Source organism: Amycolatopsis sp. NPDC114484, from assembly GCF_055633755.1.
On sequence record NZ_JBVKDQ010000004.1, the window covers coordinates 340,550 to 541,962 of the forward strand.

At 69.3% G+C, this 201,413-nt stretch carries 202 protein-coding genes; 132 read left to right on the forward strand and 70 right to left on the reverse strand.

The genetic code is table 11. The features are described from left to right. The first annotated feature begins 208 nt into the window (after positions 1 to 208). Positions 209 to 514, forward strand: a complete 306-nt coding sequence (locus ACZ7SW_RS13970; protein WP_470230765.1) for an iron-sulfur cluster biosynthesis protein — start codon at positions 209 to 211, stop codon at positions 512 to 514. Between the two features lie 200 nt (positions 515 to 714). On the opposite strand, the gene ACZ7SW_RS13975 is transcribed toward ACZ7SW_RS13970, so the two are convergent. Together ACZ7SW_RS13975 and ACZ7SW_RS13980 are read right to left on the reverse strand one after the other, a co-directional pair. Beyond that, entirely contained in the window at positions 715 to 1,842 is a 1,128-nt protein-coding gene (locus tag ACZ7SW_RS13975; RefSeq protein ID WP_470230766.1) for a glycerate kinase, read from the reverse strand. Beyond that, positions 1,839 to 2,786 (reverse strand): 2-hydroxyacid dehydrogenase, encoded by a 948-nt coding sequence (locus ACZ7SW_RS13980; RefSeq protein ID WP_470230767.1) that lies wholly within the window; start codon positions 2,784 to 2,786, stop codon positions 1,839 to 1,841. Before ACZ7SW_RS13980 ends, ACZ7SW_RS13975 begins: the two co-directional genes overlap by 4 nt. Positions 2,787 to 3,219: 433 nt before the next feature. Here ACZ7SW_RS13980 and ACZ7SW_RS13985 point away from each other — a divergent pair, with 433 nt between their 5' ends. The 23 genes from ACZ7SW_RS13985 (at position 3,220) to ACZ7SW_RS14095 (ending at position 27,356) form a co-directional block, all read left to right on the forward strand. After that, a complete protein-coding gene (locus ACZ7SW_RS13985) occupies positions 3,220 to 4,029 on the forward strand; it encodes a CoA transferase subunit A (protein WP_470230768.1) in 810 nt (269 codons plus the stop codon). Continuing rightward, entirely contained in the window at positions 4,026 to 4,781 is a 756-nt protein-coding gene (locus ACZ7SW_RS13990) for a CoA-transferase subunit beta (RefSeq protein WP_470230769.1), read from the forward strand. Before ACZ7SW_RS13985 ends, ACZ7SW_RS13990 begins: the two co-directional genes overlap by 4 nt. Beyond that, positions 4,778 to 5,959, forward strand: a complete 1,182-nt coding sequence (locus tag ACZ7SW_RS13995) for a thiolase family protein (RefSeq protein ID WP_470230770.1) — start codon at positions 4,778 to 4,780, stop codon at positions 5,957 to 5,959. The genes ACZ7SW_RS13990 and ACZ7SW_RS13995 overlap by 4 nt, the downstream gene beginning before the upstream one ends. A gap of 16 nt (positions 5,960 to 5,975) precedes the next feature. Next, the gene (gene pcaH / locus ACZ7SW_RS14000) at positions 5,976 to 6,710 is read left to right on the forward strand and encodes a protocatechuate 3,4-dioxygenase subunit beta (protein ID WP_470230771.1); all 735 of its coding nucleotides are present in this window, start codon (positions 5,976 to 5,978) and stop codon (positions 6,708 to 6,710) included. Continuing rightward, positions 6,707 to 7,258 carry a protocatechuate 3,4-dioxygenase subunit alpha gene (gene pcaG, locus ACZ7SW_RS14005; protein ID WP_470230772.1) on the forward strand — a complete coding sequence of 184 codons (552 nt, stop codon included), beginning with the start codon at positions 6,707 to 6,709 and terminating at the stop codon, positions 7,256 to 7,258. Before pcaH ends, pcaG begins: the two co-directional genes overlap by 4 nt. Positions 7,259 to 7,287: 29 nt before the next feature. After that, complete coding sequence (gene pcaD, locus ACZ7SW_RS14010; RefSeq protein ID WP_470230773.1) at positions 7,288 to 8,067, forward strand: 3-oxoadipate enol-lactonase; 780 nt, start codon at positions 7,288 to 7,290, stop codon at positions 8,065 to 8,067. Beyond that, the gene (gene pcaC, locus ACZ7SW_RS14015) at positions 8,064 to 8,465 is read left to right on the forward strand and encodes a 4-carboxymuconolactone decarboxylase (protein WP_470230774.1); all 402 of its coding nucleotides are present in this window, start codon (positions 8,064 to 8,066) and stop codon (positions 8,463 to 8,465) included. The genes pcaD and pcaC overlap by 4 nt, the downstream gene beginning before the upstream one ends. A 10-nt stretch (positions 8,466 to 8,475) precedes the next feature. Beyond that, positions 8,476 to 9,282: an IclR family transcriptional regulator domain-containing protein gene (locus ACZ7SW_RS14020; protein WP_470230775.1), complete on the forward strand. Its 807-nt coding sequence runs from the start codon at positions 8,476 to 8,478 to the stop codon at positions 9,280 to 9,282. An 8-nt stretch (positions 9,283 to 9,290) separates the two neighbouring features. Beyond that, positions 9,291 to 9,890, forward strand: a complete 600-nt coding sequence (locus ACZ7SW_RS14025) for a nucleotidyltransferase family protein (protein ID WP_470230776.1) — start codon at positions 9,291 to 9,293, stop codon at positions 9,888 to 9,890. A gap of 249 nt (positions 9,891 to 10,139) precedes the next feature. Further along, positions 10,140 to 11,018: an AAA family ATPase gene (locus ACZ7SW_RS14030; RefSeq protein ID WP_470230777.1), complete on the forward strand. Its 879-nt coding sequence runs from the start codon at positions 10,140 to 10,142 to the stop codon at positions 11,016 to 11,018. Between the two features lie 493 nt (positions 11,019 to 11,511). Continuing rightward, the gene (locus ACZ7SW_RS14035) at positions 11,512 to 11,883 is read left to right on the forward strand and encodes a hypothetical protein (RefSeq protein WP_470230778.1); all 372 of its coding nucleotides are present in this window, start codon (positions 11,512 to 11,514) and stop codon (positions 11,881 to 11,883) included. Between the two features lie 121 nt (positions 11,884 to 12,004). Beyond that, the gene (locus ACZ7SW_RS14040; RefSeq protein WP_470230779.1) at positions 12,005 to 13,120 is read left to right on the forward strand and encodes a vWA domain-containing protein; all 1,116 of its coding nucleotides are present in this window, start codon (positions 12,005 to 12,007) and stop codon (positions 13,118 to 13,120) included. Then, the gene (locus ACZ7SW_RS14045) at positions 13,113 to 14,225 is read left to right on the forward strand and encodes an XdhC family protein (protein WP_470230780.1); all 1,113 of its coding nucleotides are present in this window, start codon (positions 13,113 to 13,115) and stop codon (positions 14,223 to 14,225) included. Before ACZ7SW_RS14040 ends, ACZ7SW_RS14045 begins: the two co-directional genes overlap by 8 nt. A gap of 915 nt (positions 14,226 to 15,140) precedes the next feature. Then, positions 15,141 to 15,665 (forward strand): (2Fe-2S)-binding protein, encoded by a 525-nt coding sequence (locus tag ACZ7SW_RS14050; RefSeq protein ID WP_101435204.1) that lies wholly within the window; start codon positions 15,141 to 15,143, stop codon positions 15,663 to 15,665. Then, the gene (locus ACZ7SW_RS14055; protein WP_470230781.1) at positions 15,665 to 18,103 is read left to right on the forward strand and encodes a xanthine dehydrogenase family protein molybdopterin-binding subunit; all 2,439 of its coding nucleotides are present in this window, start codon (positions 15,665 to 15,667) and stop codon (positions 18,101 to 18,103) included. Before ACZ7SW_RS14050 ends, ACZ7SW_RS14055 begins: the two co-directional genes overlap by 1 nt. Further along, entirely contained in the window at positions 18,100 to 18,954 is an 855-nt protein-coding gene (locus ACZ7SW_RS14060) for an FAD binding domain-containing protein (RefSeq protein ID WP_470230782.1), read from the forward strand. Before ACZ7SW_RS14055 ends, ACZ7SW_RS14060 begins: the two co-directional genes overlap by 4 nt. Before the next feature lie 132 nt (positions 18,955 to 19,086). After that, on the forward strand, positions 19,087 to 19,800 hold the full coding sequence (locus ACZ7SW_RS14065) for an SRPBCC family protein (RefSeq protein WP_470230783.1): 714 nt from the start codon (positions 19,087 to 19,089) through the stop codon (positions 19,798 to 19,800). Positions 19,801 to 20,021: 221 nt separating this feature from the next. Beyond that, on the forward strand, positions 20,022 to 21,236 hold the full coding sequence (locus tag ACZ7SW_RS14070; RefSeq protein WP_470230956.1) for a GGDEF domain-containing protein: 1,215 nt from the start codon (positions 20,022 to 20,024) through the stop codon (positions 21,234 to 21,236). A gap of 38 nt (positions 21,237 to 21,274) precedes the next feature. Further along, positions 21,275 to 22,330, forward strand: a complete 1,056-nt coding sequence (locus ACZ7SW_RS14075) for an NAD(P)-binding domain-containing protein (RefSeq protein WP_470230784.1) — start codon at positions 21,275 to 21,277, stop codon at positions 22,328 to 22,330. Positions 22,331 to 22,640: 310 nt separating this feature from the next. Next, positions 22,641 to 24,284 (forward strand): discoidin domain-containing protein, encoded by a 1,644-nt coding sequence (locus ACZ7SW_RS14080; protein WP_470230785.1) that lies wholly within the window; start codon positions 22,641 to 22,643, stop codon positions 24,282 to 24,284. 9 nt (positions 24,285 to 24,293) lie between these two features. Next, a complete protein-coding gene (locus ACZ7SW_RS14085; protein WP_470230786.1) occupies positions 24,294 to 25,529 on the forward strand; it encodes an MFS transporter in 1,236 nt (411 codons plus the stop codon). Beyond that, entirely contained in the window at positions 25,526 to 26,470 is a 945-nt protein-coding gene (locus tag ACZ7SW_RS14090) for a TolB-like translocation protein (RefSeq protein ID WP_470230787.1), read from the forward strand. Before ACZ7SW_RS14085 ends, ACZ7SW_RS14090 begins: the two co-directional genes overlap by 4 nt. Before the next feature lie 67 nt (positions 26,471 to 26,537). Continuing rightward, a complete protein-coding gene (locus ACZ7SW_RS14095; protein WP_470230788.1) occupies positions 26,538 to 27,356 on the forward strand; it encodes an alpha/beta fold hydrolase in 819 nt (272 codons plus the stop codon). Position 27,357: 1 nt separating this feature from the next. On the opposite strand, the gene ACZ7SW_RS14100 is transcribed toward ACZ7SW_RS14095, so the two are convergent. From ACZ7SW_RS14100 to ACZ7SW_RS14115, 4 genes are read right to left on the reverse strand one after another with little or no spacing between them, the layout of a single operon-like run. Continuing rightward, positions 27,358 to 28,134, reverse strand: coding sequence for an ATP-binding cassette domain-containing protein (locus tag ACZ7SW_RS14100; RefSeq protein WP_470230789.1), 777 nt, complete (start codon positions 28,132 to 28,134; stop codon positions 27,358 to 27,360). After that, positions 28,131 to 29,159: an ABC transporter permease gene (locus tag ACZ7SW_RS14105; protein WP_470230790.1), complete on the reverse strand. Its 1,029-nt coding sequence runs from the start codon at positions 29,157 to 29,159 to the stop codon at positions 28,131 to 28,133. The genes ACZ7SW_RS14100 and ACZ7SW_RS14105 overlap by 4 nt, the downstream gene beginning before the upstream one ends. Then, on the reverse strand, positions 29,156 to 30,157 hold the full coding sequence (locus ACZ7SW_RS14110; protein WP_470230791.1) for a sugar ABC transporter substrate-binding protein: 1,002 nt from the start codon (positions 30,155 to 30,157) through the stop codon (positions 29,156 to 29,158). Before ACZ7SW_RS14110 ends, ACZ7SW_RS14105 begins: the two co-directional genes overlap by 4 nt. A gap of 29 nt (positions 30,158 to 30,186) precedes the next feature. Beyond that, a complete protein-coding gene (locus ACZ7SW_RS14115; RefSeq protein WP_470230792.1) occupies positions 30,187 to 31,059 on the reverse strand; it encodes a sugar phosphate isomerase/epimerase family protein in 873 nt (290 codons plus the stop codon). 107 nt (positions 31,060 to 31,166) lie between these two features. Between ACZ7SW_RS14115 and ACZ7SW_RS14120 the strand changes: the two genes are divergently transcribed. Together ACZ7SW_RS14120 and ACZ7SW_RS14125 are read left to right on the forward strand one after the other, a co-directional pair. Then, positions 31,167 to 32,177: a LacI family DNA-binding transcriptional regulator gene (locus tag ACZ7SW_RS14120; RefSeq protein ID WP_470230793.1), complete on the forward strand. Its 1,011-nt coding sequence runs from the start codon at positions 31,167 to 31,169 to the stop codon at positions 32,175 to 32,177. Then, entirely contained in the window at positions 32,174 to 33,175 is a 1,002-nt protein-coding gene (locus tag ACZ7SW_RS14125) for a Gfo/Idh/MocA family protein (RefSeq protein ID WP_470230794.1), read from the forward strand. The genes ACZ7SW_RS14120 and ACZ7SW_RS14125 overlap by 4 nt, the downstream gene beginning before the upstream one ends. Before the next feature lies 1 nt (position 33,176). Here ACZ7SW_RS14125 and ACZ7SW_RS14130 read toward each other — a convergent pair whose 3' ends face one another. Together ACZ7SW_RS14130 and ACZ7SW_RS14135 are read right to left on the reverse strand one after the other, a co-directional pair. Continuing rightward, positions 33,177 to 33,908, reverse strand: a complete 732-nt coding sequence (locus tag ACZ7SW_RS14130) for a hypothetical protein (RefSeq protein ID WP_470230795.1) — start codon at positions 33,906 to 33,908, stop codon at positions 33,177 to 33,179. Positions 33,909 to 34,029: 121 nt separating this feature from the next. Beyond that, positions 34,030 to 34,626 (reverse strand): TetR/AcrR family transcriptional regulator, encoded by a 597-nt coding sequence (locus ACZ7SW_RS14135; RefSeq protein ID WP_470230796.1) that lies wholly within the window; start codon positions 34,624 to 34,626, stop codon positions 34,030 to 34,032. A gap of 61 nt (positions 34,627 to 34,687) precedes the next feature. On the opposite strand from ACZ7SW_RS14135, the gene ACZ7SW_RS14140 reads away from it, so the two are divergent. Then, positions 34,688 to 35,347, forward strand: a complete 660-nt coding sequence (locus ACZ7SW_RS14140; RefSeq protein ID WP_470230797.1) for an SDR family NAD(P)-dependent oxidoreductase — start codon at positions 34,688 to 34,690, stop codon at positions 35,345 to 35,347. Between the two features lie 53 nt (positions 35,348 to 35,400). Beyond that, positions 35,401 to 35,904 (forward strand): GNAT family N-acetyltransferase, encoded by a 504-nt coding sequence (locus ACZ7SW_RS14145; protein ID WP_470230798.1) that lies wholly within the window; start codon positions 35,401 to 35,403, stop codon positions 35,902 to 35,904. 164 nt (positions 35,905 to 36,068) lie between these two features. Here the strand turns inward: ACZ7SW_RS14145 and asnB are convergent, their stop codons facing one another. Then, positions 36,069 to 37,910, reverse strand: coding sequence for an asparagine synthase (glutamine-hydrolyzing) (asnB, locus tag ACZ7SW_RS14150; RefSeq protein ID WP_470230799.1), 1,842 nt, complete (start codon positions 37,908 to 37,910; stop codon positions 36,069 to 36,071). A 432-nt stretch (positions 37,911 to 38,342) separates the two neighbouring features. On the opposite strand from asnB, the gene kdpF reads away from it, so the two are divergent. The 12 genes from kdpF (at position 38,343) to ACZ7SW_RS14210 (ending at position 53,259) form a co-directional block, all read left to right on the forward strand. Beyond that, positions 38,343 to 38,444 (forward strand): K(+)-transporting ATPase subunit F, encoded by a 102-nt coding sequence (kdpF, locus tag ACZ7SW_RS14155; RefSeq protein ID WP_037358287.1) that lies wholly within the window; start codon positions 38,343 to 38,345, stop codon positions 38,442 to 38,444. Position 38,445: 1 nt separating this feature from the next. Further along, positions 38,446 to 40,107 (forward strand): potassium-transporting ATPase subunit KdpA, encoded by a 1,662-nt coding sequence (gene kdpA / locus ACZ7SW_RS14160; protein ID WP_470230800.1) that lies wholly within the window; start codon positions 38,446 to 38,448, stop codon positions 40,105 to 40,107. Next, positions 40,104 to 42,197 (forward strand): potassium-transporting ATPase subunit KdpB, encoded by a 2,094-nt coding sequence (gene kdpB / locus ACZ7SW_RS14165; protein ID WP_470230801.1) that lies wholly within the window; start codon positions 40,104 to 40,106, stop codon positions 42,195 to 42,197. Before kdpA ends, kdpB begins: the two co-directional genes overlap by 4 nt. Position 42,198: 1 nt before the next feature. Further along, positions 42,199 to 42,810, forward strand: a complete 612-nt coding sequence (locus tag ACZ7SW_RS14170; RefSeq protein WP_470230802.1) for a potassium-transporting ATPase subunit C — start codon at positions 42,199 to 42,201, stop codon at positions 42,808 to 42,810. A 5-nt stretch (positions 42,811 to 42,815) separates the two neighbouring features. Then, positions 42,816 to 45,374, forward strand: a complete 2,559-nt coding sequence (locus ACZ7SW_RS14175; RefSeq protein WP_470230803.1) for a DUF4118 domain-containing protein — start codon at positions 42,816 to 42,818, stop codon at positions 45,372 to 45,374. After that, positions 45,371 to 46,069, forward strand: coding sequence for a response regulator (locus ACZ7SW_RS14180; protein WP_470230804.1), 699 nt, complete (start codon positions 45,371 to 45,373; stop codon positions 46,067 to 46,069). The genes ACZ7SW_RS14175 and ACZ7SW_RS14180 overlap by 4 nt, the downstream gene beginning before the upstream one ends. A 447-nt stretch (positions 46,070 to 46,516) precedes the next feature. Further along, positions 46,517 to 47,080 carry a hypothetical protein gene (locus ACZ7SW_RS14185; RefSeq protein WP_470230805.1) on the forward strand — a complete coding sequence of 188 codons (564 nt, stop codon included), beginning with the start codon at positions 46,517 to 46,519 and terminating at the stop codon, positions 47,078 to 47,080. Between the two features lie 269 nt (positions 47,081 to 47,349). Next, on the forward strand, positions 47,350 to 47,646 hold the full coding sequence (locus tag ACZ7SW_RS14190; protein WP_470230806.1) for an acylphosphatase: 297 nt from the start codon (positions 47,350 to 47,352) through the stop codon (positions 47,644 to 47,646). A 181-nt stretch (positions 47,647 to 47,827) separates the two neighbouring features. Beyond that, positions 47,828 to 51,430: a chromosome segregation protein SMC gene (smc, locus tag ACZ7SW_RS14195; RefSeq protein WP_470230957.1), complete on the forward strand. Its 3,603-nt coding sequence runs from the start codon at positions 47,828 to 47,830 to the stop codon at positions 51,428 to 51,430. 136 nt (positions 51,431 to 51,566) lie between these two features. Next, positions 51,567 to 52,115, forward strand: a complete 549-nt coding sequence (locus ACZ7SW_RS14200; protein WP_470230807.1) for a hypothetical protein — start codon at positions 51,567 to 51,569, stop codon at positions 52,113 to 52,115. Between the two features lie 171 nt (positions 52,116 to 52,286). Continuing rightward, a complete protein-coding gene (locus ACZ7SW_RS14205; protein WP_470230808.1) occupies positions 52,287 to 52,628 on the forward strand; it encodes a beta/gamma crystallin domain-containing protein in 342 nt (113 codons plus the stop codon). 133 nt (positions 52,629 to 52,761) lie between these two features. Next, a complete protein-coding gene (locus tag ACZ7SW_RS14210; RefSeq protein ID WP_470230809.1) occupies positions 52,762 to 53,259 on the forward strand; it encodes a hypothetical protein in 498 nt (165 codons plus the stop codon). A gap of 51 nt (positions 53,260 to 53,310) precedes the next feature. Here ACZ7SW_RS14210 and ACZ7SW_RS14215 read toward each other — a convergent pair whose 3' ends face one another. Both ACZ7SW_RS14215 and ACZ7SW_RS14220 read right to left on the reverse strand, forming a co-directional pair. After that, the gene (locus ACZ7SW_RS14215; RefSeq protein ID WP_470230810.1) at positions 53,311 to 54,876 is read right to left on the reverse strand and encodes a sodium:solute symporter; all 1,566 of its coding nucleotides are present in this window, start codon (positions 54,874 to 54,876) and stop codon (positions 53,311 to 53,313) included. Positions 54,877 to 54,885: 9 nt separating this feature from the next. Further along, a complete protein-coding gene (locus tag ACZ7SW_RS14220) occupies positions 54,886 to 56,100 on the reverse strand; it encodes an anhydro-N-acetylmuramic acid kinase (RefSeq protein WP_470230811.1) in 1,215 nt (404 codons plus the stop codon). A 140-nt stretch (positions 56,101 to 56,240) separates the two neighbouring features. Here ACZ7SW_RS14220 and ftsY point away from each other — a divergent pair, with 140 nt between their 5' ends. From ftsY to ACZ7SW_RS14240, 4 genes are all read left to right on the forward strand, one after another. Beyond that, a complete protein-coding gene (gene ftsY / locus ACZ7SW_RS14225; RefSeq protein ID WP_470230812.1) occupies positions 56,241 to 57,584 on the forward strand; it encodes a signal recognition particle-docking protein FtsY in 1,344 nt (447 codons plus the stop codon). A 166-nt stretch (positions 57,585 to 57,750) separates the two neighbouring features. Then, positions 57,751 to 57,903 carry a hypothetical protein gene (locus tag ACZ7SW_RS14230; RefSeq protein ID WP_470230813.1) on the forward strand — a complete coding sequence of 51 codons (153 nt, stop codon included), beginning with the start codon at positions 57,751 to 57,753 and terminating at the stop codon, positions 57,901 to 57,903. Positions 57,904 to 57,914: 11 nt separating this feature from the next. Next, a complete protein-coding gene (locus ACZ7SW_RS14235) occupies positions 57,915 to 58,223 on the forward strand; it encodes a DUF4333 domain-containing protein (protein WP_470230814.1) in 309 nt (102 codons plus the stop codon). Then, positions 58,220 to 58,717, forward strand: a complete 498-nt coding sequence (locus ACZ7SW_RS14240; protein WP_470230815.1) for a GNAT family N-acetyltransferase — start codon at positions 58,220 to 58,222, stop codon at positions 58,715 to 58,717. The genes ACZ7SW_RS14235 and ACZ7SW_RS14240 overlap by 4 nt, the downstream gene beginning before the upstream one ends. Here the strand turns inward: ACZ7SW_RS14240 and ACZ7SW_RS14245 are convergent. Continuing rightward, positions 58,710 to 59,474 carry an IclR family transcriptional regulator gene (locus ACZ7SW_RS14245; protein ID WP_377870299.1) on the reverse strand — a complete coding sequence of 255 codons (765 nt, stop codon included), beginning with the start codon at positions 59,472 to 59,474 and terminating at the stop codon, positions 58,710 to 58,712. The two genes, ACZ7SW_RS14240 and ACZ7SW_RS14245, sit on opposite strands and share 8 nt — an antisense overlap. Before the next feature lie 108 nt (positions 59,475 to 59,582). Here ACZ7SW_RS14245 and aceB point away from each other — a divergent pair, with 108 nt between their 5' ends. Both aceB and ACZ7SW_RS14255 read left to right on the forward strand, forming a co-directional pair. Further along, the gene (gene aceB, locus ACZ7SW_RS14250; protein WP_470230816.1) at positions 59,583 to 61,157 is read left to right on the forward strand and encodes a malate synthase A; all 1,575 of its coding nucleotides are present in this window, start codon (positions 59,583 to 59,585) and stop codon (positions 61,155 to 61,157) included. After that, the gene (locus ACZ7SW_RS14255) at positions 61,157 to 62,353 is read left to right on the forward strand and encodes a DUF6986 family protein (RefSeq protein ID WP_470230817.1); all 1,197 of its coding nucleotides are present in this window, start codon (positions 61,157 to 61,159) and stop codon (positions 62,351 to 62,353) included. The genes aceB and ACZ7SW_RS14255 overlap by 1 nt, the downstream gene beginning before the upstream one ends. 19 nt (positions 62,354 to 62,372) lie before the next feature. On the opposite strand, the gene ACZ7SW_RS14260 is transcribed toward ACZ7SW_RS14255, so the two are convergent. After that, a complete protein-coding gene (locus ACZ7SW_RS14260; RefSeq protein WP_470230818.1) occupies positions 62,373 to 62,792 on the reverse strand; it encodes a nuclear transport factor 2 family protein in 420 nt (139 codons plus the stop codon). A gap of 134 nt (positions 62,793 to 62,926) precedes the next feature. Here ACZ7SW_RS14260 and htpG point away from each other — a divergent pair, with 134 nt between their 5' ends. Further along, positions 62,927 to 64,825 (forward strand): molecular chaperone HtpG, encoded by a 1,899-nt coding sequence (htpG, locus tag ACZ7SW_RS14265; RefSeq protein WP_470230819.1) that lies wholly within the window; start codon positions 62,927 to 62,929, stop codon positions 64,823 to 64,825. A gap of 69 nt (positions 64,826 to 64,894) precedes the next feature. Then, positions 64,895 to 66,232, forward strand: a complete 1,338-nt coding sequence (locus ACZ7SW_RS14270; protein ID WP_470230820.1) for an 8-oxoguanine deaminase — start codon at positions 64,895 to 64,897, stop codon at positions 66,230 to 66,232. A 416-nt stretch (positions 66,233 to 66,648) separates the two neighbouring features. On the opposite strand, the gene ACZ7SW_RS14275 is transcribed toward ACZ7SW_RS14270, so the two are convergent. Then, complete coding sequence (locus ACZ7SW_RS14275) at positions 66,649 to 68,043, reverse strand: FtsW/RodA/SpoVE family cell cycle protein (RefSeq protein ID WP_470230821.1); 1,395 nt, start codon at positions 68,041 to 68,043, stop codon at positions 66,649 to 66,651. 160 nt (positions 68,044 to 68,203) lie between these two features. Between ACZ7SW_RS14275 and ACZ7SW_RS14280 the strand changes: the two genes are divergently transcribed. Continuing rightward, the gene (locus ACZ7SW_RS14280; protein WP_470230822.1) at positions 68,204 to 68,890 is read left to right on the forward strand and encodes a DUF998 domain-containing protein; all 687 of its coding nucleotides are present in this window, start codon (positions 68,204 to 68,206) and stop codon (positions 68,888 to 68,890) included. Between the two features lies 1 nt (position 68,891). Here ACZ7SW_RS14280 and ACZ7SW_RS14285 read toward each other — a convergent pair whose 3' ends face one another. From ACZ7SW_RS14285 to ACZ7SW_RS14315, 7 genes are all read right to left on the reverse strand, one after another. Further along, on the reverse strand, positions 68,892 to 69,251 hold the full coding sequence (locus tag ACZ7SW_RS14285) for a twin-arginine translocase TatA/TatE family subunit (RefSeq protein ID WP_470230823.1): 360 nt from the start codon (positions 69,249 to 69,251) through the stop codon (positions 68,892 to 68,894). A gap of 36 nt (positions 69,252 to 69,287) precedes the next feature. After that, positions 69,288 to 69,896: a TetR/AcrR family transcriptional regulator gene (locus tag ACZ7SW_RS14290; protein ID WP_470230824.1), complete on the reverse strand. Its 609-nt coding sequence runs from the start codon at positions 69,894 to 69,896 to the stop codon at positions 69,288 to 69,290. Beyond that, positions 69,893 to 71,239: a nucleobase:cation symporter-2 family protein gene (locus ACZ7SW_RS14295; protein ID WP_470230825.1), complete on the reverse strand. Its 1,347-nt coding sequence runs from the start codon at positions 71,237 to 71,239 to the stop codon at positions 69,893 to 69,895. The genes ACZ7SW_RS14290 and ACZ7SW_RS14295 overlap by 4 nt, the downstream gene beginning before the upstream one ends. 25 nt (positions 71,240 to 71,264) lie before the next feature. After that, positions 71,265 to 72,155, reverse strand: coding sequence for a factor-independent urate hydroxylase (gene pucL / locus ACZ7SW_RS14300; RefSeq protein WP_470230826.1), 891 nt, complete (start codon positions 72,153 to 72,155; stop codon positions 71,265 to 71,267). A gap of 1 nt (position 72,156) precedes the next feature. Next, on the reverse strand, positions 72,157 to 72,474 hold the full coding sequence (gene uraH, locus ACZ7SW_RS14305) for a hydroxyisourate hydrolase (protein WP_470230827.1): 318 nt from the start codon (positions 72,472 to 72,474) through the stop codon (positions 72,157 to 72,159). An 82-nt stretch (positions 72,475 to 72,556) separates the two neighbouring features. Next, the gene (gene uraD / locus ACZ7SW_RS14310; RefSeq protein WP_470230828.1) at positions 72,557 to 73,042 is read right to left on the reverse strand and encodes a 2-oxo-4-hydroxy-4-carboxy-5-ureidoimidazoline decarboxylase; all 486 of its coding nucleotides are present in this window, start codon (positions 73,040 to 73,042) and stop codon (positions 72,557 to 72,559) included. An 81-nt stretch (positions 73,043 to 73,123) separates the two neighbouring features. Then, the gene (locus tag ACZ7SW_RS14315; protein ID WP_449673143.1) at positions 73,124 to 73,600 is read right to left on the reverse strand and encodes a helix-turn-helix domain-containing protein; all 477 of its coding nucleotides are present in this window, start codon (positions 73,598 to 73,600) and stop codon (positions 73,124 to 73,126) included. Between the two features lie 108 nt (positions 73,601 to 73,708). Between ACZ7SW_RS14315 and allB the strand changes: the two genes are divergently transcribed. Beyond that, on the forward strand, positions 73,709 to 75,037 hold the full coding sequence (gene allB / locus ACZ7SW_RS14320; protein ID WP_470230829.1) for an allantoinase AllB: 1,329 nt from the start codon (positions 73,709 to 73,711) through the stop codon (positions 75,035 to 75,037). A 4-nt stretch (positions 75,038 to 75,041) separates the two neighbouring features. After that, positions 75,042 to 76,061: an allantoicase gene (gene alc / locus ACZ7SW_RS14325; RefSeq protein WP_470230830.1), complete on the forward strand. Its 1,020-nt coding sequence runs from the start codon at positions 75,042 to 75,044 to the stop codon at positions 76,059 to 76,061. Between the two features lie 76 nt (positions 76,062 to 76,137). Here alc and ACZ7SW_RS14330 read toward each other — a convergent pair whose 3' ends face one another. The 3 genes from ACZ7SW_RS14330 to ACZ7SW_RS14340 form a co-directional block, all read right to left on the reverse strand. After that, complete coding sequence (locus ACZ7SW_RS14330; RefSeq protein WP_470230831.1) at positions 76,138 to 78,156, reverse strand: hypothetical protein; 2,019 nt, start codon at positions 78,154 to 78,156, stop codon at positions 76,138 to 76,140. After that, positions 78,153 to 78,485 carry a type VII secretion target gene (locus ACZ7SW_RS14335; protein ID WP_470230832.1) on the reverse strand — a complete coding sequence of 111 codons (333 nt, stop codon included), beginning with the start codon at positions 78,483 to 78,485 and terminating at the stop codon, positions 78,153 to 78,155. The genes ACZ7SW_RS14330 and ACZ7SW_RS14335 overlap by 4 nt, the downstream gene beginning before the upstream one ends. 138 nt (positions 78,486 to 78,623) lie before the next feature. Then, positions 78,624 to 78,800 (reverse strand): hypothetical protein, encoded by a 177-nt coding sequence (locus ACZ7SW_RS14340; protein WP_167441866.1) that lies wholly within the window; start codon positions 78,798 to 78,800, stop codon positions 78,624 to 78,626. 69 nt (positions 78,801 to 78,869) lie between these two features. Here ACZ7SW_RS14340 and ACZ7SW_RS14345 point away from each other — a divergent pair, with 69 nt between their 5' ends. Genes ACZ7SW_RS14345 through ACZ7SW_RS14355 form a run of 3 tightly spaced genes read left to right on the forward strand, consistent with a single transcriptional unit; the run spans position 78,870 to position 80,180 of the window. Continuing rightward, complete coding sequence (locus ACZ7SW_RS14345; RefSeq protein ID WP_470230833.1) at positions 78,870 to 79,034, forward strand: ribbon-helix-helix protein, CopG family; 165 nt, start codon at positions 78,870 to 78,872, stop codon at positions 79,032 to 79,034. 1 nt (position 79,035) lies between these two features. After that, positions 79,036 to 79,362 (forward strand): VOC family protein, encoded by a 327-nt coding sequence (locus tag ACZ7SW_RS14350; protein ID WP_470230834.1) that lies wholly within the window; start codon positions 79,036 to 79,038, stop codon positions 79,360 to 79,362. Beyond that, complete coding sequence (locus tag ACZ7SW_RS14355) at positions 79,359 to 80,180, forward strand: class I SAM-dependent methyltransferase (protein WP_470230835.1); 822 nt, start codon at positions 79,359 to 79,361, stop codon at positions 80,178 to 80,180. Before ACZ7SW_RS14350 ends, ACZ7SW_RS14355 begins: the two co-directional genes overlap by 4 nt. On the opposite strand, the gene ACZ7SW_RS14360 is transcribed toward ACZ7SW_RS14355, so the two are convergent. The 4 genes from ACZ7SW_RS14360 to ACZ7SW_RS14375 all read right to left on the reverse strand — a co-directional run bounded on the left by ACZ7SW_RS14360 (position 80,173) and on the right by ACZ7SW_RS14375 (position 83,419). After that, complete coding sequence (locus ACZ7SW_RS14360; RefSeq protein ID WP_470230836.1) at positions 80,173 to 80,676, reverse strand: DUF6228 family protein; 504 nt, start codon at positions 80,674 to 80,676, stop codon at positions 80,173 to 80,175. The two genes, ACZ7SW_RS14355 and ACZ7SW_RS14360, sit on opposite strands and share 8 nt — an antisense overlap. A gap of 30 nt (positions 80,677 to 80,706) precedes the next feature. After that, positions 80,707 to 81,183, reverse strand: a complete 477-nt coding sequence (locus ACZ7SW_RS14365; protein WP_470230837.1) for a CoA-binding protein — start codon at positions 81,181 to 81,183, stop codon at positions 80,707 to 80,709. Beyond that, entirely contained in the window at positions 81,180 to 82,466 is a 1,287-nt protein-coding gene (locus ACZ7SW_RS14370) for an O-acetylhomoserine aminocarboxypropyltransferase/cysteine synthase family protein (RefSeq protein WP_470230838.1), read from the reverse strand. Before ACZ7SW_RS14370 ends, ACZ7SW_RS14365 begins: the two co-directional genes overlap by 4 nt. A gap of 101 nt (positions 82,467 to 82,567) precedes the next feature. Continuing rightward, a complete protein-coding gene (locus ACZ7SW_RS14375; RefSeq protein WP_470230839.1) occupies positions 82,568 to 83,419 on the reverse strand; it encodes a putative RNA methyltransferase in 852 nt (283 codons plus the stop codon). 175 nt (positions 83,420 to 83,594) lie between these two features. Here ACZ7SW_RS14375 and ACZ7SW_RS14380 point away from each other — a divergent pair, with 175 nt between their 5' ends. From ACZ7SW_RS14380 to ACZ7SW_RS14395, 4 genes are all read left to right on the forward strand, one after another. Further along, complete coding sequence (locus ACZ7SW_RS14380; protein WP_470230840.1) at positions 83,595 to 84,962, forward strand: ammonium transporter; 1,368 nt, start codon at positions 83,595 to 83,597, stop codon at positions 84,960 to 84,962. Continuing rightward, positions 84,959 to 85,297, forward strand: a complete 339-nt coding sequence (locus tag ACZ7SW_RS14385; protein WP_043827775.1) for a P-II family nitrogen regulator — start codon at positions 84,959 to 84,961, stop codon at positions 85,295 to 85,297. Before ACZ7SW_RS14380 ends, ACZ7SW_RS14385 begins: the two co-directional genes overlap by 4 nt. Before the next feature lie 3 nt (positions 85,298 to 85,300). Continuing rightward, the gene (locus ACZ7SW_RS14390; RefSeq protein ID WP_470230841.1) at positions 85,301 to 87,604 is read left to right on the forward strand and encodes a [protein-PII] uridylyltransferase; all 2,304 of its coding nucleotides are present in this window, start codon (positions 85,301 to 85,303) and stop codon (positions 87,602 to 87,604) included. Positions 87,605 to 87,780: 176 nt separating this feature from the next. Further along, complete coding sequence (locus tag ACZ7SW_RS14395; protein ID WP_470230842.1) at positions 87,781 to 88,167, forward strand: hypothetical protein; 387 nt, start codon at positions 87,781 to 87,783, stop codon at positions 88,165 to 88,167. Between the two features lie 199 nt (positions 88,168 to 88,366). On the opposite strand, the gene ACZ7SW_RS14400 is transcribed toward ACZ7SW_RS14395, so the two are convergent. Both ACZ7SW_RS14400 and ACZ7SW_RS14405 read right to left on the reverse strand, forming a co-directional pair. After that, the gene (locus ACZ7SW_RS14400; protein WP_470230843.1) at positions 88,367 to 88,819 is read right to left on the reverse strand and encodes a MarR family winged helix-turn-helix transcriptional regulator; all 453 of its coding nucleotides are present in this window, start codon (positions 88,817 to 88,819) and stop codon (positions 88,367 to 88,369) included. Between the two features lie 9 nt (positions 88,820 to 88,828). Beyond that, complete coding sequence (locus tag ACZ7SW_RS14405; RefSeq protein WP_470230844.1) at positions 88,829 to 90,622, reverse strand: ABC transporter ATP-binding protein; 1,794 nt, start codon at positions 90,620 to 90,622, stop codon at positions 88,829 to 88,831. Between the two features lie 209 nt (positions 90,623 to 90,831). Between ACZ7SW_RS14405 and ffh the strand changes: the two genes are divergently transcribed. The 19 genes from ffh to ACZ7SW_RS14500 all read left to right on the forward strand — a co-directional run bounded on the left by ffh (position 90,832) and on the right by ACZ7SW_RS14500 (position 106,595). Further along, a complete protein-coding gene (gene ffh, locus ACZ7SW_RS14410; RefSeq protein WP_470230845.1) occupies positions 90,832 to 92,373 on the forward strand; it encodes a signal recognition particle protein in 1,542 nt (513 codons plus the stop codon). Further along, a complete protein-coding gene (locus ACZ7SW_RS14415; RefSeq protein ID WP_470230846.1) occupies positions 92,370 to 93,443 on the forward strand; it encodes an amidohydrolase family protein in 1,074 nt (357 codons plus the stop codon). The genes ffh and ACZ7SW_RS14415 overlap by 4 nt, the downstream gene beginning before the upstream one ends. Before the next feature lie 138 nt (positions 93,444 to 93,581). Further along, positions 93,582 to 94,304 (forward strand): lysostaphin resistance A-like protein, encoded by a 723-nt coding sequence (locus ACZ7SW_RS14420; protein WP_470230847.1) that lies wholly within the window; start codon positions 93,582 to 93,584, stop codon positions 94,302 to 94,304. Between the two features lie 88 nt (positions 94,305 to 94,392). Continuing rightward, positions 94,393 to 95,184 carry a lysostaphin resistance A-like protein gene (locus ACZ7SW_RS14425; RefSeq protein ID WP_470230848.1) on the forward strand — a complete coding sequence of 264 codons (792 nt, stop codon included), beginning with the start codon at positions 94,393 to 94,395 and terminating at the stop codon, positions 95,182 to 95,184. A gap of 190 nt (positions 95,185 to 95,374) precedes the next feature. Then, complete coding sequence (rpsP, locus tag ACZ7SW_RS14430; protein ID WP_470230849.1) at positions 95,375 to 95,821, forward strand: 30S ribosomal protein S16; 447 nt, start codon at positions 95,375 to 95,377, stop codon at positions 95,819 to 95,821. Then, complete coding sequence (locus ACZ7SW_RS14435; protein ID WP_003103110.1) at positions 95,818 to 96,057, forward strand: RNA-binding protein; 240 nt, start codon at positions 95,818 to 95,820, stop codon at positions 96,055 to 96,057. Before rpsP ends, ACZ7SW_RS14435 begins: the two co-directional genes overlap by 4 nt. A gap of 25 nt (positions 96,058 to 96,082) precedes the next feature. Continuing rightward, entirely contained in the window at positions 96,083 to 96,598 is a 516-nt protein-coding gene (rimM, locus tag ACZ7SW_RS14440) for a ribosome maturation factor RimM (RefSeq protein ID WP_470230850.1), read from the forward strand. A 10-nt stretch (positions 96,599 to 96,608) separates the two neighbouring features. Beyond that, positions 96,609 to 97,316: a hypothetical protein gene (locus tag ACZ7SW_RS14445; RefSeq protein ID WP_470230851.1), complete on the forward strand. Its 708-nt coding sequence runs from the start codon at positions 96,609 to 96,611 to the stop codon at positions 97,314 to 97,316. A gap of 4 nt (positions 97,317 to 97,320) precedes the next feature. Continuing rightward, entirely contained in the window at positions 97,321 to 98,067 is a 747-nt protein-coding gene (trmD, locus tag ACZ7SW_RS14450) for a tRNA (guanosine(37)-N1)-methyltransferase TrmD (protein ID WP_470230852.1), read from the forward strand. 195 nt (positions 98,068 to 98,262) lie between these two features. Further along, positions 98,263 to 98,631: a 50S ribosomal protein L19 gene (rplS, locus tag ACZ7SW_RS14455; RefSeq protein WP_116205650.1), complete on the forward strand. Its 369-nt coding sequence runs from the start codon at positions 98,263 to 98,265 to the stop codon at positions 98,629 to 98,631. Positions 98,632 to 98,662: 31 nt separating this feature from the next. Further along, positions 98,663 to 99,589: a signal peptidase I gene (lepB, locus tag ACZ7SW_RS14460; protein WP_470230853.1), complete on the forward strand. Its 927-nt coding sequence runs from the start codon at positions 98,663 to 98,665 to the stop codon at positions 99,587 to 99,589. A gap of 92 nt (positions 99,590 to 99,681) precedes the next feature. Next, a complete protein-coding gene (locus ACZ7SW_RS14465) occupies positions 99,682 to 100,470 on the forward strand; it encodes a ribonuclease HII (protein WP_470230958.1) in 789 nt (262 codons plus the stop codon). After that, positions 100,467 to 100,790, forward strand: a complete 324-nt coding sequence (locus ACZ7SW_RS14470; protein ID WP_003096226.1) for a DUF2469 domain-containing protein — start codon at positions 100,467 to 100,469, stop codon at positions 100,788 to 100,790. The genes ACZ7SW_RS14465 and ACZ7SW_RS14470 overlap by 4 nt, the downstream gene beginning before the upstream one ends. Before the next feature lie 242 nt (positions 100,791 to 101,032). Next, entirely contained in the window at positions 101,033 to 101,413 is a 381-nt protein-coding gene (locus tag ACZ7SW_RS14475) for a YraN family protein (protein ID WP_470230959.1), read from the forward strand. Further along, complete coding sequence (locus tag ACZ7SW_RS14480; RefSeq protein ID WP_470230854.1) at positions 101,413 to 102,924, forward strand: YifB family Mg chelatase-like AAA ATPase; 1,512 nt, start codon at positions 101,413 to 101,415, stop codon at positions 102,922 to 102,924. Before ACZ7SW_RS14475 ends, ACZ7SW_RS14480 begins: the two co-directional genes overlap by 1 nt. A 260-nt stretch (positions 102,925 to 103,184) precedes the next feature. Continuing rightward, a complete protein-coding gene (locus ACZ7SW_RS14485) occupies positions 103,185 to 103,400 on the forward strand; it encodes a hypothetical protein (protein ID WP_470230855.1) in 216 nt (71 codons plus the stop codon). Further along, positions 103,397 to 104,566, forward strand: coding sequence for a DNA-processing protein DprA (gene dprA / locus ACZ7SW_RS14490; protein ID WP_470230856.1), 1,170 nt, complete (start codon positions 103,397 to 103,399; stop codon positions 104,564 to 104,566). The genes ACZ7SW_RS14485 and dprA overlap by 4 nt, the downstream gene beginning before the upstream one ends. Positions 104,567 to 104,617: 51 nt before the next feature. Then, complete coding sequence (locus ACZ7SW_RS14495; RefSeq protein ID WP_470230857.1) at positions 104,618 to 105,637, forward strand: tyrosine recombinase XerC; 1,020 nt, start codon at positions 104,618 to 104,620, stop codon at positions 105,635 to 105,637. 109 nt (positions 105,638 to 105,746) lie between these two features. Further along, positions 105,747 to 106,595 (forward strand): FliA/WhiG family RNA polymerase sigma factor, encoded by an 849-nt coding sequence (locus tag ACZ7SW_RS14500; RefSeq protein WP_470230960.1) that lies wholly within the window; start codon positions 105,747 to 105,749, stop codon positions 106,593 to 106,595. Between the two features lie 170 nt (positions 106,596 to 106,765). Here the strand turns inward: ACZ7SW_RS14500 and ACZ7SW_RS14505 are convergent, their stop codons facing one another. Further along, positions 106,766 to 107,242, reverse strand: coding sequence for a murein hydrolase activator EnvC family protein (locus tag ACZ7SW_RS14505; RefSeq protein ID WP_470230961.1), 477 nt, complete (start codon positions 107,240 to 107,242; stop codon positions 106,766 to 106,768). Positions 107,243 to 108,425: 1,183 nt separating this feature from the next. Here ACZ7SW_RS14505 and rpsB point away from each other — a divergent pair. From rpsB to ACZ7SW_RS14530, 5 genes are all read left to right on the forward strand, one after another. Further along, positions 108,426 to 109,361: a 30S ribosomal protein S2 gene (rpsB, locus tag ACZ7SW_RS14510; RefSeq protein WP_470230858.1), complete on the forward strand. Its 936-nt coding sequence runs from the start codon at positions 108,426 to 108,428 to the stop codon at positions 109,359 to 109,361. Positions 109,362 to 109,443: 82 nt separating this feature from the next. Continuing rightward, complete coding sequence (gene tsf / locus ACZ7SW_RS14515) at positions 109,444 to 110,259, forward strand: translation elongation factor Ts (protein ID WP_470230859.1); 816 nt, start codon at positions 109,444 to 109,446, stop codon at positions 110,257 to 110,259. Positions 110,260 to 110,355: 96 nt separating this feature from the next. Then, positions 110,356 to 111,102, forward strand: coding sequence for a UMP kinase (gene pyrH, locus ACZ7SW_RS14520; protein WP_009074499.1), 747 nt, complete (start codon positions 110,356 to 110,358; stop codon positions 111,100 to 111,102). 49 nt (positions 111,103 to 111,151) lie between these two features. Then, the gene (gene frr, locus ACZ7SW_RS14525; RefSeq protein ID WP_470230860.1) at positions 111,152 to 111,709 is read left to right on the forward strand and encodes a ribosome recycling factor; all 558 of its coding nucleotides are present in this window, start codon (positions 111,152 to 111,154) and stop codon (positions 111,707 to 111,709) included. A gap of 314 nt (positions 111,710 to 112,023) precedes the next feature. Next, positions 112,024 to 112,971 carry a phosphatidate cytidylyltransferase gene (locus ACZ7SW_RS14530; RefSeq protein ID WP_470230962.1) on the forward strand — a complete coding sequence of 316 codons (948 nt, stop codon included), beginning with the start codon at positions 112,024 to 112,026 and terminating at the stop codon, positions 112,969 to 112,971. Between the two features lie 5 nt (positions 112,972 to 112,976). Here ACZ7SW_RS14530 and ACZ7SW_RS14535 read toward each other — a convergent pair whose 3' ends face one another. Then, positions 112,977 to 113,819 (reverse strand): VOC family protein, encoded by an 843-nt coding sequence (locus tag ACZ7SW_RS14535; protein WP_470230861.1) that lies wholly within the window; start codon positions 113,817 to 113,819, stop codon positions 112,977 to 112,979. A gap of 111 nt (positions 113,820 to 113,930) precedes the next feature. Here ACZ7SW_RS14535 and ACZ7SW_RS14540 point away from each other — a divergent pair, with 111 nt between their 5' ends. Further along, the gene (locus tag ACZ7SW_RS14540; protein ID WP_470230862.1) at positions 113,931 to 114,755 is read left to right on the forward strand and encodes a class I SAM-dependent methyltransferase; all 825 of its coding nucleotides are present in this window, start codon (positions 113,931 to 113,933) and stop codon (positions 114,753 to 114,755) included. Here ACZ7SW_RS14540 and ACZ7SW_RS14545 read toward each other — a convergent pair. Beyond that, positions 114,689 to 115,360 (reverse strand): PadR family transcriptional regulator, encoded by a 672-nt coding sequence (locus ACZ7SW_RS14545; RefSeq protein WP_470230863.1) that lies wholly within the window; start codon positions 115,358 to 115,360, stop codon positions 114,689 to 114,691. The genes ACZ7SW_RS14540 and ACZ7SW_RS14545 overlap by 67 nt on opposite strands. Before the next feature lie 172 nt (positions 115,361 to 115,532). Between ACZ7SW_RS14545 and ACZ7SW_RS14550 the strand changes: the two genes are divergently transcribed. Continuing rightward, complete coding sequence (locus ACZ7SW_RS14550; RefSeq protein ID WP_470230864.1) at positions 115,533 to 117,185, forward strand: glutamate--tRNA ligase; 1,653 nt, start codon at positions 115,533 to 115,535, stop codon at positions 117,183 to 117,185. Positions 117,186 to 117,228: 43 nt separating this feature from the next. Here ACZ7SW_RS14550 and ACZ7SW_RS14555 read toward each other — a convergent pair whose 3' ends face one another. Next, entirely contained in the window at positions 117,229 to 117,873 is a 645-nt protein-coding gene (locus ACZ7SW_RS14555) for a response regulator transcription factor (RefSeq protein WP_470230865.1), read from the reverse strand. Then, complete coding sequence (locus ACZ7SW_RS14560) at positions 117,858 to 119,066, reverse strand: sensor histidine kinase (protein ID WP_470230866.1); 1,209 nt, start codon at positions 119,064 to 119,066, stop codon at positions 117,858 to 117,860. Before ACZ7SW_RS14560 ends, ACZ7SW_RS14555 begins: the two co-directional genes overlap by 16 nt. A 218-nt stretch (positions 119,067 to 119,284) precedes the next feature. Here ACZ7SW_RS14560 and ACZ7SW_RS14565 point away from each other — a divergent pair, with 218 nt between their 5' ends. Beyond that, positions 119,285 to 119,695 carry a hypothetical protein gene (locus tag ACZ7SW_RS14565; RefSeq protein ID WP_470230867.1) on the forward strand — a complete coding sequence of 137 codons (411 nt, stop codon included), beginning with the start codon at positions 119,285 to 119,287 and terminating at the stop codon, positions 119,693 to 119,695. On the opposite strand, the gene ACZ7SW_RS14570 is transcribed toward ACZ7SW_RS14565, so the two are convergent. Further along, positions 119,679 to 122,030 (reverse strand): penicillin acylase family protein, encoded by a 2,352-nt coding sequence (locus ACZ7SW_RS14570; RefSeq protein WP_470230868.1) that lies wholly within the window; start codon positions 122,028 to 122,030, stop codon positions 119,679 to 119,681. The two genes, ACZ7SW_RS14565 and ACZ7SW_RS14570, sit on opposite strands and share 17 nt — an antisense overlap. Before the next feature lie 176 nt (positions 122,031 to 122,206). Here ACZ7SW_RS14570 and ACZ7SW_RS14575 point away from each other — a divergent pair, with 176 nt between their 5' ends. Continuing rightward, positions 122,207 to 122,740, forward strand: coding sequence for a DUF3558 family protein (locus tag ACZ7SW_RS14575; protein ID WP_470230869.1), 534 nt, complete (start codon positions 122,207 to 122,209; stop codon positions 122,738 to 122,740). 1 nt (position 122,741) lies between these two features. Here ACZ7SW_RS14575 and ACZ7SW_RS14580 read toward each other — a convergent pair whose 3' ends face one another. Next, on the reverse strand, positions 122,742 to 123,998 hold the full coding sequence (locus ACZ7SW_RS14580) for an aspartate aminotransferase family protein (RefSeq protein WP_470230870.1): 1,257 nt from the start codon (positions 123,996 to 123,998) through the stop codon (positions 122,742 to 122,744). 87 nt (positions 123,999 to 124,085) lie between these two features. On the opposite strand from ACZ7SW_RS14580, the gene ACZ7SW_RS14585 reads away from it, so the two are divergent. Beyond that, positions 124,086 to 124,988: a LysR family transcriptional regulator gene (locus ACZ7SW_RS14585; RefSeq protein WP_470230871.1), complete on the forward strand. Its 903-nt coding sequence runs from the start codon at positions 124,086 to 124,088 to the stop codon at positions 124,986 to 124,988. 16 nt (positions 124,989 to 125,004) lie between these two features. Here the strand turns inward: ACZ7SW_RS14585 and ACZ7SW_RS14590 are convergent, their stop codons facing one another. Continuing rightward, entirely contained in the window at positions 125,005 to 125,961 is a 957-nt protein-coding gene (locus tag ACZ7SW_RS14590; RefSeq protein WP_470230872.1) for an NAD(P)H-dependent flavin oxidoreductase, read from the reverse strand. A 47-nt stretch (positions 125,962 to 126,008) separates the two neighbouring features. On the opposite strand from ACZ7SW_RS14590, the gene ACZ7SW_RS14595 reads away from it, so the two are divergent. Then, positions 126,009 to 126,347 carry a winged helix-turn-helix transcriptional regulator gene (locus tag ACZ7SW_RS14595; RefSeq protein ID WP_470230873.1) on the forward strand — a complete coding sequence of 113 codons (339 nt, stop codon included), beginning with the start codon at positions 126,009 to 126,011 and terminating at the stop codon, positions 126,345 to 126,347. 34 nt (positions 126,348 to 126,381) lie between these two features. Here ACZ7SW_RS14595 and ACZ7SW_RS14600 read toward each other — a convergent pair whose 3' ends face one another. After that, positions 126,382 to 127,149 carry an LPXTG cell wall anchor domain-containing protein gene (locus tag ACZ7SW_RS14600; protein WP_470230874.1) on the reverse strand — a complete coding sequence of 256 codons (768 nt, stop codon included), beginning with the start codon at positions 127,147 to 127,149 and terminating at the stop codon, positions 126,382 to 126,384. 3 nt (positions 127,150 to 127,152) lie between these two features. After that, complete coding sequence (locus ACZ7SW_RS14605; RefSeq protein WP_470230875.1) at positions 127,153 to 127,722, reverse strand: papain-like cysteine protease family protein; 570 nt, start codon at positions 127,720 to 127,722, stop codon at positions 127,153 to 127,155. A gap of 395 nt (positions 127,723 to 128,117) precedes the next feature. On the opposite strand from ACZ7SW_RS14605, the gene rlmN reads away from it, so the two are divergent. Both rlmN and ACZ7SW_RS14615 read left to right on the forward strand, forming a co-directional pair. After that, entirely contained in the window at positions 128,118 to 129,224 is a 1,107-nt protein-coding gene (gene rlmN / locus ACZ7SW_RS14610) for a dual-specificity RNA methyltransferase RlmN (protein WP_370939420.1), read from the forward strand. A gap of 28 nt (positions 129,225 to 129,252) precedes the next feature. Further along, positions 129,253 to 129,531 carry a hypothetical protein gene (locus tag ACZ7SW_RS14615; RefSeq protein ID WP_470230876.1) on the forward strand — a complete coding sequence of 93 codons (279 nt, stop codon included), beginning with the start codon at positions 129,253 to 129,255 and terminating at the stop codon, positions 129,529 to 129,531. A gap of 340 nt (positions 129,532 to 129,871) precedes the next feature. Here the strand turns inward: ACZ7SW_RS14615 and ACZ7SW_RS14620 are convergent, their stop codons facing one another. Together ACZ7SW_RS14620 and ACZ7SW_RS14625 are read right to left on the reverse strand one after the other, a co-directional pair. Next, positions 129,872 to 130,006: a hypothetical protein gene (locus tag ACZ7SW_RS14620; protein WP_470230877.1), complete on the reverse strand. Its 135-nt coding sequence runs from the start codon at positions 130,004 to 130,006 to the stop codon at positions 129,872 to 129,874. Positions 130,007 to 130,014: 8 nt separating this feature from the next. Beyond that, the gene (locus ACZ7SW_RS14625; protein WP_470230878.1) at positions 130,015 to 130,152 is read right to left on the reverse strand and encodes a hypothetical protein; all 138 of its coding nucleotides are present in this window, start codon (positions 130,150 to 130,152) and stop codon (positions 130,015 to 130,017) included. Between the two features lie 223 nt (positions 130,153 to 130,375). On the opposite strand from ACZ7SW_RS14625, the gene ACZ7SW_RS14630 reads away from it, so the two are divergent. Then, positions 130,376 to 131,521, forward strand: coding sequence for an MFS transporter (locus ACZ7SW_RS14630; protein WP_470230879.1), 1,146 nt, complete (start codon positions 130,376 to 130,378; stop codon positions 131,519 to 131,521). 2 nt (positions 131,522 to 131,523) lie between these two features. Here ACZ7SW_RS14630 and ACZ7SW_RS14635 read toward each other — a convergent pair whose 3' ends face one another. Then, positions 131,524 to 132,759 carry a PucR family transcriptional regulator gene (locus tag ACZ7SW_RS14635; protein WP_470230880.1) on the reverse strand — a complete coding sequence of 412 codons (1,236 nt, stop codon included), beginning with the start codon at positions 132,757 to 132,759 and terminating at the stop codon, positions 131,524 to 131,526. Between the two features lie 159 nt (positions 132,760 to 132,918). Between ACZ7SW_RS14635 and ACZ7SW_RS14640 the strand changes: the two genes are divergently transcribed. The 8 genes from ACZ7SW_RS14640 to ACZ7SW_RS14675 are packed head-to-tail and all read left to right on the forward strand — an operon-like array spanning position 132,919 to position 142,743. Further along, positions 132,919 to 134,442 carry a flavin-containing monooxygenase gene (locus ACZ7SW_RS14640; RefSeq protein WP_470230881.1) on the forward strand — a complete coding sequence of 508 codons (1,524 nt, stop codon included), beginning with the start codon at positions 132,919 to 132,921 and terminating at the stop codon, positions 134,440 to 134,442. Beyond that, on the forward strand, positions 134,435 to 135,358 hold the full coding sequence (locus ACZ7SW_RS14645; protein WP_470230882.1) for an alpha/beta fold hydrolase: 924 nt from the start codon (positions 134,435 to 134,437) through the stop codon (positions 135,356 to 135,358). The genes ACZ7SW_RS14640 and ACZ7SW_RS14645 overlap by 8 nt, the downstream gene beginning before the upstream one ends. Before the next feature lie 15 nt (positions 135,359 to 135,373). Next, on the forward strand, positions 135,374 to 136,720 hold the full coding sequence (locus ACZ7SW_RS14650; protein WP_470230883.1) for an NAD(P)/FAD-dependent oxidoreductase: 1,347 nt from the start codon (positions 135,374 to 135,376) through the stop codon (positions 136,718 to 136,720). Between the two features lie 52 nt (positions 136,721 to 136,772). Next, a complete protein-coding gene (locus ACZ7SW_RS14655; protein ID WP_470230884.1) occupies positions 136,773 to 138,167 on the forward strand; it encodes a flavin monoamine oxidase family protein in 1,395 nt (464 codons plus the stop codon). Further along, entirely contained in the window at positions 138,164 to 138,868 is a 705-nt protein-coding gene (locus tag ACZ7SW_RS14660; protein WP_470230885.1) for a transporter, read from the forward strand. Before ACZ7SW_RS14655 ends, ACZ7SW_RS14660 begins: the two co-directional genes overlap by 4 nt. Further along, entirely contained in the window at positions 138,865 to 140,220 is a 1,356-nt protein-coding gene (locus tag ACZ7SW_RS14665; RefSeq protein ID WP_470230886.1) for an NAD-dependent succinate-semialdehyde dehydrogenase, read from the forward strand. Before ACZ7SW_RS14660 ends, ACZ7SW_RS14665 begins: the two co-directional genes overlap by 4 nt. 19 nt (positions 140,221 to 140,239) lie before the next feature. Then, entirely contained in the window at positions 140,240 to 141,355 is a 1,116-nt protein-coding gene (locus ACZ7SW_RS14670; protein ID WP_470230887.1) for a Zn-dependent alcohol dehydrogenase, read from the forward strand. Positions 141,356 to 141,387: 32 nt separating this feature from the next. Then, positions 141,388 to 142,743 (forward strand): aspartate aminotransferase family protein, encoded by a 1,356-nt coding sequence (locus ACZ7SW_RS14675; RefSeq protein ID WP_470230888.1) that lies wholly within the window; start codon positions 141,388 to 141,390, stop codon positions 142,741 to 142,743. Positions 142,744 to 142,790: 47 nt separating this feature from the next. Here ACZ7SW_RS14675 and ACZ7SW_RS14680 read toward each other — a convergent pair whose 3' ends face one another. Together ACZ7SW_RS14680 and ACZ7SW_RS14685 are read right to left on the reverse strand one after the other, a co-directional pair. Then, entirely contained in the window at positions 142,791 to 143,396 is a 606-nt protein-coding gene (locus ACZ7SW_RS14680) for a TIGR03086 family metal-binding protein (protein ID WP_470230889.1), read from the reverse strand. A gap of 57 nt (positions 143,397 to 143,453) precedes the next feature. Next, positions 143,454 to 144,362, reverse strand: a complete 909-nt coding sequence (locus ACZ7SW_RS14685) for an alpha/beta fold hydrolase (protein WP_470230890.1) — start codon at positions 144,360 to 144,362, stop codon at positions 143,454 to 143,456. Between the two features lie 57 nt (positions 144,363 to 144,419). On the opposite strand from ACZ7SW_RS14685, the gene ACZ7SW_RS14690 reads away from it, so the two are divergent. Then, on the forward strand, positions 144,420 to 145,004 hold the full coding sequence (locus ACZ7SW_RS14690; RefSeq protein ID WP_470230891.1) for a TetR/AcrR family transcriptional regulator: 585 nt from the start codon (positions 144,420 to 144,422) through the stop codon (positions 145,002 to 145,004). On the opposite strand, the gene ACZ7SW_RS14695 is transcribed toward ACZ7SW_RS14690, so the two are convergent. Continuing rightward, entirely contained in the window at positions 145,001 to 147,172 is a 2,172-nt protein-coding gene (locus ACZ7SW_RS14695) for a molybdopterin-containing oxidoreductase family protein (RefSeq protein ID WP_470230892.1), read from the reverse strand. The genes ACZ7SW_RS14690 and ACZ7SW_RS14695 overlap by 4 nt on opposite strands. Before the next feature lie 81 nt (positions 147,173 to 147,253). Between ACZ7SW_RS14695 and ACZ7SW_RS14700 the strand changes: the two genes are divergently transcribed. The 4 genes from ACZ7SW_RS14700 to ACZ7SW_RS14715 all read left to right on the forward strand — a co-directional run bounded on the left by ACZ7SW_RS14700 (position 147,254) and on the right by ACZ7SW_RS14715 (position 149,635). Next, entirely contained in the window at positions 147,254 to 147,979 is a 726-nt protein-coding gene (locus tag ACZ7SW_RS14700) for a hypothetical protein (protein ID WP_470230893.1), read from the forward strand. Beyond that, entirely contained in the window at positions 147,980 to 148,789 is an 810-nt protein-coding gene (locus ACZ7SW_RS14705) for an HD domain-containing phosphohydrolase (protein WP_470230894.1), read from the forward strand. It abuts the gene before it with no gap. A gap of 54 nt (positions 148,790 to 148,843) precedes the next feature. Continuing rightward, positions 148,844 to 149,248, forward strand: coding sequence for a nuclear transport factor 2 family protein (locus tag ACZ7SW_RS14710; RefSeq protein ID WP_470230895.1), 405 nt, complete (start codon positions 148,844 to 148,846; stop codon positions 149,246 to 149,248). Between the two features lie 84 nt (positions 149,249 to 149,332). Further along, on the forward strand, positions 149,333 to 149,635 hold the full coding sequence (locus ACZ7SW_RS14715; protein WP_470230896.1) for an immunity 53 family protein: 303 nt from the start codon (positions 149,333 to 149,335) through the stop codon (positions 149,633 to 149,635). Between the two features lie 45 nt (positions 149,636 to 149,680). Here ACZ7SW_RS14715 and ACZ7SW_RS14720 read toward each other — a convergent pair whose 3' ends face one another. Beyond that, positions 149,681 to 150,295 carry a glyoxalase gene (locus ACZ7SW_RS14720; RefSeq protein WP_470230897.1) on the reverse strand — a complete coding sequence of 205 codons (615 nt, stop codon included), beginning with the start codon at positions 150,293 to 150,295 and terminating at the stop codon, positions 149,681 to 149,683. A gap of 53 nt (positions 150,296 to 150,348) precedes the next feature. Next, positions 150,349 to 150,756 (reverse strand): MmcQ/YjbR family DNA-binding protein, encoded by a 408-nt coding sequence (locus ACZ7SW_RS14725; RefSeq protein WP_470230898.1) that lies wholly within the window; start codon positions 150,754 to 150,756, stop codon positions 150,349 to 150,351. 33 nt (positions 150,757 to 150,789) lie between these two features. Between ACZ7SW_RS14725 and ACZ7SW_RS14730 the strand changes: the two genes are divergently transcribed. The 7 genes from ACZ7SW_RS14730 (at position 150,790) to ACZ7SW_RS14760 (ending at position 156,766) form a co-directional block, all read left to right on the forward strand. Beyond that, positions 150,790 to 152,313 (forward strand): PucR family transcriptional regulator, encoded by a 1,524-nt coding sequence (locus ACZ7SW_RS14730; protein ID WP_470230899.1) that lies wholly within the window; start codon positions 150,790 to 150,792, stop codon positions 152,311 to 152,313. A gap of 118 nt (positions 152,314 to 152,431) precedes the next feature. After that, positions 152,432 to 153,694, forward strand: a complete 1,263-nt coding sequence (locus ACZ7SW_RS14735; protein ID WP_470230900.1) for an NAD(P)/FAD-dependent oxidoreductase — start codon at positions 152,432 to 152,434, stop codon at positions 153,692 to 153,694. Positions 153,695 to 153,701: 7 nt separating this feature from the next. Continuing rightward, the gene (locus ACZ7SW_RS14740; RefSeq protein WP_470230901.1) at positions 153,702 to 153,881 is read left to right on the forward strand and encodes a transposase; all 180 of its coding nucleotides are present in this window, start codon (positions 153,702 to 153,704) and stop codon (positions 153,879 to 153,881) included. Between the two features lie 87 nt (positions 153,882 to 153,968). After that, entirely contained in the window at positions 153,969 to 154,427 is a 459-nt protein-coding gene (locus ACZ7SW_RS14745; RefSeq protein WP_470230902.1) for a GreA/GreB family elongation factor, read from the forward strand. Between the two features lie 28 nt (positions 154,428 to 154,455). Further along, positions 154,456 to 154,686 carry a hypothetical protein gene (locus ACZ7SW_RS14750; protein ID WP_116200055.1) on the forward strand — a complete coding sequence of 77 codons (231 nt, stop codon included), beginning with the start codon at positions 154,456 to 154,458 and terminating at the stop codon, positions 154,684 to 154,686. Between the two features lie 686 nt (positions 154,687 to 155,372). Then, complete coding sequence (locus ACZ7SW_RS14755; RefSeq protein WP_470230903.1) at positions 155,373 to 156,188, forward strand: choice-of-anchor P family protein; 816 nt, start codon at positions 155,373 to 155,375, stop codon at positions 156,186 to 156,188. Continuing rightward, positions 156,185 to 156,766 (forward strand): class F sortase, encoded by a 582-nt coding sequence (locus ACZ7SW_RS14760; RefSeq protein WP_470230904.1) that lies wholly within the window; start codon positions 156,185 to 156,187, stop codon positions 156,764 to 156,766. The genes ACZ7SW_RS14755 and ACZ7SW_RS14760 overlap by 4 nt, the downstream gene beginning before the upstream one ends. 66 nt (positions 156,767 to 156,832) lie before the next feature. Here ACZ7SW_RS14760 and ACZ7SW_RS14765 read toward each other — a convergent pair whose 3' ends face one another. Then, the gene (locus tag ACZ7SW_RS14765; RefSeq protein ID WP_470230905.1) at positions 156,833 to 157,327 is read right to left on the reverse strand and encodes a MarR family transcriptional regulator; all 495 of its coding nucleotides are present in this window, start codon (positions 157,325 to 157,327) and stop codon (positions 156,833 to 156,835) included. Positions 157,328 to 157,370: 43 nt separating this feature from the next. Continuing rightward, positions 157,371 to 157,613, reverse strand: coding sequence for a hypothetical protein (locus tag ACZ7SW_RS14770; RefSeq protein ID WP_470230906.1), 243 nt, complete (start codon positions 157,611 to 157,613; stop codon positions 157,371 to 157,373). Between the two features lie 98 nt (positions 157,614 to 157,711). On the opposite strand from ACZ7SW_RS14770, the gene ACZ7SW_RS14775 reads away from it, so the two are divergent. Next, complete coding sequence (locus ACZ7SW_RS14775; RefSeq protein ID WP_470230907.1) at positions 157,712 to 159,085, forward strand: FAD-binding oxidoreductase; 1,374 nt, start codon at positions 157,712 to 157,714, stop codon at positions 159,083 to 159,085. Positions 159,086 to 159,231: 146 nt separating this feature from the next. Continuing rightward, entirely contained in the window at positions 159,232 to 160,998 is a 1,767-nt protein-coding gene (locus ACZ7SW_RS14780; RefSeq protein WP_470230908.1) for an MFS transporter, read from the forward strand. On the opposite strand, the gene ACZ7SW_RS14785 is transcribed toward ACZ7SW_RS14780, so the two are convergent. The 3 genes from ACZ7SW_RS14785 to ACZ7SW_RS14795 form a co-directional block, all read right to left on the reverse strand. Beyond that, positions 160,964 to 161,179, reverse strand: a complete 216-nt coding sequence (locus ACZ7SW_RS14785; RefSeq protein ID WP_470230909.1) for a DUF1737 domain-containing protein — start codon at positions 161,177 to 161,179, stop codon at positions 160,964 to 160,966. The genes ACZ7SW_RS14780 and ACZ7SW_RS14785 overlap by 35 nt on opposite strands. Before the next feature lie 252 nt (positions 161,180 to 161,431). After that, positions 161,432 to 162,799 (reverse strand): DHA2 family efflux MFS transporter permease subunit, encoded by a 1,368-nt coding sequence (locus tag ACZ7SW_RS14790; protein ID WP_470230910.1) that lies wholly within the window; start codon positions 162,797 to 162,799, stop codon positions 161,432 to 161,434. Beyond that, positions 162,796 to 163,389 (reverse strand): NADPH-dependent FMN reductase, encoded by a 594-nt coding sequence (locus ACZ7SW_RS14795; RefSeq protein WP_470230911.1) that lies wholly within the window; start codon positions 163,387 to 163,389, stop codon positions 162,796 to 162,798. Before ACZ7SW_RS14795 ends, ACZ7SW_RS14790 begins: the two co-directional genes overlap by 4 nt. Positions 163,390 to 163,454: 65 nt before the next feature. On the opposite strand from ACZ7SW_RS14795, the gene ACZ7SW_RS14800 reads away from it, so the two are divergent. Together ACZ7SW_RS14800 and ACZ7SW_RS14805 are read left to right on the forward strand one after the other, a co-directional pair. After that, positions 163,455 to 164,060, forward strand: a complete 606-nt coding sequence (locus ACZ7SW_RS14800) for a TetR/AcrR family transcriptional regulator (protein ID WP_470230912.1) — start codon at positions 163,455 to 163,457, stop codon at positions 164,058 to 164,060. An 81-nt stretch (positions 164,061 to 164,141) separates the two neighbouring features. Then, a complete protein-coding gene (locus ACZ7SW_RS14805; protein WP_470230913.1) occupies positions 164,142 to 164,543 on the forward strand; it encodes a hypothetical protein in 402 nt (133 codons plus the stop codon). Positions 164,544 to 164,641: 98 nt separating this feature from the next. Here the strand turns inward: ACZ7SW_RS14805 and ACZ7SW_RS14810 are convergent, their stop codons facing one another. Both ACZ7SW_RS14810 and ACZ7SW_RS14815 read right to left on the reverse strand, forming a co-directional pair. Beyond that, positions 164,642 to 165,313: a peptidylprolyl isomerase gene (locus ACZ7SW_RS14810; RefSeq protein WP_470230914.1), complete on the reverse strand. Its 672-nt coding sequence runs from the start codon at positions 165,311 to 165,313 to the stop codon at positions 164,642 to 164,644. 42 nt (positions 165,314 to 165,355) lie between these two features. Next, the gene (locus ACZ7SW_RS14815; RefSeq protein ID WP_452076898.1) at positions 165,356 to 165,610 is read right to left on the reverse strand and encodes a DUF2631 domain-containing protein; all 255 of its coding nucleotides are present in this window, start codon (positions 165,608 to 165,610) and stop codon (positions 165,356 to 165,358) included. Between the two features lie 93 nt (positions 165,611 to 165,703). On the opposite strand from ACZ7SW_RS14815, the gene dxr reads away from it, so the two are divergent. The 4 genes from dxr (at position 165,704) to ispG (ending at position 170,949) form a co-directional block, all read left to right on the forward strand. Further along, positions 165,704 to 166,900 carry a 1-deoxy-D-xylulose-5-phosphate reductoisomerase gene (gene dxr, locus ACZ7SW_RS14820; protein ID WP_470230915.1) on the forward strand — a complete coding sequence of 399 codons (1,197 nt, stop codon included), beginning with the start codon at positions 165,704 to 165,706 and terminating at the stop codon, positions 166,898 to 166,900. A 63-nt stretch (positions 166,901 to 166,963) separates the two neighbouring features. Continuing rightward, positions 166,964 to 168,301, forward strand: a complete 1,338-nt coding sequence (locus ACZ7SW_RS14825; RefSeq protein ID WP_470230916.1) for a flavin monoamine oxidase family protein — start codon at positions 166,964 to 166,966, stop codon at positions 168,299 to 168,301. Positions 168,302 to 168,476: 175 nt separating this feature from the next. After that, on the forward strand, positions 168,477 to 169,679 hold the full coding sequence (locus ACZ7SW_RS14830; RefSeq protein WP_470230917.1) for a M50 family metallopeptidase: 1,203 nt from the start codon (positions 168,477 to 168,479) through the stop codon (positions 169,677 to 169,679). A gap of 118 nt (positions 169,680 to 169,797) precedes the next feature. Next, complete coding sequence (gene ispG / locus ACZ7SW_RS14835) at positions 169,798 to 170,949, forward strand: flavodoxin-dependent (E)-4-hydroxy-3-methylbut-2-enyl-diphosphate synthase (RefSeq protein WP_337822568.1); 1,152 nt, start codon at positions 169,798 to 169,800, stop codon at positions 170,947 to 170,949. A gap of 66 nt (positions 170,950 to 171,015) precedes the next feature. On the opposite strand, the gene ACZ7SW_RS14840 is transcribed toward ispG, so the two are convergent. Then, entirely contained in the window at positions 171,016 to 171,486 is a 471-nt protein-coding gene (locus tag ACZ7SW_RS14840; protein WP_470230918.1) for a nitroreductase/quinone reductase family protein, read from the reverse strand. An 89-nt stretch (positions 171,487 to 171,575) separates the two neighbouring features. Between ACZ7SW_RS14840 and ACZ7SW_RS14845 the strand changes: the two genes are divergently transcribed. Then, positions 171,576 to 172,181: a TetR/AcrR family transcriptional regulator gene (locus ACZ7SW_RS14845; RefSeq protein ID WP_470230919.1), complete on the forward strand. Its 606-nt coding sequence runs from the start codon at positions 171,576 to 171,578 to the stop codon at positions 172,179 to 172,181. Here ACZ7SW_RS14845 and ACZ7SW_RS14850 read toward each other — a convergent pair. From ACZ7SW_RS14850 to ACZ7SW_RS14860, 3 genes are read right to left on the reverse strand one after another with little or no spacing between them, the layout of a single operon-like run. Beyond that, complete coding sequence (locus ACZ7SW_RS14850; RefSeq protein ID WP_470230920.1) at positions 172,178 to 172,456, reverse strand: hypothetical protein; 279 nt, start codon at positions 172,454 to 172,456, stop codon at positions 172,178 to 172,180. The two genes, ACZ7SW_RS14845 and ACZ7SW_RS14850, sit on opposite strands and share 4 nt — an antisense overlap. 7 nt (positions 172,457 to 172,463) lie before the next feature. Continuing rightward, a complete protein-coding gene (locus ACZ7SW_RS14855) occupies positions 172,464 to 173,504 on the reverse strand; it encodes a DUF2891 domain-containing protein (protein ID WP_470230921.1) in 1,041 nt (346 codons plus the stop codon). Between the two features lies 1 nt (position 173,505). Then, entirely contained in the window at positions 173,506 to 173,760 is a 255-nt protein-coding gene (locus ACZ7SW_RS14860) for a hypothetical protein (protein WP_470230922.1), read from the reverse strand. A gap of 75 nt (positions 173,761 to 173,835) precedes the next feature. On the opposite strand from ACZ7SW_RS14860, the gene ACZ7SW_RS14865 reads away from it, so the two are divergent. Both ACZ7SW_RS14865 and ACZ7SW_RS14870 read left to right on the forward strand, forming a co-directional pair. Next, positions 173,836 to 174,651: a helix-turn-helix domain-containing protein gene (locus ACZ7SW_RS14865; protein WP_470230923.1), complete on the forward strand. Its 816-nt coding sequence runs from the start codon at positions 173,836 to 173,838 to the stop codon at positions 174,649 to 174,651. Between the two features lie 165 nt (positions 174,652 to 174,816). Then, entirely contained in the window at positions 174,817 to 175,209 is a 393-nt protein-coding gene (locus ACZ7SW_RS14870; protein ID WP_470230924.1) for a VOC family protein, read from the forward strand. On the opposite strand, the gene ACZ7SW_RS14875 is transcribed toward ACZ7SW_RS14870, so the two are convergent. Then, complete coding sequence (locus tag ACZ7SW_RS14875) at positions 175,206 to 175,541, reverse strand: cupin domain-containing protein (RefSeq protein ID WP_470230925.1); 336 nt, start codon at positions 175,539 to 175,541, stop codon at positions 175,206 to 175,208. The two genes, ACZ7SW_RS14870 and ACZ7SW_RS14875, sit on opposite strands and share 4 nt — an antisense overlap. Before the next feature lie 71 nt (positions 175,542 to 175,612). On the opposite strand from ACZ7SW_RS14875, the gene ACZ7SW_RS14880 reads away from it, so the two are divergent. Further along, on the forward strand, positions 175,613 to 176,548 hold the full coding sequence (locus ACZ7SW_RS14880; RefSeq protein ID WP_470230926.1) for a GlxA family transcriptional regulator: 936 nt from the start codon (positions 175,613 to 175,615) through the stop codon (positions 176,546 to 176,548). A 45-nt stretch (positions 176,549 to 176,593) separates the two neighbouring features. Here ACZ7SW_RS14880 and ACZ7SW_RS14885 read toward each other — a convergent pair whose 3' ends face one another. Continuing rightward, entirely contained in the window at positions 176,594 to 179,218 is a 2,625-nt protein-coding gene (locus ACZ7SW_RS14885; protein WP_470230927.1) for a fibronectin type III domain-containing protein, read from the reverse strand. A gap of 235 nt (positions 179,219 to 179,453) precedes the next feature. Here ACZ7SW_RS14885 and ACZ7SW_RS14890 point away from each other — a divergent pair, with 235 nt between their 5' ends. From ACZ7SW_RS14890 to map, 3 genes are all read left to right on the forward strand, one after another. Continuing rightward, the gene (locus ACZ7SW_RS14890; RefSeq protein ID WP_470230928.1) at positions 179,454 to 180,779 is read left to right on the forward strand and encodes a glycoside hydrolase family 27 protein; all 1,326 of its coding nucleotides are present in this window, start codon (positions 179,454 to 179,456) and stop codon (positions 180,777 to 180,779) included. 275 nt (positions 180,780 to 181,054) lie between these two features. Further along, positions 181,055 to 181,909 carry a GNAT family N-acetyltransferase gene (locus ACZ7SW_RS14895; protein ID WP_470230929.1) on the forward strand — a complete coding sequence of 285 codons (855 nt, stop codon included), beginning with the start codon at positions 181,055 to 181,057 and terminating at the stop codon, positions 181,907 to 181,909. Between the two features lie 41 nt (positions 181,910 to 181,950). Beyond that, entirely contained in the window at positions 181,951 to 182,808 is an 858-nt protein-coding gene (gene map / locus ACZ7SW_RS14900; RefSeq protein ID WP_344286078.1) for a type I methionyl aminopeptidase, read from the forward strand. A 184-nt stretch (positions 182,809 to 182,992) separates the two neighbouring features. Here the strand turns inward: map and ACZ7SW_RS14905 are convergent, their stop codons facing one another. Further along, a complete protein-coding gene (locus ACZ7SW_RS14905; protein ID WP_470230930.1) occupies positions 182,993 to 183,667 on the reverse strand; it encodes a FadR/GntR family transcriptional regulator in 675 nt (224 codons plus the stop codon). Positions 183,668 to 183,715: 48 nt separating this feature from the next. Here ACZ7SW_RS14905 and ACZ7SW_RS14910 point away from each other — a divergent pair, with 48 nt between their 5' ends. Next, complete coding sequence (locus tag ACZ7SW_RS14910; protein WP_470230931.1) at positions 183,716 to 184,990, forward strand: CynX/NimT family MFS transporter; 1,275 nt, start codon at positions 183,716 to 183,718, stop codon at positions 184,988 to 184,990. Between the two features lie 711 nt (positions 184,991 to 185,701). On the opposite strand, the gene ACZ7SW_RS14915 is transcribed toward ACZ7SW_RS14910, so the two are convergent. The 3 genes from ACZ7SW_RS14915 to ACZ7SW_RS14925 all read right to left on the reverse strand — a co-directional run bounded on the left by ACZ7SW_RS14915 (position 185,702) and on the right by ACZ7SW_RS14925 (position 188,155). Continuing rightward, positions 185,702 to 185,974, reverse strand: coding sequence for a hypothetical protein (locus tag ACZ7SW_RS14915; RefSeq protein ID WP_470230932.1), 273 nt, complete (start codon positions 185,972 to 185,974; stop codon positions 185,702 to 185,704). Positions 185,975 to 186,075: 101 nt separating this feature from the next. Beyond that, entirely contained in the window at positions 186,076 to 187,470 is a 1,395-nt protein-coding gene (locus ACZ7SW_RS14920; protein WP_470230933.1) for a mycothione reductase, read from the reverse strand. Positions 187,471 to 187,540: 70 nt separating this feature from the next. Further along, a complete protein-coding gene (locus ACZ7SW_RS14925) occupies positions 187,541 to 188,155 on the reverse strand; it encodes a M15 family metallopeptidase (protein ID WP_470230934.1) in 615 nt (204 codons plus the stop codon). A 419-nt stretch (positions 188,156 to 188,574) separates the two neighbouring features. Between ACZ7SW_RS14925 and ACZ7SW_RS14930 the strand changes: the two genes are divergently transcribed. Together ACZ7SW_RS14930 and ACZ7SW_RS14935 are read left to right on the forward strand one after the other, a co-directional pair. Next, the gene (locus ACZ7SW_RS14930) at positions 188,575 to 189,393 is read left to right on the forward strand and encodes a S1 family peptidase (protein WP_470230935.1); all 819 of its coding nucleotides are present in this window, start codon (positions 188,575 to 188,577) and stop codon (positions 189,391 to 189,393) included. Between the two features lie 20 nt (positions 189,394 to 189,413). Further along, positions 189,414 to 189,845 (forward strand): GNAT family N-acetyltransferase, encoded by a 432-nt coding sequence (locus ACZ7SW_RS14935; RefSeq protein WP_470230936.1) that lies wholly within the window; start codon positions 189,414 to 189,416, stop codon positions 189,843 to 189,845. A 156-nt stretch (positions 189,846 to 190,001) separates the two neighbouring features. Here the strand turns inward: ACZ7SW_RS14935 and ACZ7SW_RS14940 are convergent, their stop codons facing one another. The 4 genes from ACZ7SW_RS14940 to ACZ7SW_RS14955 all read right to left on the reverse strand — a co-directional run bounded on the left by ACZ7SW_RS14940 (position 190,002) and on the right by ACZ7SW_RS14955 (position 196,815). Next, on the reverse strand, positions 190,002 to 191,168 hold the full coding sequence (locus ACZ7SW_RS14940) for an 8-amino-7-oxononanoate synthase (protein ID WP_470230937.1): 1,167 nt from the start codon (positions 191,166 to 191,168) through the stop codon (positions 190,002 to 190,004). A 944-nt stretch (positions 191,169 to 192,112) separates the two neighbouring features. Next, entirely contained in the window at positions 192,113 to 193,837 is a 1,725-nt protein-coding gene (locus tag ACZ7SW_RS14945; protein WP_470230938.1) for a DEAD/DEAH box helicase, read from the reverse strand. Positions 193,838 to 194,157: 320 nt separating this feature from the next. Further along, a complete protein-coding gene (locus tag ACZ7SW_RS14950) occupies positions 194,158 to 195,114 on the reverse strand; it encodes a serine protein kinase RIO (protein ID WP_470230939.1) in 957 nt (318 codons plus the stop codon). Between the two features lie 186 nt (positions 195,115 to 195,300). Further along, positions 195,301 to 196,815 carry an FAD-dependent monooxygenase gene (locus tag ACZ7SW_RS14955; protein WP_470230940.1) on the reverse strand — a complete coding sequence of 505 codons (1,515 nt, stop codon included), beginning with the start codon at positions 196,813 to 196,815 and terminating at the stop codon, positions 195,301 to 195,303. Positions 196,816 to 196,907: 92 nt separating this feature from the next. On the opposite strand from ACZ7SW_RS14955, the gene ACZ7SW_RS14960 reads away from it, so the two are divergent. Beyond that, positions 196,908 to 197,510: a TetR/AcrR family transcriptional regulator gene (locus ACZ7SW_RS14960; RefSeq protein ID WP_470230941.1), complete on the forward strand. Its 603-nt coding sequence runs from the start codon at positions 196,908 to 196,910 to the stop codon at positions 197,508 to 197,510. A 43-nt stretch (positions 197,511 to 197,553) separates the two neighbouring features. Here ACZ7SW_RS14960 and ACZ7SW_RS14965 read toward each other — a convergent pair whose 3' ends face one another. Then, positions 197,554 to 198,540, reverse strand: a complete 987-nt coding sequence (locus tag ACZ7SW_RS14965) for an aldo/keto reductase (RefSeq protein WP_470230942.1) — start codon at positions 198,538 to 198,540, stop codon at positions 197,554 to 197,556. Between the two features lie 83 nt (positions 198,541 to 198,623). On the opposite strand from ACZ7SW_RS14965, the gene ACZ7SW_RS14970 reads away from it, so the two are divergent. Continuing rightward, complete coding sequence (locus ACZ7SW_RS14970) at positions 198,624 to 200,171, forward strand: phytoene desaturase family protein (protein WP_470230943.1); 1,548 nt, start codon at positions 198,624 to 198,626, stop codon at positions 200,169 to 200,171. Positions 200,172 to 200,175: 4 nt separating this feature from the next. Continuing rightward, positions 200,176 to 201,264, forward strand: a complete 1,089-nt coding sequence (locus tag ACZ7SW_RS14975) for an NAD(P)/FAD-dependent oxidoreductase (protein ID WP_470230944.1) — start codon at positions 200,176 to 200,178, stop codon at positions 201,262 to 201,264. The last annotated feature ends 149 nt before the right edge of the window (positions 201,265 to 201,413 follow it).

Consider the following 201,413-nt stretch of genomic DNA (forward strand, 5'->3'; position numbering starts at 1 on the left):
GGGTCGACCACGGGGGCTGCACGGTCGCCGACGCGATCCGGTCGGCTATGGCCCGAAGATCCTGATCTCAAACGTATTTGTGACAGGTTCCACCGCCGCGGCAACGGTCTCGCGCTCACACTGCGCGACCGTCATGCCGCCTTTAGCGTGAAAAACCACCCTGCAACCGACCGCGCGCATCCGACTGCGACGAAGGGAAGGCCGAAAGATGCTGACCGTTACCGAAGCCGCCGCCGAGGCGATCACCGCGTTGACCGCTGAACAAGGCACTGGCTCCGAAGAAAGCGGCCTGCGCTTCGCGCTGCAGAGCATGGAAGGCGACGGTGCCCAATTGGCGCTGTCGGTAGCCCCGGCCCCGGAGGACGGCGACCGCGTCGTCGGTGCCGACGGCGGGGCGAAGGTCTTCCTTGAGCCGCAAGCAGCCGCGTTGCTCGACGACAAGGTCTTGGACGTTCAGCAGGACGACACGGGCGACGTCGCCTTCGCCGTTCTGCCCCAGCAGCAGTCCGCCTGACGGCTGCGCCAGCGCCCGGCCACGGGGTTCGCGGGGCGGTGTCCGTCCGCTGATCCCGTGTGCCGTTCGCCGGTACCGCCGGATGTCTCGGGGCGTCCGGTGAATTGATTCTTGGGTGGCACTCCCGTCCAAGACATGGGTTGTCCAGACGGCTGCGTAGGTAATGGAGCGCTCCTGCGGTTGATCGCGGGAGCGCTCTGTTACTTGGTGCGCAGCCAGTCTTGAACCAGCGCTGCGGCCCGTTCGCGCAGCAGTTCCGCGGCGTGGGCGCGGGCGTAGTCCAGCGACGGTGCGTGGTCGATCAGCGCGCTGCTGCCCACGACTCCCAAGCCGGCCAGTGCGTCCGCGTCCAGCTGGATCCGTCCGGCGAGCACCAGCAGCGGGATGCCCGTCCGCCCGGCGCGGGCCGCGATGCCCGCCGGGGCCTTGCCGGACAGTGATTGTTCGTCCAGCGAACCCTCGCCGGTGATCACCAGGTCAGCACCAGTCAGTGCGTCGTCGACTCCGGTCAACGCGGCGATCAGGTCGAAGCCGGACTCGACCGTCGCGCCGAAACCGGCGATCGCGCCCGCCGCGACACCTCCGCCAGCCCCGGCTCCCGGCAGGTTGGAGACGTCCGGCGCGCCAGCCTGCACGAGTGCCTTCGCCCAGTGCGACAGTGCTTCGTCTAGAGCTTGGACGTCGTCCGGGGCGGCACCCTTCTGCGGGCCGAATACGGCCGCCGCACCGTTCGTGCCGAGCAGCGGATTCGTCACGTCTGTCGCGACCGCGACCGGCACCGTGCCCAGCCGTTCTCGCACTGGACCCAGATCGACGCGCGCGACCTGTGCCAGCGACCCGCCGCCGTGACCGACCGGCGCACCCGACGCGTCGAGGACGCTCGCGCCCAGCGCGGCCAGCATCCCGGCACCGCCGTCGGTGCTCGCGGTGCCGCCGACGGTCAGCACGAGCCGCCGCGCTCCGCGGGTCAGGGCGTCGTTCAGCAACTCGCCGACGCCCCACGTGTGCGCGGCCAGCGCGACCTCCCGGCTCGGCGTCACGAACTCGATGCCGCACGCACGCGCCGATTCGATGTAGGCCGTGCCGTCGAGCAGCACGTACCGCGCCTCGACCGGTTCGTCGAGCGGACCGCGCACCGACAACCGCACCATCGAGCCGCCCGCGTTCTCGAGTACCTCCAGCGTCCCTTCGCCGCCGTCGGCGACCGGGCACGCCGAGATCTCGGCGTCCGGCAACGCATCGCGCACGCCGTGCGCGATCGCTTCCGTCACCTCGACCGCGGTCAGGCTTCCTTTGAACTTGTCCGGTGCGATCACGACCCGGGTCATCGGCCGACCTCCGTCAGCGGCTCGGCGCCGGCGAGCACCGAGACGACGTTGCGCGCGGCCAGCACCGCCATCGCCGTACGCGTTTCCACCGTCGCCGATCCGAGGTGCGGCGTCAGCACCACGTCGTCGCGCTCCAGCAGCCGTGGCTCGACGTCCGGCTCCTTCTCGAACACGTCCAGCGCCGCGCCCGCGATCTCGCCGGCTTCGAGCGCGTCGGCCAGCGCCGACTCGTCGACCACCGGACCGCGTGTGGTGTTCACCAGGTACGCGCTCGGTTTCATCGCCCGCAACGCGTCCGCGTCGACAAGGTGCCGGGTCTCGGGCGTCAGCGGACAGTGCAGCGACACGAAGTCGGAACGCCGCAGCAGCTCGGCGAACGACACGAACTCGCCGTCGAAGTCCGGCTTCGCCGACCGTCCGGAGTACACGACCCGCATCCCGAACGCCGCCGCCCGCGTCGCCACCGCGCGGCCGATCTGCCCGAGCCCGACGATGCCGAGCGTCTTGGCCTGCAGTCCGGACCCGAGCAGGAAGCCGAGGTGGAACGACCACGGCTGCCGTGCGCGCAGCAAACGTTCGCCTTCGCCGAGCCGCCGCGAAACGGCCAGCAGCAATCCGAACGCGAGATCCGCGGTGGCGTCGGTGAGCACGCCTGGCGTGTTGGCGACCACGACCCCGCGTTCCGCCAGTGCACTGACGTCCACGTTGTCGTAGCCCACCGCGACGTTCGCGACGACCTTCAGCTCGGGACCCGCCGCGTCCGCGACCGAGCCGTCGATCCGGTCGTGCAGCATCGACACCACCGCGGCCGATCCGGCGACGAACTTCCGCAGTTCACCGGGCGTGAGCGGCCGGTCCTCCGGCGAGATCTCGACTTCGCCTGCCTCGCCGAGCACCTGCACGGCCTCGTCCGGGATCCAACGGGTGACAGCGATCTTCGGCATGCGGAGCAGCCTAATGCCGACCGTGCCGCCCGAGCGAGGTTCGCGGCGCGCTCACCGCCGGACACCCGCCTGAGCTGCGACGGAGCGTCCAACCGCGACAGAACGCCGCCGACGCGGACAGTGCCCGAATTCCGCATTGCGGTACCACGCAACGAAATTCCGGTCTGCCGCCGACCACGCCGCTCTGTGCCGGCCGCGAAACCCGTTCGCCGAATCCCAGCGCACCGTGTTGTCTTATCGCCTCACCTCATTCCTCTCGAAGTCCGCGAACCTCGCGCTGTCTTCTGTCGTCTGTCCGGACGTCCGCTTCACCCTTTGGCACTCCCACGGGCGGCCGGATCGTGTTATGTTCTTATGTAGAACTTCTGTGCGCTATGCGAACACGCTAGCACGGAACGGCGGAAGCAGGAAGATCCAGACGGAAGGGCTCGTGATGGCAAGGGTGCTGTCGCTCGGCGAGGCGATCGCCGAGCTGGTGCACGACGGGGACACCGTCGCTCTCGAGGGCTTCACGCACCTCATCCCCGTGGCGGCGGGGCACGAGATCATCCGTCAGGGCAGGCGGAACCTCACGCTCGTGCGGATGACGCCGGACATCGTCTACGACCAGCTCATCGGCGCGGGCTGTGCGAGCAAGCTGATCTTCTCGTGGGGCGGCAACCCCGGGGTCGGCTCGCTGCACCGGTTCCGCGACGCCGTGCAGCACTCGTGGCCGGCGCCGCTGGAGATCGAGGAGCACAGCCACGCGGGCATGGCGAACCGTTATGTCGCAGGCGCTTCCGGGCTTCCGTTCGCCGTGCTGCGCGGCTACACCGGCACCGATCTGCCCGCGCAGACGGACACGATCAAGCCGATCACCTGCCCGTTCACCGGCGAGCAGCTCACCGCGGTGCCCGCGCTGAATCCGGACGTCACGATCGTGCACGCGCAGCGCGCCGACCGGTCGGGCAACGTTCAGCTGTGGGGCATCGCTGGCGTGCAGAAAGAAGCGGTGCTCGCGGCGAAGCGGTCGCTGGTCACGGTGGAAGAGGTCGTCGACGAGCTGGAACCCCGGCCGGGCGTGCTGGTCCTTCCGTCGTGGGCGGTCACCGCGGTGGCCGAGGTGCCGCGCGGCGCGGCTCCCTCGTACGCCGCTGGGTACTACGAGCGGGACAACGCGGCGTACCAGGAGTGGGACGAGATCGGACGGGACCGCGAGGAATTCGCCAAGTGGCTGAACGACTTGACCGGGGTGAAGGCATGAGCGAGTACACCGCCGACGAGATGATGAGCATCGCCGCGGCGCGCGCGCTCGGCGAGGGCATGTCGTGTTTCGTCGGGATCGGATTGCCCAGCACGGCGGCCAACCTGGCCCGCCGCACGCACGCCCCGAACCTCACGCTGATCTACGAATCGGGTTGTCTCGGCGCGAAACCCAGCCGGCTGCCGCTGTCGATCGGCGACGGCGAGCTGGCCGACACCGCCGACGCGGTGGTCAGCGTGCCCGAGGTGTTCAACTACTGGCTGCAGCCCGGCCGGATCGACGTCGGGTTCCTCGGCGCGGCGCAGCTGGACAAATTCGGCAACATCAACACCACGGTCATCGGTTCCGACTACCACGATCCGAAGGTGCGCCTGCCCGGCGCGGGCGGGGCGCCGGAGATCGCCGCGTCCTGCAAGGAAGTGTTCGTCGTGCTGCGCCAGAGCAAGCGCACCTTTGTGGACAAGGTCGACTTCGTGACGTCGTTCGGCCACGGCGCCGGGCGCGGCGACCGGGAACGGCTCGGCCTGCGCGGAGCCGGGCCGACGCTCGTGGTCACCGACCTCGGCCTGATGCGGCCCGATCCGGAAACCGCGGAGCTCACGCTCACCGAACTGCACCCCGGGATCGAGCTGGAACAGGTCGTGGAAGCGACGGGGTGGACACTGAAGGCGGCCGCGGACCTCAAGACCACCCCCGCGCCCACTCAACGCGAACTGACCCTGCTCCGCGAACTGAAGAAGGCCGGCGAATGAGCGACGCTTACGTACTCGACGCGATCCGCACTCCCTTCGGGCGCTACGGCGGCGCTCTCTCCGGCGTGCGCCCTGACGACCTGGCCGCGGGCGTCCTGCGCGCGCTGGCCGAGCGCAACGGGCTCGATCCGTCCACTGTGGACGAAGTGGTGCTCGGCGACGCCAACGGTGCGGGCGAGGACAACCGGAACGTGGCGCGGATGGCCGCGCTCCTCGCGGGCTGGCCGACGTCGGTGCCCGGCGCGACGGTGAACCGGCTGTGCGGGTCCGGCGTCGAGGCGGCCATGCAGGCGAGCCGGGCGATCCAGGTCGGCGACGCTTCGCTGGTGGTCGCGGGCGGCGTCGAGTCGATGAGCCGCTCGCCGCTGGTGATGCCGAAGCCGGACAAGGCTTTCCCGGCAGGCAACCAGACGCTGTACAACACGGCGCTCGGCTGGCGGATGGTCAACCCGGCGATGCCGTCGCAGTGGACCGTTTCCCTCGGCGAGTCCACCGAGCTGCTCGCCGAGCGCTACGGCATCAGCCGGGACGAACAGGACGCCTTCGCCGCGCGCAGCCACGTGAACGCCGCGCGGGCGTGGGACGAGGGCTTCTACGACGACCACGTGGTTCCGGTGGAAGGCGTCGAGCTCACCCGGGACGAGGGCATCCGGCCGGACTCCTCGCCGGAGAAGCTCGCGAAGCTGAAAACGGTGTTCCGCAAGGAAAACGGCACCGTCACGGCGGGCAACGCGTCGCCGCTGAACGACGGCGCGTCGGCGTTGCTGCTCGGTGACGAGGCGGCGGCCGAACGGCTCGGCAAGACGCCGCTTGCCCGGATCGCCGGCCGCGGCGCCGCGGGAGTCGACCCGGACGTGTTCGGCATCGGCCCGGTGCGCGCGGCGGAGATCGCGCTCGAACGGGCAGGCATCGGCTGGAACGACCTCGCCGCGGTGGAACTCAACGAAGCGTTCGCGGCACAGTCGTTGGCCTGCCTGAAAGAATGGTCGAAGCTCGACCCGGAGATCGTCAACGTCAACGGCGGAGCCATCGCGATCGGGCACCCGCTCGGCGCGTCCGGCGGCCGGATCATCGGCTCGCTGGCGCATCAGCTCCGCCGTACCGGCGGTCGCTGGGGCCTCGCGGCGATCTGCATCGGCGTCGGCCAAGGTCTCGCTGTCGTGCTCGAGAATCGCTGAGGAAAGGGGAGGCATCGTGGCTATACCGACCGACCGGCGCCTGCCGCAGTACCGGCCTGATCCGGACGGCACCCACCCGCCGCTCGACTACGCGCCGTACCGCTCCACCGCGTTGCGGCATCCGACGCAGCCGCTGGTCCTGCTGCCGCAGATGCTCACCGAGGTCACCGGTCCGCTGCTCGGCCCGGGGCGGCTCGGCGAGCTCGACAACGACCTCACCCGCCAGCACTCGGGCGAGCCGCAGGGCCAGCGGATCATCGTCACCGGCAGGCTTCTCGACGGCGACGGGCGGCCGATCCGCAACTCGCTCGTCGAGATCTGGCAGGCCAACGCGGGCGGCCGCTACCGGCACACCGGCGACCGCTGGCCGTCGCCGCTCGACCCGAATTTCGACGGGCTCGGCCGCACGCTGACCGACGACGACGGACGCTACGAGTTCACCACCATCAAGCCCGGCGCGTACCCGTGGAAGAACCACGACAACGCGTGGCGTCCCGCGCACATCCACTTCTCGGTGTTCGGCTCGGCGTTCACCCAGCGGCTCGTCACGCAGATGTACTTCCCGGACGACCCGCTGTTCTCGCAGGACCCGATCTTCAACTCCATTCCGGACGAGAAGGCGCGGCAGAGGATGATCTCCCGGTTCGACCTCGACCGCACCGAGGAGGAATGGGCGCTGGCGTTCCAGTTCGACATCGTGGTGCGCGGGCGCGAACAGTCGGTGTTCGAGGACGAGGAGGAGGACGAGTGAGGCTGGAAGGCACGCCTTCGCAGACCGTCGGGCCGTACCTGTCCATCGGGCTGCCGTGGGACGACGGGCCGTTCGTGGTCCCGGAAGGCACCGAAGGCGCGGTGTGGATCCGCGGCGGAGTGTACGACGGTGCGGGAAACCCGGTCCCCGACGCGATGATCGAGACGTGGCAGGCGGATCCGGACGGCGGGTTCGACCATCCCGACGATCCGCGCGGCAAGTCCGGCGATCCGTTCCGCGGATTCGGCCGGTGTCCCACCGATGCCGAAGGCCAGTACCGGATTCTCACGGTGCTGCCTGGAGCGGTGCCGGACGCGGACGGGGCTCCGCAGGCGCGGCACCTCGACGTGTCGGTGTTCGCTCGCGGGCTGCTGAACCGGGTCGTCACGCGTATTTACTTCGAGGACCAGGACAACTCCGGCGACGCCGTGCTGGCGAGTGTTCCCGAGGAACGCCGGGACACGTTGCTGGCCAAGAAAGACGGCACCGATTATCGGTTCGACGTGCGTTTGCAAGGCGAAGGCGAGACGGTGTTCTTCGCGGTCTGACCGGCCGTGTCCATTGTGGAGGTTCAAGCGTGAGCAGTGTCCGGGTGCACCGGGTCGTCGAAGGCCCGGCGTCGGGTCCGGTAGTGGTGTTCTCCAACTCGATCGGGAGCGACCACCGGATGTGGGAGCCGCAGGTCGCGCCGTCGACCGAGCGCGGATTCCGCGTGGTCCGGTACGACACGCGCGGCCACGGGTCGTCGCCGGTGCCGCCGGGGCCGTACGACCTGGCTGACCTGGGCGGCGACGTGCTGGGGCTGCTCGACGACCTCGGCGTCGAGCGCGCGCACTTCGTCGGCCTGTCGCTGGGCGGGATGACCGGGATGTGGCTCGGCGCGCACGCCGCGGAGCGGTTGGCGAGCCTCACGCTGTGCTGCACGTCAGCGCTGCTCGGGCCGCCCGAGATGTGGGCTGACCGCGCGCGCCTCGTGCGGGCGGAGGGCACTGCGGTGGTCGCGGAAGCGAGCGTCGGGCGCTGGGTCACGCCGGGTTACGCGCAGGCGCATCCGGACCAGATCGCGTACCTGCGCGAGATGGTCGAGGCCCAGCCCGACGAGGGGTACGCCGGCTGCTGCGAGGTGATCGAGCGGATGGACCTCACCGGCGACCTGCCGAAGATCTCCGTCCCGACGCTGGTGATCGCGGGCGCCGACGACCCGTCGACGCCCGCCGAACCGCACGGGCGGGTCATCGCGGACGGAATCCCCGGTGCCCGGCTCGAGGTCGTCGCCTCCGCCGCGCACCTGGGCAGCTACGAACAGCCGGACGAATTCACCCGGCTGATCCTCGAGCGGATCACGGAGGAACAGTGACCGGAGACCGCTACGAGGCGGGCATGCGGGTGCGCCGCGAGGTGCTCGGCGACGAGCATGTCGACCGGGCGGTCGCGCGGACCACCGAGTTCAGCGAGCCGTTCCAGGAGTACATCACCGAAGCGGCGTGGGGTTCGGTCTGGACGCGCGACGGCCTCGACCGGCGGACCCGCAGCTGCATCACGCTGGCCGCGCTCACCGCGCTGCACTGCCACGACGAGCTGGCCATGCACGTCCGCGCGGCGGTGCGGAACGGGCTCACCGCGGACGAGATCCGCGAAGTCCTGCTGCACACCGGCGTGTACGCGGGGGTCCCGGCGGCGAACACGGCGATCGGGATCGCCCAGCGCGTCCTCGCCGAGCTGGGAGAACCGACCGCCCAGCCACCAGCCGGATAGGCTTCCCCGCATGGAAGCCGACGACCAAGCCGAACGCGGCGCGCACCACGTGCAGTCGCTGGAACGCGGGCTGGCGGTGATCAAGGCGTTCAGCGCCGAGGCTCCGCACCCGACGCTCAGCGACGTCGCGCGCGTCACCGGACTGACCCGCGCGGCCGCCCGCCGGTTCCTGCTGACGCTCGTGGACCTCGGCTACGTCCGCACCGACGGCAAGTACTTCTCGCTCACCCCGCGCGTGCTGGAACTCGGCTACGCCTATCTGTCCAGCCTCACCCTGGCCGAGATCGCGCAACCGCACCTGGAACGGCTGTCGGCGGAAGTGCACGAGTCGAGTTCGGTGTCGGTGCTGGAGGTCACCGACATCGTGTACGTCGCGCGCGTCGCGGTGTCGCGGATCATGACGGTGAGCATCAATGTGGGCACGCGGTTCCCCGCACACGCCACCTCGATGGGGCACGTGCTGCTCGCCGACATGGACCGGACCGAACTGAACGCCTACTTCATCGTCGCCGACCTCAACCAGCTGACCGCGCACACGCTCACCCAGCGCGCCGCGCTCGAGGCCGAGCTGGCCCAGGTCCGGGAACAGGGCTGGGCGATGGTCGACCAGGAACTCGAAGAAGGCCTGCGTTCGGTCGCCGCGCCGATCCGCAACCGGAGGGGGCGCGCGATCGCCGCGGTGAACATCTCGACGCACGCGAGCCGGACGCCGGTGGACGTCGTCCGGACTCAGTTCGTTCCGCCGTTGATCGAGACCGCGTCCGCTATTTCGGCGGAGCTCGCCTCGGTGGCTCCCGGACGAGCGGTCAAGGGCTGAGAGCGCCGATGCCGGAACCGGTTGCCGGACTGCTGCTCGCCGCCGGGGCGGGGCGGCGGTTCGGCGGGCCCAAAGCGCTGGTCGAGTACGACGGGGAACCGCTGGTCCAGCGGGCGGTCCGGAACCTCGCCGAGGCCGGGTGCGCCTCGGTGCGGGTGGTGGTCGGCGCGTCGGCTGACCAGGTTCGGGAACTGCTGCCGCCGGACGTCACTCCGGTGCTTGCCGCGCGGTGGCAGGACGGGATGGGGGAGTCGCTGAAGGCCGGGCTCGAATCGCTGACGGAGGTGTCGGAGGTGGCGGCGGTGGCGGCGCTCGTGCACCTGGTGGACCTGCCGTGGGTGCCGGCCGCGGCGCTCGCGCGGATCGTCGGGGAGGCTTCCGAGGAGGCGGTCGTTCGGGCTGCTTACCAGGGGATTCCCGGGCATCCGGTGTTGTTCGGACGGCGTTGGTGGGGCGAGATCGCGGGTTCGGCGAATGGGGACCATGGGGCGCGGGACTGGTTGCGCGGGCGGGGTGACGTACGGCTTGTCGAGTGCGGCGATCTCGGCAGCGGCAGCGATGTCGATCGGCCGGGGGATCTGGCCGGGCCTGGCGCGGAACGGCGATGACGGCGCGGGTGGTGCTCGGCTGGGCTGGCGGGTGGAATCCGCCTGGGCGTGTTGGGGTGCGGGCCTAGGCGCGTTGGGGCGGCTGGGCTGTGGGAGCTTGCGGTTTGTCTTGTCGGGACGGTGTCGGCGCGGGCTGGGTGCGGTGAACAGCGGGGTCTGTAGCCAGACGATGGCTCGGTTTACCGGATTGTGCCCGGCCGGACGGCGGCGAACGGCGAACCTGGCGGTCGCGGATTTACGATCGGGGATGTGACAGAGTCCCTCGCCTCGCCCGACGCGCTCGCGGCCGCCCTCGACACCACCGGTTACCTCGCCGACGAGGGGCTGGCCACCGCGGGATTCCTCGCGACGCAGATGCAGCGTCCGCTCTTCTGCGAAGGCGAGCCGGGTACCGGGAAGACGTCGCTGGCGCTCGCGCTGTCCGAGGCGCTGCAGTGGCCGTTGATCCGGCTTCAGTGTCACGAGGGCATCGACGCCGCGCAGGCGCTCTACGAATGGGACTTCCCCCGTCAGTTGCTGCACCTGCGTGCGCTCGAAGCGGCCGACGGCGGACGGCTCGACGCGGAAACTGCCGAGCGTTCGCTGTACACGGAGCGGTTCTTGCTCGCGCGTCCGCTGCTGCAGGCGCTCACTACGACGCCGTGTGTGCTGCTCGTGGACGAGATCGACCGTGCTGACGATGAGTTCGAAGCGTTTCTCCTGCAGTTGCTGGACGAATACACCGTCACGATCCCGGAGTACGGCGAGGTGCGTGCGGAACAGCCGCCGCTGGTCGTGCTGACGTCCAACCGGACTCGCGAGGTGCACGACGCGCTCAAGCGCCGGTGCCTTTACCACTGGCTCGAGCATCCGGACCTGGCTCGGGAGATCAGCATCCTGCGCCGTCGGCTGCCCGGGATCGGCGAGACTCTCGCCCGGCAGATCGCCGACGCGGTGCACCGGCTGCGGGCGATGGATCTTCTCAAACCGCCCGGTGTCGCCGAATCCCTTGACTGGGCGCGGGCTTTGCTCGCGCTCCAGCGCGACGAACTGGACGCCGCGACGGCCGCGCGCACCCTCGGCGCGGTGCTGAAGTACAGCGAGGACCTCGACCGGGTGCGGGCGAAGCTGGACACCCTGTTCTCCTGAGCTTGCGTCCACTATGGACGGTCAAGTAATTCCGTTGCGGCGGGGTGCGGGATCGGGCATGCTTGAAGCATCACTGGATGACTTCGCCGACTTCGCTGATTTTTGTGCCTGTGACTGTTGACTGTGCCGGAAGGAGGGCTCGTGACCGCCTCCGTCCGGACTGCCCTCCTGGTGCTCCGCTGAGTTCCGTTCTTTCCTGAAGGTTCCGCGCGCCCGCCTTGTGCTACCGGGGTCGGCCGCTGCGCGCAACCACGGTCCGCGCACGCTGTCCCGGAGGCGGGACGGCGTGCGCGGCCGCCCTTCGCCGGTGCCGTGGTTTGGTGCGGGGGTGGGTTGCCGTCGGGATTGTTTGGTGGCGCGTGGCATTTGCCGATCTTGAGCGGCTCGGTTCGGTGCGGGAACGAGATGGGGTTCGTTGCTGTCTCTGGTGCGCGGGGATCGTGTGGCGTAGCCCTCTGGGTTGGTCGTCGAACGGCGGAGTGCGTTGTTTGGAGTGCGCGGGCGCGAGCTGGAGGGGAACGGTCCGCAGGTCTCGTGGCGCGGTGAGTTCGAGCAGGACGGAACATCTGCGGGGCCGACGCGGTTGACGCTGGAATGGCGGTGCGGAGGAACGCTGGCGAGCTGGAGCAGCTCAAGCCGGAACCGTCGCGCGCCCAAGAGCTTCGGCGAGACCAAGCACGTCGGCTCGCCCAAGAACCTCCGCGTGCCCATGAACCTCCGCGTGCCCATGAACCTCCGCGTGCCCATGAACCTCGGCCCGGCCATGAACCTCGGCCCGGCCATGAACGTCCGCGTGCCCAAACATCTCTGCATGGCCACAAACCCCTGCGCACCAAGATCACTGCCGACAACCGGCACCCTGTGACCGGCCAACCGCACCTCACGGTGGCCGAACCGGTCGCTGCCAGCGCGGGCGAAGGACGTCTCGGCCAGGCAGGATCGGCTGTCGCGGCGCGGGTTCCGGCATTGGGGTCACAATGGTGGACATGAACACCGAAGTCGCTGACCCTCTCGCCGGTTACGCGGGGTTCGCGGCGGCATTGCGCGAGGCGGGCGTCGCCTGTGACGCGCGGCGGGTGCAGGCGTATCTGTCCGCCGTGGCGAAGGTTGATGTTGCTCGGCCGACGCAGCTCTACTGGGTCGGGCGGTTGACCCTCTGCTCCGACCCCGATGACTTGCCTCGCTACGAGGAAGCTTTCGCGCGGTGGTTCGAGGGAGACGACAGTCCGAAGGCGACCGCGGGGACTCCGGTGCGGAAGCAGGCCCGGATCGCTCCTCTCCTCGCGGCTGCCGGCGACGGGGACAGCACCCAGGAATCTCACGACACGCTCCGCGTCGCGGCCAGTGATCATGAGGTTCTCCGGCATCGGGATCTCGCCGAGCTCACCAAAGCCGAGCGGGCGCATTTGCGGGAGTTGCTCGCGACGCTGCGGCCAGTGCTGCCCCGGCGGCGGGCGGCGCGGCGGACGCCGGCGCGTCGGGGTGCGCTTGATCCGGCGAGGACTCTGCGGGCCATGCTCGCGTCCGGTGGCGAGCCTGTTCGGCTGGCGCATCATCGCCGGGGGACGCGGGCTCGGAAAGTCGTGCTGCTGATCGACGTTTCCGGCTCGATGAGCCCGTATGCCGACGCGTTGCTGCGGTTCGCGCACGTCGTCGCGCGGGCGGCGCCGCTGTCGGTCGAGGTGTTCACGCTGGGTACTCGGATGACCCGGGTGTCCCGTCAGCTCCGGCAGCGCGATCCGGAACAGGCCATGCTCGCCGCTGGCACCGCGGTGCCTGATTTCGCTGGTGGGACGCGGCTTGGCGAGACGCTCAGGGTGTTTCTCGACCGGTGGGGGCAGCGCGGGTTCGCACGACGCGCGGTAGTCACCGTGTTCTCCGACGGGTGGGAGCGCGGCGACGTCAGCCTGCTGGCCGAACAGCTTGGCCGGCTGCGCCGCCTCGCGCACGCCGTATTCTGGGTGAATCCGCACGCAGGGCACGAGGGTTATGCTCCGGTCCAATCCGGCATCGTGGCCGCCCTGCCGCACATCGACCGGTTGCTGGCCGGGCACAGCCTGGCGACCTTGGAACGACTCCTCGGGGAGATTGCCGATGCGTGACGTACTGGACGACGTGTACCGCCGCTGGCAGGCGGGCGAAACAGTCGGGCTCGGCACGGTGGTGGCGACGTTTTCGTCGGCGCCGCGAGCGCCGGGAGCGTCGATGATGGTCGCGCCGGACGGGACGGTCGTCGGGAGCGTGTCCGGCGGTTGCGTCGAGGGCGCGGTCTACGAGCTGGCCAACGAGGTCGTCGCCGAGCGGAAGCCGGTTTTGCAGCGCTACGGCGTGAGCGACGACGACGCCTTCGCGGTCGGGCTGACCTGCGGCGGGATCATCGACATCTACGTCGAGCCGGTGGACCGCGCGTCGATGCCGGAGCTGGAGCGCGTCGTCGAGTCGGTGCGCAGCGGCGAACCGGTCGCGGTCGTCACGATCGTGGAGCACGAGACGCCGGGACTGGTCGGCGAGCACATGATTGTGTGGCCGGATCGGGTCGAGGGGTCCCTTGGCTCGTCCCGGATGGACGATGCCGTCGCCGACGACGCGCGCGGGCTTCTCGCCGCTGGACGCACCGGGACGCTCCACTACGGACCGGACGGGCAGCGTCGCGGCGAAGGCATGGCGGTTTTCGTGAACTCGTTCGAACCGCCGCCGCGACTGCTGGTGTTCGGTGCCATCGACTTCGCTGCCGCGATGGCACGGATGGGTGCTTATCTCGGGTATCAGGTGACGGTCTGCGACGCGCGTCCAGTGTTCGCGACCAGCAGCCGGTTCCCAGAGGCGCACGACGTGGTCGTCGACTGGCCGCACCGCTACCTGAAGGCCGAGGCCGACGCGGGCCGGATCGACGCGCGGACGGCGATCGCGGTCCTCACGCACGATCCGAAGTTCGACGTGCCGCTGCTGGAGGTCGCGTTGCGGCTCGACGTCGGGTACGTCGGCGCTATGGGCTCGCGCAAGACGCACGACGACCGGTTCGCCCGGCTCCGCGAGGCGGGGATCACCGAGGGCGAGCTGGAACGCCTGTCGTCGCCGATCGGCCTCGACCTCGGCGCGCGTACGCCGGAGGAGACGGCGGTGTCGATCGCCGCGGAGATCATCGCGCTGCGCTGGAGCGGGACCGGACGGCGGCTGGCGGCGCTGACCGGGCGGATTCACAGCTGAGCGGGCTCCGGCAGGTGAAAAGCCCGGAGATTCGCGGGTACTGAGCGGCTGGGACGCGGCGGCTGGCGGCGCTGGGCGGGCACGGAACTGAGCCGGGAGTCCGGACGGATCGGCGAGTGCTGCGCAGCCGGTGACGGCATGTGGCGGGGCCGGGTCGCGGATCCGGGTGATGCGGCGGCTCGGTAGGTGCTGCCTGGCCGGTGGCCCGCACGTGGCGGGGCTGGTTCGCGGATCCGGGCAATGCTGCAGGAACGGTGACTCGGTGGGTGTTGCCTAGCCGGTGACCCGCAGGTGGCGGGGCCGCGGATCGGGGTAATGCGGCGGGAACGCGGCTCGGTGGATGTTGCCCAGCCGATGCTCCCGGTGCGGTGGTGCTGCGCATCCGGGCGGTACGGCAGACGCTGGGGTAGCGGCGCAGCGAGTGCTGCCCAGCCGGTGATCCGGCGTGGCGGCACCCCCGGTCAACGCGGCAGATGCAGCGGAGCCAAGCCTCGGCGGAGCCCTAGCCACCAACAAGCGGCGGCATAGAGCCGAGCCGTCCAGCACGACGTCCGGCCCCCTGGCCCGGGCCGCACGGGACGACCCACAGCAGCAGCGCGATCCACCGGGAAAACCCCGTCCAGCAACGAAACCCGGTGAACCCCCGACCCGAAACCGCGCCCCCTCGGGAAGATCCGCCCACCACCCTGGACCGCCGAAAAATCACCCGTCCGGCTTCCCGCATCTGCGCGGCAAAATCACCGAAAACCACGCATCTGCGGAACCATCCAGGCGACGTGCGACATCAGGACTTGTCCGCGCGCGTAAGGCGTAGCACGCTCCCTGTGAGGCCGATCACGATCGCGCCTTGGCCGTTCCCGAACCGGCCCGCCGCCTCCGCCGGGGCTGGCGGGCATTTGCACTTGGAGGCCTTTGATGCGCATCACCGTCACTGTCGACGGCACGAAATACACCGATGACGTCGAGCCGCGCACCCTGCTCGTCCACTACTTACGGGAACGCGTCGGGAAGGTGGGCACCGTCGTGGGGTGCGACACCAGCAACTGCGGCGCGTGCACCGTCCATCTCGACGGGCACAGCGTGAAATCCTGTTCCGTCCTCGCCGTGCAGGCCGACGGATGCGAGGTCACCACCATCGAGGGGCTGGCCCGCGACGGCCAGCTGCACCCGGTCCAGCAGGCGTTCCACGACAATCACGCGCTGCAGTGCGGGTTCTGCACGCCGGGCATGATCATGCAGTCCATCGACCTGCTGGCCGACAATCCGGATCCGGACGAGCAGGCCGTCCGCGAAGGGCTCGAGGGCAATCTTTGCCGCTGCACCGGTTACCAGAACATCGTGAAGGCGGTTCGCGACGCCGCCAAGCACATGAGTCCCGGTGCGGGGCCGGACGCCGAGAAGATCGATCAGCCCAACCACGTCGGCGTGGGTGGTGAATGATGACCGCTACGATCGAGCCCGAGGTAGGAAAGTCCCGGCGCCGCAAGGAAGACGAGCGGCTGATCACCGGGCGCACCCGGTGGACGGACAACATCGTGTTGCCCGGGATGCTGCATCTCGCGGTGCTGCGCAGTCCGCTGGCGCACGCGAAGATCGTTTCGATCGACACGTCCGCGGCCAAGGAAGCCGCTGGCGTCGTCGCCGTTTACACCGCCGCTGACCTCGACCCCGAGGGTGCGATCGGCATGCCGTGCGCGTGGCCGATCACGCCGGACATGGCTGCGCCGCGGCGTCCGATCCTGGCCGCGGATCGGGTGAATTTCGCTGGCGAGGGCGTGGCTGTGGTGGTCGCGCGGTCGTCCGCGGAGGCGCATGACGCGCTGGAGGCGATCGAGGTCGAGTACGAAGACCTGCCGCCGGTGCTCGACCTGGAAGCCGCGCTCGCCGAAGGCGCGCCGCTCGTGCACGAGGAATTGGGCAGCAACAAGAACGCGCTCTGGGTCTTCGATTCGGCTGAGGCGGGCACCGGCGGCAATGTTGAGGAAGCACTGTCCTCTTCGGAGATCGTGTTGAAACGACGGTTCCGCCAGCAGCGCCTGGTGCCCGCGTTCATGGAGCCGCGCGCGTGCGTGGTCGACCCGACCGGCGCGCAATTGACCATGTGGTCGGCCACCCAGGTGCCGCACATCCTGCGCGTGATGTCCGCGCTGACGCTGGGCATCCCGGAGCACAAGCTGCGCGTGATCGCCCCGGACGTCGGCGGCGGGTTCGGCGGCAAGATCGGCGTGCTGCCCGAGGAAATGATGTCCGTGCTGGTCGCGAACAAGCTCGGCAAACCGGTGAAGTGGAACGAATCCCGGTCCGAGACGATGCTCGCCGCGCATCACGGCCGCGATCAGATCCAGGACATCACGATCTCGGCGAAGGCCGACGGCACGGTCACCGGGCTCAAGGTCGAACTGCTCGCCAACCTCGGCGCGTACAACGGCCTGGTCGGGCCGGGCGTGCCGATCCTCGGCGCGTTCATGTTCAACGCGATCTACAAGATCCCGGCGTACCACTTCGCCTGCACCAACGTGTTCACCACGACCACGCTCACCGACGCCTACCGCGGCGCGGGCCGTCCGGAAGCGACGTTCGCGATCGAGCGGATCATGGACGAGCTGGCCGACGAGCTGGGCATGGACCCGGTCCAGCTGCGCGAAAAGAACTGGATCAAGCACGAGGAATTCCCGTTCACCACGGTCTGCGGGCTCACCTACGACTCCGGCAACTACGAGGCCGCGACCGAGAAGGCGAAGGAACTCTTCGGCTACGACGAGCTGCGCCGCGAGCAGAAGGAACGCCGCGAGGCGAACGATCCGGTGCAGCTCGGCATCGGGATCTCGACGTTCACCGAGATGTGCGGGCTCGCACCGTCGCGGGTGCTGGGGTCGCTCGATTACGGCGCCGGCGGCTGGGAATACGCGTCGCTGCGGATGTTGCCGACCGGCAAGGTCGAGGTGACGACGGGTGCGTCGGCGCACGGCCAGGGGCACGAGACGGCGTGGAGCCAGATCGTCGCCGACCAGCTGGGTGTGTCCTTCGAGGACGTCGAGGTGCTGCACGGCGATACGCAGTCCTCGCACAAGGGCCTCGACACGTACGGTTCGCGTTCGCTGGTCGTCGGCGGTATCGCGATCGTCAAGGCCGCTGAAAAGGTGGTCGCGAAGGCGAAGCCGATCGCCGCGCATCTCCTGGAATGTTCGGAGGACGATCTCGAATTCTCCGGCGGCAAGTTCACTGTGAAGGGCACGGATTCCTCGACGACGATCCAGGACATCGCGCTCGCGGTGTTCGCCGCGCACAACCTTCCGGACGGCGTCGAACCGTCGCTCGATTCCGACGCCACCTTCGACCCGGAGAACTTCTCCTTCCCGCACGGCACCCACCTGTGCGCGGCCGAAGTGGACACTGAAACGGGCCAGGTGAAACTGCGTTCGTACGTCTGCGTGGACGACGTCGGCAAGGTGGTCAACCCGCTGATCGTGGAGGGCCAGGTGCACGGCGGGCTCGCCCAAGGCATCGCGCAGGCGTTGTTCGAGGAGGCTGTGCACGACGAGAGCGGCACCCTCACCACCGGCACGTTCGCCGACTATCTGCTGCCCTCGGCGGCCGACTTGCCGTCGTTCACCACCGACCGCACGGAAACGCCGTCGACCACGAATCCGTTGGGAGCCAAGGGAGTCGGCGAGGCCGGCACGATCGCCTCGACGCCCGCCGTGGTCAACGCGGTGGTCGACGCGGTGCGCCAGTTCGGGGTGAACGACATCGAAATGCCGCTCACGCCGATGCGCGTGTGGAACGCGGTGCGGGGCGGCGGCGCCAAGGCCGGCGGACCCGGCGGCGAGGCCGGCGGCGGTCTCGGTTCGATCGACGCTTCCGGAGGTGCCCAGTGATCCCGGCCCCGTTCGACTACGTCGCTCCGTCCACGGTGGACGAAGCCGTGCAGGCGCTCGCCGCGGCGGGCGAGGACGCCAAGGTGCTGGCAGGAGGGCAAAGCCTGCTGCCGGTGCTGCGGATGCGGCTCGCCGCGCCGACCATGCTGGTCGACCTCGGAAAAGTCGCCGAAATGCGCGGAGTGCGCGAGGACGGCGACGCGCTCGTGGTCGGTGCGATGACGACGCATTACGAGGTCCAGCGGGACCCATTGATCGCCGAGCACGCCGCGTTGGTGAAGGAAGCGACCGACACTGTCGCGGATCCGCAGGTGCGCCACCGCGGCACGTTCGGCGGCGCGATCGCGCACGCGGACCCGGCAGGCGACCTGCTGGCTCCGGTGCTCGCGCTGGACGGCGAGCTGGTACTCGCCGGTCCGAACGGGCGGCGGACGGTCTCGGCGGCGGACTTCTTCCAGGACTACTTCACTACCGCGCTGGCTCCGGACGAACTGCTCGTCGAGGTGCGGCTGCCCAAGCACACCGGCTGGCGGGCGCACTACGAGAAATTCAACCGGGTCGCGCAAGCCTGGTCGATGTGCGCGGTCGCGGCCACCGTGCGCACCGAGGGCGGAGTGATCGAAGAAGCCCGGGTGGCTTTGACGAACATGGGCGCGACGCCGGTCCGGGCGACCGGCGTGGAGCAGGCGTTGCTCGGCGCGCAGGCCAACGCGGAGACGATCCGGGCGGCCGCCGCGCACGCGGCCGAGGGCACCAACCCGGTCGCGGACGGCAATTCCGACGTCGAGTACCGGCAGCACCTCGCTCGGGTGCTGACTGGGCGTGCCGTCGCGGCGGCGGTGGGCGCCTAGCTGACCGGCCGTGAGGGACTCCTTGGGGGAATCTGATTCCCCCAAGGAGTCCTTCACGGGCCGCTCCCCGGGCGACGGCCGTAAGGTGGACGGCAACGGCTCGAAGCAGTGTGCAGGAGAGGAGGTCGGCCCGTGCGGCTCGACCACGAATTCACCGTCCCCGCCCCGATCGGGGAGGTCTGGCAAGCCGTCATCGACCCGGAGCGGGTCGCCCCGTGCATGCCGGGCGCCTCGCTCACCAAGGTGGAGGGCGACACCTTCGCGGGCACGGTGAAGGTCAAGCTGGGGCCGATTTCGCTGCTGTACAAGGGAACCGGCGAGTTCCTGGAGAAGGACGAGGCGGCCCGCAAGGTCGTCATCAAGGCGTCCGGCAAGGACTCGCGCGGCGGCGGCACCGCGGCCGCGACGGTCACCCTCACGCTCACCGAACGCGACGGCGGCACGCACGGCGCGGTCGCCACCGACTTGGCGATCACCGGACGTCCGGCGCAGTTCGGGCGCGGGCTGATCTCCGAGGTGGGCGGCAAGATCCTGGACACCTTCGCGGGGAACCTCGCGGCCTCGCTGGAGACCCCGGCCGACGAGACCCCGGCTCCGGCTCCGGCTCCGGCGGAGAAGGCGGAAGAGAAGCCCGCCGAAGAGCCCAAGGCCGAGGAGAAGCCCGCCGCCGAGGAGAAGCCGCATCTGCGGAGCGTTCCGGCGGGCGGTTCGACCGGCGAGACCGAGGCGATCGACCTGCTCGACTACGCCGGGCAGTCCGTCGCGAAGCGGCTCGCCCCGGTGGCCGCGGGCGCGGTCGTGCTGCTGATCGTGCTGGCCATAGTGCGGAAGCTGCGCCGCCGCTGACCGGTCGGCCAGTTGCCCGCTCGCTCTACTCAGAGCGTGCCCAGTGGGCAGTTCGCGGGACGGTTTTTCCCTCGGTTCGGCTAGATCCGGAGTGGACCCGCTACCCTGGGCAACTTCCGTAGGCCGAATTTCGCGTGGGGGCGCCCGTGAGGCAGGCACCTGTCCCCATCGGGGTGCGCGGCGCGGTGACGGCCTGGCGCGGCTGGCCGCCGCGCTGGACGATGTGGGCGGTCGCGCGGCGGCGCTGGATCGGCTACGCCATGGGCTGCGAGGCCGTCGCCGTGGCGGTCACGGTGACGGGTCTCGCGACCGGCTTCGGCGGCCCGGTGCAGTTCGGTTCGTTCGGGGTGCTCGTCGGGCTGGGCATCGCGCAGGCCGAGATGTCGCGGCGGATCGAACGCCTGCGGCGGTGGATGAGCGGCCAGACGCACATCAACGTCACGTCCGTCTGGTATCTCGCTGGCGCGTTCCTGCTTCCTCCGGCGTGGGTCGCGTTGCTGGCGTTGGTGCTGTACCTGCATCTGTGGCTGCGAGTGTGGCGACACGTGCGTACGCGGCCCGCGCATCGCTTCGCGGCGAGTACGGCCTGGGCGATGCTGTCGTGCTTCGCGGCGTCTGCGGTGTTGACCATCGGCGATCTGGACCAAGGCCGGCTCGACACCGCGTACGGCGTCCTCGCGCTCGTCCTGGCGGCAGCTGCCTTCGAGTTGGTGAACGTCGTGCTCGTAGCGACGGGCATCTACCTGTACACGAACAGCCGCTCGCCCGCGGATCTCATCGGCACCTGGGAGGACAACGCCTTCGAGATCGCGACGCTCTGTCTCGGCGGGCTCGCTGCGCTGGCGTTTGTCCATCAGCCGGTGCTGGTGGTGTTCGTACTGCCGCCGTTGCTGTTGCTGCACCGCTATCTCCTGCTGAAACAGCAGTTGCAGGTGGCGGTCGTGACCGACGAGAAAACCGGGCTGCTCAACACCGCGGGCTGGCACGAACTGGCGACCCGGGAATTCACCCGGGCCCGGCGGCGGGGGACCGGCAGCGGGTTCGCCGTGCTGATGATCGATCTCGACCATTTCAAGCGCATCAACGACACGTACGGCCACCTCACCGGCGACGAGGTGCTGGCCGCGGTTGCCGTGGCGATCGAGGCTTCGGTGCGGCAAAGCGACACCGTCGGCCGGTTCGGCGGCGAGGAATTCGTGGTGCTGCTGCCCGCGACCGGCGACACCGACGTGCTCGGGATCGCCGAACGGGTGCGGATCGCGGTGCGGGAGCTGACGGTCTCGGTGGGAGGTCCGCTGCGGATCAGCGGACTCTCCGTGTCCGTCGGCGTCGCGTGCTATCCGCAAGCGGGGGCCACGCTCGACGAGGTGTTGCGGTCGGCCGACGCCGCGCTGTACCGGGCGAAAGACGGCGGCCGCAACCGCGTGGCGGTCTGAGCCGGAAATACCGGGCGCGGGCAATTGTTGAACGTTGTATGAGCACTGCGGATCACGAGACCGACGTCGTGGTGATCGGGGCCGGGCAGGCCGGGCTGTCGGCGGCGTATCACCTGCGCCGGGCCGGGTTCGCCAACGAACGCGGGTTCGTCGTGCTCGACCACGGCAAGCGCGCGGGCGGTGCGTGGCAGTACCGGTGGCCGTCGCTGGTGGTCGGGAAGGTGCACGGGATCCACGACCTGCCGGGGATGGCGTTCGGGACCCCGGATCCGGCGCGTCCGGCGAGCGAGGCTGTGTCGGAGTACTTCGGGCGCTTCGAGAAGACGTACGACTTGCCGGTGCACCGTCCGGTCGACGTGACCGCGGTGCGGCGCGCGGGGGAGCGGCTGGTGGTCGAATCGCCTGCGGAGACATGGGCGGCGCGTGCGGTGATCAGCGCGACTGGGACGTGGGACCGCCCGTTCTGGCCGCGTTATCCGGGGACTTTCGCCGGACGGCAGCTGCATACGGCGGATTACCGCGGCGCGGAGGAGTTTCGCGGCCAGCGCGTGGTCGTCGTCGGCGGCGGGACGTCGGCGGTGCAGCTGCTGATGGAGATCGGCCCGGTCGCGCGTTCGACGGTGTGGGTGACGCGGCGTCCGCCGGTCTGGCGCGAGGAAGAGTTCAGCGAGGATTGGGGACGCATGGCGGTGGCGAAGGTCGACGAGCGGGTGCGGGCCGGGTTGCCGCCGGAGAGCGTCGTGAGCGTGACGGATCTGCCGGTGACGCCGCAGGTGCTCGCCGGGCGCGCGGCGGGGTATCTGGACCGGCGGCCGATGTTCTCGCGGCTGGTCGCCGACGGTGTCGTGTGGGAGGACGGGAGTTTCGAGCCCGCGGACCTGATCCTGTGGGCGACCGGGTTCCGGGCCTCGATCGATCACTTGGCGCCGCTGCGTCTGCGGACGTCCGGCGGCGGGATCCGGATGGACGGGACTCGCGTGGTGGCCGAGTCGCGGCTGCACCTGGTCGGGTACGGGCCGTCGGCGAGCACGGTGGGGGCGAACCGGGCCGGGCGCGCGGCGGTGCAGGAAGTCCGGCGGCTGCTGCAGCGCTGAGGTCTGCGGGGGAACCTTCCTGCGGGTCGTGAGGGCCACCTTCACGGACTTGCGGGTCGTGAGGGCCACCTTCAGGGAATCAGAGTCCCTCGGGGTTCCCCTCACGGACCTTCCGCGGACGGGAGCGGGGCGTTCCGGTGAGCGGGCAGCGGAACGCGGGTCTTGATCGTTTCACGTCCGTTCCGGGCTTGTCGGGAGAAACCGGGCCCGCTACTCTGCGGTTTTAGTTAGGAAACTTTCTTAACGCAACGAGACGCCGCAGAACCGTAACGCCGCCGCCCTGTTCCCGTCCGGCCCGAAGGAGTGCGACGTGTCCTCGTCCCGTGTCCGAAGTCTCGCCCGGTTCGCGTTACCGGCCGCCGCGGTGGTGCTGTTGCCCGCCGCGATCTCGCCCGCGCGCGACGCCAGTGCCGCTGCCGCCGATGTGCTGCTGTCCCAAGGCAAACCGGTCAGCACCTCGACGCTCGAGACGTCCACGCTCGGCGGCGACAACGCCGTCGACGGGAACCTCAAGACGCGCTGGGCCAGCGCGGTCAGCGCCGACGCCCAGTGGCTGCGCGTCGACCTCGGCCAGGCCGCCACGATCCACCGGGTCAAGCTGAACTGGGAAGCGGCCTACGCCAAGAAGTACCGCATCGAGATCTCCGACGACGGCGAGAACTTCAAGGCGATCTCGACGGTCACCAACGGCGACGGCGGCACCGACGACCTCACCGGGTTGTCCGGGCACGGCCGGTTCCTGCGCTTCGTCGGCACCGAGCGCGCCACGAAGTACGGCTACTCCCTCTGGGAACTCCAGGCGTACGGCACCCCGGACTCGTCCGGCGACACCCAGGCGCCCACCGCTCCGTCGAACCTCGCCGCGGGTGACATCGGCTCGAACAGCGTCGCGCTGACCTGGGCCGCCGCGACGGACAACGTCGGCGTCAGCGGATACGACGTGCTCCGGGACGGCAAGTCCGTCGCCACCAGCACGTCCACGTCCTACACCGACAACGGCCTCTCGCCGGACACCGACTACACCTACACCGTCCGCGCGAAGGACGCCGCCGGCAACACCTCGTCGGCCAGCAGCTCGGTCAAGGTGCACACGAAGCCGGGGACCGCGGGCAACACCTTCGTCCTCGCCGCCGCGGGCGACATCGCCGAACAGTGCACCGCGAGCAGCTCCAGCTGCGTGCACCCGAAGACCGCGAAGCTCGTCCAGGGCATGAATCCCGCCGCGGTGATCACCATGGGCGACAACCAGTACGACGCCGAAAACACCGGCCTGTCGCTGCAGAACTTCAAGGACTACTACGACAAGACCTGGGGCAAGTTCAAGAGCATCACGCACCCGGTCCCCGGCAACCACGAGACCTACGACGACAACAAGCCGTTCGAGGCCTACGAGCAGTACTTCGGCAAGATCGCCACGCCGAACGGAAAGCGCTACTACAGCTGGGAAATGGGCAACTGGCACTTCATCGCCCTCGACTCCAACGGCTTCGTCGACGACAACGACGGCGGCGAGCTGAAGGACACCGACCAGATGAACTGGATCAAACAGGACCTGGCGAAGAACACCAAGGGCTGCGTCGCGGCGTACTACCACCACCCGCGGTGGAGCTCCGGCGACCACGGCGACCAGCGCGGTTCCAAGCAGCTGTGGGACCTGTTCGCGCAGAACAAGGTCGACCTGATCCTCAACGGCCACGACCACCACTACGAGCGGTTCGTCCCGCAGGACGCGAGCGGCAAGGCGAACCCGGCCGGTCCGGTCGAGATCGTCGGCGGCATGGGCGGCGCGAACCCGTACCCGGTCCACTCCGCGCACCCGACCACGGCGAAGCTGCTCAAGGACACCTTCGGCGTGCTGAAGCTGACGATGACCGACAACACGTTCTCCGAGCAGCTGATCGGTCTCGACGGCAAGGTCCAGGACAGCAGCCCGACCTACACCTGCCACAACTAGGGGCCGGTCATGTACATCGCGACAAGCCGTAGTTCGGACGTCGCGGCGGGCACCGAGCGCAAGACCGGCCTGCGCCGGGTGTCGGCGAATGTCGTCGCACTCGGCGCGGTCAGCCTGGTCACCGACATCTCCTCGGAGATGGTGACCGCGGTGCTCCCGCTGTATCTGGTGCTCGGCCTCGGGCTGAACCCGCTGCAGTTCGGCCTGCTCGACGGGCTTTACGCGGGAGCCACCGCCGTGGTCCGCGTGCTCGGCGGGCATCTGGCCGATCGGTGGCGAAGGCTCAAGGCGGTCGCCGGGTTCGGCTACGGCTTGTCCGCGGTGTGCAAACTCGGCCTGGTCGCGGCCGGTTCCTCGGTCGCGGCGATCGGCGTGGTGCTGGCCGCCGACCGCACCGGCAAGGGGCTGCGCACGGCCCCGCGCGACGCGTTGATCTCGCTCAGCAGCGAACCCGACACGCTCGGCCGGTCGTTCGGCGTGCACCGCGCGATGGACACAGTCGGCGCGTTCCTCGGCCCGCTCGTGGCGATGGCTGTGCTCGCGCTGAGTCTCGGCAGCTATACCTCGGTGTTCTTCACCAGTTTCTGCATCGCGGCGATCGCGGTAATGCTGCTGGTGTTGTTCGTCCGGGACCACAAGCAGGAAATCGCCGACCGGGCCGCGGTGTCCGTGCGGGCGGCGTTCGGGTTGTTGCGCGAGCGGGGTTTCCGCCGCGTGGCGGTGTGGGCGGCGCTGCTCGGGTTCGTGACTCTCGGCGATTCCTTTGTGTACCTGGTGCTTCAGCGGCGCTGGGACGTCGCGGCGACGTTCTTCCCGTTGCTGCCGCTCGGCACCGCCGGGGTCTATCTCGTGCTGGCGGTTCCGCTGGGCAAGCTGGCCGACCGGATCGGGCGCTGGCCGGTGTTCCTCGGCGGGCACGTCGCGCTCGTCGGCGCGTTGATCGCGTTGTGCGGGCCGGTGTCCGGATTCTGGCTCGCGGCCCTCGCTTTGGGGCTGCACGGCGTGTTCTACGCGGCTACTGACGGGGTGCTGATGGCCGCTGCCGGACCGTTGGTGCCCGCCGACCTCCGGGCGACCGGGCTCGCGGTGGTCCAAACCGGACAGGCTGCCGCGCGGATGCTTTCGTCTGTCCTCTTCGGACTCGCCTGGACCCTGTGGGATCTCCAGCCCGCGGTCCTCGCGGCGGCCGGAGCGCTCGCTGTCGTGGCGCTCGGCGCGGCTTTCGCAAGGCCGGTGCGCAAATGAAAAAGGTCCTTCTCGCTGTTGTCGGAACCGTGGTGCTCGCGGCTGCTGCAGTGGTTTACACCGTTGCCGCGCGGCCTAGCCCGGCCGAACCCGCGAAGGTCGAGCGCCTTTCGCTCGCGCCTGGGCAGTTGTTCTTCCGCAGCACCAAGACGGGCAACGTCGGCGTCGTTCCGCTCGCGAATCCTGGTGCTGCGCCGAAGTTCAGCGAGCTGAAATGCGACCGGTTCGCCGTGTCCGGCTCGACGGGGATGTGCCTCGCGGTGCGTCCCGGCACGTTGCCCGCGGTCAGCGACTTCAGCGTCCTCGACCGGAATCTCACCACAACGCACAAAGACTATCTGCCGGGGACGCCGAGCCGGGCACGCGTTTCGCCGGACGGCAAGCGGGTGTACTGGACGCTGTTCGTCACCGGTGATTCCTATGCTGCCACTGGCTTTTCGACGCGCGCCGGGGTTTATCAGCTGGACAACGGCGAGCTGGAAAAGACGATCGAGGAGCTGCCGGTCCTGGTCGACGGGAAGCGGTACTTCTCCTCCGACGTCAACTACTGGGGCATCACGTTCGCCAAGGACGGCAAGCGGTTCTACTCGACGCTGGGTTCCAAGGGCAAGACGTACCTGATCGAAGGCGACTACGACACCTACCGCGGGAAAGCGCTGCGGGAGAACGTGGAATGCCCGTCGCTGTCGCCGGACGAAACGCGGATCGCGTTCAAGAAGAAGGTCGGCGAGGGCGTCTGGCGGCTGTCCGTGCTCGACCTCAAGACGATGCGCGAGACCGCGCTCGCCGAGACCCGAAGCGTGGACGACCAGGCGTTGTGGCAGGACGACCACACGATCCTGTACGGCCTGGAGAACGCCGTGTGGTCGGTGCCCGCGGACGGGTCCGGCACCCCGCGCAAGCTGGTCGACGAAGCCTCCTCGCCCGCCGTCACCAGCTGATTCGACATCTCTTTACGTCGTATAGTATCCTCGTGCCCGGAGATACTTTACGGCGTAAAGAGATGAGATGGCTGAAGCGACTCTGCACGACGGAACGCGGATCGAAACGCAGGTGCGCGGGGACGGGCCGGTGCTGCTGCTCCCGGTCGACCCCCGGCCCGCCGAGGGGCCGGAGGCCGAGGCGGCCCGGCAGTGGGGCGCCGATCCGGAGCTGGGCCGTTCGCTGATCGAGGGATTCGCCGGGTTCCGGGTGGTGGCCTTCGATTACCAGGGGCACCGGATGGCGCGTCCGGCCGACCTGACGCCGGACGTGCTCGCGGCCGATTTCCTGGCGGTGGCGGACGCGGCCGGGGCGGATCGGTTTTCTTATTGCGGATACTCGTGGCTGGCGCTGTCCGGGCTGCAGCTGGCGTTGCGCACGGATCGGCTGGACGCGTTGGTGATGGGCGGGTATCCGCCGGTGGACGGGCCGTACGCGGCAATGCTCGCGGTGACCCGGGCGACGCACGAGATGGCGCTTGCCGGGCCCACGGCCGAAGCCAAAGGCGAACCGGGGGATTGGGATTCGGTGGACGTCACGTTGTCCACGGGGCAGACGAAGCAGTTCGTGACGTTGTATGAGGCGTTGCGGGACTTTGACGACCGGGCGGTCGAGTTGTCCTGTCCTCGGTTGTGTTTCGCGGGCTCGGAAGATCGGATTGTGTACAGCGAACGGTGGGGCGGGGTGACCGTCGACATCGCGGGTCCGCTGCTGCGGGAGCGCGCCGAACTGGAGACGCGTGGGTGGACCGTCGAGGTGCTTGACGGGCTGGACCACATGAGCGCTATGCAGGCGGCCGCGGTGCTGCCGGTGGTGCGGCCGTGGCTGGAGAAAGCGGTTTCGTGAGCTATTCCGCTTGCCGCAGCTCGTGTTCCAGCGCCTCCAGTTCCGCGCCGCCGGCCATCTGCCGGGTCAGCTCCGGCAGTTCGATCTCCGCCTTCTCGTAGGACCCGAGCGCCGTGCCGCGTTTGAGGAGCAGGAAGCGGTCGGCCACCGGATACGCGTGGTGCGGATTGTGCGTGATCAGGACGACGCCCAGGCCCCGGTCACGGGCCTGGGCGACGTACTTCAGCACGACCCCGGCCTGCTTCACGCCCAGCGCGGCCGTCGGCTCGTCCAGGATCAGCACCTTCGCGCCGAAGTGGATGGCCCGGGCGATCGCCACGCACTGCCGTTCGCCGCCGGACAGGGTGCCGACCGGCTGTTCGACGTCTCGCAGGTCGATGCCGAGATCGGCGAGGGCTTTCTTCGTCAGTTCCCGGCCTTTGCGTCGGTCCAGCGCGCGGAACGGGCCGAAGCCGACGGTCGGTTCGGAGCCGAGGAAGAAGTTCCGCCACACGCTCATCAGCGGCACCACCGCGAGATCCTGGTACACCGTGGCGATTCCGCGGTCCAGCGCTTCCCTTGGCGAGGCGAACCGCACCGGCGCGCCTTCGACCAGTAACTCGCCTTCGTCGTGCTGGTGCACCCCGGCGAGGATCTTGATCAAAGTGGACTTTCCCGCGCCGTTGTCGCCGAGCACGCAGGTGACCTCGCCCGCATTGACCACTGTGGACACTTCACGCAGCGCGACCACGGTGCCGTAACGCTTGCCGACGTTCTTGACTTCGAGGAGAGCGTTCATCGCCGGACCCTTTCCGCGCGCCGCCGCAATGCGTTGTTGACCAGGACCGCCGCCAGCAGCATGATGCCGAGGAACAGCATGAACCAGTCGTTGTCCCAGCCGGCGAACACGATGCCCTGGCGGGCCATGCCGAAGATCAGCGCGCCGATCGCCGCGCCGACGGCCGAGCCGAACCCGCCGGTCAGCAGGCAGCCGCCGATCACCGCGGCGATGATGTACTGGAATTCCAGCCCGATGCCCTGATTCGCCTGGACGCTCGCGAACCGCAGGATGTTGATCGAGCCGACGAGCCAGCCGGCCAGCGCGGTGCCCATGAACAGCAGGATTTTGGTGCGTACCACGGGAACGCCGACCGCGCGTGCGCTTCCGGCCGATCCGCCGACCGCGAAGATCCAGTTGCCGAAGCGCGTCCGCATGAGCAGCCACGCGGCCACCGCGATCGCGCCGAGCCACCAGACGATGGAGATCTGGAACGGGGTCCCGTCGATGTCCACTGTGGAGGCGAAGACGAACCCGGCGGACGCGTAGCCGTCGGTCGAGCGCATGCCCGAGACTTGCACGGTACCTGTCACCAGCCGCGTTACGCCGAGGTTCAAGCCTTGCAGGGCAAGGAAAGTACCGAGGGTGACGATGAAGCTCGGCAGTCCGGTCTTCATCACGAGCCAGCCGTTGAACGCGCCGACCGCCAAGGCGAACACCAGCGAGACGAGCAGCGCGAGCCACACGTTCCAGCCGGCTTGGGTCGCCAGGATCGCGGTGACCAGCGACGTCGACGCGGTCATCACGCCCGCGGACAGGTCGAACTCGCCGCCGACCATCAGCAGCGACACCGCCACCGCCATGATGCCCAGGGTCGCCGCGTCGTCCAGCCAGGTCGCCGCTCCGCTGGCGCTGAAGAACTTGTCGGTGGCGAAGGCGAAGAAGAGGAATACCACGACCGCGCCGAGCAGCGCGCCGATCTCCGGGCGCACCACCAGCCGGTCGGTCAGCCGCGGCTTCGCCAGCCGTTCGTCGAGGGTCGTCATCGGGTGCCCCTTCGCACGTACTGGCCGACCTTGTCCACTGTGGATTTGTCGACCAGGTCGGGGCCGGTGAGCACCGGTTTGCCGCCGCCGACGACGTTCGCGTTGTCCCGGTACAGCTTCAGGAACTGCACCGGGAGATAGCCCTGTTCGTACTGCTGCTGGTCGACCGCGAACAACACATCGCCCGCCTTGATCGCGGCCACGACGTCGGAGTTGAGGTCGAACGTGGCGACCTGCGCCTTCGAGTTCACCGATTTGATCGCGCTCACCGCGCGGGCGGCGACCTGCGAGTTCAGCGTGAGGACCGCGTCGATCGACGGGTCGGTCTGCACCGCGCCGCGGATGCGCGATTCGGCGTCGGTCGGATTGGAGATGTCCACCTGCAGGGTTTGCACGGTGCCGGCGAACCCGGCCTTCGCGCCGTCGCAACGCTGCGCCTGCCCGACGTTCCCGGCCTCGTGAATCACGCACAACAGCTTGTGCTTGCCGAGGTCCTTGAACTTCTTCCCGGCTTCCTGGCCGGCGATCGACTCGTTCTGCCCGACGTGCGTGAGCGCGCCGTACTCCGCGCTCTTGTCCTCGCCGGAGTTGATGGTGATCACCGGAATCCCGGCACGCACCGCGGCCTCGATGGACGGGCGCAGAGCTTCCGGGTTCGCCATCGACACCACGAGTCCGCCGGTCTGCTGGGCGACCGCGTTGTCGATCAGTTTGGCCTGTGCGCCCGGATCGCCGTCTGACGTGTATTCGACTTGCACACCAAGGTCTTTGCCCGCTTGTTCGGCACCGTTCTTCACCACGTTCCAGAACGCGTCGCCCGCGGTGCCGTGCGTGATGACCGAAACCTTCAGCGGTCCGGACGGCGTCGGCGCGGCGGCGGGCGCGGTCGTCTTCGGCTCGGCGGCCGGCCCGGTGCACGCCGCCAGCAGCAAGCCCGCCGCCAGCAGGCTCGCCACCGCGCGGCCGGAGCGTCGTGCGCGCTCCCAGCGATGGGACATCGTTGTCTCTCCTCGCTTGGTTTCCAAGATCAGCCGGTGATTTTCCGCAGGTACGAGAGGCTGGTCGCGACGTCTTTGCCGGGGCGGTCCACCGGGCTGTCGCCGCTCAGCGCGGTGTCCTGTTCCAGCACGTACCACCCGTCGTAGCCCGCCTCGGCGACGGAGCGGACCATGGCTTCGATGTCCACGTCGCCCTCGCCGAGCGGCACGTAGAGACCCTTGCCGACGGCTTCGGCGTAGGGCAGCTTGCCTTCTCGGACGGCTTCGGCCAGTTCGCTGCGGACGTCCTTGAGATGCAGGTGCCCGATCCGTTCCGGGTGCCGCCGGGCGAGTGCGACCGGGTCGGTGCCGCCGATCAGGAGATGGCCGGTGTCCAGGCAGAGCTGGAGATCCGAGTCGGCGAGGAAGCGCTCGACCTCCGCCTCGGTCTCCACGTGCGTGCCGACGTGCGGGTGCAGGACTGTCCGGAGGCCGTGTTTCGCCGCTGTGTCCCGGATCTTGGCCGCGGTGCGGACCAAAGCGGACCATTCGGCGTCGGTGAGGATGGGCCGTTCGTCGTAACCTTCGAGGCCGGTCGCGGCGGCGAGCACGAGCATTCCGCCGCCGCAGGCCGCGAAGAGTGCCGCTGAGTCTTCCGCTTCGGCGATGGCCGCGTCCGGATTTTCGTGCAGCGGCACGGCGAGGAAGCCGCCGACGAGTTCGAGCTGATGCCGTCCCAGGAGCGTCTTCAGCTTGGCCGGTTCACGCGGCAGGTAACCGGGCGGGCCCAATTCCGTCGCGGTGACGCCCAGTTCGGTCATTTCACTGAGCACGACTGGGGCGTCGAGCACGCGTCCCCAGCCGGGCACCTCGCAGACTCCCCACGAGATCGGGGCGGCGGCGACGCGGATCTTCGCGGTCATGGATCCCTCTCCGGTCGGGGGACAGTGGTTCCGTGCCCTTGATTAGAGCGCTCTAAGCTTGTAGCGTCCGACCCGTCGCGTCAAGCGCTTCTCCGGGGAGGTTTCGCATGGGGAAGCCCACCATGGAGGACGTCGCCGCACGCGCCGGGGTCTCCCGTGCGCTGGTTTCGCTCGTGATGCGCAACGCGCCGAACGTCTCGGCGCAGCGGCGCGCGGCGGTGCTGAAAGCGGCCGAGGAACTGGGTTATTCGCCGCATGTGATGGCACGGTCGCTGGCGAGCCGGACATCGACGGTGCTCGGCGTGATGGTGAACGACCTGCGCAACGCGTTCTTCGCCGATGTCGTGGAGGGGCTGGACGCAGCGGCCCAAGCGGCCGGTTTCGACTTGATCCTCAATACCGGCGGCCGGATGCCTTCGCGGGAAGGCGCGGCGCTGCGCAGTCTTTTGTCATTCCGTCCCGCTGGCGTGGTGCTGTTGTCGCCAGTGGTTCCCGCCGCGGCGATCGAAGCAGCGGCACGGCAGTGTCCGGTAGTGTTGGTATCGAGGACTTCTCGACTGTCCACTGTGGATACGGTGAACGACGACGGCGAGGCTGGCGCGGCCTTGGCCGTCGAGCATCTGGTACAGCTGGGGCATCGCCGGATCGCACACCTAGATGGCGGGGGAGCGGCTGGTGCCGCGGCGCGGCGTCGAGGTTTCCGGCAGGCGATGCAGGCACACGGTCTGGAGCCGATCGTGGTGCACAGTGAGCACACCGACACGGCGGGCGAAAAAGCCGTGCAGGAGCTGTTGTCTTCGTATTCTCCGCCGCCGACCGCGCTGCTGGCAGGCAATGACTTCAACGCGGTCGGGGCGATCTCGGCGCTCGAAGAACACGGGTTACAGGTGCCGGAGGACGTTTCGGTGGTCGGCTACGACAACACGTCGCTGGCTTCCCTCCGGCACATCTCACTGACCACTGTGGACCAGCCGCGCGCGGAAATGGCCCGGTTGGCCTTCGACGCGTTGTTGGAACGTGTACGGGGTGAACGCGCCGAACCGGTGCGGCACCTGCTCCATCCGTCCCTGGTCGTGCGGGAGACCACGGGGCCGAACTCAGGGGAGACACAGCGATGAGGTTGGGACTGGCAGGGGCCGGGCGGATCGGCGCCGCGCACGCGGAAACACTCGCGGGCTTCGACGAGGTCACCTCGGTGGTCGTCGCGGACGCGGATCCAGCTCGGGCGCGGGCAGTCGCGGCTCGGCTTGGCACCGAGTCGGTCGAGGGAATCGACGCGCTGTTCCAAGCAGGGCTTGATGGCTTGGTGATCGCGGCGGCCACGGACGCGCATCCGGAACTGATCATCCAGGCGGTCGACGCGCGGGTGCCGGTGTTCTGCGAAAAGCCGGTCGCCGCGGACATCCCCGGCACCCTCGCGGTGATCGACCGGATCGCGGACTCGGACGTGCCGGTGCAGATCGGCTTCCAGCGCCGGTTCGACGCGGGCTACCAGGCCGCGCGGGTCGCGGTGGAGAGCGGGGAACTGGGCTGGCTGCACAGCGTCCGGGCGACCACTTTGGACCCGGCGCCTCCGCCCGCCGCCTACATCGCGCATTCCGGCGGTCTGTTCCGGGACTGCGGGGTGCACGACTTCGACATCCTCCGCTGGGTGACCGGTCGGGAGGTCGACGAGGTATATGCCTTGGGGCGCAACAAAGGCGAGCAGTTCTTCGCCGACGCTGGAGACGTCGACACGGCGGCGGTAGCGATGACTCTCGACGACGGAACCCTCGCGACGGTCTCGCTGACGCGCTACAACGGCGCGGGCTACGACGTGCGCTTCGAAGCCCTCGGCTCGGTGGGGAATGTCGTGGTGGGCCTGGACGACCAGGCCCCGCTGCGATCGGTGGAACCTGGCGTCGGGCCGTTGCCGGGACCGGCGTATCCGGGGTTCATGGAACGTTTCCGGACGGCTTATGCCGCTGAACTGCGGGCGTTCCTGGACGTGGCCGCCGGGCAGATCCCGTCGCCGGCGGGGGCGGGGGATGCGTTGGAGGCGTTCTACATCGCGGAGGCGTGCGAGGTCTCGAGGCGGGAGAACCGTCCGGTGCGGGTTGCCGAGGTGCGGCGGTAGGTCAGGGTTTTGGAAAGTAGGTGACCACTTCGGCGAGAGTATCGAGTTTTTCGGCGTCGAATCGGCCGGTGGCGGTGTCTGCTTCGCCAATGACCATTGTCCGTCCACGGGGGTTCGGGTGGTAGTGGTGACCGGTGAAGCGGAAGTTGGCCAATTCGAGCAGCGCGCCGCCGAGCGGAGTCACGTCGCCGTTGCCCTGTACCCGCTCGACCTGCTCGAAGGCAGCGGCATCTTTCTTGGTCCGAAAACCGACCCAAGCCACCGAGAGCACCGCCGCATTGCCGTGTCCGTCGCCGACCGCGTACAACGCCATGTCGAGCGAGGCGCACGGAGTGTGCGTGAAGAATTCCTGAACCTCGCCCGTCGAATTGAGCAGGCACTTCATATCGCGTTTCACCGTCCGTTTCAGCTCTTTGAGCTTGAACCGGCTGAACGTTTCGGCGGATTTTCCTCGCTGGGCGGATTTCCGGCCTTCGGCTTTCCGGACCGAGGGAGAACGGCCGGGCAATGAATCGGCGACGTCGCCCGCGAGGTTGCCGGGCAGCGCGTCCGCGGCGATGCCCGTGCCGCCTTCGATTGCGGCACCGCCGCCGAGCGCGGTGATTCCGCCTCCTGCGATGACCGCGGCGACTCCCACGGCGATGACAGTTCCGCCTCCGCGACTCCGCCGTCCGTCGCCGTTCGAAATGCGGCGTCGGCGTCCTAATTCATCGGTATACCAGTCATCTGCCATGCTAGCGATCCCCTCCATGCCCCTCGACCGGCTGTGCGTGGAGAAAAGCCAACTTTGATGAAGGCATGGAGCGGAGCGGAAACCGGCAAGTTCACCTAAATGTCGGCATCCGCTCAGCAGCTCAACCCCGCGGACGAAGAAGCTTCTCCACCAACGTATCCACCAAATCCCCCGGCACCGCTGCCCTCGTCAGTGCACAGTAGACAATCGGTCCCAGCAGAGCGTCCATTGTGGACTCCGGATCCAGTGCCGGAGAAATCTCGCCCGCCTCGGTGGCCGTCGTCAGCATCTCGCGTTCGGCGATCTGCCGCGGTTCCAAGTAACGCTCATGGAACCGAGCCGCGGTCCCCACGTCGTGCTGGGCCTCGGCCAGGAGGGTCAGCAGGCACTTGCCCGCCGGGTCTTCGGTGAGGAACTGCGTGAAGTCGCGCAGGTATGCGCGGATGCTGTCGGCCGTCGGGAGTTCCGTCGGCACCGTCAGGCGTTTCGCGCTGTCCTCGATCAGCGTGTCCAGCAGGATTTCGACCTTGGACGGCCACCAGCGGTAGATCGTCTGCTTCGCGACCCCGGCGCGGCGCGCGATCGCTTCGACGGTCAGCGCGCTGAAGCCGTGTTCGACCAGCAGGTCGTCGGCGGCGTGGAGCACTGCCAGGCGAGCGGCCTCGTCCCGCCGGTTGCCGGAGCGTGCCCTGCGGGGCTGGGAATTCACTGCGGGCATACCGGACACCTTACCGTGCTACTGTCTAGACGTGACGTCGCGTCTAGACAAAGGAGGGGCCATGGCCGCATGCCGGGCATTGGTGGTCGGAGCTTCGCGGGGACTGGGATTGGTGCTGGTCGCCGAGCTGGACCGGCGCGGATGGGAGGTCATCGCGACGACTCGCGACGGCACGGCGCCGCGCGAGGGAATGCGGACCGAGCGGCTCGAGATGACCGACGACGCACAGATCGCCGCGTTGCGTGACAGAGTGGACGGTCCGCTCGACCTGCTTTTCGTGAACGCGGCGATCAATCAAGGGAACTTGCCGATCAGCGAGGTGCCGACGGCGATGTTCACCGAAGTGATGATCACCAACGCGTTGAGCCCGTTGAGAGTCCTAGAAGGACTGCACGATCTGGTCGCGCCGGGCGGCACCGTCGCGGTGATGTCGTCCGAGCAGGGCAGCATCTCGATGAACGTCGAACCCGGATACGAGCTGTACAAGGCGAGCAAGGCGGCGCTGAACCAGCTCATGCGCAGCTACGCCACCCGCCACGAGGGCGACGGGCGGACCAAGCTGCTCATCGACCCCGGCCACAACCGGACCCGGCTCGGCGGGCCGGACGCGCCGTTGCTGCCCGAGGAAAGCGTTCCCGCGGTCGTCGACGTGCTGGAAGCGCAGGCAGGCGAGCCGGGGCTGCAGTTCCTCGACCGCTTCGGCAAGTCGGTTCCCTGGTAACGACTGGGCCGATCGGGTAGCGCGCGGCGGCTTCGCGTGCCAAGCTGCGGGGCGTGCCTGGATCCGGAGAATCCGAGATCGTGCTGATCCCGCTCGACGAGGCGGGGCTCGAGCGGCTTCTCGAAGCCGCGGTGGCCGACGCCGAACCGACCGAGGTCATGCCGCCGGTGGAAGGTCCCGCCGGCTGGACCGAAGCCCACCGCGAAGCGTTTCTCGCGTTTCACCGCCGACGATCGCTCAACCCGGACACCGCGATCGAGACGACGTGGGTCGTGGAGGTCGACGGCCGCGTCTGCGGGGCGGCCCGGCTGCGGCCGGTGTCCGGGCGGTCCGCGCTGGAGGTCGAAGCCGGGGTGTGGCTCGGCCGTTCGGCGCGCGGACGCGGGATCGGCCGCAAGGTGACCGCGGTGCTGCTGGACGCCGCGCGCGACGGCGGCGCGGCTAAGTTCGTCGCGACGACCACTGTGGACAATGCGGCGGCCCGGCGGCTGCTGAGCGGAACCGGCGCGGAACTCGACGTCCGCGGCACGGAGATCGACGCGCACCTCGACTTCTGACCCGGCTCGCCCGGCACCGCCCGCGCGTAGCCCTCCGCTCCCGCTGACGTCCGTGAGGGGAACCCTGAGGGACTCTGAGTCCCTCAGGGTTCCCCTCACGGACCTCCGCAGCGCCGGGATCAGGTCCATTGATCAGGAAGACCGCCGGCACCGCCGACCCGGGGTCAGTCGAGTTCCAGCTCCGGCGAGTACAGGTCGAACCAGTGGTGCAGGTCCAGCGCCCGGTCCATGCCGACCCGCTGCGCCTGGCTGATCGCCGCCGGGTCGGTTTCCGCCGACTGCTGCAGCCACTCCCGGCCGACCATCTGGAACACCGGGTTGTCCTTCTGCGCCAAGGCTTCCTTGAGCTGCTGCTGCAGCGCGATCGCGTAGCCCGGGTCCTGAGTGGACGGATACGGGCTCTTCACCCGGTCCCGCACCGACGCCGGCAGCACGTGCTTCGTGGCGTGCCGCAGCAGGCTCTTCTCCCGGCCGTCGTAGGTCTTCAGCGACCACGGAGTGTTGTAGACGTACTCGACGAGCCGGTGGTCGCAGAACGGGACGCGCACCTCCAGGCCGACCGCCATCGACATCCGGTCCTTGCGGTCGAGCAACTGCCGCACGAAGCGGGTCAGGTGCAGGTTGCAGATGACCCGCATCCGCGACTCGCGCTCGGATTCGCCGTCCAGCAAGTCCACTTCGGACACCGCGGTCCGGTACTGGTCGGCGACGTAGGAATCCAGGTCGAGCTTCGCGGCGAGGCCCGGTTCGAGCAGCGAACCCCGGTTCTCCATCAGGCTGTTGCGGAACGCCAGCCACGGGAAGGTGTCGGCGTTCACCGCGGCCTCGTCGTGGAACCAGCGGTACCCGCCGAACACCTCGTCGGCCGATTCGCCCGACAGCGCGACCGTCGATTCGCCGCGGATCGCCTTGAACAGCAAGTACAACGACGTGTCCATGTCGCCGAGCCCGGACGGGATGTCGCGGGCGCGCAGCACCTTGCGGCGGACCTCGGGGTCGCTCAGGTCGGCCGGGTTCAGCATCACGTCCTGGTGCGCGGAACCGACGAGCTTGGCGACGTCGCGGATGTAGGGCGAGTCGGGGGTGTCGCGCATCTCGTCGGGCTGGAAGTTCTCCTCCTGCCCGAAAAAGTCGACCGAGAAGGTGCGCAGCTGCTCGCCTTGCTCGGCCAGCCGGGCGGCGGCGAGGCCGGTGACCGCGCTCGAGTCGAGGCCGCCGGAGAGCAGCACGCAGCGCGGGACGTCGGCGACCAGCTGCCGGTGGACGATGTCGGTCATCAGCTCGCGCACGCGCTCGACCGTCGTCTCCTGGTCGTCGGTGTGCTGCTTGGCGTCGAGCTTCCAGTAGGTGCGGGTGTTGATGCCCTCGCGGGTCACGGTCACGACGGTGGCCGGGTCGACCTCGTACATGCCCTTCCACAGCGACCACCCCGGCCGCTTCGTGAAGCCCATCAGCTCGCGCAGGCCGTCGCTGTCGACCACCTTGCGCGCCAACGGGTTCGCCAGGATCGCCTTCGGTTCGGAGCCGAACAGGACGCCGTCGCGGGTGGGGTAGTAGTAGAACGGCTTGATGCCCATCCGGTCGCGGATCATCACGAGCTTCTGGTCGCGCTCGTCCCAGATCGCGAACGCGTACATGCCGTTGAGGTGGTCCACGACCTCGGTGCCCCACTGCAGGTAGCCGTGCAGCACGACCTCGGTGTCGCTGTCGGTCTCCCAGCGGTGGCCCAGTTTCGTGAGTTCTTCACGAAGTTCGGAGAAGTTGTACGCCTCGCCGCTGTAGACCATCGCGACCTCGCCGTTCGGCGTCTTGACGCTCATCGGCTGCCGCCCGCCCGGCAGGTCGATGATGGCGAGCCGGCGATGCCCCAGCGCGACCGAACGGCGGACCCACGTCCCCCGGTCGTCGGGTCCGCGGCAGGCCATGGTCTCGGTCATCGCGTCCGCGATCTCCTGCTGCTGCGTGAGATCGGTGTCGTAGGAAACCCAGCCCGCGATTCCGCACATACGAGACCTCCTGGAAGGTAGGAGTTTAGTTAGTTAGTTGATACAACTATTGGTTACTCAGGTGTAACACGGACCCCTGAGCTTTGTCTGCCCGAATTGCACTCTCTGTCCTTGATCCACTACTCGTTGTGCCGCAAGTCACCCACCAACTACGGACAGTTATCCCGCCTCGCTCGCCCGGATGGCGCTTGACGTAGTGGCGCGGGTCACCGGCCGTCAAGATCGCGTAAACGCCCCCAGGTCACCGCGTCAAGGAGGCGTCAGGCGCGGGTGCTCACCCTCCGCGACGACCGCACAGTGGCACTCGACCGACGGTCGCCCGTGCCGGGTGACCCTTTCTGAGAGGTGCCTCGTGGCGGATTTGCTGTACGCCCTATTGCTCATCGGCGTTTTCGTGGTGCTCGCCGGTGTCCTGCGCGGGCTGGAGAAGCTGTGAGCGGCGCGGGCACCGTGGCCAACATCGTCGGCGGACTGCTGGCGCTCGGCCTTCTCGGCTACCTGTTCGTCGCACTCGTGAGGCCGGAGAAATTCTGAGATGAGTGACGTCGCGGCCGGCTTCCTGCAAGCCGGCGTGCTCCTGGTCGCCCTCGCGGTGGTCTACAAACCCCTCGGCGACTACCTCGCCCGCGTGTTCTCCACCGAGAAGCACCTGCGGGTCGAGAAGGCCCTGTACAAGATCGTCCGGGTCGATCCGAACACCGAACAGCATTGGAAGACCTACGCCTCGGGCGTGCTCGGTTTCTCGTTCGTCTCGGTGATCCTGCTGTACCTGTTGCAGCGCCTGCAGTCGATCCTGCCGTGGAACTTCGGCCGCGGCCCGGTGTCGCCCGCCGTCGCGTTCAACACCGCGGTTTCCTTCGTGACCAACACGAACTGGCAGTCCTACACACCCGAGTCGACGATGGGCCACTTCGTCCAGATGACCGGGCTCACCGTGCAGAACTTCCTGTCCGCGAGCGTCGGGCTGGCCGTGGCGATCGCGGTGACGCGCGGGTTCATCCGCTCGCGCACCGACCGGCTCGGCAACTTCTGGGTCGACCTCACGCGCGGCACGATCCGCGTGCTGCTGCCGATGGCGTTCGTTTTCGCGATCGTCCTCGTGGCGCTCGGCGTGGTGCAGAGCCTGCGGTCCGGCGTCGCGGTGACGAACCCGGACGGCAGCAACAGCACGATCGCGCTGGCCCCGGCGGCGAGCCAGGAAGTGATCAAGGAACTCGGCACGAACGGCGGCGGCGTCTTCAACGCCAACTCCGCGCATCCGTTCGAGAACCCGAACGTCTGGACCAACGTCATCGAGATGTTCCTGATCCTCGTGATCCCGGTCAGCCTCACCCGCGCCTTCGGGCAACTGGTGGGCAACCGCAAGCAGGGCTACGTCCTGCTGTCGGTGATGACGGCCCTCTGGGGCGCGATGCTCGCGGTGATCTGGACGTCCGAGGCGCGCACGAACAGCCCGTCGGCACTGGCCGCGGGGGCGAACCTCGAAGGCAAGGAACAGCGGTTCGGGATCGGCGGCACGTCGTTGTTCGCCGACACCACCACTGGCACCTCGACCGGCGCGGTCAACGGCGCGCACGACAGCCTGTCCGGGCTCGGCGGCGGGGGTTCCCTGCTGAACATGCTCTTCGGCGAGGTTTCGCCGGGCGGTGTCGGCACCGGGCTGTACGGCATCCTCGTGATGGCGGTCATCGCGATGTTCCTGGCAGGCCTGATGGTCGGGCGCACTCCGGAGTACCTGGGCAAGAAACTCGGCAAGCGCGAGGTCACCTGTGCGGCGATCGCGATGCTGGCGATGCCCACCGTGGTGCTGCTCGGCTCCGGCATCGCCTTGATGCTGCCCGGAACCCGGGACGCGCTCGGCAACTCGGGCCCGCACGGACTGTCGGAAGTCCTTTACGGCTACGCGTCCACCGGCAACAACAACGGCAGCGCGTTCGGCGGCCTCACCGCGACCAGCGACTGGTTCCAGACGTCGTTCTCGGTGGCCATGCTGATCGGCCGGTTCGTGCCGATCGTCGCGGTGCTCTGCCTGGCGGGTTCGCTCGCCTCGCAGAAGAAGGTCCCCGAAACCGCGGGCACGCTGCCCACTACTGGGCCGCTGTTCGGGACGCTGCTGACCGGCACCGTCGTCCTCGTCGCGGCTCTCACGTTCATCCCGGCGCTCGCGCTGGGGCCGATTGCAGAGGCATTGGCATGACCATCACCCAAGAGCGGACTCCGGAAGAGGAGACGCAGCACCACGTAGAAAACGCTGGACGCGTCGGAGCGGGCGTCTTCAGCCCGAAGCAGCTGTGGTCGTCCATGCCGGACGCGCTGCGCAAGCTGAACCCGAAGCACCAGCTCAAAAACCCGGTGATGTTCGTGGTGTGGGCCGGTTCGGTCCTCACCACCGTCTTCGCGGTCACCGACCCGAGCGTGTTCTCCATCCTCATCGCGGTGTGGCTGTGGTTCACCGTCGTGTTCGCGAACCTGGCCGAGGCCGTCGCCGAAGGGCGTGGCAAAGCGCAGGCGGAATCGTTGCGGCGCACCAAAAAGGAGACCGTCGCGCGGCGGCTCACCGAGGACGGCTCCGAGGAGCAGGTGCCTGGCGTGGACCTGCGCGTCGGCGACCGGGTGGTGGTCGAGGCGGGCCAGGTGATCCCGGGAGACGGCGACGTCGTCGAAGGCATCGCCACGGTGGACGAATCGGCCATCACCGGTGAATCCGCCCCGGTGATCCGCGAGTCCGGCGGCGACCGGTCGGCGGTCACCGGCGGCACCACGGTGCTGAGCGACCGGATCGTGGTGCGGATCAGCACCAAACCCGGCGAGTCCTTTGTGGACCGGATGATCGCGTTGGTGGAAGGCGCTTCCCGGCAGAAGACGCCGAACGAGATCGCGCTGACCATCCTGCTGTCCACGCTGACCATCATCTTCCTGCTCGCAGTCGTGGCGCTGCAGCCGATGGCCGCTTACTCCGGCAGCGAGCAGTCGGTGATCGTGCTGACCGCGTTGCTGGTCTGCCTGATCCCGACCACGATCGGCGCGCTGCTGAGCGCGATCGGCATCGCCGGGATGGACCGGCTGGTGCAGCGCAACGTCCTCGCCACCTCCGGTCGCGCGGTCGAGGCCGCCGGAGACGTGTCGACGCTGCTGCTGGACAAGACGGGAACGATCACCTTCGGCAACCGGCGCGCGACCGAACTGATCCCGGTCGGCAAGTCCACTATGGACGATCTGGTGCGCGCGGCCCGGCTGTCCAGCCTCGCCGACGGCACGCCGGAAGGCCGCAGCATCGTCGAGCTGATCGCCGAACAGCACGGCCTGCCCGGCGCGGCCGACGACAGCGAGAAGCTCGCCGAGTTCGTGCCCTTCACCGCGCAGACCCGGATGAGCGGCGTCGACCTCGACGGCCGCGAAGTCCGCAAGGGCGCGACTTCGGCGGTGCGCCAGTGGGTCCGCGAGCGCGGCGGCGACGTGCCGGACGAGACCGAACGCGTCGTGGACGAGATCAGCCAGCAGGGCGGGACCCCGCTGGTGGTCGCGGAAGCGGCGGGCGGCACGGCGTTCGTGCGCGGCGTGATCCGGCTGTCCGACGTGGTCAAGCCGGGCATGAAGGAGCGCTTCGAGGAACTGCGCTCGATGGGCATCAAGACGGTGATGATCACCGGCGACAACCCGCTCACCGCGAAGGCCATCGCGCAGGACGCGGGCGTCGACGACTATCTCGCCGAGGCCAAGCCCGAGGACAAGATGGCGCTCATCAAGAAGGAGCAGGAGGGCGGGCGGCTCGTCGCGATGACCGGCGACGGCACGAACGACGCGCCCGCGCTCGCGCAGTCCGACGTCGGCGTGGCGATGAACACCGGGACCATGGCGGCCAAAGAGGCAGGCAACATGGTCGACCTCGACTCGAACCCGACGAAGCTGATCGAGATCGTCGGCATCGGCAAGCAGCTGCTGATCACCCGCGGCGCGCTCACCACGTTCAGCGTGGCGAACGACCTGGCGAAGTACTTCGCCATCCTGCCCGCGATGTTCACCAGCATCTTCGCCCAGCTCGGCGCGCTCAACATCATGCACCTGGCGACGCCGAAGTCGGCGATCCTGTCCGCGGTGATCTTCAACGCGCTGATCATCGTCGCGCTGATCCCGCTCGCCCTGCGCGGCGTGCGGTACCGGCCGTCGTCGGCGTCCGCGCTGCTGCGCCGCAACCTGCTCGTCTACGGACTCGGCGGGATCGTGAGCCCGTTCCTCGGGATCTGGGTGATCGACCTGATCGTGCGTCACATTCCAGGGATTGGCTGACATGAACGTCTTGCTCAAGCAGACCTGGGCGGGCCTGCGCCTGCTCATCGCGATGACCGTGCTGCTCGGCATCGTCTACCCGCTCGGGGTGTGGGCGGTGTCCCGCGTCCCCGGCCTCCAGGGGAACGCCGAGGGCTCGGTGGTGACGCAGAACGGCCAGGCGGTCGGTTCGTCGCTGATCGGCATCGACCCGGTGCCCGCCGACGCCGCGCACGACCCGTGGTTCCACAACCGGCCCTCCGCCGGTTCGAAGGACGTGCTCGGGCCGGGCGACCCGTCGACGTCCGGGCCGTCCAACAAGGGGCCGTACAACGAGGATCTGACCAAGGCCATCGCGCAGCGGCGGGCGCTGATCGCCAAGCGCGAGGGCGTCACCCCGGCGGAGGTGCCCGCGGACGCGGTGACCGCCTCGGGTTCGGGCCTCGACCCGGCGATCAGCGTCGCCTACGCCGATCTGCAGGTGCTCCGCGTGGCCCGCAACACCGGGCTGAGCGAGGAGAAGGTGCGGCAGCTGGTCGCGGACAACACCACCGGCAACGGGATCGGCGTCCCGGGCGTGAATGTGCTCCGGCTCAACCTTGCCGTGCATTCGGCCGCTCCTGGCGCACACTGAACACTGTGAGCACCTCTGACACACCCCCGAAGCCGCGCCGAGGCGAACTGCGGATCTACCTCGGTGCGGCTCCGGGCGTCGGCAAGACGTTCGCCATGCTCGGCGAAGCGCGCCGCCGCCTCGATCGCGGCACTGACGTGGTCGTCGGCCTGGTCGAGACGCACGGCCGCAAGAGAACCGCCGACCTGCTCGACGGGCTCGAGGTCGTGCCGCGGCGCACGGTCAGCCATCGAGGGCACGAGTTCGCCGAAATGGACCTCGACGCGGTGCTCGCCCGCGCGCCCGAGGTCGTCGTCGTGGACGAGCTGGCGCATACGAACGTGCCCGGCGGACGGCACGAGAAACGCTGGCAGGACATCGACGAGCTGCTCGAAGCGGGCATCGACGTGCTGTCCACGGTCAACGTGCAGCACCTGCAGAGCCTCAACGACGTCGTCGAACGCATCACCGGCGTCACCCAGCAGGAAACCGTGCCGGACGAGGTCGTGCGCCGCGCGGAACAGCTGGAGCTCGTGGACATCACGCCGGAGGCGCTGCGGCGGCGGCTCGCGCACGGCAACGTCTACCCGGCCGAGCGCATCGACGCCGCGCTGGGCAACTACTTCCGGCCCGGCAACCTCACCGCGCTGCGCGAGCTGGCGCTGTTGTGGGTGGCCGACCAGGTCGACGTCGCGCTGCAGCGGTATCGCGCCGAGCAGAAGATCACCGATACGTGGGAAACCCGCGAACGGGTGGTCGTGTCGATCACCGGCGGGCCGGAAAGCGAGACGCTGATCCGGCGCGCCAGCCGGATCGCCACCCGGGCGGGCGCGGAACTGCAGGTCGTGCACATCCTGCGCGGCGACGGTCTCGCCGGGCTCGGGCCGACCGCGATGGCCCGCTGCCGCACGCTGGCCGAGGAGGTCGGCGCGACTTTCCACGCCGTGGTCGGCGACGACGTGCCGACCGCGTTGCTCGACTTCGCGCGCGGGGTCAACGCGACCCAGCTGGTGATCGGCACGTCGCGGCGGTCCCGGGTCGCGCGGCTTTTCGACGAGGGCATCGGCGCGACGGTGATCCAGCAGTCCGGGCCGATCGACGTGCACATGGTCACGCACTCCTACGCCGGCGGACGGCTGCGGGCGCGGCTGGGCGCGAGCCCGCTGGCGCCGTCGCGGCTCGTGATGGGCTGGGTGCTGAGCATCCTGCTGCCGGTGGTCGCGACCGGTCTCGGCGTGCTGCTGCGTGACGCGGTCGAGTTCTCCACCGACGTGATCCTGTTCGTGCTGTCGACGGTCATCGTGGCGTTGGTCGGCGGGCTCGGTCCGGCTTTGCTGGCGTCGATTTTCGGTGCTGGGCTGTTGAATTTCTTCTTCACGCCGCCGCTGTACACGCTGGATGTGCACAGCCCGCAGAACGTCGTGACGCTGATCGCGATGATCGTCGTGGCGGTGATGGTGGCGTTGGTCGTCGCTTCCGCTGCCCGGCGGGGAGTGGCGGCGGCTCGGGCGCGGACGGAGGCCTCGCTGCTGGCTTCGTATGCGCGGACCGTGCTGACCAATCCGAACCCGATCGAGCGGTTGCTGGAGAAGGTGCGGGAGAACTTCGGCCTCACTTCCGTGACGCTGCTGGAGAAGCGAAACGGCAAGTGGGACAAGGTCGCTTTGTCCGGGGGCGAGCCGTGTGCTGATCCGGACGAGGCCGATGTGGACATCGCGGTGACCGCCGACGTGCACCTGACGCTGCGCGGTCGCGCGTTGCCCGCAGCAGACCGTCGCGTGCTGGAAGCCGTTGCGGGACAAGCTTTGCTCGCCTTGCGGCAACAGCGGATGGCCGCGGCTGCGGCGGCCGCCGAGCGCAAGGCCGAGGCGACCGAACTGCGCACGACGCTGCTGTCCGCGGTCGGGCATGACCTGCGGACGCCGCTCACGTCCATCAAAGCGGCGATCGGCAGCCTGCGCGCGCCGGATCTTTCTCTGTCCGATGAGGACACTGAGGAACTGATGGAAGCCGTGGAGCTTTCGGCGGACCGGCTCGCCGGGCTGATCGACAACCTCCTCGACTCCTCGCGGCTCGCGACCGGCGCGGTCACCCCGCACCTGCGGCCGGTCGGCTACGACGAGGTGGTCGCCCACGCCTTGTCCAATGTAGACAACTCGAACGGCGTTCAGGTGTCCGTGGACGCGCGATTGCCTTCTGTGCAGGCAGATCCCGGCTTGCTGGAACGAGTGATCGCGAACGTGCTCGACAACGCGCTGCGGCACGGCGGCGGTGACGTTTCGGCACGGGCGAGCGCCCATTCGGAGTTCGTGGAACTGCGGATCGTCGACCACGGCAAAGGCCTGCGGAAGGGTGCCGCGGAGTCCGCTTTCGCGCCGTTCCAGCGGCTGGGCGGGGACCGGGACTCGACGCCGGGCGTCGGCCTGGGGCTGTCGGTCGCGAAGGGGTTCACCGAGGCGATGGGCGGTACGGTTCGCGCCGAGGACACTCCGGGCGGAGGGTTGACGGTGGTGATCTCGCTGCCGGCCTGTACCGGCCGGGAACTCGTGGAAGCTGAACCGGCTGAGGAGGGCGTGGCGCGATGACTGCCGACCAAACGGCGACGGTGCTGGTCGTCGACGATGAACCGCAGATCGTGCGGGCGCTGCGGATCAACCTCAACGCGCGCGGGTACAAGGTGATCACCGCGCACGACGGCACCGCCGCGCTGAAAGCGGTCGCCGAGACGAAGCCGGACGTGGTGGTGCTCGACCTCGGCCTGCCCGACCTGGACGGCACCGAGGTGATCGCGGGCCTGCGCGGCTGGACCACAGTGCCGATCATCGTGCTGTCCGCGCGCGGAGATTCGGCGGACAAGGTACAAGCGCTCGACGCGGGTGCCGACGACTACGTGACGAAACCGTTCGGAATGGACGAACTGCTCGCCCGCCTGCGAGCAGCGGTGCGGCGGTCGTCGACCGGTGGGACGGACGGCGCGGAAGCCGTGGTGGACACCGGATCGTTCACGATCGACCTGGCGGCGAAGAAGGTGCTGCGCGAGGGCCGCGAGGTGCATCTGACGAAGACGGAATGGGGAGTACTGGAGCTCCTGGTGCGCAACCGGGGCCGGTTGGTGGCGCAGAAGCAGCTGCTGCACGAGGTGTGGGGACCGTCGTACGAGACGGAATCCCATTACCTGCGGGTGTATCTGGCGCAGTTGCGGAGGAAACTGGAGCCGGAACCTTCTCGGCCGCGGCATCTGCTCACTGAACCTGGGATGGGGTACCGCTTCGAGATCTAGCCCCGAACCTGGCCGGTCAGCGGGCGGTTTCGCGCCAGTAGCCGTGATGGAGACCGCTGAATCGCACCGGGTCGACTGCCGCCGGGTCGGTCGGCAGGGACGGCAGCCGCCGGTAGCGGTCGGCGGCGAAATAGGTCCACTAGCCGGACCATCTCGTCCCGGTCCACCAGCGCGAGAATCTGCTCGACGCCGGTGGTCAACGATCCTTAGGGCAGCGCCAACGTCCAGAGCCAGTGTGAACCCACGCCGGACAGCTTGGCAGTCCCCGCGCTTGACGGAAGAAGCTTTTCGGCCCGGGACAAGGCGTCGCGGGGGTGGCGTCGAAGCGGACTTGTTCGGCGCCACTCTTCGTGACTGGACAGGCAAAGCACAAAGCCCCCGCTGGTGAGAGCGGGGGCTTTGTGGCGCAGATACCGCGGAACGAGCCTTCGCGAACCTCAGTGACCGGTGGAACTCGCCGGGTTGGTGTCCGAAGTGGACTCGCTCGGCGAGGACGACGACGAAGGCTGGCCGCCGGTCGAGCTGCTGCCGGAGCTGGGCGGCGGGCTGTCCGGAGGCGACGAGTGGGTGCTCGGCGGCGTGGACGGCGTCGTCGACGGCGTAGTGCTGTGCGGCGGGTTCGGCGTCGTGGGGTGGCTGGTCGGCGGGTCGCTGCGGTCCGACGTGGTGCCCGGCACCGGCTGTCCGCCGCCGGGCTGTCCGCCCGGCTGGCCGGGGTTCGGCGGGGGCGTGATGACGCTCGTCGTCGGCTTCCCGTCCGGGCCCACGGCCACGACGGTGGTCGGCGTCGGCGGGGCGGTCTGGCCGGGTGTCGGCGAGCCGGGGACGGTCATCGGGCCGCCCGGGACGGCGTTGCCCGGCACGATGACCTGCGAGCTGCCCTGCAGCCCGCCCTGGCCGCCGCCGGTGCTGTTCGTCGCGGTGTCGGTGACCGAGCCGGGGCCGGCCAGTTCGGCGACCGCGGCGAAGGCCGTGGCGACCACGAGGCCGCTGACGCCCAGGATCGCGTAGCCGGAGCGGCTGAGCCTCCCGCTCGCGCCCTTCGGCGGAGCGGTGGGGGCAGCGCTCACCGCGATCTCGGGCGACGCTGAGCTTGGTTCAGGCCCGTCGGGACGGGACATGCAGGCTCCTTAGAAGAGTCAACGCTCAAGTCGAGGGGCGGCACGGGGGAGCGGGGCTCCGGCCCCGGATGCCAGGCGGGAGGTTATCACTGCTCAGGACCCGTTCGCGCGACCGAGGGACAGGGCCGTCACGGTCCGCAGCCGGGGGCGTGCGGCAGGATGGGGCCGGTGAACGAGCAGGAATCGCCCGTCCGGCTGGCAGCCTGGGTGCACGGGCAGGTGCAGGGAGTCGGTTTCCGCTGGTGGACCCGGAGCCGGGCGCTCGAACTCGGGCTGACCGGATTCGCCAGGAATCTCCCGGACGGTCGTGTTGAGGTGGTCGCGGAGGGTAGTCGTGACCACTGTGGGCAATTGCTGGCCGCGCTGCGCTCCGGAACCTCACCCGGACGAGTGGATCAGGTAGTTGAACGCTGGACCGCCGCGAAAGGCGGGCTCGAAGGATTCGCCGAACGCTGAGCCAGCTGTGGCGGTTGCGGCTGATGGGGTGCTTGGGGTTGCCGAGGCGGCCGATCCTGTGCTAGGCGCGCCCGGGCGGCCTGGCCTCCCACTGCGCCGGAGAACCCCCGGGTAGCCTGTCGGCGAACCGGGGGGAACCGGTAGCCATCCAGTACCCGTGGCCAAGAGGGGTCGGCAGCACGTGCACCTGAAAAGCCTGACGCTCAAGGGCTTCAAGTCCTTCGCCTCGGCGACCACGCTGCGCTTCGAACCCGGCATCACCTGTGTGGTCGGCCCGAACGGCTCCGGGAAGTCGAACGTCCTCGACGCGCTGCGCTGGGTGATGGGCACCCAGGGCGCGAAGGACCTGCGCGGCGGCAAGATGGAAGACGTCATCTTCGCCGGCACCGCGGGCCGCGCGCCGCTCGGCCGCGCCGAGGTCACGCTCACCATCGACAACGCCGACGGCGCGCTGCCGATCGAGTACGCCGAGGTCTCCATCACCCGCCGGATGTTCCGCGACGGCGCGAGCGAGTACGAGATCAACGGCGACCGCTGCCGGCTGATGGACGTCCAGGAACTGCTGTCGGACTCCGGCATCGGCCGCGAGATGCACGTCATCGTCGGACAGGGGCAGCTCTCGGCGATCCTGGAATCGAAGCCCGAGGAGCGGCGCGCGTTCATCGAGGAGGCCGCCGGCGTCCTCAAGCACCGCAAGCGCAAAGAGCAGACCCTGCGCAAGCTCAACAACATGCAGGGCAACCTCGACCGGCTCACCGACCTCACCACCGAGCTGCGCCGCCAGCTCAAACCGCTGGGCAAACAGGCCGAGATCGCGCGCAAGGCCCAGTCGGTGCAGTCGGACCTGCGCGACGCCCGGCTCCGGCTGTTCGCCGACGACCTGGTCACCCAGCGCCAGTCCATCGCGCGGGACGAGGCCGACGAGCGCACGGCCCGCCAGCGCCGCGCCGAAGTCGAGCAGGCGCTGGAACTCGTGGCCGCCGAAGAGGCCGAGCTGGAGGCCTCGCTCGCCGAGGACGCGCCGCGGCTGCAGATCGCGCAGGAGACCTGGTACAAGCTTTCGGCGCTCACGGAACGGCTGCGCGGCACCGTGCGGCTGGCGGTGGAGCGTCAGCGGCACCTTTCTTCCGACGTCTCCGCGCCGACTGGCGGCCGTGATCCGGAGGAGCTGCTGGCCGAGGCCGAGCAGGCCGCGGAACGCGAGCAGGAGCTGACCGAGGCGGTCATGGAGGCCCGCGAACTTCTCGCGGAAACCGTGCTGCGCCGGGAAGATCTCGAACAGCGGGTGCAGGCCGCGGAGCGCGCGCACTGGGCCGCGGTCCGCGCGATCGCCGACCGTCGCGAGGGCATGGCGAAGCTGACCGGTCAGGTCGAAGCGTTGCGCAGCAAGAACGGCGCGACCGCGGAGGAGGTCGACCGGCTGACGGTCGGTCTCCAGGAAGCCGCCGAGCGCGCCGAGATCGCGGTCGAGGAGCTGGAAGAAGCCAAAGCCGTTGGCGGCACGGAAGAATCCGACGACGCCGACCTGCAGCAGCGGCACGACCGCGCGGTGGAGGCGAACAACGCCGCCAAGGCCCGCGTCGAAGAGCTGGTGAAGGCCGAACGCGGTTCGGAGCGCGAGATCGCGTCGGAGAAGGCGCGCGTCGAGGCGCTGTCGATGGGGCTCAAGCGCAAGGACGGCGCGGGCGCGCTGCTCGGCGCTTCCGCGGAATTGCCGGGCCTGCTCGGTTCGGTCGCCGCGTTGCTCACCGTGCAGCCGGGCCACGAGGTCGCGCTGGCCGCCGCGCTCGGACCGGTGGCCGACGCGGTCGCGGTGTCCGGCGGCGAGAACGCGCTGTCCGCGCTGAAGTACTTGAAGGACACCGATTCCGGCCGCGCCGGGATCGTGCCGGTCAGCGCCGGGTCCACTGTGGACACCAGTTCCTGGCCGATGCTGCCCGAGGGCGCGCGCTGGGCCCGCGAGGTCGTCCACGCGCCGGAGCAGCTGCGGCCCGCCGTCGAGAAGGCGCTGGACCGGCTCGCGCTGGTGCCGGATCTGGACGCCGCGCGGCAGCTCGTGGCGCAGTACCCGGCGGTGCGTGCGGTCACCGCTGAAGGCGATGTCTTCGGGGCCGACTGGATCGCCGGTGGTTCCGCCGCCCGCGAGAGCGTGATCGAGGTCCAGGCGGCGGTCGACGAGGCGCAGGAACGCTTGCGTACGGCCGAACGCGCGCTGGAGCAGTACTCCGCCGAGCTGGAAGGCGCGCGTGCCGAGCAGCAGTCCCGCCGCGAAGAGGTCGGTCAGGCGAAGGACGCGCTCGGCGAAGCCAAGGTGCGCAAGGCGCGTTCGTCCGAGCGGCTCAACCGGTTGCAGCAGGCGGCGCGGTCCGCGCAGGCCGAGGTCGAACGGCTGACCCAGCAGCGCGCGAAGGTCGAGCAGAGCCGCGAGCACGCGCTGGAACAGTTGGCAGAGCTGGAAGAACGGCTCGCCGCGGTCGCCGAGCAGCCGGTGGAAGACGACCCGGACACCGCCGAGCGCGACGAGGCCGCCGAGCAGCTTGCCGTGGTACGGCAGGAAGAAGTCGAAGCGCGGCTCGCGCAGCGCACCGCTGAGGAACGCGCGCGCAGCATCGCCGGCCGAGCGGAATCGTTGCGCCGCGCGGCATATGCCGAGCAGCAAGCCCGCGAACGCGCCGCCAAGGCCCGGGAAGCGCGAGAGCGTGGCGCGGAAATCGCCAACGCGGTCGTCAACGCCGGTGAGTTCGCGCTGGAACGGATCGAGCTGAGCGTGCAGCGCGCGGCCGCCGAGCGCGACGAAGCACAGGCGCAGCGCCAAACCCGCGAAACCGCGCTCACCGCGGTGCGCGCGAAGGTGCGCGAGCTGTCCGGCGAACTGGAGAAGCTGACCGACGCCGTGCACCGCGACGAGGTGCTGCGCGCCGAGCAGAAGCTGCGGCTGGAAACGCTGGAAGCCAAGATCGCCGAGGACTTCGGCATCGGGCTGGCGGACCTGGTCGAGGAGTACGGCCCGGACGTGCCGGTGCCGCCGAGCGCGGGCGAGATGGCCGAGTACGAGGCGGCCAAGGAACGCGGCGAGGACGTCACGCAGCCGCCGCCGATGCCGTTCGACCGCGACACCCAGGCCCGCCGCGCCAAGCGCGCGGAGAAGGACCTGACCCTGCTGGGCAAGGTGAACCCGCTGGCGCTGGAGGAGTTCGCGGCGCTGGAGGAGCGCTACAAGTTCCTGTCCACCCAGCTGGAAGACCTCAAGGACACCCGCAAGGACCTCGAGGCCGTCATCAAGCAGGTCGACGAGAAGATCCTGGAGGTCTTCGCCTCGGCCTACACCGACGTGGCGCGCGAGTTCGAGACGGTGTTCGGCGTGCTGTTCCCCGGCGGCGAGGGCCGGATGGTGCTCACCGAGCCGAACGACCTGCTCGCCACCGGCGTGGACGTCGAGGCCCGCCCGCCGGGCAAGAAGGTCAAGCGGCTGTCGCTGCTGTCCGGCGGCGAGAAGTCGCTGGTGGCGGTCGGCATGCTGGTCGCGATCTTCCGCGCCCGCCCCTCGCCGTTCTACGTGATGGACGAGGTCGAGGCGGCGCTGGACGACACCAACATGCGCCGGCTGATCGGCCTGCTGGAGCAGCTGCGCGATTCGTCGCAGCTGATCATCATCACGCACCAGAAGCCGACCATGGAGATCGCCGACGCGCTGTACGGCGTGAGCATGCAGGGCGACGGCATCACCAAGGTGATCTCGCAGCGGCTGCGCACGGCGGAAGAGGAACCGGTCCGGGCTTCCTGAGCGGGGTTGCGCCGTCCGGCCGAACCTGCCCGAACGGGCAAGCCTTGCCGGACAGCCGTCCGATCGGCCAACTGCCGCCGGGTCCGCACGTCTTCAGGAGTGTTCGCAAGCAACACATCCTGGAGGGGATTCGACAATGCGCACCATGGTGGCCCGTACCCTGATTTCCGGTTCGATGCTCGGCGTTGCGCTGGCAGTCGCCGCGTGCGGCGGCGGTTCGCAAGCCGGACAGGCCGCAGCGGTGCAGAGTGCTTTCCCGGCCGCGCCGACCGCTTCCTCGGCGCCCGCGCCGAGTTCGTCCGCCACGCCCGCCCCGTCCACCCAGGCGCAGGCCCCGACGCACGCGAGCAAGCCCAAGCCGCGCCCGGCTCCTGCCAAGGAGACGCCCGGCGACCGCCTGCCGGGCAAGGGAGAACTCGGCAACGGAGCCGACTGCGGCCCGATCGACGGCCCCGGCGGCAAGGTCGACGTGGTGACCGAGGCGATGCCCGCCGGGACAGTCGGCTGCACCGAGGCGATCAACGTCATGTCGGACTATCTCGCCCAGGCGCCGGCCAAGGCGCAGGGATCCGGGCGTTTCCTCGACGTCGACGGCTGGAACTGCGGTTACGACGGCGGAAACGGCGGCAGCAAGCAGATTTTCTGCGGCAGCAAGGGTCTTTCGTTCCACGGCAAGGCCGTCTGAGCGTTGCTCCTTTTCTCTCGGGCCCCGGGTACGAACGGGTAAGACCGCCCAAAACGGCTGTCCGCGCGAGGTCCGCTGCTGGCACGGTCGATCTCGTCCGGCGGCGCGGTTTTCCCGCAGCGGCCGGGCGCACCTTCAAGGCAGCACTGGGAGAAAGGTTCCACAGCGATCATGCCTTCACTCGTCAAGAGACTCGCGATCGGCGGCGCGGCGGCGCTCGCGCTGGCCGTCACCGTTCCGGCCGGCCAGGCGTTCGCCATCGACCGGGTCGCCTGCAACGGCCGCACCGACTTCGTCCAGCTGCGCCTCGCGGGCGGAAACCCTTGGGACGGCAGCGATGTCGCCTGCTTCGCCAACGGCGGCGCGACGTACGTGGACCTGGGCGGCGTCACCCGGGTCGACTCCGGCAACAACTCGGTGACCCTGTTCTGGGACGGCGGCCGGACCGACCTCGGCCACTGGCAGGGCGGCGACCTGAACTTCGTGCACGTTCGCCAGGTCTGGATCCACTAAGCGTTTCCGGCGGCGGCCCGGTTTCCCCGAACGCGGGGGAGCCGGGCCGTTCGTTGTCACACTGCCGACCCGGCGCTGGCCGCTTAGGGTGATCTTGGCCGATCGGCGGCCGCGTCCCGGGGAGGAATTCTTCATGCGCACGAAGCTGTCCAAAGCCGTTGTCACGGCGTCGATTCTCGCGTTCGGCGGGCTGGCCGCGGCTTGTGGCGGCAGCAGCGACACGGCGGCTCCGTCGTCGGTCTCGGCAGCGTCGACGGCCACTTCGGTGCCGGAGAGCGCGGCGTCCAGCACCAAGGCCGCGCCCGCGAGCAAAACGCACCGTCCCAGCAAGTCCCAGGACAGCAACTCGGACACCGGTGAGACGGTTGGCCCGTCGGTCAACTGCGGTCCGATCGACGCGCCCAACGGCAAGGTCGGCCTGATCGCCACCGAGACCAAGGCCGGTCGTCCTGGTTGCACCGAGGCGATCGACGTGATCACCGAGTATTTCCAGGAAGCGCCCAAGAAAGCCGAGGGCACCGCGCACGCGCTGACCGTGAGCGGCTGGCGGTGCCTGGCCGACACCGGCGCGCAGGGCAGCGGCCAGATCGGTTGCGACAAGGACGGGATGGCCTTCTACACACAGCCGTAGAACGCGCTCTCGCCGGGTTCCCGCGGGAACCCGGCGAGAGATGACCCGTTGTCACGCAGGGGTTTCCGCGGGTTCTTCGATCTTCTCGATGTTCGGGTCCGCTCCGCGCCGCCGCAGCGACAGCAGGCCGCCCACGATCAGCGTGATCAGCACCCCGGCGAAGGTGTACCAATACGTCGCCAGCGGCACGAGCGTCTTCGTCGCCGCGCCGAACTTGAGGTGCACCTCGGTGGTCGCCTTGTCGAATTTCACGAACAGGATCAGGAACGCCATCCCGACGACCGAGCAGGCGAACGCGATCACCGCGTCGGACTGGCGGGCCTTGCGCACCAGCAGCCCGAGGAAGAACGAGCCGAGCAGCGCCCCGTAGGTGTAGCCGACGATCCCGAGGCCCTGCTGGATCACCGGGTCCTTCGAGTTCGTGAACATCGAGGCGAACACCGCGAACACCGCCGCCCAGATGAGTGTCCACATGCGACCGTGCCGGAGCAGCTTGGCGTCCTCGATCGACTTGTGCGTGAACCGCTGGTAGAGGTCGGCGATCGTCGAGGTGGACAGCGCGTTGAGCGCGGACGCGAGCGCGCCCATGGTCGAGGCGAGGATGCCGGCGATCAGCAGCCCGGCCAGGCCGACCGGCAGGTCGTTGACGATGAAGTTGGAGAACACGTCGTCGCCGGACATCTTCCCGGCCGCGACCGCGGTGGCCGTCGCACCGGTCTTGCCGCCGGTGTAGACCCACAGCATCGCGCCGACGAGCAGGAACAGCGCGAACTGGATGAACACCACGATGGACGAGCCGATCAGCGCGCGCTGACCGTCGCGCAGGTTCCGGCACGACAGGAGGCGGCCGACGATCAGCTGGTCCGCGCCGTGCGAAGCCATCGACAGGAACGCGCCGCCGACTACCGCGCAGAGGAACGCGTAGGGGTTGGTGAGCAGGTTGGCCGTGAAGTCGGTGAGCTGGAACCGGCCTTGGCTCGAAGCGATCTGCGTCCAGCCGGTCGGCAGCTTCGTGGACAGGAAGATCACCGCGCCGATCGCGCCGAGGATGTAGAGCGACCACTGGATGACGTCGACCCAGATCACCGACTTGATGCCGCCGACGAACGCGTAGATCACGGTGAGCGCGGTCAGCAGCACGACGATGTGCCAGTACTCGGTGTGGATGCCGTAGTGGCTGAGGATCGCCTTGATCGGGATCGCCCCGGCGAACAGCCGCAGTCCCTCGGCGAGCAGCCGGGTCACGACGAAGGTGACCGACGCGGTGCCCTGCAGCCCCCGCCCGAAGCGGCGGCCGAGGAATTCGTACGCGCTCACGTAGTTTCCGCGGAAGTAGCGCGGCAGCAGCACGAACGCGGCGATCACGCGGCCGATGATGTAGCCGAAAGCCACTTCCAGGAACAGGAAGGCGCTGCCGAACACGAGCCCGGGCGTGGAGATCACGGTGAGCGTGGACGTCTCGGTGGCCACCACCGAGAGCGTGACCGCCCACCACGGCATGCTGCGCTCGCCGACGAAGTAGTCGTTCGCGGACTTCTGTCTGCGTCCGACCAGCACACCGATGACCGGCATCGCCGCGAGGTACACGATGACGATCACCAGATCGACTGGATTCATGGGGTTCTCCTACCGTGATTGCCCGGATTCCGCGACCCGGAGCCGGGTCGCGGCGCCCCCCAGCGGGGCGGGGAGATTCAGGGGAGCCGCACCCGGCGTCAGCGCGCCGAGCAGGCGGGGACCGCTCGCGCCGGTGGCCGACGGCAGCGTCGCCGGGACGCCGCACCAGCTCAGCCAGCCGAGCAGCGCGGTCAGATAGGCCTCTTTGCCGGAACCGGGGAGGCCGAGGTCGTCGCTGGTGCGGAGCGCGCCGTCGGGCAGAAGCCGGGCGAGCGCGGCCATCGTCGCGGGATTCGCGACGCCGCCGCCGGACGCGACAACGGTCGCCACGTCGTGCCGCCGGCATTCCGCGGCGACCGTCGCGGCGGTCAGTTCGGTGAGCGTGGCCAGCAGATCCTCCGGGGACAACGGCGGCAGTCCGGACAGGGCTGCGTCAAGGTATCCGCCGTGGAAGTGCTCTTTGCCAGTGGATTTCGGGGGAGCGGCGGCGAAATAGGGGTCGGCGAGCAACCGGTCGAGCAGGTCTTCCCGGACTGAACCGGCGAGCGCGAGCCGCCCGTCGACGTCGGCGGACAGCTTGCCGTCGCTGACGTGGGCGGCGGCGAGATCGAGCAACGCGTTGGCCGGGCCGGTGTCGTAGGCGAGCACCTCGCCGGACTGCGTGACCACGGTGATGTTCGCGATGCCGCCGAGATTGAGCGCGGCCACCGGACGTCCGGTCTCCTCGGCGAGACCGCGCAACCACATCGCGTCGAGCGTGCTCGCCAGCGGCGCGCCTTGGCCGCCCGCGGTGATGTCGCGGATGCGGAGGTCGGCGATCACCGGCACTCCGGTGCGCTCGGCGATCCACGCCGGCTGCCCGAGCTGGAGCGTGCCGAGCGCGACACCGTTTTCTACCCAGTGGTAGACGGTCTGGCCGAGCGAGGCGATCACGTCCACCGGTCCGTACGCGGCGATCCCGCGCGCGGCCGCGTCGGCGAACGCCTGGCCGACCCGGGTGTCGAGGACGGTCAGCTGCCGCGCGCTGCTCGGCCGCGGCGGGAGGGCGTCGAGGAGATCCGCGCGGAGGCCGTCGGGATAGGGCACGTCGAGCTCGCCGAGCGGGGTGAGGACGACTGTCCCGTCGTCCTCGCGGATTTCGGCGACCGCGACGTCGATGCCGTCCACGGAAGTGCCCGACAGCAGCCCGAGGACGCGGAAACAGTGGCCGGCGGGGGTGGTCATCCGATGTGGTCTAGTCAACGCGGAAGGGGTGGCGCAAGACGCTTCGTGGAGTCTTGGCCGAATCGGAACCGTTCGCGTTACTCGTTGGCCTCGCGGTGGGGTGTCCGGTGGCTTGTGCACGCGGATGACAGGATGGTGGCGTGTCGAGCACCTGGTTCTGGATCGTTGTCGTCGCCGTCGTCGTCCTGGTCGCCGTTCTGGTGTCCGGGCTGCTCATCGCGCGCAAGCGGCGGATCAGCATGGCCGAGCGGCGCGCGGTCGAGGAGAAGCCGAAGGGCGGCGGGTACGCCGCGAGCGGCGGGATCTCGCTGGCTCCCGGCGGGAAGACCGCGGAGGCCGCGCCCGAGCCCGCTCCTTCCCCGGATCCGGTGGTCGAGCATCCCGTCGAGGACCGCCCGGAGGTCGACGGCCAGCCCGCGGTCGGCGACGACGCCGCCGTCCCGCGCGACTCCGACCAGCGCACGGTGCGCGACGTCAAGCTCCCCGAGCCGGTCGAGGAAGAGGCCCCCGAGGCGGCCGTGCCGGGAACGGTCGAGCCGATCGAGGAGATCGAGTCCCCGGCTGGCCGTCTCGAGCGCCTGCGCGGCCGGCTGTCGAAGTCCCGCTCGGTGTTCGGGCAGAGCCTGCTGGGCCTTCTCGGCGGCGGTGACCTGGACGAGGACTCCTGGCAGGACGTGGAGGACACGCTGCTGCTGGCGGACCTCGGCGCCGCCACGACGACCCAGATCGTGGACCGCCTGCGCGACGAACTGAACCGGCGCGCAGTGCGCACGTCGGACGAAGCGCGCGAACTGCTGCACGAGGTGCTGACCGCGGCGCTGTCGACGGACGCCGAGCGCGCGGTCCGCGCGCTGCCGCACGAGGTGGACGGCAAGAAGCAGCCCGCGGTCGTGCTCGTGGCGGGCGTGAACGGCACCGGCAAGACCACGACGACCGGAAAACTGGCGCGAGTCCTGGTGGCACAGGGCGGAACCGTCGTCCTCGGCGCGGCCGACACCTTCCGCGCCGCGGCCGCGGACCAGCTGCAGACGTGGGGCGAGCGAGTAGGCGCGTCGGTCGTGCGAGGCAAGGAAGGCGCGGACCCGGCGGCGGTCGCGTTCGACGCGGTCAAACAGGGCATCAGCGAGGGCGTGGACACGGTCCTGATCGACACCGCGGGCCGGCTGCACACGAAGACCGGCCTGATGGACGAACTCGGCAAGGTGAAGCGAGTCGTGGAAAAGCAGGCGCGGGTGGACGAGGTGCTGCTCGTGCTGGACGCCACGACCGGGCAGAACGGACTCGCGCAGGCGCGGGTGTTCGGCGAGGTCATCGACGTGACGGGGATCGTCCTGACCAAGCTCGACGGCACCGCGAAGGGCGGGATCGTGTTCCAGGTCCAGAGGGAGCTGGGGGTGCCGGTGAAGCTGGTCGGATTGGGCGAGGGGCCGGATGACCTGGCGCCGTTCGAGCCGGGTGCGTTCGTGGACGCTTTGCTGGGCTGATTCCCCTGGCCGGGTGAATAAGGGGTAAAGCGGACATCTCTCGCGGAGCGGCCTGCCACGGTAGAGGCAGGCACGGCTGTGAGGGGTGGAATGAGCGTCGCGCTGGTCTTGGTGATCGTCATCGGCGGGACGTTGCCGGGGCAACGCGCACCTCGGGCAGCGCGACGTGCGGACCGGCGACCCTGATTTCGACCTCCGCTACGAGGTCGGCAGCGGGAACGCCGATTTCGCCCGTGCCGCGGCGATCACCGGGATCCTGCCCGCCCTCGATCTCCGGTGCGATCTTCTCGACCGCGTCCCCGCATCCGTCTGGCACTAGGAGAAAAACCCATGTACCGCCCGATCTTCCTCGCCGCCTGTGCGCTCGTCCTCGCCGGTTGCTCGGCGAGCGTGAGCGTCGACAAGCAGGTCTCCAAGGAGAACTTCGAAAAGGGCATCTCCGACGCGCTTCAGCAGTCCATCGGCAAGCGTCCGGACACCGTCACCTGCCCGGGGCCGATCAAGGCCGTCGAAGGGGAGTCGATGCGCTGCGTTCTCACCGCCGGTGGACAGAAAGTCGGTCTCACGGCCAAAATCGGCGCGGTGAACGGCACCGATGTGAAGTACAACGTCCAGGTCGATCAGAAACCGATGAATTGAGCCGCGTCACGCTCCGTCTGCTGACCGAGGCCGATCGAAGCAGGGTTCGCGAGATCCTCTCCGCGCCGGAAGTGGCGCAGTGGTGGGGCGAAGCCGACGAGGAAACCGACGGCCTGCTCTCGAAAGAGGGCGACCAGCACGCGTACGCCATCGAGTACGAGGGCCAGACCGTCGGCATCATCCAGAGCTGGGAAGAGCTCGATCACCGTTACCGGCACGCGGGAATCGACCTTGCCGTGCACCCGGACCACTACGGGCTCGGGCTCGGCGCGGAGGCGATCCGGATCCTCGCCCAGCGGCTGTTCGACCAAGGCCACCACCGGCTCACCATCGACCCGGCGGCGGCCAACGTCCGCGCGATCCACGTGTACGAGAAGCTCGGCTTCCGCCGCGTCGGGATCCTCCGCGACTACGAGCAGGGGTCCGACGGGACCTGGCACGACGGGCTGCTGATGGACCTCCTCAAGGGCGAACTCAAGGGCGAACTCAAGTAACCGGCAGCTGCTGCGAAAGCCGGTCGGCGATCTTCTGCACCACCGGCGCGATGTGGCTCACCGCGTCCGCCGTCAGCCGTCCCGACGGGCCCGACACCGAGACCGCCGCGGGCACCGGCGCGCCGGGGATCGCGACGGCGATGCAGCGCACTCCGAGCTCCTGTTCGGCCTCGTCCAGCGCGTAACCCTGCCCGGCGATCTTCTTCAGCTCGACCGCCAGCGCGTCCGCGTCGGTGAAGGTGTGCTCGGTGTAGGCGGGCATGCCGGTGCGCTCCAGCAGCGACGCGACCTCGTCGGCGGGCAGTTCCGCCAGCATCGCCTTGCCCACGCCGGTGCCGTGCGGCAGCAAGCGCCGGCCGACCTCGGTGAACATGCGCATCGAATGCTTCGAGGGCACCTGTGCGACATACACCACCTCGTCGCGTTCCAGGACCGCCAGGTTCGCCGTCTCGCCGACCTCCTCGACCAGCTCCACCAGCAGCGGCCGTGCCCACGCGCCGAACTGCATGCTCGCGTTCTCGCCGAGCCGGATCAGCCGGGCGCCGAGCGCGTAGTGCCGGTTGGTGTTCTGCCGGACGTAGCCCAGCGACACCAGCGTGCGGATCAGCCGGTGGATCGTCGGCATCGGCAGCCCGGACAGGGTCGCCAGCTCCGACAGGCTGGCCTCGCCGCCAGTGTCCGCCAGGTGCTCCAGCAGCTCGAACGCGCGCTGCAGGGACTGGACGCCGCCGTCTCGTCCGCTCTTCTCAGCCGCCACCAGTGGTCCTCCTCACAGACCCGATTGATGTTCCGCTATGCAGAAACTATAGTCCGTCAGGTAAAAACCGTAGGGACGTTATCCAAAGCACTACTCGGGGTGTTGCGCATGTCTGAGGTCCAGGTACTCGGCGGGTCCGTCGAGCGTGGGGACGAGATTCTGACGCCGGAAGCCCTCGCTTTCGTAGCGGGCTTGCACGACGAGTACGCCGCGCGGCGCGACGAACTGCTCGTCGCGCGGGGCAAGCGGCGCGAGGAGGCCCGTACCACCGGCCGCCTCGATTTCCTGGCCGAGACCAAGGAGATCCGCGAGGGCGACTGGCAGGTGGCCGGCGCTCCGGCCGCGCTGCGCGACCGCCGCGTGGAGATCACCGGTCCGACCGATCGCAAGATGACCATCAACGCCCTCAACTCCGGCGCCAAGGTGTGGCTCGCCGACTTCGAGGACGCCAACACGCCGCACTGGGCGAACGTCGTGGGCGGCCAGGTCAACCTGTCCGACGCGATCCGCGGCACGATCACGCTCGACCAGAACGGCAAGCACTACGAGCTGAAGCCGGACGTCGAGCACGCGACGATCGTGGTCCGCCCGCGCGGCTGGCACCTCGACGAGCGGAACCTGACCTTCGGCGGACGCAAGGGCGTCGGCGCGCTGGTCGACTTCGGCCTGTACTTCTTCCACAACGCGCAAGAGCTGCTCAACCGCGGCAAGGGCCCGTACTTCTACCTGCCGAAGATGGAAAGCCACCTCGAAGCGCGGCTGTGGAACGACGTGTTCACGCACGCGGAGAAGGCGCTCGGCATCCCGCACGGCACCGTCCGCGCGACCGTGCTGATCGAGACCATCCCGGCCGCGTTCGAGATGGAAGAGATCCTCTACGAACTGCGCGAGCACGCCTCGGGCCTCAACGCCGGTCGCTGGGACTACCTGTTCAGCGTCATCAAGTACTTCCGCGACGCGGGCGAGAAGTTCGTGCTGCCGGACCGCAACTCGGTCACCATGACCGCGCCGTTCATGCGCGCCTACACCGAACTGCTCGTGCGCACCTGCCACAAGCGCGGCGCGTTCGCGATCGGCGGCATGGCCGCGTTCATCCCCAGCAAGGACCCGGAAGTCAACCAGGGCGCCTTCGACAAGGTGCACGCCGACAAGTCGCGGGAGGCCGGGGACGGCTTCGACGGTTCGTGGGTCGCGCACCCGGGCATGGTCGCACTCTGCAAGGAAGAGTTCGACAAGGTCCTCGGCGACCAGCCCAACCAGCTGGGCCGCACTCGTGACGAGGTGAGCGTGACCGCCGACCAGCTGCTGGACGTCGCTTCGACGCCGGGCAGCGCCACCGCGGCCGGCCTGCGCGCGGCGGTCGACGTCGGCATCCGCTACCTGGCCTCGTGGCTGGGCGGCAACGGCGCGGCGGCGATCCACAACTTGATGGAAGACGCCGCCACGGCCGAGATTTCGCGGTCGCAGGTGTGGCAGTGGGTCAAGAACGGCACGAAGCTGGACAACGGCGAGACGGTCACCGCGGAGCTGGTGCGCGGCGTCGTGGCCGACGTCCGCGGCGAGCTGGCGGCTGAGGTCTCCGACGACCTGCTGAAGCCCGCGGTCGAGCTGTTCGAGCAGGTCGCGCTGGCTGACGAGTTCCCGGACTTCCTGACCCTGCCGGCGTACGAGCACATCCAGTAATGGGCGACGGACGGCTCGCCGAGGACGTCTACCGCAACGCCGACGCGCGGTTGGCCGAGGCCGACGCGCGCGTGGCGGCGCGGTATCCCGGCGAGTCTCCGGGCCGTCGTCCGGTGCACACGGTGTACGTGCCGGCGTCGCAGTACCGCACGCGCCTGGTGGCCGATTGGGGCAAGCAGGCGATGCGGGTCTTCGTCGAGCACGGCGACCTGCTGAACCTCGACCCGGCGGTGGCCGAGCGGGTCCGCGAGAAGCTCCTCACCGAGCCGATCGAGGACCTCCGCATCGACTTCGAGGACGGCTACGGTCATCCCGGCGACGAAGCGGAGGACGCGGCCGCGGAGGCCGCCGGGCGAACGCTCGCCACCACCGGCGGTACTCCGTTCGTCGGAATCCGGTTCAAGAGCTTCGAAGCCGTGACGCGGCGACGGGGCATCCGGACGCTCGATTTGTTCCTCTCGGGCTTGCTGTCCGAAGGATCGCTGCCGGACGGATTCGTGGTGACGCTGCCTAAGGTCACCGCGGTCGAGCAGGTCGAAGTCGCCGCGGAAGTGTTGGGGCGACTGGAAACCGCGTACGGACTGGCGGACCGCGCGCTGCGGTTCGAGGTACAGATCGAGACCGCGCAGTCGATCCTCTCGACCGACGGCACGGTCTCGGTCGCGCAGATCATCCAGGCCGCGGACGGCCGGTGCTCCGGGCTGCATTACGGGACCTACGACTACAGCGCAGGTCTCGGCATCAGCGCGGCGTACCAAAGCATGGCGCACCCCGCGGCCGACTTCGCGAAGCAGTTGATGCAGGTCGCGGCTGCGGGGACAGGCGTGCGGCTGTCCGACGGTTCGACCAACCGGCTCCCGGTGGGCGACGACCTGCCGGGTGCCTGGGCTGAGCACCTGCGGCTGGTGCGGCGGTCGCTGGAGAACGGCTTCTACCAGGGTTGGGACCTGCACCCGCACCAGCTGCCGACTCGGTATGCGGCGACGTACGCCTTCTACCGCGAGGGCGCCCCGGCGGCGGCCAAGCGGTTGCAGGACTACGCGTCGAAGACGGCCGGGGGAGTGCTGGACGAACCCGCTACGGCGGAGGCGCTGGCCCGGTATCTGCTCGGCGGGTACAACTGCGGAGCGCTGGCGGAGTCGGAATTGCCGTTCGAACCGGCACGGCTGGACGCGTACGCGCGGCGGCAAGCCTGAACGATCGCGAGTGCCTGTGCTACTCAGCGCAGGCGCTCGCGATCGCCGCGGTGTCCCAGTAGAACGGCCGCACCTCGGCGATCCGCCCGTCCTCGATCCGGATCGCCTGCAGGATCGGGAACTCCAGCTCCCGTCCGGTCGCCCGGGCCCGCGCGCGGACCTGGGTGAGCACCACCGACGTCGCGCCGACGGCGAGAAACTCCTGCTCGCCGATCTCGAACAACTCCCAGATCCGGCTCATCTCGAGGAAGAACTTCTCCAGTCCGGCGTGGCCCCGCCAGGCACCGCCGAACGGCAGGCCGTCGGCCTGGTGAAGTACGACATCCTCGGCGAAATACGGGGCCAGCGGGGCGAACGAGGCCGAGCCGGGGCCACCGGCGGCGAAATACTCGGCTTCGGCTCGATACATGCCGTTGAGCACGGCAGCGGGATCAGTCACGGCCGCCAGCCTGGCCGGGCGCCGACCGCGTCGCTGGCGGCAATCGGACTTCGCGGTCTCCGCACGTTCTGTCGGTCCTCGTGGGTAGACTTCACGGCGGTCTTTTCGAGGGCGGGAAAGGAAACACGAAAGCCATGGCTGAGGAAACCGGAACGGTCGAAACGCTGGAGTTCCAGTCCGAGGCGCGCCAGCTGCTGCAGCTGATGATCCACTCGATCTATTCGAACAAGGACATCTTCCTGCGCGAGCTGGTCTCCAACGCCTCCGACGCGCTGGACAAGCTGCGGCTGGAGACGTACCGCGACAAGGATCTGCAGGCCGAGACCGACAATCTGCACATCGAGATCCTCCTCGACGCCGAAGCGCGCACCCTCACCGTGCGCGACAACGGCATCGGGATGAGCCGGGACGACGTCGTCAACCTGATCGGCACCATCGCGAAATCCGGCACCGCCGACTTCCTGCGCAAGCTGAAGGAGTCGAAGGAGTCCGCCGGCCAGGACCTGATCGGGCAGTTCGGCGTCGGCTTCTACTCCAGCTTCATGGTCGCCGACAAGGTCACGCTGGTGACCCGGCGCGCGGGCTCCGACGAGGGCGTCCGCTGGGAGTCCACCGGCGAGGGCACCTACACGATCGAGTCCCTCGCCGACGCCCCGCAGGGCACCTCGGTGACGCTGCACCTCAAGCCCGCCGACGACGAGGACCACCTCTACGACTACACGTCGCCGTGGAAGGTGCGCGAGATCGTCAAGCGCTACTCCGACTTCATCACCTGGCCGGTGCAGATGGCCAAGGAAAGCACCGCGGGTGACGAAGAAGACGGCGCCGCGGGTCTGGAGACCGTCAACTCCATGAAGGCGCTCTGGGCGCGTTCGAAGGACGAGGTCTCCGACGAGGAGTACCACGAGTTCTACAAGCACATCAGCCACGACTGGACCGATCCGCTCGAGACGGTCCGGATGCAGGCCGAGGGCACCTTCGAGTACCAGGCGCTGCTGTTCCTGCCCTCGCGCGCGCCGGTGGACCTGTTCATGCGGGACGCGAAGCGCGGCGTGCAGCTGTACGTCAAGCGCGTGTTCATCATGGACGACTGCGAAGCGCTGATGCCGAACTACCTGCGCTTCGTGAAGGGGGTCGTCGACGCGGCGGATCTGTCGCTGAACGTCTCGCGCGAGATCCTGCAGCAGGACCGGCAGATCCGCGCGATCCGGCGGCGGCTGGAGAAGAAGATCCTCTCCACGGTCAAGACGATGATGACCGAGGAGGCCGAGAAGTACGCGACGTTCTGGTCCGAGTTCGGCCGCGCGGTCAAGGAGGGCCTGATCGACGACCCGGAGAACCGGGAGCAGATCCTGGAGATCTCGTCGTTCGCCTCGACGCACCACGCGGAGAAGCCGACCTCGCTGCGCGACTACGTGTCGCGGATGAAGGACGGCCAGGAGCACATCTACTACCTGACCGGCGATTCGCGCGCCACGATCGAGAACTCGCCGCACCTGGAGGCGTTCCGCGCCAAGGGGTACGAGGTGCTGATCCTCACCGACCCGGTCGACGAGATGTGGGTCGATTCGGCGAGCGGGTTCGACGGCAAGTCGTTCCAGTCGGTCGCGAAGGGCGAGGTCGACCTCGGCGACGAGACGAGCGACGAGAAGAAGGCCGAGTACGAGGACCTGCTGAAGTGGATGTCGGCGACGCTGACCGACACCGTCAAGGAGGTCCGGCTGTCGTCGCGGCTGACGACGTCGCCGTCCTGCATCGTCGGCGACGCGGGCGATCTGACGCCGACGCTGGAGAAGATGTACCGCGCGATGGGGCAGGAACTGCCGCCGGTGAAGCGGGTTCTGGAGCTGAACCCGGAGCACGCGCTGGTGACCGGTCTGCGCGAGGCGTTCGCCGAGCATCCGGAGGACACCTCGCTGGCCGAGACGGCGGAGCTGCTGCACGGCATGGCTTTGCTCGCCGAGGGCGGGGAACTGAAGGACCCGAGCCGGTTCCTGAACCTCGTGGCGGATCGCGCGGCCAAGGCGTTGTGAGGAGTTTCGTGAGTGGCTGCACCGGTTTCGGGGTAGCCACTCACGAACCCTTCCGGAGGTGAGTGTCGCATGAGGACAGTCGTCGAGAACGCCGCGATCGCGACGGTCAGCGGTCCCGAGTACCGCGACGGACACGTCGTCATCGAGGACGATCGCATCGCTGCCGTCGGCGCCGGAGCCTTCACCGGCGAGGCGGACGAACGGGTCGACGCCGCTGGCTGCCTCGTCACGCCGGGCCTCGTGAACACTCACCACCATCTCTGCCAATGGGCCACCCGGGGCCTCGCCGCCGACCACACGCTCTTCGAGTGGCTGGTCGCGCTGTACCCGGTATGGGCCAAGCTGGACGAGGACATCACGCACGCCGCGGGCACCGCCGGAATGGCGCGGCTCGCCCTGACCGGCTGCACCACGGTCGCCGACCATCACTACGTCTTCCCGGCCGACGGCGGCGATCAGGTGGCCGCGCTCGTGGCCGCGCGGGAGCGGATCGGCTTGCGGCTGCACCTGGTCCGCGGCTCGATGGACCGCGGCGAATCGGACGGCGGGCTGCCGCCGGACAGCCTGGTCGAGACCGCCGAGAACGCCTTGCTCGGCACCGAATCCGCGATCGACCGCTACCACGACGCCTCGCCGGGCGCGCACCTGCGGATCGCGGCGGGCCCGTGCTCGCCGTTCACCGTCACCGAGCGGCTGATGACGGATTCGGCCGAACTGGCCCGCCGCAAGGGCGTCCGGCTGCACACGCACCTGGCCGAAACCCAGGACGAGGAAAAGCAATGCCTCGCCGAAACCGGCCTCACGCCTGCTGAATACGCCGACAAACTGGGCTGGCTGGCGTCGGACGTCTGGCTCGCGCACACCGTCCACCTCGCCCCGGACGCAGTCCGCCGGTTCGGCGCGACGTCGACTGGTTCCGCGCACTGCCCGACGTCGAACGGCCGGCTGGGCAGCGGAATCGCCCCGGTGCGGGACTTGCTCGACGCGGGCGCGCCGGTCGGGTTGGGCGTCGACGGCGCGGCTTCGAGCGAATCCGGCGGCCTGGCGGAGGAGCTGCATCAGGCGCTGCTGCAGGCCCGGCAACGCGGTGGGCCGACGGGGCTGACCACGCGGGAAGCGTTGTGGCTAGGCACAATGGGCGGCGCGCGCTGCCTCGGCCGGGAGCGTGAGATGGGCTCGATCGAGGTCGGGAAGCTCGCGGATCTGGCGGTATGGGATCTGAACGGGCTGAACTACGCCGGTATCGACGACCCGGTCGCGGCGTTGGTGCTGGCCGCGCCGCCGCCGCTGCGGAGGCTGTTCGTGGGCGGACGATCGGTGGTGGACCGCGGGCAGTTGAAGTCCGCGGACGAAACGGCGATCGCGGGCGAGCTGGCGAAGGCTAGCGCCCGGCTGCGGGAAGACTGAGTGCGGTGGGCCGTCCTCGCGAACGGCCCACCGGCTCCAGGGTCAGACTCGTTCCACGCTCCACAGCGCGGTCGGCGCGCGGCAGATCCGCACTCCGACCGCTTCGGGGCTGCCGCCGCTGTTGTTCAGGCAGAGCCCGGTCTGCACGTTCTTGAAGTACTTGTTCGTGGTGGACGAGGTCGTCCAGTCAGTGGTGTTGGACGAGCAGGACGTGGTGAAGACAGCCGTTCTGCTCGCGGCGAGGCAGGCGCTGGTCGCCTAGACGTCGCCTCCCGTGTTGCTGTCCAAGCAGGCGCTCGTTCCCGCGCGATGGATCTTGAAGTTCGCGGCGGCGGTGCCGGATTCGCAGTCGATGACCGGACGAGAGACACACTGTCGGGAGTCGTCCCCAAGCCGTCCTCGTCGCGTCATCTAGCTCACTGCGGCCGTCTGACCAGCACCGTTCCCGCCTCCGCCAACGGCGCCCGCACCGCCTGCACCGGATCGGTCGCGCTCGGCTTGCGAGCCGCGTCGGAGATCCGCAGCAGCAACGCGACCAGGATGTAGTTCGCGAGCAGCGACGAGCCGCCCTTCGACAGGAACGGTGCGGTGACGCCGGTTTCCGGGATCAGCTTCGTCACCCCGCCGACGACCACGAAGATCTGCATCACCACGGTGAACGCGAGCCCGCCGCCGAGGAGTTTGCCGAAGCTGTCGCGGACGGCGAGCGCGTGCCGCATCCCGCGCAGCGCGATCAGCAGGTACAGCATCAGCACCGCGGCCAGTCCGAGAAAGCCCAGTTCCTCGCCGATGCTGGCGGTGATGAAGTCGGTGTTCGCCTCCGGCACGATGTCCGGCCTGCCCGCGCCGAGGCCGGTTCCGCCCATGCCGCCGGTGCCGAGGCCGAACAACCCTTGCGCGACTTGGTATCCGCCGCCCGGCTGGTCGTAGGTCGCGAGCGGGTCCATCCAGTTCGCGACCCGCTGCCGCACGTGGTTGAACAGGAAGTACGCCAGCACGCACCCGCCGGCGAAGACCGTCAGCCCGGCGTACACCCAGATCACCCGCTCGGTCGCCAGGTAGATCATCACCAGCACGATCCCGAAGAACAGCAGCGAGGCGCCCAGTTCCTTCTCGAACGCCAGCACCGCGACACAGCCGAGCGCGGCGAGGATGATCGGCCCGAGGTCGCGCGCCCGCGGCAGTTCGACGCCGAGCCCTTTCCGCCCGGCCACCCGGAACAGTTCCCGTTTCGCCACCAGCGTGGTCGCGGCGAAGACGATCAGCAACAGCTTCGCGAACTCGCCCGGCTGGATCGACAACGGGCCGATCTTGATCCACACCTTCGCGCCGCCCGCTTCCGACAGCGCCGCCGGCAGCAGCGCGGGCAGCAGGACCGCGACGATCCCGGCCAGTCCGGCGAGATAGCCGTACCGGGTCAGCACGCGGTGATCGCGCACGAACCCGAGCACGAGCAGGAACAACGCCAGCGCCACGACCGTCCACAGCACCTGCTGTCCGGCGACGGCGGAGTACGTCTTGCCCCGCTGCACCGCCTGGTCGGCGAGCCCGAGGTCGATCCGGTGGATCACCACCAGTCCCAGGCCGTTCAGCAGCACCGTGCACGGCAGGATCAGCGGGTCCGCGTGCGGGGCCCAGCGCCGGACCGCGAGGTGCGCCACCGCCACGACCGCGGTGAACGACACGCCGTAGCCGACAACCGGGAAGGTGACCTGCCCGAGGGCGTTCGCGTCCACGAGCAGGAACGCGAACCAGACGATCGCCACCGCGAGCAGGAGCAGCCGCAATTCCGTACCGCGCGCGGCAGGCATGAATTTCCCGTCTTTAGCAAGCAGTGAACCGCCGCGAGGGTAGTCGCAATTTCTGGCAGGACGCTGAGAATGCACGGCAATTCGGCCAGACTGTCCGAAAGCGACGAGTCCGCGGCCAGGATATGCTTCGGAAAACGGACGGGCGAGCGGAGAACCTGCGGTGGCGACAGAACTGACCCCGGTGCCGATCCAGGCACCGGCGCCAGCCCCGTCGGCGAAAGGAACGAAACGCGCGCTCGGCGCCGCGGTGGCCGCGGTGCTGATCGCGACGGCGTTCCTGGCGGTGCTGCACGTCAGCCGCTACTGGGGTCCGATCGACCCGGTCAGCGCGATGCTCAGCGACTACGCCTGGACTCCCGGCTGGTGGATGTGGGCGGCGGCGATGCTGCTGACGTCGGCCGGTTCGGTGGTGGTGGCCGTGGTCCTGCGCCGCCGGGGAATTCTGTACGGGCCGCTGACGCTCGTCGCGATGACCGCCTGGTGCGCCGGGCTCGCGGCGGTGGCGTTGTTCACGAAGGACCCGCAGGGAAATGCGGTGACGTGGGTAGGAAAAGTGCATCTCGGTGCGACCGGGATCAGTTGTGTGAGTTTGCCGTTAGCTGGCTGGCTGCTCGGCTGGACTCATCGGAATTCGCCGCAATGGCGGGGTTGCGCGCGCTGGTCGCGCATTTTGGGGCTGACCGCCGTGCCGTTCTTTCTGCCGTTTCTCATTCCGTTCGCTGCTAATGTCGCATTCGGCCAGCATCTGCCGACCGTCGCGACCGGGCTCGTGGAACGGCTGATGGCGGTGCTGGAACTGGTCGAACTGCTCGTGCTGGCCGGATGGGCGTGGCGCGCGGCGGAGTAGCTCAGGTGGCGTCGGGATCGACCGGCGGCCGCTCGTTCGCCCGCAACGGAACCGGCACCGGAGCGGGCGGCGGCGAGACCGGGCTGGCGGCCGGGGGAGTGTCGTCGAGCAGATACCTCGTCACGGCGGCGCGGGGATTGCCGATCCGCAGGGACTGCAGTTCCTGCAACGGTTTCCGCAGCTCCTGGTACTCCGGGCCGAGTTCCGCTTCGATCTGGGCTTTGGTGCCCGCGGCGAACCCTCGCGCCCGCTTCAGGGTCTGCGCGGCCCAGCGCGCGGCCTCGGGCAGCCGCTCCGGGCCGAGGATGAACAACCCGGCGAGCAACAGAATCACGATGTGGTCGATGCTGAGACCGAACACCGGCCACCTCCCGCGGACCCGGACGCTGACCCCAGCTTAGCCGTCCTCGGTGCGGCGTTTCCCGTCGTCACCCAGTTCGGTCAGCAGCCGTCGCGCTACGTCGACCACTGCCGCGCCCGCGACCGCCATCGGTTCAGTCGTCCGCATCGAGCGGCACAACACGAACGCGCCCTCCAGGCTGGTCACCAAGGCGAGCGTGAGCGTGCGGGCGTGCTCCTCGGGAAGGCCGAAGGCGGAGAAACCCTTGGTGCCCGCTTTCGTCCACGCTTCGAATACGTCCGCGGTCGCCTTGCGCAGGGGTTCGTTCGTGGTCGCCACTTCGAGCGCGACGGTCGCGATCGGGCAGCCCTCGACGTAGTCCGTTTCGAGCAACGTGGTGACCGCGGCCCCGAAGAACGTTTCGAGGCCGGTAATCAGATCCGGCGCTGGCGTGATGAAGACTTCGAACAGCTGCCCGTACTGCATCCCCGAGGTGCGTACCACTTCTTCGCCCAGCTGTTCCTTGCCGCCGGGGAAGAAGTGGTACACCGACCCGAAGGGCGCGCCGGCCTTCTCGACAATCTGCTTCATGCCGGTGCCCGCGTAGCCGCCTTGCCGGAACAACTCCGCCCCGGCGGCGAGGATGCGGTCCTTGGTGCCTGTCACGCCACCGAGGATAACTCCTGGACAGTAGAGCGTTCTATCAAGCGCGGCCGGAGCACCAGGTTGAGCACCACCGCGGTCACGCAGCCCGCGCTGATCCCGGAGTTGAGCACGACCTGCAGCGCCGCCGGGAACCCGGAGTAGAAGTCCGGCATGACGATCGGGACCAGCCCGACGCCGAGCGACGCGGCGACGATCGCGACGTTGATCGGATGCTCGAACGACGCCTTCGCGAGCGTCCGGATGCCGCTCACCGCGACGCTGCCGAACAGCACCAGCCCGGCCCCGCCGAGCACCGGCTGCGGCACCAGCGCGACGATCCCGCCGGTCACCGGGAAGACGCCGAGCAGCACGAGCACCACGCCGCTGGCCGCGACCACGTACCGGCTCACCATGCGGGTGAGCGACACGAGCCCGATGTTCTGCGCGAACGCCGTGCAGGCGAACCCGCCGAAGATTGTGCCGACCGCAGTGGAAAGCCCGTCCGCGCGCAGGCCGTCGGCCAGTACGCGGCTGGTGGTCGGCCGGTCCACGATCTCGCCGAGTGCCAGCAGGTCGGCGGTGCTCTCCGCCATCACCACGAGCATCACGATGAGCATCGAGACGATCGCCGCGACGTCGAAGGCAGGCGCGCCGAAATGGAACGGCGTCACGATGCCGAACACCGGGGCCTGCTTCAGCGTCGATGTGTCGACTTGGCCGAGCGGCCACGCGACGGCGGTGCCGACGACCAGACCGAGCAGCAGCGCGATCCGGCTCCAGAACCCGGTCAGGAACCGGGTGAAGACGAGCACCGCGACCAGCGTGATCCCGGCCAGCACGAGCCCGCTGGGCTTGGCCGATTTGTGCTGCGCGGCGATCCACTGCACGGCGACCGGCAGCAGCGAGATCCCGATGAGCGTGATGACCGTCCCCGTCACCACCGGCGGGAAAAACCGCGTCAGCTTGGAGAAAAACGGTGCGGCGAGCACTACGAACACGCCGCCGGCGAGCGTGGCGCCGTACACGACACCCAACGCGTTGCCGTCGCGATGCTGGGCTGCGATGGACAGAATCGGCGCGACGGCGGCGAAAGTGACGCCATTGACCAGCGGCAGTCTCGCGCCGAAGCGCCAGAAACCGAGGGTCTGCAACAGGGTGGCCAGTCCCGCGGTGAACAGCGCCGCGCTGATCAACAGCGTGAGCTGGCCGGGGGAGAGGCCGACGGCCGCGCCGATGACGAGCGGTGGCGCTACCACTCCGGCGTACATGGCCGCGACGTGCTGGATTCCTCCGAGGATCAGTTGTGGCAGCGGAGGCCGCACGTCCACGGGGTGCCGAGAAGGTCGTTCCTGTGTAACTGACATGCGCTCTCCCGGAGGGGACTCGGGGCTAGAGCACGGCGTCGGTCCAGGCCGGGCCGGGCTCTTCGGCTTCGTCGCGGACCACCGTGCCTTCGATGAGGCCGTACGGCCGGTCGGCGGCGTAGAACACCTCGCCTGAGTTCTCGAGGCCGAAGGGGCTTAGATCGACGAGGAAATGGTGCTTGTTGGGCAAGGAGAACCGGATCTCGGCTACTTCCGGCCGGGCCTGCAGCACGGCTTCGCCCATCGCGTACAGGGTCTGCTGCAGCGAAAGACTGTGCTTGGTGGCGAACGTCTCCAGGAGCGTTCGCCGGATCTCCCGATGGCTCTTGGCCCAGTCGATCCCGGTGAATCCCTCGTAGCGCCAGCGCGCGGTCACGGCGGTGGCGAGAATGCGGTCGTCGGTTTCGGCGAGAGTGGTGTATTCGTCCTTCGGGTAGCCGTGGAATTCGGACCCGGTGGACTTGAGCACGACGAGACCGTCCACTCCGGACACCACCCAGGCGCGGTCGGCGTGCACGGTGACAGTGGTGGTGCGGCGTTCGCCGCCGGAGCTGCTGAACGAGTGGTCGTGCGGCGCGCCGTCCACCGTGATGCGGTCCCACCCCTGCTCTTCGACGGAGATGCGCGCGCCGGTGATCTTTTCCTGTGTGTCGACGAAGCGCCTGCCGAGCCGGAGGGCGAAGTCCTCGATCTCGCCGACGTCCTGCTGTTTGGCGAAGGCGTACATCGTGTTCTTCTGCGTGTCGGTGGCCAGCACGGCGGAGTTGTCGCCGGTGAGGTGCGTGTCCGACAGGTCGCCGCGCAGTGCCGAGGACACCGTGAGGTCGCGCAGATGGTGCACGCCGCCGGTGCGCCGGACGGTGACGAGGCGGACCTCGGCCTTGCCGTACTGGTTGGGGCCCAACGAGATTCCCATGTCAGCTCCCGCGATAGGTGGAATAGGCGAACGGGCTCAGCAGCACCGGCACGTGGTGGTGCGCCGTGCCGTCGGCGATCCGGAAGGCGATGGTGACGTCGGGGAAGAACGCCTCCGGGCCGAGGTAGCTCCCGGTGTCGAAGACCAGCCGGTACACCCCGGGGGCGAGCGTGTCCGGGCCGAGGTCGCGGACGCGGCCGTCGTCGTCGGTCTTGCCCTCGGCGAGCAGCGAGCCGTCCTGGCGCTCGAACCGCACGGCGATCCCGGCGGCGGGTTTCCCGGCCGCGGTGTCGAGGACGTGGGTGGTCACGAGGCTCATGCCGTCGCCTCCTTGATGAGTTTCACACTGGCTGCCCGGGAGGCGACGGCATGAATATCCATGATTCGCTTGCAAGCGGCGCTCATGCCGTTACCGCTTTCGCCAGGCGCAGTTGCGCGATCTTGGCCAGCTCCGCGCCGGCGACGTCGAGTTCGGTCTCCGGGTCGTTGCCGAGCCGGGAGCGCAGGTTCGCGAGCAGTTCCTCGCCGCTGCGCCCGCTGGCGCACACCAGGAAAACGTGGCCGAAGCGCTGCTCGTATTCGGCGTTGGCGGCGGCGAATACGTCCGCGTTGTCCACCCCGGACTGTTCCGAACGGGACCAATCGGCGTCGCTGCCCTTGCTCGTCGGGCGTTCCCCGATTCTCGGATGCGCGGCGATCGCGTCGCGGATCTCGTTGCGCCGCAACGGAGTCGCGCTGTCCGCGCTCTTGCTCAGTGCGGTGAAATCGGCGTACGGGCGGCCGTCGAGCACGGTGTCGACCCAGCGCGGCACGGCCAGGCAGGCGGTGAGCGTCGGCCGGAGTTCGGCGGCGGACGCGGAGTTGAACTCGGCGAGTGCGAGCGGCAACGGAATCTCCTCCGGGGAGGTGGTGTTCCGCTGACCGTACGGCCGGGTCGAGCATGCGTCAACACTTTGTTGAATCGCGGCTCAGTCGGCTTCCCGGTTGAGGTAGTTGTAGACCGTGAACCGCGTGACGCCCAGTTCCTCGGCGACGGCCGAAACCGATTTCCGCAGGTTGAAGGCCCCTCGCTCGCGCAGCAGGCGTACCGCGCGCTGCTTCTCCGGGCGGTCGAGATCGCGGAGTTTCGAACCGAGTTCGCGTTCCACGTCGGCGATCAATCGCGACAGCGCGCTGTTGAGTTCGACCGCCGGAACGGTGTCGGAATCGTCGGTTCGGCGCAGTTGCAGCGTCACCCGGGTGGCCCCGCCTTCGAGGGCGGCACGGGCGATCGACGGCAACGCGGCGAACAGTTCGTCGGCGCTTCCCCGGGCCAGGGTGCCGAGCGGGCCGAAGTCGGTGTCGAGCCCGGCCGCGTCGGCGGCGTCGCGGGCGCGGACGGCGTGCTCCGGCGGTGCGCCCTCGCCGCGGAACGGCTCGCTGGTGAACTCGGCTTCCAACTCCACCTGGTGACCGTAACGTGGTAGGGACGGCGTTGACGAGCCGGGAAGTTCGTGTCTAATCTCGGTGAGCGAAAGACTCTTTCCGTAACGTGGAACTGGAGGATGCCGTCGATGGACCTCGTGGTGCGGGCCGCGCGTGCGGTGACCCCCGCCGGTCTCGGGCCGGCGACGATCGGCGTGCGGGACGGCCGGATCGTCGCGGTCGAACCCGGTGTCGTCGAGATGGCGGGCAGCCGGGTCGTCGACCTGGGCGAGGACGAGGTGCTGCTGCCCGGTCTCGTGGACACCCACGTGCACGTCAACGATCCCGGCCGGGCCGAATGGGAGGGCTTCGAGACCGCGACGCGCGCGGCCGCGGCCGGCGGCGTCACGACGATCGTGGACATGCCGCTCAACAGCCTGCCGCCGACGGTCGACGTGGCCGCGCTGGAGGTCAAGCGCAAGGCGGCGAGCGGCCGGGTGCACGTCGACGTCGGGTTCTGGGGCGGCGCGATTCCCGGCAACGAAGGCGATCTGCGCGGGCTGCACGACGAGGGCGTCTTCGGCTTCAAATGCTTCCTGCTGCACTCCGGCGTCGACGAATTCCCTCCGCTGGACGCGGCCGGCCTGGAATCCGCGCTGCGCGAGCTGAAGTCGTTCGACGCGCAGATGATCGTGCACGCGGAGGATTCCGAGGCGATCGACGCCGCCCCTGATCCGCACGGCGAGAAGTACCACGACTTCCTCGGTTCCCGCCCGCGCGGCGCGGAAAACCTGGCCATCACGCACGTGATCGAAGCGGCCCGGCGCACCGGTGCCCGCGCGCACGTCCTGCATCTGTCCTCTTCGGACGCTTTGCCGCTGATCGCCAGTGCCCGCCGCGAGGGTGTCGCGCTGTCGGTGGAGACCTGTCCGCACTATCTGTCGTTCGTCGCCGAGGAGATCCGGGACGGGGCAACGCAATTCAAGTGCTGCCCGCCGATTCGCGAGGCAGCGAACCGGGAATTGCTGTGGCAGGGTTTGGCGGACGGCGTGATCGACACGATCGTCAGCGACCATTCGCCGTGCACGCCGGAGCTGAAACGCTTCGACACCGGCGATTTCGGTCTCGCCTGGGGCGGTATTTCGAGCCTGCAGCTCGGCCTGCCCGCGATCTGGACGCAGGCCCGCCAGCGCGGCTTCACTCTCGTCGATGTGGTGCGGTGGATGGCCGAGCGGCCGGCCGCGCAGGTGGGCATGACGCGCAAGGGCAAACTGGAAGCGGGCGGTGACGCCGATTTCTGCGTCTTCGCGCCGGACGAGGCCTTCGTCGTGGACGTCGCGAAGCTCGCGCACCGCAACCCGGTGAGCGCCTACGACCAGCGTCCGCTGGCCGGCGTCGTGCGCGGCACCTGGCTGCGCGGCGAGCCGGTGACCGGCGACGAACCGAGGGGGACTTTGCTGACCCGGGGCAATTGCTGAAGAGATGGAGGAGCACGTGTCCGACCGTCCGGAGTGGACTACCCAGCCCGATCTGGCCTCGCGCCTGTTCGGGGGCACCGTGATGTGGGCGAGCGACGAACTGTTCGCCGAAAAGGAAAACCTGGTCAACCCGTGGCGGCCGGCGCACCGCGCCGAAACGTTCGGGCCGAAGGGCCAGGTGTACGACGGCTGGGAGACCCGGCGGCACCGCGAACCCGGCGACGACCACGCCCTCGTCCGCCTCGGTCTCGGCGGCGTGGTGTCCGGTGTCGTGGTGGACACGGCGTTCTTCAAGGGCAACTACCCGCCGTTCGTGTCCGTGGCGGCGACTTCCGTTCCTGGCTACCCGAGCGCGGCTGAGCTGCAGGACGCCGACTGGGACGTCCTGGTCGACCACGAACCGGCGGTCGGCGACTCGGAGAACTGCTACAAGGTGACGTCCCCGCGTCGCTACACCCACGTGCGCCTCACCCAGCACCCCGACGGCGGCGTCGCGCGACTGCGGGTGCACGGTTCGCCCGTGCCCGATCCTTCGCTGCTCGACCCGCGCTCGCTGGACTTGGCAGCTTTGGAAAACGGCGCGGTCGTCACCGGGTGCAGCGACATGTTCTATTCGTCGCCGAACAACATGCTGTCGCCGGGCCTGGCCGCGCACCAGGCGGAGGGCTGGGAAACCGCCCGCCGCCGCGACGACGGCAACGACTGGGCGACGGTGCGGCTGGCGGGCGCGGGCTTGGTCCGGTTCGTGGAGCTGGACACCAGCAACCTCAAGGGAAACGCGCCCGGCTGGGCGTCGGTGAGCGGACGCCTCGACGAGGGCGAGTGGGTGGAACTGTTGCCGCGCACCAGGTTGCAGCCCGACACCCGGCACCGCTTCGCCCTGGCGGGCGACGGCCCCGAGGTAACCGAAATCCGCCTGGACATCTACCCCGACGGCGGCCTCGCCCGGCTGCGCCTCTTCGGCGAACTGAGCAAACGAGGCCGCGAAGCCGTGACGGCGCGGTTCGCCGAAACCTCCGACTGAGCTTCTTTCTGGTCCGTGAAGGGCCCCCTGAGGGAATCAGATTCCCTCAGGGGGCCCTTCACGGCTTTTGGCCCGGTTACTCAGCGCCTGCCGGGTCCGGGTGCTCCTTGCGCCACTCCTCGTCGGAGATGTTCCAGGCTTCCTGTGCCTGCATCTGGATGTCGGTGATCGACTTGTCGAAGTTGACCGTGTCCTTGCCGACCCAGCCGGCGAAGTTCTTGCTGCTCTTGCCGTCGGCCAGGGTTTTCATGAAGGCGAAGAGCCTCGGGTTCTTCTTCCACTGGTCTTCCGGCCACTTCATGACGTCTTTCCAGGCGTTCTTCCCGCCGGTGAGCTTCTTGATCTCCGGGAGGTCGAAGGCCGTCTGCATCCAGCTTTCGTGCTTCTTCATCCAGCTGAACTCGTAAGGCTTGAACGCGGACTGCGGACCGGGGGGCCGCTCGTTGCCGCCGCCGTTCCCTCCGCTGCCGCCGCCATTGCCCTCGGCGTTGTCGTGGTGGTCGCCTCCCTGGTTGCCTTCTTGGTGGTTGCCGCCCTGGTTGCCACCGGGAGTGTCTTCGTGGTGGTTGCCGCCACCTGCGTTGTCGTCGTGGTGGTTGTTGCCGCCGGGGGTGTCATCGTGCGGGGCGTTGTTGCCACCGGCGTTGTCTTCGTGGTGGTTGCCGCCGCCCGCGTTGTCGTCGTGGTGGTTGTTGCCGCCGGGGGTGTCATCGTGCGGGGCGTTGTTGCCACCGGCGTTGTCCTCGTGGTGGTTCCCGCCCGCGTTGTCGTCGTGGTTCGTGTTGCCGCCCGGCTGGTCGTCGTGGTGGTTGTTGCCACCAGGCGTGTCGTCGTGCGGGGTGTTGTTCCCGCCGGGGCTGTCCTCGTGGTGGTTGCCGCCGCTGGGGGTGTTGTCGTGGCCGGTGTTGTTGCCCGGCGTGTTCTCGTGGTTGCCGCCCCCGCCCGGGGTGTCCTCGTGGTGCGTGTTGCCGCCAGGGGTGTCGTGCGGGCGGTTGGGCGGCGGGTTGAAGTGCTGGTCCGCGGCCAGCCAGGTGTCGAACGGATCGTCCTCGTGCGGCTGGTTGTTCGGCCGCTCTTCGTGCGGGTTGTTGTTCCCGCCCGGCGCGTCTTCGTGGTGGTTGTTCCCGCCCGGCTGGTCCTCGTGGTGGTTGTTGCCACCGGGCGCGTCTTCGTGGTGGTTGCCGCCGCCAGGTGCGTCGTCGTGCGGCGTGTTGTTCCCGCCGTGACCGCCCTGGCCGCCACCCCCGCCCCCGCCGTGACCTCCGCCGCCCCCGGGGTTGAGGTCGGTCATCTCGTGGCCTCCGCCCCCGCCGTGCGTGCCGCCGCCCCCGCCGCGTGAAGGCTTGACCTTCTCCGCCAGCTGGGCCAGCCTGCTCGCGGTCCGCCCGCCGAGGCCGACCACCCGGGCGATCTTGGACGCCATCGTCAGCGCCAGCGAGATCCCCGACCGGATCACGTTGCCCACCCCGACCACGATCGACGCGCCGAACGTGAACGCCGCCATCGCGAGCGCGATCAGCATGGTCGCGATGACGTCGCCGAGGAACGTCGTGATCAGGTCGCGGATCAGCGACCGCACCACGGAGACCAGGGCCATCGTCGTTTTGACCACATAGCCCGCGGCGTCGACCGCGTGCCCGGCGCTGTCGATCTGGCCGCGCCGGTCGGCGATGTTCTTCTTGAACGCCTCGGCGCCCTCGCCCTGCCAGTTGGCGACCGTCTTCTGCAGCGTGGTGTCCAGGTCCTTCGCCGCGTTGCGCAGGTTCTCGGCGGTCTTGTGCAGTTCCTCGGCCATCTTGTTGATCGCCGCGGGGTCGCCCGCCAGCTTGTCGAGGCCCTCTTTGAGGAACGAGATGTGCTCGATCAGCCAGCCGAGCCCGGCCGCGATCAGTTTGCCGAACGGGTCCATGACGAACGCCGCGGTGTCCGCGATCGCGCCGATGATCGACACGCCGATCTCGACCCCGACCGCGGCCGCGTCGCCGCCGTGCAGGTGCTGGATCTCCTGGATCGACGAGACGACGCTGTGCCAGCTGTCCGCGACACCCGCGCCGGTCGTGTTGTTCGAGTCCGTGATGGGGACGACGGCGCTCATTTGACCTGCTCCGGCTTGAACTTGTCGAACGCCTTCGCGAGGTCCTGGTCGCCCTTGCTGTACTGCTCGCTGGCCTGGCGCGTCTTGTCCGCGCTGTCGGTCACGTCTTTCGCGACGCCGTGCAGATTGTCGGAGACGACCTTCAACGCTATCCGCGCGGGAATGGCGAGCACCTGCGCCAGCACGACGCCGAACGCGTCGGTGTCGCCGCCGTTGGCGTCGTCGACCGCCTTCGCGGAGTCGTTCACCGCGGGCACGGTGGTCTTGTCCAGGTACTCGCTGAATTTGTGCAACTCGTCCGGATGGACGGTGAAGCCGTTCCCTGCCACCAACACTCCTTCGCCTGCCGCGATCGCGCCGCGCCGAGTAGAGCAGCGGCGGCTGAACCGCAGGCGACGTCCGTGCGGACGAAGGTTGAACGAGACGCCCTTCCTGCCCGAGCGTCCGGGCCGGGCTGCCCTCGCGGGTCAGCCCCGGGCGCTCGGCCGGTTCAGGTAGGCGGAGAAGGAGGACAGCAGAGCCGCGACGCCGACGATCGCGGTGACCCACCACGGGCCGCCGGTCACCAGGTTGAACACGAACGCGGCAGCCATCAGGACGGCGGCGATGATGTTCCTGATCTGCAGCCCGGAGGGTTTCGCCATGCCCCCACCTTCTCACGGCGGCCGCGGCGGGACCTTGTCCACCGCTGGCTAGATTGCTAGCATACTAGAATGGCCGGTGAAGAGGTCAAGCAATTCAACGTCTACCTGCCGGTCGAGCTGATCAAGCAGGTGAAGTACCGGGCGATCGAGAACGAGCAGTCGCTGTCCGCGCTGGTCACCGCGGCTTTGCGGGCTTATCTCGGCACCCCGCCCGAACAACGAGAGGACGAGTGACATGAGCGAAGGCATCACGATGCTCTTCATGGAGACGCACAACTGGGGCAAGACCGCGAAGTTCCTGCAGCGCGTGGGTTTCAGTCTCGATTTCGAGACCGACCACAACTCGGGCCAGCTGTCGAACGGCGATGGCGCGCCGGTGTTCGTCGCCGAGGTTCCCGAAAGCCAGGAGCCGCGCACGAGCGTGGTGGTCGCGGTGCCGGACGAGTCGGTGGACGCGGGACTCGACGTCGTCACCCCGTTCGAGGACACCCACTACGGCACGCGCGAGACGACCGTGCGGGACCCGGACGGCCGGACCTGGATTCTGCGGGCCCCCAAGTGAGCGAGCCGGACCACACCGCGGTGCGCGTCGCGTTGTGGCGCGCGCTGCACGTGCTCGCCGATCCGCCGCCGCACGCGCTGGTCGACGAGATCGGTCTCCAGCTGGCGGATCCCGGCCCGGACTGGCGGTCCCGGCCGGACATGGACCTCGGCTTCACCCAGCGGTTCCGCGCGGGAATCGCGGTGCGCAGCCGGTTCGTCGAGGATTTGGTGCGCGAACGCGGGGTCGCGCAGTACGTCCTGCTCGGCGCCGGGCTGGACACGTTCGCGCAGCGGGAGCCGGAGCTGGGCGTGCGGGTGTTCGAGATCGACCAGCCGGGCACGCAGGAGTGGAAGCGCGCGCGGCTGGCCGAACTCGGGCTGCCCGCCCCGTACCGGTTCGTGCCGGTCGACTTCGAATCCGGCGAGCGATGGCCGGAAAGCTTGGCCGCCAACGGTTTCGAGGTCGCGAAACCGGCCGTGGTGGCATCGACGGGAGTCAGCATGTACCTGACTCGCGAGGCCAACGCCGCGACCTTGCGCGCGCTCGCCGGGTTCGCACCGGGGACCGTGGTGGCGATGACGTTCCAGATGCCGGAGGAGTACCTGGACGCACCGGACCGCGCGGCGCGAGCAGCGGCGATGAAGGGCGCGAAGGCGGCCGGGACGCCGTTCGTGAGCTTCTTCGCGCCGGACGAGATGCTGGATTTCGCGCGGGAGTGCGGTTTTCAGGATGTCCAGCACGTCAGCGCGGCCGAGTTGAACAAGCGGTATCTGTCGGGTCGTTCGGACGGGCTGGAGACGTCGGGGGAGGAGTTCCTGGTCGCGACGGTCAGCTGACCTCGGTCTCGTGGTATTCGACGGGAAACCCTTCGGCGGTAAGGAAAGCGTGCAGCTGCGCGGCCAGATCGTCCTTCTCCGCGCCAGCCTCCATCGAGGTGGTGACCGTGGCTTCCCATTCGCCGTACACGGAGTGCCGCCACGGCCGGATCGTCCAAGCCAGCCGGATGTGCCCGCCGGAGCGGAACGTCGCCGAGACGCTCAGGTCCCGATCGGCGTTGACCCAGCGTCGCTCGCCTTCCCAGCCGCGGAAGTCGAGTCCGTCGAGGAAGCGGGCGAGGCCGCGGCCGGTGACGTAGTTGGTGACGCTGTCCAGCCTGGCGTCGATCCCGGGTGCCTGGACGCGGACGGCGAAGAACAACCGCCGGTCCAGGTGATGGTCGGCGGCGTGCCGTTCGCCGAACCGCACGGAGACCGACTCGGGCGGTTCGCCGAGGAACACGACTTCGAGATCGTCCAGCCAGGTCGTCTCGGCCTCGGGGCGGTTCAGGTTCACTCGCCAACCGTACTCAGGCCGGCACCTTGATCACAGTGCCGTTTGCCGTCGGGAACTGATCACCCCGGTGTTGAACCCGGCCAGATGCAACCCGCCCGCGAACCGCGCGTGCTCGATCTTCACACACCGGTTCATCACCACGTCCAGCCCGGCTTCGCGGGCGCGGTCCGCCACCGGTTCGTGCCACAAGCCGAGCTGAAGCCACAACGTCCGCGCACCGGCCTCGACGACCTCCTCGGCCACCCCGGGGAGGTCGTCGTGCTTGCGGAACACGCTCACCAGATCCAGTTCGCCCGGCACGTCCGCCAGCGACGGATACACCGGCCGCCCCAGCAACGTGTCGAGCCGCGGGTTCACGAAGTTGACCGCATACCGCGTCGAAGACAGCAGATACGTCGCCACGAAGTAGCTCGGCCGCGCCGGATTCGCCGACGCGCCCACGACGGTCACCGATTTCGTGCGCCCCAGGAGCCGCCGCCGTTCGACCGCTCCGACGTCGTGGCTCACGCGTTCACCGCCTTGTCGAGGGCCTGGTCGAGGTCCCAGAGCAGGTCTTCGACGTCCTCCAGCCCGACCGACAGCCGGATCAGGTCCGCGCCGACGCCAGCCGCGGCGAGCTGTTCCTCGGACAGTTGCGCATGCGTCGTCGAGGCCGGATGGATCACCAACGTCCGCGCGTCGCCGACGTTCGCCAAGTGCGACAACAGCTCCACCGACTCCACGAACTTCTCGCCCGCCGCGCGTCCGCCCTTCACTCCGAACGAAAACACCGCGCCCGGCCCCTGCGGCAAGTACCGCGCAGCCCGTTCGTGATCCGGATGCTGCGGCAACCCCGCGTAGGACACCCACGCGACCCGCGGGTCCGCGTTCAGGTACTCCGCGATCGCCCGCGCGTTGACGACGTGCGCGTCCATCCGCTGCGGCAGCGTTTCCACGCCCTGCAGCAACAAGAACGCCGAATGCGGCGACAGCACCGCGCCGATGTCGCGCAACTGCTCCGCGCGCAGCCGGGTGCAAAACGCGTACTCGCCGAAGTTCTCCCAGTACTTGAGCCCGCCGTAACTGTCGACGGTCTCGGTCATCCGGGGGAAGTTTCCGTTGCCCCAGTTGAAAGTCCCGGCTTCAACGACGACCCCGCCGAGCGTCGTGCCGTGTCCGCCGAGGAACTTCGTGGCCGAGTGCAGGACGATGTCCGCGCCGTGCTCGATCGGGCGGCAGAGGTAGGGCGTGGCGAGCGTCGCGTCGACCACCAGCGGGATGCCGTGCGAATGCGCGAGATCGGCCAGCCCGGCGAGGTCCGCGATCGCGCCGCTCGGGTTGCCGATCACCTCGGTGTAGATCAGCTTCGTGCGGTCGGTGACCGCTTTGGCGTACTCCTCGGTATCGCCGTGCACGAAGGTCGTCTCGACGCCGAACCGCGCGAGCGTGCCGGTGAGCTGCGTGACCGTCCCGCCGTACAGCCCGGCTGCCGACACGATGTGGTCACCAGCCTCGGCGAGCGCCGAGAAGGTGAGGAACTCCGCCGCCTGCCCGCTGGCCGTCGCGACCCCGCCGATGGCTCCTTCGAGACTCGCGATGCGCTCCTCGAACGCCGCGACGGTCGGGTTGCCGATCCGGCTGTAGACGTTCCCGTACTTCTGCAGCGCGAACAGGTTGGCCGCGTCGGCCGCGTCCTCGAACACGAAGCTGGTCGTCTGGTAGATCGGCACCGCACGGGCCCCGGTGGTGGGGTCGGGAGTGCCGCCGGCGTGCAGGGCGCGGGTGCGGAAGCCCCAGGTACGTTCGCTCATCGACCGCCACGCTAACCCAGCGCCGCCACCGCTGACCATTCCTCCCGAAGAGTGATCCGCTCACCGTCCGACCAAGGTCCGTGAGGGCCACCCTGGGGGAATCAGATTCCCTCAGGGTGGCCCTCACGGACCTCGGCACGCCGCCACACGCTGACGGAGACTGCCAGCGTCACGTCCCGCCCAGCTGCGGCCTCGAGCCGCTCCCGCCGCCCGTCCCGGTCCAGATGGAAGCCCGCGGGCCCCATCGCGACCACATCCCGCACCTGCGCGGCGGTGAACGGCTGAGTCCGGACCACCTCGACCCCGGACTCCCGCACGAACAACCCGCCCAGCGCGGCTTCGAGCCGTTCTTCCTTCCGAGAATCCACCGCGAGCACCAGATCGCCCAGCTCAGCGAGATGTCCCGGCAACGGCGACGCCACCACGAGCTTCCCGCCCGGCGCGAGCACCCGGTGGAACTCCGAGGCATTCCGCGGCGAGAACACGTCCAGCACCACCGACGCCACCCCGTCACCGACCGGCCATGGCTCCCACAGGTTCCACACCGCCGCACCCAGCCGCGCATGCGCCCGCGCGGCCCGCCGCAACGCGATCGCCGACACGTCCAGTGCCAGCCCGACCGCGTCCGGCGCGTCGTCGAGCACTCGCGAGAGGTAATAGCCAGGCCCAGCGCCGGCGTCGATGATCAATCCAGGAGCCGAACCCGCGGCAGCGACCGCCTCGGCCAGCGGCGCGTACGCCCCGGAAGACAAGAACGCCGCCCGCGCGTCCACCATCGGCGCGGTGTCGGCCGTCCCCGCCGGGATGCGCGCGTGCAGGAGGTTGACGTAACCCTGCCGGGCCAGATCGAACGAGTGCCGCCGTTCGCAGCGCAGTGTCCGGCCGGTCAGCGCGACCGGCTCCGCGCACACCGAACAGCGCAGCGCTTCGATCACCCGATCAGGCAAAGACATGGGCGTTATTCGACCATGAGGTTGCCTGACCGGACATTTCGCCCCACGCTCGGGGAAACGTCCCCGTAACAACCATCGCACCGGAGTTCACGCGGGGGAAACGTGAACCGAAGCCTGGTGAAACACCAGCGGCCAACACTTCCTCAGCAGTTGCCCACGGCACGGGAGGACGATTGTGCTGAACGCCGGAGACACCGCCTGGGTGCTGATCAGCGCCGCGCTGGTCATGCTCATGACCCCGGGCCTCGCGTTCTTTTACGGCGGCATGGTCCGCGCGAAGAGCGTTTTGAACATGTTGATGATGAACTTCATCGCACTCGCCATAGTCGGGGTGCTGTGGGTGCTCTTCGGGTTCTCGCTGTCCTTCGGCGACGACGCTTTCGGCGGCCTGGTCGGGAACTTCGACTACGCCGGCCTGTCGGACGCGTTCGGCAAGCTCGTCGGGCTGGCGAGCGCGGGTCCGCCCGCGGTTCCGTGGCCGGGACCGGACGCGTTGCCGCTGCTCGCGTTCTGCATGTTCCAGCTGATGTTCGCGATCATCACCCCGGCGCTGATTTCCGGCGCTATCGCGGATCGCGCGAAGTTCTGGGGCTGGACGCTTTTCGTGACAATCTGGGTGATTGTCGTGTACTTCCCGGTCGCGCACTGGGTGTTCTCGTTCGACGGATTCACCGGCAAGGACGCGGTGGGCGGCTGGATCGCCAACCAGCTCAAGGCGCTCGACTTCGCGGGCGGCACGGCGGTGCACATCAACGCGGGCGCCGCGGGTCTCGCCCTCGCGCTGGTGCTCGGCAAGCGCAAGGGCTGGCCGAAGGACACCGGCAGGCCGCACAACGTCCCGTTCGTCCTGCTCGGCGCGTCGCTGCTGTGGTTCGGCTGGTACGGCTTCAACGCCGGGTCCGCGCTCGGCGCGAACGACCTCGCGGGCGTCGCGTTCACCAACACCACCGTCGCGACCGCGGCCGCGGTGCTCGGCTGGCTGCTCGTGGAACAGCTCAAGTTCGGCAAGCCGACCACGCTCGGCGCGGCTTCCGGTGCGGTGGCCGGTCTGGTCGCGATCACGCCCGCCTGCGGTTTCGTGAGCCCGCTCGGCTCGATCGCGATCGGCGTGATCGCCGGGGTGCTGTGCGCGCTGGCTATCTCGCTCAAGTTCCGCTTCGGCTTCGACGACTCCCTCGACGTCGTCGGCGTGCACCTCGTCGGCGGTCTCGTCGGCACCGTGCTGATCGGGTTCTTCGCCACCAAGAGCGTCAACCCGGCGGGCGCGGACGGCCTGTTCTACGGCGGCGGCTTCAAGCAGCTGGGCATCCAGGTGGTCGCCGCGCTCGCCGTCCTGGGCTACTCGTTCGTCATGACCTTGATCATCGGCTTCGCGATCAAGAAGGCGGGCGGGTTCCGCGTCAGCACCGAGCACGAGGTCAGCGGCATCGACGAGGGCCAGCACGCGGAGAGCGCCTACGACTTCACCGGCATGGGCGGCCTCGGCCACTCGACGACGTTCCCGGTCAAGCCCGTCACGAAACTCGAGGAGACCAAGGCATGAAGCTCATCACCGCGATCGTCAAGCCGTTCACGCTCGACGACGTCCGCTCCTCGCTGGAGCAGCTGGGCGTGCTCGGGATGACGGTGAGCGAGGTACAGGGCTACGGCAGGCAGAAGGGCCACACCGAGGTCTACCGCGGTGCGGAGTACTCGGTGGATTTCGTGGCCAAGCTGAAGATCGAGGTCGTGGTGGACGACGTCGTCGTCGAAAAGGTCCTCGACGCGGTCACCACCGCCGCGCACACCGGCAAGATCGGCGACGGGAAGGTCTGGGTGACGCCGGTGGAGACAGTGATCCGGGTCCGCACCGGCGAACGCGGCACGGACGCGCTGTAGCCGATGACCGACGGGGGAGAACTCGCCCGAGCCACTGCGCTGCTGCTCGAAGGACGGCACGGAGCGCCCGCACTGCGGGCCTCCCTGGTCGATCTCTACGAGTTCTGGCTCGGGAAAGGAGCGACGGCGGCCGGCGTCGACACCGCGGACCCCGGTGTCGCGCTGGTCGCCGTGGGGGGTCTGGGACGGCGCGAGCTGGTGCCGTACTCCGATCTCGATCTATTGTTGCTGCACAACGGAAACAGCGACATCGGGGAGATCGCCGACGCGCTGTGGTACCCGCTGTGGGACGCACGGGTCGGACTCGACCATTCAGTCCGAACCCCTGGCGAGGCACTGAAAGTCGCCGCTGAGGACCTGCGCACCGCACTGGGTCTCCTCGACGCCCGGCACCTGGCCGGCGACCCGGCGCTCACCGAACGCCTAGCGTCCGCCGCTCGCGACCAGTGGCGGCGCACCGCCCGGAAACGCCTGTCTGAGCTGGCCGAATCCGTCCACGCCCGGTGGCACCGCAGCGGCGAGATCGCCCAATCCGCCGAACCAGACCTGAAACACGGCCGCGGCGGACTCCGCGACTTCGGCGTACTGGAAGCTCTCGCCGCCGGACAGCTCACTGCCCGTCCTGGCGAAGAACTGTTGGCAGCAAAGCAACTCCTGCTGGACGTCCGCACCGAGCTGCGTCGCGAGTCGCGTCGCGAACGAGACATCCTCAGTGCCCCAGACGCCGACGTCGTCGCACACGAACTAGAGCTTGGTGACCGATTTACCCTGGCACGCAAGCTTTCTGGCGCAGGTCGGACCATCGCCTACGCCGTCGACGTCGCCCTTCGGTCCACTGCGGAGCAACCACGTCCGCTCTTCGGCCGACGTCCCGTCCGACGCCCGCTTGCCGAAGGCGTCGTGCTGCATGGCGATGAGGTCGCGCTAGCCCGAGACGCCCTCCCCGCACGAGACCCAGCACTCCTGCTTCGCGCCGCAGCCGCCTCCGCGCGCACCCGAAAACCCATCTCGCCAGGCACTTTGCGCGCGCTCGCCGAATCCGCGCCCGAACTGCGCGAACCATGGCCGGACGACGCCCGCAACGCCCTCGTCGACCTGCTGGGCGCGGGGGAGGGACTGGTCGACGCAGTCGAAGCACTAGACCGCACCGGCCTGTGGGCAAGGTTGTTCCCCGAATGGGGTTCCGTGCGCGACCTGCCGCCGCGGTCGCCAGTACACCAGTGGACGGTCGACCGACACCTTGTCCAGGCCTGCGTCGAAGCAGCGAAACTGACCACCACGGTGTCCCGTCCGGACTTGCTGCTGATCGGCGCACTGCTGCACGACATCGGCAAAGGCCGCGAAGCCGACCACTCCGAACTGGGCGCGAAAATCTCCGCTTCGGTAGCGCAACGTCTGGGCCTGCCGCCCGCGGACGTCGCGACGGTTTCCGCCATGGTCCGCCACCACCTGCTGCTGCCGCACACCGCGACGAGACGCGACATCGGCGACCCCGCGACCATCTCGCGCGTGGTGAAAACCCTGGACCGCGACGTCGTCCTGCTGGAACTCCTGCACGCCCTGACCCGCGCCGATTCGCTGGCCACCGGCCCCGGCGTCTGGACCGACTGGAAGGACCGCCTGCTGGCCGAACTGGTCAGCGGCTGCGAGGAAGCGGTGCACGGCAAGGGTTTCACGCCGCCCGAGCCGCTGGACGACGACCAACGCGAACTGGTCGCCGAGGCCGCCCGGACCGGCGTCGGCCAAATCCGGATCTCCGCACACGGCAAGGTCGTCACAGTGCTGCTGGCCGTGCCCGCGGACCGTGAACTGCTAGCTCCCGCAGCCGGCGTGCTGGCACTGAACTCGTTGGAGGTCCACTCCGCGGTCCTGCGCGAACACGGCGGCCGCGCAGGCGTTTTCACCGCGTCGCCCAAGTTCGGCTCCCTGCCGGATCCCGCGCTGCTGCGGGAACAGTTCGCCCGCGCGGTCGCCGGAACGATGCCGCTCACCCAACGCCTGGCGGCGAAGGAACGCGACTACGCCACCTCGTCGCCAGTCGTGGTCAAGCCAGTCGTGCGCTGGTTCGACGACGAAACGAGCGGCCCCGACGCCGTCGTGCTGGAACTGCGCGCCGCCGACCGGATCGGCCTGCTCTTCCGCGTGGCAAGCGCCCTGCGCCGCGCCGAGGCGGACGTCCACTGGGCAAAAGCCGCGACCCTGGGCGGTGCCGTAGTCGACTCCTTCGCCCTCTCGCCCCGCTCCGGCCACGTCACCCCGCAGTGGCGAACCGCCATCACCGACGCCGTCCTGGCTGCCGTCGCCTGAAGGTCCGTGAAGGGCTCCTCGATGGAATCAGATTCCCTCAAGGAGCCCTTCACGGACCGCTGGCCAGGGCAAGCAGACCCGGCCGGATTGCGCCATCCGGGCTCACCCATCCGGGGTGTCGGGAGCGAAAAGGCCGATTCCGGTGGCAGGATGGCAGGTCCGAGCGAGGGGGCGAGGTGAACGCGGTGCGGGGTCAGGAGAACCTGCCGGAGCTTTCGCTGCCGCCGACAGTCGTGGCCGGACACCTCCGCACCTGCGCCGAAGAACTCTCCGCCCTGCTGCGCGGCGACGGATCGGCCGCCACCCTCGGCGAACTGTCCGAGGTGGTCACCCAGCTGGTCGCGGGCCAGCACGCGCTCTCCCACGCCCTGGCGGGACTCGCCGGCCGCATGGACGTCCGCAACCCCGCGCTCGCGACCGTCTCGCCGTCCGAAGTCGAGGTCCTCACCGAAGTCCTCCAGGCCGCCGCCTGCGCGGTCAGCTGCTCCGCCGAGGAACTCGCCGACGCCGAACCGCTCTTCGAGTTCACGAGCGACTCCGCGGGACCCGACACCCGCGTTTGAGTAGTCCTACTCAGTCCGGATTGAGGGACTTCACGCTGCCGCGCGCCCGCCCCCGGACGGCAGACTTCTCCCCAACGCCGGGTGGTCGAGGGGGAACCGCTCCGCGTGCCCGCGGCGGAAGGCCTCCTGGGGAGGTGAGCTCTTCCGCCACAGTTCCGGGGACGGCCGTGGGGAGCGGCCGCCCCGGAACTCCCGGGCCTCAGGAATCCGCGATCCGCGCCAGCAGCCCGGCCGCGAGCCGGAGCAGGTCCTGTTCGGTGGGGCTCAGCGTCCGTTCGAGAGCCGCGGCCAGCCAGGTCTCCCGCGCGATCGAGTACTCGCGCAGCTCCCGCAGCCCGGCCGGGGTGATGTCGATCAGCGACCGCCGCCCGTCCGCCGGATCCGGGGTGCGCGTGATCAGCTCGCGTTCGGCCAGCGAGGCCAGGATCCGCGTCAGCGACTGCGGATGGATCCGCTCGGCCTCGGCCAGCTCGCCCGGCGTGTGCGTGCCGCCCCGGTACAGCCGCGAAAGCACCGCCAGCACGGCCGGTCCCGGGGAAGGCGAGCCCGCCTCGGAGCGCATCCGCCAGTTCAGCCGCCCGACGCCCTCGCGCACCGTGCGGGCCAGCGTCGCCAGCTCGTCGGCCCGGTGGACGTCGGATTCGGTCTGCATATCGCCAGACTAGGCGGTTTCTCCCCGCACCAACGCGGCATACCGCCCGCCCGACGCGAGCAGCTCCGCGTGCGTCCCCCGTTCGACGACCCTCCCCGCGTCCAGCACCGCGATCTGCTCCGCGTGCTCCACAGTGGACAGCCGATGCGCGATCGCGATCGTCGTGCGCCCGGCGGCGAGCCGGTCCAGTTCCGCCTGCACCGCCCGCTCGGTGCGGTTGTCCAGCGAACTCGTCGCCTCGTCCAGGATCAGCACCGGCGGATTGCGCAACAGGATCCGCGCGATCGCCATCCGCTGCTTCTCCCCGCCGGAAAATCGATACCCGCGTTCGCCGACAACGGTGTCGTACCCCTCGGGCAGCGCGGCCAGCGTGTCGTGGATGTGCGCGGCCTTCGCCGCGTTCTCCAGCTCCTCGTCGGTGGCGTCCGGCTTCGCGAACCGCAGGTTCTCCCGCACCGACGCGTGGAACAGATACGTCTCCTGCGACACCAGCCCAACTCCAGCGGCCAGCGACGCAAGGGTCACGTCCCGGACATCCGTCCCGTCCACGCACACCTTCCCCTCAGTCACCTCGTACAACCGAGCGACCAGATAGGCGAGGGTCGTCTTCCCCGATCCCGTCGATCCGACCAACGCCGTCGTGGTCCCCGCAGGCACATCGAGGTCGATTTCGCGCAACGTCCACGGACCGTCCTCGTCATAGCGGAACGACACCCCGCGCATCGAAACCGCCCCACCACTGAGGACCAGTTCACGCGCGCCCGGCCGGTCGTCGATCTCTACCGGCAGATCGAGCACCTCGAAGATCCGCCCGAACAACGCCTTCGCCGAAGCGACGTTCTGCCCCACCGTCTGCATCGCGGTCGCCGGAGCGAGCAGCCGGTTCAACATGCTGGTGAACGCGACGACGGTGCCCAGCGAGATCGGTGCCGCGCCGCCAGCGAGCTCCAGGCCGGCAGCCCAGTAGACCAGCGCCGGGATGATCGTCAGGCTCATCGACCGCGCCGCCCGCTGCCACCGCCCGGCCAGCGCGGCACTGCGCTCCAGCGCCGCGACCTCGCGCGATTCCTCGGCGAACCGGTCGCGCATCAGCTTCGCGTTGCCCATCGTCTTGGCCAGCAGCACGCCGGTGACCGACAGCGATTCCTCGACGATCGTGGTCAGCCGCGCCATCCGCCGGGTCCGGCCGCGGGCGAGCTTCCGCTGCTTGCCGCCGAGCCGCAGCGTGAACAGCAGGAACAGCGGCACGACGACCAGCGACAACACCGCCAGCTGCCAGTCCATGACCAGGATCGCCACCGCGATCGCGAGCGCGGTGGTGCCGTTCTGCACGATCGACGCGGCGGTCCCGGTCACGACGTTGTCCACGCCGCCGATGTCGTTGAACACCCGCGACAGCACCTCGCCGGTCTTGGTCCGGGTGTAGAAGCCCAGCGACATCCGCTGCAGATGGCTGTACACCGCCACCCGCAGCTCGTTCATCACCCGCTGGCCGATGGTGTTGGACAGCCCGGTGGTCCGCACGCTCAGCGCCCCGGACCCGAGCGCGGCGGCGATCATCCCGGCGGCCAGCAGGCTCACCAGCAGGGCGTCGCGGTGCGGCAGCGCGGCGTCCAGCATCTCCCGCAGCAGGAACGGCGAGGTGACGCCCAGCCCGGCCTGCACGACCAGCAGCGCGCACAGTCCGGCCAGGGCTCGCCGGTGCGGCCGGAAGAGGCCCGCGATGCGGCGGAACGGCACCTGTTCGTCCTCGTCCCCTGCCGGTTCGGCGAGCGTCGGACGCCGGGCAGTAGCTGATGTCATACGCCTATGTTTACTTAATTCCCGGCTCCGGTCGACCAGTTTTCGCGTGGCTGAGCTGTTATCGCTCCGCCAATTAGTACGCGAGGGCGTAGTACCCTTCCCGTACCCGTGAAGGCCGGGTGGCCGGGGCGGCTACCCTCGGAAGATGCCGGGGGTGCCGAGCACCGCCCGGCACGCGAACTTTCGACCCAGCTGGAGCGTGCACCCCCGTGTTCGACACCCTCTCCGATCGGCTCACCTCGGCCCTGCAGTCGCTCTCGCGCAAGGGCCGGCTGTCCGACGCCGACATCGACGCCACCGCGCGCGAGATCCGCATCGCGCTGCTGGAAGCGGACGTCGCGCTCCCGGTGGTCAAGGCGTTCATCGCGAAGATCAAGGACCGGGCGAAGGGAGCCGAGGTCTCCCAGGCGCTGAACCCGGCGCAGCAGGTCGTCAAGATCGTCAACGAGGAGCTCGTCGGCATCCTCGGCGGCGAGACGCGGCGGCTCAACCTGGCCAAGAACCCGCCGTCGGTGATCATGCTCGCCGGCCTCCAGGGCGCCGGTAAGACGACGCTGGCCGGCAAGCTGGCGATGTGGCTGAAGAAGCAGGGCCACGCGCCGATGCTGGTCGCCTGTGACCTCCAGCGGCCGAACGCGGTCACCCAGCTGCAGGTCGTCGGCGAGCGCGCGGGCGTCACCACGTTCGCGCCGGAGCCGGGCAACGGCGTCGGCGACCCGGTCGACGTCGCCCGCCGCGCGATCGAAGAGGCCAAGCACGCGCAGCACGACATCGTCGTGGTCGACACCGCTGGTCGTCTGGGTGTCGACGAAGAGCTGATGAAGCAGGCCGCGGACATCCGCGAGGCCGTGCAGCCGGACGAAGTCCTGTTCGTGGTCGACGCGATGATCGGTCAGGACGCGGTCACCACGGCCGAGGCGTTCCGCGACGGCGTCGGCTTCACCGGCGTGGTGCTCACGAAGCTCGACGGCGACGCCCGCGGTGGCGCCGCGCTGTCCGTCCGCGAGGTCACCGGCCAGCCGATCCTCTTCGCGTCCAACGGCGAGAAGCTCGAGGACTTCGACACGTTCCACCCGGACCGGATGGCCTCGCGCATCCTGGGCATGGGCGACGTGCTGACCCTGATCGAGCAGGCCGAACAGCACTTCGACCAGGAGCAGGCCGAACAGGCCGCGCAGAAGCTCACCAGCGGCCAGCTCACGCTGGAGGACTTCCTCGAGCAGATGCTCGCCGTGCGCAAGATGGGCCCGATCGGCAACCTGCTCGGCATGCTGCCCGGCGCGGGCCAGATGAAAGACCAGCTCGCCGCGGTCGACGACAAGCAGCTCGACCGGCTGCAGGCGATCATCCGCGGCATGACGCCCGCCGAGCGCGCCGACCCGAAGATCATCAACGGCTCGCGCCGCCTGCGCATCGCGAACGGCTCCGGCGTGACCGTCCGCGAGGTCAATGACCTGGTCAACCGCTTCTTCGAGGCGCGCAAGATGATGGCGCAGATGGCCGGCCGGTTCGGCTTCGGCGGCGGAGGCGGCGGAAGCAAGAACCGCAAGGGCAAGAAGGGCAAGAAGGGGAAAAAGGGCCCCACGCAGCCGAGGATGCGCGGCGGGATGCCCGGCGGCATGCCGATGCTTCCCCCCGGCGGCGGCATGCCCGGCGGGATGCCGGACCTGTCCCAGCTCGGCGGCATGAACGACGTGCCAGGCTTCGACCCGTCCAAGTTCAAGCTGCCGAAGGACCCGAAGAACAATTGAGCCCGCTGCACCTGTCCGGCACCGTCCTGCCCGACGGCGAACCGCGTGACCTCTGGATCCAGGACGGAAAGCTGTCGTTCGAGCCGGTTCCCGGCGCGGAAACGCTGTCCACCGGCGGATTCGTGGTCCCGGGGCTCGTCGACGCGCACTGCCATCCGGGCCTCGGCCCGCGCGGCGGACTGTCGGTGGAGGAGGCGGCGGACCAGGCCGCGACCGACCGCGACGCGGGCACCCTGCTGATCCGCGACTGCGGCCTGCCGCTCGACGTCCGGCCGCTGCAATCGCGCGCGGACCTGCCCACGATCATCCGCTGCGGACGGCATCTGGCGCTGCCCAAGCGGTACATCCCCGGGTTCGCGATCGAGCTGGACGACCCGGCGCTGCTGCCCGAGGCCGTCGCCGAACAGGCCCGCGACGGCGACGGCTGGGTCAAGCTCGTCGGCGACTGGATCGACCGCGGCCAAGGCGACCTCGCGCCGCTGTGGCCGGACGACGTGCTCGCCGAAGCCATCCGCGTCGCGCATGACCTCGGCGCGCGCGTCACCGCGCACGTGTTCGGCGAAGCGGCGTTGCCGGGCCTGATCGGTGCGGGCATCGACTGTCTCGAACACGGCACGGCGCTGTCGCCAGACCAGCTAGCCGAACTCGCGCGCCGCGACGTCGCGTTGGTGCCCACGCTCATCAACATCGAGAACTTCCCGGGCATCGCGGACAAGGCGGGCAAGTACCCGACGTACGCGGCACACATGCGCGCGCTGCACGCCGGCGTTGGCGAGATGGTGTCCTCGGCGGTTGAAGCGGGCGTACGCGTCTTCGCGGGCACGGATGCGGGCGGCATGGTCGCGCACGGCCGTATCGCCGACGAGGTCGAAGCGCTGCACCGCGCGGGGATGTCGCGTACGCAAGCGCTCGCGAGCGCGTCCTGGGAAGCACGCGAATGGCTCGGCCACCCCGGCATCGAGCACGGCGCCCCGGCCGACCTGATCGTTTACGCCGACGACCCGCGCGCCGACCTCGCCGCCCTGCACCACCCGACCCACATCGTCTTGGGCGGCACGGTCTTCCACTGACCCCCGCCTCGATCCACCCCAAAGGTCCGTGAGGGGAACCCTGAGGGAATCAGATTCCGTCAGGGCTCCCCTCACGGACAACGGATCGAGGCGACCCCCGCCTCGATCCGCCACAGCACAGCCACATAGCGTGAACCCGTGGCCGAAGACGGTGGGGGAAAGCGAATTCTGGGCGCCCATTGGGCCTTCGCCGCGTTCTTCTTCGGAGTCGCCGGCTACTACCTCGTCACCCTCCTCACCGCGGCCGCGTTCAACCGCCACGTCGGCGACGACGACCCGGTCGAGGCGTACGCGGGACCGTTGCTGCTGCTGGCCTTCCTGCCGAACCTGGTCCTCGGCCTCGGCCCGGCGATCGCCTCCCTGCGCTACGGATCCGGCCTCGAACGCGACTTCGGGCTCCGCACCCGGGGCCGCGACCTCCGCATCGGCCTCGCCTTCGGACTGCTCGCCCTCGTCGTCGGCTTCGTGCTGAACGCCGCCGAAATCGCCGTCTTCGGCGGCGACGAGGTGTCCGACAGCCCGCTCACCGACCTGCCCGACGTGTCCGGCGGGAGCCCGGTCTGGCTCGTCACGACCGCGCTCGTGCTGGTGATCGCCGTTCCGCTCACCGAGGAACTGCTTCTGCGCGGGGCGCTGTGGAACGCCTTGGCGCACTACAAGATCCCGCCGTGGGTGGTGCTCGTGCTCACCTCGATGGTGTTCGCGCTGCTGCACGGCGAGACCACGCGCACGATCGCGCTGTTCGGCCAGGGCCTCGTCCTCGGGCTGGCGCGGCACTATTCCGGCCGGACCTCGGCGAGCGTGCTCGCGCACGCGGCGAACAACCTGCCGCCCGCCTTCCTGCTCTTCACCGGACATTGAGGAAAACCAGTGACCGGTCGAGTACTGTGCGAAACCATTTCGGCCGCTAGGCTCGACCGGTGAGCAGAGCGAGCACGGGGAGGCGGGCGTGACCACATCACAGCCCCGTGAACCCCTCTCCAGTGCGCTCTCCCCGGAGGACTTCGTGGCCGAACCGACCGCGTTCCCGGCGCACCGCTGGGGATTCGGGGCGTTCCTGCTGGTCGAGGCTGTTTTGCTGGCGTCGGCCGCGTTCATCGGCGCGCTCGCCGGGCCCACGGCCCCGGGCAGGCCGCTGCCGATCAGCACAGTGCTGCTCGGCACGATGCTGCCCACCATGATCGCCGCCGGCGCCGCGGTGCTGATCACCGTCGTCCGCGGCAACGGCCCGAAGCTCGACCTGCGGCTGCAGTGGCGCTGGGCGGACGTCTGGACCGGGCTCAAATTCGGCATGCTCGGCCTCGTGCTCACCTCGCTGAGCGCCTACGTGTGGACCGAGCTGGTCGGCACGGCGGACGCGACGTCGGCGATCAGCGCGCTGGTCGACGACCGCAAGATGTCCGTGCCCGCCGCCGCGGTGATGTTCGGCTACCTGTGGCTGCTCGGGCCGATCTGCGAGGAGATCATCTACCGCGGCCTGCTCTGGGGCGCGGTCGAACGGCTGCAGTGGCGCAGCGAGCGGTGGGGGCGTTTCGCCGCGTTCCTGCTGTCCACCGCGGTGTTCGCGGCCAGCCACCTGGAACCGCTGCGCACCACGCTGCTGCTGGTGATCTCCATCCCGATCGGGCTGGCCCGGCTGTCCACCGGACGGCTGGCGGGCAGCATCGTCGCGCACGCGGTCAACAACTTCCTGCCCGCGGTCGCGATCCTGCTCGGCGCGCTGGGGCTCGCGTCGTTCTGACGCTGGTCGCGCACGCGTAACCGGGGCCTTGTGCGGGCGCGGGGACGGGCGTCTGGCAGAATGTTTGCTTGCCCGCTTCCGCCGGACCCTCTCGCCGTGTGGAAGCTCCTGACCTCCGGGCGCCGCAGGCCTGTCCCCACGGGTTCCGCGCGCGCCCCGCACCACACAGCACTGAGGAGTACCCACACCCGTGGCCGTCAAGATCAAGCTGCAGCGCCTCGGCAAGATCCGTGCGCCGTACTACCGCATCATCATCGCCGACGCGCGCACCCGCCGGGACGGCAAGGCCATCGAGACGATCGGCAAGTACCACCCGAAGGAAGAGCCGAGCTTCATCGAGGTCGACACCGAGCGGGCGCAGTACTGGCTGGGCGTCGGCGCGCAGCCGACCGAGCCGGTCCAGCGCATCCTCGAGATCACCGGCGACTGGCAGAAGTTCAAGGGCCTGCCGGGCGCCGAGGGCACCCTGAAGGTGGCCGAGCCGAAGCCGTCCAAGCAGGACCTGTTCAACGCGGCGCTGGCCGCGGCGGGCGAGGAGCCCTCCACCGAGGCCACCACGCCGAAGAAGAAGTCGGCCCCGAAGAAGGCCGACAAGGCAGAAGCTGGCGAGTCGGCCGAGGGCGAGAAGTCCGAGTGAGCTTCCTCGCCGACTCCCTCGAGCACCTGGTGCGCGGGATCGTCGACAACCCGGACGAGGTCCGGGTCGAGCTGCTGACCACGCGTCGTGGCCGCACGCTCGAGGTGCACGTCCACCCCGACGATCTCGGCAAGGTGATCGGCCGGGGCGGGCGCACCGCGACCGCTCTGCGCACCGTGATGGGCGGCATCGGCGGCCGCGGCGTCCGCGTGGACGTCGTCGACACCGATCGCTGACCCGGATTCTCGGAAACGGTCAGGTATGGACGTCGTAGTCGGCCGCATCGCGAAAGCGCACGGCATCCGCGGCGAGCTCGCGGTCGACGTGCGCACGGATTCGCCGCAGCAGCGGTTCGCGATCGGTGCGGTCGTCACGACGAAGCTGCGCGACGGCAGCACGAGAGAACTCACCATCGCAGCCGCCCGCGAACACAGCGGGCGGCTGCTGGTGCGTTTCGAGCAGGTGCTCACCCGCGATATCGCGGAAACCCTGCGCGGAGCCCTGCTGCTGGCGGACACGGACACGCTGCCGCCCACCGGCGACCCGGACGAGTTCTACGACCACGAGCTGGCCGGCCTGCGCGCCGAACTGCTCGACGGGACCGTCGCGGGCAAGGTCGTCGAAGTGGTCCACTCGCCGGCCGGGGAACTGCTCGAACTCGATCACGACGGACGCTCGGTGTTGGTACCTTTCGTCCGCGCCATCGTTCCGGTGGTGGATGTCGCGGGGGGCCGGGTCGTGCTCGATCCGCCCGAAGGCCTCCTCGACGCTGACTGAGGGGGAGTTCGTGAAGTTCTGGACGAAGGCCGTCTTCGCGGCCGTTTTGGCCACCGCTTTCGCCGCGCCGCCCGCGCAGGCCGCTTCGCCGGTGTACGGCGACTTTTCGCTGATGTTCCAGCGCAGCGCCGGCCAGTACGCCCCGCCGGGGGAGAAGGCTTTCCAGTGGGCGTGGTCGCCGCAGTCGGCCACCGAATCGCAGATCACCTGGGGCGACCCGGTCACGTGGCCGCCGGCGACCGCTGAGCACTTCGTCCGCTCGGGCGACTGGGTGCTGCTCGACGGCTGGGACGGCAACGGCACGTACTACTCGGAGCGGGTCACCGAAGAGTCCGCGTGCAACGGTGCCACTTGCACGCCGATCCCGTCCGACGGCGGCCGCCAGCACTACGTGCGCTGGACCGTGCCGTCCACCGACTACCGGCTCATCGCGCGCGGCACGATCACCGAGAAGAGCTCGGGCAAGGTCGTCCACTTCGAGCATCTGCAGACCTGGGGCGCGCCCGCTCCGTGCTCGAACGCCCGCTTCGGGGCGCGCACCTGCGTCACGCAGACCGAGACGTGGTCGGACGACAACGGCCTGCCCGCCGGGTCGCCGATCCGCAAGACCCTGCACCGCAGCATCAAGATCGCGAAGGGGCTCGGCATGGCCTTCGCGATCGACCAGGACGTCCCGAGCCCGTGGCACGCCCAGGCCACCGAGTACTGGAACTGGTAACCGCTTGCGCATCGACGTCGTCACCATTTTCCCCGAGTATCTCGACCCGCTGCGCGCCGCGCTGCTGGGCCGGGCGATCGACCGCGGTCTCATCGAGGTCGGCGTGCACGACCTGCGCGACTGGACCCACGACGTGCACCGCGCGGTCGACGACGCGCCGTACGGCGGCGGTCCCGGCATGGTCATGAAGCCGCAGATCTGGGGCCCGGCACTGGACGACGTGTGCGGCGAGGGGACCCGGCTCGTGGTCCCCACTCCCGCGGGCAAGCCGTTCACCCAGGAGCTGGCGCATTCCTACGCCGAGGAAAAGCACCTGGTGTTCGCCTGCGGCCGGTACGAGGGCATCGACCAGCGGGTCGTGGACGACGCGGCCCGCCGGATGCCGGTCGACGAGGTCTCGATCGGCGATTACGTGCTGGTCGGCGGCGAGGCCGCGGTGCTGGTGATCGTGGAGGCTGTGGTCCGGCTGCTGCCGGGCGTGCTCGGCAACGCGCGGTCGGCGGCCGAGGACTCGTTCTCCGACGGCCTGCTCGAAGGCCCCAGCTACACCCGCCCGGAGGTGTGGCGCGACCTGGCGGTGCCGGACGTGCTGCGCTCGGGCAACCACGCGCTCATCGACCGGTGGCGGCGCGACCAGGCGCTCGAACGCACCGCGCGGCGGCGGCCGGATTTGCTGGCCCAGCTGCCGGAGGGCAGCCTGGACGAGCGGGACCGCGAGGTGCTCGACGGGCTGGACGACCAGCCCGGATAGGCCCCGTGCGAGGTCCCCGGGGGCCTCTGCCATAATGGATTGGTTGGCGTGACGCGTGGTGCTTTACAAACGCTCACAGCGGCTGCCAAGCCGCGACGCCGACCGTGAATGCCATCAGCCCCGGGCTAGTCGCAGTGAACTCCACTGCGCGCTCAAGCTGTACGTAAGCCACACGAATACGAGGACGGACCACCGATGAACACCCTGGACGCGCTGGACGCGCAGTCACTGCGTTCCGACATCCCGGCCTTCCGCCCCGGCGACACGCTCAAGGTGCACGTCCGCGTCATCGAGGGCAACCGCGAGCGCAACCAGGTCTTCCAGGGCGTCGTGATCCGCCGGCACGGCGGCGGCGTCCGGGAGACCTTCACCGTCCGCAAGGTCTCGTTCGGCGTCGGCGTCGAGCGCACCTTCCCGGTGCACTCGCCGAACGTGGCCGAGATCGAGGTCTTCAAGCGCGGCGACGTGCGCCGGGCGAAGCTGTACTACCTGCGCGAGCTGCGCGGCAAGAAGGCGAAGATCAAGGAGCGCCGCGAGAACCGCGAGACCGCCTCTGCCCGCTGAGCGGCGAGTCGGTTACCGGTAGCCTGGCGACGTGGTCGAACCTGTGTCGCGGAACGCCGATGAGGACGGCCCCGAACGCCCGGAAGAGGACCAGGAACGGTCCGGCGGGCGTCGGGGGTCGCACCGGCGAGGCAAGTCCTCGAAAAAGCGGTCGTTCTGGAAGGAACTGCCGATCCTGATCGTGATCGCCCTGGTGCTCACGATCGTGATCCAGGCGTTCCTGGCCAAGGTCTACATGATCCCCTCGGGGTCGATGGAGTCCACGCTGCACGGCTGTCCCAGCTGCACCGGCGACCGGATCCTGGTCGACCGCGTCACCTATGACTTCACCGACCCCTCCCCAGGGGACGTGATCGTGTTCAAGGGCCCGCCCGCGTGGACCGAGAACGAGATCGCGCCGCAGGAGTCGAGCAACTTCGTCGTGCGCGCGCTGCGCGGCCTCGGATCGCTGGTCGGCTTCGCGCCGCCGGACGAGCGGGACTTCGTCAAGCGCGTCATCGCCACCGGCGGCCAGACCGTCCAGTGCTGCGACGACCGCAACCGGGTGATAGTCGACGGCAAGGCCCTCGACGAGCCCTACATCCACTGGGAAGACGAGCATCACCGCGTGCAGGAGTCGTTCGCCCCGGTGAAGGTCCCGCAGGGCGCGCTCTGGGTGATGGGCGACAACCGCAACAACTCCGCCGACTCGCGCTACCAGGGCGGCGGCGGACCCAACGGTGCTGTTCCGGTCGACGACGTCATCGGCAAGGCCCGCGTCATCGTGCTGCCGCCGGGTCGCTGGGGCGGCATCTCGGACCACAATCCGCAGGAGAACGCGCAGCCGGTCGCGCTCGGCGCGCCCGCGTGGCAGCAAGGGCTGCCGCTCGGCATCGGCTTCGCCACCGCGGTGCCGACGCTCTTCGTCGGACGCCGGTTGAAGGCAGGCCTCCGCAAGGCGGCCGGCCGGAGACGGTAAGCGGTGCGCTCCGTCCGCGACTTCCGGGTGGTGCTTCGGTGACTCTCCCTTCTCCCCGCACTCCGGCCGAACCGCTGCGCCCGCCGCGCGCGGTGGTGCGCGGCGAGCTGTTCTGGGGTCTGCAAGGCGCTCTCGAACGGCGTGGCCTCGGCCCGGTCGCCGGCGTGGACGAAGCTGGCGCCGGAGCCTGCGCGGGCCCGCTCGTGGTGGCTTCCTGCGTGCTCCGTCCGGGCGACGGTGCGCGATTGCCCGAGCTGACCGATTCGAAGATGCTCACCGCGAAGGCCCGGGACCGGGTTTACGACCGGGTCCTGCAACGCGCCCTCGACTACTCGGTGATCGTCATCCCGTCCGAGCAGGTGGACCTGCTCGGCATCCGGGTGATGAACCTGGAAGGCATGCGCCGCGCCGTCGCCGGCCTGCGCACCCATCCCGGGTACGTCCTCACCGACGGTTTCCCGGTTCCCGGCATCCCCGCGCCGAATGTCGCGGTGATCAAGGGAGACCGCAGCGTCGCGAGCATCGCGGCGGCGTCGGTACTGGCGAAGGTGACGAGGGACCGGATCATGGCCGGCCTGCACGAAGAGTTGCCGGCGTACGGCTTCGACGTGCACAAGGGCTACAGCACCTCGGACCATCTGGCTGCGCTGAGTGAGCACGGCCCGAGCCCGGTGCACCGCTGGTCCTACACGAATGTCGCCACCGTCGCCCTCGCACATGGAGTCACTGCCCCGCATCCGGTCGTGCTCACCTACGCTGCACTGGAGAACGCCCTGGAAAAAGCGGGCGGGCCGGTCCGTGCCCCGGGCCGCTCGGTGGGTAAGAATGAACGCTCCGCCGCCGGAGCAGGACGAACGCGAGGAGGGGCGCGGATTTCATGAGCGCAGAGGATCTCGAGAAGTACGAGACCGAGATGGAGCTCTCGCTGTACCGCGAGTATCGCGACATAGTGGGCCAGTTCTCGTACGTGGTGGAGACCGAGCGGCGGTTCTATCTGGCCAACGCGGTGGACGTGCAGGTGCGCGACGGCGGCGGCGAGGTGTACTTCGAGGTGCGCATGTCGGACGCCTGGGTGTGGGACATGTACCGCCCCGCCCGGTTCGTGAAGCACGTCCGGGTCATCACCTTCAAGGACGTCAACGTCGAGGAACTCGACAAACCCGACCTGCGGCTCCCCGAGGACGGCCCGTTCTCGGGCTGACCCCGGTTTCTCGCCACGAGGCCACCCGGCACCGCCCGGGTGGCCTTCGTCGTCTCTGCCCTCCTCTGCACACCTCCCCGACAATTCGGCCGGTCTCCTCGCCCTCCGGCCGGCTTTGATCCACAACCCCCGGGTTATCCACAGCTGCCTCGAATCCCCCTGGCGCTGGGATCGATCACGTTGCGATGGTGAAAGCACACGCACCGTGATCGGCGGTGCTCACGCTGTCCGAGGGGGACACCATGAACGACGGCCCGCACCCCGGCGCGCACTGGCGCCGGACGTTCGGCCGCTGGGGCGAGGACCTCGCCGCCCGGCATCTGCAGGCCGCCGGGATGGTCCTGCTCAGCCGGAACTGGCATTGCCGGGAAGGCGAACTGGACCTGGTCCTGTCCGAAGGCGACCGGGTGATCTTCTGCGAGGTCAAAACCCGCTCCAGCACCGAATACGGCACTCCGGCCGAGTCGGTGACTCCGGAGAAGATCGACCGCGTCCACCGAGCCGCCATGCGCTGGCTCAAGGAGCATCGAGTCGGCTGGTGCCGCGTTCGGTACGACGTAGTGACCGTCTACGCCCCGGCTGGCGCGGAGCCGGTCGTGCGGCATTTGGTGGGAGCTTTCTGATGCCCCACGCCAAAACCTGGTCCGTCGCGTTGCTCGGCATAGAAGGCCGAGTAGTGGAAATCGAAGCCGACCTAGGCGGCGGCCTGAGCCGGGTCACCCTGGTAGGCCTGCCCGACGCCGGCCTGCGCGAGGCGAAAGACCGAGTCCGCTCCGCCGTTCGCAACTCCGGCCAGTCCTGGCCCGACGGCAAAATCACGCTGGCCCTGTCTCCCGCCAACCTGCCCAAAATGGGCTCCGGCTACGACCTGGGCATCGCCGCAGCGGTCTTGGCCGCCATCGGCGCCGTCCCCGCCAGAAAACTCCTGCACACCATCCTCCTGGGAGAACTGGCCCTGGACGGCAGAATCCGCCCAGTACGAGGCGTCCTCCCCGGTCTGTTAGCTGCCAAAGCCGCCGGCCACGAACGCGCGGTAGTACCCACGGAATCCCTGGTAGAAGCCGCCCTGGTAGACGGCCTGGAAGTCTCCGGCGTAACCCGCCTGGCCGAACTGATCGCCTGGCTGAAAGACGAAGGCGACCTGGAATCACCCGCCGCGCCGGTTGCCGCCGCCCCCGCGGCAGCCCCCGACCTAGCCGACGTAGTAGGCCAACCAGAAGCCCGCTGGGCCCTGGAAGTCGCCGCGGCGGGCGGACACCACCTCCTGCTCACCGGCCCGCCTGGGGTCGGCAAAAGCATGCTGGCCAGACGCCTCCCCGGTCTGCTGCCAGATCTGTCCCCGGACGAGTCCCTGGAAGTAACCGCCATCCACTCGGTAGACGGCTCCCTGTCGAAGTCGTCGCCCCTGGTCACCATCCCGCCCTTCGTCGCACCACACCACTCGATCAGCCCACCCGCCCTCATCGGCGGCGGCACCGGCCTGGCCGCCCCCGGCGCCATCAGCCGAGCCCACCGAGGCGTGCTTTTCCTGGACGAGGCCTGCGAATTCGGCAACCAACGCCTCGACTCGCTCCGCACCGTCCTGGAAGAAGGCGAAGTCCGCATCGCCCGCGCAAAAGGCGTCGTCCGCTATCCCGCCCAATTCCAGCTAGTCCTGGCCACCAACCCCTGCCCCTGCGCCCCGCCCCGCGAAACCGACTGCACCTGCTCATCCACCACCCGCCGCCGCTACCTGTCGCGCCTATCCGGCCCCCTCCTGGACCGAGTGGACCTCCGCGTCCGCCTACGTCCCCTCACCGCGATCTCCGCCCACCAATCGACCACCCCAGAACCGTCTTCGGCAGTCCGAGCCCGAGTGCTAGCCGCCCGAGACCGAGCGAAACACCGCTGGCACGAACACGGCTGGCAATCCAATACGGAGGTGCCAGGCCCTGCCCTGCGCCGAGATTTCGCCCTGCCCCCACCCGCCACCGCGGTCCTGGACAGAGCCCTGGACCGAGGCCTCCTGACCGCGAGAGGAGCCGACCGATGCCTGCGTATCGCCTGGACTTTGGCCGACCTGGCCGCCCTGCCCCAACCCGACACCGACCACGTCACCGCGGCGCTGGACTTCCGAGAACGCAAAACCGGCTAGCCCCGGTGCCAGCTCGCTCGTCCGAACCGGCAGGGATTCCGGACCGCGGCAGTCATCAGTTCGCCAGGACCGCAGTAAATGGCACTGGTGCCGACCGACTCCTGACTTCGTAAACGGCCCCGTTTCGGCTGCCTCCCGTGCATCCGGACCATGACGCACAGTCCTTCGCCGGACTGGTGTTCCTCGCCTGATCCCGGCCAGTTGTCCCACCCCGGACAGGCAAACCCGCCCGTCCGAACCTGCAACGAAAGGAACCACCCATGTCCCACCGAGCCATCCCGTCCTCCTCCCCGCGCACCCGCCACCGCAGGCCGAAGACGCCGCAGCACAAGATCGTCCGGCATTTGCATCCGGTCCGGCGCCGGGAAGTCCGCCCCGAACACGACCCCGTCCGCGTCCGGGAACGGTTGGCGCTGCACCGGCATCTCGCCGTCGTCCGCTCCGAAAACCCCGGTTGCCGAAGAGGTGCGGCGTGAGCGTCGCCGTCGAGGATCAGACCGCGGCGACCGACTCCGAACGGCTCGCCCGCGCGTATCTGCTGGGCGTTGCCGAACCACCGGCACCCCACCTGCTGGAGTTCGTCGGCGAGCACGGCCCGGTCGTGGCTGCCGAGCGGGTCCAGGCCGGTGACTGTCCCGACCGGGTTCTCCGCGAAACGGCCGCGCGGCGGGAATCCACCATCGCGGAACAAGATCTTGAGGAGGCGGCCAAAGTCGGTGCCCGGCTCGTGGTTCCCGAAGACCACGAATGGCCGGCATGGCCACTGCTCTCGCTAGCAGTAGCGACCGGCAATGGCGTGAAGAACGTAGCCGCGCCGCTCGGCCTGTGGGTCCGCGGCAGCGCGAGCCTGGCCGAAGCCGCTGATCGCGCGGTGGCGGTCGTCGGCGCTCGGCTGGCCACGGACTACGGCGTGCACAACGCACTCGAGATCGGCCACGCATTGGCAACCCGACAAGTACCGGTCTTCTCCGGTGCGGCGCTGGGCATCGACGCCGCCGCCCACCGCGGCGCGCTCAGCGGCGGCGGGGTCACGGTCGCGTTGCTCGGCTGCGCAGTCGACTATTCCTATCCTGCGGGGAACGTCGACTTGTTGAACCGCATCGCCGACGGCGGCGCGCTTGTCAGCGAGTACGCGCCGAAGACTCCGCCCGCGCGCCATCGATTTCTGGTGCGCAACCGTCTTATCGCAGGTCTAACTGACGGCACAGTCGTTGTGGAGGCCGGAATCCGCAGCGGTGCACGCAATACCGCCACCATCGCGGGCGCGCTCGGCAAGGTCGTGATGGCGTTGCCGGGATCAGTGCATTCGGGCAGTTCAGCCGGTTGCCACGCACTGATCCGGGACTGCAAGGCCACGTTGGTCACCTCGGTCGACGAGGTGCTCGAAACCGTGGGCCGGTTTGGCACGGCGGCTCCTGCGACCGAGTCGAGCCGACGGCCCACCGACAATCTCGGTCCGGAAGCGTCGCGGGTTTACGACGCGCTGCTTCCGCGAGCCGGCCGGGCTCCGGAGGAGGTCGCGGAAAGCGCTGGAGTGCCTGTTTCCCGAGTTCGCGCCTTGTTGCCGGCACTGGAAATCGACGGCTTCGCGATGCGCGGCGACACCGGTTGGCGGCAGATCGTCCGAACGGCCAACCGATGATGGGCGTGGCGATGCTTGACCAATGGCGATGGTTCGCGCAGCGTAATCGTCATGCCGTCAGCGAGTGCACGCAAGGACGCGGTCCCGCGTCCGGGTGGACACCGGAAACGCCCGCCACGACCCGATCTTCGTGCTCTTCGCGCCGAATTACCGGAGTCGGCCGAGTCGGTGGTGGCCGGTTACGAACGGCATCTGTCGCTGGAGCGTGGGCTCTCGCCGCACACCGTGCGCGCGTACGTCGGAGACGTCGTTTCGCTGTTGGCGTTCGTGACCGTGGGGGAGGGCGACCGTCCCGCGCGGCGCTTTGAGGACTTGGACGTCACGCAGCTGCGCGCGTGGCTCGCGGGGCAGCGCTCGGACGGTGCCGGACGCACTACCCTCGCGCGCCGCGCCGCGGCAGCTCGTACGTTTACCGCTTGGGCGCACCGCACCGGTTTGCTGAAATCGGACCCAGGCGGTCGGCTGGCCGCGCCGCGCGCGCACCGGACCCTGCCCGGCGTGCTCCGCGCCGAACAGGCCGACGCGCTCATGGATGCCTCCGCGAAAGGGGCAGCCGAACGGGATCCGGTCGCTCTGCGTGACCGCGCATTGGTCGAGTTGTTGTACGCAACCGGCATTCGGGTGTCGGAGTTGTGCGGACTGGACGTCGGCAGCGTGGACTTTCCCCGCCGCGTGGTTTCGGTGGTGGGCAAGGGAGACAAGGAGCGGACAGTTCCGTTCGGCGTCCCGGCGGCCGAGGCGCTGACCGCGTGGCTGGAGGACGGACGGCCTGCGCTGGCTGGGGAAACGCCGGGGCCGGCGCTTTTCCTGGGCGTTCGCGGCAAGCGCCTGGACCCGCGCGCGGCGCGCCGGGTGGTGCACGAGGCGGTGGCCGCGGTGCCGGGCGCAACGGACATGGGGCCGCACGGGCTAAGGCATTCCGCCGCTACGCATCTGCTCGAAGGAGGTGCCGATCTCAGGAGCGTTCAGGAACTGCTTGGTCACGCTACGCTGGCCACGACCCAGCTCTACACTCATGTGACCGTCGATCGGCTGAAGGCGATCCATGACCGAGCACACCCGCGGGCCTGAAGAGGCCGGCGGTGGCTCGGCCGGGGACGGCAGGGCCGAACCGTCGGCGCACGCGCATCCGCACGAGCACGGAGACCACACTGAGCAGCACGCCGAGAACGACCGTGCGATGACTTCCACGTCGCAGGTCACGGAAGCCGGGACGGAACGCCCCGGTGTGCAGGACGCCGTCACTGGGGACGGTCGTCCTGGTCAGGACGTCGACGCGGGGATTCAGGCGCTGTGGCAGCAGTTCGCCGACAAACCGGACCAGACGTCGCGCGACCGGCTCGTGCTGCACTACGCGCCGCTGGTGAAGTACGTCGCGGGCCGGGTCGGCACCGGTCTGCCGACGCATGTAGACGTCGGCGACCTCGTGCAGTCGGGCATATTCGGGTTGGTCGACGCGATCGAGAAGTTCGACCCGGAACGCGGCCTGCGCTTCGAGACGTACGCGATGCAACGCATCCGCGGCGCCATCCTGGACGACCTGCGTTCCCAGGACTGGGTCCCGCGCGCGGTGCGCAGCAAGGCAAAGGAAACCGCCCGCGCCCTGGAACGCCTCGGCGCCCGCCTGCACCGAACCCCGACCGACGCCGAACTCGCCGGCGAGATGGGCATCAGCCTCGACGACCTGCGCGATTTCTACGGTCAGCTCCGCCTGACCAGCGTGGTGGCCCTAGAAGATCTCGTCGCCGCGGGCAAAGACGCCGGCTCGCTGGTCGACACCCTCCCCGACGACGGCGCGGTGGACCCGGTGGCCGTCCTGGTGGACCAGGACAACCGCCGCCAGCTGGCGGAAGCCATCGCGCAGCTCACCGACCGGGACAAGATCGTGGTCAGCCTCTACTACTTCGAAAGCCTGACGCTGGCGGAAATCGGCAAGGTCCTCGGCGTCACGGAGTCCCGGGTGAGCCAGCTCCACACCCGCGCGGTGATGCGGCTGCGCGCCAAGCTGATGGAGCAGCCCAGCGGCTGACCCCTGGCCCGCGGATGATCAGCCGGGCGATGACGGCCTGGCTGGCCGCGGATCGGCCAGGCGCGGGATCTGCTCGGCTGCGAGTGGCCACGGTCGGTGCGGTGAACCACCTCGTTTCTGTGGCCGGATTGCGATCGCTCAATCCCGGACGGTGCGGGATCGACGTGGTGTCACGGGCCTTCTGCCCAGGGTTTGAGGCGGACTCGGCTCGGGTCGCCGACCAAGGCGAGCGGGTCGATGTACTCCGTGCCGCGGCGGGCGCCCCAGTGCAGGCAGGCTGCGGTCGGGCAGCCGGGGTGGCCTGGCGTCGCGGTTCCCAAGGGCTGGCCGCGGTAGATCTGGTCTCCGGAGGCGACTGTCGGGGTGATGGGGAGGTACGTCGTGTGCAGGCCGCCGTCGTGGTCTACCGCGACTACTCCCTGGCCTGCTACTTGACCGGCGAAGACCACGACACCCATGTCCGCGGCCAATACCTGTTGTCCGGCGGCGGCTTCCAGGTCTACGCCTCGGTGGCCGGGGCCGAACGGGGTCGCGGGCGGTTCGAAGTTGCGGGTGACGTGGGGGCGGGGCGTCAGGGGCCAGGCCAAGCGGCCGGGTTGTTCTGGGGTGGGCTGGAGGGACTGGGCGTCGGCTCGGGAGTTGAGCAGGGCTGCTGAGCCTGCGGACAAGGTCAAGACTGTCGCCAAGATCAGCCACGTACGGGTGGTGTTTCTGCGGCTGCGCAGGCCGAAAAGCGGGACTTCGCCGCCCGCTCCGGCCAGGCGCAGCGGTGGGTGGCCCCAGCTGAAATCGCAGGGCAGGGAGATTCGGATACTCGGTAAGAGGGTCGCTGTCGTTCGGGGGCGGGGTGGGCGGAGGAGCCTTCGGGAGGCGAAGAGGGCGTAGCGGGTGACTGCGCTTGCGGCGGACGTCGCGCGGGTCCAGGTGCGGCGGAGTGCGGTGCGGATTCTGGGCGGTCTGGTGGGTGTTCGGCGGTGGCGGCCGCTGCGGGGGAGTGCCGCAGGGCGCGTTTCGGCAGGGGCCGGGGCCGGGACGTCTGGGCTCAGCAGGGCGGTGGCTGCGGGTGGGTGCTGGGCGAGCAGGGCGGTGGTTGCCAGAACTACCGGGTGAGGCATCTCCGCCGATCCCGATCTCGACCGAGCTCCTGCTGAACCCGGCTCCGCCGAACTCGGCCCTGCTGAACCCGGCCCTGCCGACCCCGGTCCCGCCGATGGCGGGGGCGCCGATAGCGGGGACGGCGTCGTCGGCGACGGATTGAGCGGAGAACCGGACTGGCTGCTCGCTTCCCGGTCCGGACGAGGGACAGGCGAGGGCATTGAACAGGCCTTACCCGGCGTCGAGGGTGAACTCGACGGGGAAGCTGAGCGAGAATCGGCAGGTCGGGCAGAAGCGGCGACAGCGGAAAAAGATCGCGTAGTGGTCATGTCCCCATCGTCATCCACCGGCCGGCGGGAACAGGCTCCTCAGCGCCAGTTGTCCACAGGCGGACACAGTTGTGGACAACCCCGGGCCGGGCGAAGGCTGCCCGCAGGGGCGGGCCTGGTGGCAGGGGGTAGAATCAATCCCGCAGTCCACTGGCTGGGCTGACTTCGCGTGCACGTGCGCGCGTCCCCGGACGGGCCGCTTCGGCGGGAACCCGGACGGAGGGGCGCACGGTGTCCGGCGGTCCCTGGGGTTTCGCACTGCCGAACCCGCGGGTCCGGGCATCGGCTACGGCACCAGGGCTCACGACCTCCCGGTCGCGGGCGACTAACCGGAACAGCGCCTCCGCGGGCGGATCGAAGACCGACAGCGGGAGCGCGCGACTACAGAGAAGGTGTGATTCCGGCAATGGCCGTCGTCACCATGAAGCAGCTGCTCGACAGCGGCGTGCACTTCGGACACCAGACTCGTCGGTGGAACCCGAAGATGAAGCGCTACATCTTCACCGAGCGCAATGGCATCTACATCATCGACCTGCAGCAGACGCTGACCTACATCGACCGTGCGTTCGAGTTCATCAAGGAAACCGTCGCGCACGGCGGCACCATCATGTTCGTCGGCACGAAGAAGCAGGCTCAGGAAGCGATCGCCAACGAGGCCGCGCGCGTGGGCATGCCCTACGTGAACCAGCGCTGGCTCGGCGGCATGCTGACCAACTTCCAGACCGTCCACAAGCGCCTTCTCCGCCTGAAGGAGCTCGAGGCCCAGGAGCAGACCGGCGGTTTCACCGGCCTGACCAAGCGCGAGATCCTTACGCTGACCCGCGAGAAGGACAAGCTCGAGAAGACCCTGGGCGGCATCCGGGACATGGCCAAGGTGCCGTCCGCGGTGTGGATCGTCGACACCAAGAAGGAGCACATCGCCGTCGGCGAGGCTCGCAAGCTCAACATCCCGGTCGTCGCGATCCTCGACACCAACTGCGACCCGGACGAGGTCGACTACCCGATCCCGGGCAACGACGACGCGATCCGTTCCGCCGCGCTGCTCACGAAGGTCGTCGCCGAGGCGGCCGCCGCCGGGCTGATGGCCCGCTCGGGCCGCAACGGCGCTTCGGCCGACGCGAAGCCGGAGACCGGGGCCGCGGACGAGCCGCTGGCCGAGTGGGAGAAGGAGCTCCTCGCGGGCTCGGAGACCGCGGCCGCCGACGCGACCGAGGCCGCCGTCGCCACCGAGGCCGCCGCGACCGAGACGGCCGCCGCGACCGAGACCGCGGAAGCGACCGAGGCCGCCGCCCCGGCCGAGACCGCGGAAGCGACCGGCGAGCAGGCTCCGGCCAACTCCTGATCCACCCCGTCCGGGCGGTCCGCGCAGGGCCGCCCGGACGGCGCTCACCGCACACGTACCTGAAACGGACGGATTCAACACGATGGCGAACTACACCGCCGCTGACGTGAAGCGCCTGCGCGAGATGACCGGCGCGGGCATGATGGACTGCAAGAAGGCCCTCGAGGAGAACGACGGCGACTTCGAGAAGGCTGTCGAGTTCCTGCGCATCAAGGGCGCCAAGGACGTCGGCAAGCGCGCCGAGCGCGCCACCGCCGAGGGCCTGGTCGCCGGCGACGGCGGCGTCATGATCGAGCTCGACTCGGAGACCGACTTCGTCGCCAAGAACGACGAGTTCCAGCAGCTCGCGGCGAAGATCGTCGGAGCCGCGAAGGCGCTGAAGACCAGCGACGTCGAGGCGCTGAAGGCCGCCGACCTGGACGGCAAGCCGGTCAACGAGGTCGTGCAGGAGCTTTCGGCCCGCATCGGCGAGAAGCTCGAGCTGCGCCGCGTGGTGTCGTTCGAGGGCAAGACCGCGACCTACCTGCACCGCCGCGGCTCCGACCTCCCGCCGGCCGTCGGCGTGCTGGTCGAGTTCACCGGCGACGACGTCGACGCCGCCCGCGGCGCCGCGATGCAGGTCGCCGCGCTGCGCGCGAAGTACCTGACCCGCGAGGAGGTGCCGGCCGAGATCATCGAGAACGAGCGCCGCATCGCCGAGCAGACCGCCCGCGAGGAAGGCAAGCCCGAGCAGGCGCTGCCGAAGATCATCGAGGGCAAGGTCAACGCGTACTACAAGGACAACGTGCTGCTCGAGCAGCCGTCGGTCAAGGACAACAAGAAGACCGTCAAGGCCCTGCTCGACGCGGCCGGCGTGACCCTGACCCGGTTCGCCCGGTTCGAGGTCGGCCAGGCCTGAGCGAGGCACTGGGACTAGGTTCTGGCACTGTGCCCCGTCTCCGCGCATCGGGGACGGGGCACAGTCGGGTCTACCGAGGGGCAGGAGGCGACAGACATGGGTGAGGACCGGGTCGAGGGCGGATACCGCCGGGTGCTGCTGAAACTGGGCGGCGAGATGTTCGGCGGCGGCGCGGTGGGCGTCGACCCCGACGTCGTGCACTCCGTCGCCCAGCAGATCGCCGACGTCGCGCGCACCGGGGTGCAGATCGCGGTGGTGATCGGCGGCGGCAACTATTTCCGCGGCGCGGAGCTCTCCCAGCGCGGCATGGACCGCGACCGCGCCGACTACATGGCGATGCTCGGCACCGTGATGAACTGCCTTGCGCTGCAGGACTTCCTCGAGAAGGAAGGCCTGCCCACCCGCGTGCAGACCGCGATCACGATGGGCCAGGTCGCCGAGCCCTACATCCCGCGCCGCGCGGAACGGCACCTCGAGAAGGGCCGCGTCGTGATCTTCGGCGCCGGCGTCGGCATGCCGTACTTCTCCACCGACACCGCCGCCGCGCAGCGCGCGCTCGAACTCGGCTGCGAAGCCGTGCTGATGGCGAAGGCCGTGGACGGCGTCTACACCGCGGATCCGAAGACCGACCCGGACGCGAAGATGTTCACCGACATCACCCACCGCGAGGTGCTCGAGCGCGGTCTCAAGGTCGCCGACGCCACCGCGTTCAGCCTCTGCATGGACAACAAGATGCCGATCATCGTGTTCAACCTGCTCACCGAGGGCAACATCGCCCGCGCGGTGGGCGGTGAGAAGATCGGCACGCTGGTCTCCACCCCCGCCGACGAGGCGTCCGCCTAGACCTGCTGGGATCAAGCTCAGGTCCGACAACACAACACCGGGAGTAGCCGTGATCGACGAGACCCTCCTCGACGCCGAGGAGAAGATGGAAAAAGCGGTGTCCGTCGCGAAGGAAGACCTCACGTCGGTGCGCACCGGGCGGGCCAACCCGTCGATGTTCTCCCGCATCGTCGTCGAGTACTACGGTGCGCCGACCCCGCTGAACCAGCTGGCCAGCGTCAACGTGCCGGAAGCCCGGATGGCGCTGATCAAGCCCTACGACCAGACGCAGCTGGGCGCCATCGAGAAGGCGATCCGCGAGTCCGACCTTGGCGTCAACCCGAGCAACGACGGCAACGTCATCCGCATCGTCATCCCGCAGCTCACCGAGGAGCGGCGCAAGGAGATGGTGAAGGTCGCGAAGGGCAAGGGCGAGGACGCCCGCGTCTCGATCCGCAGCGTCCGCCGCAAGGCCAAGGAAGAACTCGACCGCATCGCCAAGGACGGCGAAGCGGGCGAGGACGAGGTCGCGCGCGCCGAGAAGGAGCTGCAGAACCTCACCGACACCTACGTGCACCAGGTCGACGAGCTGGTGAAACACAAGGAAGCCGAGCTGCTCGAGGTCTGATGAGCCAGGTGAGCGAGGAACGCGACGAGCGGGTGAGCGACATCCCGCCACCGGACCCGGCCGCCGAGCCGGACCCGGTGTCGCGGCCGGAACCGGCTACGGAAAACCCTGCCGTGCAACGGAAAACGGACTCTGTGGCGGATGTGCGCGCGGAATCCGTTGCTGCGGCGGGGAAAGAGGCGGAAGCCGGGGGCGGTGCCGGAACTGCTTCGGAGAGCGGGCTGGCGAAGGGTGCGAAAGCTGCGCCCGAGAACAAGTCGGCGAAGGGTGCGAAAGGCGTGCCTGCGGGCGGGCTCGCGGAAGGCGCGAAAGGCATTTCTGCGAACGGCGAGCCGGTCGTGGCCGGGGGCAAACCAGCGAACGGCGGGAAAGCCGAGCCAGCGAACGGTGAACCGGTCACCTCCGGGGGCAAGCCCCAGAACGGCGGAAAAGCCGAGCCGGAGAAGAAGGCGTCCCGGGCCGGGCGCAACCTTCCCGCGGCGATTGGCGTCGGGCTGTTGCTCGGGGCCGCGATCATCGTTTCCCTCGTCACCGTCCGGTTCCTCTTCATCGGGATCATCGCCGCCGCGATCGCGGTCGGCACGTTCGAGTTCTCCGGCGTGCTGCGCCGCGTCGCGGACACCAAGATCGCGTTGATCCCCGTGCTCGTCGGCGGGCAGGCGATGATCTGGCTGGCCTGGCCGTTCGGCCGGGAAGGTGCGCTCACCGCGTTCGTGCTCACCGTCCTCGCCAGCCTGCTGTGGCGCTTGCCCGGCGGCGCGAAGGGCTACGTGCGCGACGTCAGCGCCTCTGTTTTCGCCGCCGCCTACTTGCCGTTGTTCGGTGCGTTCGCGGCCATGCTCGTGCCGCCGCACGACGGGGTCGGGCGCGTGCTCACGTTCCTGATCGCCGTGGTCGCCTCCGACACCGGCGGCTACATCGCCGGCGTCCTCGGCGGCAAGCATCCGATGGCGCCCACGATCAGCCCGAAGAAGTCCTGGGAGGGCTTCGCCGGTTCGATGATCGCGGGCATCGTCGCGGGCGTGCTCACGATCAGCCTCATGCTGGACGGTCACGCTTGGCAGGGCGTGCTTTTCGGCGCGGCCATCGTGCTCACCGCGACGCTCGGCGACCTCGTCGAATCGCTCATCAAACGGGATCTCGGCATCAAGGACATGGGCACGCTGCTGCCCGGTCACGGCGGCATCATGGACCGCCTCGACTCGCTGTTGCCCTCGGCCGTCGTGTCGTGGCTGCTGTTGTCGGCCTTCGTGCCCGCCTGACTTTCTCAGTCGTCGTACGGGTCGTCGACCTCGGCGCGGCCCACGTCTTCCAGCACTCGCGAGTGGTCGATCACCGCGAACACCGCGCCGTCCGGATCGGCGAGGATCGCGGTGCGGCCGAACGGGGTGTCGTAGGGATCGATCACGACCGAACCGCCCAGCATCAGCGCCTCGCCCGCCGCCGCGTCCGTTCCGCGCGCGGGGTCGAGTTCGAAGTACACGAGCCAGTGCGGGGGAGTGTCCCGGCGGTATTCGGGACCCATGACATAGCGGTACAGCACTGCCGTGTGCTCAATGGAATATTCGGCATAGTCGACGCTTTCCCCGTCGCCGACCTGACGGCTCGAGTAGTTGAACAGCTTGGTGTAGAAGTGGTCCGCGGCCACGCCGTCGTGCGTGTTGAGGTCCGCGCCGCTGAACGTGTTGGGCACACCGGCCGCGAACTGCCAGTCCGATGGCGCCTCCCAGAACACCACCGGCGCGCCGCACGCGTCGATCGCGTGCAGGATGCTGCCGCGTTCGGGGATCGCGATCGGTCCGAGCGTCACCTGTCCGCCGAGGTGCTCCACCCACTCGGCCGCGCTCGCCGTGTGCGGCACCGCGAGCTGTATCGTCCAGCCGGGCGCGCTGTGGGCCCCGGCTTGGTACAGACCACCGGCGGCCACTCCGTCGCACGAGGCGATCGAGTACCGGCCGGTCGGCGACGCGGGATCGCGCCGGGTTTCGTACTCCCAGCCGAAAAGGCGGGAGTAGAAGTCTTGTGTTCGAGCTTCGTCGTGGCACGCCACCTCGACCCAGCAGGGCAAACCTGACGGGATCGCGCGGGCGCCTGGCCAGCCGATCGACATTGCGTGTCTCCTCCCCGATGAGGGAGAAGTGTATTCGGACGCACGGGGTTCTACGCTCTGAGCGGGAAAGCAGCCGCACCCGCTGGCGTCCCCCGACCGGAGAGGAGTCCTGTGCGCTGGTTCTTCCGCGGTCCGGCGGCGTCCGGAGAAGTCGTTCCCAGCCCGAACATTTGGTACTACCAGGACGTCTACGACGTCGAAAACCGGGCGCAGGACGCGGACGGCGAGATCTGGCGCGTACTGCGCGAAGAGTGCGATTGGACCGGCCGCGACGTTCTCGATCTCGGCTGCGGTGACGGATACCACTTGCCGCTCTTCGCCGCCGACGCGCGTTCGGTGCTCGGAATCGAACCGCACCCGCCGCTCGCGCGGGACGCGGAGCGACGGGTGCGGGATCTGGAGAACGTGCGGGTCCGCGTGGGCCGGGCGCAGCGGTTGCCGGTGGACGACGCCAGCGTGGACGTCGTGCACGCGCGCACTGCGTATTTCTTCGGCCCTGGATGCGAACCGGGATTGCGCGAAGCGGAACGGGTGCTGCGGCCCGGAGGATCGATCGTGATCGTCGACCTCGACGTGACCAGTGAGCCGTACGGCGGGTGGATGCGAGCAGATCTGCCGCACTACGACCCGCCTGCGGTGGAACGGTTCTTCGCCGCGCACGGCTTCAACTGTCGGCGCGTACGCACGCGTTGGCGCTTCGCGGACTTCGCCGCGGCGGAATCAGTACTGAAGATCGAGTTCAGCGCGAAGGTCGCGCAGCGGGCGATCGCCGACACGCGTCAGCTGAACCCGGGGCCGGGCGAGGTGACGCTGCCGGTGGGCTATCGCGTGCATTGCCGCGTCAAGCCCACCGGCCTCGTCCTGCCCGGTCACTCGGCTTCCTCGCCGGATTCGGCCGCGTCATCCGAATCCTCGACCTCGCCGAGGATCGAGTAGATCGACCGGCGTGCCTCGTTGAGCACGTCCACTGCCCGGGCCTGCTGGTTCTCGCTGCCCGCGCGCATCACCTGCACGACGGCCGCGGCGAGCGTGGCACCTGCCTTGCGCAGGTCGTGCTCGACCGGTTCGACGTCGTCGGTGAAGTGTTCCCACGGCGGCGTTCCGGTCTGCTGCTCGGCGGTGGTGCGGCCCTCGTCGGTGAGTTCGAAGAGCTTCTTCCCGCTCTCGTCGCGGCTCACGACCAGGCCCTCGTCGGCCAGCATCTGCAGGGTCGGGTAGATCGAGCCGGGGCTGGGCTTCCAGAGCCCGCCGCTGCGCTCGCCGATCTCGCGGATGATCTCGTATCCGTGCCGCGGCTGTTCCGCGAGCAGGGTGAGGATCGCTGCCCGCACGTCGCCGCGCCGGCCGCGCCGGGAGCCCCGGCGTCCGCCGCCCGGACCGTGGCCGCGCCGCCCGCGACCGCCGGGTCCGAAGGCGAACTCGCCGAATTCCCGGCCCCAGGGGCCGAACGAGGACCGTCCGTGCTCTTCGTGTTCTCCGTGTTCGTGATGCCCGCCGGGGAAGGAGCGTCCGCCGGGGAAGGGGTGTCGTCGTCGGTTCATGGTGTCGGTTTTCCTTTCTCGAACTGTTGCGACACGTTCACGATATATCGGAACCGGTCGGTTGGCAACCATAACGACAACCCGGGGACCTGAGCGACCGGCGGCGACGGCGGTCGGCGATACTCGAAGCACTAGCGAAAACACCCGAACGACCTGGGAGACCCGACCTCCGATGCTGGACCGTGCGGTCATCGACGCCCTGTTCCCCGCGGATCTGCCCGAGCCTGAGCACTGGGAACAGCGCTATCCGGCCCGGCAGCTGCCCGACGGCGCGAAGGTGACCCGGTTCGGCCCGTCGCCGACCGGCTTCGTGCACATCGGCGGCATCTACGTCGCGACGATCGACCAGGACGTCGCGCGCCGCTCCGAAGGCCGCTACCTGGTGCGCGTCGAGGACACCGACCAGTCGCGCGAGGTCGAAGGCGCGCTGGAGCAGTTCGAACGCGGCTTCGCGTACTTCGGGCTGCAGGCCGACGAGGACGCGGTGCGCGGCGGCGAGTACAGCCCGTACCGGCAGTCCGAGCGCGAGCAGATCTACCTCACCTACGTACGGCACCTTCTGCGCGAAGGCCGTGCGTACATCGACTTCGCGACGAAGGACGAACTGGCGTCCATCACCGCGCGGCAGCAGGCCACGAAGCTCCCGACGGGCTACTACGGCTCGTGGGCGATCTGGCGCGACGCCGACCCGGCCGACGTACAGGCGAAGCTCGACGCGGGCGAGCCGTGGGTGGTTCGCTTCCGCGCGCCCGACGACACCGGGCAGCGCGTGCGCTTCACCGACGCGATCCGCGGCACCATCGAGGCCGAGGCCAACCGCAACGACGTGGTCATCCTCAAGAGCTCCGACCAGAGCCCGCGGCTGCCGACCTACCACTTCGCGCACGCGGTCGACGACCACCTGATGCGGGTGAACCTGGTGATCCGCGGCGACGAGTGGATCTCGTCGGTGCCGACGCACCAGCAGCTCTTCGACGCCCTCGGATTCGAGCCGATCCAGTACGCGCACATCGCGCCGCTGATGAAGCAGGAGGGCGGCAGCAAGCGGAAGCTGTCCAAGCGCAAGGACCCGGAAGCCTCCGTCGACTTCTACCTCGAAGCCGGCTATCCGGTTCCGGCGGTGCTGTACTACCTGCGCGGCCTGGCGAACGGACGGCTCGCCGAGATGCCGCTCGCCGAAGCGCTCGACGCGCCGATCAACCTCGACGAGTGCGGCGTCGCCGGTCCGCTCGTGGACCTGGTGAAGCTGGACGACCTCGCCGCCGATTACGTCGCGACGCTGTCCGGCGAGGAGATCCTCGCGTCGGTGCTTGAGTGGGCCGAGCGGTTCGACCCGGAGCTGAAGGCGGTCCTGGAGTCCTCGCGGGAGCTGGCGCTGCGCGCGCTGGCGGTGGAGCGCGAAGGCGTCGAGAACCCGCGCAAGGACCTGAAGAAGTGGAGCGAGTTCCGCGCCGTTTACGGGTTCTTCTTCCCGCAGCTGCACCAGGCCGCGACCGGCCCCGACGACGAGCGGATCGCCGCGCTCGGCGTTCCGGCGGACGTCGTGCGCGCGGTGGCGTCGGACTTCGTGTCGGCCTACCAGCAGCTCGACGACGGCCAGGAGTGGTTCCAGCAGATCCGCGAGGTCGCGGCGAAGCACGGGTTCGCCAAGAACGCCAAGGAGTTCAAGAAGGACCCGGACGCCTACCCCGGCTCGATCCGCGAGGCGTCGCAGATCATCCGGATCGCGATCACCGGGTCGACCCGCAGTCCGGACCTGCACTCGATCACGCAGGCGCTGGGCGCGGAGGAAACGTTGCGGCGCTTCGGAAATCTGACGAACTGAAGCACCCGTAAGTGCCTCGGCCGGTTCTCCCCGGCCGAGGCACTCACGAGTTGAGGTAGGTCAGCACCGCCAGGACGCGCCGGTTGCCGGTCTCGTCGTCGGTGATGCCGAGCTTGCCGAACAGCGACGTCGTGTACTTGCTGATCGCGCTTTCGCTCAGGAACAGCCGCCCGGCGATCGCGGTGTTCGACAATCCCTCCGCCATCAGTTCCAGCACCGAACGCTCGCGGTCGGTCAGCGTGCCGAGCCGCTGATCCGGCGATCCGCTCGTGAGCAGTTTCGAGATCACCGCCGGGTCCATCGCGGTGCCGCCGGCCGCGACGCGTTCGAGTGCGTCGATGAACTGTTCGGCCTCGAAAACGCTGTCCTTCAACAGATATCCGACGCCGCTGGCCCCGTCGGCCAGGAGTTCGCGGGCGTAGAGCTGTTCGACGTGCTGGGACAGGATCAGCACCGGCAGCCCGGGCGTCTCGTGTCGCGCGGCGAGCACCGCGCGCAGGCCCTCGTCGGTTTGCGTCGGCGGCATCCGGACGTCGACCACGGCCACGTCCGGCCGGTGTTCCCGCAGCACGGCGACGGTTTCCGGACCGGTCGTCGCGGTCGCGACCACCTCGTGGCCGTAGGCCCGCAGGAGCCGGACCAATCCGTCCCGCAGCAGGTAGAGGTCCTCGGCTACGACGATGCGCATGGCACCATCATCCACGCTCGGGTCGGCCCGCCTTCCGGGCTGGTGATCTCCAGCGTGCCGTCGAAGACCGCGAGGCGGCGGCGCAGTCCGCCGAGGCCGCCGTCCGGGTGGATCTCGGCCCCGCCGCGGCCGTCGTCCTCGACCTCGGCGCACAGCTGATTCCCTTCCTGCAAGAGGGAAATCCGGACTTGGGACGCGTGCGCGTGCTTCACCGCGTTGGCGAGCAGTTCCGCGATCCCGAAGTACAGCGCGGATTCGATCGGCGGATCGAGCGGCTGCGGCAGATCGGTTTCGACGACCACGTCCACCGGCATGTCCATCGCCATCGCGCGGACAGCGTCGGCGAGGCCGCGTTCGTTCAGCACCGGCGGGCTGATGCCGCGGACGAGTTCGCGCAATTCCGTGAGCGACGTGGCCGCGCCGGCCCGGGCGTCGCGCAGCAATTCCTTGGCCTGCTCGGGATTGGTCTCCATCAGTTTCTCCGCGGTCGCCAGCGCGAGGCCGAGCGCGACCAGCCGGGCTTGCGCGCCGTCGTGCAGATCCCGTTCGATCCGGCGGATTTCCGCGGCCTGCGCGATGGTCGTGTCCGCGCGCAAGGCGGTCAGCGTGTCGACCCGGTCGGCCAGCTCCATCGTGACGGACGCGCCCAGGAACCGCGTGGCTACCGGGACGACGCTTCGCCACGCGTACGGCGCGGTCGCGATCGTGACCAGCAGACCGGCCAGGTATCCGCTCGGGAGACTCGTCAGGCCCAGGACGGCCGCGACGACACCGAGCAGCGGCACGAGCGAGACCAGGCCGAACGAGAACGGCGCGAGGAGGGCGAACCGCAGGTCCCGCCAGGTCGCCGGGTCGTGGCGCCAGTTCTTGAGCCGCTGCTCGCGCCGGGCTTCTTCCTTGGTGCGGGCGTAGGAGTGGCCGTTCCACCAGTATCCGGTCGACAGCTGGGTGATCGGCGGCAGTTCGCGGTACCCGGGCGGGAGCACGATGCCGGTCCAGTTCGCGACCAGCGCGCGGGTCATCCGGCACACCGGCCGGGCCAGCAGCAGCGTCCCGATCCCCGCCCAGATGAACGGCGCGATCCACGACCACGCGCTGCCGCCCCACAACTGCCACAGGCCTGCCGCGGCCGCCCACACGGCCGGGATCAGCAGGGCCACGCCCGCCGCCTGGGCGGCTCGGACGAAACCCACCCGGCAGCCTCGCAGCCAAGACCGTAGTAGTCGCATCGTTTCTTCCCCTTGTTTCTCCGGCTTCGCGGTCCACTGTGCACCACGAAACGCCGGATTCCCGCCGCTGCGGGACAGGAGTGGGTCCAGACCCACCCCCTTGTGCGGCCAGACCCATACCGGGCCGGGCCGCGGCTTCCTAGCGTTGCTGGCACAACGGGAAACCACAAGGGAGAACAGAGATGCACACCATGGAACGCCCCGCCGCCAGCACCGCCGTCCAGCGTCCGTTCGGCCTCGTGAAGGGGTTCGTCGTGGCCTACGGGGCGATGGGCGTCGCCGTCTTCGGCACGATCGTCGCGCTGGCCGTCGCCGACGGGACGGCGACCAGCTTCATGTGGACGCGATCCGCGCTGGTCCCGGTCAGCGCCGCGATCGTGTACTGGCTGGTGTCGCTCGCGGCGCGGGGTTCGACCAGGGCTTATCAGCGGGCGCGGCTCATCTCGATCGTCGCGCCGGTGGCGCTCGTCGGCGTCGACCTGATTCCGGGCGCGTGCCCGACCTGGTTCCTGCTGCTGCAGACGGCCTGCGCCGTGCTGCTAGCCGGCGCGGCCGTCCCGCTCGTCCGGCTGCGGGCTACGTTCCCGAAGTGAACCTCGGGACCAGCCGGATCCGGGTGTCGAGGTTCCGTTCGACCGCCGAGCGGCTCGACAGCAGGGGGAACGAGCCGCCGGACGCCCACAGGTCGTTCAGGTCGCGGTAGTGCGGGCTGCGCGGATCGCCGGACTGGCCGGGCGCGTTGATCGCCCGCGACGCGTCCCAGTCGCCGACGTCGAGCGCCATTTTGAAGGTCGCGCCGATGATCTGCTGGTAGGTGAGCGGATGGAAGAACGACGGGTGGACGGTCTGGTAGTCGCCGCCGACCGGGGTCGGGCCGACGTTCGGGCCGCCCGCCGGGTGCACGAATTCCTGGTACTGCAGCGAGCCCCAGCGCCATTTCGCCGGGTCGCCGCCGAGCTTCCCGGCGACGTCGCGGAAGGCGAGCGGGAGAGTGTCGAGGATCAGCTTGTCCCGCTTGGCCGCGCCGCCCGGGCCGAACCACGCGTCGGGGTCGGCGAAGGACGCGAGCACGAGGCTGAAGTCCGGATTGATGGTGCGGGACAGCACATCCGCGGCGGCTTGCGGGAGCATCGTGTGCGCCCAGCCGCCGTGGAGGTACTTCAGCAGCCAGGTTTCGTACAGCGCGGCCGGGGCGGAATCCACCGAGGCGACGCCGTCGAAGCCGCGCAGGAGTTCGAGTGCCTTCGCGGTGTCCGGATCGGTGGACGACAGGTTTCGCAGGAACGGGACGAGACGGGTGGCCAGCAAGGACTTTTCGTCGCGCTGGATGGCGAGCGAATCGGCGACGCGGGCGCGCGGCGTGGACTTGATCAGCTCGTCGATCCGCTCCTTGCGGTAGGGCAGCTGCCATTCGTAGTTGGACACCACCGGGAAGCCCGGCGGAAGGTTGTAGTCGTTGGCGGAGGCGAAGAATCCGGCCGGCGGGTTGTGCTGCCACGGGAGTTCGGAGTTGGCGTGGAAGCCGTTCCACTCGTAGCGGCCGTCGCCGGGAACGGGCAGCAGACCGTCGTATCCGGCCCCGGTGCGGCGCGGGGTCAGCGCGCCGGGGACGTAGCCGATGTCGCCGTGGACGTCGGCGTAGACGAGGTTCGATCCGGGCGCGCCCCAGGTGCGCATGCCGGCGGTGAACTCGGTGAAGTTGCGGGCCCGCTGGTAGTTCAGGCTGCCGAGGTAGGCCGCGCTGCCCGGTTCGGTCCAGGCGGTGCGCACGGCGAACGCCCGGTTCGCTGCTTCGTCTGTCTTCACGATCGGGCCGTGCCGGGTGAAGGCCAGCTCGCGGGCGACCGGAGGTTCGCCCAGCACCGGGATGGTTTCGGTGACCTTGGTGATCGGCTCCCAGCCGCCGCGGTAGCGGTACCGGCTGTGGTCGGCGGGGTCGAGTTCGTAGACGTAGAGGTCGGTCTGGTCGACCGGCAGGTTCGTCAGCCCGAACGCGACGGAATCGTTGTGGCCGATGGCGATGCCCGGGTTCCACGGCTCGCCCGCCCCGGTGAGGTTGAGGCCGGGCGCGGAAAGCTGGGCGACATAACGGCCGGACGGCAGCGCGTCGGCGCCGCGATGCGGATCGTTGGCGAGGATCGGCCGTCCGGTGTCGGTGCGGTTCGGGCCGATCGCCCAGGAGTTGCTGCCGCTGGTGGCGTCGGCGATGTCCTTCGGTCCGGCGACGCCCTTCGGGAACGTGACTGCCGCGGTTGCCTTGTTGTATACGGAAAGCACATCGCCGGGGACTGAACAGGGATCCAGGCCGTCGGGTACCGCGGCCTCGTGGTCGGGGTGCAGGCTGCGGAGGTACTTGCTCGCGTTCGGCCCGGCCTGGCACACCATCTGCGCGCGGGCGACCTCCCACATGAGGTTCTCGCCGATCGCGTGCGTGCGGATGCGGACGACGTCCTCGGGCCGCCAATGCGACGGCTGGTAGCCGAGCGTGCCGAACTCCGGCGGGACGGCCTTGGGATGTTTGGCGAGCCAGTCGATGTAGGAGTTGATCCCTTCGGCGAAGCGGGTGGCGGCGAGTTTGGCTTCGGGGCCGTAGGAAGCCCATTCCTTTTGCAGGTCCCCGCGGTAGAGGAACAGCCGGGCGGCGCGATCCTGGTCCACATAGGACTCGCCGAGGACTTCGCTGAGCTGCCCGAGCCCCCGGCGGCGCCAGGTGTCGAGCTGGAAGAGCCGGTCGCGGGCGACGGTGAATCCCTGTGCGTAGAACAGGTCTGAGGTGTTCGCGGCGTAGATGTGCGGGACACCCCATTTGTCGACGAGCAGGTCGACCGGGCGGGAAAGGCCGTCCAGGGCGATGGCTGGGCTCGCGGAGGCAGGCGTCGTGCCGAGGAGCGTCAGAACGAGTATCAGGACGGTAGCTTTGGACCGCATTTCCCCCACCCCCGGCAGCAGCGTTGACCCCGCGGACGCTAATCGCGGCGAGCGCGGGGACCCACCCCTGAACCGGGACGAGTAGGGGGAACCGGACGGCGTGCGGCGTCGTCCAAGGTGCCGCGCGGGAGCTGTTCCATTACTGTCCCGAGCCAACTGGACCCCTGGGGGATGCGATGCGACGTGTGGTGGCGACGGCCGCGGCGGCCTTGGTTTGCGTGCTGGGGCTCGCGGCCTGCGGCAGCAGCACCGAGGGCGGCGACAAGAACGTCGTGAGCGCTGGCAGCAGCGCCGCGCCGGAGCAGAAGGACGGCGGCAAGACCGGGACGCCGCTCGCGAGCACCGATCCGTGCAGCCTGCTCAAGCCGTCTGACGTGCCCGAACTCGCGCAGGAAAGCGGCACCACGCCCAAGGCCGACGGCCGCCGGTGCGAGGGCACCGGCTACTCCGTGACGATCTCGGAGGTCGACGCGGACGGCTACGCCGTCCAGTTCGAGGGCTCGATGGTCAAGCCGATCTCCGACATCGCCGGGTACAAGGCGGGCATGACGGAGGGTTCCATCTCCGGGCCCGAAGACTGCGCCGTCATCCTCGCGGTGACGACCAACGAGCTGGTGTTCGTCGCTGTCGGCGACAAGCAGGACCAGACGAAGAACTGCGACCTCGCCAAGAAGGCGGCGACCGCGATCGCTGGTCGCATTCCGCGCTGAGCTACGAGACGTCCCCGATCGCCTCGTCCAGAATGGACAGTCCGAGGTCGATCTCGCTGTCGGAGGCGGTCAGCGGCGGCGCGATCCGGAACACCCCGCCCATCCCGGGCAGCTGCACGATGTTCATGTGCAGCCCGAGTTCGAGGCATCGCTGCGTCACGCGGGCGCCGAGCTTGTCCGCGTCCGGGCCGCCGCCGCTCAGTTCCAGCCCGGCGAGCAGTCCCCGGCCGCGGATCTCGCCGACCGCCTCGTGCCGCGCCGCGATTTCGTCCAGACCGGTGCGCAGTCGGGCGCCGAGCTGACGGGCGCGTTCGTCGAGGCGGTCGCGGATCAGCACGTCCAGCACCGTGTTCCCGACTGCCGCCGGGAGCGGGTCCGAGACGTGCGTGGTGAAGAACAAATACCCGCGTTCATGGGCTTCCTGCTCGATTTCCGCGCTCGTCAGCACAGCGGCGAGCGGCAGTCCGGCACCGAGCGTCTTGGACACCGTGAGGATGTCCGGGACCACGCCGTCGTGCTCGAAGGCGTACCAGGTTCCGGTGCGGCACAACCCGGTCTGTGCCTCGTCGAGGATCAGCAGCATGCCGCGTTCCCGGCATTTCCGTTGCAGCGCCTGGAAATAGCCCGGCGGCGGCACGAGGATGCCGCCGGAGCTGAGGATCGGCTCCACCAGGCACGCGGCGAGGCTGCCGACCGACTGCGCGTCGATCAGGTCGAACGCGAGGTCCAGTTGGTGCTCCCAATCCGCGCCGGGCACCGGGATGGCGAAATTGCCCGGCGCGCCCGGGCCGTAGCCCTTGCGGCCAGCGCTGTAGGTGGCGCTCGCCGCGGCCTGTGTCATCCCGTGCCAGGACCGGGCGAACGAGACGATCTCGTGCTTGCCGGTCACCAGCTTGGCCATCCGCAGCGCGGCCTCGTTGGACTCGGCGCCGGTGGTGAGCAGCAGCGCCTTCTCCAGCGGGTCCGGCAGCGTTTCGGCGAGCCGCCGGGCGAGGTCGACCACCGGACGGCTCAGCATCCCGCTGAACAGGTGGTCGAGCTTCGCGGCCTGCTTCCGGACAGTCTCGACGATCTCCGGATGCGCGTGCCCGAGGATCGCGCTCATCTGCCCGGACGTGAAGTCGAGGATCCGCCGTCCGCCCTCGGTGAAGACGAAACTGCCTTCGGCGCGGTCGATGATCTCGCCGGTGAACGAGCCGGGGCCGGCGTAGCGGACGAGGTGCCGGTCGACGTCGGACCAGAAGGTGTCGGTGGTCATGGCTTCGACGGTAGGGCCGTGCCGAGCGCCGCGTCCATCTCACAGTTTCCGCTTGCCTGTGCGATGGAATCGAACAACGATGAGGCCATGTTGAACCCGTGGCGGCTGCGGCTGTTGAGCCGGCTCGCGGTGCTGGGCACGGTTCGCGCGGTGGCGCAGGACGTGAATCTCAGCGCCTCCACGGTGTCGCATCAGCTCGCGGTGCTGGAGACCGAAACGCGCACCCGCTTGCTGGAACGCACCGGCCGTCGCGTCCGGCTGACTCCCGCCGGGGAGAAACTGGCCCGGCAGGCGCGTGCGATCCTCGACCATCTCGACGCGATCGAGGCCGAACTGCGCGGCGACGAACCGGCCGGGCTGGTGCGGATCGGCGCGTTCCAAAGCGCGATCCACACCTTCGCCGTGCCCGCCGCGACCCGCCTCGCACAGACCTATCCGCGGCTGGAAACCGAACTGGCGGAACGGGAACCGCACGAAAGCGTGCCCGCGCTCCGGGCAGGCGACAGCGACGTCATCATCACCACCACCGACATCGCCGACCTCCCGCTCGGTCCCGACCTCGAGATCATCCGGCTGGCGACCGACCCGATCGTGCTGGTCACCGCGCTCGACCGGCCGGAACCGCCCGGGCCCGCGGTGCTCGCGGACTACGCCGGCGAACCGTGGGCGCTCGACATCCCCCCGTCCTACATGGCGAATCTGACGCTGCGGCTGTGTCGCGAATCGGGATTCGAGCCGCGCGTGGTGTGCCGGTTCAGCAATTACCTGATGACGCTGCAGCACGTCGAAGCCGGGCTGTCGATCGCGTTGCTGCCGGGGCTGGCGGTGGATCCGCGATACCGGGTGGCGACGAAGGCGTTGGCGACGCCGGTGACGCGCACGATCGTCGCGGTCACCCGGCGAGGATCACCGCGGCGGGCGGCGGTGAACGCGGTGCTGGACGCGTTGCGGCAGCCGGTCGAGCTTCCGGCGTCGGTGGAGCAGGCTTAGATCCCGCGCACCACCGTCAGCAGCCGATCAGGTCGGCCATGATCTGCGCGGCTGGGGCGACGTTTCGGACCAATCCCGCGGTTTGACCGGCGTAGTGCGCCAGCGCTTCGAGATCTCCGGTCATGCCCGGCACGGGAATCATGTCGTCGTAGCGCTGCCAAGGGTTTCCGTCCGCGTCCGTTGCTACGACGTCGCCTTCGCCGGGGCGTTCCGTGCGCGGTTCGCCCGCTGCTTCCCATTGCGTCAGCGTCGAATTGCGCAAGGCGCGATGCGGCGCGTCCGGCCAGCCGCCGTCGAAACAACGGGTGTGGACGGCGTCCTCGAGTTCCGCGGCCAGCACGGCTTCGCGGTAGGAATCGTGGGTCGCCGCTTCGGTCGCGGTCAGGAACCGGGTGCCCAGCCACCCGCCTTGCGCGCCGAGCGCGAGCACTGCGGCGAGCCCGCGGCGGTCGGCGATTCCGCCTGCGGCGAGCACGGGAATCGGCGCGACCGCGTCCACGACGGCGGGCACCAGCACGAGTGTCGAGGCTTGGCCGCGCACGTGTCCGCCTGCTTCCCAGCCTTGCGCGACCACGACATCGACGCCTGCTTCCGCCGCTTGTCGTGCTTCGGCGACCGAGCCCGCGGTGTGGATCAGCCGCGCGTCCTTGACCCGCGCGGCGATCTTGGCCGGGTCGCCCCAGAACGTCGAGATGATCGGGACCTCCTCGGCGAGGCAGGCGTCGAGCACGTCGTGGATCGGGAAGTCGAGCACGAGGTTGACCGCGAACGGCCGGTCCGTGCGGCGGCGCACCTCGCGGATCCGGCGGACCGCCTCGTCCGGGCCGGTCCAGGTGAGGGCGAGCGTCCCCAGTCCGCCCGCGTTCGAGACGGCCGCGGCGAGCGCCGGGGTCGCCGCGGAGCCGATCGGGGCCTGCGCGATCGGCACCTCGATGCCGAGCGTGTCGCAGACCTGCTTCGGAAATCGAATCATGGCGGCCGATGCTAGTGTTTCGGAAATCGAAGCACAAGGAGATTCGGATGGCGACGCCGAAGCCGGGACAGCCGGTCCGGGGCTCCACGACCGGCCGTCCGCTGATGGCCGCGCTCGACCTCTTCGGACGGCGATGGTGCCTGCGGATCGTGTGGGAGCTGCAGGTCGACACGCTGGGTTTTCGTGCGCTGCAGCAACGCTGCGACGGGATGTCTTCGAGCGTGCTGCGGCAACGGCTGGTCGAACTCGCCGACGCCGGTTTGGTGCGGCAGACCGACGAATCGCACTACGCGCTGACGACGCTGGGCCGCGAGGCGTTCGACGCGCTCCGGCCGCTCGTGTCGTGGGCGGATCGGTGGGCCGCGGCTCTCGACGGCGGCGAGTGAACGGCGGCAGGGGCGCACCCCTGCCGCCGATTGATCACTTGCTGTGCTGGGAACGGCGGCGCAGGAGGAACGCGCCGCCCGCGGCTGCCGCGGCCGCCCCGCCGATGGCGAGTGCGATGGCTGGGCTTCCGTCCCCGCCGGTGTTCGGAGCGGGCACGGCGTAGCCGCCGCCCGCACCGGTCTTGTCATAAGTGGAGCCGGGCAGCTTGTCGCCGTAGCGTTTCTGCAGTTCGGCTCGGTAGGTCGCCAAGGTGACCCTGGTGCCCGCGGGAACGCCGGAGACTGCGCCGTCAAGGACGGTCACGGTGTCGCCGGACACCGAGTACCAGGCGTTGACCTGCGGTTCGTGCAGCAGATAGCCGCCGTGCGCGGCAGCCGCGTGGGCCTGTTCGTCGTTGCCGGAGGCGACGTTGATGACCTGCCAGCCGGCCTTGCTCGGCTGCGCCCAGACGGTCGCTTCCCGGCCGTCGGCAAGGTGAGCCGGAGACGCGACGTAGGCGAGTGCGGCGGGGACGTCGGACTCGCCGTTGATGAAGGCCGCCGTCGGTTCGTAGACCGGGATCTGGGTCTGGGCGTCGGCGGCGGCGCGGTTGGCGTGCGCTGCCGCCGGTGCCGCGCCGGGGAACTTGGTGTGCGCGAGGCGGGCGGCGGTGCCGGGGCTGGTGAGCAGCCCGGAGATCGCCGCGGTGTCCGAAGAAGACGGACCGGTCGGCGACTCCGCGGCGGACGCGGGGTTCGCGGCGAAGACGGCCGCGGCGATCGCTCCGGAAAGGACTGTGGTGCGGAGGACGGTTCGCAGCATCGGTCAGCCCACCATTCCGTAGACGGTGTGGGTCCAGTCGAATTGGTTGTTGGAGACGTAGGAGCTGTAGTTCATCGAGTTGTAGCGGTTGTTCGACGGCCACGGATCGCCGTATTCGACGATCCTGCTGCCGTTCGAGTCGTCGTAGCCGTAGAGGACGTGCATGTGGCCGCCGCCGGAGGTCCAGCCGATCCGGGTGCCGATCGGCTGCCCGGCGTCGATCTGGTTCTTGATGCCGGAGAAGGTGAGCCGGTAGCCGTTGGAATTGTAGGAGCCGACGCTGCGGAACCCGAGGTAGCGGAAAACTCTCTGCTGGTCGCTGAGGTAGCCCTGGTTGTTGGCGCAGCCGCTGCCGGACTCGTTGTGCGCGATCTGGCAGAACCGGGTCTGGGTCAGCGAATAGCCCCAGAACGCGGCGATGGTGTTGCCGCTGGCGTCCCAGCACCACTGGTCTTTCTGCTGGGCCTGCATGGAGATGTTCGTTTCGCCCGCGTCCGCGGCGGCGGGAACGGCGAGCGCGGCCGACGCGGCGGTCGCGGCCACCGCTATCGCGCGCAGAATCGAAGAAGGCACTTTCACGGGATCCTCCAACGGGAAGCCCGGCCGGGCCGGGGAATTCCCGGACCGGTGGGGAAGGGGAGATGCGTCCGGAACGGTACGCGCGCGAAGTTTGCGGCGACTACCGACTAACGGCGGTATTCCGTTGCCGAAGTGCCGCGCCGGATATTTCTGCGCCGGTCGGTTATTTGTGCGCCCGGCGCCGACTATAAGGGAATTCATCCCGGAAAGCATTCGGCAATCCGACCTTCGTCGGGTGTTTTTCCGTTGAACCGCGCCCGTCGTTCGTCGGCCGCCGTTCCGGCGACCCGGCGGCCGGATCGCGCCGGCGCCGGCCGCTGCCCCGGTTCGCCCGCCGCGCCCGAGGGGGAGGGACGCGGGTTTCGCGCGTATGAGACACTTGATCGGTCATGACTGCCCTCCCTCTTGTTTTCGACGCGCCCAAGCGCGGCCTGCCGCCGCGCCATCTCGCCGACCTCACGGTGGCCGAGCGAGCCGAGGCCGTCGTCGAACTGGGGGAGAAGGCGTTCCGCGCCAAGCAGCTGTCGAACCACTACTTCTCGCGGCTCACCGTCGACCCGGCGGAGATGACCGACATCCCGGCCGCCTCGCGCGACAAGCTCGTGGCCGACCTGATGCCGCCGCTGCTCACCGAGGTGCGCGCACTGGCCGCGGACGGCGGCGCGACCCGCAAGACCCTGTGGCGCGCGCACGACGGGACGCTGCTGGAGAGCGTGCTCATGCGCTACCCGGACCGCGCGACGCTGTGCATCTCGAGCCAGGCCGGCTGCGGCATGGCGTGCCCGTTCTGCGCGACCGGCCAGGGCGGCCTCGACCGCAACCTCTCGACCGCCGAGATCGTGGACCAGGTCCGCGACGCCGCCGCGGTCATGCGAGACGGCTCCATGCCCGGGGGTCCGGGCCGGCTGTCGAACATCGTCTTCATGGGCATGGGCGAACCGCTGGCGAACTACAAGCGGGTGGTGGCGGCGGTGCGCCGGATCACTGATCCCGCTCCGGGTGGTCTCGGCATCGGTCAGCGTTCGGTGACGGTGTCGACGGTGGGTTTGGCTCCGGCGATCCGGAAGCTGGCGGACGAGCGGATGCAGGTGCGGCTGGCGGTTTCCTTGCACACGCCGGACGATGAGCTGCGGGACACGCTGGTGCCGGTGAACAATCGCTGGTCGGTGGATGAGGTTCTTTCCGCGGCGCGGTATTACGCGGACACTTCGGGTCGGCGGGTGTCGATCGAGTACGCGTTGATCCGGGATATCAATGATCAGCCGTGGCGGGCTGAGTTGCTGGCGAAGCGGTTGCGGAAGCATTTGGGCCAGCTGGTGCACGTGAACGTGATCCCGTTGAACCCGACGCCGGGTTCGAAGTGGGACGCGTCGCCGAAGCCGGTCGAGCGGGAGTTCGTGCGGCTGGTCAACGCGGGCGGTGTCGCGTGCACGGTGCGGGACACGCGCGGTCAGGACATCGCGGCGGCCTGCGGACAGCTCGCCGCCGAGGGTTGAGCGAATAGTTCAGAGTGGAGTAGTTGTCTTGTTGTGTGCGCCGAGCCTGCTCGATCCGGCGGCTGAGGAACTGAAGCTGGCTGACGTCAACGGTCCGCAGACCGCGGTGGACGTGGCCCGGGCGGCTCGTACCCTGCTGGGCGAGCGGTTCGACTCGGGAAGCTTCATGTACGTCCTGATGCGTGCGTTCGAGGTCGACTACCACGCGGCCCGCGAGGCTGCCCGGTGGCACGAATTCCACGGCGGAGCGGCGGCGCTGTCGGACGACGCGCTGGAGAAGCTGCTCGCTCCGTGGCTTGCCCGCTGATCACTTCGATTACGCTCAGGGGCCAGACTGCTCGTCAGCTGTCTTCCTGGCGACTTCACTAGCCTCGACACGGTCAGTGCCATCACCGGTACCGCAGCGGTCGCCAACTCCTGCGGCAACCGCACCCGACTCACGGCCGTCGATCCGAGCGGCCCCGGGGGCAGCGCCTCCTGGACGGCGGCTGCCTGCTTCCTTCGGCTGCTTCGCGCCGGAGCATGGGCGCGTTCTGCTCTTTGTTCTATGACGTTCTCTGCTGGAGCGGCTTCCGGCAACGCCTCCACCAGCGGCGACCGTACCGCCCACAAGATTCCCGTAGTGCACATCATTTCGGCGGAATTCGTCAGCCGCCCCACAAATCGTGAAGTTTGTTCCCCTGCCGATCGAAGGTGGTGAACTCGCCGGTCGGTTCGAAGCACACCTGGCCGCCGTCGTCTCCGTAGACCCCGAACCGCACCGTAATCGTGTTCCTCGCCATGAGAAACCCTAGCTCCACGCGTCGGTGATCTCCTTCGCCAACGCGAGCCCGAAGCCGGTCGAGCGCGAGTTCGTCCGCTTGGTGAACGCCGGGTGGTGCCGGATGCACCGCCCGGTGCGAATCGGGGTGCGGAGTGTCGTACCCAAGGACGAACGCGATGGCGACAGTAGGGCCTCACGTTCGACCGACAAGGACACTCAGATGCCCACTCAACGACGAGTGCGTGGTGCTGCCGCCGCAGGCGTGGTCGCGGTCGCCACTGTTTTGATCGGAAGCACCGCCCGCAGGCGTGACGAGTCATTCGGTCTGCATGCGCCGCCGCCCCGAAAAGCTCGGGTCGCGCGCAAAACACCTAAGGCGCAGCCGCGGGTGAAGAGCCGGTGGACGGTTTTTCTCGCCTTCGGGATGCTCGCGGTCGCGAGCCAGGCGCTCTTCGTGAACTACGCACCGGTCACCGCGGACGCCGCGCGGCACTTCGGCGTTTCCGTCGGTGCGATCGGCTGGCTGTCCCAGGTTTTCCCGCTGATCTACGTGGTCCTCGCGATCCCCGCCGGGCTCGCGCTCGACCGGTTTCTCCGGCCTGCCTTGATCGTCGGCGCGGTCCTGACCGCCTGCGGGGCGTTCCTGCGACTGGTCAGCGACGACTTCACCTGGGCCTTCATCGGACAGGTCGTCGCCGCGGTGGGCCAGCCGTTCATCCTCAACGCCATCCCGGGGCTCGCGGTGGGTTACCTGGCCGCGAAGGACCGCGCGACGGGAATCGCCGTCGCGTCCTCGGCCACCTTCGGCGGGATGGTCCTGGGTTATCTGCTCGGCGCTTTCCTGCCCGGCGAGAGCCACATTCGCACCCTCACGCTCATCACCGCGCTGATCGCTCTGGACGCTGGCTTATGTGTTGTCGGAGCACTGCGCGTGCCACCGGCGCAGGCAAGCCCCAGCGGTGGCCTGCGAGCCTTCCGCGCGGCATTCGGGAATCGATACGTCCGCCGTTTGTGCGCGGTCGTCGCTATCCCGATGGGCACGTTCATCGCGCTCGCGACGTTCGCGCAACCATTGCTGGCACCGGCCGGAATCCCGGAATCCACCGCAGGTCTCATTCTCGCGTTCACCATGATCGCCGGGGTGCTCGGCTGTGCTGTCGTGCCGGTGTGGGCGGATCGGCGGGGCCGCGAGGTCGGGCTCATGGGCGCGGGGATCGCTTTCACCGCCGTGGCGTGCCTGCACCTGGCCCTGGTTCCGAGCGTCCCGATGGCTTTCCTCGCGCTGCTGGGGACCGGTTTCGTGCTGCTGCCGGCGCTGCCCATCGTGCTTTCGCTGAGCGAGCGGCACGCCCTCGACGCGGAGAGCACCGCGGCCGGACTCATTTGGATGTCGGGCAATCTGGGCGGAGTGCTGCTGGCGACGGTGGTCGGCTTCCTCGTCGCCAGCCCGGCCATCGCGTTCGCGGCGCTGGCCGGCGCGACCCTGCTGGCCCTTCCGGCACTGCACTGGTTCCGGAAGCTGGAGAACTCGTAACTTCAGCTGGGGCCGGCCGCCACGATTTCCGGCGCGATATCCAGCACCAGCAGCGCGGCCGCGACATGGGTGGGGTTGTTCTCGACCTTGACGACCGAGAGTTCGTTGGCACGCGAGACTCGCCGCTCGACGGTGTTGCGGTGGGCGTAGAGGTTGGCGGCCGCCCGCGTGGTGTTGAAGCCGCACTGCACGTAGGTGAGGAGTGTCTGCCGTAGCGCCGGGTCGGCCTCGGCCAGCGGACCAAGAGTGTTGAGGACGAACCGGCGGGCGCTGGCGCGGTCTTTGGTGAGGGCGTCGATCAGTTCGACGTCGGCGTAGGCCGTGAAACGGCGCTCGGATCCGAGCCGGACGATCAGCGCCTGTGCCGAGAGGGCGTCTTGGTGGCTGGACCTGAACCCCTCGAGCCCGCGGCCAGGCCGTCCCGCCGCTACGCGCACCTCGTCGGCCGTTGTCACGATCTTCTCGGCTGGGTGCAGATCCGGGGTATCCGCTCCGGACAGCCAGATCCAGCGCGAGGTGGTACTGGCACGGGCGACCAGCGTGCTTCGGCTCGCGTCGGCGGAGCGCAGGGCCGCGGTCGCTTCCTCCAGGGAATCCTGCTGGCCGGGATCGTCGACCCACAGCACGAGACCCACGTGCCACCGCGCCATCCGGTAGCGCAGGCGGCCCTCGGCGAAATCCTCCGACACCGGCGCCCCGCTGGCGATCATCTGGATCAGTCCGATCGCCTCGGCGTCCGCGTTGCCCATCGCGGCGGCGAGACCGACCTCGCGCAGGGTCGCGACCGAGTCGAGGGCGTACTGCACCATCGCCTTCGCTGATACCTCCAGGACGTCCACGAGAAGCTCCCGGTCCGCGCAGTGCGCCGAGCATTCCTCCAGCCAGCGGCGCCAGCCGATCCCCAGGGCCGCCCGCCACCCCTCGGCGAAGTCGGGGGCGATGCCGCGGGCGACGAGATCGCCGATGTACGCGGTGATCCGCGGGCCGACGTAGGGCTCCACCCGTTGTCCCGGGCGCTGGACGTTCGAGGTCAGCCACTGGACGAGATCCGAGCGGTTGAGCTCGTGGTCCTCCTCGCCCAGCGACGCGTCCGTGAGCACCATCGGGTTGTAATGCACCCGGCGGGTGGACGCGGAGAGGACGTCGGCCAGCGCGTCGGTGTCCGCCAGGAGCCGCTGGCACACGGCCCGGATCGCCTCCGCGGCCTCGGCGGTGGGCGGGGGCCACAGCTCTTCCATCCCCGAAGTGTGCCTCGCCTCCGGCGAGTCGGCACGGCACGGGGGAGTGCATCGTGCACCGGCTCCCGGCGAACCCGGTGCTCGCTGTCGTTGTGACCGGCGTCGCGGCTCGCGACAGTGAAGCCACATCAGGAGCCGGCTCAGCGAGGAGAGGCAGACATGACAGCTGAGGTGTCGGACGCGGTCGAGGAATTCGACGTCGTCGTCATCGGCGCGGGGATCTCCGGGATCGGCGCGGCCACGTATTTCAGCCGGGAGCTGCCCGGAAAATCGCTCGTCGTGCTGGAGGGCCGCGACAACGTCGGCGGCACCTGGGATCTTTTCCGGTACCCGGGCATCCGCTCGGATTCGGACCTGCACACCTTCGGTTACGAGTTCAAGCCGTGGCGGCACGAGGCCGCGATCGCGGACGCCCCGCTGATCCGGGAATACCTCCAGGAAACGGTCGAAGAGAACGATCTGGGGCGGCTGATCAGGCTGCGCCACCGGGTCGTCCGGGCGGAATGGTCCACAGTGGACTCGCGATGGACGTTGCGCGTCGAGGCGTCGGATCCCGCCACCGGGGCGGTCACGACGAAGACGATCCGGGCGGGCTGGGTGTTCGCCGCCACCGGTTATTACCGCTACGACAAGGGATTCACCCCGGAGTTCCCCGGGCGCGACGACTTCGAAGGACAGGTCGTCCACCCGCAGCACTGGCCCGAGAACCTCGACTACCGCGGCAAGAAGGTCGTCGTCATCGGCAGCGGTGCGACCGCGGTGACGCTGGTGCCCGCGATGGCAGGTGCCGCCCAGCACGTCACGATGCTGCAGCGCACCCCCACCTACATCATGTCGCTGGCCCGCGTCGACCGGCTCGCTTTGACCCTCACGAAGCTGCTGGGAGAAAAGCGCGGGTACGCCGCGACGAGGTTCAAGAACATCTGGGTCGAACACGGCGTCGTCAAGGGCCTGCGAGCGTTCCCGAAGCTCGGGCGAGCGTTCATCCGGCGCGAGAACCTCAAGCGGCTGCCCAAGGGATTCGACGTCGACAAGCATTTCAACCCGCCGTACGACCCGTGGGACCAGCGGCTGTGCCTGGCCCCGGACGGCGACTTCTTCGACGCGATCTCGGCGGGCACCGCCTCCGTCGTCACCGACGCCATCACGAGGTTCAGCAAACGCGGCGTCGTCCTGAAATCGGGCGAGGAGCTCGAAGCCGACATCATCGTCACCGCGACCGGGCTGAACATGCGGCTCTTCGACGGGATGCCGATCGTGGTCGACGGGCGCGAGACCGACATCGCGGACTCGGTCTCCTACCGCGGGATGCTGCTGAGCGGGATTCCCAACTGGGCCATGGCGATCGGCTACACGACCTCGTCCTGGACGCTCAAGGTGAGCCTGATGTGCCGCTATTTCATCGATCTGGTCCGGCACATGGACGCCAGCGGCTACGACCGGGTGGTCCCGGTCGCGGTGCCGGGGATGCCGCGCAAGCCGGTCATGGACCTGAAGGCCGGTTACGCCAAGCGCGCCGAGAAGCAGCTGCCCAAACAAGGACAGGCCGCCCCGTGGCGGATGGCGATGTCCTTCCCCGAGGACGCCAAGGCACTGCGCGGCCCGGTCGCCGACGAGAACCTCGAGTTCGGCACCGCCCGTCCAGCGGTGCTGCCCGGCGAGAGGCGGTCGGCCCGTGTCTGAAGAAAACACCGACCAGTACGCGGCTTTGCCGTCCGGCACGACGATCTGCTTCCGCGACCACGGCGACCAGGCCGATCCCGCGATCCTGCTGGTCGCCGGATTGGGCGAGGACCTCACCTTCTGGACCGGCTCGTTCGTCAGTTCGTTGGTGGCACGGGGTTTCCGGGTCATCACGATGGACAACCGCGACGTCGGCCAGTCCACCTTCGCGGCCACCCCGCCGCCCGCGCTGTGGCGGCAGCTGCTCGCCCGGCCCCGCGCCGACGCCTACTCGCTGGCGGACATGGCCTCCGACGCGGTCGGCGTCCTCGACCACCTCGGGATCAAACAGGTTCACCTCGCGGGCCGGTCCATGGGCGGGATGATCGCGCAGACGATCGCCGCGGCCGAACCCGCGCGAGTCCTGTCCCTGACTTCGATCTTCTCGACCACGGGCGCGAAGAAGGTCGGTCAGCCGGCGCTGTCGACGATGCGGCTGCTCGCCGGTTCGCCGGCGCGGACCAGGACCGCGGCGGTACGCGCCCACCTGCGGATCACCAGTCACGTCGCCGGAACGGGATACCCCATCGACGACGCTGCCGAGGCCGCCGTCGCGGCAGGCGGCTGGGACCGCGCCGCGGGCGACTTGGCCGCGGGCTCGGCCCGGCAGATCCAGGCGATCCAGGCCTCTGGGGACCGGACCGCCCAGCTGAACCGGATCACCGCTCCCACCCTGGTGCTCAATGGGGACCGGGATCTGCTGGTCGCCCCCACTGGCGGCGCCGCGACCGTGAAGGCGATCCGCTCCGCGCAGCACGTCGTCATTCCCGGCATGGGGCATCACATTCCCGAGGCGCTGGTCGAGCCCGTCACCCAGTACATCTCGGAACACGCCAAGCGCGTGACCGAAGGGGGAAATCATGCCCGGATTTCCTGAACGGAGCGCAGCGTCATGAAGATCGACAACGTCGAGTACAGCACTTTCAGCGGCTGGATCGACCCGCCCAAGGACCTCCTCCCGAGTCTCGACGGCGATCTCGCGTGCGATGTCGCGGTCGTCGGCGGCGGCATGGGCGGCATGGCGACGGCGCTGCGGCTCGCCGAGCGCGGCCAGGACGTGGTGCTGCTGGAGGCCGAGTTCTGCGGTTACGGTTCCAGTTCGCGCAACGGCGGCCAGATCGCGAGCGTTCCGGGCGGCGACCTCCGTCTGCTGAGCCTCTTCTATCCCAAGAAGGTGCCCGGAATGGTGCGGCTGGCCGAGAATTCCGCCAGCTTCACCGAAGACCTCATCAAGACCCACGACATCGATTGCGACTACGAGGCCAACGGCCTGGCGTTCGCGGCCGTCGGACCCGGACAGATGCTTCGAACGCGTACCTTGGCGGCGATTCTCCGTCGCGCCGGCGGACGCGGACAGGTCGGCACGAGCGAGGAACTCGGCATTCCCCGCAACTTCGTCGGCGGCATGCGCGAGGCCGTGGGCGGAATGCTGAATCCCGGCAAGCTGAGCCGGGGAGTGCGCCGCGCCCTGGTCTCGTCGCCGGCTCGGGTTTTCGAACGGACCAAGGTGACCGACGTGCGGCGGCGCAACGGAAAGGTCGTGCTCTCGACCCCCGGCGGCACCGTGCGCGCGAACAAGGTGGTGCTCGCGACGAACGCCTATTCGGGGGAGTGGGACATCACCCCCAAGCGTCTCTCGGTGCCGTTGTGGCTCATCGAGATGGAGACCGAGCCGATCGCCCCGGAGCGTCTCGCCGCGCTGGGATGGACCAGCCGGTCGGGAGTCATCACTCAGCACCAGGTCATGGAGCACTACCGGCTCACCGCGCGCGGCACCATCGTGTTCGGCGTCCGGCGCGTCGAGCGCGGCATGACCTACCCCCTGCCTGCGAAGGCCCCGGACCGGGAGATGGTCGAAGAGCTCGCCGGTGCGTTCGCGACCCGTTTCCCCGCCCTCGCCGACGTCGCCGTGGAGCGGGCGTGGGGCGGCTGGATCGCGATCACGTCCTCCTGGCTGTCGGTCGCCGGCCGGATCGAGGACGACATCTACTACTCGATCGCGTGCAACGGGCACGGACTGGCGCAGGCCCCGTACGTCGGGTCGCTCATCGCCGACCTGATCGTGGACGGATCGCGGCACGAGGATCTCGACGGCATTTGGGCGGAGAAGCCGAAATTCCCTCCTTTCGCGATGATGAGCCCGCGCGGCCTGCGCACGGTGTGGGCACTCGACCGCTTCACCGATCTGATCAACGGCAGCCGTCGTCGCGCCCTTCGCGCAGCCGCTCGGGTGCGCTGAACCACTCCATCTATCTCGCCGCACACAACCCTTGTGGGCAAAGGAGAAAAGCATGTCGACTTCTCGTAAGGCCAGCTCCGAAGCCACCTCAGTCGACGTGGTGGTCGTCGGCGCCGGGTTCGCCGGGTTGAGCGCCGCTGAGCGGCTCGTGAGCATGGGCCAGTCCGTTCTCGTCCTGGAAGGCCGCGACCGGGTCGGCGGCCGGTCGTTCTCCGGCGAAGTTGCCGGGGTCAAGGTCGATCTCGGCGCGACCTGGGTCGCCCGGCGGCACACGGCGATCCGCGACCTCGCGAGCCGAGCGGGTTGCACCACGACCGGCCAGTTCGCCGAAGGCCGCAACGTGCTGTGGATGGCGGGACGGCGCCGTACCTACCAGGGCACGATTCCCAAGGTCTCGCCCGCGGTGCTGGTCGACATGGTGCGCGTGCAGCTGGCGCTGAACAAGCTGGTCGCGAGCATCGACGTCGAAGCGGCCTGGAATTCCCCCCAGGCAAGCGAGTTCGACGCGATCTCGTTCGGCGAATGGCTCGACCGGAAGCACGCGGCGCCGGCTACCCGCGCCATGATGACCATCGTCAGCAAGGTGCAGTGGGGTTGCAGCCCGGGAGATGTTTCGCTGCTGCACGCGTTGCGCTACATCCGCGCGGCGGGCGGAGTCGACCACATGCTCGACGTGGAGGGCGGCCAGCAACAGGACCGGTACGTCGAAACCACTCAAGAGATCGCGAAGCGGGTCGCGGCGCAACTCGGCGACCGCGTCGTGCTCGGGACGCCGGTTCGCGCGATCACGCAAGACGGCGACGGCGTCACGGTTCGCACCGATTCGGAAGAGATCAAGGCGAAGTACGCGATCGTCGCCGTCGCGACGCCGCAACGCGCCGAGATCGAATTCGACCCGGCCTTGCCCGAGCAGGCCGCCGGGCTCGCGAAAAACTGGCGTATGGGCGTCCTGAGCAAGGCGTTCGTCGCGTACGAAAGGCCGTTCTGGCGGGCCAACGGACTTTCCGGCGAGGGACTGACCGATACCGGGGCCGTGTTCGTCACCTTCGACGTTTCGCCCGACGCCAACGGACCGGGCATCCTGATGACGTTCTGCGACCCTCGGGTGTTCGACGGATTCAGTCCCGACCAGCGCCGCAGCCTGGTCCTCAAGCAGCTCGTCCAGCTGTACGGCACGCAAGCGAGCGCGCCCATCGACTACCTGGACCACTGCTGGGGAGAGGAACCGTTCGCCCCGGGAGGTCCGAACCCGGCTGTCGGTCCTTACGCGACCACGACTTACGGTCCCGCTCTCACCGAGCCGCACGGGCGCGTCCACTGGGCGGGCACGGAAACCGCGGGCGAGTGGGCGGGCTGCATGAACGGTGCCGTCCTGACCGGGCAGCGCGCTGCCGAGCGCGTCGCGGCCGCGGTGGCGCGCGAGTCCCGGGAGGTGTCGGTGCGATGAAGGACATCATCTTCCTGCTCGCCGATGTGTGGATGATCTTCGTCGGCTATTTCTTCGGCTGGAAATTCATCCGCCGCTACGGCAATTACCTGCTCGGTCTCGAATGGATGGTCGTCGCGACCTCGGGCAGCAACTTCCTCGTCTGGTCGTTGCTCGGCGCCGACGAGGGCAGTGTCCTTTACCGCATAGCGTATTTCTTCGACGCCTTCTCGCGGTCGGTCGGCATCACGCTCATCCTCGTGATGGGCCTGATGAAGGTCACCCATCGCTACAAGCCGTCCCTTGCCGTCGACATCGGCGTGTTCGCGCTCGCCACCGCGGCCGGGCTGTTCCTCCGGCATTTCCACGGCCAAGACCCCCGCGTCGACCACGGCGCGTTCGCTGTCGCCGCGTTCTACGTCGTGGCCAACCTCGCCGCGGCGGTCTTCCTGGCGTACTTTGCCAAGCGGCTCTGGGCTGTCGGCGCGAAATGGCCGGCGATCTGGACCGGGCTGGTGACCGCTGCCGCGGTCACCATCGCGATCACCTACGACTTCTTCCCCTTCCCGTTCGACGACGCGAACCGCACTTTCTTCTACACCGCCGCGCTGGCGACGTGGGGAACCCAGGGATTCGTCTACTTCTTCGCCTACCGCGCGCTGCATAACCACAACGCGGCCTCGGGTGTGAAGACGGTGCAGGAAGCGGGTGCATCATCGTGAACAGGCAGTCGTACGCCGTGGTCGATCCGGCTACCGGCGAGCTGGTACGGGAGTATCCGGCCGCGACCGATGCGGCCATGGAGCTGGCACTCGACGCGGCCGCGAACGCGTACCGAGAATGGTCGAAACAGACCACCGTGGCTCAGCGCGCCGAGGTGCTGAACAAGGTCGCTGCCTTGCACAACGAGCGCAGCGGCGAACTCGCCCGTATCGCGCAGCGGGAGATGGGCAAGCCGCTGGAGGAGGCCGTCGCCGAGGTCGAGTTCAGTGCGTCGATCTATTCGTACTACGCCGCGAACGCGCACAAGTTCCTCGCCGACGAGCCCGTCGAGCTGATCGAGGGGGAGGGCACGGCGTTCGTCCGCCGCCAGCCGATCGGCGTTCTGCTCGGCATCATGCCCTGGAACTACCCGTACTACCAGGTCGCCCGGTTCGCCGCGCCCAACCTCGTTCTGGGCAACACCATCGTGCTCAAGCCCGCGCCGCAATGCCCGGAGTCGTCCGCGGCCCTGCAGCGGATCTTCACCGACGCTGGCTTTCCCGAGGGCTGCTACGTCAACGTCTACGCGACCAACGAACAGGCCGCAGCCGCCATCGCCGACTCCCGGGTGCGTGGCGTGTCCTTCACCGGTTCCGAACGGGCCGGTGCGGAAATCGCGGAAAAGGCGGGCCGCAACCTCAAGAAGGTAGTGCTCGAACTGGGTGGCTCGGACCCGTTCCTGGTGCTGTCTTCCGCTGACCCGGACGCCACGGCCCAAGCTGCGGTGGACACTCGATTCGAGAACGGCGGGCAGGCCTGCAATGCGGGCAAGCGGGTCATCGTCGCCGCGGACCTCTACGACGATTTCCTGGAAATATTCACGAAAAAGGTGCTCGCCACGGCTGGCGGACTGGCTCCGCTGTCCTCGGTGGCAGCCGCCGAACGCCTCGAAGCACAGGTGCAGCGGGCTGTCGACGACGGTGCGACCCTGATCGGCGAAGGGCGGCACGAAGGCGCGTTCTTTCCTCCTGGCGTTCTGACCGGTGTGTCGCCGGATTCGCCGTCGGCTGCTGAGGAATTGTTCGGCCCCGTCGCGACCGTCTATCGCGCGGAATCCGAAACTGAGGCCGTCGAACTGGCCAACAGCACTCCGTACGGACTGGGCTCCTACGTGTTCACCACGGATCCCGAGCAGGCGATGCGGGTCGCCGACCAGCTAGAGGCGGGCATGGTCTTCGTCAACGGCGTCGGCCTCGAAGGCGCGGAACTGCCGTTCGGCGGAGTCAAGCGGTCCGGTTTCGGCCGGGAACTCGGCCGGGCGGGGATCGACGAATTCGCCAACAAAAAGCTCATCCGCACGGCTCGGGTATGAACCAGAGGGGGAATCTGCCATGACCGTTGAATTCGACGCTGCTGTCTTCACGACGCCGGGCGCGCCGCTGACCATCGAGCGGGTTTCGCTCCCCGGCACGCCGCCGCCCGGCGAGGTGCTGGTGCGGCTCAAAGCAAGCGGGGTGTGCCACAGCGACCTGCACGCGCTCGTCGGGGAATGGGAGGTGCCTTCGCCGATGATTCTCGGCCACGAAGGCGCCGGAATCGTCGAGAGCGTGGGCGAAGGAGTCACGACTCTGGCGAAGGGCGATCACGTCGTCCTTTCCTGGACGCCTTCGTGCCGCCGATGCCGCTACTGCGTCAGCGGCAGGCCCGTCCTCTGCGACATGGTCAGCCAGCACTCGGCCAACCACCTGTCGTTCGACGGCCGGACCCGCGTCGCGTCGACGGACGAACGGGACGTCTACAGCTTCGCGGGCCTGGGAACGTTCGGCCAGTACACGCTCGTCCCGGAGTCGGCCGCGATCGCGATTCGGAGCGACGCCCCGTTCGAACAGGCCGCCCTGGTCGGATGCGCCGTGGCGACCGGAGTCGGGGCGGCGGTCAACACCGCGAAGATCCGGCCGAGCGACACCGTGCTGGTGCTGGGTTGCGGGGGCGTCGGCCTGAACGCGATTCAGGGGGCTCGCCTGGTCGGCGCGCGAAAGATCATCGCCGCGGACCTTTCTGATGAGAAGCTTGAGCAGGCTCGCGTCTTCGGCGCGACAGATCTGGTCAACAGCGGGCGGGAGAACCTCGCGGACCGGGTGCGCCAGCTCACCGACGGACGCGGGGTCGAGGTCGCCATCGAGGCGATCGGGCTGCCGCGCACCATCGAGTCGGCCTACGAAGTGCTGGCGCGAGGCGGCAAAGCCGTGGTGGCCGGGCAGGTGGCGGACGGCGTGCGGATCTCGATCGATCCGTTCGTGATGTCCGATCAGGAACTTTCGCTCGTCGGCTCCAACTACGGATCGAGCAGGCCCGACGTCGATTTCCCGCTGCTGGTCGACCACTATCTGAACCGCCGCATCGATCTCGACTCGCTGGTGACGCGCGTGATCGAGCTGGCGGACATCAACGAGGCGTTCGACGAAATGAAGCGCGGCGTCGGCATCCGCTCGGTGATCAAGTACTGAGACCCTTCTGAAGAAAGGCACTGATTCGTCGCATGGCTCTGGAATCGTCACGGATCGCCTTCGAACGAGCCCGGCGCAGCGTCGGCGGCGGGGTGGGGTCGGGGCTGCGCGCCGCGATGCGCCCCCACCCGCTCTTCGTGCGAGAGGCACGAGGCGCGCACGTCTGGGATCTGGATGGCGACCGGTACGTCGACTACGTGCTGGCGTGGGGACCGCTCGTGCTCGGACACGGCGACCCGCGCGTTCTGTCCGCCGTGTCTGAGGCGGCGAAGAAGATGCAGGTCGTCGGCACCGGCCACGCCCTCGAATACCTCGCCGCGGAGGCGGTCCTCGAAGCCGTGCCCCACGGCGAGCGGCTGTTGTGGAGCAACACCGGAACCGAAGCGGTGCAGGTCGCGCTGCGCCTGGCCCGAGCCGCGACGGGGCGGCGTCGCATCCTCAAATTCGCCAAGAGCTACCACGGCTGGCACGACACCGTTTACGCCGGCATGTCCGAGGACGAGGGTGATCGGCCTGCTCAGCCGGGTAGCAAAGGGCAGTCGCCCAGTGTTCTGGACGACCTGGTTTTGGCGCGCTTCAACGACGTAGCTCTGGCCGAGCGTCTCCTGAGCGAGTCCGTCGAACGCGACATCGCCGCGGTGCTCGTCGATCCGGTGATGAGCAATGCCGGTGTGGAGGCACCCTCGCCGGAGTTCCTGTCCACGCTGCGAACTCTGTGCGACCGGTATGGCGTCGTCCTCATCTTCGACGAGGTGATCGCCGGGTTCCGAATCGCGCGCGGCGGTGCGGCGGAGAAGTACGGCGTGCTGCCGGATCTGTCCGTCTACGGAAAGGCGATGGCCGGAGGATTCACTCAGAGCGCGGTCGTCGGCCGAGCGGAACTGGTCGATCAGGTGACGGACGGCGTCACCCATGCCGGAACGTTCAACGCCAACCCGATCGCACTCGCGGCTGTCGAGGCGACGATGCGCGCCCTGGCCGATCCGGCGGTTTACGAGACGCTGGAGAAGACTTCGGCCGAGTTCGAAGCCCTCGTCGGGGGTGTTCTCGGTTCGGTTCCTGACGGCGGGCGTTTCAACCGGGTTGGGTCGCTTCTGCAGTACGTGCCTGCGGGTGGGGCGACTGGGCTGCATGGCACTGGTGGGCTTTGGGGCGTGCTGCTGGAGGGGATGTTGCGGGAGGGGTTCCTGTTTATGCCGTCCGGCAAGGTTTTTCTCAGCACGGCGCATACGGCTTCGGATATCGAGGCGACGGCTGAGGCGTTCGAGAGGGTGCTGGCCGGGAGCCGGGGAGAGATTGCCGAGCGGGAAACCGCGGCGCGGCAGGACTATGTCGGGGAGGTGGCGGTAGCCGCTGCTGACATCGCTGAGAACGAGCAATCTGTCTGAGCTCGGCGGATCGTCGCGGACCTCTGTGCCGCAGCGGCGGCCACGAGTCAGCTTGGCCGCCACCCGGGGTCCCGGCCCATCCGATGCAGCAACCGATCCTGGCGAGAAGCCGACTCACCGAACACCCCCGGCGCAGCGAAAAACCGATGCGTCGTGTCCGCAGCGACGGGAGTTTCCGCCAGTCCAGCGTAAATCTCCTCAAGCCCGTCGCTGATCCACTCGACCAGATCAGGGTCGAGACGGTCGTCCACCCCCAGCGCACGGGCAAGATCCCAAGCGTGGACAGCGGAATCCGTAGCACGCACGGCCAACGCCTGACGTCCGGTCACCTCGCCCAACGGGTAATCGAGCACCCGATCCAGCGCGCCAGGACGGCCGAAAGCATCGGCAACCAACCGCACCGACGCGGTATACGCAGCAAGCGGGTTGTCGCCCAAAGCGTCGGCATCGCGCATGCGCAGGAAGTCCTCGCGGCTACCACCGGCCAGGAGGTCGACGTAGTTGAGATTCCCCCGCACCAGGTGGTTGACGAGCTGACGCACGTTCCACTCCGCGCAGGGCGTCCGAGCCGTCCACTGTGAGTGGCGGACGAATGGCAAGCGCTGGTCGAATTCGGTGCTGGCGGCAAGGAACCGGCTGAGGACGTCGGTCATGTCCGCCAGTCTTGCGCCGCGAGGACGTCGTGCGCTGGCGCAAATCCGACGTGGCGCTCACCCCGCATCGATGAACGCGGTCACCGCGTCCACGACGGCGTCGGGCTGCTCGTCCGGAATGAAGTGCCCGGAATTCGGGATGACGACGCCGGTCGCGTTGTCCGCCCACGGGCTGAGGGAGGCGGCCATGTCGGGGATCGAACCGTGGGAGCCGGAGATTCCCAGGACTGGGACGGTCAAGTGCGCGCGGTCCAGAGCGGCAAGATTCTCGCGGGCTGATTTCGCGGCGTCGCGGTAGTAGGCGAGAGACGCCCGGAGGCCGCCCTCGGCTGCGATGGCGGCGGCGTAGTGGTCGGTCTCGGCGCTGTCGAACGTGTTCGGGGACAGGGCTTTGACCTTCAGGAACCAGTCGACGTAGTCGCGTTCGCGACCGGCGAGCAGGGTCTCGGGAAGATCGGGCACCAGGTGGAACGCGAAGTGCCAGGTCTTCCAGGCCCGCTCGGGGTCCGTGGGGATGGAGGCCGGGAGGGTGATTCCGGGGATGCCCGCGTCGAGCAGCGCGACCCCGTGCAGGCGCTCTTCGTACCGCAGGGCCAGCGAGAAGGCGACCCAGGCTCCGATGTCGTGGGCGACGAGCCAGTACTTCGGCACCTCAAGCGCGGACACTGCGGCCTGGACGCGCGAGGCGACGGTGTGCGTGTCGTAGCTGTCGTGCGGACGGTCGGAGTGGCCCTGTCCGGGCAGATCGATCGCGATCACGCGGAACCGCTCGGCGAGGCGTGGCATCGCTTTGCGCCAAGCCCACCAGGTCTGCGGGAATCCGGCGAGCAGGACGACGGCGGGGCCGGCCGGCTGACCGCCTTCCACGGCATGGAGCTGGACGCCTTCCGCGTCGATCCAGTGGTGGGTGAATCCGGGCAGATCGGGCAGGGGCAGTTCGGAGATCGGGTTCGCGGTGGCGGTCATGAATTCCACCCTAGCGCATCTTGAACCGATCAGTTCAAGATGCGCTAGGGTGGGAGGATGGCCGGGAAGAAGCAGTTCGATGTGGACGTCGCGCTCGACGCGGCGATGGTCCAGTTCTGGCGAGCCGGGTACGCCGAAACCTCGCTCGACGACCTCTCGAAGGCGACCGGGTTGAACCGCAGTTCCATCTACTCCTCGCTCGGCGACAAGGACGCGCTCTATCTGCGCTGCCTGGACCGCTACGCCGCGCGCTACGGGGACCGGTACGACCAGGCCCTGGCGAGCGCGGCCGAGGATCCGCTGCGGGCGATGCGGGAGTTCTTCGAAATCACCCTGAACCGCATCGCCGACCCCGACGTGCCGGACGGATGTCTGGTCGCCCAGACCGCGATGGCGATACCGGTGCTGAGCCCGGACATCGCCGCACACGCGACCAACGCCCTGGGCCTCCAGCAGGCGCGACTGCGGACCGCCTTGCGCGCCGCGAAGCTGGCGGACGCCGACGACTTCGCCGTCCATTTTGCGGCGGTCAACCAGTCATTGGCGGTGATGAGCAGGGCCGGGACGAGTCAAAAGCAGCTCCGCGCGATCGTCGAGATCAGCTTGAGCGCGCTTTCGCGGTCGGTGCGGGTTCGGAGCTAGCCGTCTTTGGAGATCTCGCAGAGTGAGGCGCGCAACGGCGAGCTGCCGCTGATCGGGTCGCTCGGGCCTTGGCTCAGCACGAGATTGAGGTTCGCGCTGCCGTCGCCGAACGGCGGATAGCCGGGCTGGCCGAGTTCGTCGGCGGGCTGCCACCAGCCGTGCTGTCCGCACACGACGTTCGGGCGCAGATTGACGTTGAACTTCGCTTTCGCGCGAATGCTCCCCAAGGGTGTCTCCAGCCGCACCCAATCCCCGGCGCCGATCCCGCGGACAGCGGCGGTTTCGGGATGCAGTTCGACGGCGGGTTCGGGCGCGGATTTGCGCAGGCTGGTGATTTCCCGGTGCTGGGTTTCGCAGAAGAACAGCGACTTCGCACAGGTGAGGATCAACGGGTAACGCGCCGCCAGATCCGGTCGGGACACTGGGCTGATCGACGGTTCGGTGAAGGTCGGCAGTGGCGGATATCCGTGTTCCAGCAACGGTTCCGAGTACAGCTCGACCAGCCCGGACGGCGTCCGGAAGCCGCTTCGTTCGTACTTGCGGTAGATCGTCCGCAACGGCAGCCGGACTCCTTCCGGAGCGGCGCGCAGCTGGTCGAGCGTGAGGCCGCTGGGTGCGAGCTGATGTCGCCAGGCCGCTTCGATGTCTCCGTTGAAAAACTGCGGGCCTAGCCCGAGTGCGAGGGCCAGGTCGAAGATGATCCGCAAGTCCGATCGGGCTTCGCCGCGGGCAGCGACCAACGGTTGTCGCAATTGGACAGTCGACTGCGCGTCCTGGCTGGTCTCGAAACCGATCCGCAGCGCTTCGGCTTCCCACGCGCTCGTCACGGGCAGCACGAGGTCCGCCTGCTCCGCGGTCGGATTGAGGAACAGATCCGTGTGGACGAAGAAATCCAGCGCGCGAAGGGCGTGGCGGCCTCGCGCGCTGTCGCCGTGGGCCATCACCAGGTTGCCGCCGAAGTTGACCAGCGCCCGGGCCCGGTAGGGGACGCCGTCGAGCGCCGCGCGGTACAGGTCCTCGCCGGTGACGAATTCGAATCTGGCCGGGCCGAGCGGGCGCGCCCGCACCCCGATGGTCTTGGCGCGCTGCTCGGGCGCCAGCAGCTCCCGGCCGTCGACCGGGTTGGTCGGCACGGGCGTGAACAGCACGTTCCCGCCGGGTGCGTCGATGCAGCCGGTGAGCGCGTAGAGCTGGCCGATGGCACGCACGGTCTGGGTCGCGTTGCTGTGCTGCTCCAGCCCGCTCCAGGTGTAGAACGCGACCGGGCGGTGCTCCCAGAGCAGCCGGGCCGTGGCGACGATCTGGTCGGCGGGCACGCCGGTTGTCTCTTGCGCGACCTCGGGCGGGTACTTCGCGCACTCCTCGACGATCAGGTCCCAGACCCGGCGGGACGGACTGACCCGTTTCGCCGCGTTGGTCCACCGCTCGACGAATTCCTTGTCGTACCACTCGTTCTCGATCATGACGTGCGTGAGCGACAACGCCAGCGCCGCGTCCGTTCCGGGACGGACGCGCAGCCACTGGCCGGCTTTGCTGGCCAATCCGGCGCGCCGGGGATCGACCACGACGAGCTTGGCCCCTCGACGCAGTGCGGCGGTGGTCGCGGTGGCGTGCGCGAGCCGCGAGACCGACGGGTTGTAGCCCCAGTAGAGGATGCACTGCGCGTTCTCGAGATCAGGCAGGTAAGCGCCGGGGACCGGTTCGCCCCAGGTGTAGAGCGTCGCCAGGTGACGGCCCCAACCGCAGAGTTCCATATAGCTCACGAAGTTGGGACTGCCGAAGGCGCGCCGGAGCCGGGTCAGCCAGTCGACGGTGTCCGACATCGCCGACGTCGAGGGCGAAGCGCTGCCGAACACGACCGCCTCTGGGCCCGATTCCTCGGCGATCGCCGTCAGCTGGGAAGCGATCGTCGCCAGTGCCTCGTCCCAGCCGACGCGCTCCCAGCCCGGGTCGGCCGCGCCTTTCGGGGCGGTGCGGCGGAGGGGATGCAGCAGCCGGTCCGGATGCGCGACGATCTCCGGCGCGGCCTTGCCTTTGACACAGATCGCGCCGCCGGTCGGATGGCCGGGCAGCGGGCGGAGCGCGAGCAGCCGCCCGTCCTCGACCGTCGCGGTGGCCCCGCATTTCGACACGCACAGCGGGCAGAACGTCGGCACTTCGGTCGCCATCGCGCACCTCCGGACTCTGTCTGGAAGTCGGCACTGCCTCGTCCGGCGTAACAGCGGACGTTTCCGAGGCGACTTTCCGGGGTGAACAGAGCCGCGCCGGTGCGGTTGTCCGAGCTGGTCGCCACGCTGTCGCTGGTGGCCGATCTCGGCATGGGCCGTCCGATGGAACGCGTGCTGCGGCAGACCGTGATCGCCCTGCGACTGGCCGACGCGGCGGGCGCGGACGACAGCGTGCGCGCGGCGGCCTACTACACGTCGTTGCTGACCTGGGTGGGTTGCGCCGCCGACACCAGCGAGCTGGCCGCGTTGTTCGGCGACGAGACCGAGCTGTACGCCGACAGTCACGACGGCGACCTCGCCGGGGTCGCGATGGCGATGTTCGTCCTCCGCCACCTCGGCCGCGGAGGTCCCGGGCTCCGGCGCGCCGCGCTGGCCGGCCGGTTTCTCGCCACGGCGGGCCGATCGGTGCAGCAGGTCATGCAGGCGCATTGCCAAAGCGCGAGCGAGCTGGCCGGGCGGCTCGACCTCGGCGAGGACGTCTGCCGTCCGCTGCTGCAGTCCTTCGAACGCTGGGACGGCCGCGGCGTCCCCGGCGACGCTGGCGGCGCGGACCTCGACCCGGCGATCCGGCTGGTCCAGCTCGCCGACAACGTCGAGGCTTTCCACCACACCGCGGGCGTCGACGGCGCGGTCGCGGTCGCCCGGGAACGCCGGGGCACCCAGTTCGACCCGGCTCTGGTCGACTGCTTCCTGAACCACCGCGCGGACATCTTGGCCGGGCTGGAAAGCATCCAAGCCTGGGAGTAGGTGATCGCCCTCGACCCGCGGCTCGGTGTTCAGCTGGAGGAGGACGAGCTAGACCGCGCACTGCAGGCGTTCGCCGACTTCGCCGATCTCAAATCCCCTCCGCGACTAGGGCATTCCCGCGGAGTCGCCGCGCTCGCCGCCGACGGCGCGACCCGGCTCGGCCTTCCCGCGTCCGAGGTCCGCTTGGTCCGCCGCGCCGGCTGGGTGCACGACATCGGGATGATCGGCGTCCCGAGCGCGATCTGGAACGCGACCCGGCCGTGGTCGCTCGCGCAGGCCGAACGCGCCCGCACGCATCCGTACCTGACCGAACGCATGCTCGCCGGAATGCCCGGCCTCGCCGCGGTCGCCCGCTGCGCGGCCCAGCACCACGAACGCCTCGACGGTTCCGGTTACCCGCACGGCCTTTCCGGTGAGGCTTTGCCGATGACGTCGCGGCTCCTCTCCGCCGCCGACGTCTACCACGCGCTCGGCGAACCGCGTCCGCACCGTGCCCCGCTGGCTCCCGACGCGGCCGCGCGAACGCTCACCGACGAAGCCCACGCCGGACGCCTCGATCCTGATGCGGTGAGCGCGGTTCTGACCGCTGCGGGACAACGGGTCCGGCGCAGTCCCGACGGGTTGACCGCTCGGGAGACCGAGGTCTTGCTGCACCTGGCCCGGGGACTGTCGAACCCGGAGATCGCCGCCGCGCTGACGGTGTCCCGCAAGACGGTTTCGACGCATCTGGAGCACATCTACGCGAAACTCGGCGTGACGACCCGGACACAGGCCGCGCTGGTCGCGATGCGCCGCGGTCTGACCGGGTGAAAGATCGGGCAGTTGCCCGATCCGCTGGGGCGCGTCGAGTCGTAAACCTGAGGCATGACAACACAACTCCAGGCCTCCCGCATCTCCAAGGCGGGTGCCTTCATCGAAGCGTTGAGCAGACAGGACTTCGCGCGGATGTCGTCCGCAATGGACAGTGAGGTGCGGTTGACCGCCTTGCTGCCGCCGGGATTGCGCGAGTTCCGCGGCCCGGCCGAGATCACCGCCGCGTTCACCCACTGGTTCGGCGAGGTCGACGATTTCGAACTCGCCGAGGGCGAGGTGGACCGGGTCGGCCCGCGACTGCACCTGCGCTGGCGAGCCCGAGTGCGCGCGGAACGGCTCGGCGAGGGGCGGTTCGCGGTAGAACAACAGGCGTACGTGGACGACGACGCGGACGGGCGGTTCTTGCGGATGGTGCTGCTGTGTTCCGGCTATTGCCCGGAGGACGGGGCCCGATAACTCGGTGGCCTCCCGGATGGGGTTGCGGCAGACTCGGCATCGTCGCCAGGTCGGCGAAGAAGTGCTTCACCTGAGGGGTTTCCGGTGGCTTTGGGAGAGAGCTTCCAGTTCCTGCTGGACTGGTATGCCGAACAGTGCGACGAGGAATGGGAGCACGAGTTCGGCGTCGAACTGTCCACTTTGGACAACCCGGGCTGGTCCATCGCAATCGATCTGGCGGACACCGATCTCGCCGGGCGCCTTATGGAGCGATCCGATCTCGAGGGCGACGCGGGCCGCTGGGCGCAATGCCGTTCGGACGGCAAGAAATTCCGCGGAGCCTGCGACCCGTCCTCTTTGGAGCTGGTCCTCGCCCAGTTCAAGAACCTCGTCGCCCAGCCGGGCTAGCGGGCCGGATCCGTCGAGCCGGTCTCGACGGATCCACCCGGCCCGTCAGCCGGCCAGAACCGAAGTCTCCCAAGCGAATCCGTCCGGGTCCGTGATCTGCCCGGCGTTCCCGCCGATGGTCAGCAGGTGCGAACCCGAACCGTCCTCGGGCACCCCGGCGTCCTTCGCCAGCGCCTTCCGGCCGTACAGGGCCAGCTTGATCGGGCTCGTCTCGAATTCCACATACTTGCGCCCGTAGCTCTTGCCCACCGCAAGCCCGTGCGAGACGTAGAATTGCTTGGTCGCCGCCACATCCGACGCACCCAGCAGCAGTACCATCTGGTCGTATTCGCGAACCCCCGCGCCGGAATCCTTCTTCGTGGAGGTCGCGACCTTCCAGATCGCACCGTCCGGAGCCTGCACCACCCCGCCGAAACCCCACAGCGACTTGGCCGCCGGCTTCAGCGAAGTGGCACCCGCGGCGAGCGCGGCGTCCAGATAGGCGACGACGTTGGCGGGCTGGGAAACGGTGAGCGACAAGGTGAATCCGCGGAAGCCGGTGCTCGGCGCGGCGGCCTGGCGGAAGCGGAGACGGTCGCCCAGATCGAACGCGGCGGTGTAGAAGCGCTCGGCGGCGGCGACATCGGGAACGTCCAGGGTGACAAAGTCGAAGGAAGTCATGCCGTAAACGCTAAGTCCGGCACTACCCCGGACGCTTCTTGATTCCTGATCGCTTACCGAGCCTGGTGCCCGGCCAGCCACGCTTCGCGGCGGCGCGGTGACGCTCGGGACAACCAGGCGTCCTCGACGACCTCGGTCAGCTCCCGCCGCGTCAACGAGCCGAGATGGGCGGCCCGGATCAGCACCGACAGGTGACCGTCGAAGTGCGGAGTGGTGAAAAACGGGCTGTCCGGGTCCTGGACCAGCGCCTGCTTGTCCGATTCGGACGGTACCCAGAACACGATCACGTCCGGGTACCGCTGCCCGGTCTCCGGGTCGAAGGCGTCCGGCCGCGGCGTCCGGAAGAACACGAACGACTTGCCGCCGACCTGGTAGACGGGGTTCTCCCGCGAGCCGCGCACCACCGTGACGTGGGGCATCCCCAGCGCCAGCTCGTGCACGTCCTCGATCCGCGCTCGCATGACCTCCCACGATACGTCAGGTATGAACAGGGCATGGTCACCCTCGATCGGCTCGTCAACGTCCTCGGCGGGTACGGCGCGCGGTTGTGCTGCTGCCCCGTCGCGCGCGAGGTGGCGTTGCGGGACGTGGTGATGGACGACCCCGCCGACCCGCGCGGGTTGCGCGGCGACGTCTACCTCGCGGTGGGTGTCGATTCGGTGCCGGAGGCCGTCGAACGAGCCACCGCGGCGCGTGCGTCGGTGGTGTTGGTGCGGGGGACAACGCCGCCGGGACCCGAGGTGGACAGCCAGGTCGCGGTGCTGCTCGTGGACCCGGAAGTCTCGTGGGGACAGCTCGCGGGCGTCGTCTACGGCCTGGTGCTCGAAGGACGCGAGACGGAATCCGGGCGCGGGCCGACCGACTTGTTCGCGCTGGCCGACAGCCTCGCCGACGCGCTCGGCAGCGCGGTCACCATCGAGGACCAGCTGTCGCGCGTGCTCGCGTACTCCAGCCGCCAGCAGGGGGCGGACCGGGTGCGGCTGGAGACGATCCTCGGACGGCGAGTGCCGGACCAGGTGCGCGAGCTGTTCGAGCGTCGCGGAGTGTTCGCGCATCTCGCGGTTTCGGACGAGCCGTTGTTCGTCGAGGCCGATCCCGAGCACGGGCTGACCGGTCGCATGGTCGTCGCGGTCCGGGCCGGGCGCGAGTCGCTCGGGTCGATCTGGGTGGAGTGCGAGGAGCCGCTGTCCGACGTCCGGCGCACTGTCCTGCACGACAGTTCCCGCACGGTCGGGCTGCATTTGCTGCGCTCGCGAGCGAGCGCCGACCTCGAACGGCAGGTCGAGTCGGACCTGGTGATCCGGCTGCTGGAAGGCACCCCGGACGCGGCGGCCGTGCTGAGCAGGCTCGGGTTGCCGCCCGGCCGGTTCCGCGTGGTCGCGCTCCAGGCGCACATCGCCGACGAACGGCACGCCGCGCTGCTGCTCGCCTTCGAGCGCGCGACCACCGGATTCGGCTGGTCGCGGCCGGGCCGGAGCACGTTGTTCAGCAACACCGTCTACACCGTTCTGCCCGGCGAAGACGTCGAGACCGCCCTCGCGTGGATCGACGGGATCCGCGACGCGTTGCCCGCGCAGGTCACGGTCGCGGCAGGCATCGGCGCGCCCGCGTCCACTGCGGAACTCCCGGCCAGCAGGCGGGAATCCGACGAATGCCTCGCCCTGCACGACGTCCGCCCGGAACCCGGCGCGACCGTCGCGTACGACGAGTCCTGGGACGACATCCTCATCCTCCGCCTGCGCGCCGCCGCGGCGGCGGGACGAGCCCCGGCGCGCGGTCCGATCGCGGATCTGGCCAGGCACGACGCGGCCAACTCGACCAGTTACGTCGCGACCTTGCGCGCCTGGCTCGAGACCCAGGGCGACCTCACCGAGGCCGCCGAACGGCTCGGCGTGCACCCCAACACCATCCGCTACCGGCTGCGGAAGATGGCCGACGTGACGCCGCTGCGGCTCGACCTGCCCGCGAAACGGCTGGCGATGATCATCGAGCTGGCCGTCGCCGATCCGCGGGATTGACCGATCCGGACAAACCGGCCCGCTCCGGTTGGCCGAACTCGACAAAGACCGCCCGCCGGATCCGGGTCATCCTGGCCGCACCAGCACAACCAGCGGCACGGCTTCGGCGGAGGAACACATGGGCGATCTCGACCGCAGCGGCGGCGGGCCGCGTTCGGCGATCGTGGTCGGCGCGGGCATCGTCGGCCTGTCGACCGCGTGGTTCCTGCAAGAACGCGGAGTGCGGGTGACCGTCGTCGACCGCGAGGGCATCGCGGCGGGCTCGTCGTGGGGCAACGCGGGCTGGCTCTCGCCCGGATTGTCGATCCCGCTCAACGAACCCGCCGTCCTCCGCTACGGCCTGCGCACCCTGCTCGACCGGCAGGCGCCACTGCACGTCCCGGCCAGCCCGGACCCGCGGCTGTGGCAGTTCCTCGCCCGCTTCGCGGCGAACTGCACCCACCGGTCGTGGACCCGGGCAGTGCGCGCGAACCTGCCGTTCAACGAGGAATGCCTTGAAGCGTTTGACATCCTGACCGCCAGCGGCGTGGACGCGCCGACCATCGACGCGCCCATCACCGCGCTTTTCGAGACCTCCGCGAAGGCGCAAACTCTGGTCAAGGAGCTGGACCGGCTCGGCGACGCCGGGCAGAAAGTCTCCTGGACCCAGCTCGCCGGAGCGGAACTGCGCGAGCACTTCCCGCAGGTCACCGACCGGATCGGGGCCGGCCTCCGGATCGACGGCCAGCGGTACGTCGACCCCGGCCGGTTCGTCGAATCGCTCGCCCGCGCGGTGGTCGGCCGCGGCGGCACCATCCGGCACCGGTTCGAGGTCGCCGCGATCCGCCGGCACGAGTACGCCTACACCCTGCTGTCGGCGAACGGGCAGACCGTCAACGCCAACACCGTCGTGCTCGCCACCGGCGCGTGGCTGGGCGAACTGGCGCACAAATGGGGCGTGCGCGTTCCGGTGCGCGCCGGACGCGGGTACTCCTTCACCGTGCCGACCGACGATCCGGTGCCGAGCCCGATGTACCTGCCGGACATCCGGGTCGCGTGCACGCCGTACCAGGGCGGGCTGCGGGTGGCCGGGACGATGGAGTTCCGCAAGCCGGACGATCCGCTGTACCCGGCGCGCGTCGACGCGATCGTCGCCTCGGCCCGGCCGCTGCTCCAGGGCCTGCGCTGGGACCAGCGCACCGACGTCTGGGTCGGCTCGCGCCCGGTCAGCGCCGACGGGCGGCCGGTGATCGGGCAGACCGGCGCGCCGGGGATGTACGTCGCGGGCGGGCACGGCATGTGGGGCCTGTCGCACGGCGCGATCACCGGAAAGCTGCTCGCCGAGCAGATGGTCACCGGCAGGTGCCCGGATGCGCTGCGCCCGTTCGACCCGCTGCGGTGAGCCAGGAGTGTCCGCCGACCCCGCCGGTCCGCCGCCGCTGACCCGCGACGAGCACGCCGAGCTGATGTTCCTCCGCGCGGAGAACGCCTTGCTGCGCACCGAAAGAGACATCCTGGTGAAAGCCGCCGGCTGGTTCGCCGCCGACGCCGGCGTGCTCGACCGCCGCACCGGGCCCGAGCCCCGCTGACCGCCGCGGGACTCCTCGAAAGTCCGTGGGGGCTGGACGCCTCCTGCTGGCCCGGCCCCCACGGACGACCTCCGAAAGGCACCCCTCATGTCGACCACCTCCTCGCGTCCCTGGCTGACCGCAGACGCGCATGCCCGCCTCGCCGCGGAACTCGCTGACCTGCGGCGCGAACCCGAACTCGGCGAGGGAGCGGGCGAACACGACCGGCTCGACCGCAGGCAGCACCGGCAGGCGCGGATCCGGCAGCTCCAGGACCTGCTGCACAACGCCGTCGTCGGCGAGGACCCGCCGGACGACGGGATCGCCGAGCCCGGCATGGTCCTGACCGTCCGCTACGACGACGGCGGAGTCGAGACGTTCCTGCTGGCGGCCCGCGACGAGGTCGGCGGGGGCATCGAGGTCTACTCGCCGGACTCGCCGCTCGGGCGCGCGCTGGACGGCGCCAAGCCGGGGGAGCGGCGGGAGTACGAGGTGCCCAGCGGCGCGGTCGTGCGCGTCACGCTGGTCGAGGCTTATCCCTACGGGCGCTATCGGAGCCACGGTTGAGACCCGTTTCGTGACTACCCTGAGAAGAGTGACCGACGAAGAGCTCATCATCGAGTTCGCCCTCGCCCGGCTCGACAACCCGAGCCTCGACCTCGAGGAGGTCGCCGCGCTCCTCGTCCGCCGGGTCGGACCGGACCGGATGCTCGACCTCGCCGCGCGCAACCTCGAGACGCGCGGCGAACTGCGCGGCGCGATGTTCGAGTCGGCCGTCGAACACGTCTTACGCGTCGTCCTGACGTTGCGCGGTCCGGCTGACTGAGTCGTGGTCGATTCGCTGATCTGCGTGGGCCACGCCCCGCCTCGACCGGGGATCGCCAGCGGTTGAGGACGCGGCGCGCTGGCGTTTTCGGACCGGACCGGGATTTTCTGTCAGGTCACCGTCGCCGTCGAGTAAGCGCGCGTAAGCGGAGAACGCGCCCGGAGTCCTTTTCGGACTGTCCACAATCGCGCATTTCCGCTGGTCACCGCCCCGGGCAAGGAAAACGTACCCTTTTCCCCGTTCGCTCGTTCCGTTCCCTCCGATTCCTTTGTGGACATTTTCCGTCCTTCCCGGGCCCGGACGCGGGACGAATTGGCGAACCGGGAATGGGCGGCGCGCCGCGGTAGCGGTCACATTACGGCGGGTGTCCGAATCGAACCCTTCGCAGGATCACTCCTCCGGGTGGAACGCGAGGCAATCCGCCATCGGGGCCTCGGTTCCGGTAGCTCAGCGTGAGAAAACGGTGCGAGAGAGGCCGCGTTACATCACTCTTTAGTGGTGAAATTGCGATAATTGTGGTCACCGGAACCGGCTGGTGGGCGCGCTGCGCGACGGATCTTGCTTTGCGTTTCCGGGGCGTCTTGATAATGTCGCGGCCTGCCGGTGGCCGAGTAGTTGTGCTCGGTCACGCGTGGATTCGGGGATCCGTGCGGCGGCTCCATTCTTGATGTTCGGAAGGACAATTCATGCGTTCTGCCCTGCTGCGCGGACGGACCGTCGCGGTCGCTGTTCCCGCGCTGGCTTTGCTCGCCACCGCCGTCGCCCCGTCGGCGCTCGCCGCCGAGTCGCCCGCCGGCTCGGCTTACGGCGCGTCCGCCTCGGTCTCGCTGCTGCCCGGCGTGCTCGGCGACAAGGGGATCACGGTCGACACCGGCAAGATCGCTCCCTCCTCGACCGAGGGCCCGGAATCCGCGCAGGTGGTGAACGTGCCGCTGAAGGGCCTGGTCACGGCGAAGGCGATCAGCAGCTCGGCGAAGCAGGACGGCAGCGACGGACCGGTCGACTCGAAGGCCTCGATCGTCGACGCCGCGCTCCCGGTGCTCGCCCCGCTCGCCGGCTCCACCCCCACGGCCCGCGTGATCAGCTCCGAGTGCAAGTCCGCTCCGGACGGCATCACCGCCTCGTCCGAGCTGGCCGGCCTCGACCTCGGCAAGATCGGCAAGCTCCCGGTGTCGGCCAAGCCGAACCAGAAGCTCGGCATCGACGGCGTGCTGCAGGTGATCGTCAACGAGCAGATCAAGCACTCCGACGGCAGCCTCACCGTCAACGCGCTGCACATCAAGCTCCTCGGCGGCGACGTCACCGGCGCGCTCGGCAAGGGCGACATCGTCCTCGCCTCGGCCACCTGCGCCAAGGTCGCGGGCAACCCGACGACCCCGCCGACCACCAAGCCCTCCGAACCCTCCAAGCCGGGCACCCCGCCCGCCGAGGGCCCCGGCCAGGTGACCGTCGTGCCGGTCGGCGCGCCGGAGACCGGCGACGGCTCGCTGGCCGCCCGGTGACGCGTTCCCGGTTCGGGCTTTTCGCGCTCCTGCTGGCTTTCGTCGCGAACTTCGCCCTGCTGGGCTGCGGTTCGGCGGACACCCCGCCCGCCGCGGCCCCGGCGAGTTCCGCGGCCGCCGCGCAGCAGATCGCGGACCCGGTCTCGCTCGACGTGCCCAGCATCTCCGCGCATTCGTCGCTGGTTCCGCTCGGCCTCAACGACGACAAGACCGTCCAGGTGCCGCCGGTCGACCAGCCGCTGCAGGCCGGCTGGTACCACTTCGGCCCCAAGCCGGGCCAGGTCGGGCCTGCGGTCGTGCTCGGCCACATCGACGGCAACCACCAGAAGGGCATTTTCTGGCGGCTGCACGAGATGAAGAAGGGCGACAAGGTCATGATCGGGCGCAAGGACGGGTCGACGGCCTCGTTCACGGTGACCAAGGTGGACCAGATCGCGAAGAAGACGTTCCCCACCGAAGCCGTGTACGGCAACACCACCGACTCGCAGATCCGGCTGATCACCTGCGGCGGCGCGTTCGACGCCGAAAAGAAGAGCTATCTCGACAACATCATCGTGTACGGCACGCTCGACAGCTGAGTCCCGCCGAACCCGGTACCGGGGCCTCGTCGTTTCGCGCTCGGGCGAAGCGGCGAGGCCCTTGTGTCATTCGCCGGACAGTTCGTCGGTCGCCGCGCGGCCCGCTTCGGCGGTGCGGCGGAGGAATCCGGCGATCAGCACGAGCTCGTCTTCGGTGTATCCGGCGCACAGGTCGTCCATGGCTGAATTCATCCCGCCGTACACGCGAAACAGCTCCTGCGTACGCCCCGGCACCGCCCGGACGGTGACCGCTCGCCGGTCGGCCGCGCCCGGATCCCGTTCGCGCACTACCCATCCGCCGCGCTCCAGCCGGTCGAGGATGCCGGTCACGGTCGCCGGGTGCAGGCCCGCGCGGCGGGCGAGCGCGCTCGGGTTCAGCGGTCCGGCGGACGAGATCAGTTCGAGGCAGTCGAGGTCGACGTCCTTGAGTTTCAGCCGTCCGCCGACCTGGTGGTTCAGCAGCGACAGCTGATTGCGCAGTTCCCGCAGCGACTCCTTGAGGGCCACCGTGGTGCGCCGCCTGCGCCGCGCCGTGTCCGTTCCGGATGCTCCGGAAGCCATCTGCTCCGCCCTCCCGTTTCCCCGCTGGTCAGGGTAGCCGGGGTCAGGCGGCGGCGAGCAGCGCTTCCCCGGCCGGGGTCAGCACGGCGGGCACCGGCTGCCCGGCCGGACCCGGTTCCGTCGCGCGCAGCAGTCCGGCGTGCGCCAGCGCGTGCGCGGTGAACTGGTCGCTGCACGGCAGGCCGTCCACGAACAAATCCGGTTCGCAGCTGCAGGTCAGCCGTCCGCGTCCGGCGGCGACGGCACGCAGCATCGAAATCCCGCGGCGGGTGACGGTGGTGGTCATGGCTGCCTCCTCGAAGCTCTTGCCCATACGTCGAACGAGCAGCCCGGATTTCGACCTAACCTGAGGAGGAGAACAGACCGGAAGAATGCGGGAGCCCCATGCTGATCGACGACCTGCACACCGTCCTGCCGGACGACCGGATCGTGCGGGACCCCGACGTGCTGCGCGGCTTCGCGCACGACGAGGCGGAGTGGGCCCCGTACGGCGAACCGGCGGTCCTGGTCCGCCCGCGCACCGCGGACGAGGTGCAGGCGACCGTGCGGCAGTGCATCAAGCACGGCACGCCGGTGGTGCCGCGCGGCGCGGGGACCGGACTGTCCGGCGGGGCGAACGCGCTGGCCGGATGCGTCGTCCTGGCGACCGACCGGATGACCAAGATCAAGGAGATCGACCCGGTGGAACGGCTCGCCGTGGTCGAACCCGGCGTGGTCAACGACGATCTCCGCGCGGCGTGTGCGGAACAAGGGCTCTGGTATCCGCCGGACCCGGCCAGTTCGCCGTGGTCGACGATCGGCGGCAACGTCGCGACCAACGCGGGCGGCGTGTGCTGCGTGAAGTACGGCGTGACTCGCGATTATGTGCTCGGCCTGCAGGTCGTCACCGGCACCGGCGAGCTTGTCCGGCTCGGCCGCCGTACCGCGAAGGGCGTGGCCGGGTACGACCTCGCCGGGCTGATGGTCGGCTCGGAGGGAACTCTCGGCGTCATCACTGAAATCACCGTGCGGCTGCGGGCGAAGCGCGCGCCGGAGGCGACCATCGCCGGGTACTTCGACTCGACGGTCGCGGCGGGGGAGGCGGCAGCGGCGATCCGCGCGGCCGGGATCGTGCCCTCGGCGCTGGAACTGGTGGACCGGCATTGCCTGGCCGCGGTGGACGCCTGGAAGAACATGGGCCTGTCCGCCGACGCGAACGTGGTGCTGCTCGGTCGCAGCGACGTGCCGGGCGGGCACGAGGCCGCGGTGATGGTGGAGTGCTTCGAAAAGGCAGGCGCGACCTGGGCCGCGCAGTCGACCGACGAGGCGGAGGCGGACGCGTTGTTCGCCGCCCGGCGGCTGGCGTACCCGGCACTCGAACGGCTCGGCCCGGTGCTCACCGAGGACGTCTGCGTGCCGACGCATTTGGTCCCGGAAATGCTCGCCCGGATCGATTTGGCCGCACAACGGCACGACACGCAAATCGCTAATATCGCGCATATCGGAGACGGAAATCTGCATCCGCTGCTGATCACGCCGGCCGGGGACGACGACGCGCAGCGCCGCGCGCAGGCCGCGTTCGACGACATCGTCGCCGACGCGCTCGAACTCGGCGGGACGGTGACCGGCGAGCACGGCGTCGGCCTGCTGAAGCGGCCCGGGCTCGAGAAAGAGCTGGGACCAGCGGTTCTCGACCTGCATCGCGCGGTCAAGAACGCGCTCGACCCGCACGGGATCCTCAATCCCGGAAAGGTCGTCGGAGGCCCCGCCCAGCGGTAACTCGACCGAGTGAAAGTAAATAGTCCACAAAGGATAGTCATCCGTTTGTGACCCTTGTCTCCCAGTCGTTTTCTTTTGTTGGTTGCCTACCGCAAGCAACTTGCTTAGCCTAGCTAAGGGAACGGCTGGGAGAGGGGTTTTCGACAGTGGCGGAGCGCAGGACGTATTCGATCGCGGAACTCGGTCCGCGGTACAAGTGGATCGCGCTGTCCAACACGACGCTCGGGATGCTGATCGCGACGATCAACTCGTCGATCGTGCTGATCGCGCTGCCCGACATCTTCAAGGGCATCGGCATCAACCCGCTGGAGCCGTCGAACACGAGCTATCTGCTGTGGATGATCATGGGCTTCCTCGTGGTCACCGCGGTGCTGGTGGTGGCGTTCGGCAGGCTCGGCGACATGTACGGCCGGGCCAGGATGTACAACCTCGGCTTCGCCGTGTTCACCGTTTCCTCGATCATGCTGGCGATCACCTGGTTCGGCGGCGACGCGGCCGCGCTGTGGCTGATCGGCTGGCGGATCGTGCAGGGCGTCGGCGGCGCGTTCCTGATGGCGAACTCGTCGGCCATCCTCACCGACGCCTTCCCGGCCAACCAGCGCGGGCTCGCGCTCGGCATGAACGGCGTCGCGGCCATCGCGGGCTCGTTCCTCGGGCTCGTGGTCGGCGGCGTGCTCGCGCCGGTGAACTGGAACCTGATCTTCCTGGTGTCGGTGCCGTTCGGCGTCATCGGCACGATCTGGGCGTACCTCAAACTGCACGACACCGGCGTCCGCCAGCACGCGAAAATGGACTGGTGGGGCAACATCACCTTCGCCGTCGGCCTGATCGCGGTGCTGGTGGGCATCACCTACGGAATCCAGCCGTACGGCACTTCGCAGACCGGCTGGGGCAGCCCGATGGTGCTGTCGTGCCTGATCGGCGGCGTCGCGGTGCTGATCGCGTTCGTGGTGATCGAGACGAAGGTGCCCAACCCGCTGTTCCGGCTGTCGCTGTTCCGGATCCGCTCGTTCAGCTGGGGCAACCTGGCGAACCTGACCGCGTCGCTCGGCCGCGGCGGGCTGCAGTTCGTGCTGATCATCTGGCTGCAGGGAATCTGGCTGCCGCAGCACGGTTTCACCTTCGAGCAGACGCCGCTGTGGGCCGGGATCTACATGCTCCCGCTGACCATCGGCTTCCTGGTGGCCGCGCCGACGTCCGGCATCCTGTCCGACCGGATCGGCAGCCGCGCGCTCGCCTCCGGCGGCCTGGTCATCACCGCGCTCACGTTCCTGCTGCTGATGCTGCTGCCGGTGAACTTCGACTACTGGGCGTTCGCCGGAATCCTGCTGCTCAACGGCATCGGCATGGGCATGTTCTCCTCGCCCAACCGCGCCGAGGTGATGAACAGCCTGCCCGCCGACTCGCGAGGGTCCGGCGCGGGCATGATGACGACCTTCCAGAACGCGGCGATGGTGCTGTCGATCGGCTTCTTCTTCAGCCTGATCATCGCCGGCCTGTCGGACCACCTGCCGATCGCGATGTCGCAGGGCCTGACCCAGCACGGTGTTCCGGAAGCGGCCGCGCAACAGGTCGCCCACCTGCCGGCGGTCGCGGTGCTGTTCGCGGCGTTCCTCGGCTACAACCCGATCCAGCAGCTGCTGGGCGGCCAGCTTTCGCACCTGCCCGCGGACCAGGCGAACTTCCTGACCGGACGCAGCTTCTTCCCGAACCTGATCTCGGGCCCGTTCCAGGACGGCCTCGCGGTGGCGTTCGGCTTCGCGATCGTGGTGTGCCTGATCGGTGCCGTGGCGTCGGTGCTGACGAAGGACACGAAGAAGTCGTCGGAGTCGGTGGGCGAGGAATTGGCCGCGGTGGCCGGGGAATCCGGTAGCGGGCCTAGCGAGCTGGTGTCTCCGCGGAGCGACCGGTAGCCGCTTCCGGCCAGAGCACGGCTTGGGCGACGATGACGTTCTCGCCGTTGAAGGTCAGCGCGGGGCCTTCGTGCAGGCGGTAGCCGAGCGCGAGGGCCTCGCTGACCCGGCGGCAAAAGGCGGCGTCGTCGGGGCCGGTGAGGACTCGGTAGGCGGGGAGACCGTCTGGGGGTGTGCTCATGGCGGTCATGATTTCAGGTTGGCCGTTGCGGTGGCTACGAAGATCGCTACGGACTTCTGTTTTCCCGGCGAATCGTCCACGGGCATCGGGAGGTCGGGATGTCTGGAAGGGCCGCGAGGGCGGTCGAGAACTCATTGCTGTCGGGCCAGGCCAGAACGCTTTGTCCGTCGAGGCGGCAATGTCCAGCGTGGTGAACACCGAAGCAGCGTGGTGAACATCGAAAACCCCGGCTTGATCCCGTCCATAGCCGCGTCAGCGTAGCGGCCGGGAAGCACGGGCCACCAGCCAAGCCGTCCCCAGCGCCCCCACCGCCCCGACGCCGATCGCGAGAAACCCCATCCGGAACGCCGCATCGACATCCGGCAACCGGCCAGCGATCAGCACCGCGAACACCGCGCCCCCAAGCGATCCGCCGACCCGCAGCAGGATGGTCACCTGCGCAGCCGCGTCCGGAAGCCGGGACGGGTCAACAGTCTTGTACGCCGCGATCCCCATCGGCATGCTCACCAACGCCACCGATGCCCCGAAACCCGCCAGCAGAATCTGCACGAGAACACCCGGTGCGTCCACCGGCAGGAACGCGAACGGCACCGTACTCACCACCGCCAGCACCGCACCCACCAACGCGACCGGCGCGGCTCCGTACCGGTCCACCGCCCGTCCAGTCACCGGCGCGATCGCCGCCGTGGCACCGGCGAAGCCGAGCAAACTCAGGCCAGTGCCAACGAAATCCAGGTGCCGACCCAGCTGGAAGTACAGCGTCACGACGATCCCGCTGCCGAAGATCAGCGCACCGTTGAAAGCAGCGGCCAGACTCGCCGCGCGGTAAAGCCGGTTGCGGTACAAGGAAAAGTCCAGCAGTGGACGCGGATGCCGACGACACCGCAGAACGAACCACGTCAGCAAAGCCAGGCCCGGCAACAGGATCGGCCATTCAAGCCGTCCGGTGTCGCCCCAGGTGGTCACGGTGTAGAGAACCAGGGGCAGCCCAGCGGCGATCAGTGCCAGGCCGAGGAAGTCGATCCGGCCGGTGGTCGCAGGGGTGCCGCGGGGCACGTATCGAAGGCCGAGAACCAGGCCGACCGCCCCGATCGGCAGGTTGATCGCGAACAGCCACGGCCACGAAAGTCCCTGCAGGATCAGCCCTCCGGCGAGCGGGCCGAGCGCGGGCGCGACGCTCACCGCGATCCCGAGCGTCGCCATCACCCGGCCAAGCCGCGCAGCGCCGACCTGTTGCCCCAGAACGGTTTGCCCGGCCGGGATCAGGATGCCGCCCGCCAAGCCCTGCAGGAACCGGAAAGCGATGAGCAGCGCGACATCTGGGGCGACCGCGCACAACCCGGACGTCACGGTGAACGCGGCCAGCGCGACCAGCCACACCCGGCCAGCGCCGAATCGCCGCGCCAGCCAACCGGTCAACGGGAGAGACAGGGCGAGCGCGAGCAGGTAGCCGCTCGCGACCCATTGTGTCACCGAGAGATCCGCGCCCAGATCGCTGCTGATCGAATCGAGGCCGATCGTCACCACGGACGCGTCGAGTCCGCTCGCGAACGCGCCGAACACGATGATCCAGCAGATCCGCCACGTCGCGCGGTCGATGGGGGCGGCGACGGTGGTCACGGCGAGACCCGCAGGGTGCGCAGCACGGTCGACCAGTCGACAAGTTCGTCGAGCATCCGCGTCAGGATGCCTTCGTGGTGCTCGGCGGGGGCGAAGGTGCCGGGCTCGGCCATGTCCGGAATAGCGAAGTCGGTGAACAAGCCCAGTGCGACCTGGGAGCGCACACAGGCGACTTTCACCTCGGCGAGCGTGAGCCGCAGGTGCTCCACCGCCCGCGTGCCGCCGTTGGTTCCGTAGCTGACGAAACCGGCGGCTTTGTCGGCCCACTCGGAAAACAGGAAGTCGATGGCGTTCTTGAGCGCCGCGGGCATGGAGTGGTTGTACTCGGGGGTCACGAAAACGAAGCCGTCGAAGCCGTCGATCAGTTCTGCCCAGCGTTGCGTGTGCTCATTGCGGTAGCCGCCGATCGCGGCGGGCATCGGTTCGTCCAGGAACGGCAGCTCGATCTCGGCGAGGTCGAGCACCCGCACCTCGGCCCGGTCGCCGAGGAAGGCGGCGGCGCGAGCGCGGGTCCATTCGGCGACCTGCGTCGCCCGGCGGCCGGGGCGGGTGCTTCCGGAGATGACGGCGATGCGAAGCGAAGAAGTCATGCCCCGAATGTACAACGCTCGTTGTAGTTTTTGCAACGGCCGTTGTACTTCGGCATACTGAGCCGGTGCGGACGGACAAACAACGTGCTCTGCTCGACGGCGCCCTGCGGGTTTTCGCCCGGGACGGCTACTCGCGCGCCAGCATCGACGTGCTCGCGGCGGAGGCCGGTGTCTCGTCGCGGACGATCTACAACCACTACGGCGACAAGGCCGGACTGTTCCGCGCGGTGATCCTGGACAGCTCGGACCGGGTGGCGCGGCGCCAGATCGCGGTCGCCGACAAGCTGCTCGGCCGGATCGCCGACCTGGAGGCCGATCTCGTCGAGTTCGGCCTCCAGTGGGCGAAACGCGATCCGGAAACCGAACCGCACTGGGCGCTGGTGCGCCAGATCCAAGCCGACCTGGACCACATCGCCCCGGAGACGGTCACGGCGTGGAAGGACCGCGGCCCGACCCGCGTACGGCAGGCACTGGCCGGGCATCTGCGCCGGCTGGCCGCGGAAGGCCACTTCGAGCTGGATGATCCGTCGCTGGCCGCGGTGCACCTCGTGCAGCTCACCGCGGGCAGCGCCGCCGCGGCCGAACCGGGGGAGGACTGGGAAGCGCTGGTTCGGTCCGGCGTCGGTGTTTTCCTGCGCGCTTACGCGCCGGGAATCACCAGCCGAAGCTGACCGAGTGGATCTTCACCGGGCGCTTGGGCGCGCCGTCGACCGGGCCGTTCGGATAGTCGGCCATGACGTGGGAGCACTGCCTTGAACTCGGATTTCAGGAAGTTCGACGAATTCGTGCGCGCGACCAAACCCGGAGGCCGGAGCGACCGCAGTTTCTTGGCGGAAACTCCCCGCGTCGAAGAGTTGATCACTCGTGGGCTGCGGGAAAATCTCGCCCGCTCCGACTGGCGATGGTTCCAGACCTATCTTTCTCTGGCCGGAAATCGCCCCTCGGCCCAGTATGTTCCGGTGTTCGCCGAGGCATTGGATCTGCGTGACGGGGGTGTCAATCCGGGGGACGTGCTCGCCTATCTGCTTGACATCAGGGATCCTTCGTCAGTGCCCGCGATGGAACGCGCATTGATCGAGTCGGTGCGTGACGACGACAGGGAGCGTGTCCGCGAGATCGCGAGGAGTGCTCTGGCTGAGCGCGCGAACGGCTGACCGGCGTCGAAACGGCGAAACAGCGGAACGGCGGAACGCGGAAATCATCGCGTACCGCCGTTCCGGCTGCTCGGCGAACAAAGTCCGCCAAAGAACGCTCAAACCCCGAACGTGACTCGTTCGATCTTGACCGGCTTGGCCGGGAGGCCGTCGAGCGGGCCGCGTTCGCTCGGGATGATCCCGGCCGCCACGATCCGGTCCAGTACGTCCATGCCGCGCACCACCTTGCCGAGCACCGAGTAGTTCGCCGGGATGTGCGCGAACGAGTGCACGATGAAGAACTCCGACCCGTTGGTGCCCGGGCCCTGGTTGCCCATCGCGACAGTGCCGCGCTCGTAGGTCTCCTTGCCGCTGACCTCGTCCGGGAATTTGTAGCCGGGGCCGCCCTTTTCGACCTCGTAGATGTCGCCGCACTGCAGGACGCCGAGGCGCGCGGAGTTCGTCAGCCGCCAGCACTGCGAGCGGTCGTAGAAGTGCTGCAGCACCAGGCTCGCCATGTTCGCGACGGCGCACGGGGCCGCTCCGCCGCTGTTGAGGCGGACGGTGACCGGGCCGTAGTTGTAGTGGAAGGTGACGTCGATCGTCCCGCGGGTGAGCGCGAACGGCAGCGGGCGCAGCACGGGACGCGCGGCCGGGTTCTCCGGCGTCGGCGTGAAGGTGCATTTCACTACCGGCGGCTTCCCCGAAGGGGCAGCGCTGGCCGGGGCCGCGGTGCACAGGGAAAGACCGGTGATGACGGCGGCGGCGAGCGCGGCCCAGCGTGGCTTCATGGGCCCGGAAACTAGCGAATCCGGGGCCGCCGGCGCCAGGGCTTACTTGCGCCAGGCGGTGCGGCTCTTGCGCAGGTCGAGCAGCAGGAGCAGGACGATGAACGCCGACAGCCCGACGAGCCACACGTTCTCGGTGTTGTTCTCGTGGTTGCCCTTGATCATCACCAGCAGGATGGCCGCGGACACCCAGCCCGCGATGCGGGTGGCCTTCGGGAACGAGCCGTGCCAGCCCCACTCCGCCGACGGCTCGTCGCGCGGGTCGACCTCGGGGCGCTTCTCGACCGCCTTGCCTGCCACGACCACTCCTTCAAACCGCCTGACATTGTGCCCTCGAATGATCCCACACCGCTGGCCGCCGCGCGGACACGACCCGGGCCATAATGCTTGCTGATGACTACTTCGCGAAGCGTCCTCGTGCTGGGTTCCACCGGGTCGATCGGGACCCAGGCGCTCGACGTCGCCGCACGTAACCCGCATTTGTTCACGATCGCCGGCCTCGCCGCCGGGGGTTCCGACCCGGCGTTGCTCGCCGAGCAAGCGATCGCCCACGAAGTAGCGGCCATCGCCGTGACGAAGCCCACGGCGGTCGAAGACGTACAGCTCGCGCTGTACGCCGAGGCGCAGCGCCGGGGATACGACAAGGGCGAGTTCCGCCTCCCGCGCATCCTCGCCGGTGCCGACGCGGTGGCCGAGCTGATCGAATCGGTGCCGGTCGACGTGGTGCTCAACGGGGTGCCCGGTTCGCAGGGCCTCGACCCGACGCTGCGCGCGCTGGCCACCGGCGCGACGCTCGCGCTGGCCAACAAGGAATCCCTCATCGCGGGCGGACCGCTGGTGCTCGCCGCGGCGAAGCCGGGACAGCTGGTGCCGGTCGACTCCGAGCATTCCGCGATGGCGCAAGCGCTGCGGTCCGGGGAGGACAACGAGGTCGCGCGGCTCGTGCTCACCGCGTCCGGCGGTCCGTTCCGCGGCCGGAAGCGCGCGGACCTCGGCGAGGTCACCGTCGAGCAGGCGATGGCGCATCCGACCTGGTCGATGGGCCCGCTGATCACCATCAACTCGGCGACGCTCGTCAACAAGGGCCTGGAGCTGATCGAGGCGTCGATGCTGTTCGGCGTCGAACCCGCGCGGATCGACGTGACGGTGCATCCGCAGTCCATCGTGCACTCGATGGTCACCTTCGCCGACGGCTCCACCATCGCCCAGGCGAGCCCGCCGGACATGCGGCTGCCGATCGCGCTGGCGCTGAACTGGCCGCACCGCGTGCCCGGCGCGGCCGCCGCGTGCTCCTGGGACACCGCGGCGAGCTGGACCTTCGAACCGGTCGACAACGAGGCGTTCCCGGCCGTCGAACTGGCTCGCGAAGCGGGTACCGCTGGTGGCTGCCTGCCCGCGGTCTACAACGCGGCGAACGAGGAATCGGTGGCCGCGTTCCTGTCCGGGAAGGCCGGATTCCTGTCGATTGTGGACACCGTCTCGCAGGTGGTCTCCGACGCGGACGAATGGCGGCGCGAACCCCGCGACGTCGCGGACGTGCTGGCCGCCGAGCAGTGGGCCCGCACCCGGGCCGCCGAACTCCTGGGGTGAGCGCGGTCCCCCGTTCGGGGAAGTTCGCGCGCGGTTCCCGGCGATCCGGCCGATCCTGGCGGCATGACGAGCTACGGCGAGGTCGATGTCGCGGTGGTCGGAGCGGGATTCGCCGGGCTGAGCGCGGCGGAAGCGCTGACGGACGCGGGACTGTCGGTGCGCGTGCTGGAGGCGCGGCCGAGGGTCGGCGGCCGGGTGCTCACCCGGTACCTGCCGGACGGCACCCAGCTTGACCTGGGCGGCCAGTGGATCGGCCCTTCCCAATCCCGCATCATGGCGCTGGTCGAGCGGTACGACGTCGGCTTCTATCCCACTCCCGGGCAAGGGGAGATGGTGGTCGAGTACGGCGGGCAGCGGGTGCCGGACACCCCGCCGGAAGCTGCTGCGGTGCTGACCGAACTGGACGCGCTGGCGCGGGAAATCGTCGTCGAGGAGCCGTGGACGAGCCCGCGCGCCGCGGAATGGGACCAGTGCACGTTCGCGTCCTGGCTCGCCGCGAAAGACTTGCCGCAGGCGGCTTTCCGGTTCCTCGACCGCGTAGTGTCCGGCGGCCTGCTCGCCGGCAGCGCGGCGGAGACGTCCTTGCTGGAGACGCTGTTCTACCTCGCCAGCGCTGGTGGCGTGGAGCCGTTGCTCGGGTACGAGGGCGGGGCACAGGACAGCCGGATCGTCGGGGGAGCGCAGCGGATCGCCGAACAGATGGCCGCCGCGCTTCCGCCGGGCACGCTGCGGCTCGGCGACCCGGTGACGGCGATCGAGTACGACGACCGCGCGGCGCGCGTGCACACCCGCGCCACCTGCTGGCAGGCCGCCCGGGTGGTCGTCGCGATCCCGCCGTCGGTCGCCGGGCGGGTGCGCTACGACCCGCCGCTTCCCGCGCTCCGGGAAGGGGCCTTCCAGCGGATGCCCGCCGGCACCGCGCTGAAGGTCCACGCGATCTACGCCGAACCGTTCTGGCACGAGGCCGGGCTTTCCGGCGTCGCCCGCTCGACCGACGGCGTCCTCACCGAGACCGTCGACAACACCCCGCCCGGCTCGCCCCGGGCCGTGCTGACGGGTTTCGTGTACGGCGCGGACGCCGTCGCGTTGCGGCGCGAGCGTCCCGAGGTGCGCCGCCGTCTGGTGCTCGACCACCTCGCCGCGCTCTTCGGCCCGCGGGCCGGGGAAGTCCAGGACTTCGTGGAGTTCGACTGGCTCGGCGAGGAATGGACGAGGGGCTGCTTCTCCGGGCATTTCGCCCCCGGCGCGTGGACCGCTTTCGGCCCGGTGCTGCGGCAGCCGGTGGGGCCGGTGCACTGGGCGGGCACCGAGACGGCGACGCGCTGGAACGGCTACTTCGACGGCGCGGTCGAGTCCGGACAGCGGGCCGCCGCGGAAATCATCCCGGACCTGGCAAGCTGAGCGCGACCGGTGCGCGAAGCCGCGCCGGTCGATGCAACACTGGTTTCACGCTGGCGGCGGATACTCGAACCCGTAACTTGTCGGGTGGTCTCACCGCTTGCGGAAGCCGTGGAAGACGACGAAACCTGCCGCCACCGCATCGCGGGTCGCGGCTGAGGGGTGAGGTGCAGGGCCCGTGCTTGCCTATGTGATCGGCGTGGTGCTCTTCGCGCTCGCGATCTGTGTTTCGGTCGCGTTGCACGAAGCGGGCCACATGGTCACCGCCCGGATGTTCGGGATGCGGGTCCGCCGGTACTTCGTCGGCTTCGGGCCGACGGTGTTCTCGTTCCGGCGCGGCGAGACCGAGTACGGCCTCAAGGCGATCCCGCTCGGCGGCTTCTGCGACATCGCCGGCATGACCGCGCTCGACGAGGTCACCCCGGAAGAGGCGCCGCGCGCGATGTGGCGGTTCAAGGCCTGGAAGCGGACCGTCGTGATGTCGGCCGGTTCCATCACGCACTTCCTGCTCGGCTTCATCGTGCTGTTCGCCATGGCCGCGACCATGGGCCTGCCGAACGTGGACCAGAAGCCGATCGTCTCGACCATCTCCGACTGCGTGCGCGGCGGCGCCACGGTCGACCAGGTCAACAACCCGGTCTGCCAGCCCGGCGACCCGGCCCCGGCGAAGAAGGCGGGCCTGCTGCCCGGCGACGTCGTGGTCTCGGTGGCCGGCAAGCCGACCCCGACCTGGACCGAGATGGTGACCCAGGTCAAGGCGGTCTCCGGGCCGGTCCCGGTGGTCGTGGAGCGCGGCGGGACGCAGCAGACGTTCGTCGTCGACGTGCCGAAGGTGACCCGGCCCGCGGCGAACGGCGGCACCGAATCGGTGGGCGCGGTCGGCGTCGGCGTCGCGCGGAGCATCCAGTACAGCGTGGGCGGCGCGTTCGGCGGCGCGGCGTCGTTCACCGGCGACATGTTCGCCCGCACCTGGGACGGGCTGATGGCCTTCCCGAAGCGCATCCCGGCGGTCTTCAACTCGATCTTCGGCGGCGAGCGCGACCCGGACACCCCGGTCAGCGTCGTCGGCGCGAGCAGGCTCGGCGGCGAGGCGGTCGAGGCCGGGCTGTGGCAGGTCTTCCTGCTGCTGCTGGCCAGCCTGAACTTCTTCATCGGCGTGTTCAACCTGCTGCCGCTGCTGCCGATGGACGGCGGGCACATCGCGATCGTCTGGTACGAGCGCGTCCGCGACTGGCTGCGCGGCCTGCGCGGCAAACCCGCGGGCGGCCCGGTCGACTACACGAAGCTGTCCGCGATCACGATGGTGTTAGTGGTGATCGGCGGCGGCGTCACGCTGCTCACGGTGACGGCCGACATCGTCAATCCGATCCGCCTGCAGTAACCGCGCGCACCGGCCGGGTCACGAGTGCGTCCCCGGCCGCCCGACCGGGGGTAACGCTGCTCACCGCCTCGGCTGACTTCGTTGAAACGTGCCCGGGTGGGGTGGGTACGCTGGAAGCGTGACCGTCGCGTTAGGTATGCCCGCTCTGCCCCCGCCCGTCCTCGCCGAGCGTCGCAAGACCCGCCAGCTGATGGTGGGGTCGGTGGGTGTCGGCAGCGACCACCCGATCTCGGTGCAGTCGATGACCACGACGCTGACCTCCGACGTCAACGCCACCCTGCAGCAGATCGCCGAGCTGACCGCGGCGGGCTGCGACATCGTGCGCGTGGCGTGCCCGTCGGCCGACGACGCCGAGGCGCTGCCCGCGATCGCGAAGAAGTCGCAGATCCCGGTGATCGCCGACATCCACTTCCAGCCCAAGTACGTGTTCGCCGCGATCGAGGCCGGTTGTGCCGCGGTCCGGGTGAACCCGGGCAACATCCGCAAGTTCGACGACCAGGTCAAGGAAATCGCCCAGGCGGCGAAGGACCACGGCACGCCGATCCGGATCGGTGTCAACGCCGGGTCGCTCGACAAGCGGCTGCTCGAGAAGTACGGCAAGGCCACCCCGGAAGCGCTCGCCGAATCGGCGATGTGGGAGGCGTCGCTGTTCGCCGAGCACGATTTCCACGACATCAAGATCTCGGTGAAGCACAACGACCCGGTCGTGATGGTGCGCGCCTACGAGATCCTCGCCGAGCAGTGCGACTACCCGCTGCATCTCGGCGTCACCGAGGCCGGGCCCGCGTTCCAGGGCACGATCAAGTCCGCTGTCGCGTTCGGCGCGCTGCTGCGCCAGGGCATCGGCGACACGATCCGGGTGTCGCTGTCCGCGCCGCCGGTGGAGGAGGTCAAGGTCGGCACGCAGATCCTGCAGTCGCTGAACCTGCGGCCGCGGAAGCTGGAGATCGTGTCGTGCCCGTCGTGCGGGCGCGCGCAGGTGGACGTGTACACGCTCGCCGACCAGGTCACCGCCGGGCTGGAGGGGATGGAGATCCCGCTGCGCGTCGCGGTGATGGGCTGCGTGGTGAACGGTCCCGGCGAAGCGCGCGAGGCCGACCTGGGTGTCGCGTCCGGCAACGGCAAGGGCCAGATCTTCGTGAAGGGCGAGGTCATCAAGACCGTGCCGGAGCACGCGATCGTGGAGACCCTGATCGAAGAGGCCATGCGGATCGCCGAGGAATCCGGCGAGAGCATCGGCGAGGGCGCGCCGAGCGTCACCGTCGGCTGAGTTTCCCCGGTCCGTGAGGGGAACCCTGAGGGAATCAGATTCCCTCAGGGTTCCCCTCACGGCTTTTCAGACGCGTTCCAGGAGGACGACGGGGATCTGTCGCTGGGAAGCGGCCTCGAACTCGGCGAACTTCGGGACCAGCGCGATCTGTTCCGCCCAGATCGCGGCGTGCTCCTCCCCGGCGGTCAGCCGCGCTTCGACCGGGATTTCTTCCTCGCCGGCCTCGACGACGGTCCGCGGATTCGCCATGAGATTGCGATACCACGCCGGATCGCGCGGACTGCCGCCGTGCGTCCCGAAGACGGCCCAGTTGTCGCCGACCTGCTGGTAGAACAGCGGGCTGATCCGCGCTTTGCCGGTTTTCGCCCCGACGTGGTGCACGAGAATCAGCGGCATCCCCTTTTCCGGAAACCCCGGCATATGCGGCGGCACCGGGCGGCCCGCGGCGAATTCCTCCGGACTGCTCCAGGCGACATATCCGGCGTTCTCCCGGAACTCGGCGAGGATCCGGGTGTTCCAGTCGACGAGGATGGGCACGGCATCTCCTTCACTAGGCGGAGCACTTGCTCCGAAAAGTAGCACACTAGGAGGAGCAGGTGCTCCGGATAAGCGAGTATGCTCGGTGCATGGCCGTGGCTGAACCGCACACCCCCGTCCGCCGTCGCGCCCCGCGCGCGGACGCGATCCGCAACCGGGAAGCGATCGTCGAAGCCGCCGCCGAGGTGATGGCGGAGCAGGGAGCCGCGGTCGACGTCCGCGAGATCGCCCGGCGCAGCGGGGTCGGCATGGGGACGCTGTACCGGCACTTTCCGAAGAAGGAAGACCTCGTCCGGACGGTCCTGGACCAGGACTTCTCCCGGTGGGCCGAGGCGGCGCACCAGGCCGCGATCGAAGCGGAGGACCCGTGGGCGGCGCTGACTGATTTCTATCGGCAGGCGTTGTCCGGCTGCGCGCGGCACCGCGCGATCATGGAGAGCTTCGCGCTGACGTGGACGGACCCCGATCCGGCGGGGATTCCACGGCTTCGCGCGGTTCTGGAGGAGCTGCGGGCTCGGGCGGCGGAGTTGTTGCGTCCTGGGGTCACTACGGATGATTTGGTGCTGTTGCTGATTTCTTTGGGGTATGCGGCGCAGTTCACCGATGAGTGCCGTCCGCACATGTGGAACCGGTTGCTGCGGGTTTCGCTGGACGGGTTGCGGGCGGGGCACGGGGAGCTGTTGCCGGAGAGCTAGTCACCTCCGCCGGGGGTGATGGTGAGCCCGTGGTGCGGATCCGGCACGGCGTCGAGCGCTCCTTTTACTGCGGGCTGGTCGCAGAATTCGTCGCGGATGGCCTCGGTCTTGAAGGCGATCTCGAAGACGACGCCGTGTTCATGCGTCCGCCACGACCATCGCACGGCGTGGTCGATGATCGCGGTTTTGAGCAACGCGTCGGAGTAGGTGCAGCGCCAGGCGCTCGCCGGGGCTTCTCCGTCGAGCACTTCGATGTGCAACCAGGGATCCGACACTGTGCCGCTATTCGGCGTCGCGCAGCAGAAGTAGCGCGTAGTAGGCCAGAAAATGCTCCACAGCATACGGCCCCTCGGTCACCTGCGGCAACGACGCATCCGCATGCTCCCGAGAAGCCGCCTCGACAGCGGCAACCCGGCCGTCCCCCTCCGGCAACGCCGCCGCGATCCGCCGCCAGCACCACGCGCGATGGAGATTGAGCCCGTGCAGATGGGCGATCAACCCGTCGGAAGCATCGCTCACCACCGCTGGAGTGAAGAGCGCCGCCGGGTTCCGGTCGGCGATCCCGGGCAGGAAACCCTCCAGCCAGGCCCCGAAATCCGCGGCGGGCATCAGGCGGCTCATCAGCTCAGCCTCCGCCAGCGCGGGGGCGAGGAAATCCGCTCCGGACGGCTCCCAGGCACCGGGGTAATCCCGGTCCGGGCCGAACCAGCGCCAGGCCGTTTCGGTGATCACCTCCCGCAGCCGCGGTTCACCCCGGGACGCCAGGTAGCCGGCGTACGGCAGCGCGCGAGAGAGCCCGAACGCGCCGTTCTCGTGCAGGCCGTAGCGGATCGGGTAGGTGACCTTCGGCAGCCAGTCGAGGAAGCGGATCACGAAAAGCCTGCTCAACGGCTGGAGCGCGGCGGACCAGCGCGCGGCGTCAGGGTCGTCCCAGGTGGCGGTTTCCATCGTCAGTGCCAGCAGGATCGACCAGCCATACGGGCGTTGCGTCGTGCGGTGATGCTCGGGCGCGAAGTAGGCGGCTTCGGCGGCCAACGCGGGTTCGGTCAGGTGCGCATTCAACACGGCGCGGATCTCGTCGGCCGGGACTAGGGACGGGTACCGGCGCAGGAGGTGTGCCAGCACCCAGAACATTTCGACGCACGAATGCCAGTCGAAGCTGCCGTAGAAGCACGGATGCAGCTCGCGGATCGCCGGAACCGGAGCGTCGTCGAGGCGCCAGTGGCTCTCGTAGTGCGGATACTCGCGCACGACGTTGGTCAGCGCGACCGAGGCGAACTCACCGGCGTGCGCGGCCAGAGACTGGGCTCTCCATCGGGCCACGTCAGCCGCGCAGGTGATGTTGCGCGGCTTCGCGGATCTGCAGCCGCACGTTTTCCAGCGCGGCCGCGACCTCGTCGATCTGCCGGATCGCGATCTGCACCGACCCCTGGATCGCCGTCGCGGAGCCGGTTTCGCCGAGCAGGCCGAGCACCTGGGCCTGCAGATCTACCAGCTCGTCCTTCGTGGCGAGGGCGATTCCGGTCGGCACCTGGTCGGCCAGCAGTTCGAGCTGCTGCGCCTGTTCCTGGATCGTCATCGGGCTTCTCCTCATCGTGGGGACCGCTCTCCCGTGGTAGCAGAATTCGCCCGCCTCCGGGGCTAGCCTGGTCACGTGAGTCACAGCTGGGCCGCCCGTCCGCCGCATCCGGCGCTGCGGGGCCTGGTCACGCGCTACGTCGGCTACGCACAGGAGAACGTCACCCTCGAAGTGCACCGCGGGCTGCCGTCGCGGCACATCACGCTGGTGATCAGCCTCGAAGAGCCGATCCGGTACGCCGGGCTGGACGGAGCCGGAGTGCTGCAGAGCGTCGTCGGCGGCCTGCACACCGAACCCGCGCTGATCACGCAGGACCGGGTGCAGCGAGGCGTTCAGCTGGAGCTGGATCCGCTGGGCGCGCGGACGCTGCTGGGCGTCACGTCCGCGGAGCTGACCGGCCGGGTGACCGACCTGGCCGACTTCGGCGGCGACCTCGCCCAGCTGCCGGACCGGCTGGCCTCGGCGAAGGACTGGCGTACCCGGTTCGAGATCCTCGACGAGGTGCTGGCCGCGCGGGCGATCGAACCCGCCAAGCAGCCGCCGGAGCTGGACCGCGCGTGGCACGAGCTGCGCCGCAGCGGCGGGTTGCTGCGCGTCGGAGATCTGGCGACCGAGGTCGGCTGGAGCCGCCGGCATCTGGGGGAGCGGTTCCGCGCCGAGCTGGGACTGGCCCCGAAGCAAGCGGCGCGCGTGCTGCGGTTCGAGCACGCGGTTCGGTTGTTGCGTGCTGGGCATCGTGATCTGGCCGGGATTGCTTACGCGGCAGGGTATTACGACCAGGCGCACTTCTCGAACGAGTGGCGCGCGCTGGCGGGCTGCTCGCCGCGGACGTGGATGGCGGAGGAGCTTCCGGCGCTGGGGTATCAGGGCGACGACGACGATCCCGTTTGAGCGACTCCGTGTCCTGGCCAGTCGTCCGCGCCAGGTTGTCGGACGAATCTGAACGGCCCACCCTTCTGACAGCGTCGGGGTGGGCAGCTGCGGCATCGCCTTCTCAACGTCGCAGCTCCCGTTTCTCCAAGACGAGACCACAACCCCCGCCGCAGAATCGTTGGCATGACACCACAGCCGACAGTCTGGCCCGCTTTCCGCTACAACGACGCTCGAGGCGCGATCCGTTTCCTCACCGACGTCCTCGGCTTCGAGGAAGCCCTCGTGGTACCCGGCGAGAACGGCGTAACGCACGCTGAACTGCGCTGGCCGGAAGGCGGCGCCGTGATGCTGGGCAGCTGCGGCGGCCCCGCCGACGGCGTGCACGACGAGATGAAACCCGGTGCCAGCGCCGTGTACGTGGTCTCGGATCGTGTGGACGAGATCTACGCCCGCGTGCGCGAAGCCGGTGCCGAGATCAGCTTGGAGCTGCACGACACCGACTACGGCTCGCACACGTTCACCGTCCGCGATCCTGAAGGGAATGCTTGGACGGTCGGGAGTTATCGGGGCGCTTAGCCCTCGGGGTAGAAGACGAACAGAGTGCAGCCGGTCGCCGTCGCGGGGACGTGCCATGAGCCGGCGGGGGCGTGGATGAACGTGCCGGCCGGGTAGTCGCGGGCGCCGTCGTTGAAGACGCCGGAGACGACGAAGACCTCTTCGGAACCGGGCTCGTGCACGTCGCGGTCGGGCCACGTGCTGCCGGGGTCGAACTCGACGACGTTGGCGTGCGCGCCGTTTTCGCCCTTCCACAGCGGGCGGAGGCGGATGCCGGGGAACAGGTCCTTCACCGGGGCTTCGTCGACCGGGACCGAGGTGTAGCCCGGCTGGGCAAGGATTTCGGGGTGCATGGGTCCCAGCTTGGCTTCCCCGGCGCACGCGGGACAGTGTCAGGAAAGACGTCATAGGGTATTTTCTTGCCATGCATCGCGTGGTGGCTCTCGTCCAGCCGGTGCAGTCGACGTTCGAGCTCGGCTGCGGCGTGGAGGTGTTCGGCACGACCCGGGACGGGGTGCCGCAGCACTACGAATTCGAGGTCTGCACCGAGCATCCCGGCCCGGTGCCGACCACGGCCGGATACGAAATCCACGTCTCCAGCGGGCTTTCGGCGCTGTCCAAAGCGGACACAGTGCTGATCCCGGGGTGGACGCCCGTCGAAACGCCGCTTTCGCCGAAGGTGCGGCGGGCGTTGCTGCGCGCGCACGAACGAGGCGCGCGGCTGGTCACGATCTGCTCGGGTTCCTTCGCGCTGGCCCAGACCGGGCTGCTGAACGGAAGAAAGGCGACGACGCACTGGGCGAGGATCGAGCAGCTACAATGGGATTTCCCGGAACTGCAAGTGGAACCGGACGTGCTTTACGTGGATCACGGCGATGTCGCCACGAGCGCTGGCGCGGGAGCGGGCATCGACTTGTGCCTGCATCTGGTCCGGCGCGACCACGGGGCGGCGCACGCGGCGCTCATCTCGCGGCACATGGTGATGCCGACGCATCGCGAGGGCGGGCAGGTGCAGTACGTGCCGCGGCAAGCATCCACGGATGCGCTGGACGGGCTGCTCGACTGGGCGGGAGAACGCTTGGGCACGCCGTTGTCGGTCGAGGATTTGGCTGCCCGCTTGAGGATTTCCCCGCGGACGCTCGCCCGCCGCTTCGCGGATCAGCTCGGGACGAGCCCGGGTGCGTGGCTGCTGTCCCGTCGGGTGGCGGAGGCGCGGCGGCTGCTGGAAGAGACGGACCTGCCGGTGGAGGCGATCGCGGCGCGGGTCGGCCTGGTGTCGGCGGTGAACTTGAGACGCCGGTTCCGGGCGCAGGTGGGAACGACTCCGGGGGCGTATCGAAGAGCCTTCCGAATAGGGTGATCGGCGCGTACCGGCAGGGAGGTCCGGTACGCGCCGATCCCCGGGTTACGCGGTGGTGGTTTGCACCGTCACCGCGGGGCCGACACCGGTTCCGGTGATGGCGGCGATGGTGAATGTGTACGCGGTGCCGGACTTCAGCCCGTCCACGACGCGGGTCATACCCTTCTGCGTGGGCTGGCTGACGATCGCGTCGCGTCCGGTGACCTCGATGGTGCGGCCGTCGGACACGGTGATCCGGTAGCCGATCACCGGGGTCGACCCGGTTTCCTTCGGCGGCGTCCAGTGGATGCTCGCCGCGTCAGCGCTCGGCAGCGCCTTCGCCCCGGTCGGGACGGCAGCGAGCTGGGTGCCCGGCTGCCCGACGGTGACCGGTGCCGACGGCAGCGACGGCAGGCCAGTGCCGAACCGGTTGCGCGCGGCGACCGTGACCGTGTACGTCTGGCCGTCGGTCAGCTTCGGGATCACCGTGTACCCGGTGCGTGCGAAGTCCTTGGCAGACACCGAAGCCGTGACGCTGTGCTTGCCGTCCGAAGCCGTCAGCAGGTAATCCTGCACCGGCGCACCGTTTTCCGCGACCGTCGGGTTCCAGGTCGCGTACAGCTGGCCGGACACCGAGAAGGTGCCGATCCGCGTCGGAGCCTGCGGAGCGGACGCGCCGTCGATCCGGCGGTTCAGCACCGAGCGGTGGCCCGGTTCGATGCCCGCGTTGTCCACAATGGACTTCGGCGCGGCGGCCGGGTTGTTCAGCAGGTGGTTGCCCGAAGTGATGACACCCTTCTTGTCGCCGTCCGGATCGCCCTGCTCCCAGTAGTTCCCGGAGATGACGGTCGGGTCGTTGTTGCCGAGCGAGTCGCGGTAGTCCACGTGCGTGGAGGCGACGTTGGCGTACGCCGCGTGGTAAAGCACGTTGCCGGAAACGGTTTCGTAGGTGCAGCCGTTGTCGGTGTAGACGGACTTGCCGAGACCCCACTGGTCGTAGATGACGTTCCCGGTCACCTTCTCGCCCTCGGCCTGCGACGGGCCGGTGATGCCCTGGGTGTAGATGCCGCCGCCGTCGTCCAGCGACAGCATGTAGTCGTGGATCAGGTTGTTCGACACCACGTTGTTGCGCGAGACGTTCGCCGTCGCGGCCTGCTTGATCTTGTCCGGCCAGCCGCCCCAGCCCATGGAGATGCCGGAGTACGCGACGTGGTCGATCTGGTTGTGCGACACGACATTGTCCTGCGAGTACCCGTTGACGATCGGGACCCCGCCGGTGAATTCGCGCGGCATTCCGTACAGGTGGTTGTTGGTCACCTTGACCCGCGTCGTCAGGTCCGCGCCAGCGGCGGTGGGCTTGCTGACCCCGCCGATTTCGACGCCGTTGCCGGAGATGTCGGTGAACACGCTGTCGGACACGCTGCTGTCCTGCGCGCCCTCGCCGAGGTCGAGACCAGCGGCACCGAGGTGCGCGAACACAGTGTCCTGGAACTCGATCCGCTGCCCGTGCGACATCGAGACGTTGCCGGGTTCCTTCGTCCAGTCGGCGTAGGGGCAGGAACCGCCCGGCGTGAACTGGCACAGGCCCTGCGTGGCCCAGCCGCGTTCGCCGGTGATCCGGTAGCCGGCCTGGATTTCGGAGAACCCTTCCGGCGACGACGGTTCGAGCCAGGTCGCGTAGGAGAACTGGATGCCGCGGAAGGAGATGTCGTGGATCGGCTTCTCCGCGGTGCCGCGGCCGTCTACGAGCTTCTCCAGCGCGGGCATCTCGACGTCGGCCCAGTGCAGGTTCTCGCCCTTGCGCGGCAGGTAGTACACGGTGTGCGCGGAGCGGTCGAGGTACCACTCGCCGGGAGTGTCCAGCAGTTCGAACGCATTCTCCACATAGGACGGTTGCCGCCCGTTGGTGAGATCGCCGGGGCCGACCATGTTGACCGAACGACCGGGGATGTCGGCGAACATCACGCGACGGGTCGAGTTGTCCCAGCACGGCTGCGCCATGGTGATCGTCGTGCCCGTTGCCGAGGCGACCGGGCAGCGCGGCTCGGTCCATTGGCCGAGCCCGTTGCGCTCGACGTTCCACAGCTGCTCGCCACTGGTGTAGACCAGTTCGAGGTTGCTCGGGTTTCGCCAGTGCGCCATGGTGTCGGCGGACGCGGTGTACCCGGTGTCGGTCGCCTGCACGGTCACCGGAAGCCGTCCGGACGCCCGCTGCGCGCGGACGCCGTCGACGTACAGCTGGCGAGTGTTGTCCAGTCCGGCGGGCGCGGGCGCGGAGTAGAGCCCCGGCCGTCCGGCGACCGGACGCCAACCGTTGACCTGCTTGCCGCCGCTGACCACGGTGCCCGGCGAACCCTGCCAGACGACCCGGTGGCCGTTCGTGCCGGAATCGGCCGCGTCGAGTTCGAGCGGCTTGTCGAGCCGGTAGGTGCCGGAGGCTACGTGCACGGTCAGGTCGGAGTTCAGGTGCGCGGCGCGTTGCCGGACCAGCTGCTGGGCGCGAGGGAGCGTGCGCACTGGCGACCAGACGGCGCCGGACCCGGAATCGTTGCCCCACGGCGAGACGTACAGGTCCTGGTTGCCCGGCCACGCGGCGGCGGCGCCGGCAGGCAGCAGCGCGGTCGCGGTCAGCACCGCCGCGGCCAGCCCCAGTGCGCGCCTCCCGTTCGGGCGCGCTGGTCTGAGCTTCATCCGGGACCTCCGTGTTCGCCAGTGAACGACGCGAGTCTGCGCCGCAAGAAAGATAGGATCTATTCGCGATCGTGTCGAGAGGGTGCTCGCGGATATTCTCGACATTCACGGTGGTGAACAGGGTTGATCCGGTCGGCGGGTTCCGTCCCGGCTAGCGGTCAGTGATCCGATGAATCATTGCTGACCCCGGTTCGGCGCGCGTACAACGAAGCGATCCCCGGGAGAGGTGGTCGCGATGAAGCGAAGTCGGATCGGTGTATTGGCCGCGGCGGTCGCGGTGCTGGCCGGTGCGCTGGCGGGAACAGCCGCCGCGGACAGTCAGTCGATCGAGTCCTGGACGCCGGTGGCGAGAACGCCGCCGATGGGCTGGAGCAGCTGGAGCGCGCTGCGCCGGAAGTTCACCGAGGAGACGATCAAGGCGCAAGCCGACGTCATGCACGACCGGCTCGCCGCCTACGGCTACCGCTACATCAACATCGACGCGGGCTGGAACGACCACGTCGACGAGTTCGGCCGGGTCGCGCCGGACCCGAAGAAATTCCCGAACGGCATCGCCTCGCTGGCCCGGTACCTGCACCAGCGCGGCCTGAAATTCGGCATCTACCTGGTGCCCGGCGTCCCGGCGCAAGCGGTCGCGGCCGATTCGCCGATCGAGGGCACGCCGTACCGGGTGCACGACATCGTCATGCCCGGCGCGGGCAACACCGCGGACGACAAATCCGCGAAACTCGACTTCGGCAAGCCCGGCGCGGCCGCGTACGTCCGCTCGCAGGCGCGGCAGCTGGCCTCGTGGGGCGTCGACTACATCAAAATGGACTTCGTCGGACCCGGCGGCGGAAAGATCCCCGCGGACAACCGCGAGGACATCCGGCAGTGGCACTCGGCGATCCAGGCCACCGGCCGTCCGATCCACGTGGAACTGTCGAACTCGCTCAGCATCGCCGAGGCCGCGACCTGGCAGCGCTACACCAACGGCTGGCGGATCGAGGGCGACATCGAGTGCTACTCGCACTGCGTCGGCCTCACGAACTGGGACGTGCGGGTCAAGCTGCGCTTCGCCGACGCTCCCAAGTGGACGCAATACGCGGGTCCCGGCCACTGGAACGACCTGGACTCCATCGAGATCGGCAACGGAGAAGCCAACGGCATCACCCCGGACGAGCGGCAAAGCGTGATGACGCTCTGGGCGATGGAAGCCTCTCCGCTGCTGCTCGGCACCGACCTGACGAAACTCGACCCGGACGACCTGAAACTGCTCACCAACCGCGAGGTGCTGGCCGTCGACCAGGCGGGCCGAGCGGCGCGTCCGGTTTCGCAGGCGACCCAGCAGCAGGTGTGGTTCAGCCCCGACGGCCGGGGCGGGGTGACAGTCGCGCTGTTCAACCTGGGTTCGACGGAGGCCCCGGTGACCGCGTCGTGGCAGGACCTGGGGCTTCGCGGCCCGGCGGCGGTGCGGGACCTGTGGACGCATCGGAACCTGGGAGTGAGCCGGGACAGCTTCACCGCGACGCTGGCACCGCACGCTTCGCGGCTGCTGCACCTGGTTCCGCGGCATCACTGAGCCGCGGAGGACGCGGACGTGCCAGCCGTCCGTGAAGGGAACCTTCACGGACTCTGATTCCCTCAGGGAGTCCTTCACGGACGCCCGAGGAGAAGCGCTCCGGAGGTGCCCGGGCGGGGTACCTCCGGAGCGCTTCGGCCTGCGCGCACCCGATCCGAGCACTGTCGGTGGCGGAGCCCGCCGGGGCGCCGCCGTTCGGGTGCGAGGGCCGTTCATCTCAGCGTGTCGGCTGCCTCGCGTTCCGTTCACCCGGTTCATCTGGCACTCTGGACTCCGTGTTGCGGCTTGCAGGTGCACGGCTGCTCGATGATCGGGACTATCCGGCGGTGCGCGCTGCACTCGCCGCCGACCCGGTGGGCAGCTGCATGGTCAGCGCCCGGGTCGAGGCGGCCGGTCTCGACCCGTGGCGGCTCGGTGGCGAGCTGTGGGCGGCCGACGCCCGTCCGGTGCGCGCCGGACGGCTCACCGGTTTGTGCTTCGCCGGACCGAATCTGATCCCGTTGCGCGGCAACGCTTCGGCGCTGCGGTCGTTCGCCGACCGGGCCCTGCGCAGGCAACGCACCTGCTCCTCGCTCGTCGGGCCCGCGCCGCAGGTGCTGGGACTCTGGGACGAACTGTCGGCGGAATGGGGGCCGGCCCGCGAGGTGCGCGGCGACCAGCCGCTGATGGCCCTCGAAGGCGACCCGCTGGTGCCCGCCGATCCGCAGGTCCGCACCGTCCGCCCGCACGAACTCGACCGCTACCTGCCCGCGGCGGTGGCGATGTTCATCGAGGAGGTCGGCGTCGACCCGCGCGCGGGCGACGGCGGGGCCAGCTACCGCGCCCGGGTGAGCGAACTGATCTCCACCGGCCGCGCGTTCGCCCGGTTCGAGGACGGCGAGGTCGTGTTCAAGGCCGAGATCGGCGCGATGTCCGCCCGCGTCGGCCAGATCCAGGGCGTGTGGGTGCATCCGGACCGGCGCGGCGGCGGGCTCGGCACCGCGGGCACCGCCGCGGTGGTGAATCGCCTGGTCCACGGCCTCGGCCGGACCGCGAGCCTGTACGTGAACGGGTTCAACGCGCCCGCGCTGGCGGCGTACCGGCGGATCGGGTTCCAGCAGGTCGGGCAGTACGCGACCGTGCTGTTCTGAGCTGGCTGCGCCGCGGCCGGGCGAGGTCGTAGTCTGGGGTCATGTCCGTTCGCGCCCCGTTGAAGCCCGGCGTCCAGACGCCGCGCCGTGCCGTCCCCGCCGACATCGCCCGCCCCGAGTACGTGGACCGGCCGGCGCCGAAACGGGACACCGGCAACGGAGTGCGCACGCCCGAGGTCATCGAGGCGATGCGGGTCGCGTCGAAGATCGCCGCGCAGGCTCTCGAGGAGGGCGGCAAGGCGGTCAAGCCGGGCGCGACCACCGACGACGTCGACAAGGTGGTGCACGAGTTCCTGCTCGACCACCACGCGTACCCGTCCACGCTCGGCTACCGCGGCTTCCCGAAGTCGTGCTGCACCTCGCTGAACGAGGTGATCTGCCACGGCATCCCGGACTCGACCGTGATCGAGGACGGCGACATCTGCAACATCGACGTGACGGCGTTCATCGGCGGCGTGCACGGCGACACGAACGCGACCTTCCTGGCCGGCGACGTCTCCGAGGAGGTGCGGCTCCTGGTCGAGCGCACCCGCGAGGCGACCGCACGCGCGATCAAGGCGGTCCGCCCCGGCCGCCAGCTCAATGTGATCGGCCGCGTGATCGAGGCGTACGCGAAGCGGTTCGGCTACGGAGTGGTGCGCGATTTCACCGGCCACGGCGTCGGCCCGGCGTTCCACACCGCGCCGACGGTGCTGCACTACGAGGAGCCCTCGGTGCAGACGCTGATCGAAGAGGGCATGACCTTCACCATCGAGCCGATGATCACGCTCGGCACCATCGATTACGACGTGTGGAGCGACGACTGGACGGTCACCACGAAGGACAAGAAGTGGACCGCCCAGTTCGAGCACACCCTGGTCGTGACGGCTGACGGTGCGGAGATCCTGACGCTTCCGTGAGAATGCCGTCGTGAACGCCGAGGCGAGACGCGCCGCGGTGGCGGTCCTGATCAGGATTGGATCTATACCGCCGCGGACGCACCCGTGCGGGAATGCGCTGTGACAGGACGCTGACGAGCGGACGCGTCGCGGCGCGGACCTCTTGACCGGAGTCCTCGCCGCGATCAACCCGATGAACGACTGATCACAAGCCCTCGGCCCGGGCGATCAGCTCGTCCAGGAACCCCGCCGCCTCGGCGGCCGACCGGTCCGCGTCGCGCGCTTCGATCGCGTCCACCAGTTCCCGGTGCCGGATCATCTCCGCGTGCTCCGGATTGTCCGAAGTGGACGCCACGCTCGCGGTGATCGCCTCCATCAGGCCGCGGTACAGCTCCAGCAGCAGCCCGTTGTGCCCGCACCGGACCACGACCTGGTGGAATTCCGCGTCGCTGCGGGCGAAATCGTCGAGGCGGCCTTCGTCCCAGTCGGTGTCCCGCCGGTTGAGCAGGACGCGCAGCTCGGCCACGTCCTCCTCGGTGCGCGCGGTCGCGGCCAGCCGGGCGCCCTCGACCTCCAGCAGCCGGCGCACGTGCAGCACCTCGCGCAGTTCGGTCCCGCACAGCCGGCGGATCGCGCCGGACACCTCGCTCGTCGCCCGCACATACGTGCCGTCGCCCTGGCGGACCTCAAGAATCCCGGTGTGCGCCAGCGCGCGCACGGCCTCGCGGACCGTGTTGCGCCCGACGCCCAGCTGCGCGGACAGCTCCGGCTCGGTCGGGATCCGGTGCCCGATCGGCCATTCTCCCGCGGTGACCGCCTCGCGCAGCTGATCGATGACCTGGTCGACGAGTCCGGCACGGCGGGTGGTGGCCAACGGCACAGCCTGATCCCTTCATCCAATCATCCTACGTATGAAATAGTAGCGCACATGTCCGCCGATTCCCGAGACTCTCGAGCCGTGTCCACCGCCACCTATTCCGACCGGCTCGAGCTCGAACTGGAAGGCAGCATCGAGGAAGAGGCGCCCGCCGGTCGCCGGCCGGGCGTGGTGGCCGGCGGCGTGCTGCTGGCGGTCGCGGTGGTGCTGACGGCGATGAACCTGCGGCCGGCGATCACGAGCGTCGGCCCGCTGCTCTCGGAAATGCGCGGAAGCCTCGGCGCGTCCGCGGTGTGGGCGAGCATCCTCACGACCCTCCCCGGCCTGTGCTTCGCCGGTGCCGGTCTGGCCGCGCCCGTGCTGTCGCGCCGCCTGGGCATCGGCCCGGCGATCGGTCTCGCGCTGGCGGTGCTGACCGCGGGCCTGGTGGTGCGGGTGCTCGACGGACCGTACGTCGTGCTCGGCGGCACGCTCATCGCCACCGCGGGAATCGCGCTGGTCAACGTGCTGATCCCGGTGGTCATCAAGGATTCGTTCCCAGCTCGCGTCGGGCTCATGACCGGCGTCTACACCGCGGCGCTGCAGGGCGGCGGCGCGGCGGGTTCCGCGCTGAGCCCGCCGCTGGAATCGGCCTTCGGCGGCTGGCGTGCCGCGCTCGGCGCGTGGGGTGCGCTGTCGGCGATCGCTTTGGTGGCGTGGCTGATCGCTTCGCGCGGCGCGGGCCGCCCGCCGCGCCCGGCCGCCGGTGCCGCTCGCGCCCGGTCGCTGATGCGCAGCCCTCTGGCGTGGATCGTCACGATCTTCTTCGGCCTGCAGTCGTTCATCGCCTACGTCGTGATGGGCTGGCTGCCGCAGGTCTTCATCGACGCGGGCGTCAGCAAGGCCGACGCCGGTCTGCTGCTCGGCCTGATCTCGGTGATCGCGGTGCCGATCAGCCTGGTGATCCCGCCGATCGCGGCGCGGCAGAAGAGCCAGAGCCCGTGGATCGTCGGAATGGGCGTCTTCGGCGCGGCCGGGATGCTCGGCCTCGTGATCGCGCCCGGGTTCTCGCCGCTGCTGTGGAGCGTCTTGCTCGGGATCGGGATGAGCGTGTTCTCGCTGGCGCTGACGGTGATCGCGCTGCGAGCCCGCAGCGGTGCCGAGACGGCGCGGTTGTCGGGGATGGCGCAGGGCTTCGGCTACCTGCTGGCCGCGGTGGGGCCGTTCGTGTTCGGTCTGCTGCACGACGCGACGGGCAGCTGGACGGTGTCGTTGATCGTGCTGCTCGTGGTGATGGTGACGCAGATGATCTTCGGCGGGTTGGCTGGGCGACGCCGCTTCGTCTGATCTGACGGGAAACGGGCGGCCGGTGGGTTACCGGCCGCCCGTTTTCGTTGAGTCCCAGCAAGTTCGGCCGGGCGTGGCGGAACAGTTCCAGCGTTGCGGGGTGGTCTGGTGCTGCCCGCGCCGCTGTCGAAATGTCGGCTCACTCGCCGGGCACCGCCTCTTCGGCCAGTTCAGCGAGTGCAGCCCAATCCGGTTCTCCCGCGCTGCGAGCCGCAGCGTCGAACTCCTCTGCCGTCGGCGCGCCCATCGGACACCGGGTCGAAGCCTGCATCCACATCGAAGTCCGGGCGATCGTCGCCGTACCTCCACGCCTCGGCCGACGCAAGCGGCGGAGCGGTCACGGTCGCGCCCCCCAACGTAGGCCGAAATACGGCGCGTCGTTCGCACAGCAGTGCTTCCCGTTCTACGGGTGCGGAACACCAGCTGGCGTGAGCGAAGGCAACGTCGATCTTCGCCCAGCCCGTCTCGGCGGTCGGCTGCGCGGAATCACCACTAGGTTGCTCAGGGGGTAATGCGGCAAGTTGAGCCCCGAGGGGCAGGTGGGGTTTCCTCCTGTGCCGCCGGGCCGCCCGGTCGTGCCGCCAAGCTGGGCCTTGGTGGTCCACTTTTTGGCGTGGCTGTAGAGATGGCGCAGGACATCGGGTATCTGCTGGCGGCGGTGGTGCCGACGGGATCTGCCCACTGTGGACACTCCCCGCGAGCAGAAGTCCCTTAACTCGCCAGCGCCGCGTCCTCCAGCACCGGCCCGGGAAGCTGCCCGGTGCGCCGCACATCGTCGAGCGCGGCCACCGCGACCGCGAGGCATTCCGCGGCCCGTTCGGACGGCATCGCCCGAAGCTCCTCCAGCAACGCTTGCGTCGCGGCCGTCGTCCCGAGTTCCGCCCGCCGCACGGCGAACATCAGCTCGAGATCCGTGACTTCGCTCCAGCGAGCGGCCAAATCCTTCGCGGCCACAACGATTTCCCCGGCGATCATGTCGGTCATGTCAGTCCCCGCACCTCCGCGAGAACAGTAACAACGCGACATCCTTGTTACCCGATTCGGGAATCGCCTCCCCGCGAGATCAACTCTGGGTAGCCCCAGGCTCAGTCGAGCGGCAGGTTCAGCAGCGCGTTCTCCACCAGTTCCGGCATCGCCGGGTGGATCCAGTACTGCCCGCGCGCCATCGACCGCGCGTCGAGGCCGAAGCTCATCGCCTGGATCAGCGGCTGGATGACCGTCGACGCCTGCGGGCCGATGATGTGCGCGCCCAGCAGCTGTCCGGTCGCCGGGTCGGCCAGCAGCTTCGCGAAACCGGTGGTGTCCTCCATCGCCCAGCCGTAGGCGATGCCCGCGTAGTCCTGCTTCGAGACCACAAAGGACAGTCCGCGTTCGGTCGCCCGCGCCTCGGTCAGCCCGACCGAAGCCACCTGCGGCGAGGTGAACACCGCGTGCGGCACGAACCCGTGGTCGGCCTTGATCCGGTCGTCCGGGTGCGCCAGATTGTGTTGCACCACCCGGGCTTCGTGGTTCGCGACGTGCTTCAGCTCCAGCGGCGACGAGATGTCCCCGAGTGCGTAGATGCCCTCGACGGACGTCTGCTGGTAGTCGTCCACCACGACGTGCCCGCGCTCGGTGGTGGCGACGCCGGTGGCGGCCACGTCGAGCAGATCCGAGTTCGGCTTGCGGCCGGTGGCGACCAGGATCAGGTCGGCCTCGACGGTCTCCGCGCCCTGCGGGCCTTCGAGATCCAGCGCGACCCCGTTGTCCGTGCGGCGCGCGCGGACCGTCTTGCGGTCCAGCCGGACGTCGAACCGCTGCGAAGCCAGTTCGGTGAACCGGGCGCTGACGTCCGCGTCCTCTTGCCGCAGCAGCGCGCCCGAGCGGTTCACCATCGTGACCGCGACGCCGAACGAAGCGAAGACGTGCGCGAACTCCGCCGCGATGTAGCCGCCGCCGAGCACGGCGATCCGCTCCGGCAGGGCGTCGAGGCGCATGATCGTGTCGGAGGTGTAGTAACCGGTTTCGGCGAGCCCCGGCACGTCCGGGATCACCGGGCGCCCGCCCGCGGCGAGCACGAACCGGTCGGCGGTGACGACCTCGTCCGGACGGCCGTCGGGGAAGCTGACGCGCAGCTCCTTCATGCCGGTGAACCGGCCCTCGCCGCGGTAGACGTCGACGTTGCGGTTGTCCTCGTGGTTCTCGCGGTACTCCGCGCCGCCCTCGGCGATCGGGTCGATCCGGCCGAAGATCCGGTCCCGGATGTCCGGCCAGCGCACCGCGGTGAGCTCCTCGTCCACGCCGAAGCGCGAACTGCCCGCGGGCGTCGCGGCGACGTCGGCGGCGTAGACGAACATCTTCGTCGGGATGCAGCCGACGTTCAGGCAGGTCCCGCCGAACACGCCCTTCTCGACGATGGCCGTCCGGAGGTCGGCGAACTCCGGCCCGAGGATCGAGTTGCCCGATCCGGTCCCGATGATCACCAGGTCGTAGTGCGGCACGGCGGTCCTTCCCGAAAGCGGTCTGCTGCCAGCCTAGTCAACTCCCGCGCCCCGCCCGGGTGTTCCCGGATCACTCGCCGTTGGCTGTGAAATGCATCCGGTCGACCGGCGAGGTCCACGCCCCGCCCCACTGCCAGCCCACCCCGGCGAACGCGCGCACGACCGGGCCGCCGGCGGTGGCCATCCCCGGCCGCACGTTCGCGCGGTCGACGTAGGCGGACGCCAGCTCCGGGACGACGAGGTCGTCCTTGGTGTACGGGTTGCAGAACGGATTGACGTCCACCGCGAGCCCGTACGCGTGCGCGGACCAGTTCTTCTGCCCGCGCATCGGACGGCAGACGAACGCGCTGGTGTCGTTGCCGTCGCCGGTCGGCGGTGCGTCGAGTTCGGCGGGGGAGGTGACGCGCATTTCCTCGATGGGGAACTGCTGCGCGTACAGCTCGCTGAACGCCTTCACCACCGCCGAGGCCGCGTCCTTGTTGACCAGCAGCTCACCGGTGTGCGCGCGATGGTCGAAGCCCCAGAAGGAAAGCGTGACGTAGCGGAGATCGGCCGACGACACCGGACAGGCGGCCTGCCACGTGCTGCGCTTGAGCACGGGGTCGGGGACGTCGGCGATCTTCGCGGTGTACGTGGTGCTCGTCGGCGGAGGAAGGAAGTCCTGAGTCGGCAGCGAGCGGTTCACCAGTTCAGGTGGAGTTGGCCGGATCTCGCCGAAGCCGTCTGGGCGCAGCGGCAGCGGATGGGCACCCACCTGCCAGGTGACGGGGGGCGCGCTCGTCGCTGTCCGAGTTGCCGGAAGTGTCGGGCTGGGCGGCGCCGACGGCGCGGTCAACGGGCTCGGCGGGGGTGCCGCTGGGGTGCTCGTGGCACATCCGGCCAGCAAGAAGACTGTCAGCGCGCTGGCTGTCGCGGCTGTTTTCCGTCGCATGGCCCCCAGCTAAGCGAATGCGCTCGGTGTATAGAGAGTCCACCCGTTCCAGTGACACCGTTTTGGGCTTGGCCCGTTTAGGGTAATCGCGGCCGTGTGTGCACGCGCCGGAGCCGGTTGATTCCCGAGCGCGTCCAGGCTGTGCTGTCGTAGTGCCGATGAAGGGAAAGCCCATGCCCGCGAAGTTCCGTCGTCCGGTCCTGCTCGCGGCGGGGTCGCTGCTCGCCGCCGCGATCGCGGTCCCGGTCGGTTCGGCCTGGGCCTCGACGCCGTCCGACCCGGGTTCGCACGCGCAGCCGCGGATCGTCGGCGGCGGCGAAGCGTCGCTGGCCGACCATCCGTACGCGGTGTACCTCACCGACCAGAGCGGTTCGCAGTTCTGCGGCGCGGTGATCGTGAGCCCGTCCGCGGTGGCGACCGCCGCGCACTGCGCGAAAGCCCTGCCGAAGTCGTCGGTCCACGTGGTCGCCGGCCGCCAGGACAAGCGCGGCGACGACGGGGTGGAGCTCGGCGTCTCGCGGGTCTGGGTGAACCCGGACTACAGCGACCCGACCAAGGGCAACGACATCGCGGTCCTGACCGTGCGCGGACGGCTGCCCTACCGCGCGGCGAAGCTCGCGGACAAGAGCGACCAGTCGCTGTACGCGGAAGGCACGAAGGCGACCGTGCTCGGCTGGGGCCGCCTTTCCGAGGGCGGGCAGCGGTCGGACGTGCTGCGCAGCGCCCAGGTGCCGCTGGTCAGCGACTCCACCTGCAAATCGGCCTACGACACCTACGCTCCGGCGAGCATGGTGTGCGCCGGGTACGCCGAAGGCGGCCAAGACGCGTGCCAGGGCGACTCCGGCGGCCCGCTCGTCGAGGGCGACACGCTGATCGGCATCGTGTCCTTCGGCGACGGATGCGGAAAGCCGGGCAAGCCCGGCGTGTACACGCGGGTTTCGCAGTTCTCCGACGACATCGCGGCGCAATCCCAGGCGCGGCTTTTCGGCTGACCTGTGTTAAGCAGGGTGGTGTGACGACTCTGCACCGCGCCGCCGGGCCCGACCTCGCCGCTGCTGATCTGTACGAGATTCTCCGGCTGCGGTCGGAGGTGTTCGTGGTCGAGCAGGACTGCGTGTACGCCGACATCGACGGGCGCGATCTGCTTCCGGAGACGCAGCACCTGTGGCTGGCTTCCGGTTCGGAGGTTCTGGCGTGCTTGCGGGTGCTGGCCGAGCCTGGCGTCGGGTCGCGGATCGGCCGGGTGGTGACGGCGAAGTCGGCGCGCGGCCAGGGTTTGGCGGCGCAGCTGATGGCGGCTGCGCTGGAGGGTGCGGCGGGGGAGTTCGTGCTGGATGCGCAAACGTATGCGCAGGGGCTTTACGCGCGGTTCGGGTTTGTCGTTGAGGGTGCGGAGTTTCTGGAGGACGGGATCCCGCACGTCACGATGCGCCGCCCGGGTTAGCCGCGAGACGCGGCGTTCTGCGTTTGTTGGCCGAGGCCCGTGGTGGCGGCGCTGCCGGGGAGTGCGTGCTGGATCCGCGACAGCTTTATGCGCGGTTCGGGTCTGTCACTGAGGACGTTCCTGGACGACAGCGCACATCCCCATGCGCCGCGAAGGTCAGCCGCGAGGCGCGGTTGCCGTGATCACCTTCACCGCACGGTCGACGTCCGCTTCGGACAGGTCCGCGCGGGCGGTGAGGCGCAGCCGGGAAACGCCGTCCGGCACAGCGGGCGGGCGGAAGCAGCCGACCTGGATTCCTTGCTCCGCACAGGCTTCCGCCCACGCGGCGGCCGCTTGCGGCGTCGGCGCCGGCACGGCGACCACTCCGGCTTCCGGCAGCTCGGCCGACAGACCGGCGTTCTTCAACCCCATCGCCAGGTTTCCGGCGTTCTCGATGACCTTCGCCGGCAGATCCGGTTCGGACTTGAGCACCTGCAACGCAGTCAGCGCGGCGGCGGCACTGGCCGGGGCGAGGGCGGTGTCGAAGATGAAGCTGCGCGCGGTGTCGACGAGATGCCGGATCACCCGGCGCGGACCGACGACGGCGCCGCCTTGCGCGCCGAGGGCGTTGGAGAGCGTCAGGGTGGTGACGACGTCCGGCGCGGACGACAGACCCGCGGCGTGCACCGCGCCCCGGCCGCCTTCGCCGAGGACGCCGAAGCCGTGCGCGTCGTTGACCACCAGCGCGGCGCTGTGCGTACGGCAGATTTCGGCGAGTTCGCCCAGCGGCGCGAGTTCGCCGTCGGCGGAGAACACCGAGTCGGTGACCACGATCGCGCGCGGCTTGCGGCGTGTGGCCAGCGCGTGCTTGATCGCCGACGGGGTGGAGTGCTCGACGGCGGCGATGTCCGCACGCGACAAGCGGCAGCCTTCGACCAGAGACGCGTGGACGTACTTGTCGGTGACGATCGCCGATTCGGACCCGGACAGAGCGGTCACCGCGCCGAGGTTGGCGGTGAAGCCGGAGGAGAACACCAGCGCCGCTTGGGCTCCGCAGAACCGGGCCAGTTCGTGTTCGAGTTCCGCGTGCAGTTCGGTGGACCCGGTGCCCAGCCGCGATCCGGTGGCCCCGGCACCCCAGCGCAACGCGGCCGCGGCGGCCGCCCCGGCGACGCGCTTGTCACGGGCGAGGCCGAGGTAGTCGTCGCCCGCGAGATCGAGCGAGGTGTGCTGCGCGGACCGCGGGTTCATCCGGCGGGAGAGACCGGCTTCCGCGCGCCGCTGGCCTTCGGTTTCAAGCCAGTCGAAGACGTTCTCAGGCGGCAGCGGCGGAGTGTCAGTCACCCAGGCAGTGTCGCATCCGGCCGGGTGGCGTGTTTGCCGCCCCCGCCTCGTGAAGAGCGGGAAGCGGGGCGGGGCAACGGAAACCGGGTTGGTGCGGTGGTTTCAGGAGGTGGCCGGGTGGCGGCGCGTGGTTCGGCGGGCGGGATCCTGCTTGGCGATGGCCGCGGTGCTGGGGGTGACTTTCGGGGTGTGGCGGCTTCGGCGGTGGCTGGTCGGGAGTGTGGTTGGCGGGCGGGATGCTGGTCGGCGGTGGCTGCTGTGCCGGGGGTGGCTTTCGGGGTGTGGCGGTTCGGATGCGGCTGGGCAGGGGAGCGTGGTTCGGCGGGCGGGATCTTGCTTGGCAGTGGCCGTTGTGCCGGGGGTGATTTTCGGGGTGTGGCGGTTCGGATGCGGCTGGGCAGGGGAGCGTGGTTCGGCGGGCGGGATCCTGCTTGGCGATGCTGCTGTGCCGGGTGTGATTTTGGGGTGAGGGGCTGGTGCGGTGGCTTCGGAGGTGGCTGGCCGGGGGAGCGCGGTTAGCCGGGCGGGATCCTGCTTGGCAACGGTCCCTGCGCTGGGCGCGACTTTTCGGAGGCGGCTGGGCAGGAGAGCGTGGTTCGGCGACCGAGATCCTGTTGGGTACCGGCCACTGTGTTGGGCGTGACTTTCGCCTGTGGCGGTTTCGGAGGTGGCTGGCGGAACGTGGTCAGGTGGGCGAGCCCCTGCTCGGCAATGGGCGCTGCGCCGGGTTTCGGCGTGCGGTGGCGGTTTCGGAGGTCGCTGTCCAGCGGAGCGTGCTCCGCCGACCGAGATCCTGCTTGGCAATGACTGCTGCCCCGGGTGCGGGGCGGCGGTGAGCCTGGGTCTGGCCGCTGCGATGTGCGCCCCGGCTCGGCAGGCGAAACCCCGGAAACGAAGAACGGCCCCGCCGAAGCGGGGCCGTTCTTAGGAAATCACAGCGTCAATCAGGCGTCGTGACCGCGACGCGGGCCGCGGCTCGGGCGTCCGAAGCCGCCGCCGGAGCGCGACTGCGTCCGGCTGCGGCTGTAACCGCCACCGTTGCGGTTCTCACGGGGAGCGTAGCCGCCTTCACGCGCGTAGCCGCCCTCGCGACCACCTTCGCGCGAGTAGCCGCCTTCGCGACCGCCCTCGCGTGCGTAGCCGCCTTCGCGCGGAGCGCGGCCCTCGTACGAACCACGGTTGTAACCGCCTTCGCGGGAACCGCCGTTGTCACGCGAGCCGTAACCGCCGCGGTCATCGCGGGAGCCGTAGCCGCCGCGGCCGCCTTCGCGGGAACCGCGGTAGCCGCCGCCTTCGCGCGGGCCGCGGAAGCCGCCGCGGTCGCCGCCGAAGCCTCGGCCGCCGGAGCGGCGCGGGGACTCCCGGCGACGCTCGACCACCGGCTCGCCGCTCGGCTCGCGGGCACCGGTGATGCGCGACAGGTCCTCGTCAAGCGGGCGGATCATCGTGGTCTCGGCGCGCACGCCCGCCCGGTCGGTCATCCGGCGGACGGTGCGCCGCTGGTCGTTCGTCACCAGGGTGACGACGATGCCGGACGCGCCCGCTCGCGCGGTGCGGCCCGCGCGGTGCAGGTAGTCCTTGTGGTCCGCGGCCGGGTCGACGTGCAGCACCAGCGAGATGTTGTCGACGTGGATGCCACGCGCGGCGACGTCGGTGGCCACCAGGACCGCCGCGTGGCCTTCCTTGAAGTCGGACAGGACCCGGTTGCGCTGACCCTGGGTCTTGCCGCCGTGCAGCGCCTCCGCGTGCACGCCGCTCTCGCGCAGCCGCTCGGTGAGCCGGTCGACGTGGTGCTTGGTGCGCACGAACATGATCGTGCGGCCCTCGCGGGCTCCGATCCGGGTGATGATGTCCTGCTTGTCGGAGTGCGACACCTGGAACAGGTGATGGTCCATCGTGGTGACGCTCGCGGTCGACGGCGCGACCGAGTGCGTGACCGGGTCGGTCAGGTACTGCCGGACCAGCCTGTCGACGTCGCCGTCGAGCGTCGCGGAGAACAGCAGCCGCTGCCCGCCGGGAGGGGTCAGGTCCATGATCTCGCGGACCTGCGGCATGAAGCCCATGTCGGCCATCTGGTCGGCCTCGTCGAGCGCGATGAAGTTGCAGTCGCCGAGCGAGGCGGTGCCCTGGCGGACGTGGTCCGACAGCCGGCCCGGGGTGGCGATCAGCAGGTCGACGCCGCGGGCGAGCGATTCCGCCTGGCGGCCGAAGGACATGCCGCCGACCGCGGTGCGGCACCACAGGCCGAGCGACTTGGCCAGCGGGGTCAGCGAGTCGGCCACCTGCATGGCCAGCTCGCGGGTCGGGACCAGCACGAGCGCGCGGGGGCGCTTCGGGCGGGCCTTGCCGCCGTCGAGCCGGGCCAGGATGGCCAGGCCGAAGGCCAGCGTCTTGCCGGAACCGGTCTGGGCGCGGCCCAGCACGTCGCGGCCGGCCAGCGCGTCCGGGATGGTCGCGGACTGGATCGGGAACGGGGCGTCGATGCCCGCCTCGGAAAGCGCCCGCAGCAGCGGCTCGGGCAGGCCCAGCTGGGCGAAGGTCTTCACGGCGGGGGTTTCCACCGTGTCGTCGTGGAGAACGTCTCCACCGGCCGGCCGGTGCCGCGGCTTGCGCTCGGGGCGGCCCGCTCGGGAGCGGGCGGACTGGCCGGAGTCGTACGTGATCGTCACAAATGCCTCTCGGACGTGGCACGTCGCAAGGAGGCCCGGGCTGCCCGCGCACAGGCAGGGCAAGATGGTGTGGCGATGGGCGTTCACAGGGACGGACCCGGTGCGCCTAGCCATGGCGTGGCACACCGACGGAAATTGCTTCGGATGGCCGCGAGTCCTTCTGCGGACTGTGGAGGCGACGGACACCAACTCATCCACGCCGCCGTTGCGGTCTTGACACACTCTACCTGAGAGATCGCGGTTACCCCGCACCCAGGTGCGCGGTTGTGGGCGGGGTCGCAGGTGTGCGCTGCCGCACACCCGCGGCCCCGCCCGCTCGTTCAGCCGAGACCGGCCGCGTTTTCCAGTTCCCGCACCAGGTCACCGGTGTCGGTGACCTGTTCGGACAGTCCGCGGCCGTGGAACCAGCCGGCGAGGTTCGCGACGTCGCGGGCGAGGAATTCCCGGCCGCGCGGGTTCGCGATCACGTCGACCGCCTGGGGAAGATCGATCACCATCAAGTGACCTTCGTGCACCAGGAGGTTGTACGCGGACAGGTCGCCGTGTGCGAGTCCTTGTCCGGCCAGGAGTTCCAGCGCGGACACGGCTTGCTCCCACAGGTCGGCCAGCTCGCCGGGTCCGGGGCGCAGTTGCGCCAGCCGGGGCGCGGCGGTCCCGTCGGGTTCGCCGAGGAATTCCAGCAGGATCTCGGTGCCGTGCCGCTGCACCGGATACGGCACCGGCGCGCCGATCGTCCACAAGCGACTGAGGACGGCGAACTCCGCCACCGCCCACTGTTCGGCGATCAGGTTGCGGCCGAACGAGGTGCGCCCGGCCATCGCGCGCATCTCGCGGGACCGGCGCATCCGCCTGCCCTCGAGATAACCCGCGTCGCGGTGGAACAGCTTGTGCTCGTCTGAGCGGTATCGCTTGGCCGCCAGCAAAACGCCGTCCTCGCCGGGGAGGTTGCGGCGCAGCAGATGGACATCCGCTTCCTTGCCGGTCTTGAGCACGCCGAGGTCGGTGTCGACCGCGGCGAGTTCCGTGACCACCCAATCCGGCCGCGGATGCGGGCCTTGGTCGGCGTCGTCCCAGTTGGTCCATCGGTCGGCGCCGTCGGGCAGTTCGGTTTCGGTGTAGGCGTCCTCGCGAAGCTGGGCGAGACGGACTCGCTCGGCTTCGGTGAGCCGTCCCCGGCGGGCCGGGGCAGGCCCGTCGTCGTAGCCGGGACGACGGCGCATCCGGCGGTCGGAGTAGTCGGAGGCGTCGGAAAATTCGTCGAAATCGTGCTCTCGCACTGGTGGGTTCTCCTAGATCAGGGTGCCCACCGGGCGAGCGCGTGCTCTAGCCGAGGCGGGCGGGCGGAAGAGGGCAGGACAGCGCCCGGACAATCTCCACGACGCACCTCCCTTGCTTCCGGCAGCCGGCGGCTTCCCGCCGGACGCCGACCACTGTGCCGCCCGCCTCGAACCCGCGCAACTGATTTATTTCGCGCCCGCCCAGCGCGCGAGCGCGGCGTCGAGAAACTTTTGTTCGTCGCTCCCGGAGCTCGCCCAGACGATCACTCCGTCCGGCCGGACGAGGAGGCTCGGTTCCTCGGCCGGATCGGCGACGTACGCGAGCCGGTCGTCCAAGCCGGACACCGCGAAACGGCCGTCGGCGGAGTGGTCGACGAGCACGAACCGGCCGTCGTGCGCGTGGTCGGCGAGGCGGGTCCCGGACGTCAGCTCCACGTCCCCGGCGATCGACCCGACCGGTTCGGCGGCGTTGTCCGCGACGTCGTAGTGCTGCAGGATTCCGGACGACAGCGCGACGATCCGGTTCATCGCGGCCGGCACCCGGAGCAGTTCGCCGCCGACGATCCTGCGCAGCTGCTCGGTGCGTTCGTCTCCGCGCAGGAGCGCGACCTGGGCGCGGGTCCAGTCGAGCACCCCGGCGCCGATCGGGTGACGTTCGGTTTCGTAGGTGTCGAGCAGTCCGGCCGGAGCCCAGCCCTGGACGGTCGCGGCGAGTTTCCAGCCGAGGTTCGCCGCGTCGCCGAGGCCGAGGTTCAGGCCTTGCCCGCCGAGCGGGGAGTGGACGTGCGCCGCGTCGCCGGCCAGGAACACGCGGCCGTGCCGGTAGTGCCGCGCCTGGCGCGCGTTGTCGGTGAACCGCGTTGCCCGGCCGCGGATTCCGGTGATGGTGACCGGCACGCCGGTGACGTCGCGGACGGCTTCCTGCAGTTCCTCGACCGACACCGGAACGTCGCGGTCCCGCGGCGGCTGCCGGAAGCGGCTGAGGAAGATGCGGCCGGGGACCGGGCCGTACGCGTAGACGCCGCGTGGCGTCCAGGTCCAGCCGGGGCGCAGGCCGCTCGCGTCTTCGAAATCGGCGATGGCCTGGTAGCCGGTCATTTCCGGGCCCGTGCCGGCGAACTCGACGCCGAGCTGCTTGCGGATGACGCTCCGCCCGCCGTCGGCCGCGACGAGCCAGCTCGCGGTGAACTCGCCCGCGCTCGTCTCGACCGTCACTGCTTCGTCAGCGTCCCGCACCCCGTGCACTTCGACGCCGCGCCGGACGTCGACGCCAAGCTGAGCGCAGTGTTCGGCGAGCATCTGCTCGACCTCCTGCTGCGGCACGCCGAGCCCGTTCGACACCGCCCGGTGCGCGGCGAGCACGGGGTCGCTCTGATCGATCAGGTCGTTGTCGAACAGGAAACCGGCGAAGTGCCCCGCCGCGAGGAACCGGCGGCCACCTCGTTTGGCGGCCTCGACGGTCGGGCCGAATTTGCCGACCGACGCGAGGAACCGCCGCTGCGCCGCCTCCGCCGCGGGCAGCAGGCCGCGCCGGTCGAGCAGTTCGGCGCTGGCGACGTTGACCGACCCGGCCTTGATGTTCAGGTCCGGCTCCGCAAGCCGGTCCAGGACGGTCACTCCCACTCCGCGCAGTGCGAGCTCCCCGGCGAGGAACAGCCCGGTGGGCCCGGCCCCGGCGACGATCACCTCAGTCCGCTCCATGACGTTCTCCCCTTTACCCTTGCTAGACGGCTTAACCAAGTGCGCTTACCGAGTAAGCTTACCAGGTAAATGTAACACGGAAGGGTGGACTCATGCCGAATCGCGGCGATCGAGGCGGAGCCAAGACGCGGGCGCGGATCGCCGAGGTCGCGACCGGGCTGTTCCTGGAGCGCGGGTTCGACGCGGTCACGATCGCCGAGGTCGCCGCCGCGGCCGGGGTGTCCAAGGTGACGGTGTTCTCGCACTTCGAGCGCAAGGAAGACCTGCTGCTGGACCGCTTGCCGGAGGCGATCGAACTGGTGCTGTCGGCGGTCCGCGAACGGACTGGCGGCGTGGTGGACGCGCTCCGGCAGCTCGCGCTGACGCTGACCGAAGAGCAGCACGTGCTGTCCGGCGTCGGCGGTGAAGTCGAGCCGCTGATGCGGACGGTCGCGGGGTCGCCCGCGCTGATCGCGCGGCTGCGGGCGTTCGAGTACGAGATGGAGACCGAGCTGGCCGCGGAACTCACCGCGGACGAGCGGTTTTCCGGGGACGCGGAGCTGGTCGCGGCGTTGGTGGTGGCGGCTTACCGGACGGTGGCGGTGGCGACGATCCGGCGTCGGCTGGAAGGGGAGGACCTGGCCGGGCTTGCGGAATCGCACCGGGAGCGGTTGACGCAGGTGTTCGATGTGGTGGAGCGCATGGTCGGAGAGTGAGGCGACGCTGGATCTCCGGGGTCCAGCGCCGCCTCAAGGCAGCTCAGCGGTTGACGAACGCGAGGTGCGCCGCGTCGTAACGCTCGCCCGCGAAGTTCTCCGGCGCGGCGACAGCTTCGATCGCGGCGAGGTCGTCGGCGGTCAGCTCAACCGTCAGAGCCGCGAGGTTTTCCTCCAGGTACTGCTTCCGCCGCGTACCCGGGATCGGCACCACGTCCTCGCCGCGCGCCTGCACCCACGCCAGCGCCAGCTGTCCGGTCGTGACCTCTTTCGCGGTGGCCAGCTCTTCCAGTTTCGCCACGATCGCGAGGTTCCGGTCGAGGTTGCCGTCGGCGAAGCGCGGCTGGTAGCGCCGCACGTCGTTGTCCGCCATGGTTTCGGTGGAGCGGTAGCGGCCGGTCAGGAACCCTCGGCCGAGCGGGGAGAACGGGACGAGGCCGATGCCGAGTTCGCGGCAGGTCGGCGCGATTTCGGCTTCGAGGTCGCGGGTCCACAGCGACCATTCGCTCTCCAGCGCGGCGATCGGGTGCACCGCGTGTGCGCGCCGGACGGTCTGCGCGCTCGCCTCGGAAAGCCCTAGGTGACGGACCTTTCCCGCCGTGACCAGTTCCGCCATCGCGCCGGCGGTTTCCTCGATCGGCACGTGCGGATCGACTCGGTGCAGGTAGTACAGGTCGATGTGGTCGACGCCGAGCCGTTGCAGGGAGGCTTCGCAGGCCTGGCGCACGTAGGCGGCGTCGCCGCGGACTTCGGTCGGCTCGCCGAGGCGGTTCGCGATGCCGAATTTGGTGGCCAGCACTACTTCTTCGCGGCGGCCGGCGATCGCGCGGCCGATGAGTTCCTCGTTGTGGCCGGAGCCGTAGAAGTCGGACGTGTCCAGGAATCTCACCCCGAGGTCGAGGGCGTGGCGCAGCGTCTCGATCGACTGCGCGTCGTCGGTCGCGCCGTAGCCGTGGCTCATTCCCATGCAGCCCAAGCCCTGTGCGGAAACCGTCAGTCCGCCGAGGTTCCGGGTCGGGACGTCGGTCATGGTCGCTCCTTCTGCGCCGGATCTTGTCCTTGGCGACGCTAAGACCTGGAGTGCGCTCCGGGTCAAGCATTAGGCTCGCGGCGGTGGACTACGACGCGGTGATCGTGGGCGGCGGGCACAACGGGCTCGTCGCCGCTGCCTATCTGGCCCGGGCCGGACGGTCGGTGCTGGTGCTCGAACGACGTGCGGAGATCGGCGGCGCGGCGGTGTCGTTCCGCGCTTTCCCCGGCGTGGACGTCCGGCTCTCGCGCTATTCGTACCTGGTCAGCCTGCTGCCGAAGCGGATCGCGGCCGAGCTGGGTCTGGACGTCCAGCTGCGGAGGCGGCGCATGTCGTCGTACACACCGGTCGGCGACACGGGTCTCCTTGTCGACACGGGAGACGACGGGCGGACTGGCGCGTCGTTCCGCGCGGTTACTGGTTCCACAAAGGACTATGCGGCCTGGCAACGGTTTTACGCGTCGGCGGCGCGGGTGGCGGAGGCGACGTTCGATTCGCTGACTGAGCCGTTGCCGACGCGGGCTGAGTTGCGCCAACGGATCGGCGACGACGAGGCGTGGGCGACGTTCTTCGAGCGTCCGGCGGGGGAAACGCTGCGCGGGTTGTTCGAGGACGAGGTCGTGCGCGGGGTGGTGCTCACCGATGCGTTGATCGGCACTTTCGCCTCCGCCGACGACGAGCAGCTTCGGCAAAACCGTTGCCTGCTCTATCACCTCATCGGCAACGGCACCGGTGATTGGGACGTCCCGGTCGGAGGAATGGGTGCGGTCACCGATGCGCTCGCGGACGCGGCTCGTCGAGCTGGGACGACGCTGGTCACCGGCGCGGAGGTGCTGTCGGTGGCACCGGACGGCGAAGTTCGTTACCGCACCGGCGATACGGAACACGTGGTGGCCGGCGGGCATGTGCTCGCGAATGTCGCGCCGCGCACGCTCGCCCGGTTGCTCGGCGAGGAGCCCGCGGAGTCGCCGGAGGGTGCGCAGTTGAAGGTGAACATGGTGCTGCGGCGGTTGCCTCGGTTGCGTGATGCGACGGTCGATCCGCGTGACGCGTTCGGCGGGACCTTTCATGTGAACGAATCGTTTGCTCAGCTCGAAACTGCCTATCGGGAGGCTGCTGCAGGCCGGATTCCGACGGTGCCGCCGTGCGAGATCTACTGCCATTCGCTGACTGATCCGTCGATTCTCGGTCCGGCTGAGCGGGCGGCTGGGGTGCAGACGTTGACGTTGTTCGGCCTGCACATGCCCGCTCGGCTGTTCGAGGCGGACAACGACGGTGCGAGAGCGGAGGCGTTGCGGGCCACGGTGGCGTCGCTGGACAGTGTGCTCGCGGAGCCGATCTCGGACTGTCTGCTGCTGGATGGCGACGGGAAACCGTGTATTGAAGCCAAAACGCCGCTGGATTTGGAGGCGGAGCTGGGGTTGCCGCGCGGGCACATCTTCCATCGCGACCTGTCGTGGCCGTACGGCGACGACGAGACGGCGGGGACCTGGGGCGTCGAAACTCGGCACGAACGGGTGTTGCTGTGCGGGGCGGGGGCGGTTCGCGGCGGCGGGGTCAGCGGGATTCCTGGGCACAACGCGGCGATGGCGGTGCTCGGTCGACGTTTCGGCGGCGGACAGGCAGGGTGAAGACATGCGCGTGATCGTGATCGGCAGCGGTATCGGCGGGGCTTCGACGGCTTACCATCTGGCGCGGCAAGGGGCGGACGTCGTCGTGGTGGACGCGGATCGGGCCGGGGTGGCGACCGACGCAGGCGCCGGGATCGTCAGCCCTTGGACGTCTGCTTGGGAGGAGGCGGTCTATCCGCTCGCGGCCGCGGCTGGACGGTATTACCCGGCTTTGGCGGCGGAATTGAGCGAGACTGGGCATGAATCGTCGTACGAGGTTGTCGGCGGGATGGTGGTGTCGGCTCTCGAAGAGGAGCTGACCGAGGCTTATGACCGGCTCGTCGGGCGGGTGGCGAACGCGCCGGAGGCCGGGGTTGTCGAGCGGCTGGACGCTGGGCAGGCGCGGGAGCTATTTCCGCCGCTGGCTTCGGAGTTGGCCGCGGTGCATTTGTCGGGGGCCGGGCGCGTGGACGGGCAGGTGCTGCGGCGTGCGCTGATCTCGGCGGCGATCGACCGGGGGGTCGAGTTTGTGACCGCCGAGGCTTCGTTGGAGCCGGGGTTGCGGGTGCGGGCCGGGGCGGAGGAGCTGGTCGGGGACGCGGTGGTGCTTGCTGCTGGGGCCTGGTCGGGGGAGGTGGCCGAGGCGTTGGGGGTGCCGGTGCCGGTGGTGCCGCAGCGGGGGCAGATCAGTCATTTCGACGTGCCCGGGGCGGATACCGCTTCTTGGCCGGTGGTGTTGCCTCGGAGCAGCCATTATTTGCTGGCGTTTCCCGGTGGGCGGGTGGTGGCGGGGGCTACCCGGGAGAGCGGGGCCGGGTTCGACCATCGGGTGACCGCGGCTGGGCAGCGGGAGGTTTTGGAGCAGGCGCTGGCTGTCGCGCCTGGGTTGGGGGAGGCGGGGCTGGCGGAGACTCGGGTGGGGTTTCGGCCGGTGTCGCCGGACGGGGTGCCGTTGCTGGGGCAGGTCGCGCCTGGGTTGTATTTGGCGACTGGGTTCGGTCCGGCTGGGCTTACGTTGGGGCCGTATTCGGGGAAGCTGGTGGCGGAGCTGGTGTTGGGGGCGGATGTTCCTGGGGAGTTGCTGGGTGGGTGTGCGCCTGGGAGGTTTTCTTGAGGGTGTGCGGGGTGTGAGGGGGCTCGTCGCCTGGCGGCGACATTGCGCCTCGTTGTTGCGTGGGGCACCCCGAAGCTGATTGTGATGACGGTCTTGGGGTGCTTGTCAAGGCGGGAAAGATGCCTTGACAAGCACCCCAAGACCGCATT

Bases quoted from the DNA above. Each gene is read 5' to 3' on its own strand.
- ACZ7SW_RS13970 (WP_470230765.1), top strand. From the start codon at position 209: ATGCTGACCGTTACCGAAGCCGCCGCCGAGGCGATCACCGCGTTGACC.
- ACZ7SW_RS13975 (WP_470230766.1), bottom strand. From the start codon at position 1,842: ATGACCCGGGTCGTGATCGCACCGGACAAGTTCAAAGGAAGCCTGACC.
- ACZ7SW_RS13980 (WP_470230767.1), bottom strand. From the start codon at position 2,786: ATGCCGAAGATCGCTGTCACCCGTTGGATCCCGGACGAGGCCGTGCAG.
- ACZ7SW_RS13985 (WP_470230768.1), top strand. From the start codon at position 3,220: ATGGCAAGGGTGCTGTCGCTCGGCGAGGCGATCGCCGAGCTGGTGCAC.
- ACZ7SW_RS13990 (WP_470230769.1), top strand. From the start codon at position 4,026: ATGAGCGAGTACACCGCCGACGAGATGATGAGCATCGCCGCGGCGCGC.
- ACZ7SW_RS13995 (WP_470230770.1), top strand. From the start codon at position 4,778: ATGAGCGACGCTTACGTACTCGACGCGATCCGCACTCCCTTCGGGCGC.
- ACZ7SW_RS14020 (WP_470230775.1), top strand. From the start codon at position 8,476: ATGGAAGCCGACGACCAAGCCGAACGCGGCGCGCACCACGTGCAGTCG.
- ACZ7SW_RS14025 (WP_470230776.1), top strand. From the start codon at position 9,291: ATGCCGGAACCGGTTGCCGGACTGCTGCTCGCCGCCGGGGCGGGGCGG.
- ACZ7SW_RS14040 (WP_470230779.1), top strand. From the start codon at position 12,005: ATGAACACCGAAGTCGCTGACCCTCTCGCCGGTTACGCGGGGTTCGCG.
- ACZ7SW_RS14045 (WP_470230780.1), top strand. From the start codon at position 13,113: ATGCGTGACGTACTGGACGACGTGTACCGCCGCTGGCAGGCGGGCGAA.
- ACZ7SW_RS14050 (WP_101435204.1), top strand. From the start codon at position 15,141: ATGCGCATCACCGTCACTGTCGACGGCACGAAATACACCGATGACGTC.
- ACZ7SW_RS14055 (WP_470230781.1), top strand. From the start codon at position 15,665: ATGACCGCTACGATCGAGCCCGAGGTAGGAAAGTCCCGGCGCCGCAAG.
- ACZ7SW_RS14070 (WP_470230956.1), top strand. From the start codon at position 20,022: ATGTGGGCGGTCGCGCGGCGGCGCTGGATCGGCTACGCCATGGGCTGC.
- ACZ7SW_RS14075 (WP_470230784.1), top strand. From the start codon at position 21,275: ATGAGCACTGCGGATCACGAGACCGACGTCGTGGTGATCGGGGCCGGG.
- ACZ7SW_RS14085 (WP_470230786.1), top strand. From the start codon at position 24,294: ATGTACATCGCGACAAGCCGTAGTTCGGACGTCGCGGCGGGCACCGAG.
- ACZ7SW_RS14090 (WP_470230787.1), top strand. From the start codon at position 25,526: ATGAAAAAGGTCCTTCTCGCTGTTGTCGGAACCGTGGTGCTCGCGGCT.
- ACZ7SW_RS14095 (WP_470230788.1), top strand. From the start codon at position 26,538: ATGGCTGAAGCGACTCTGCACGACGGAACGCGGATCGAAACGCAGGTG.
- ACZ7SW_RS14100 (WP_470230789.1), bottom strand. From the start codon at position 28,134: ATGAACGCTCTCCTCGAAGTCAAGAACGTCGGCAAGCGTTACGGCACC.
- ACZ7SW_RS14105 (WP_470230790.1), bottom strand. From the start codon at position 29,159: ATGACGACCCTCGACGAACGGCTGGCGAAGCCGCGGCTGACCGACCGG.
- ACZ7SW_RS14110 (WP_470230791.1), bottom strand. From the start codon at position 30,157: ATGTCCCATCGCTGGGAGCGCGCACGACGCTCCGGCCGCGCGGTGGCG.
- ACZ7SW_RS14115 (WP_470230792.1), bottom strand. From the start codon at position 31,059: ATGACCGCGAAGATCCGCGTCGCCGCCGCCCCGATCTCGTGGGGAGTC.
- ACZ7SW_RS14120 (WP_470230793.1), top strand. From the start codon at position 31,167: ATGGGGAAGCCCACCATGGAGGACGTCGCCGCACGCGCCGGGGTCTCC.
- ACZ7SW_RS14125 (WP_470230794.1), top strand. From the start codon at position 32,174: ATGAGGTTGGGACTGGCAGGGGCCGGGCGGATCGGCGCCGCGCACGCG.
- ACZ7SW_RS14130 (WP_470230795.1), bottom strand. From the start codon at position 33,908: ATGGCAGATGACTGGTATACCGATGAATTAGGACGCCGACGCCGCATT.
- ACZ7SW_RS14135 (WP_470230796.1), bottom strand. From the start codon at position 34,626: ATGCCCGCAGTGAATTCCCAGCCCCGCAGGGCACGCTCCGGCAACCGG.
- ACZ7SW_RS14140 (WP_470230797.1), top strand. From the start codon at position 34,688: ATGGCCGCATGCCGGGCATTGGTGGTCGGAGCTTCGCGGGGACTGGGA.
- asnB (WP_470230799.1), bottom strand. From the start codon at position 37,910: ATGTGCGGAATCGCGGGCTGGGTTTCCTACGACACCGATCTCACGCAG.
- kdpA (WP_470230800.1), top strand. From the start codon at position 38,446: ATGAGTGACGTCGCGGCCGGCTTCCTGCAAGCCGGCGTGCTCCTGGTC.
- kdpB (WP_470230801.1), top strand. From the start codon at position 40,104: ATGACCATCACCCAAGAGCGGACTCCGGAAGAGGAGACGCAGCACCAC.
- ACZ7SW_RS14170 (WP_470230802.1), top strand. From the start codon at position 42,199: ATGAACGTCTTGCTCAAGCAGACCTGGGCGGGCCTGCGCCTGCTCATC.
- ACZ7SW_RS14180 (WP_470230804.1), top strand. From the start codon at position 45,371: ATGACTGCCGACCAAACGGCGACGGTGCTGGTCGTCGACGATGAACCG.
- ACZ7SW_RS14190 (WP_470230806.1), top strand. From the start codon at position 47,350: ATGGGGCCGGTGAACGAGCAGGAATCGCCCGTCCGGCTGGCAGCCTGG.
- ACZ7SW_RS14200 (WP_470230807.1), top strand. From the start codon at position 51,567: ATGCGCACCATGGTGGCCCGTACCCTGATTTCCGGTTCGATGCTCGGC.
- ACZ7SW_RS14205 (WP_470230808.1), top strand. From the start codon at position 52,287: ATGCCTTCACTCGTCAAGAGACTCGCGATCGGCGGCGCGGCGGCGCTC.
- ACZ7SW_RS14210 (WP_470230809.1), top strand. From the start codon at position 52,762: ATGCGCACGAAGCTGTCCAAAGCCGTTGTCACGGCGTCGATTCTCGCG.
- ACZ7SW_RS14215 (WP_470230810.1), bottom strand. From the start codon at position 54,876: ATGAATCCAGTCGATCTGGTGATCGTCATCGTGTACCTCGCGGCGATG.
- ACZ7SW_RS14220 (WP_470230811.1), bottom strand. From the start codon at position 56,100: ATGACCACCCCCGCCGGCCACTGTTTCCGCGTCCTCGGGCTGCTGTCG.
- ACZ7SW_RS14235 (WP_470230814.1), top strand. From the start codon at position 57,915: ATGTACCGCCCGATCTTCCTCGCCGCCTGTGCGCTCGTCCTCGCCGGT.
- aceB (WP_470230816.1), top strand. From the start codon at position 59,583: ATGTCTGAGGTCCAGGTACTCGGCGGGTCCGTCGAGCGTGGGGACGAG.
- ACZ7SW_RS14255 (WP_470230817.1), top strand. From the start codon at position 61,157: ATGGGCGACGGACGGCTCGCCGAGGACGTCTACCGCAACGCCGACGCG.
- htpG (WP_470230819.1), top strand. From the start codon at position 62,927: ATGGCTGAGGAAACCGGAACGGTCGAAACGCTGGAGTTCCAGTCCGAG.
- ACZ7SW_RS14270 (WP_470230820.1), top strand. From the start codon at position 64,895: ATGAGGACAGTCGTCGAGAACGCCGCGATCGCGACGGTCAGCGGTCCC.
- ACZ7SW_RS14275 (WP_470230821.1), bottom strand. From the start codon at position 68,043: ATGCCTGCCGCGCGCGGTACGGAATTGCGGCTGCTCCTGCTCGCGGTG.
- ACZ7SW_RS14295 (WP_470230825.1), bottom strand. From the start codon at position 71,239: ATGTCAGTTACACAGGAACGACCTTCTCGGCACCCCGTGGACGTGCGG.
- pucL (WP_470230826.1), bottom strand. From the start codon at position 72,155: ATGGGAATCTCGTTGGGCCCCAACCAGTACGGCAAGGCCGAGGTCCGC.
- uraH (WP_470230827.1), bottom strand. From the start codon at position 72,474: ATGAGCCTCGTGACCACCCACGTCCTCGACACCGCGGCCGGGAAACCC.
- allB (WP_470230829.1), top strand. From the start codon at position 73,709: ATGGACCTCGTGGTGCGGGCCGCGCGTGCGGTGACCCCCGCCGGTCTC.
- alc (WP_470230830.1), top strand. From the start codon at position 75,042: ATGGAGGAGCACGTGTCCGACCGTCCGGAGTGGACTACCCAGCCCGAT.
- ACZ7SW_RS14330 (WP_470230831.1), bottom strand. From the start codon at position 78,156: ATGAGCGCCGTCGTCCCCATCACGGACTCGAACAACACGACCGGCGCG.
- ACZ7SW_RS14340 (WP_167441866.1), bottom strand. From the start codon at position 78,800: ATGGCGAAACCCTCCGGGCTGCAGATCAGGAACATCATCGCCGCCGTC.
- ACZ7SW_RS14345 (WP_470230833.1), top strand. From the start codon at position 78,870: ATGGCCGGTGAAGAGGTCAAGCAATTCAACGTCTACCTGCCGGTCGAG.
- ACZ7SW_RS14350 (WP_470230834.1), top strand. From the start codon at position 79,036: ATGAGCGAAGGCATCACGATGCTCTTCATGGAGACGCACAACTGGGGC.
- ACZ7SW_RS14370 (WP_470230838.1), bottom strand. From the start codon at position 82,466: ATGAGCGAACGTACCTGGGGCTTCCGCACCCGCGCCCTGCACGCCGGC.
- ACZ7SW_RS14375 (WP_470230839.1), bottom strand. From the start codon at position 83,419: ATGTCTTTGCCTGATCGGGTGATCGAAGCGCTGCGCTGTTCGGTGTGC.
- ACZ7SW_RS14385 (WP_043827775.1), top strand. From the start codon at position 84,959: ATGAAGCTCATCACCGCGATCGTCAAGCCGTTCACGCTCGACGACGTC.
- ACZ7SW_RS14390 (WP_470230841.1), top strand. From the start codon at position 85,301: ATGACCGACGGGGGAGAACTCGCCCGAGCCACTGCGCTGCTGCTCGAA.
- ACZ7SW_RS14400 (WP_470230843.1), bottom strand. From the start codon at position 88,819: ATGCAGACCGAATCCGACGTCCACCGGGCCGACGAGCTGGCGACGCTG.
- ACZ7SW_RS14405 (WP_470230844.1), bottom strand. From the start codon at position 90,622: ATGACATCAGCTACTGCCCGGCGTCCGACGCTCGCCGAACCGGCAGGG.
- rimM (WP_470230850.1), top strand. From the start codon at position 96,083: ATGGACGTCGTAGTCGGCCGCATCGCGAAAGCGCACGGCATCCGCGGC.
- rplS (WP_116205650.1), top strand. From the start codon at position 98,263: ATGAACACCCTGGACGCGCTGGACGCGCAGTCACTGCGTTCCGACATC.
- ACZ7SW_RS14470 (WP_003096226.1), top strand. From the start codon at position 100,467: ATGAGCGCAGAGGATCTCGAGAAGTACGAGACCGAGATGGAGCTCTCG.
- ACZ7SW_RS14475 (WP_470230959.1), top strand. From the start codon at position 101,033: ATGAACGACGGCCCGCACCCCGGCGCGCACTGGCGCCGGACGTTCGGC.
- ACZ7SW_RS14480 (WP_470230854.1), top strand. From the start codon at position 101,413: ATGCCCCACGCCAAAACCTGGTCCGTCGCGTTGCTCGGCATAGAAGGC.
- ACZ7SW_RS14485 (WP_470230855.1), top strand. From the start codon at position 103,185: ATGTCCCACCGAGCCATCCCGTCCTCCTCCCCGCGCACCCGCCACCGC.
- ACZ7SW_RS14495 (WP_470230857.1), top strand. From the start codon at position 104,618: ATGCCGTCAGCGAGTGCACGCAAGGACGCGGTCCCGCGTCCGGGTGGA.
- ACZ7SW_RS14500 (WP_470230960.1), top strand. From the start codon at position 105,747: ATGACTTCCACGTCGCAGGTCACGGAAGCCGGGACGGAACGCCCCGGT.
- rpsB (WP_470230858.1), top strand. From the start codon at position 108,426: ATGGCCGTCGTCACCATGAAGCAGCTGCTCGACAGCGGCGTGCACTTC.
- tsf (WP_470230859.1), top strand. From the start codon at position 109,444: ATGGCGAACTACACCGCCGCTGACGTGAAGCGCCTGCGCGAGATGACC.
- pyrH (WP_009074499.1), top strand. From the start codon at position 110,356: ATGGGTGAGGACCGGGTCGAGGGCGGATACCGCCGGGTGCTGCTGAAA.
- ACZ7SW_RS14535 (WP_470230861.1), bottom strand. From the start codon at position 113,819: ATGTCGATCGGCTGGCCAGGCGCCCGCGCGATCCCGTCAGGTTTGCCC.
- ACZ7SW_RS14545 (WP_470230863.1), bottom strand. From the start codon at position 115,360: ATGAACCGACGACGACACCCCTTCCCCGGCGGACGCTCCTTCCCCGGC.
- ACZ7SW_RS14550 (WP_470230864.1), top strand. From the start codon at position 115,533: ATGCTGGACCGTGCGGTCATCGACGCCCTGTTCCCCGCGGATCTGCCC.
- ACZ7SW_RS14555 (WP_470230865.1), bottom strand. From the start codon at position 117,873: ATGCGCATCGTCGTAGCCGAGGACCTCTACCTGCTGCGGGACGGATTG.
- ACZ7SW_RS14565 (WP_470230867.1), top strand. From the start codon at position 119,285: ATGCACACCATGGAACGCCCCGCCGCCAGCACCGCCGTCCAGCGTCCG.
- ACZ7SW_RS14570 (WP_470230868.1), bottom strand. From the start codon at position 122,030: ATGCGGTCCAAAGCTACCGTCCTGATACTCGTTCTGACGCTCCTCGGC.
- ACZ7SW_RS14575 (WP_470230869.1), top strand. From the start codon at position 122,207: ATGCGACGTGTGGTGGCGACGGCCGCGGCGGCCTTGGTTTGCGTGCTG.
- ACZ7SW_RS14580 (WP_470230870.1), bottom strand. From the start codon at position 123,998: ATGACCACCGACACCTTCTGGTCCGACGTCGACCGGCACCTCGTCCGC.
- ACZ7SW_RS14585 (WP_470230871.1), top strand. From the start codon at position 124,086: ATGTTGAACCCGTGGCGGCTGCGGCTGTTGAGCCGGCTCGCGGTGCTG.
- ACZ7SW_RS14590 (WP_470230872.1), bottom strand. From the start codon at position 125,961: ATGATTCGATTTCCGAAGCAGGTCTGCGACACGCTCGGCATCGAGGTG.
- ACZ7SW_RS14595 (WP_470230873.1), top strand. From the start codon at position 126,009: ATGGCGACGCCGAAGCCGGGACAGCCGGTCCGGGGCTCCACGACCGGC.
- ACZ7SW_RS14600 (WP_470230874.1), bottom strand. From the start codon at position 127,149: ATGCTGCGAACCGTCCTCCGCACCACAGTCCTTTCCGGAGCGATCGCC.
- rlmN (WP_370939420.1), top strand. From the start codon at position 128,118: ATGACTGCCCTCCCTCTTGTTTTCGACGCGCCCAAGCGCGGCCTGCCG.
- ACZ7SW_RS14620 (WP_470230877.1), bottom strand. From the start codon at position 130,006: ATGGCGAGGAACACGATTACGGTGCGGTTCGGGGTCTACGGAGACGAC.
- ACZ7SW_RS14635 (WP_470230880.1), bottom strand. From the start codon at position 132,759: ATGGAAGAGCTGTGGCCCCCGCCCACCGCCGAGGCCGCGGAGGCGATC.
- ACZ7SW_RS14640 (WP_470230881.1), top strand. From the start codon at position 132,919: ATGACAGCTGAGGTGTCGGACGCGGTCGAGGAATTCGACGTCGTCGTC.
- ACZ7SW_RS14650 (WP_470230883.1), top strand. From the start codon at position 135,374: ATGAAGATCGACAACGTCGAGTACAGCACTTTCAGCGGCTGGATCGAC.
- ACZ7SW_RS14655 (WP_470230884.1), top strand. From the start codon at position 136,773: ATGTCGACTTCTCGTAAGGCCAGCTCCGAAGCCACCTCAGTCGACGTG.
- ACZ7SW_RS14660 (WP_470230885.1), top strand. From the start codon at position 138,164: ATGAAGGACATCATCTTCCTGCTCGCCGATGTGTGGATGATCTTCGTC.
- ACZ7SW_RS14670 (WP_470230887.1), top strand. From the start codon at position 140,240: ATGACCGTTGAATTCGACGCTGCTGTCTTCACGACGCCGGGCGCGCCG.
- ACZ7SW_RS14675 (WP_470230888.1), top strand. From the start codon at position 141,388: ATGGCTCTGGAATCGTCACGGATCGCCTTCGAACGAGCCCGGCGCAGC.
- ACZ7SW_RS14680 (WP_470230889.1), bottom strand. From the start codon at position 143,396: ATGACCGACGTCCTCAGCCGGTTCCTTGCCGCCAGCACCGAATTCGAC.
- ACZ7SW_RS14685 (WP_470230890.1), bottom strand. From the start codon at position 144,362: ATGACCGCCACCGCGAACCCGATCTCCGAACTGCCCCTGCCCGATCTG.
- ACZ7SW_RS14690 (WP_470230891.1), top strand. From the start codon at position 144,420: ATGGCCGGGAAGAAGCAGTTCGATGTGGACGTCGCGCTCGACGCGGCG.
- ACZ7SW_RS14695 (WP_470230892.1), bottom strand. From the start codon at position 147,172: ATGGCGACCGAAGTGCCGACGTTCTGCCCGCTGTGCGTGTCGAAATGC.
- ACZ7SW_RS14710 (WP_470230895.1), top strand. From the start codon at position 148,844: ATGACAACACAACTCCAGGCCTCCCGCATCTCCAAGGCGGGTGCCTTC.
- ACZ7SW_RS14720 (WP_470230897.1), bottom strand. From the start codon at position 150,295: ATGACTTCCTTCGACTTTGTCACCCTGGACGTTCCCGATGTCGCCGCC.
- ACZ7SW_RS14725 (WP_470230898.1), bottom strand. From the start codon at position 150,756: ATGCGAGCGCGGATCGAGGACGTGCACGAGCTGGCGCTGGGGATGCCC.
- ACZ7SW_RS14730 (WP_470230899.1), top strand. From the start codon at position 150,790: ATGGTCACCCTCGATCGGCTCGTCAACGTCCTCGGCGGGTACGGCGCG.
- ACZ7SW_RS14735 (WP_470230900.1), top strand. From the start codon at position 152,432: ATGGGCGATCTCGACCGCAGCGGCGGCGGGCCGCGTTCGGCGATCGTG.
- ACZ7SW_RS14745 (WP_470230902.1), top strand. From the start codon at position 153,969: ATGTCGACCACCTCCTCGCGTCCCTGGCTGACCGCAGACGCGCATGCC.
- ACZ7SW_RS14755 (WP_470230903.1), top strand. From the start codon at position 155,373: ATGCGTTCTGCCCTGCTGCGCGGACGGACCGTCGCGGTCGCTGTTCCC.
- ACZ7SW_RS14765 (WP_470230905.1), bottom strand. From the start codon at position 157,327: ATGGCTTCCGGAGCATCCGGAACGGACACGGCGCGGCGCAGGCGGCGC.
- ACZ7SW_RS14770 (WP_470230906.1), bottom strand. From the start codon at position 157,613: ATGACCACCACCGTCACCCGCCGCGGGATTTCGATGCTGCGTGCCGTC.
- ACZ7SW_RS14775 (WP_470230907.1), top strand. From the start codon at position 157,712: ATGCTGATCGACGACCTGCACACCGTCCTGCCGGACGACCGGATCGTG.
- ACZ7SW_RS14785 (WP_470230909.1), bottom strand. From the start codon at position 161,179: ATGAGCACACCCCCAGACGGTCTCCCCGCCTACCGAGTCCTCACCGGC.
- ACZ7SW_RS14795 (WP_470230911.1), bottom strand. From the start codon at position 163,389: ATGACTTCTTCGCTTCGCATCGCCGTCATCTCCGGAAGCACCCGCCCC.
- ACZ7SW_RS14810 (WP_470230914.1), bottom strand. From the start codon at position 165,313: ATGAAGCCACGCTGGGCCGCGCTCGCCGCCGCCGTCATCACCGGTCTT.
- dxr (WP_470230915.1), top strand. From the start codon at position 165,704: ATGACTACTTCGCGAAGCGTCCTCGTGCTGGGTTCCACCGGGTCGATC.
- ACZ7SW_RS14825 (WP_470230916.1), top strand. From the start codon at position 166,964: ATGACGAGCTACGGCGAGGTCGATGTCGCGGTGGTCGGAGCGGGATTC.
- ACZ7SW_RS14845 (WP_470230919.1), top strand. From the start codon at position 171,576: ATGGCCGTGGCTGAACCGCACACCCCCGTCCGCCGTCGCGCCCCGCGC.
- ACZ7SW_RS14860 (WP_470230922.1), bottom strand. From the start codon at position 173,760: ATGACGATCCAGGAACAGGCGCAGCAGCTCGAACTGCTGGCCGACCAG.
- ACZ7SW_RS14870 (WP_470230924.1), top strand. From the start codon at position 174,817: ATGACACCACAGCCGACAGTCTGGCCCGCTTTCCGCTACAACGACGCT.
- ACZ7SW_RS14875 (WP_470230925.1), bottom strand. From the start codon at position 175,541: ATGCACCCCGAAATCCTTGCCCAGCCGGGCTACACCTCGGTCCCGGTC.
- ACZ7SW_RS14880 (WP_470230926.1), top strand. From the start codon at position 175,613: ATGCATCGCGTGGTGGCTCTCGTCCAGCCGGTGCAGTCGACGTTCGAG.
- ACZ7SW_RS14885 (WP_470230927.1), bottom strand. From the start codon at position 179,218: ATGAAGCTCAGACCAGCGCGCCCGAACGGGAGGCGCGCACTGGGGCTG.
- ACZ7SW_RS14890 (WP_470230928.1), top strand. From the start codon at position 179,454: ATGAAGCGAAGTCGGATCGGTGTATTGGCCGCGGCGGTCGCGGTGCTG.
- map (WP_344286078.1), top strand. From the start codon at position 181,951: ATGTCCGTTCGCGCCCCGTTGAAGCCCGGCGTCCAGACGCCGCGCCGT.
- ACZ7SW_RS14910 (WP_470230931.1), top strand. From the start codon at position 183,716: ATGTCCGCCGATTCCCGAGACTCTCGAGCCGTGTCCACCGCCACCTAT.
- ACZ7SW_RS14915 (WP_470230932.1), bottom strand. From the start codon at position 185,974: ATGACCGACATGATCGCCGGGGAAATCGTTGTGGCCGCGAAGGATTTG.
- ACZ7SW_RS14930 (WP_470230935.1), top strand. From the start codon at position 188,575: ATGCCCGCGAAGTTCCGTCGTCCGGTCCTGCTCGCGGCGGGGTCGCTG.
- ACZ7SW_RS14955 (WP_470230940.1), bottom strand. From the start codon at position 196,815: ATGGAGCGGACTGAGGTGATCGTCGCCGGGGCCGGGCCCACCGGGCTG.
- ACZ7SW_RS14960 (WP_470230941.1), top strand. From the start codon at position 196,908: ATGCCGAATCGCGGCGATCGAGGCGGAGCCAAGACGCGGGCGCGGATC.
- ACZ7SW_RS14965 (WP_470230942.1), bottom strand. From the start codon at position 198,540: ATGACCGACGTCCCGACCCGGAACCTCGGCGGACTGACGGTTTCCGCA.
- ACZ7SW_RS14975 (WP_470230944.1), top strand. From the start codon at position 200,176: ATGCGCGTGATCGTGATCGGCAGCGGTATCGGCGGGGCTTCGACGGCT.